Origin of the sequence: Pseudomonas sp. NFX224 (genome assembly GCF_048565165.1) — a bacterium.
Classification (GTDB): Bacteria; Pseudomonadota; Gammaproteobacteria; order Pseudomonadales; family Pseudomonadaceae; genus Aquipseudomonas.
Map to the genome: position 1 here is coordinate 5,932,967 of NZ_CP183416.1, position 227,799 is coordinate 6,160,765.

Consider the following 227,799-nt stretch of genomic DNA (forward strand, 5'->3'; position numbering starts at 1 on the left):
TAGCCAGCCCCTGACTGCCAACCAGACCGGTTGGGACTGGTTTTCCCTGCACCTGGACAGTGGTGAGCAAGTGATGCTGTATCGCATGCGGCAAAAGGACGGTGAGCCCTGGCTGACCGGCACCTGGATCGATGCCCAAGGCCAGACCCGGTTGCTGCAGGCCGGCGACATCCGCCTCACGCCACAGGACACCGCTACCGTGGCTGGGCGCAAGATGCCGGTGCGCTGGTCGATCCGGATTCCCGACAAGCACCTCGATATCGTCATCAGCGCCCTCAATTCCAACGCCTGGATGGATTTGCGCATTCCTTACTGGGAAGGCCCGGTGCGCTTGAGCGGCAGCCATGGCGGGCAGGGGTATCTGGAAATGACCGGGTACTGAGGTCGATCACCTTGATGGAGCCGGCACAGCGTCTATGCTCATCGCACGCGGCGTCGAACCTTGAGTCAGCGCCGTTTGTCGCCATTGATCACAGGGAATGTTCTGCCTATGAAACGTCACGCACTGACCAAAGCCATCACCCTTGCCACCTTGCTGTCTGCCGCCAGCCTGAGCGCCGTTGCCGCAGACATTCCGCTGTCCGCCGTCGTGGAAGCTGATCAGATCACCACCAAAGTCGTTTCGGTCGATGCCGCCAGCCATCAAGTCGTTCTTGAAGGGCCGGAAGGTCGCCAGGTGCATGTGCAACTGACCGAAAAGGCCAAGAACCTCGACAACCTGAAAGTCGGCGATCAGGTTGACGTCAAAGTGACCCGTGCCGTGGCGGCTTACCTGGATACCGATATCGACAAGGGCCTGCCAGGCCACACCGAGCGCACCGGCGAAGTCCGCGCCGCGCCGGGCAGCGCCAATCCTGGTGGCGAAGCCTACCGTCAGGTACAGGTGCAGCTGAAAATCACCGGAATTGACGTGAAGAACAACCGTGTGACCTTCGAGAACCCTAAAGGCCAGTCGAAAACAATCGATGTCGAAAGACCGGAAGTTCAAGCAAAACTGAAGGATCTGAAAGTTGGGCAAAGCGTGTATGTGACTTACACCGACATACTGACGGTGACCAGCAAACGTGGAAGTTGAGTGTTAGCTCTACTTTAAGATTGTTCTTGTACAATTTTTTGTATAAGAACAATCAACCCTTTGATGGTCGGGCTGGTGAGTTTTTAGTCATCTGGCTAAGTAATATTGGAGTCGGCATTTAATGAAATATGTATCGGAAAATTTCATTTTTTAAGCGCGGACATATTCATCGACTTCAATTAAAATGTGCCCCGTTCGCCCAGTGTCACGGCTCTTTACCAGTGCATGGATTGCCGAGGCCATTGCACTGGGCGAACACCTTTATCGGAGTGCAGTATCAAATTTCAGATGAAAAAAGGCGACAGTTAAGTCGCCTTTTTTATGCGCGCAATTTATTCGCTTTTCAGATTACGCCAGTCATCCGATCCTGAAGTGCCTGATACTTCGTGAGTCCAGGAAATTTTGCGGTAGGAAAAGTGTACATTTTGCAGATGAGTGAAGTGTGAGTTAGCAGTGTCTTGGCAGTTGTGCATGTAGTCTTTGATGTGGACGATGATCGCGTCTTCCAAAACCGTGGTGTAGTAGTGTTCTTGAGTGCCTGTCGCTGAAGTACGAAACCATTGGATTTCGATTTTCGTCAGGCGCTCGCCAGAAGTCAGCGCTTCCAGCAACAGGGGCGAAGCCTTGTCGAACACTTTGGTAATCACCACGGGTTTGTGAATGCGTTGCCCTGTTGGCTGACCCGATTGAGGATCGCGTGGGATCGTGAGTTCGTGGCTGAAGCCTTGAACCATGACTTCATCTTCGTGGCCCTCCTGATAGGCATTGCCAACAGAATCCAAGGTGAATGCGCCGGCAGTGATCAGGCCCTGTTTTTCGCCAGTCACGGACATGTACGCGGGTGTGGCCATGGATGCTCTCCTTGCTAGAGTTAAGTCAGACTCCCGACAGACACTATCGCCTGATGGGGGCCTGACGGTTAACAAGGTCCGTGCCATAACCGGAAAATTAATATAAATCAGTAGTTTGGATGGGTGTTTGGAAAAGCCTCCGGCATAACGCCCGAACATCTGAGCAGACAGTTGCGCAGTATCCAGCGAAGTGCTGCGCAGCCCACCCAAAGGTGTTTCAGACCGAACGATCAGCCGCTCGCCAAGGTCTTACGCCCGGGTCCATGCGCAGCTTCTCGCGCACCACGGCCATACGCCACCACCGCAGTCCCGAGACGGAGTGAAGACGACATGAACATCCTGATGGTTTTAACGTCCCACGATCAATTGGGTGACACCGGCAAAAAAACCGGTTTCTGGCTGGAAGAGTTCGCCGCACCGTATTACGCCTTCAAGGATGCGGGCGCGCAATTGACCCTCGCCTCGCCCAAGGGCGGGCAACCGCCGCTGGACCCGAAAAGCGACGAGCCTGACGCGCAAACCGAAGCCACCGAGCGCTTTCGCAAGGATCCTGCGGCGCAGTCTGCATTGGCCTCGACCGTCGTACTCAATACGGTAAAAGCCGGCGATTACGATGCGCTCTTCTACCCCGGCGGCCATGGCCCGCTGTGGGACCTGGCCGAAGACAAGCATTCGATTGCCTTGATCGAAGCGTTCTACAACGCCGGAAAACCGGTTGCGACCGTTTGCCATGCACCGGGTGTGCTGCGCCATGCAAAGGGCGCGGATGGCCAGCCATTGGTCAAGGGCAAAAAGGTCACGGGGTTCACCAACAGTGAAGAAGACGCCGTGCAACTGACCGATGTCGTGCCGTTTCTGGTCGAGGACGAGCTCAAGGCCAAGGGCGGAATTTTTTCCAAGGGGCCTGACTGGGCGAGCTATGTGCTCACTGATGGCCTGTTGCTGACCGGGCAGAATCCGGCGTCGTCGCAGGCGACGGCGGAAGCGCTGTTGGCGAAACTGAAATAAACACTACAGATCGTCCGAACGCCGTTTGCGCGTTCGGACGATTTTTGCGTCATGTCTTACTGGTTGAACGCTGCAAAACACTGCTCGATCGAACGCCGTTGCGTCTCTGCATACAGCCCCAATTCATCAATGGTCGAGCGCCCCAAAGCTTTCTCGAATGCCTGTTGATTGGCGTGCACGCCATAGTGAGTCTGCGCGGCGTCCCCCAGGTTCGACTGAAAAATCCCCGCTGCACTCACCGGCAGAAAATCTTCGTACACCAGCGGTTCAACCCGCAAGTAACCGTCGCTGACCAGGTCTTCCAGAGGCAAGGTTTTCAGCTCGGCGGCGGCCAGGCCTTTTTCCGTCAAGAAGTAGCGAAAGTACGCCAGTTCCTGTCGGCGCATGCCTTCATAGGTATCAGGGAATTCGCTGAAATGCTGCGCCATCAATGCGTTGTAACGCCCGGCGTTGGCTTCGTTGGGGAAGTCCTGGAGTTCGTCGCGCGCCGCATTGAGCAAGCGGTCATACAACGCTCGACCTTTAGGCGTAAGGGCCGCGCCGCGTTGTTCGATCTCGCCGAAACGGGCGCTGTGATTGCCTTGGGTTTCGACCTGGTCGGTGAAGGCGACCGGTTCATCGAGCGCCTTGAAGCTGGTTTGGCGCAACAGGATCGGGCACAGGCGACGGGGCGGGCCTTCGATCACGGCTTTAGGTGTGATGCCGTGGGCCGGCATTTGCGCCTGGACGATGTCGATGTCCAGGGTCCGCGGTGTCAGGTGATTGATGTGCGGGCCTTTGAACGCCACCACATCGGCAATCAGGCGATGCTGGGCGCTGAGTTTCCGGTACTGCTCGGCGGTGACGGTGGCGCTGTGGTGCCAGCGGAAGGTTTCCAGCGCCTGTTTGACGAATTCCTGTGCCTCTTGCTCGGTAAGACCGCCCTGGTTTTCGGCGCGATCGATGAGGGTCAGCGCGGTCGGGGTGAAAATCGAACGTTGATCCAGTACCGACTGGGCGAACGCCCGCAGTTGCTGGTCTTCGATCAGTTCCAGGCGCAACAGCGAGGTGAAGACGCGGAACGGGCTGACTTGCAGCGCCGTTTCGTGCACGGCGCGAAATGCCGTGGAGTGCACCGGCACGCCGGCCGGGGTCAGGTCGTAGTAACCTACAGGTTGCATGCCCATCACCGCGAACAGGCGGGCGAGGGTGGCCAGTTCAGCGGCCGTACCGACCCGGATGGCGCCATGGCGCTCCAGGTCCAGGCGTTCGATTTCGCCGGTGCTGTTCAACTGCCGGGCCACTTGCGGGTCGCTGTCCAGTACGTGGCGGTTGGTCTGCTCCACCAGCTCCATCAGCGCGCCGTACAGCGGCACTTCTTCGCGGTACATGTCGGACATCGCTTTGGAGAAGCGTTGGCGGATCAGGTCGGGGCTGACGATGCTCGGGTGATTCATGAACGAAATTCCTGGCGCGGTGACGAGAAGGATGGGAGAAAAGATCGCAGCCTTCAGCGACGCCGACAAACGAAGTTTCTGACGAACTTCATTCTGCAAAGGACTGCAACGGCTGTGTTTAGTGCAGTCGTTGATCCTGAGGGCTTTCCGAGCGCAGCGATGCCAAAAACTCCCGATACAGGCGTGCAGAACCCGCTGGCGCCTCGACCATGGGCATGTGCCCGATGCCTTCCCAGATTTCCACCCGCAGATCGGCGATGCCCTTGCTCCAGATGGCCACGCTGCTGACATCGATCAGGCGATCTTTGCGCCCCCACAGCAACAGCGCCGGTGCCGTGATCGCTGGCAGTTTTGGCTCCATCGGTGGGCTGGCGCGAAAATCACGGAAGATTTCTTCAAGTTCGTCGCGCGATTGTTCATAGCGGTGGGCGATGGCGTCCAGCACCACGCGTGGCACCCACGGTGGATCGGCCATGGTCATGGCATAGAAGTATTTGAATTCTTCACGGGAGTGAATCAGGAACGGGTTGTGGCCCTTGGCCAAATGGCGCTCCAGGTCACTGGGTTCGGGCGAGGTGACGCCAGCCGGATCGATCAGGGCGACCGAGACAATGCGCTCCGGATACGTGGCCGCCAGCCATGCCGCCAGGTAGCCGCCCATCGAGTTGCCGATCACATGAACCCTCTCGACACCACAGACATCGAGTAACTGAATCATGCGTTTGGCCTGCAGCGGGATGTCGTAGCCGCCACCGACCTTGAAGCCGGTTTCGCCGTGGCCGGCAATGTCGGGGATGATCACCCGGTAATTACCGACAAAGTACCGGGCAAAACGCAGCCAGATATTTTTGTCGGCACTGAAGCCGTGCAGCATTAATACATTGCTGGATGCTTCGTAGGGCCCGCCTTGCCAGGTCGAGACCGTCATTTCGCTGATGGGCACGACAATCTTGTGCAACTTGTACAACTTGGCCTCGGCGGCGGTGCTCAAGTCGTACAGCCAATAACCGATGGCCGGGTAGCTCAACCAGCTCCAGGCCGCAAAAACCGCGATAGCGACAACCAGTAAAAGCATTGGAAGTCTTCCTTCTAATGGCTCAGGACAAAATGTGATCGGCGGGTTTCAGGGCTCGGGTCAAGCGATGGAAACTGAAACTGAACCCCGGAAACATGGCAATCACATGACCGCTCTTGCTTTGATACCAACTGTGGCAGCCACCGGACTTCCACACCGTGCGTTCCATTTCTCTATGGATCATTTCAGTGTAGGTACGTTCTGCCTCGGGGCGAACTTCGATGCTGCGTAAACCTTGTGTTTTTAATGTGCGAATGCAGTCGAGGATGTAATTCATCTGCGATTCGATGATAAACAGCGCTGACGTGTGGCCGATGCCGGTATTCGGGCCGGTGACGATAAACAGGTTGGGAAAGTCCGGCAGGCTGGTGCCGAGGTAGGCGCGAGGATACTCGGCCCAGACATTTCGCAATTGCGTGCCGTTTTTGCCGGTGACCGGGTAGGAAATCACCCCGTCGGTGGCGTCATAACCGGTAGACCAGACAATCAGGTCGAGATCGATGTGCTGGCCGTCCTGCATGACGATGCCGGTTTCGTCGATCGTGGCGATCCCTTGTTCACGGCTGTGCAGCGTCACGTTGCTGCGGGCTAGCGCCGGGTACAACGTGCTGGAAAGGATGACCCGTTTGCAGCCGATGGTGTAATCCGGCGTCAGTTTTTTCCGCAGTTCGACGTCTGGCACTTGGCGTTTGAGAAAGCGCAGCGCCTGATGCTGGACCATGCGCACGGCCGGCTTCGAATATTTGAAGGCTATCACCCGGGTTTCGAACTGCCAGTAGATCATCCAGCGCAGCAGTTTGTAGGCCGGTTTGAACCCGAGCAACCAACGCTGGAAGCGACCGAACGTGCGATCCGCCCGAGGCAACACCCAGTGCGGCGTGCGCTGGAACACATGTAGATGCGCAACGTCCGGGGCGATTGCCGGAATCACCTGGGCCGCACTGGCGCCGCTTCCGACGATGGCTACGCGTTTTTGTCGGTAATCGTAGGAATGGTCCCAATTGTTGGTGTGAAAGGTTTTGCCCTGAAAGCGTTCCTGGCCTTCGAAATTCGGCACCACCGGTTGGCTCAAGGGACCTGTGGCATTGATCAGGAATTGTGCGTGGAACGTGCCTTTCCCGGCGGTGTGTACGGCCCAGCGTTTGCCGGTATCGTCCCATTCGACACGCTCGACATTGGCCTGTAGTTCCACCCGGTCGCGCAGGCCGAAATGCTCCACCACGTAGCCGGTGTAGCGATGCAGTTCGGCCTGTTCGGCGAACATCTGCGTCCAGCGATAAGGGGCGAAGGACAATGAGTAGAGCGCAGAGGGCACATCGACGGCGGCGCCGGGGTAGGTGTTCTGGCACCAGGTGCCACCGAAGAAGTCCCGCCGTTCCAGCAGGCGGAAGTCAGTGATGCCGGCCTTGAGCAAATTCACCGCTGCACACTGGCCGCCAAAGCCGCTGCCGATGATCAGCACTTGGAAGGTCTGCATAGGGCTCCTTTTTTGTCGTGACGAGTCCAACCTGTTCTTCATGTATAGCCAATCATGGCGCCCGCGTATTGTGTCTATGTCGGGGTATTCAGCGCGCATCGATTCGGTTTGATCCCTGTGGGAACGAGCCTGCTCGCGATGGCTACAGCTTGTTGACCTTGTACATATCCGTTTCTTCGGTCACGGCGGCTGGCGGTTTCGCCCTTATGGCGACTCACTTTTTACAAGCGCCGGAGTGCCGGCCCAGCAAAAAGTAAGCAAAAAACGCTCGCCCCGAACGGACGGCTCCTCGCTAAGGCTCGGGGTTCCTTCGCTCCTGCATTCAGCCTGCCGAGGGGGCGGGTGGATCAAAAGCGGCAGGCGAGCTAACGCTCGGCCTGTGGAGTGGTGAGAAGCCAGGTGTACACCGATGGGCTCTTCTGTAGGAGCCAGCCTGCTGGCGATGGCGTCGTGTCAGGCGATGGAGGTAAACCTGCTCCCCATCACTCCTTGACGTGCATGAACTCTTCCGCCCAACGAATGTATTCCTCAGGCTGCGTGTAGGTATGGGTCAGTTCTGTCGCGTTCAGGTCCGCGGCCTGGGTGAAGATCTGCCGTTGTTCGCGCAGGCTGTCGTACGTCGCCTTGATCGCGGCGAAGTAGGCACCATGGCCATCGATGACGACGCGCACGCCCAGTTTTGCCAGGCGTTGGTCGTCACGCAATAGCGGATTGCCGTAGGTTACCAGCATCAGCGGCACGCTCAGGTGTTCGGCGATCTGCTCCAGATGGTCGAAATCCTTCACGCCCACCATGCAAATCCCGTCCGCGCCGGCGGCTTGATACTGCTTGGTGCGGCTGATGATTTCCTGGACCGGCAAAATCCCCGCGTGGGTGCGGGCGATGATGGCCATTTCCGAGTCGCAGCGGGCTTCCAGTGCCGCGCGGATCTTGCCGACACCTTCGGCGACGGTGATCAGGTCGGTGGATTTTCGGCCGAATTGCGCCGGCAGCAGGGTGTCTTCGATGGTCAGGGCGGCCACGCCAGCACGTTCGAGCTCGACGATGGTGCGCATCACGTTGAGTGCATTACCGTAGCCATGGTCGGCGTCAGCAATGACCGGCAATTGGGCGACACGGCCAATGCGGGTGGCCTGCTCGGCGAATTCGCTGAGGGTGATCAAGGCAAAGTCAGGGGCGCCCAGCACCTGCAACGATGCCACCGAACCACCCAGGATGCCTACCTCAAACCCCAGGTCGGCGGCGATGCGCGCCGACATTGGATCGAAGACCGATGCCGTGTGATAGCAGGTGTTGGAGGCGAACAGTTGACGAAAATTGCGGCGCAAATCTTGATGAGACAGCCTGGACATATGAGTTCCACCAATGGAAATGGAAGGGCTTGAGCAAAAGTGTCAACGCCGAAAGTGTAAAAGGCTATCACGTAGGGAGGTGGAGAATGATGACGAATTTAGCGCAATTACTGCCTTTTTGATCCCGGTAATACTGCGTGCCACGTACTTACGTGAACGGTCAGGCCGCTACGGCTTGCTGCTGTTGGTTGAGCAGCGGCACGGCCCGAACAGAATCACCAGGTTGTAATTGCAGGCGTTTGGCCGTCAGGCGATCAACCATCAGGCTGCGCCCTGACTGTCGTGCCGCAACCGCGGTGATGCGACAGTTTTCCAGGCGGCGGTTGTAGACCAGCCATGTCGGTGCCTGTTCATCCGGAGTGCCAATGGCCAGTTCCAGCAGTTGACTATCGCGCACCGTGCGGATGCCCGCGGTAGGCGCCTCGATGACCGGGCCCGCATCGAAGATGTCGATGTAGCCCTTGTGCGCAAAACCCTCGGCGGCAAGGATTTTCAAGGCTGGCTCGCTGTTCGGATGAGGCTTGCCGATGACGGCCTGGGCCTGTTCGGTGAGCAGGCAGGTGTAAATCGGTTGGCGTGGCATCAGTTCGGCGATGAACGACTTGTTACCCAGCCCCGATAAGTGATCGGCATGGCTGAAATCCATCTTGAAAAAATGCCGACCCACACTGTCCCAGAAGGGGGAACAGCCTTGTTCATCGGCACTGCCGCGCAGTTCGGCGATGAGTTTTTCGCCAAACAAGTGCGGGAACTCCGCTACAAACAACAAACGGCTCAGGGACAGCAATCGGCCGTGATTGCCCAGTCGTTGATCGGGGCGCAGAAACAATGAGCAGAGTTCCGATTGACCGGTCATTTCATTGTTCAGGAACAAGGTCGGAATATGCCGCTGGATACCCAGGTCCGCTGATGAACTGACCGTCAGCCCTACCCGGTAGTTGTACCAGGGTTCGCGCAGGCCGACGGCTCCCGAGAGGGCGCTGACGCCGATCACTTGCTGATCGTCGTCCTCGAGGACGAACAGGTAATCGGCATCGGCACGTTCGACCTGTTCGGCGAATGTTCTCTTGGCCCAGCGCAGACGGTGGGCCAGGTGGTTTTCGTCAGCCGAGAGGCTGGTCAGTGCGCGGCCGGCATGTTGCACCAGCGTGAGCAAGGCAGGCAGGTCAGTGACCTGAACCGGGCGGACAATCATGGTGCAACTCCTTTTGCGTGCCTGCTCGGGCGTTTTCGTTGGGCATGAGCCCACAAAGTGCTCACAGGGCGATCAGCCGGACAGGACTGCCGTTGCTCACTCTCAGCGCAGCGCACATCCCGGCGTCCAGGGTCACCGATTGCCCGGCAACATCGTCCAGATCAGCGACGATGGCGCGAAAGTTTTCCAGCGAATCGTTGCTCACCAGGTATCGGCCGCGGGCGTCGATGGTTGCGCCGGGATTTGCCGAAGCCGTGCGGCTTTGCGCAATGGAACGGATCCCGGCGGTGCGTGCATACAGCGTCGGGCCGCCATCGAACAGGTCGACATAACTGTTGGTTTCGAACCCCTCGCGCTCCAGGATATCGAAAGCTTCCTGGCCACCAGGGTGGATGCGGCCGATGCAGTCCTGCGCGGCCTGAGGCAGCATCGGCACGTAAATCGGGTACTGCGGCATGAGATCGGCGAGAAAGCTTCGGCTTTCCAGACCGCAAAGCCGTTCGGCCTCGACGTAGGGCAGGTCGAAGAAATGCTTGCCCACGGCGTCCCAGAATGGCGAGTGGCCCTCGTCGCTGCTGTAGCCGACGATCTCGGTAATCACCGCATCGGAAAACCGCCGCGCGTGGGCCGCGATGAACAGCAGTCTGGCCCGTGACAACAGTTCTGAAAACGCTGTGCGCTCCAGCTCGGCATCGATGTGAAAGCCCCGCAGCAAGGTGTGGCCGCTGAGGTCGTGACACAACGACAGGGCGGGTACGCCATGCTCGATGTTGAGCTCCCGCGAGGCACTGTTGAAGTGGCGGTTGCGCAAGCTGTAAAACGGTTCGCTGAAGCCGGCGGTGGCGAGTATTTCCGAACAGCCCGCCAGTTTTTTAGTCGTCGAGTCCTCCAGCACGAAGCAGTAATTTTCCGGGCCGGGGTTCTGCACGTTTTGTTCGAACGACGTGCAGGAGTCGAGAATTTTGTCGCGCAGACGTTCGCTGTCGTCCGGCAAGGACGTGACGCCCACCAGGCTTTCGCGAGCCAGTCGCTGCAATTGGGGCAGGTCGGTTAACTGCACTGGACGCAAGACCAGCATGGATGAACTCCTGTATCAAAGGGCTCGGCAACGCGTGCCGGGCCTGACTATCACTGTCGGTTTCCACACGTTAAAACGGCGGTCGACCTGTCAGGCGCCGCTCTTTTTATTCGTTCGTTACTTGGGACGGCTACAGGCGAAGCCAGGCCCGATCCGTGATATCCGGACGGGGTCATCAACATGCATACGGCTTTGCGTGCGAATCACCAGGATCGGTGATTGGGTCTTGGCATGAAGGCATCCGGGCTCCTGCTGGATGGTGGGGGGGCAAAATCCGTTGAAAGGAGTATTTAGTTAAGGCGCACAACATGTCTAGTTAATTTTCGTGCGGCTTTTCAACGCCCGGGCATGGGGCGAAATAGGGCTACGGGCAAGTCGACTGAGCTTGTAGGTCATCGCCTAAAGAGTGGTCGGACGTGACTGTATTTGGTGGATGAAATGCCTCTGCGAATCAGGGCCGCTTACGGCACAATTGCGCGATGGCTGGCGCCGCGGTGCCGATTTTCCTTTCTATCGACAGAGTGATCCTTCGTGCAGGCGACTCGTTTAACCTTGATGTGCCACGCTCGAACCGTCGCACAGAAACTGGCGCGTTTTCCTACGGATGAGCCATTGGAGATGGATTGGCAGTCGGCGAGGGGCGCTCGCAGTTCTCAATTCAAACTCCCGCCGAAACTGCTGTGCGGTCCGGAGCTACGAGCCCGGCAAACCGCCGAATTGTTTGGCAGCACTGTGGAAGTTGTCGCGGCCCTCAGGGACTGTGATTTCGGCCGATGGAGCGGCGTTCGCATCAACGATCTGCAACAAGCCGAACCTGAATTACTCCAGTCCTGGCTTGCCGACCCGAATTCAGCGCCCCACGGCGGCGAGTCAATGGCGCAGGTCACTGAGCGGGTGGATGCTTGGCTGTCGACACTGGAGGCTGCACCCGGTCATGTCGTGGCCGTGACCCATCCATTCATCATCCGCGCCGCGCTCACCACGGTGCTGCGAAGTTCGGCGTTCAACCTGATTGATGTTGAACCGTTGTCGGCCATCGAACTGAGGTTCAATGGATGCTGGCGGCTACGTTTGCCGGGCACTGACCCTGAAGGAACACTTTGATGAAAAAACTCCTGATTATCGGCATCGGCGCGGGCAACCCCGACTACATCACGATGCAGGCCGTGAAGGCGCTGAATCGGGTCGACGTGTTTTTCCTGATGGACAAGGGCCAGAGCAAAGACAAGCTGATCGACTTGCGCCGGGAAATTTGCGAGCGTTACATCACCGGTCACGATTATCGCTTTGTCGAAGCCTTGAGCCCGGAACGCGAGCGGGGCGATGTGGACTACGCGGACAGTGTCGACGATCTGAACCTGGCCAAGCAGCGGACCTTCGAACGGCTGATCAACGAGGAAATGTCCGACGAGCAATGCGGCGGTTTTCTGGTGTGGGGGGATCCGGCGTTGTACGACAGCACAATCCGGATCTTGCAGGCGATTCTGGCCTCGGGCGCGTGTGCGTTTGAGTTCGAGGTGATTCCCGGTATCACCAGCGTCCAGGCGCTGACAGCGCAGCACAAAGTGCCGCTCAATCAGATTGGCCGCTCGGTTGAAATTACCACCGGACGGCGTCTGGCGGCGGGGCAGGTGAGCGATGCGGACAGCCTGGTGGTGATGCTGGATGCGCAGGATGCCTACCATCAGGTGGCAGATCAGGATACCGAGATTTGCTGGGGGGCTTACCTCGGAACGCCAGATGAGATCCTGATCCGCGGCAAGCTCAAAGATGTGGCGGATGAGATTGAGCGAGTGCGCAAGGCAGCGCGGTTGGCCAACGGCTGGATCATGGACACCTATCTACTGCGCAAGCCCTGAAGAACACCTCAGGAAATAGTCTTGACCTTGCGCCCGAACCGTTCCCGATACACCGACGGTGGCACGCCGACCACGCTGCGAAACGCCACCCGGAAGCTTTCCACCGAACGATAACCGCAGTGCTGGGCAATCTGCTCGGTGTTTTGATCGGTGCTTTCCAGCAATTCGCGAGCTCGGCCCAGGCGTTCGTGTTGCAGCCACGTCTTGGGCGACTGACCGCTGGCCTCACTGAAGCGGCGCAGGAAAGTGCGCTCGCTCATGGCCGCTTCGCTGGCGAGGTCGCGCACTTCCAGCGGTTCATGCAGACGTTCACGCGCCCACTGCATGACGCGGGAAAGATCGCTGCGCGGCGTAGGACTGACCGGTGTCGGAATGAATTGCGCTTGGCCACCGGTGCGTTGTGGCGACATCACCAGTCGCCGCGCCACGGCATTGGACACCTGTGTACCGAAATCCCGTGTGACTAGATGCAGGCAGGCGTCGATGCCCGCCGCGCTGCCGGCCGAGGTGATCAACTGACCCGAATCGACATACAACACGTCCGGGTCCACCCGGATGTTCGGAAACCGTTCGGCCAGTTCCGTGGTGTAGCGCCAGTGCGTCGTGGCGCCATGACCGTCGAGCAATCCGGTGGCCGCCAGCACGAACACCCCTGAACAAATCGACAATAACCGCGCGCCTCGGGCATGGGCCTGCCGCAGGGCTGCAAGCAACGGCTCGGGCACTGCCGCGTGGCGATCACGCCAGCCGGGAATGATGATGGTTCGGGCGTGTTCGAGCAGTTCCAGGCCGCCATCGGCCAGGACCTGGATGCCGCCCATTGCGCGCATCGGTCCTTGATCGACCGCGACAATTTGATGTTCGTACCACGGGAAATCGAACTCCGGTCGCGGCAGGCCAAAGATCTCCACGGCGATGCCGAACTCGAAGGTGCAGAGGCCGTCGTAGGCCAGAATCGCGACCAATCCAGGGGCTGATTGCATTTGGCGGAAAGTTCCCGGTGAGTGTCTTGTGCGCCACTGTAGCCGCAAGTGCCAGGCGGATAAAGTCTGTTCACACCCACTGACACTCTGGAGAACTGCCCATGAACAGCCTGGTCCGCGAAATTCCTGCCGCCCCATCGGCCATCGCCCTGATGCATTTCAGCAACCGCCTTACATACGAAACTGACTGTTCCGACGTCCATGGCAGCCAACAGGCCGGTCTCATCGATTTTGTCCTGGTTGATGTGCGCGGTCCGCTGGCATTCGAACGTGGCCATGTGCCGGGTGCGATCAATATTCCGGGGCGTTTGATCACTGCCGAAGGTTTGGCGGCTTACCCGAAAACCAGCCTGTTCGTCGTTTATTGTGCGGGGCCGCACTGCAACGGCGCCAACAAGGCAGCGGTGAAACTGGCGGCGCTGGGCTACCCGGTCAAGGAGATGATCGGCGGCGTGACCGGGTGGCTGGATGAAGGGTTTGAGTTGAGTGTCGCGGCGCAACGGCCTGTGAAAACCGTGATCGGGTGCGAGTGTTGAGGTCAGTGAAAAGATCGCAGCCTGCGGCAGCGCCTACAGGAGGACGCATTCTCCATTCAGGATTTGCGGCAGGCTGACGGTCACTTCGCCGCAAAAAAAACAGCCATCGCCAGCGCGACTCTTCAGTCGGAACTCGGCCAATGTCTTGTAGGTTTTTTCCGAAAACGATAATTGTCTGACAGGCTTTGCACCGCTCTGGCGCACGCATCTACAGCATCCCGCTGATCGACCATTTTCTGTATTTATTTGTCGCTTCGAAACAATTTGCCCCGCACTAGCCACTCTAGACTGCCGGCCTCTTCGGTCTTTACCCGCCACAAGCAACGACCGAAAGCTGCCAATAAAAGCCTCCGCACACAGGAGTTATAAATGAAGAAGCTAGTGATGTTCGGTGCCCTGGCACTGTCGATGTTGTCCCTGACTGCCGTGGCCGAAGACGCCAAGCCGATCCGCATCGGTATCGAAGCCGGTTACCCGCCATTCTCAATGAAAACCCCTGACGGCAAACTCACTGGTTTCGACGTTGATATCGGCGACGCGCTGTGCGAACAGATGAAAGTGAAATGTACTTGGGTCGAGCAAGAGTTCGACGGCCTGATCCCGGCGCTGAAGGTCAAAAAAATCGACGCCATCCTGTCGTCCATGACCATCACCGATGATCGCAAGAAGAACGTCGATTTCACCATCAAGTACTACCACACCCCGGCGCGCTTCGTGATGAAGGCAGGCACCGACATCAAAGACCCGCTGACCGAACTCAAAGGCAAGAAGGTCGGTGTGCTGCGCGCCAGTACCCACGACCGCTTCGCCACCGAAGTGCTGGTTCCGGCCGGTATCGAACTGGTGCGTTACGGCTCCCAGCAGGAAGCCAACCTCGACATGGTTTCCGGTCGCGTCGACGCGCTGCTGGCCGACTCGGTCAACCTGGACGACGGCTTCCTGAAGACCGACGCCGGTAAAGGCTTCGCTTTCGTCGGCCCGACCTATGAAGACGCCAAGTACTTCGGCGGCGGCGCCGGTATTGCAGTGCGCAAGGGCGATAAAGAGCTGGCGGACAAATTCAACACCGCCATCACTGAAATCCGCGCCAATGGCAAGTACAAGCAAGTGCAGGACAAGTACTTCGACTTTGACGTTTACGGTCATTAATACGCCGTAAGTGCAGGCGCTGCCGCAGGTTCGGGCCGCGTTCGGACGATCTGTTGATCCTGCTTTTCAACGTCAAGAGATCGCAGCCTCGTTTCACTCGACAGCGCCTACGGAAACTTTGGAGTTCTCCCATGCAACGCATCGACCACCCGCTGCCTTGGAGCCACCTCGGCTCCGAACGCACCCTCAGTGTTTTCCGTTATGGTGCGGGCACCCGCAAGGTCTACATCCAGGCCAGCCTGCACGCCGACGAATTGCCGGGTATGCGCACGGCCTGGGAGCTGAAAAAACGCTTGGCCGAGCTTGAAAGCCAAGGGCAGTTGAACGATGTGATCGAGTTGGTGCCGGTGGCCAACCCGATCGGTCTCGATCAGCACTTGCAAGGCTGTCACATGGGCCGCTTCGAACTGGGCAGCGGCAAGAATTTCAACCGCGCATTTGTCGAACTCAGTGCACCGGTGGCGCAGATGGTGGGTGATCGTCTGGGCAGCGATGCCGAGGCGAACATCGCGCTGATCCGTCAGACCATGGGCCAGGTACTCGACGGTTTGCCGGCTCCGGCATCACAACTCGAAGCCATGCATCGTCTGTTGTTGCGCCACGCCTGTGACGCTGACATCACCCTCGATCTGCATTGCGATTTCGAGGCGGCAATTCACCTTTACGCGCTGCCGCAACACTGGCCGCAGTGGCAATCCCTGGCGGCGCGTTTGCAGGCTGGCGTGGCGTTGTTGTGTGAGGATTCCGGCGGCAGCTCTTTCGACGAATCCTGTTCTTCACCATGGTTGCGTCTGGCCAGGGCCTACCCCGAGGCCGCCATTCCACCGGCCAACCTGGCGACCACCCTGGAACTGGGCAGCATGGGCGACACCCGGGTCGATCAGGCGCAAGCCAATTGCGAGGCGATTCTGGGCTTTCTCGCCGAGCAGGGTTTCATCAAGGGCACTTGGCCGGTGGCGCCGGATGAGTGCTGCGAAGGCATGCCGTTCGAAGGCACCGAATATCTGTTCGCACCGCATCACGGAGTGGTCAGTTTCCTGCGCGAGGCCGGTGAGTGGGTGGAGAAGGGCGATGCGTTGTTTGAAGTGGTCGACCCGTTGAATGACAAGGTCACCACCGTGCGTGCCGGCACCCGTGGCGTTTTGTTTGCGATTGATCGAGGGCGCTATACGCAGCCGGGGACCTGGCAGGCGAAGGTGGCGGGGCGGGAGCCGATTCGTGCTGGAAAATTGATCAACGACTGACCGACGTTTTTTGCAATCTGGTCTGGCGGTTTTAGCCACTCCCGAGATGCCTCGGCCGGCTTCACAGTGTTAGGCTCTTCCCCGAATCCTGCGCATTGTGAAGGAAGGCTTATGTTGAAATTTCTGGCTCTGTTCATGCTGCTGGCATCCGCCGCTGTCCACGCTCAAAACCCGCTGCAAACCGACCTGCCGCTCAAGTACCTGGAACAGGCACCCTCCGATTCCCACGATCAGCCCCTGGTGATTTTCCTCCACGGTTACGGCAGTAACGAGCAGGATCTGTTCGGCATCAAGGATGAATTACCCGCGCCATACACGTACCTGTCGGTGCGGGCGCCGATGGTGATGCAAGAGGGAAGTTATCAGTGGTTTCGCAAGAAAGGCGAAGGTGCCTACAACGGTGAAACCGATGATCTGAAGTCCAGCGGCCAGTTGCTGCTGGATTTTGTCGCACAGGCAACAAAGAAATATCACACCGAACCGGACAAGGTTTTCCTGGTGGGGTTCAGCCAGGGCGCGATCATGTCTTACGAAGTCGCGCTGCGCCATCCCGAAGCGGTGGGCGGAATCGCTGCGTTGAGCGGGCGGATTTTGCCGGTGCTCAGGGCCGAATTGAAACCGGATGAAAAGAGCCAGTCGCTGGCGATTTTCATCGGTCATGGCACGGCGGACAAACGTCTGCCGTTCAGCGATGGCACCGAAGCGAACAGCCTGTTGCAGAGCATTTCACTCGAACCCGAGTTCCATGCCTACCAGGGTGCTGGCCACAACATCAGTGCCGAAGAGATGCAGGATTTGAGCGCCTGGTTGCAGCGCCTCAATCCCTGAAGTTTATTTGCCGCTGACGATCTGCTTGATCAGCGTCTCGTGGGCGGCCATGTCGCCGGGGCGGGAAATGACCTGAATGACGGTCATGTGGCTGCCGGACGCGGCCATCAGCGTGGTGTTGAGGGTCATGCCGCCGCCCTGGGTGGCGGTGCTGTCGACCTGGCGCACGCCTAGTCCGGTGCTTTTCAGGGTCAGGCTTTTTTCGCTGAGCTTGTTGTAGTCGGGCAGGGCCTTGCGTTGTGCCGCGTCGAAGTCGGCCACGGTGCCATCGAGAAACGCGCCGTCGTTGTCCTTGACCGTGGTGCCTTCCGGCAGGCTGTTTTGCGCGGCGATGACCACGGTCTTGGTGGTCTCGTTGGCGTACATGGTGCCGCTCGCGCCGGTGGGGCTGGCCGGCAGCGGATTGGCGACGAACCCCTTGGGCAGGGTGAACGTGAACTTGCCGTCGAGCATCGAGACCTTCTGTGCCGATGCCGTCTCCTTGGCGGTGGCCTTGGCGGCCTGCGCATTCAAAGCCCCAAAAGTGGCCGCCGCGGCCAGCAACAGGACAACGGCTTTTTTACTCAACAGTGACATTCGAAATCTCCAGGGAGGGTCGCGCGGTGGGGGGGCGATCATCCCATGGAGTTTGTGACGTGTTCCAGCGTGGGGTAACGGACGGTCGATGTCCGTTGCCGAGCCAGACTCAGACTTCGCGACGCACCGGATAACGCTCGATCACCTCCAAAAACTCGATCCGTCGTTCACTGGCCAACAACGCCGGCAGCAATTTTTCATACGCTTGGCGATACGGCTTGCTCAGGTGACGAGCGATGAAGTCTTCTTTGCTGCAGTTCCAGGTTTCGTAGAGCACCAGGGTGTTCGGTTCGTCCTGGCGTTGATGCACCCAGGTGTTGACGAAGTCCGGCTCGGCCGACATGTGGTGCACGACGTCCAGCAGCCGTTCTTTGGTTTCGGCGAAACGCTCGGGTTTGCTCGGCAGGTAAACGATAAACGCGACTTGATCACTCATTTCATCACCTTCGAAGGTCGGGAGCGGCTTACTGGGCCTGGTTTTGCGGGAACAGGTTGCGGCGGGTTTCTTCGTCGAATTCGGCCTTGAGCACCAGTTTCTCTTTCAGACCCAGAGCGCGTTGGGCTGCCGGGCGGGCGCTGACTTCATCGAGCAGGCGCTTGACGTTCGGATAGGCCGCCAGACCGTTTTCACCGAGGATGTACGGCGCGTAGTTGGCCCAGCCCCAGAGCGCCATGTCGGCGATGCTGTAGGTGTCGCCTGCCAGGTACGGGTGTTCGGCCAGGCGTTGATCGAGTACGCGGTAGTGGCGTTCGACTTCCTTGAGGTAGCGGTTTTTTGCATACGGCAGGTCTTCCGGCGCGTGGTGCATGAAGTGTACGGCCTGGCCGGAGAACGGCGAGAGACCAGTGGCGATGAACATCAGCCAGGACAGCAGTTCGGCATTGCCGGCAGCGCTGGTGGGCAGGAAACGCTGATATTTTTGCGCAAGGTGCAGCAGGATCGCCTGGGAATCGAAGACCGTGGCGTCGCCATCGACCAGCGCCGGGACCTTGGCGTTCGGGTTAATCGCCAGGAAGTCTGGCAGGTGTTGCTCGCCCTTGAAGGTGTCGACGCCGATCAGCTCGTAAGGCGTTTGCAGTTCTTCAAGCAGCAGGGCGACTTTCATCGGGTTCGGCGAAGGGTGGAAAAAGAATTTCATGGTGTAGCCCTCAGTGGTCAGTGGTTTGAACTGAGGCTGATGGTGGGCGAAACCTGTTCGATTGACGTACGGAGATCTTGGCCTACTCGTGCGAAACCATCGAAGGTGTTGCGGGGGATTTAACCGACGGTTGCGCGGTGGCAATCACCGCGCCGGCGATGATCAGCAGCGCCGGAATCATCAGGATCGGGCTGGCATGGCTGCGGCCGACGACAATCAACAATACGGTGGAAATCAGCGGAGCCAGATAGGACAGCGCTCCCAGCGTGGCCAGACTGCCGTGTTTGGTGGCGTGGTCCCAGGCAAAAAACGCCAGCCCCGCCGGGCCGAGGCCCAGAATGACGATCGCTGTCCATTGCCTGAAATCGGGCCACACTGTGGTTTCGAACGCCAGATGGCAGACCAGCCCGCCCACGGCGGACATGCCGCAAATGCCGCCGATGATGCTGCTCGGTACTTCCTTGAACCGCCGGTTGAACACCGAGTATCCGGCCCAGATCAGCGCACATCCGAACGCCGCCAGATACCCGGCCACTGGCATCGTGGCGGAGGTATGGGTATCGCGTTGCTGCATGATGAACGCGGTGCCTGCCAGGCCCAGCAGGGCACCGAGGACTTGTCGCTTGTGCAGTTTTTCTCCGGCGGCGAAGGCCGAGAGCAGCACCAGCAGCAGGGGCCACAGGTAGTTGATCAGGCTGGCTTCGGCTGCCGGCGCGGACTTGAGCGCGAAAAAATACAGCGCGTGATAGATGAAAATTCCGACAAACCCTGTCGCCCAGACGGGCCAGGGTTGTCGCCAACTGCTGAAACCGCTGAGCCCGCGTCGACCCAGAATGATCAAGGTCGCGATAAACGCAACGCCGAAACTCAGGGTCAGCAGTTCAAACGGTGGAATGCCTTCGGTGAGGGTGGTCAGCAATGCCAAGCAGGACCAGAGGAAGATCGCGATCACGCCGACCGCGGTGGCGGAGCGGGCACTACGGACGCTGGACGTGGCCATGTCTGTTCCTTCAGGCGTTGTACGGGCGAGTTCCTTGCCCGATGACCTGTTGCAGCTTAGCGCTTGATCGCGGTTCGTCCAGTGTCGGCGGGAACCTGGCCGACGGGCCGCGCCAGCAGGCGTTTGGTCACGCCGAGCATCGCCACCGACACCGCTACGCCGAGGGCAAACGCGCTCATCCCCATACTCGGCAATGTCAGCGCCAGGACCAGGCAGAACGCCGAGAACGAATACATGCCAGTGGCCGTCGCCCGCAGCAGGGCCGCGGTAAACGCCGGGCCACGGGTTTGCTGGGAGAACACCGCCATCACGCTGCCCAGCACAGGAAACACGGCGAGCAGGCCGCTCCAGCGGTCGCCGACGGTGCTGGCGAGCAGGGTGACGGCCAGGGTCAGCAGGGCGCCGGCGACCATGCGCAGCAGCAGTTTGTCGGACTTCGGTTTTGGACCGGAAACGATGGGTTGCACCGATGGGAAGAGGTAAGGCGCGGCCAACAGGGCGGTCGCGGCGGCGATCACCGAAAACACCAGTGATGGCGGGATCAACGACAGCACCACGGCGATCACGGCCCACACCAACAGGGAAATCGTCAGCGCCAACGGCCATCGGGTGCGTTGGGCGACCTGTGCGTAGGTCACGCAGAAGGCAATCATCGCGAACATGGCCGACAACGCCGCCTGGGCGGATTGAGCGGCGAACAGTTCGCCCTGTTCGATGGCGAGGAAAAACAGAATCGGCCCGACCACCACCGGTAACCCCGACAACCAACCGGCCACGCTTGGGCCCCAACGTTTACCCGCCAGGGAAATCAGCAGCAGGAATCCGGGAATCACCAGCAGTTTGAGCATCAGCACGCGTACATCTCCACCCTGTGTCAGGTGGCAACGTTAGCACCGAGAGAGATGGATTGCTCTATATGTGTCGATTTTTTGTATACAAGATTCGAGCCGTGTAGGAGCTGTTGTGTGTACCTCGAAACGTCTAAGCTGCGCCTTCCCACCTGTTGATGGATCATCGCGTGAAATTCAGTTTGCCCAAAGTCGGCACTGCGCCGTTCTGTCCGCCGGAAGTGGCGGGTACCGTTGCTGTCGACCCGAGCGCGTCATTTTTCAAACGCGTCCTGCGTTTTGCCGGTCCCGGTTTGCTGGTGTCCATCGGCTACATGGACCCGGGCAACTGGGCGACCGCCATTGAGGCCGGGTCGCGGTTTGGCTATAGCCTGTTGTTCGTGGTTCTGTTGGCGAGTCTGGCGGGGATGGTGGTGCAGTGCCTGTGTTCGCGGCTGGGCATCGCCACCGGGCGCGATCTGGCGCAATTGTGCCGGCAGCGCTACAGCAAACGGACAGCCCGCACGCAGTGGGTGCTGGCGGAAATCTCGATCATTGCCACTGACCTCGCCGAAGTGCTCGGCTGTGCCCTGGCATTCCATTTGTTGCTGGGCTGTTCGCTGACCTTCGGCATCGCCCTCACGGCATTCGACACCTTGCTGGTGCTGGCCCTGCAAAACCGTGGCTTCAGGCGTCTTGAGGCGATCATGCTGGTGCTGGTGGGCACCATTGGCGCGTGTTTCATCGTCGAGTTGCTGCTGATCAAACCGTACTGGCCTGAGGTCGCCCAAGGCTTCAAACCATCGCTGTCGGCCCTGAGTGATGCGGCACCGCTGTATCTGGCCATCGGCATTCTCGGCGCCACCGTGATGCCGCATAACCTGTACCTGCACACTTCGATCGTACAAACGCGATTGATCGGCAAGGACATCGCCAGCAAGCAGGACGCGGTGAAACTGGCGCGCATCGACACCATCGGCTCTCTGGCTTTAGCGCTGTTGGTCAACGCCGCGATCCTGATCCTCGCCGCCGCGGCGTTTCACAAGACCGGGCATACCGAAGTGGTCGACATTCAAGACGCCTATCACCTGCTCGATCCGCTGGTGGGCGGGGCGTTGGCCAGTGTGTTGTTCGGCGTGGCGCTGCTGGCTTCGGGACAGAGTTCGACTTTCACCGGCACCATCGCCGGCCAGGTCATCATGGAAGGTTTCCTCAACCTGCGGCTGCCGTGCTGGCAACGGCGTTTGATCACGCGTGGGCTGGCGCTGATCCCGGCGTTCATTGGCGTTTGGCTGATGGGCGACGACGCGGTGGGCAAGCTGTTGGTGCTGAGTCAGGTGGTGTTGAGTCTGCAGCTGCCGTTTGCGTTGTATCCGTTGATTCGCATGACCAATGATCAGCAGTTGATGGGGCCGTTTGTGAATGGCCTTCCGACCCGTGTCTTGGCGTGGGGGCTGTTTGTGGTAATCAGTGGGGCCAATAGCTGGTTGATCTTGCAGCTTTTTGGGTGATTAGCTGCCGAAGGCTGCTGCAGATGTATCCGGCAAAAAAGAACCCGGTGCAACGTGAGTCGCACCGGGTGTTTTGCCAAACTGCGCGGTTATTCGTGGGTCCCCGCGCAATCTGTTGAACGCTTTACGCTCGTTCGAGCGCCAGGGCGACGCCTTGGCCACCACCGATGCACAGGGTGGCGAGGCCTTTCCTGGCGTCACGCTTGATCATTTCATGCAGCAGGGTCACCAGCACGCGGCAACCCGAGGCACCGATCGGGTGACCCAGGGCGATGGCGCCGCCGTTGACGTTGACCTTATTCAAGTCCCATTCCAGGTCCTTGGCCACGGCCAGCGATTGCGCGGCGAAAGCTTCGTTGGCTTCGATCAGGTCGAGTTCACCGATGTTCCAGCCAGCCTTGTCCAGGCAACGGCGAGTGGCGGAAACCGGGCCGATGCCCATGATCGCCGGGTCGACGCCTGCGTTGGCGTAAGCAGCGATTTTCGCCAGTACCGGCAAGCCGAGAGCCTTGGCTTTTTCGGCGCTCATCAGGATCACGGCGGCGGCGCCATCGTTCAACGATGAAGCGTTACCGGCAGTCACCGAACCGTCTTTCTTGAAAGCGGCCTTGAGTTTGCCCAGGGATTCGGCGGTGGTGCCGGCCCGTGGTTGCTCGTCGGTGGCGAAGGACAGCGGATCGCCCTTGCGTTGCGGGATCAGGATCGGGGTGATTTCGTCGACAAAACGCCCGGCCTCAATGGCAGCCACGGCTTTCTGCTGCGAAGCGGCGGCGAATGCGTCCTGCTGCTCGCGGCTCAGGCTGTACTTCTCGGCCAGGTTTTCGGCGGTGATGCCCATGTGGTAATCGTTGAACGCATCCCACAGGCCATCGCTGATCATGGTGTCGACGATTTGCGCGTGACCCATGCGCAGGCCGGTGCGGGCGCCGGGCATGACGTAGTTGGACAGGCTCATGTTTTCCTGGCCGCCGGCGATGATCACGTCGGCGTCGCCGCAACGGATCGCCTGGGCGCCCAGATGCAGGGCCTTCAGACCCGAACCGCAGACCTTGTTCAGGGTCATGGCCGGGACCGCGAACGGCAGGCCGGCCTTGATCGAAGCCTGGCGCGCAGGGTTTTGCCCGGCACCGGCGGTCAGCACCTGACCCATGATCACTTCATCGACTTCAGCCGGGTCCAGGCCGGTTTGTGCCAGCAACTGACGGATGACTGCGGCGCCCAGGTCGACGGCAGACACATTGGCCAGGGAACCCTGGAAACTGCCGATCGCGGTGCGCGTGGCGGCAACAATGACGACTTCTTGCATGGAATGATTCCTCACTGGGCAGCGAACTGCATTTCCGGCACGTGGTCCGGCACGATCAGTTTACCGGCGGTCTTGGCGACAATCTCTTCAACGCTGACACCCGGTGCACGTTCTTTCAGGATGAACGCGCCGTTTTCGATTTCCAGGTAGGCCAGGTCGGTCAGTACGCGCTTGATGCAACCGGCGCCGGTCAGCGGCAGGCTGCATTGGGACAACAGCTTGGACTCACCATCCTTGGACGCGTGGGTCATGATGACGATGATGTTGTCGGCGCCAGCCACCAGGTCCATCGCGCCGCCCATGCCCTTGACCAGTTTGCCGGGAATCATCCACGAGGCGATGTTGCCTTGCACGTCCACTTCAAACGCGCCCAACACGGTCAGGTCGACGTGGCCACCGCGGATCATCGCGAAGGATTCGGCCGAGGAAAAAATCGAAGCGCCAATACGCGCGGTCACGGTTTGCTTGCCGGCGTTGATCATGTCGGCATCGATGGTTTCTTCAGTCGGAAATGGACCCATGCCCAACAGTCCGTTTTCCGATTGCAGCATGACTTCCATGCCTTCAGGGATGTAGTTGGCGACCAGGGTCGGAATGCCGATGCCCAGGTTCACGTAGAAGCCGTCCTGCATTTCGCGGGCGACGCGTTGAGCCATTTGTTCGCGGGAAAGTGCCATTGTTGTTATTCCTTCATTCGGTCCGGGGGCAGGGGATCACTTACGTACGGTGCGCTGTTCGATGCGCTTCTCGAACGTGCCGCAGATGATCCGGTCGACGTAGATGCCAGGGGTGTGGATCTGCGCCGGGTCCAGCTCGCCGGGTTCGACGATTTCTTCGACTTCGACCACGGTGATCTTGCCGGCGGTGGCGGCCAGCGGGTTGAAGTTCTGGGCGGTGTGGCGATAGATCACGTTACCGAAATGGTCGGCTTTCCAGCCTTTGACGATGGCGAAGTCACCGGTAATGGATTCTTCCATCAGGTACTTGCGGCCATGGAATTCACGCACTTCCTTGCCTTCGGCAACCGGGGTGCCGACACCGGTGGCGGTGAAGAAGGCCGGGATGCCGGCGCCACCTGCGCGCATTTTCTCGGCGAGGGTGCCTTGCGGGGTCAGGGTGACTTCGATTTCGCCTTTGAGCAGTTGTTCTTCGAACAACTTGTTTTCGCCGACGTAGGAGGCCACGACCTTGCTGATCTGGCGGTCGGTGAGTAGCACGCCGAGGCCGAAACCGTCGACGCCGCAGTTGTTGGATACGACGGTGAGGTCGCGGGTGCCTTTGCGCTTGATCTCGGCGATCAGGTTTTCCGGAATGCCGCACAGGCCGAAGCCGCCAGCGATCACGGTCATGCCGTCTTCAAGACCTGCCAGAGCTTCCTCGTAGGAACTCACGCGCTTGTCGAAACCTGCCATATGCACCTCTTTTATTCTTTGTGGGCGGCTGGCTAGCCGTATGGGATGAGTGTCTCGCTGCAAGATTCATTTGTTAAGTTGATTTTTAATGTTGATTGATAGATAAAACTCAACAATGTAATGCCTTGGAGACAACGACTATGACAGTCAAGCAGATCCGCGCCTTTCTGGCCGTGGCCCAGAGCCTGAGTTTTGCCGTGGCTTGCGAGCGCCTGCACCTGTCGCAATCGGCACTGAGCCTGACGATCAAAGCGCTGGAGGAGGGCCTGGGCGGGCGCCTCTTCACGCGCAACACGCGCAATGTGGCACTGACCGCCGAGGGCGAATCCCTGGTGCCGCTGGCGCGCCGCTTGATTGCCGACTGGGACAACGCCGAGGACGAACTGCGTCAGCGCTTCACCCTCCAGCGCGGCCGCGTGACCCTGGCGGCGATGCCGTCATTCGCGGGCAACCTGTTGCCGCCAATCCTCAAGACCTTCCGCGCCCGGTATCCGAAAGTCAACGTCACGGTCAACGATGTGATCAACGAGCAAGTGCTGGAAATGGTCCGCGATCGCCAGGTGGAGTTGGGCGTGGCGTTCGAACCGACCCAGAGTTCGTCGCTGCAATTCACGCCGCTGTACATCGACCGCTTCGTCGCCGTGGTGCCCCATGATTCGCCGCTGGTCGAGCTGGACGAAATCGACTGGCAGACGTTGCTCAAGGAACCGTTCATCACCTTGCAGCGGCCTTCCACCGTGCGGGTGATGCTGGAGGAACACTTGCAGGCGCGGGGCATGAAGCTGCCCGTGGAATTTGAGAGCCATCAACTGGCGACGGTCGGGCGGATGGTCGCCAGCGGGTTGGGGGTGAGCGCGGTGCCGGCGTTGTGTGCCGGGCAGATGCGCGAGCTGGGTGCGCGCTGCATCACGTTGCGTGATCCGGTGGTGGAGCGGGCGTTAGGCGTACTGACGTTGCCGGGGGGAGAGCTGTCGGCGGCGGCGCAAGCGTTGTTTGATGTGTTGAAAGAGGAGAATTTGGGGTTGCGCGTTTCGTGAGCCGGATTGGCCCATTGTGGGATTGGGTGTTGTCAGTTGTTCAGGCGTTGGGCCAATAACGGAAGAAGCTGTTCACACGACCCCTCGATCTTCAAATCCAGCATCTCATCCGCCCGGGTCTTGCCCAGGTTGATCGCAATCAGCGGTTTGCCCTGATCCACCACCGCCCGGCACAGGCGAAACGCCGAGTAGGCCATCAACGAAGACCCGACCACCAGCAATCCGGCGGCATGTTCAACCGCTGCCATGGCTTTGGCCGCCGTGGCCTGCGCAACGTTTTCACCGAAAAACACCACATCCGGTTTCATCCGTTCTCCGGCGCAATGCGGGCAATGCGGCACTTGAAAGCGCGCTTCGAAAGCCGGGTCGAGCAGGGTGTCGCCGTCCGGTGCCTGCACCGCGTCCACGCCTGCCAGGTAAGGATTTTGGGTTTCCATCTGGTGCTGGATCGAATCGCGCTCGCTGCGCTTTCCGCAGTCCAGGCACAACACCCGATGCAGGCTGCCGTGCAGCTCAATCACGTCATGGCTGCCGGCCTGATCGTGCAGGGTGTCGACGTTCTGCGTGATCAGCCCGCTGACCTGCCGGGTGCTTTGCAACCGGGCGAGTGTCTCATGAGCTACGTTCGGCTGGGCCTGGCGCACCCGTGGCCAGCCGAGCATCGCCCGCGCCCAATAGCGCCGACGGGATTCGGGGGCGCAAATAAACTCCTGATACATCATCGGCTGCCGGCCACGCCGCACACCCTGGTTGTCGCGATAATCCGGAATGCCCGACGGCGTGCTGATACCGGCACCCGTCAGCACCGCGAACGGCTGATCCGCCATGAGTTGCTGAAGCTGATCGAGTTGTTCGCGGGTCAGGCGGTCAAGCATGTTCAACACTCCAGGGCGGGCATGAATGCACGCAGATTAGCATTTACCGTTCGCCCCTCAATCTAATTAGCGGTGTTTACTTGCGCGCCTCCAGAATCAAGTTGAACGGTGTTTCCGTGGCCCGGCGGAAACTCGAGAATCCGGCCTCGGTGAACACCTTGCGCAACCGCGCCTCGCCTGCCTGGGCACCAAGGCCCAGCCCCACTTCCTGAGACAGCGAGTTGGGCGTGCAGATGAAGGTCGAGGCGGCGTAGAACAACCGGCCGACCGGGGTGATGTTGTCATCCAGCGAATCATTGGCGAACGGTTCCACCAATAGCACCGAACCATCCGGTTTCAGTGACTCGTAAGCGTGTTTGGCCGCACCCACCGGGTCGCCCATGTCGTGCAGGCAGTCGAAGTAGCAGACCAGGTCATAGTCGTCGCCGGGGTAACTTTTCGCCGTGCCCTGGAAAAACCGCGCACGGCTGGACACGCCACCTTCCTCGGCGCGCTGGGTGGCGACGGTGACGGAGGGCGCGTGGTAGTCGAAGCCGACGAACCGCGAGTTCGGAAACGCCTGGGCCATGATCACCGTCGACGCGCCATGGCCGCAGCCGATGTCCGCGACTTTGGCGCCTTCCTCCAGCTTGGCCATCACCCCGTTGAGGGCCGGCAACCATTCGGCGATCAGGTGCGCTTTGTAGCCGGGACGGAAGAAACGCTCCGTGCCGCTGAACATGCACGGATGGTGATCGCCCCAGGGCAGGGCGCCATCGCCGCGCATGGCTTTGACCAGTTTGTCCTTGTCGTGGAAGAACGACGCGACCACCCCGATGCCGCCGGCGATGTAAACCGGTGAGTCTTCGATGGCCAATGCCAGCGCCTGTTCTTCGGGCAGGCGGAATTGGCCGTCGCTGTGTTCCATATAACCGGAAGCGGCGTGGGCGCTGAGCCATTCGCGCACCAGACGAGGGTTGCAACCGGTCTTGCCAGCGAGGGCTTCAGGGCTGATCAGTTGGCTGCTGGCCATGGCCCGGTACAGGCCGAGTTCTTCGCCGAGGATGACATTGGCGAGCATCGCCGCGCCGCCCATGTCACCCACCAGTTTGCCCATGAAATCATTGAGTCTGGCCTCGTCCATCACGTGTGCTCCTTTTGCAGGATCACGGTCCGGAGGCTTTGCTCGTCCGGGCGGTGGTCGTGGGAATGAACAGGAGATCAAGCCGTTCCTGTGTGGGTTAAGTTTAGTTCGCAGGCCGTGCAGCGTGGCCTGGAGCGACGAAAGCCCCTGTGGCCGACACTAAACCCCGGTAGGAGCGAGCCTGCACGCGATGGCGTCGTGTCAGGCAACATCGTTGTCGAAGGATAAACCGCTATCGCGAGCAGGCTCACTCCCACAGGGTTCTGCGGTGAATCCATGTATCTCACTGTATCTAAACGTTCTTTCGACACAGTGACCTCGAATTCCATCCCCCCACCGAACACAGACCAGATACAAACCTGCGATGAACTGTGGAGGCCACTTTCCCTGGCCGCCTTCACCGGCGGCCATTCGCACTGACTCTGTTCCGCGCCTGATGCGGTCAAGGGGACCACAATGACAACGCTTGTGCCTGAATCCATTCTCAACGCCACGCCGGTCAATCGCCTGCGGGTCGATCACTACACCAACGGCATCATCGGCCCGAGCCAGCCGATGCTCGGGCCGCTGGCCGACGGTGGCACCCTGATCACCGGCACGCCGCCGGGCTGCTGGGGGCCGATGATCACGCCAGCCTTCGAAGGCGGCCATGAAGTGACGCAACCGGTGGCCATCGTCGGCGCGCAGATCGGCGACGCCGTGGCGATCAAGATCAAGCGCATGCGCGTCACCTCGCTGGCCACTTCGTCCGGGGTCATGAGCTTTGTCGAAGGGCGCTACAACGGCGATCCGTTCGTCTCCAAGTTCTGCTCGACATGCGGCACCGACCATCCCGCCAGCCATGTCGAAGGCATTGGCGAAGACGCGATTCGCTGCAATAACTGTGGCGCGGAGGTCAGCGCGTTTCGCTTCAGCCACGGTTATGTGATCGTGTTCGATGCGCAGAACCAGGTCAGCCTGACGGTCAATCAGGACATCGCCAATCAACTGGCCGGCAATGCCTCCGAGATGTCGGCGCTGCCGGAGTTCGCCGCGCAGCATTCGATCCTGTCCCTGGCCCGCGCCGACATTCCCGGCGTTGCGGCGCACATGCGACCGTTCCTCGGCAACATCGGCACCCTGCCGTCGCGCGATCTGCCCGACTCGCACAACTGCGCCGACTTCGGTCAATACCTGATCAACGCCCCACACCGTTTCGGCATGACCCGCGAAGAACTGCACGCGGCCAAGACCGACGGCCACATGGACACCAACTCAATCCGCGAAGGTTGCGTGTTGATCTGCCCGGTGAAAGTGCCGGGCGCCGGGGTGTACATGGGCGACATGCACGCGCAGCAGGGCAACGGCGAAATCGCCGGGCACGCCACCGATTGCTCCGGGGAAACTGAAGTGGTGGTGCAAGTGGTGAAAAACCTGACGCTGGAAGGCCCGATCCTCCTGCAAAACCTCGATGACCTGCCGCCGATGGCGCGGCCGATGAACGCCGAACAACGGGCCAACGTCCGTGAGTTGGGTGAGCGTTGGGGGCAGCACGAAATCGAGCAGAGTGGCCCGATCACCTTCATCGGCAGTGGCGAAAACCTCAACCTCGCGGTGGAGAATGGCTTGCAGCGTGCGGCCTCCGTCACCGGTCTGCCGTACGACGAAGTGCTCAACCGCGCCACCATCACCGGTTCCATCGATATCAGTCGCCTGCCGGGCACCATACGCGTGACGTTCCTGTGCCCGATGAATGTGCTCGATCGCATGGGCATCGGCCATCTGGTGCGCGAGAAGTACGACCTGGCGTAAGGCCGGGCAGCGGGTCTGTACCAGAGTGTGTACAGGCCCGCTGCCGATACAAGCCCTGCGGTTTTCCGTCGGCGCGCCACACAGTCCCGATACACCGCTTCGATTAACTGTGCTTGTGTTCTGACAACCTTGAGATCGACATCATGCAAACCCCCATCACTTCAGCCAGGGCCAGCGCTGGGCTCGGCTTGCGTCGCGGTTTAATGAAAGACCTGCAGGCGGCCCCGGCCGGTCATTTCGATTTTCTCGAAGTCGCACCGGAAAACTGGATCGGCATCGGCGGCGCCCATGGCGCGGCGCTGCGAGGCCTGGCCGAGCGTTATCCGTTGTCCTGTCACGGCTTGTCCCTGTCGCTGGGCGGGCCTTCGCCGCTGGATGTGGGGTTTCTGCAAGAGGTGCGAATTTTCCTCGATCACTACAACGTGCCGCTGTACAGCGAACACCTCAGTTATTGCAGTGATGACGGCCACCTGTACGACCTGTTGCCGCTGCCCTTTACCGAAGAAGCGGTGCACCACGTCGCCGCGCGCATTCGTCAGGCCCAGGACATTCTCGGTCGGCGTCTGGCGGTGGAAAACGTCTCCTACTACGCCGCACCGCAGCAGGACATGGACGAGGTGACCTTCACCAACGCGGTGCTGCGCGAAGCCGATTGCGACCTGTTGCTGGACGTCAACAACGTCTACGTCAATTCGATCAACCACGGCTTCGATCCGCTTAACTTCCTGGCCGGTATCGACGCCAACCGCGTGGTGGCCATGCACATTGCCGGGCACTTCGATGAGTCCGACACCTTGAAAATCGACACCCATGGCGCCTCGGTCAAGCCGGCGGTGTGGTCGTTGCTGGCCCAGGCTTACGCCCGATTCGGTGCGCAACCCACCTTGTTGGAGCGCGATTTCAACTTTCCGGCATTTTCCGAACTGGTCGCCGAATTAGAGACCATCCGCCGGTTGCAGACCGAGGAGGTGAACCGTGGCTAAGCGCTCGCTGCACGAACAGCAGAACAGCATGGGCCTGTACCTGCGTGACCCCGACCACTGCGCGCCACCGCCCGAGATGGACCCGGCGCGGGCGCACGTTTATCGCGACCTGGTGTTTGCCAATCTGTCATCGCTGATCAGCGGTACATTTCCGGTGCTGGTGAAGATACTTGGCGACCAACAATGGCGAGCACTGGTGCGGATCTTCCTGCGTGACTACCGTGCCCACACGCCGAAATTCGGTGAAATCGCCGAGGAGTTCGTCGAGTTTCTCGCCTCTGAGCCTGCGGCGCTGGCCGAGGGTCCGTGGCCGCCGTTCATGGTTGAGTTGGCGCATTACGAATGGGTGGAAATGGCGTTGCAGCAGTCCGAGGCCGAATCGCTGCCATTCGCCGATGCTGACGTGTTGCTGGACCGCCCGTTGCAAGTTTCGCCATTGGCCTGGCCGTTGGCGTATGCCTGGCCGGTGCAGTTGGTCGGCCCGGACTATCAGCCGGACACAGCGCCGGATCAGCCAACGTTGTTGTTGGTGCGTCGGGATCTGGATTTCAGTGTGAAGTTTTCCGGGCTGAGCCCGTTGGCGTTTCGGTTGTTGCAACGCATCGAAGAGTTTCCCGAACTCGATGGTCGTGCGCAGTTGCGAGCGTTGGCGGTAGAGGCGGGGACGACCAGGTCGCAGGATTTCTTCGATAGCGGGTTGGCGTTGTTGCGGCAGATGCATGGGGAAGGGGTGGTGGGCCTTGCTGCTTGACCGACACAAACGCTCAAGCACCGATAACCCTTACTCGCGATTCCACTGATTAATCCAGAATCATCTGACAGACCCGCGCGACGCAAGGCGTGATCCCTGCGCCGCGTTTTCGTTTTAGCGAATCGCCTTACATCAACATCATCCTTGCCTGACTTCTTTCCTAGCTGATCCCCAGCAAAGTCCCTTGCGCCAAATTACCTGCGCGAAGGATTGCTTATGTTCGACTTGGTTTTTTACCCGGCTCCGTTCGTTTCGGTGGGCTGATGGATCACATCGCCCGCATCGAGCACGAACTCGACCATTTCCCGGACACCCTGACGCTCTACCGCCAACAGCTCAAACGTTGGTTCAGCCAGGCCGCCGACAAGGTCAGCCGCGCCACCGACATGCCCTCACTGATGGACATGGAGCGGGTGGTCAATCTGGGCAACACCCGCACCGTGGTCAGCAGCGCCGACGACGATTTTATTTCGACCGTTGCGCAGTGTCCTGAAGGCGGAACCCTGCAGATCGAGAGCAAGTTCGAGTCGGTGTACGACGTTCCGCTGGGCAACATTCAGGTCCATGTGATGTCGGTGGAGGGTGGTGAGTCGACGCCCGTCACGCTCGATGAAAACGGCAAGGGGCAGTTCAGGGGAGAGGCGGGCAAGTTCTATCGGGTGCGTGTGCAGAGCGAGGTGACGCCGGCGCAGGTTGATGAGCTGTTTTCCTCGTATGACGGCCTTGGTCAGTCACTCGAAACGTGGCTGCGCAGCGAGTGGGAGGGGTTCAAGCCTCGGTGGTCGCAGTCGACTTCGGCCGCCGTAGGTAACGGTTTGCTGGCCGGGAGCTGGGCAGCCATTGAAGGCGTGTGGGACGGCATCAACCTGCTCTCGGACATGCTGCAGGACCCCGGCAAGTTTGCTGATCGACTGGGCAGTAGCGTCGAGCAGTTGAAGACACTGGCGCAAGAAACACCGGAAGCCATGGCGAGACTCCAGCTGCTGGCCAGTGACGAGGCGGCGCTGTGTCTGCTGTTGCGCACGGCCAGCCTCTGGCTGGAAATGCTGCCGCCCAGTGCGATCGCCGGCGAAACCGCCAAGGCGATTTCGACGCAGGTGGTGTCGTTGCTGATCGACATCTTGATCGCCGTCGTCCTGACCTTCGCCACGGCGGGGGCGGGGGCGGGTGTTGCCTATCTGGCGATGCGGTTGGCGCGTCGCGGTGGGCAGTTGATCCGTGCGGTCACGCGGCTGGTTGAATCATTGTTCTCGATCCTCAAAGACCTCGGCGATTACGTCGATCGTTACAAAAAAGTGGCGGCACGGGGTGTCGCGGCAGGGCTGAATAAAGGCCGGATGCAGTTGCGCTGGAAAGGGCGCAACAACACCACGCTGAAAACCCACGAGCCCTTTGACAATGCCCCGGTTCAAGCGAAAAACCCCAACGGCGACAGCGCCGATTCCGCAGACCGCACCGCCACCCACGGCTGCCCGGTGTCGCTGGTCACCGGCGAGGAACTGCTGACCCTGACTGACGGCGTACTCGATGGCGTGCTGCCGTTCGAGTTCACCCGCCTGTATCGCACCAGCGCGGTGGAGGTCGACAGCGGCCTCGGGTTTGGCTGGCGTCATTCGCTGGCCCAGCGCCTGGCCATCGACGGCGACACGGTCATCTGGATCGATGCGGAAAACCGGCGCACGCCGTTTCCGCTGCCGAGCCTGACGCGTCCGGCGATCCACAACAGCCTGTCGCGGGCGGCGATTTACCTCGGTGATGAACCGGAAGAACTGATTGTCGCCTTGGCTGGCGAGTCGGTGCGCTTCCAGCATTTTCGCAATGGCCAACTGAGCGCGATCAGCGACGCCTATGGCAATCGTCTGAGCGTGCAGCGCGATTTTTCCGGGCGGATCGAGCGCCTGGACAACGGCGCCGGGCGCTGCTTGTTGCTGCGCTACGAGCGTAGCCACTTAGTCGCCGTCGACTACCAGCGGTTTCACCTCGGCGACGATCAGCCACCGGCCTGGCGCACCGAGCAGACGCTGGTGACTTACCGCTACGACGCGCGCTGGCGGCTGATCGAAGCAACTAATGCGGCCGGTGAAAGCGAGCGCTACGACTACGACGAACAGCAGGTCATCCTGCAACGGCAACTGGCCGGCGGCGCGAGTTTCTTCTGGGAGTGGGAAAAGTCCGGCAAGGCTGCCCGCTGCGTCCGTCACTGGGCCTCGTTTGCGCAGATGGACACGCGGTATCGCTGGGATGACGACGGCGGTGTCGTCCTGAAACACGCCGATGGCAGCGAAGAGCTTTACGTCCACGACTCGCAGGCACGGCTGGTACGCCGGGTCGCGGCCGATGGTGGGCAACAGCACAAGGCCTACGACGCACAGGGCCGCTTGCTCGCCGAACAGGACGCCCTCGGCGCCGTCACCGAATACCGCTACGACGACGTCGGACGGCTGATCGCGCTGATTCCGCCGGAGGACGAACCGACGTCCTACGAGTACCGCAACGGTTTCCTGCATGCGCGTTATCGCGGTAAGGCCAAGTGGACCTACAAACGCAACGCCCAGGGCGACGTCACCTGGCTGATCGATCCGGATGGCCAGAGCACCTACCACGAGTACGACGGGCAAGGGCGTCTGCTGGCGATCCGTTATCCGGACCATAGCCGCCATGTGTTTGAGTGGAGCGCGCTCGGTCACCTGCTGAGCGAAACCCTGCCCGACGGCGGGCGTCGGCGGTTTTCTTACGATGCGCTCGGGCGACGGACGACAGCTGAGGATGAGCTCGGCGGGGTCAGCCGTTACCAGTGGGATGCGGTCGGCCGCCTGTTGCAGTCGACCTCGCCGAACGGCGCCAGTCGCCAGTTCAGCTACAACGCCTACGGCCGGATCACCGCTGAAACCGACGAACTGGGGCGGGTCACGCGTTTTGAGTACGCCGACGATCTGCACCTGGTCAGTCGGCGGATCAACCCCGACGGCAGCGAACTGAAATACCGCTACGAGCACGCGCAGCTGTTGCTGACCGAGATCGAAAACGAGGTCGGCGAGCGTTATCGGCTGGACTACACGCCGAACGGCTTGATCCGACAGGAACGCGGCTTCGACGGCCGGCGCACGGCCTATGCCTACGACCTCAACGGCCAGTTGCTGGAGAAAACCGAGTTCGGTGATGACGGTTCGCAGTTGCTCACCGCTTACCAGCGCGACGCCGCCGGACGCTTATTGGTCAAGACCCTGCCCGACGGGGTCAAGGTCGAGTACCGCTATGACGGACTGGGCCGGCTGGTCAGTGTCGACGACGGCCAGGACCATCCGCTGGAGTTCGAGTACGACGTTCATGACCGGCTGATCACCGAGCATCAGGGCTGGGGCACCTTGCGTTATGGCTACGACGTCAGCGGCCAACTCAAGCATTTGCGCCTGCCGGACAACAGCCGCCTTGAGTACCACCGCGCCAAGGGTGGGGCGATGACGGCCATCGACCTCAATGGCTCACGTCTCACCGGCCATCATTTCGAGTTCGGTCGTGAAAAAAGCCGCCAACAAGGCCTGCTGTCCAGCGACTATGCCTACGACGAACAGGGCCGTTTGCAGGCCCATGCCGTCCGGCAAAACCAGCGTCCGCTGTACCGCCGCGAGTATGCCTACAGCGCCAACGGCAACCTCACACAGATCAGCGACACGCGCCACGGCCCACGGCGCTACCAGTACGACCCGCTCGATCGCCTGACCGGCGTACGCCACGGCCGCGATCAGGCCCCGGAAAACTTCACCCACGACCCGGCCGGCAACCTGCTGATCCACGACCGCCCCGGCCCCTGGCAACTCAAAGGCAACCGCCTGCGGCGCCACGCCGACCGGCATTACGACTACGACGCCTACGGCAACCTGATCCGCGAACGCCGCGGCCACGACGTCACCGCCTACCGCTACGACAGCCAGCACCGCCTGACCGGCCTCACCTTGCCCGACGGCCGCACGGCGAGCTACCGCTACGACGCCTTCGGCCGCCGCATCCAAAAAACCGTCGACGGCCAGACCACGCAGTTTTTCTGGCAAGGCGACCAGATCGTCGCCGAAAGCGGCCCCAACCACTACCGCAGCTACCTCTACGAACCGGGCAGCTTCCGTCCGCTGGCCATGCTCGACGGCAAAGGCCCGAAAAAAGCCTGCCCGTTTTACTACCAACTCGACCACCTCGGCACCCCGCAGGAACTGACCGACTACGGCGGCGAAATCGTCTGGTCGGCAAAATACACCGCCTACGGCAAAGTCAGCCAAATCACCCACGGCGGCGGTGAACAGCTTGAACAGCCATTGCGCTTCCAAGGCCAATACTTCGACACCGAAAGCGGCCTGCACTACAACCGCCATCGCTATTACCACCCGGATACCGGGCGTTATCTGACGCCGGATCCCATCAAGCTGGCGGGAGGACTGAACCAGTATCGGTACACGCCGAATCCGACGGGGTGGGTGGATCCGTTGGGGTTGAGTGGGAATTGTCCGGGGGCGAATAAGCCGGGTTGTTCAGTGCCGGATGGCGTTGCTGGCTCTACGGTTCATGAGGGTGGGTCCGGGCTACCTAAACCCAAATTGAGTGCTGAGGAGCATGCCAAGAAGGAAGTTAAAAGATTGAATGACAGTCAAGGTATGCATATGGTTGGCAAGCATGATCCTGAGGTGCCGGATGCTGCTTTCAAGCAAAGGGCAATTGATGGTACGGACCCAATTACTGGTAAGACTCCTCGGAAAAAAAGAGGTAATCCAAGTTCGAGATTTTATAATTGGCAAATAATGCTTAAGGCGTACAACTTGGGAGTGACGAGGGTAGAGCAAGGTCTTCCGCGGTATACGGGGAAAGATAGTCAAATGGCAGATATTGTGCGGATGAAGCTGCCAGGTGCAGGGCAGGGCTATATTCCAAACCCAAAATCGGAAAACAACCCAAAATTGATTGATATGAATGGTTTTGAAATGAAGTTTGATAAGGTAACTGGCGTGCCATTTACACTTTATCCTATCAAGTAGGTAGAGAAATGTTTATTGATATAGATGATGGACAGCCATTTCGACCAACGCCTTCATTTTTTTTGGGGGGGGTTGATATCTATGATCGTGAAGAAACGCTAGGGGAAGAGCTGGAAAAACTTGATCCTAATAATCCGATCGATAGAGAGGAAATAATACTTAAATACTGCTTGCCCACAAGGAAATCATATCGGCACAAATATTTGATTGTTAAATGTTTGGATGAGGCTCTTCGGAACGAAAACTATGATTTCCAGTCATTGTTGAGATATGATCCTGAAGAATACTCATCATTTCCTGATGGGTGGGACGAAATGGAAAATACTAGAGCTTTCTTTGAAAACATTTACCGCTTGGCAACGGTGGTGTGGAAAGACGATTTGCAAAAAGCAAGCTTGGAAGATCAATCAACTTGGTAGCCATAGCTCTAAACCAGCGCTGCGAAGTTCGCGAGATAAGTTCTAGAGGGTTTACCTGTTCGCTTTAGATGTTGATGTGCTGGATATGCTTGCTGCGGGCCGCGTTGCATGCCCGGGCTTCTTCGCGGGCAAGCCACGCTCCCACAGGGGGGATGTCGTTCGGGAAAGTTGCGTACGTCGCTGTACCTCGGCACATTCTTCGCGTGGTGCTTGGCCTGCGACCTTCCGGAGCGAGCACCAGCAGGAAATCGTCGCCGCCGATATGGCCGACGAAGTCGCGGGAAGGGTCTACGCAGTCGTTCAGGCATTGCGCCAAGCAGAGTAGGACTTTATCGCCACGGTCGTAGTCGTAGATGTCGTTGAAGGGTTAGAAGCTGTCGATGTCGACGTAGCAGATCACCGATCTCTAGTTGCTACTGCAACAGTTGTGTGAGGCATTGCTGGATCGGAACATTGCCCGGCAGCAGGCAAAGCGGCCACATCACCTCATCCTATCAACCGGAGGTAAGCCATCAACTCTGAAAAAGAGACCAATCTATTTGAGAAGCTGGAGGCTTGGATTGGTGAGTCAGAAAAATCTAATTGGACCGTCTACTCCAGTGAGCTTGTGGCTAAAGTCGTATTGGCCGATTTTGTCGCTGAGGACTGGGCCATAATTCCATCGGCAATTCTAAGTAAACCTGAGTATTGGCAGCAACGTTGTATTGTTTCCCTGGGAGAGTGCCGCTCGCCAGAGGTCATTGATGTTTTAAAACTAATACTGTTGGAGTCCTCATGCTTGGATTCTCGCATAATCGCTATCTATGAGCTTGATTGGGCTGAAGTGCGGATAGAAAAATATGCTCCAGCTATTCGCGAAATAATAAACTCGAACCCGCAAGAGGTTGAGCTGGAGCTGAAGTCGCTACTAGTGAAATCCGAATGTGAGACTATCTAGAATAAAACAAAAACTATTTAAAGAAGAGTTGTGCCGGGATTATGTTGCGGGCCATAAGTTTAATGAAAAAATAACGAGGGTGCGCGTTCACACTGCAATTCGACCAGCTGGTGATGTTAGGCACGGAAAGGTTAAGGGTGCAAAAGAGCGTTATCCATTTAGGAAGTGAAGCAGTGCACGTTCGTCCCACATGTCTCACCACTGAAACAGCCTTAACCCGTTGAAAATTATTTGCTAAATCTCCGCAATAAAACTCAAGCCTGGCCGATACAACGAATAGGCGCGCACAAACTTATTACAACAGTGGCGCCAGGCTGAAACGGTGCGCCTCTGAGCCAGCCTTTCAGTGATCCCGGCAAGGATGCTCGCCGCCTAAACCACCTGAGAATCATCCTATGTCACTGCGTAATCTGAGCATAGCGCCTCGAGCTTTCCTGGGTTTTACCTTCATTGCCTTGCTGGTCATCGTGCTGGGTGTATTTGCAGTGAATCGCATGACCGTCATTCGCCAGGCCTCGCTGGACATGGAAACGACGCAACTGCCCAGCGTCGGTTTTCTCGGCAACATGACGGAAAACGTGCTGCGTATGCGGATTCTCTCATTCCGGATACTGGTCAACCGTGACCCTGCCGCGTTGCAGGAAGCCCAGGTGCGTGTCGGCGTGCTGGTCGACAAGCTGCGCAGTGCCCAAGCCAGTTATGCCGCATTGCCGAGCCAACCCGAAGAGGCGTTGCTGTACAAGACATTCACGGCCACCCTGGACAGCTACATGCAAGCCCAGGAGCAGATGCTGGCGTTGTCGCGGCAGAACAAGATTGATGAAATGCGCGCGCTGATCAACACGCGGATCAAGGATGGCACCGACCAGATGGGCGAACAGCTCAACAAGCTGGTGGCACTCAATACCGACTATGCGAAAGCCGCCTCGGCTGAAGCGGGCGAGAACTATAGCAGCGCCATCACCGGCATCGTTGCAGTCGCCGTGATCGCAGCGTTGATGACCATCCTGCTGGCCTGGCTCTTGACCCGCAGCATCGTCACACCGTTAAACCGCGCCGTGCAGGCCGCGCAAACCATCGCCGAAGGCAATCTGAGCAAAGCCATCGAAGTCGATGGCAAGGATGAACCGGCGCGCTTGCTTGGCGCCTTGGCCACGATGCAGGCCAGCCTGCGCAAAACCATCGAACAGATCGCCGGTTCCGCCACGCAACTGGGCACCGCCGCCGAAGAGCTCAGCGCGGTAACTCAGGACGCGTCCCGCGGCCTGCAGCAACAGAACAACGAAATCGAACAGGCCGCCACCGCCGTCAACGAAATGACCGCCGCCGTGGAAGAAGTGGCGCGCAATGCGGTGTCGACATCCGAAGCCTCGAACCAGTCGACCCAGGCCGCCCGTGAGGGTCGAGACCGGGTGGTGCAAACCGTCGACGCGATCCAGACCATGACCCACGACGTGCACAACACCTCGCTGATGATCGAAGGCCTGGCGGCTCAGGGACGTGACATCGGCAAAGTGCTGGACGTGATCCGCGCCATCGCCGAGCAAACCAACCTCCTGGCGCTGAACGCGGCCATTGAAGCGGCCCGTGCCGGTGAAGCCGGCCGTGGTTTTGCCGTGGTGGCGGACGAGGTTCGGGCACTGGCCCATCGCACGGCGCAATCGACCCAGGAAATCGAGAAGATGGTCGCTGGCATCCAGAACGGCACCGGTGAAGCGGTGGCGTCGATGCAGCAAAGCAATCAACGCACCCAAAGCACCCTGGAACTGGCCCGCGCCGCCGGTGTGGCGCTGGAGCAGATCACCCAGTCGATCCATTTGATCAACGAACGCAACCTGGTGATCGCCAGTGCCTCGGAGGAACAGGCGCAGGTGTCCCGCGAAGTCGACCGCAACCTGGTGAACATCCGCGACCTGGCCACGCAGTCCGCCGCCGGTGCCAACCAGACCAGCACGGCCACTCATGAGCTGTCGCGTCTGGCGGTAGATTTGAATGCGCTGGTGGCGCGGTTTGTCGTTTAAGCAAGGCTTGCTTTTATGTCCATGACTGAATCCAGTCTGGCGGATAAGGATGAGTGGCGTAGAAATGACGCATCTGCGCCAGATCACGTTCAAACCAATCGTTGATCCAGCGGTTGTATTGCGCGTGTGCCGAGTACTGGATGGAAGGCTGTTGCAGGCAGTCGAACACGGCTTGCGCAGCCTGCATGCCGCTCATCAACGCCTTGAGTACGCCGTGGGACGCGGCCGGGTCGAGCAGGCTCGCCGCATCGCCCACCATGAAATAGCCTGCACCGGCCGTTTGAGTGCTGAGACGCCAGGACACGTCGGCGCCCAGCACCGGGTCTGACTGAGGCAAGCCGCACAAGGCTTCAGGCACGGTTCGGGGCGTGGACGCGCCTTCGCTGAAAGACAGGCGCGTCCAGTGCAGGCGATGACTCTCGACTTGTGCCACCCACGTCCAGCCGTGGGCATCGGCCTGCAGGCGTGGCGCGTGCGCATAAGTCTCAAGGTTGCCAATCAGATAACCATACCGGGCCACCAGCAGCGGTGAACAACGCCGGACCGTCAGTCGGGATTGGCGGTTCAACCAGCTCGCAACACCGCTGGCATCGACCACATAGGCGCTCAACAATGGGCCTTTGTCGGTTTCCACGCCCATCACCCGGCGGTCGTGGGTGAGCAGGCGCTTGGCCTGACACGGCTGCAATATGCTGACGCCGAGCGCTGCGGCACGCTGCAACAATGCGCTGTCCAGTGAGGTTCTGGCGATCTGAAATCCCTGCCACAGCCCGGCGGCGTCACCGCCAAAACCAATGAAGCGCGGCGGACCATCCCAGTGCACCCACTGGCCGGAAAAACGTACCGCGCCTGATGAACATATATGCGCAACGCCGAGCTGTTCCAGCAACGGTTCAATGGCTGGATGCAGGCTTTCGCCAGGACGAAACCGAGGAAATCTCTGACGCTCCACCAGCGCCACGCGCAAGCCGCGCTGCGCGCAACTGATCGCCGTTGCACAACCCGCCGGGCCTGCGCCGATCACCAGTGCGTCAAAGGGTTTCAAGCGCGATCTGCCAAGGTAGTTCTCCGTACTTGACCAGGATCGCTCGTTCACTGACCAGCAGGCTTACCAGGCGTTCGATGTTGACGTAGCGCAGTTTGAAATCAGTCGCCGGGGTCCAGTTGCTGCCGCGTTTGTACACGTGGAAGCGATGGATCCAGCCATTGAGCGACAGCCCGGCTTGTTGCTCGGCAGTGTCGAGTTCGGCGTCCGGTCGCTGCACCAGGCGAAATGACAACAATGGCCAATTGTTGCGCTGAACGGGGTCGGTTCCCGCCTCGAGCACGTTGTACACGCGGAGCATCGAGAGTACCCGGTCCTGGTATTGCCGCTGAGTGATGCGCCCGGTCAGTTGCAGGGAAAAACGTCCGTCGAGGGCCACTTGGGTGTAGTCGGTGTATTCGTAGGCGCGGTAGCGAACGATCGTCCGTCCTTCGTGCGAGATCAGTTGTGGCCCTTGCTGATCGTCCCAGGACGTTGCCCCGTGTTGTCCGATTTCTTCATCGGTTAGCGGGATAATGCTGTGCAGGCTCGATCGCGGCTCAAAGGTTCGGGCAGAGTCCGGCGCCACACCTGGCCAGTAGGAACCCAGCGCCGCGCAAATGCGCACGTCTTCGGTAAAAGGGCTGGCCATCTGGTAGCCAGACAGGGAAAAAGGTCCGCCCATGGGCGGATATCGACCGACTTCCCAGCCGGGGCCGAAGATCCCCGCTGCGGCGTCCGGCAACGAAGAAGGGCGGTCAACGTGGGTGTGTTTTTTTGAGGGTGATGACTTGGATTTGGCCCAGCGCGGCAATGCCACAATGGCCGTGACGCCGAGGTCTTCTGCCGAAAACGGCTGGTCTTTCAGGCTCGGGTTTGCGCAGTAGCGAACATTCGACAACGCCTCCAGTCGGGCATGCCAGATGTGCGGATCAGGCAGGGCGGGTTCTGTATTTGCCCAGTGCAAAAGTTGCCGCTGATTGCACAACGGAAAGAAATCCGGTGCGCCAATGACCGAGTACGCTGCTATCGAAGGCAACAATTTCTGCAGGGCCGGGCACCGTGCGCGGACCCAGCCATCGGCAGTACTGTCGTGATAGTGCAGTGCCCGATAACCCCCTTGTTTGACCCGTTCCGCGACACCCTCTCGATCGTTCAGATCCTCGAAGCGACCGTCCTCATCCAGACTGTGTCGACCGTGCACCATGCCCCCGGTGCCGGACGGCATCCAGAAAGACAACGGCTGCCCCTCGTGGCTGGCTGCTTCCACCAGTTTTGGCTGGTCTTGTGGCAGCAGCAGGCCAAGGCCCATATCCTCCGGGGTTGCCCAGTGTGCGAGATTTTCGGTAACGACAAAGGGCGGCTGGCTGATTTGCGGCTCCTGCCAGCCGGTTCCGCTGTGGCGCAGATGGATGTGGCGCAATTTCTCGTTGATCTGGTGGTTGTCCATGTCCAGCGTCAGGTCCATCCCGGCCAGGCATTGCGAACCGTTGAACAATTTGTGCAACGGCACCCAGAAATCCAGTTCTGTATCCCCTGACTGAGCGTCCATCGGCCCAAAGCTTTCGGGATCACCCTTGTGTTGCATGGCGATGTAGGCGCTGTACCGCACCGGCATGATCCGGATGCCGTACGGGTCGTTGTCGACAAATGGCAGAAAGCAACGCAGTTGCGCATCGTAGCGACAGGGAGCAGTACCCACCCGGGCGACGCCGGTGCGCGAGAAGCACAGGTCGGCGTGTTCACCGTGCACGGTTTCGGCGGCGTTGCGGTATTCGCTGGCAAACACCACCACACCCAGGGGCCTGCCCCCAGCCTGTTTGCGTAGACGCTCAAGTGAAGAGCGGCTGGCGGCATAAACATAATTGAGCACGGTTTCAATTTCGGCCGGCGTGGGGAACAGTCGCAACGGTTGGCCGCGCTCGTCGTGGGTCACCTCAGGTGAGGCCAACGCGTGATAGAGCAGGCTGCAAGCCGGCTGGGCCGGTTCAATCGCCCGGTGGCCGGCGCTGGCGAAATCTTCGAATCCGCGCAGGCGGCGGTCGATTGTCAGCGGTTTGATCAGTTCGGCGCCAAGGGGGACTGCCGTGATGTCCAGGCCATGAGCCAGCAGTAAAGAGTGCCAGCCGCCGGGGGCCAGCCGCGTGCACAAGCGGGACATCGATTGATGCAGGTCCATGGCGTCTTCCCGAATCCTGTGGAGAGGGATATCCCACAGGATTCGGAGGGCACTCGCTACTGTCAGATATGCCAGTAGTGACGAATGGTCAGGCGCTTCATTGAGCCTGGCACCGAGTGTCAGCTGTTTATTGGGCGCAAAAGAAATACCGCGTCAGGTGAAAGAAGATCGGTGCGGCGACACCGTTATCGATGTATCCGCTGCGCAGGATTCACGACTGCTTCGCAGCCGAACGCAGGCTTGCCCAGCGGCTACCAGCTCACGGTTTGGCGGTTATGGTTTCTTCAGTGTCAGCTCGGCGCACAAACCTCCGCCTTCACGATTACTCAACGTCAACGATCCCCCGATCGCCAACGCCAGTTGCTGCGCAATCGCCAACCCCAACCCTGTGCCGCCAGTGCTGCGGTTACGCGAATTTTCCACGCGGTAGAACGGCTCCATGACCTGGGCCAGTTCCGCTTCGGCGATCCCCGGACCACGATCCATGACCTTCACCGAAACGCTGCCATCGACTTTCTTTTCCACCAGCAACTCGGCGGCACCGGCGAACTTGAGGGCGTTGTCGGTCAGGTTCACCAGTACCCGTCGCAAGGCATGGGGGCGGGTGTCGATGACGGTGGCGCTTTTGCCACTCAGCTGCACTTCCTTGCCCACGTCCTGATAGTCGAACACCAGGCTGTCGAGGAAGGAATCCAGGTCGGTGCGACGGCTTTCTTCGGTGGCGCCATGCACGCTGCGGGCATAGGCCACGCCTTCGCGCACCAGATGTTCCATCTCGCCGAGGTCGTTCCACAGTTTGTCTTTTTCCACGCAGTCGTCCATGAACTCGGCGCGCAGTTTCATCCGGGTGATCGGCGTTTGCAGGTCATGGGAAATCGCCGCCAACAATTGCATGCGTTCTTTGAGGTAGGCGGCGATGCGCGCCTGCATGGCATTGAAGGCCTTGGCCGCATGGGCTACTTCGGTCGGGCCTTTTTCGTCCAGCAGCACCGGATGGGTGTTGGGGTCGAGGGTGTCCACGGCTTCGGCGAGGCGGGTGAGGGGGCGAATAGCGATCCGCACGGCCAGCCAGGTGCAGGCGATCATCAGCGCCAATTGCCCGAGCAATACAATCGGTAACCAAGGTGACAGCGGCTGCATCGAAGGTCGCACATCGATGGTCAGTGGGCTGCCGTCCGACAGTTTCAAGTGCACCTGAAAGTGCTTCCTCGGCCCCGGAATGTCAGTGAAGGTCATCGGGTAATCCTTGCCGATAGCGTCCTTGATCGAAGCCATCGCGATGGGCGCTTCGGGCATGTCCATGCCCATTGGCGTACCCGGCGAACCTTCATCGAGCAGATACCGGTAATTGCGTCGCTCCAGCTGTTGTAGCCAACTGGCCCGCTCGTCGACCGGCAAACGGTCAAGAATGGCAATGGAGGTCGAGATGTCAGTTTCCAGGTTGCCGAGCATGGTGTTTTTCGCGCTTTCATAGCGCTCGTAGTACTGCGCGCCGAAGGACAGCGCCTGGGCAAGGATCAGGCCGATCAAAAAAATCAGTGACAGTCGCGAAGCCAGGGTGCGCGGCCAACGCATCGACAGGTTCATGCGGGCGCCCCTACGATTTCCACCGGCAGCGAAAACACATAGCCCTCGCTGCGCACGGTCTTGATGTAGGCCGGTTCACGGGCGTCGTCCAGCAGGCGCTGGCGCAGGCGACTCACCAACAAGTCGATGGAGCGATCGAACAGGTCGGCGTCACGGCCCTGGGTCAGGTTGAGCAACTGGTCACGGTTGAGCACCCGCTGCGGGTGATCGAGGAACACCCGCAGCAGACGGTATTCCGCGCCGCTCAAGGCCACCATGGTGCCGTCGCCGTCAAGCAGGTGCCGGGCCGAGGTGTCCAGCTGCCAGCGCCCGAAGGCCAGCAGTCGACTGCTTTCGGTGACCACCAGGTTGGGCGGCAACATCCGCGTACGGCGCAGTACCGCGTTGATCCGCGCCAGCAGTTCGCGGGCGGCGAAAGGTTTGACCAGGTAATCGTCGGCACCCATTTCCAGGCCGATGATGCGGTCGGTTTCATCGTTGCGCGCGGTCAGCATCAATACTGGGGTCGCCTTGTGTTTGCCCGAGCGCAGCTCGCGGCAGAGCATCAGGCCGTCGTCGCCCGGCATCATGATGTCCAGCACGATCAGGTCCACCGGTGTGGATTCAAGGAACGTGCGCATCTGCCGACCGTCCGCCACGACCGTGGTGCGCAGGCCGTTCTTCTTCAGGTAGTTGCCCACCAGTTCGCGGATCTCGCGGTCATCATCAACGATGAGAATGTGATCGACGTGCTCCATGGGGACTTGCCTCTGTAAGTGGGGGATGTCGCACAGTCTATCGAGCCTTTTCCCGCTCGCCCGCAGGGGTTTGTATTGCAGTGTATCTGGCTTGTCGGTGGATACACACCGACGTAAAAAAGCGATTTCCCAGGGGGTTTGTATCGCTCTGTATCCCGACCCGGTTCTGATACGTACCGATTTACCCGCGCCTGTTCCCGACACATGCCGGATACCTCGCAAGCTTTAAATAGGTTCCATCGAGGCAAGCCCAGCTGCCTCTACCCAACGAACGATTGACCTATTCAAACCTTGAGGAAACCGCCATGAACACCAAAGCCATCTACGCCGCTTGCCTGTTTGCCGCCCTGAACATCTGCACCTTGTCGGCCCGCGCCGAAGCGGATGTCAGCGCCAAACCCTACACCTACGGCACGCAACTGGACATCCAGAAAGTGGTGTCGCTGAAACAGGACGCCGCGCCTTCTTGCGGGGTGGTGGATGCGCAGTTGACCTACCTCGACTCGCAAAGCAAAACCCAGGTCCTGGACTACCGCAAGCTTTCCGACAGCTGCAATTCGGACAACTGAGTCCAGCGATGTCGGTACCAAACCCCTGTGGGAGCCAGCCTGCTGGCGATGGCGGATATCAGCCGACAGCAATGTTGACTGTACTGGACTCATCGCGAGCAGGCTCGCTCCTACAGGGAATGTATGTCGCCCTCTCATTCGTAACAGGTGATCCTATGTTTCTCATCGCTTTCCTGGGCGGCATATTGACCGTCCTCAGTCCGTGCATCCTGCCGGTCGTGCCGTTCCTGTTTGCCGGTGCCGACCGCACACGCTCATCGATCCTGCTGACCCTCAGCGGCATGGCCCTGACGTTTGCCTTGGTCGCCAGTCTGGCCGTGGTCAGCAGCGAGTGGGTGATTCAAGCGAGCAACGCCGGCCGCCATGTGGCCCTGATCGTGATGGTGCTGTTTGCCCTGTCGCTGATTTCCGCCCGGGTCGGTGACTGGCTGGCGCGTCCGTTCGTGGTGCTGGGTAATCGCCTGGACCCGAACAGCCGCAAAGCGTCCGGCCCGTTGAAATCGCTGATGATCGGCGTCGCCACCGGCCTGCTGTGGGCGCCATGCGCCGGGCCGATCCTCGGCGTAATCCTCACCGGCGCCATGCTGCAAGGCGCGAACGCCGGTACCAGCCTGTTGCTGGTGGCTTACGGTCTGGGCAGTGCGTTGTCGCTGGGCGTACTGATCTTCACCGGTCGCCGCTTGGTCAATCGCTTGAAACCGTCGATTCCGGTCACTGGCTGGCTGCGTCGTGGCGCGGGTGTTGCGGTGTTGGCGGGTGCGGCGGTGATCTCCACTGGCGCCGATAGCGTGTTGCTCGCCGGCACCTCGTCGCAAGGTGTCAGCAGTGTCGAGAAGGGCGTGCTGGAAACGGTACCGAAAGTCGTCGACTACTTCGTCAGCAAGGTCAAGGCCGATTCCATGGACAACGCCCAGGGCGCCATGCCTGCGCTGAACGGCGCCGTGCAATGGCTCAACTCGCCGGAGCTGACCAACGCGTCGCTCAGAGGCAAAGTCGTGCTGGTGGACTTCTGGACCTTCGACTGCATCAACTGCAAACACACCCTGCCGTACGTCAAGGATTGGGCGAAGAAGTACGAGAAGGATGGCCTGGTGGTGATCGGTGTGCACACCCCTGAGTACGGCTTCGAACGCATCATCGACAACGTCAAGGACAAGGTGAAGGAATACGGCATCACCTACCCGGTGGCGATCGACAACAACTACGCAATCTGGCGCAACTTCGACAATCAGTACTGGCCTGCGCATTACATCATTGATGCGAAAGGCCAGGTGCGGTACACGCACTTTGGTGAAGGGAGCTATGACACTCAGGAGAAGGTGATTCAGCAGTTGTTGGAGGAGGCGAAGGCCACCGCTCCATCTGCATAATGCTAAAAAGGCCCACAGATACTTTCTGTGGGCCATTTTTTTGCCTCTGCTATAGGGTCACAGTGGATCAACTGCTTCATCTCCAGCACGGCCGGATCATGGATATTGCGATTCATCTCCCCGGCAATGTATTGCGCCAACTCCTCCATCATGTCCGGATGCGGGCAGGTTTTCGGAATGCAGAAGGAGATGTAGAAGGGCGGGATATCAGTTTCAGGAAACCACACCACCAAATCCTGATAGGCCGGCGGATGGACTGGGTTGTCCAGCATTTTTTTCGCGATGTCCGAAGGCGGATACACCCATACGGGTGGAAGCGGCTGAGCGTCTCTCAGGACCGGCATTGGTGCCGTGGTGCCAGGCGACAAGATTAATTTGGTGCCTTGTCCAAGTTCAATGACAAACCGCGCTCCATCAGCAGTGGCCGCAACGACCGGTACATTCTCCCAGTCCTTGTCTTTGCCGGTGTAGAACCCGTATGAGCGCGCAGAGTTATCCGGCAGGCGTTCAACATGAAGCCGAGCGCGAGTCTTGGCGCTGCTGGAGCCACCAATCCACGCCAGCGACTCGTTTACCGAATCGCTGCCCAACATGGCGAAATCACCGTACTGCGTCAACAGTTCAACAGGAATGAATCCGCTGGGGTTGCTGTAGTTGATCAAGCCGTCCGGCAAGTCACAGGATTTGGCGAACACGCAGCCTTTGGTTTTCGGCTTGGCTTCGGGAGTCGGGGGGCTTTGATTGCATCGGGCTTCATCGCGAGCCATCGCTTGTTCATGGCGCAGAATGTCCCCTTCCTGGCGACGCTTGTCCGCCGGGGTCGGCGGTCGGGGATTGCAGGCAGGGCAGCCACACATGAGCAAAGTATCCTTACTTTCGTCGAGAAACCGCACACTAGTGGCAAGTTCAATCCTGGGCTGTAGGGCCATTCCTAAATGCCCATCAGCGTCCTCTTGATTTCAGGGTGCGGCTGAAGAAGTAGCCGCCTGACACCGCCGCCACGCCGCTGGCGGCGCCCCATACTCGCGACGAAACGCTCGGCTGAACGCCGTATCGGTCTGGTAACCCACCTCTTCGGCAATGCGGATCAAGGAGCTGTTACTGCTGCGTAACAGGTTGGCCGCCAGCAACATGCGCCATTGCGTCAGGTACTGCATCGGCGAAACCCCGACCAATTGTTGAAAGCGTTCCGCCAGGACGGATCGGGAGGTGCCGGCGGTGCGCGCCAGTTCATCCAGGGTCCAGGTGTGGCAGGGTTTCTTGTGCAAGGCGTTGAGGGCGGCGCCGACGATCCGGTCGCTCACGCCCGCCAGCCACCCGGTGCGGCCCTTGCCGTGTTCGTGCATGTACAGGCGCAGCACTTCGATGAACAACACCTCGGCCAGTTTGGCCAACACGCCTTCGCCACCTGGTCTGGGCGAGCGGGCTTCGGCCAAGGCGTAACGCACCGAAGATTCCAGCCAGATACCGGCATTCGAACCGCGCACATTGACCCGCACCACCGGCGGCAGTCCGGTCAGCAACATCCCCGCCAACCGCGTATCGCACGCCAGATAACCGCACACAAGCCGCGTGACGGCGCCGCCACCGCCATAGCTCAACTGCCGTGGCCGGCGCGCCAGCACCTTGTCCAGCCGTCCGCCGCTGGCCGGTGTCAGTCCGGGCTGGGAACTCATGCGATGGGCATCGCCTTGGGGAAATACCACAACGTCTCCGGCACTCAACAGCAGCGGCGGGTCATCCCCCAGTTCGACGTAACACTCGCCCTCAGTGATTAAATGAAAAATCACCACCCGCTCGGCGTTCGGCTCCAGAAAGGGCGCAGCGGTGTCGGCACTCGGCGACTGATAGCACCAAGGCGCGGTGAACCGGGCGTTGATGAAAATCGCGCCGACCAGGCGAACGACACGCAGGGTCTGTGACAGGGCATCCATGGTGGTTTTCCCGTGCGGATGGATGTTCTCGATTGTGAGCCTGTTGTAGCAATGCGTGAAACCGCCGGACGATCGGACAGTGCTGGCCGACGATCGGGCAGGACGCCGTCGTCTCGCGGCGCGATAGTTGGCGCACAGGGTCTGCCGACCCTGTCATCAATAACAAGAATGAGAGGTTGCCATGCCTAAGTTCGTCATAGAACGCGAGATTCCAGGTGCTGGAACACTGTCAGAAAGGGATTTGAAAGCCGCTTCGCAAAAGTCCTGCAGGACCTTGCGCGATTTGCCGGAGGTGCAGTGGCTGCATAGTTATGTCACTGGTGACAAGCTCTACTGCGTGTACATCGCGCCAAGCGAAGAACAGATCCAGGAACATGCCCGGCTAAGTGGTTTTCCGGCCAATCGCGTTTCCCAGGTCATGAACATCATCGATCCCACCACGGCGGAGTAAGTGTGCGCCGGTAACTGATCCGTGTTTCAACCCAGAGATCGTCTCCATGAGTACACCCATTGATCTTACTGCCTTGAAAAACCGTCAGATGGCCGCTTGGGCCAGTGGCGACTATGCCGTGATCGGCACGACCTTGCAGATTGTCGGCGAGCAACTGGCCGAAGCCTGCGACCTGCTGTGCGATGAGCAAGTGCTGGACGTCGCCGCCGGCAACGGCAATGCCACACTGGCCGCTGCGCGCCGGGGTTGCCTGGTGACCTCGACCGACTATGTGGCCGCACTGCTCGAACGCGGCGAAGACCGGGCGAGGGCAGAGCGCCTCAACGTGACTTTTCAAGTGGCCGATGCCGAAGCGCTGCCTTTTGACGATGCCAGTTTCGACGCCGTGCTTTCGACTTTCGGCGTGATGTTCACCCCGGACCAGCCCAAGGCTGCGGCGGAGCTGGCGCGGGTTTGTCGGCCAGGCGGCCGGATCGGCCTGGCCAACTGGACACCGGAAGGTTTCGTCGGCCAGATGTTCAAGACCCTCGGCCGGCACATGCCGCCACCGCCCGGCGCGCAACCGCCCTCGCAGTGGGGCACCGAAGCCTGGTTGCACACGCATTTCGACGAGCGAAACTTCCTGGTCCAGGTGACGCGCAAGACCTTCAACTTCCGTTATCGCTCCACAGCGCATTTCATCGACACCTTCCGCACCTGGTACGGTCCGGTGCACAAGGCATTCGCGGCGCTGCCACCGGAAAGCGCCCTGGCCCTGGAAAATGATCTGGCGGATCTGATCAACCGTTCGAACCGGGCGGGAGACAAGTCGCTGGTGGTGCCGAGTGAATACCTGGAGGTGGTGATCACACGGCGTTAAAGCATCGCTCCTACAGGGATCGCGTGATGGCAATCACTCAGCCAGCCGCCAGCAGATCGGGTGGGTTCATTTCATCCGCGATCCATCGAACCACTCCAGCGCCGTGCGCCAGAAGCAGATCCCCAGGAAGTACGCCGACATCAGCAGCCACAGGCCCATCACCAGCGGGTTGATCACTGGATGATTGATCACCAGTGACAGACTGCACAGCAGCCAGATGGCGGTCACGGCAATGTTGATCGGCATGAAGCGACGCACGCGGAACGGGTGCAGGAATTTCATCCGGGTCAGCGTCAGCAGGGCCAGGCCGATCACGGTGAGAAAAGTGATCCATGGAGAGGGCGCGATGATGTACAGGCACAGCGCAACCACGTTCCACGCGGCGGGGAAGCCCTGGAAGTAGTTGTCTTTGCTTTTCATGTTGACGTTGCAGAAGCAGAACAGCGACGACACCAGAATCAACGACACCGTCAGCAGCAGCGTGTAGTCCGGCAGCGGGATATAGCGATAGATGAACAGCGCCGGAATGAATACATACGTCAGGTAATCGATCACCAGGTCGAGGATCGAACCGTCGAAACTTGGCAACACCGACTGCACATTGACCTTACGCGCCAATGCGCCGTCGAGACCGTCGACGATCAGGGCCACGCCCAGCCACAGCAGGCAACTGGTGGGCTGGTTATCGAGCAGGGCGAGGGTGGCGAGGAAGGCGGTGACCACGCCGGTCGCGGTAAAACCATGGGCACCCCATGCTTTGAGCCTGGCGATGTGTAGAGTTGAAATCACGGGGGCGTTCTCCAGAAAGTGAAGCAAGCCAGTCATCGCCCTCATCTGGCGGGCGGCGGCAAACCGGTTCGGGTTGCAGGTATCGACCGGGTATCCGGGAATAAGGTTCACCACCTATGAATCTTAGCTGGGCCATAAAGAAATACCGCGGATTAATCTGCGGTGTGTCAGCCAAACGGTGGTGGCGCAATTACCGGCGAGGTCTATCGTTGCCTGACGGATCACTCCCTTCGATGAGGACGTCGTCATGAACACCAGCGATCTGCTCGAACAATTACTGCGGGCCGGCCAGGGCTCGATGTCGCAACAGGGCGGCGGTGGGGCGTCGGCTCAAGGGGGCCTCGGTGACCTGGGCGGGTTGCTCGGTGGCCTGCTCGGTGGCGGTGGCGGCGCCAGCAGTGGCGGGGGCGGTGGAATGGGGGGCTTGGGTGGTTTGCTCGGCGGCCTGCTCGGTGGCGGTTCGCCGATGGGCGGTGCACCGCAACCACGTTCCGGTGGCGGCACCAACTATGCCGCGCTCGCGTCACTGGGGATGATGGCGTTCCAGGCGTATCAGGCGTGGCAACGCAGTCAGGCCTCGCAGCAACAGCAGGCGCCGCAACAGGCGATGCGCACGGTAGATATGTTGGCCGGGCCGGAAATCGAGGAACACAGCCATGCGATCCTGCGTGCATTGATTGCGGCGGCCAAGGCTGATGGCCGGTTTGACGACGCTGAAAAACAGCTGATCAATGCAGAAATCGCCCGCCATACCGATGACCCGCAATTGCAGCAGTGGCTGGACGATGAAGTCGCCAAACCGCTGGACCCCGCCGACGTGGCGCAGTCGGCGACTGACCCTGGCATGGCTGCCGAAATGTACCTGGCGAGCGTGATGCTGGTGGACGATCAGCAGGATGCCGAGCGCAGCTATCTGGATGAATTGGCGGCGGCGCTGCAAATCGAGCCGGATTTGCAGGTGCATCTGGAGCAGCAGGCCAAGGGCGGGGCTGTATGACCAGATTAAGAACCCTGTGGTTTCGGCACCAGAAACGTCACACCAAAACGCTCGGCCACTTCAAATATCCGCGGTAGATCTTCGGGCACCTTGAACTGATCCATCGCCGTAAAAAACTGCCCGCCGCGAGGATCGGACACCACGCCGATCATCTTCGCGGTGGTGCTGATGTTATGCGCTTGCAAGCCCGCCACCGGGCCGTCTGTCCGGGCAGTTTCGATGCCGATGGAATTTTTCTGCGCGCCGTTCGCTCTGCTGAGGAAGGGACATGCTGATTCGGCACCCTGCAGCGAACCGCAGGTGATACATGAATAAATCCACGCCCCTGACCGGCGCGCACAAAGCCAGACTGCCTCAGCAGATCAAACCGCAACTGGCGACGCTGGTGGAAAAAGCACCCGACGGATCGTGGAGCTACGAGGTCAAGTTCGACGGCTATCGGATCATGGCGCGCATCGACCACGACGAGGTCAAACTCTTCACGCGCAATGGCCATGACTGGACTCACAAGTTGCCCGGTCAGGCCAAGGCATTGGCCGGCCTGGGCCTTGAATCGGCGTGGCTCGACGGTGAGATGGTGGTGACGGATGAAGAGGGCGTACCGGATTTTCAGGCCCTGCAAAATGCGTTCGACGTCGGCCGCAGCGGCAGCATTCTTTATTACCTGTTCGATCTGCCGTACCTCAACGGCGTGGATTTGCGTGAAGTGCCGGTCGAAGAGCGACGGGCCGCGCTGGCGACCGTGCTCAAAACCGGCAAAGACCCGTTGCTGCGTTTTTCCGAAGCCTTCGGCGAAGACCCGGAAGCCTTGCTCAACAGCGCCTGCCAGATGCGCATGGAAGGGTTGATCGGCAAACGCCTGGGCACGCCTTACGTGTCCCGGCGCAGCAGCGACTGGATCAAACTCAAGTGCAAGCATCGACAGGAATTCGTGATTGTCGGTTTCACCGATCCCAAGGGCTCACGCAGTGCGTTCGGTGCGTTGCTGTTGGGCCTGCATGACCGCGACAGTGGTGAATTACGCTACGCCGGCAAGGTCGGCACCGGCTTCACCGAGGCCACCCTGGGCAGCATCCATGCGCAACTCAAACCCTTGCAGACCAAAAAACCGACGGTGGTCAACCCGCCCAGTGGTGTCGAGCTCAAGGGCGTGCACTGGCTCAAATCCGAGCTTCTGGCCGAAGTGGCTTTTGCCGAAATGACCAAGGACGGGTCGGTGCGACATGCGGTGTTCCATGGCCTGCGTGACGACAAGCCTGCCAAGGACATCACTGAGGAGCGTGCAACCGACATGAAAACCACCTCCGCGAAAAAGCCAACCGCCAAGCCATCCACGGCGAAAAAGAAAGCTGAAACGGCGCCTTCGCAGATCGGCCTGGATCAGGGAAAGGTGCGGATCACTCACCCGGACCGGGTGATCGACGTCACGAGCGGCACCACCAAAGTGCAACTGGCGGAGTACTACGCCAGCGTTGCCGAGTGGATTTTGCCGCAGCTCAAGGATCGCCCGGTGGCGCTGGTGCGTGCGCCGGACGGCATTGGCGGCGAATTGTTTTTCCAGAAAAACGCCGAGCGCCTAGCGATCCCCGGCATCACCACGCTGGACCAGAAGCTCACAGGCCAGCCAATGATGGTGATCAACAACGCCGAAGCGCTGGTCGGCGCGGTGCAGATGAGCACGGTGGAACTGCACACCTGGAACGCCACCTCGGGCAATCTCGACAAGCCCGATCGCTTCGTCCTCGATCTCGACCCGGACCCGGCGCTACCGTGGAAACGCATGATCGAGGCCACGCAGTTGACCCTGACGGTGCTCGATGAACTGGGGCTCAAGGCCTTTCTCAAAACCAGCGGCGGCAAGGGCATTCACCTGGTGGTGCCGCTGACCCGCAAGCTCGGCTGGGAAGAGGTCAAGGATTTCAGCCACGCCATTGTCAGTCACATGGCGAAGATGCTGCCGGAGCGTTTTTCCGCGGTGTCGGGGCCGAAGAACCGGGTGGGGCGGATTTTCATCGATTACCTGCGCAACGGGTTGGGCGCCACGACCGTCTGTGCCTATGCCGCACGCACCCGCGAAGGGCTGCCGGTGTCGGTGCCGATTTATCGTGAGGAGGTGGCCGAGCTCAAGGGCGGCAATCAGTGGAACATACACAACGTGCATGAGCGCCTGGCCGAAGTGGGCGACGGGCCGTGGGCGGAGCTGAAGAAAACCCGGCAGACGATTACTGCGCAGATGCGTCGGCGGGTGGGGATGAAGAAGACGTGATGGTCCGATTTTGTAGCCGCTGGCGAAGCCAGCGGCTACACGTCCTCGATTACTTCATGAACGCCTGGAAGTCAGAGCCCAGCTTGTCGATCGCTGCCTTGAAGTCCTGGGCAGTGATTTTCTGTTTGTCATTGTCCAGTGTTGTACCGAACACCTTGCGGACTACCTTGGCCATGGTCTGGTTGTTTTTCGCGTCGATGAACTCGGCCTCGATATACAGTTCGGTGTCTTCGTCCCTGATACCGGTGGCTGCGGAAACACCGCCCACGACCGCGGCGATTGGCACCACTTCATACCAGTGCATGCCCTCAGGCGAGGCGCTTACGCCGGTAATCGCTGCACGCATGACCAGGGTTTTTGCGCCCGCCGGCGCCGCGCTCGGGCTGGAAACGACCTGATAGTGCTGGCCCAGTGTGCTCTTGGCCTTGTTGGTCATGTAGTTCTGAATGTCGGTCAGCGTCTGTTGGTTGACCCGCTCATTGGGTTTGGGCGCCGGGTACATTTCCAGACGGGTGAACGCTACGGTGTCGTAGGCATGCGGGTTCCACGCCGGGCTTACCCAACGCATGGTGGTTCCGCCGCTGGGCGTTTCGACTTCCTGCAGGTTGTTGTAGTTGGACAGGTAGCCGGAGTACTGCTCTTTCTCGGTCACTTTCGAGGTGCAGCCACCGAGCAGTAGCCCGGACAATGCGACGCCGATTAGCAAGTTTCGGGACAGGTTCATAGTGCGGTGTACTCCTTGGGAAAAGTCGTTTTTTATCGCGGAAAATCAGAAACGCCAGGTCATGTTGCCGGTCACTGTTTGAATCCAGGCATTGTCGAACTGGCCGGAAATGCGGTTACCTGATAGGGATTTGGTCTGGTCCACAGGCATGTCGCCCATCCAGATCATGGCCCAACTGACGTTGACATCTGTGTCCTTGTTCAGCGCATAAGTGGCCCCTGTTGCCAGACGCCAGGTTTCGGCCATGGGAACGGTCACGGTGCGATCGCTATCCGACACGGCGCTGCTGTCGTAAGCCACGCCGACGTTCCACAGCCATTGCGGTGTAGCCTGGTACTGCGCGCCTAGCGAGAGGTGCCAGGTGTCCTTGAAGTTGGCATCCAACGTGGTCGATCGGGCATCGGAGGCCGAGGTGTCGATTTGCGCTGCGATCTGGCCGAACTCTGACCAGTCTTGCCAGTTGACGGACGCGAGCAGCGCCCATCGCGGGTCCAGTTGCTGGAACAGACTCAAGGTGAGTGTTTGGGGCACGGTGATATCCAGTTCGGTCTTTGCACCGTCCAGGCGTTGCAGCAAGGGACCGTCGCCCTTGACGTCAAGACCGTCCTCGAACTCCAGATCGATCTTGCTGGTATAGGTCAGGCCGATACGGGTGCCGGGCTGTGGGGCATAGATGACGCCCACGTTGGCGCCGAACCCCCAGTCATTGTCCTTGTACTTGTACTGACCGTCACCCCGATCGGTCAGGCCGAACGGCGAGCGATCGATGGCCGTTTGCGCTTGCAACATGCCGTACATGGCTTTTACGCCAACGCCCACCGACCATTGTTCATTGAAGCGATACGCCACGCTGGGCACCATCGACAACCCGAGCAGGCTGGAATTCTGCGCGAAGTAGCGTCCGGACCAATCGTTGTCGTAATTGACGGCCAGGCCGAAATCGCCGTACTGGCCAAAGCCGACGCTCCAGTGATCGTCCAGTTCATGGCTGACGAAAAAACTGGCGCCGGGCATTGGGTCAAGGGCGCCGCCACTGCCGCTGCCCGGCACGTTGGTGTCGTCGTCGCGATTGAATTTGAGGTTGCCGTAGAGGACCTGCAAGCCGCCGGTGATTTGCGTGCCCGGCAGGTAACTCATGCCTGCCGGATTGCTGGCAATGGTCGAAGGGCCCTGAGCCCTGGCGGCGGCCCCCGCGTTGGCCAGGCCGACGTTATCGGTGCCGATTTCGTAAAGCATGATGCCGCCCGCGAAAGCGTTCTGGCAGCACAAGGTAAGCAGTGTAAAGGTGGGAAGGACTGTTGTTCTCAGTGGTCTTTTGACACCCATAAAGCGATCCCCTGGCGATGCTTCCAATGCATTGAGCTCTCCGCGAAAAGAGTAGGTTTTAATTGGAAAATCGCCAGTATTAATTGCCCGGCGATGGCCGTTATTGACTGCCATCGCCGGTTTTTCGCTAAGCCTGCGTCAGAAACGATAGTTGAGTCCCTGCGTCAGCGAACGCTGAGGTGCCGGTTGCCGACCCCCATTCCTCCCTCGACAATTATTTTTTCGTCGCGTTGCGCCGCACATGAAGGGTGCCATCGAATTCGCTGTTGAGGCTGACTGGCACAATGCTCGGCAAAAGCTTGAGCAAGTCCTCGACGTTGCGGCTATCGAACACGCCGCTGATCGGCAGGCTGGCGAGGCTGGGATCATCAAGGATAATAGCCTGCTTGCGGTAGCGCTGAATCTGCATCAGGGCATCGGCCAGTGGCGTGCGTTCGAAAATCAATCGACTGTCCTTCCAGGCAATCGCCGCGTCGGTGTCGACGGCGATGGGCTGTTGCAGCAGATGCTGTCGCACATCGACCTGCTGCCCCGGCACGAGTTGAACGCTGTGTTTGGCTGCCGTTGTGTCGTTCACGTTAACGGCACCGCGTACCAGCGTCACCCGCACCGCATCCTCAAGATGACTGACACTGAACAGCGTGCCCAACACGTTGACTTGTGCGCCACCGGCGTCGACCCGGAAAGGACGCACAAGCGTCTTGGACACATCGAACAGCGCCTGCCCGGCTTGCAGTTGCACACGCCGTGAGCGTAGATGCCAGGCGACTGTGGCGCGGCTGTCGCTGTCCAGGGTCATGCGGCTGCCGTCGACCAGTTTCACCCCCCGACGCTCGCCAATCACGGTATGGAACTGCTCGCTCTGGTAGGCCGGATCGAGCCACACCAGCCCTGCGCCGAGCAGCACCAGCAAGATCGTCGCGCTGAGTGTCTTGCGCGGTTTGCGCGGCGTTGGGGTGGGCGACTGACTCATAGGGCATGCTCCGTCTCAGCCAGCACTGCGTGGCAGGCGGCCATTCCCGGACGCAGATGTTTTTCCACTGCCTTCAAGGAAATACCCCTGCGTGCGGCCACTTCAACTTGGGGAGGTTCATGGATTTTGTGCACGCCTTCCTTTTCGCGTTTTTCCAGCAGTTGCACGCAGACATCGTGTACCACTTCGCGAGCAAAACCACGATCACCAAAGCGCCGACGAACACGGTCGCCCCGTTCGTCTTAATGACGCACCAGCGTGCTGACCAGCGAAGGTTTGGTCGAGTCGAAAGGCATGAAAGACCCGAGGCGAGGCAGTACGACGGCAAATATAAATGAGAAGGCTTTTCATTCATAGGCTCGGCAACGTGGTTTGAGCGGCATGGCGAGAACGTCTCTTCATTGATGGACACAGTAGTGGCTATTTAGTAGCCTTCCGCGCTTTCGATTGCACACGCCCCCTCAAGGACGAACATGTTGGCCCTTAACTTTTACTCATCGCGAGCCGTTGCCACGGTAGCGTTGTTCTCCTTTTTGCTCGGCGGCTGTGTCGTCAACGGCACTTATCCCGATGCCACCGAGCCGGATGCCGCCAAGCTGCGTTTCGTCACCAGCATGCAAAACTCGACATTTTCCTACTTCGATGCCGCGTATTGTGACGGTCAGACCACTGGCGCGCTCAACAACATGTTCACCAGCGATAGCCAGCGCCGGGTTGGCATGAGTGTTGCGCCACCTGCCGATGCCAAGGATTACCTGGAAATCAAACTCAAGCCCGACCAGGATGCTTACCTGGTCGCCCGGGCGAGTGGCTACTCAGTGTGCGGCAGCGGTTTCAACCTCACGCCTCAACAGGGAGCGGAGTACGAGGTGACTCTCAAGGCCGGGCGCGGCTATTGCCTGACCACGCTGCATCGTGTGCAGCGTATCGATGGCAAGGATGTGCGCACGCCGATGCTGCTTGACCGCAAAGGCGTTGCAGCCTGTGAGGGACGCAACCCGTTTTTCCCGAAAGTGCCGCCGGCATTACCGGATACGCCGCATCGCGTGACCTTGATCGATCAAATCATCGGCAGTTCGGTGATTGCATCGATGAAACCCGATCCGGCCAAGACGAGCATTTCGACGCCGGAGAAGCTCGAAAAACTGATCACCGAGCGCAAGGCCAAGCTCGGTTTTACGCTGCCTGACGACTACTGGGCGCTGTATCGCCAGAATCTGATTGCTTTCGAAGAAGACATGGCTGCAAACAAGGGCGAGACGCTCAAGCGATACACCGAGGAGTACCGTGTGCGTCTGCAACGACTTGACGATAAGCAACTGGAACAGTGGGCGCTGCCGGAAGACAAATCGGCCAAACCTGCCAATGCGGCAGCGTTCACGGAATACAAGGCGATGGCGATCTACTACTTCCAGATCAGCAATCGCGTGACGTTTGAAACCATTGGCCGCCACCTGGAGCGGATGGCGCAGATGGATCAACAGTATGGGGTGTGCGCACGTTATTCCGATTGCTGGAAAAACATCTGAAGACCACACGAGGCGGCGAACAACGCTCGCCGCCTCTATAGCGGTTACTTGCCGGCAGCGGCTGCCAGCAGCGGCGCGATTTGCTCGTCGGTCAACGCGGCCTGGACTTCCATGGTCATGAGGTCGCTCCATTGCAGCACCCACTTCTGAATCGGTACTGGATCATTGGCCTCGGCAATACCAAAACCCGCCGCACCACCGACCGCGTGCCAGCGCCCAAGCATCTTGACGCCTTCCGGCGGGGCGCCACCGGTCTTGAGAAAACGCTCGATCGCACTGTTGCGATTCGCCGAACTGATCGTCCAGCTGACGATGAATAACATTGGCCACCTCCTTCCAGGGATTGGCACCTGTCTGGCGTTGCGGACCGGGTTGGCGCCGGGACCACGGTCACGTTCGCTATTGCCTTGAAACGATTTCGCCCTGCAGAAGGCATAGCAGTGCCACGTACTTCACGTACGACCACTGATCCTGTTTTTTCAGTCTTTTCAGGAGGTTGTTTCACCCGCGAAACAACGGCAGGGGACTGTCGAAATCATCACGCATCACGCATCACGCATCGCGCAGCAAGTCATTGGCGTTGAGGAGTTCGTAAGCGATTTCGGGACGCTTTTCCATGGCGCGGCGGATCGCCGTGGGGATCGATGCGCGGGTTTTGCGGCACAGCCCCGGCAGTTCGCCGACGTGGATGCCGATGCCGCGCATGGTCCGCACTTCGTTGAAGCTGGGGACGATGTCGACGCGGATGCCCAGTTGCTCGAACATGCGCCGTTGCAGGTGCTCCAGGTCCTGGAGACTCGACAGGTTTTCCAGACGCTCGACCAGGCGTTTTTCTTCCGCGCGGGTCAGAAACAGAATGCGCACGTCAGCCCCCGGCGTTTCCAGCAACGGGTCACGCCCGCAATCGCAGGCACCGGGCGGGCAGGGTTGGCGAATCGGAGCAGAGGGGGTCATGGGGTTCAATCATAGAGCGCTGTGATTGAATTTGCCCATAGGGTTTGGGCGAAGTGAATCTGCAGCAGCTGGCGAAGCCTGCTACAGGTGGTCTGATGTGGGAAGTGCGACAGATTTCAGGTGATAGACCGGTATCGGTTCGGCGGTAAGGTGCTGCGCGCTGACGGTCTGGGTCGGCACGCTGTTGTTCAGCGCTTCGAGACGGATCAGGCGGTTGTTGACGAAGCCGAACAGCGTGTAGCCGAAGATAGTGGCGACGCCGCCGAGCATCAGCGCCTGCTCGCCCGAACTGTAAAGCGCCAGATAGCTGTAGGCCGCCGCCGCCCAGGCAATGATGTTGGTAGCCAGCGCCTTCCCAGGCGGTACGTTGGAGACTTTTTGCAGGGTCATCAGCGCGGCCATCGACAGGATGTACGGCACCAGGTTAGTGACCACCGCGAGGTTGACCAGGGTGTCGAACTGCTTGCTCAGGTTGGGGCTGATGGTGAGCAGGGCCAGCGAGGTCTGCGCCGCCAGCAGCACCAGCATGCCGACAATCGGCGTTCCCGCCTTGTTGGCTTTGGCGAAGATCGACAGGAAGTAACCGGTATCGGCCGAGCTTTTGTACACCTGCGCGATGGTGAACTGCCAACCGAGCAACGAGCCGATGCAGGCGAGCACCATCGCTGCCATGACGATGTCGCCGATCATCGGGGTGAACATATGGGCGAACACCAGGCCGAACGGCGCGGTGGACGAGACCAGTTCAGTATTACCGACGATACCGAAAATGACGTTGGTAGAAACGATGTAGATCACCGCCGCCCCCAGGGTGCCGCCAAGGACCGCGATGGGCACATTCTTCTCGGGGTTTTCCACGGCGTCGGTGTTGGCGCAAGCCGACTCCAGGCCGAGGAACGCCCACAGGGTAATCGCCACCGAGGCACCGGCCGCTTCGAACCAGGACTTGTCGTGGGGGTTCCAGCCAGCGGCATAAACGCTGCTGTCAAACCAGAACCAGCCAACGGTCGACACCAACACTACCGGGGCGATCACACCCCAGACCGTGATGGCTCCGATCCGACCGGTGATCCGCGCACCGCCGAAGTTGGCGAACGTGGTGAGCCACAACAGCGCGATGGCCGCCAGGCCCACTTGCAGTGAATCGAGCTGAATGTTGAACAGCACCTGGATGTAGCCGACCGCAGTAATACTGATCGCCACGTTGGCAATCAGCAGCGACAGGCCGTAGGTGTAGTTAGTGATGTAGTTGCCGCCCTTGCCGAAGGTGTACTCAGCGTAACCGCCCATGCCGCCGGTTTTTCGACTGAGCATCCCGCAGCGCGCAAAGGCATAGGCCAGTGCGAGTGAACCAGTGGCCGTGACTAGCCAGGAGAGAATCGAAATGGCGCCGACTTCCGCGAGTTTTGTGGGCAGTAGCACAATGCCTGAGCCCAACATGTTGACGGCAGTCAGCATTGTCAGTTGCCCCACAGTCATCTTCTTTGCGACTGACATTGCGTTGCCTCATTCGTTGGCGAGCGTGTTTTGGCTATAGCAAAGGATTGAAATGTCGCAAGAAATGACTTTTGTTTAAGGACTTGGATCAGCTTGTTGACGGAAGGCAATATGCTGGCCCCCACGGCGGTTGATTGTCGCCAGAATCGCTGCATTTTCAGGCGGTTAGGGTGGCATTTACATGCGGAATGTTTGGATCGGGCTGATCTCGCTTAGCGTTGCAGGCCTTGCAGTTTCTGCCCAGGCCAGGGAACTCAAACCCGGTGATACTTATATGTGCAGCTGGGGTGCGGGGACGGCGGCTAGAGCGCAAGAACTCAAGTTGTCCGGTGTTTCGCTGTATGCGGCGCGGCAGAAAATCCAGTCTTACAAGTTCGCCAAATCGTGGATGCGGATGATGGCGATGGGGATTACTGAACAAACGTATGACAGCCCGACGAAGATGAAGCCGGCGGCATTGCGGCAGAGTTTTTATGATGATTGTGTGAAATATAAACTGGCGCGTAAGTGATGCTTTTTTGTGGACATACGCCGACCCGTTGTGGGAACGGGCCTGGTCAAGGCGGCGTTCCGACGAAGGCGGTCTGACAGCCGACCTGATTTTGTGGGTGCACCAGATCAAAAGATCGCAGCCTCGTTGCACTCGACAGCTCCTACAGAAAAACGCGCAAGCCTCAAGAACCAGGCCCGCCGGTAGAGTGCGTGGAAATCCAAAAACACGACCTTCGTCGGATTACACACCTTGTCCAGCGGCGCCATCTATATTGAATGTCCGGCATCAAACCTGAAGGCCGCTTTCTGATTCACCTGAAATGACATACACCTCAATTCAATCAGGAGATCATCATGAACCAGCTCGACAAAGTTCTGTACACCGCCAAAACCCACACCACGGGTGGCCGGGACGGCGCATCCAAAAGCGATGACGGCATTCTCGATGTCAAACTGTCGTCCCCGGGCGCGGGGGGCGGTGGCACCAATCCGGAGCAATTGTTCGCCGCCGGCTGGTCTGCCTGTTTCATCGGCGCGATGGGCGTTGCGGCCAGGGAGATGAAGGTGGCGCTACCCAAGGATGTGGCTGTCGATACCGAAGTCGATCTGGGCACCAATGAAGGTGGCTACCTCTTGCAGGCGCGGTTGAATGTGAGCCTGCCGGGGCTGGACCGCGAAACCGCACAGAAGCTGGTCGACACCGGCCACCAGTACTGCCCGTACTCCAAAGCCACCCGCAACAATATCAACGTCACATTGAAGTTGGTCTGAACTGAAATGAAAAAGGTCTTGGTGAACGATTTATCGCAAGCAACGTCGCCAAGACCTGATACTTGAAAACATGACAATTAAGAGTGTCAGAAGCTCTTTGGCTTAAACTCTCTCACTTGATATCTAATGAGTGACTAAGAGTTTATCTCTGCTCGGGCTCTGTCTGGCCACGTTCAAACATGATGAATAGTATGACTGTTTTAGTGGTGAGGGTGTAAATGACATCGGCTCCCTCTTGATCATGTTTTTTTGCTTGAGCGGCAACTAGTGGATCCAATTGGCAATGTCGACGGTCATGTAATTAAAGCAGCTCAGTTGGACCGGGCCTTGACGAGAAAGTTGATGGCGTAATGTCGAGGTTGGCGGCTCTCCAGCCAGCGACCGCTTGTCGGTGGCGTGGCTAAAAAATGGTTCTCCACGGAATCCCGGGAAACACAGAAACAAGAACGCCGATTTGATTGATGATGTTCGTGCGAGCAAACACATCTAACAAACCGGCGTTCTTATGCGCGATATTAATACTTTCCTTCCGTTTTGGGAGGGCTTTTCTGTCGTCACGATCAAGCCTGAGGGTGATGCCCTACGGATCGAACTGACTCCTCACGCCACCCGATTTCCTTCCTGTGGCGGCTGCCAAAAGCCTTGTTCAACCACTCATGAGTATTGCGAGCGAACCGTTCGCGATTTGCCCATTCTCGGCCGCGCGGTACGCCTCAGCGTGCTGCTCAGGCGCGTTGGCTGCCGCGACTGTGGCAAACGCATGGAGGCCGTGAGTTGGCTGGATCGCTATGCGCGCATGACACGCCGCTTGGCTGATGCGGTTATTCAGGCCAGCGAACGCCTTCCCACCCTGCACGTGGCCCAGATGTTTGGGCTGCATTGGGACACCGTGCGGTTGCTGGAGCGTCGGGCCTTGCAAGCGGCATTGAGCGAGTTGCCGACGGCTCAACCACGACGCCTGGTGATGGATGAATTCGCGCTGTTTAAAGGGCATCGCTACGCCAGTGTTGTGTTGGATGCCGATACGCGACGAGTGCTATGGATCGGCGAAGGTCGCAGCCGGGCGGCAGTTCGGCCCTTTTTCGAAGAGCTTGGGCCAGAGGGATGTGCTCGAATCGAAGCGGTGGCAATGGACATGAACACTGCGTTTGACCTGGAGGTTCGTCAGCACTGCCCGAAAGCGCGTGTGGTCTACGACCTCTTTCATGTGGTGGCCAAATATGGCCGAGAGGTCATTGACCGGGTCCGCGTCGACGAAGCTAACCGATTGCGTCATGACAAGCCGGCTCGCAAGGTCATCAAGCAGGCGCGATGGCTATTGCTGCGCAATCCACAGAATCTGAAAACGCCGGAACAGCAGGTTCGCTTGCAAGATTTGTTGGCGGCCAACCAATCGCTGATGACGGTGTATTTGATGAAGGCTGAGCTCAAAACACTCTGGACACCGAGTGCTGCCTGGGCTTGGCGATCGGCCTGGAAGCAATGGCTGCGCCATGCTCATGAAAGCGAACTACCGGCACTGATCCAGTTCGCCAATCGGCTGAAGGCTTACTGGCGAGGCATCGTCAGTCGGGTTCGCTGGCCGATGCACACAGGGCAGTTGGAAGGTATAAACAATCGAATAAAGGTCATCAAACGGATGGCGTACGGTTACCGGGATAGCGAATTCTTTTTCATGAAGATCAAGAGCGTCTTTCCCGGTAATCCGTGAAGAACCTAAAAAATGAACATTCCGTGGCTGCAGGCCTCAGATCCTGCAGCATGTCATCCATGGCCTGCTGCTGAAATCGAAAAAAAAGTGGAACCAAAACCTCAATTGCAGTGAATGCAAATGGGGGTTTTTTTACCCGAAATTCAAGAGGTACCCATTAAGCTGTCATCAATTCCCTAATCGGATCAAAAGGGTTGCAAATAATAAACCCGTGATTTGGTTTTCTTGTATGAGCAAGGTCGTACAGGGTTGTTTTATTGAATGCCCTGTTGATTGGCCGATCTGTACTGTCGAATAAGGTGGAGAGAATACCGTGGCGATAAATACAATTATGAGCCTGATCGAACATAAAGAATTCATGGAGTTTTTACGGCTGGGTGTTGTTTACGTTCATTTGGTCGCCTGTTGCGTGGCGATTGGTTTAGTGTTGACCAGTGATATTGCAATGGTCAGGGATTTATTGAAACGCAAGGCATTCACTGCCCATGATCATGCGCACATGGAAAGCCTTCAGCAGTCAGTGGTCGTGGCATTGATCTGTCTATGGGTGACAGGCACCGCGATCATCGGCATCGATTACCTGGGCAAAGGCACGGAGTACTTCATGAATCCGAAGCTTCACGCCAAGGTGATCATTGTCGTGCTGCTGACCTACAACGGGATTCTGTTGCACCGCTTGGTACTGCCGGCCCTGCAGAAGGCTGGCTCCTTGCTCGAACTCGGATTCAGTGCCCGAATGCTCGCTCTGTTTTGTGGCTCGCTGTCGGCGGTGTCGTGGATGTATGCCGCCATGCTCGGTGTAGGTCGACCACTGGCCTGGAAGTACTCGCTCTCCGAACTCTTGATGGCTTACCCGGTGCTGATCGTGTTGGGCTTCTTGACGATGCTGGCATTGACCCAGCGAGCCAAGCGCCAGAATGCTTTCATCGAACCGCAGTGGGCGCACTAAGCCCGTAAGGCGCAATGATGTAAAAAAGGTTCTGGCGACAGAATTCGGGAGCAACATCGCCAGGACCTGAAAGCGTTCAGATTGCCGGGGTTCCGATCCATTTCTTCACGGTCGGCGCCTGCCACCGTTCAAGCGCATCGATCAGCGCCATCGGATCGGTATCGAACACCAGCATCTCGCTGTGTTCGGTCTTCATGAAACCTTCACTCACCGCATGATTGAGCAGGCTGCGCACCGGCTCGAAAAAACCGCCGATGTTCAGGCACGCGACGCCTTTGTGGTGTTCGCCCAATTGCGTCAGCGTCGCCACTTCGAACAACTCTTCAAAGGTTCCCAGGCCACCGGGCAGGGCAATGAACGCGTCCGCGCATTCGCTCATGCGGGTCTTGCGTCGGCGCATATCGGGTGTCACTTCATGCCGGGTGAGGCGTGAGTGCAGATGCCCGAGGTCGCACAACAGGCGAGTGATGATGCCAACGACTTCCCCGCCCTCAGCGAGCACGGTGTCGGCCATTACGCCCATCAACCCTTTGTCGGTACCGCCATACACCAAACGCAAACCGCGTCGGGCTATCTCCCGGCCCAATGCCTGGGCGCCTTCGACATAGGCGGAGTTGAAGCCGTAGTTGGAACCGGAAAACACGGCAATGCTGCGCAGGGGAGAAGCGGTAGTCATGGAATTGTTCCTGGAGTTTGATTTCAGGTAGGCACTGCTGCATGGCTGGAAAAATACAGGGCGGTTTCCCGCTCGGTTTTTGTTCGGATGACATTCACAACATCCGGTTTTTGACCGGTGCCTTCCACCGAGAAAAACTTCACGTCGAGCAAGCCGATACTCGCCAGCACGGTTTTCAGCCAGGGCCGTAAGAAGTCCGGTTGCTGGGCATTGACGCCGGTAAAGGTGCCGCCCGAGGCGATGGCAATAAACACCGGCCGGTCATGCAGGGCACCGACCTTGCCTTCAGGGGTGATGCGAAAGGTCCGGTCGGCCTGAATTACATGGTCGAGCCAGGCCTTCAGCGCCGAGGGCACCATTAGGTTATGCATGGGGGTGGCGATCACCACGCAGTCGGCGTTTTCCAGTTCGCGAATCAATTGCTCGGACTGCAACAGCGCGCCTCTGGCGATTGTCGGGATGGACGGGTCGCGCCGTTTACTTACGGCTTCGGCGTATTCGGCGTCGATATGCGCAAGCCCCGTGACGCCGCGCTCGGTAATGATGAAGTCGCTGCCGGGGCGGCTGTCGATCAGGTGATTGATGAGGGTTTGCGAGAGGCGATAACTCTCGGAGGATGTCCCTCGTGGGCTGCAGATCACGCGCAATATTTTCATGGGACCCTTCGACGCTGGAGGAGACAGGATCAGCATGATGTCGTTGCTTGGACCCGTGACAAAGAGCCAAGAATTGGCTCCGTAAGTGGGCCATGGGCTGGGTCAGAGCAGCGCCAGGATTTTTTGTCCAAGCCGTTCGGCACTGGCTTGCGAGTCGATGTTGGCGAATCCGAGCATCAGCCCGCAATGGGTTGCGGGACCGATGCAACACTCACTCAAGGCTTCGGCGTAGATCCCCGCGTGCAGCAGGCGCTCGACCAGCGCACGCTCTGATTGTGGCCGGGTCAATCGCAGGATCAGGTGCATGCCGCCGGGTTGGGCATCGATGTGGATGTGTTCGCCCAAGGTATTGCTCAGGCCTTTGACTGCCGCCGTCCGGCGTTCGCCATAGAGTTTGCGCATGCGCTGGATATGCCGGGCAAAATGGCCCTCGGTGACAAAGGTCGCAACGATGGCCTGGGTCAGCTCCGGTACGCCGCCGAGGAACGTCTGGGCGACTTGTTCGAAGCGTTCGACCTGCGCCGACGGCACCACCAGATAGGCAATGCGGATGCCGGGAAACAGCACTTTGCTGAAGGTGCCCGCGTAAAGCACGCGACCCTCGCGATCCAGGCTCTTGAGGGCCGGCAGCGGACGGCTGACGTAACGGTATTCGCCGTCGTAGTCGTCCTCGATGATCCACGCTTGCTCCCGACTTGCCCACTCCAACAGTTGCAAGCGTCGCGGCAACGACAGCGACATGCACAACGGGCTCTGATGAGCGGGCGTGACCACGGCGGCGCGTGCGCCGGATGAGTCGTTCACGGCTTGCGCGACTTGCATGCCGTCCTGGTCGACAGCAACGGGTTGCACGCCGATCTGCAAATATTCGAGCAACTGGCGGGTAGGGGAGTAACCGGGATTCTCGACGAGGACGCGGTCGCCTGGTTGTAGCAAGGCGTGCACGATCAGCGTCAGGGTGTTGCGGTAGCCCGAAGTGACAAAAACCTGCGAAGGCTGGCAGCTGATGCCGCGTGCCACTTGCAGGTAGCTGGCAATCGCGCTGCGCAAGGATTCCAGGCCATGCGCTGACGGGTTGGCCATCTCCGCAACCCCCGTTGCACGCACGCAGCGAGCACCGATCTGCGCCCAGATTTTGCGCGGAAATTCGTCCAGCGCCGGCAAGGCCATCTGAAAAGGCAGCACCGGCGACTTTTGCCGGAGCGAGGCACCGGAGGCTGGACTCAAGGCGCGTTCGTCCCGGCTTTGGATTGTCCGGACATTGAGCCCTGCCGCTACCACCGTGCCAGCCTGGCCGCGAGACTGAAGGTAACCTTCGGCAGCCAGCAACGAGTACGCGGTATCAACGGTTCCCCGCGCCAGTCCCAGCTCTTTTGCCAGTGCCCGGGCCGCGGGAATGCGTTCGCCCGGCGCGAGCACGCCGTCGGTGATCGCGCCGCGAAACCGCCAGTAGATCTGCCGGTAGATCGGTTCCGTGGAGCTGGGGTCGAGGGGGGAAAAAACATTGATCGTTTTGCTCATGCTCTGTCTCTGAAGGCAACAGTGTTGCAGACCCAAACAATGATCCTACAAGTCTCATGACCTGCTTCAAAGGTCCATGAATCGCTTGGTCGACTGGGCCATGACGGCTCAAACATGGACCATGACAACAACCAAAACATGGCTCTTCAAGCATAGGCCACGCTCCCCCACGATGCAGTCCTCTCAACAGCAAACCCGAGGATTCATCATGACTCAACGTATCAACTACTCCAGTGCTTCCCCTGAAGGTTACAAGGCCTTTGGCAATGTGTACGGCTATCTGCTCAAGAGCGGTTTGCCCACCGACTTGATCGACCTGGTTTACCTTCGGGTCTCGCTCATCAACGGCTGCGCGTTTTGCATCGACATGCATTCTCGCGACCTGCTCAACCTTGGTGTCGCGACAGAAAAACTGGTGCTGGTGCCTGTGTGGCGCGATGCCGGGAATGTCTTCACCCCGCGTGAGCGCACTGCACTGGCCTGGGCGGAAAGTGTCACTCGCGTTGCCGAAACCGGCGTTCCCGATGCCGTTTATGAGGCCGCTGCCGCTGAGTTCAGCGAAAAGGAACTGGCGGATCTCACCTACGCCATCAGCTTGATGAACGGCTTCAACCGACTCGGCGTGGCGTTCCGCTCGAAACCGACAGCCGCCGAAAAAGCCTGACCCCACAATCGCTCGCCTGGCTTCAGCCGGGCGAACCCCTTCAAAGGAGTAATGACATATGGCCTGGGTACTGCTTGGTATCGCTGGCATCCTGGAAATCGCCTTCGCCTTCTACATGAAGGGCTCCGAAGGCTTCACCCGACTGGTGCCCGGCGTCTTGACCGTCGTCACCGGCCTGTCGAGCGTCCTTCTGCTGTCACTCTCGCTACGCACGTTGCCGGTGGGGACGGCTTACGCGGTGTGGACCGGCATCGGCGCGGCAGGGACGGCGATTGTCGGCTTGGCGTTGTTGGGCGACTCGACGTCGCTGCCGCGGATACTCTGCATCGCGGTGATCCTGGCTGGCGTGATTGGACTCAAACTGGTCTCGGGCAATTGACGTAGAGCCTGAGCTTTCCTCGACATTGTCGATGTGCTTGAAACGCTCGATTGCTCCTACAGCTAATCAGCGTCGGTCCGGAACCCGCTGTCCACCTCCTGCAACAGGGGCTAAGATGCCGCGATAAAACCACAATAACGACGTGACCGGCCTTGTATGAAAATCCACCCATTACCGCCACTCAATAGTCTGGTCGCGTTTGAAGCGGCAGCGCGTCATTTGAGTTTCACGTTGGCTGCGCAAGAGTTGAACGTGACGCAAGGTGCAATCAGTCGACAGGTGCGGCTGCTCGAAGATTATCTGGGCAAGGTGCTGTTCGAACGCACCACCCGCACGATTCATCTGAGCCCCGCGGCCACTCACTACTACGAAACGGTGCGTGCATCCTTGATGCAAGTCGCGCAGGCCACTGGCGAGATTCGCCATTGGCAGGGCGCCGAGCAGGTGACGGTCGCCACCAGTACCGCGATGGCTTCGCTGTGGCTCTTGCCGAAAGTGACCGAGTTTCAACGGGAGAACGAAGAGATCGACCTGCGGATCATCGCCCATGATCAGGTCAAGGATTTCTCCCGCCTGGATTGTGATCTGGCGTTGTATTACTGCAAGACACCGCCTCGCGACATGCAGGTCACACCGTTGTTTTCCGAAGAGGTTTATCCGGTTTGCAGCCCCGCTTACCTCGCCAAATATCCCGCCTTGAACAGGCCCGAGGACTTGGCAGCCTGCACCTGGCTGTTTCTCGATGACCCGCAACGCGACTGGATTGGCTGGCCGGAATGGTTCCAGAGCCAGGGCCTGAAAAACCTCGAGCCAAAACGCCGGATCAATATCAACAGCTACTCGATGCTGATCCAGTCGGCCATCAGCGGGCAGGGTATTGCGCTGGCCTGGTCCAATCTTGTCGATGACCACCTGCGCAGCGGCGCGCTTATCCGTCCGCTCGATACCGTGCTGAGAACCGATGCGCAGTTTTGTTTGCTCGAACCCTTGACGCGTGGAGGGATGCGGCAAAGCGTGAAGCGTTTTCGCAGTTGGTTGATGAATCAACTACCCGAGGCGCCAGATCAAAATAGGTAGCAGCTGGCGCAGCTAGCTGCTACAGATGGGTGTCGATTTATTTATGATAAAAAATCATTAATCCCTCCCGAAATATCGTTTGTCGAGACACGCCCTGTTTTCCGAAACTTGCCGCCAGCGGACCCGGGCCAAAGCGCCTGCCGATCATCCAAACCGTGCCCAGCAGGGGAAAACAATAATGACCACCCTTCAACAAATTCCAGTGCATCACCTTGAAACCGTCCTCAATCCGATCCACGAAGCGACCGGCCTGAGCAACGAGTTTTACACCGAGCAACGTTACTTCGAACTCGAGCGCGACCAGGTCATGGGTAAAACCTGGGCTTGCGTCGGCTTCGCCAGCGATCTGGGCAAGGCTGGTTCGGTCAAGCCAATCGATTTCATGGGCCTGCCGTTGCTGTTGATGCGCAACCGTGAAGGCCTGGTGCAAGTGTTCCATAACGTGTGCAGCCACCGCGGTATGAAACTGGTGGAAGAGGCCGGCGAAGTGCAGGGCGTTATTCGCTGCCCGTATCACTCCTGGACTTACGACCTCAACGGCGGCTTGCGCGGCACGCCTCATGTTGGCGGTATCGACCAGCACAAGGACGAACGCTTCGCCTGTGAAAAACACGGCTTGAAGGCCATCCGCAGTGCGATCTGGATGGACATGGTGTTCATCAACCTGTCCGGCGATGCGCAGCCGCTCGAAGACATGCTGGCGCCGTTGACCCAACGCTGGACCCAATTCCTTGGCGAAGACGGCATGAGCCTGTTGCGCCGTCGGCCGGGCCACGACGCGACCACGCTGGACATCAACTGCAACTGGAAACTGGCCGTCGAGAACTACTGCGAGGCCTATCACTTGCCGTGGGTGCACCCGAGCCTGAACTCGTACTCGCGTCTGGAAGATCACTACAACATCATTTTTGACGAGCACTTCGCCGGTCAGGGCAGCTACGCCTACAACCTGTCGGACGTCGCCGGTACGCACCTGCCGAAATTCCCGGGCTGGCCGCTCGACCGTTTGCGCAACGCCGAGTACGTGGCGTTCTTCCCTAACGTTCTGCTTGGCATCCAGGCTGACCATGCCTTCGCCATGCAACTGGAGCCGGTCGCACCGGGCCGCACCATCGAGCACCTGCGCCTGTTCTATGTCGGCGATGAAGCCGCGAGCAGCGAAGAATTCAGCGCTTGCCGCGATGCAATCCTGGAGTCATGGAAAGTGGTGTTCGCCGAGGACATCAGTTCGGTAGAAGGCATGCAGAAGGGCCGGCATTCCCCAGGCTACAAGGGCGGCGCGTTCTCGCCGGAAATGGACATCCCGACGCACTTCTTCCATCAGTGGGCTGCACGTCAGTTGCTCGCCACCACGCCGTCTGCCTGAGGAGAAGTCCCATGTATTCGATAGCCTCTCACTGGCTCAACTACATCGACGGGCAATGGAGCGACAGCGTCCAGTGCCTGACAGTGAACAACCCCGGCACCGCCGAACCCCTCGCGACCATCGCCCAGGCCACTGTCGCCGATGCCGAACGTGCGTTGCTGGCGGCTCGTCGCTGCGCCGACAGCGGCGAATTGACCCGCGTGCGTCCGGCGCAGCGTGTCACCTGGCTGCTGCGCATCGCCGAAGAAATCCGTGCGGTGGCGGATGAAGGCGCCTGGGTGCTGTGCCAGGAAAACGGCAAGCGCCTGAGCGATGCCAAGGACGAGTTCATCGAGGCGGCGCGCTACTTCGAGTATTACGCCGGCATGGCGGACAAAATCGAGGGCACCTCGATTCCGCTGGGCAACGGTTACATGGACTTCACCCTGTACGACCCGATGGGCGTTTCGGCCCAGATCGTGCCGTGGAATTTCCCGGTGTCGATCTGCGCCCGTTCGCTGGCGCCGGCACTGGCGGCCGGTAACGCGGTTGTCATCAAGTCCCCCGAGCTGTCACCGCTGGGCATGTGCGTGCTGATCCGCGCCATCGCCAAGGCCGGCTTGCCCGATGGCGCGGTTAACCTGATTTGTGGCCGTGGTCGCGAAGTCGGTGCGTATCTGGTCAGCCACCGTGCTGTCGACCAGATCGTGTTCACCGGTTCCGTACCGACAGGCCAGTCGATTTTGCGTGATGCCGCACAGCATGCGATTCCAAGTGTGATGGAGTTGGGTGGCAAGTCGGCGGCAATCGCTTTCGCCGATGCGGATCGTGAACAACTGCTGGCCAGTGTTCAGTCGGGGATTTTCTTCAACGCCGGTCAGGTCTGTTCGGCGATGTCGCGTCTGCTGGTACAACGCGAGATTTATGAAGAGGTGGTCGAGGCCGTCGTTGCCATGGCCGAAGGCCTGAGTGTCGGTCTGGGTCAGGACAACGCCGACCTCACGCCGGTCGTCAGCGCCGGGCAACTGACGGGCATCGAAGCCTTGTGCCGACGGGCAATCGAAGACGGAGCCGTGGCGGTTACCGGCGGTGAAGCCTTCGCTGACCGTGCCGGGCACTTCATGCGTCCGACGGTGTTCCGTGATGTGACCCCAGAGATGTGCATCGCCCAGGAAGAAGTCTTCGGGCCGGTGCTGGCGATCATGCCATTCGACAGCGAAGAACAAGCCATCGCCATCGCCAACGGCACCGAGTTCGGCCTCGTGGCCGGGGTGTTCACCCAGGACATCAGCCGCGCCATGCGTTGCACTCGCCAGCTGAAATCCGGCCAGGTGTTCGTCAACGAATGGTACGCCGGAGGCATCGAGACGCCGTTTGGCGGCGTCGGGTTGTCGGGCTTCGGTCGTGAGAAGGGCCAGGAAGCGTTGTACAGCTACGTGCGCACCAAAAACGTAGCGATCCGGATTGCTGGGGAGTGAACACCATGTTCAAGACTTGGCTTTGCATCGTTTGCGGCCTGATTTACGACGAGGCACTGGGTTGGCCTGAGGATGGCATCCTCGCCGGCACGCGCTGGGAGGATGTTCCCGAAGACTGGATCTGCCCGGAATGCCACGTCGGCAAGGCTGATTTCGAAATGCTCGATATCAGTCAATACACGCAGGCGGTGACAGCCGTCAGCACGCCGCCGGTGGCGGTGGCGGCACCTGTGATGGCTGCGGCACCGCGCCAGCCGATCGTCATCATTGGCAGCGGCTATGCCGGTTACGGCCTGGCCCAGGCATTGCGCAAGGCAGACCCCAAGGTCGAGATTCGCGTGCTGACGCAAGAGTCCGGGCACCTGTATTCGAAACCTGCGTTGTCGATCGGGCTGTCCCAGGGCAAGAGCGCCGAGGCGTTGTCCGGCGAATCACCACTGGCCATCGAGCAGCGCTTGAACATCCGCGTGTATCCGCACTGCAAGGTGCTGGGCATCGACAGTTCGGCGCGGCGCTTGCGTACCAGTTTTGGCGAAATGGAATATGGCCAGTTGGTGCTTGCCAGCGGTGCACAGCCGATTCGCCTGCCGATTCAGGGCGATACGTCAGCGCTGGTCAGCGTCAATAACCTGCAGGATTACCACGGGTTCCGTGAGCGTCTGACCGGTGTTCGGCGCGTCGCGATCCTGGGGGATGGCCTGATTGGTTGCGAGTTTGCCAATGACCTGGCCCACAACGGTTTCAGCGTCGATGTCATCGGCCTGGGTCGTTGGCCGATGGAGCGACTGTTGCCTGCCGAGGCGGGGCAGGTGTTGCAAAACGCGCTGAGTGAGTTGGGTGTGACGTGGCATTTGCAGAACACCCTGGAGGCCATCGACTCCACCGCTCAGGGTTATCGCTTGAAACTCGCCAATGGCCAGACCATCGAGGCTGATCTGGTGTTGTCTGCCGTGGGTTTGCGTCCTGACTTGAGCCTGGCAGAGAGTGCCGGTGTGGTGGTTGGGCGGGGCATTCAGGTGAACGCTCAGTTGCAAACCTCTGTACCGGGCATTTACGCCTTGGGTGACTGCATCGAAGTCGATGGGCAACTGCTGCCGTATCTGGCGCCGATCAATCAAGGCATTGCTGCGTTGAGCAAGACATTGCTGGGTCAACCCACGGCCGTCGACTACCCGTTGATGCCGGTGACGGTGAAGACGCCGGCGGCGCCGCTGTGTCTGTTGGCACCCGCTAACGCCGGCGAAGGCGAATGGCGCTGCACGCCGACCGACGATGGCTTGAGTGCCGGGTTCTACGACGCTGCGGGCAAGCTCAATGGTTTTGTCCTGCTCGGTCGTCAAGCGCAAACGCAACGCAGCGTTTTGCTGCAGTCCTGTCAGCACTCCCAGCAGGCTGTAGCCTGAGGCCCGAATCATGAAAAACACGATCAACCTGCCATTCGATGACTCGAGCTGCGGCTGGTACGCAGCGCTGCCCGAGCAACCATCCTGCAAACGCTTGTCCGGAGAACAACGGGCCGACTACGCCGTGATAGGTGCGGGCTTCGCCGGCCTCGCCGCCGCCCGCCGTTTGGCCGAGCATCATCCGCAGGCCCGTATCCTGCTGGTGGATGCGCAACGGGTCGCCCATGGCGCCTCGGGGCGCAACTCCGGTTTTGTGATCGACCTGCCGCACAAATTTGCCCTGGAACATCCGGACCCTGCGCACAAACAGCGTTTGCTGTCGCTCAACCGTGCGGCGATTTCGCAGTTGCAGGGGCTGGTGCAACACCATGGCATCGATTGCCAATGGTCCCATGCCGGCAAGTATCAAGGCGCCGTCGGCGCACGCGGTCTGGCTTACCTCGATCATTTCGAACGACTGATGAGCGACCTCGGCGAACCGTTCCGCAGGGCCGATTCCGCTGAGCTGGCCAAGGTGTTGGGCACCAACCACTACAGTGGCGCCATCTACACCCCCGGCTGCTACCTGATGCAACCGGCAGCGCTGGTCACCGGCCTGGCTCGCACGTTGCCGGACAACGTCGAATTGCTGGAAGAATCTCCCATCCAGCATCTGGAGCGCGACGGGCGTGGCGGCTGGATTCTGCACGGCACGGCAGGGCTGATCCGTACCCCGCAACTGCTGCTGGGCACCAGCATCTTCACCCAGGAATTTGGCTACCTGCGCAACCGCCTGTTGCCGGTGATGACGTTCGCCAGTTGGACTCGGCCATTGACCGATGCGGAACTGGCCACCTATGGCGGCCAACTGGACTGGGGCCTGACCCCGGCGGACCACGCCGGCACGACCGTGCGCATGACTCAGGATCGTCGGCTGATCATCCGTAATACCTACAAGCACGTACCCAAATACGGCCGCAGCACCAGCGACGGCATGCGTTTGAAAGTACGAGATTCGCACCGCAAGGCATTCCTGGCGCGCTTCCCGCAACTGGCCGACGTGCCTTTCAGCCATACGTGGGGCGGCGTCTATGCAATTTCGCGCAACTTCACCAATTTCTTCGGCGAGCTGGAACCGGGCGTGCATGCCTCGGCGTGCGACAACGGCGTCGGTGCAGCCTGGGGCACCATTTCCGGGACGATGCTTGCCGATCTTGCCGTCGGTGCCGATTCGGCGCAATTGAACGATATTCGCGCCGTGACCGGCATGCCGTCGCTCAATCCGCCGGAGCCGTTCCTCGGCCTCGGTGTTCGTTCGCGCATTCATCTGGCGGCCTGGAACAGCCGGAGCGAGCTATGAGCCTTGCGGACAAAGGCAAAAGCCGCGTGATGCGTATCGACCATCAGGACCTCGATTTTACCTTCCGCGGCGGCCCGCCCGGCGCCGCGTATGTGGCGCGAGCCATCAGCAACGAAATCTCGCCGAACATCGGTGTGGGTTTCGCGCGCTGGGAAGGTGCACAAGTCGCCTGGACGGTGCTTTACGACGAGGTGATTTTCGTGATCGAAGGCTGCTTCGAGCTGCAGGTCGGTGATGAGCTTTTCCAGGTCACGCCGGGCCAGTTGCTGTGGATTCCCGAAGGCACCGAGCTGGTTTATGGCGGACATGCGTTATTCGGCTATGTGGTTCACCCCGGCAACTGGAAGCAACTTCACGGCTTGGCTTGACGCGCAATGATCGGGGGATCGGTACGGTGATAAAACTGACAAAAACCTTCGGCGCCCTCTACCTGGCCAGCTTGTTGATGCAGTTGGGGTCGACCTTGCTGATGACCTATCTGGCGCTGCGTCTCAACGCGATGGGGTCGACCGAAACGGCAGGCGGTGCGTTGATGGCCGCCAATGCCCTGGGGATGGTGCTGGGTGGCTGGGTTGGACGCAGCCTGATTGCACAGGTCGGGCACATTCGAACTTATGCGGCTTGTGCCGGAACCATAGCGGCGGCGGTGTTGGCGCATGAGTTCAGCACCTCCCTGCCTTTCTGGCTGGTGCTGCGTGGGCTGGTCGGGCTGGCCATGATGTGCCAGTTGATGGTGCTGGAAAGCTGGCTCAATGATCAGGCCCGCACCGAGCAGCGGGGCAGTGTGCTGGCGTTGTACATGGTCGCCAGCTACGTCGGCATGATGCTCGGCCAACTGGCCTTGAGTTTCGACGAGGGATTGGGGATTCGTGCACTGCTGGGTGTGGCGATGGTATTCGCGCTGTGCTCGGTGCCGGTGGCACTCACTCGCAGCGCCCATCCGACAGCGGTGCCTTCGGCCTCGATTGATCTGCGGTTGTTCCTGCGGCGCATCCCGCAGTCCCTGGTGACGATTCTGGTATCCGGAATGATCAACGGCAGCTTCTACGGATTGGCGTCGATCTATGCGAGCAAGCAGGGATTGGGTACGGCGCAGGTTGGCCAGTTCATGGCGTTGACCATCGGTGCCGGGCTGTTGGCGCAGTTGCCGCTGGGCTGGCTGTCGGATCGGTTGCCCCGGGCGAGCCTGATTCGTGCGGTGGCGGTGTTGCTGGTACTCATCAGCCTGCCGCTGGGCTTCAATCAAACGCCTTCGTTCATGACCTTGCTGTGGTTCGGTGCGGGCATCGGCTTTTTGCAGTTCTGTCTGTATCCGCTGGGCGTGGCGTTGGCCAACGACAATATGGAGCCGCAACTGCGTGTTTCGCTGTCGGGCATGTTGTTGATCACCTTCGGTGTCGGTGCCTGTTTCGGTCCGCTGATCGCGGGCGTGTTGATGGAGCACTTGGGTACCTCAAGCTTCTACTTTTTCTACGCGGGCAGTGCAGGGTTGCTTGCGCTGTGCGTGGGCCAGGCGAAAGTCACCGGCAAGCACCTGCAAAAGGATGCGCCCCTGCAACACCCATCGACACCCAACGGGATCGCCAGCTCCAGCCTGGCGTCGGTTGTCGAGCCGGTCAGTGAGTGCGTGGACGGGCGTTAAGCGAGGGAGGGCGGAACGGATTTATTGATGCGTTTTTCTCATGAGTCGGTGATTAAAAATGGTTTGAACGATAGTCAGGTTTCAATCATCTTGGCGATGCTGCCAAAACCGAGATAGACCGGAATTAAACCGCAGATAAACAGCGCGCTGACATCAGTTGATATCAGGCGATAAACATCTTGCGGAATACTCTCTAAAACCCTTAAACAATAACAAAAGGGGAAAACAATGCGTGCGCAATCAGGCATGTTAAAAGGCTTGAACCCGAATGTGACCATCGCTTCGATACTGGCGGTGATTTCATTTGTTCTATTTTGTGCATTTAAAGATGAGCAGGCAGCCAAGGCTTTTGAAATGGCTTCGGTGTTTATCCTGCATAACTTCAAGTGGTATTACCTCGCCCTGATCAGTGGCGTACTCGGTCTGCTGCTTTATATCTCCGTCAGCCGTTTCGGTAATCTCAAGCTAGGCACCGAACATGACCGGCCCGAATTCAGTTTCGCCTCGTGGATTGCCATGCTGTTCAGCGCGGGAATGGGCATCGGCCTGATCTTCTGGTCTGTCGCCGAGCCCATGCTGCACTACGCCGACAACCCGTTCTCCAAGGGCCTGACGGACGAATCCGCAACCCTGGCGATGCGCATTACCCTGTTCCATTGGGGCCTGCACCCGTGGGCGATTTTCTCCATGATCGGCCTGAGCCTGGCGTATTTCGCCTACCGTAAAGGTTTGCCGCTGGCCCTTCGTTCGTTGCTGTACCCGCTGATTGGCGACCGCATCTATGGCTGGATAGGTCATGTTGTCGACATTATGGGCGTGGTGATTACGGCGTTCGGTGTTTCGCAATCCTTGGGGTTGGGTGTCGTTCAAATCAATACCGGGTTGCATCAGGTGTTCGGTATTCCGGTGAGTGTTGGATTGCAGTTATCCATCATTCTGTTTGTAAGTGTCGTTGCCTGCATTTCGCTGTTGGCCGGACTGTCCAAGGGCATGAAGCGTATTTCCACGCTTAATATGTATTTGTCCTTTATTTTGATGTTGGCAGTACTTGCCATTGGCCCGACTCGCTACATTCTGAACCTCATGTTTGAGTCCACCGGTGACTATGTACAAAACATTGTCGGCCTGAGCTTCTGGATGGACACGCAAAAAGACAGCGAATGGCAAAACTGGTGGACGGCGTTCTACTGGCCATGGTGGATGACCTGGGGGCCTTTCGTCGGTCTGTTCATTGCGCGGATTTCCAAAGGCCGGACCATCCGTGAACTGGTGATCGGGGCATTGGTGGTGCCGACCCTGGTGACCATTCTGTGGATGTCGGTGTTCGGTGGTGCTGCGTTGAAAAACGAACAGCAGGATCGACAGGCCTATCAGGCGTCTGCTGCCAGCCAGGTGGTGGCTCAGGAACAGCCGAAGTTCGAAGGCGGCACGGTGCTGCTCGCCACCAAGAAAGAAACCACGGCGGCCATGTTCACGCTGGTTCAGACGCTGGATGGCCCGTCGATTGGCGCCGCGCTGTCGATACTGGTGTGCGTATTGCTGGGTGTGCATTTTGTCACCACGGCGGATGCCGGTACCCAGGTGTTGTGCACCTTGTGTGCGCTGGGCAGCACCAATCCGCCCAACTGGATTCGGTTGCTGTGGTGTCTTCTGGAAGGTGCGATTGCCGCAGGTCTGCTGCTGGCGGGCGGGCTGAAGGCGATTCAGATGGCGAGTATTGCTGCCGGCTTGCCGATTGCGATGTTGCTGCTGGTCATGTCGTACACCCTGATTCACAGCTTGCGCAAGGAGATGCCGAGCGTGCCGGCGTGGACGCCAGCGGCGGACGTTTTGCCGGAAATTGAGCGTCTTGAGTCAGCGTCGAGTGTGGGGCGAGTGGGCTCGTTGGCTGCTGCGCAGGCTTAAGGCGCGTAATCGTTGACGTCATGCATTCCCCCTCATTTTGTTAACAGTGTTTATCCGGCGCTGCGCTGTTTGGCGCCGGGCTAAACCCCTAGCATTGTCTCTACCGACTGAACCCATCCCACGGGTTCACGAGGTAACAGTCAGCCAACCTGAACGAGACAGTGAACAACATGAACATCTCAAAAATCGCGATTTTCCTCGCACTCAGTTGCATCGGTGCGCAGGCCATTGCCGAAGAAAGCCAAGCCAAGCTCTCGAGAGACCAGACACCGGTTGAGACTTACACCTACGGTTCGAAACTGGACGTGAAAAAGGTCATCTCCGTGAGTGATGTTCCGCCAGAATGTGGCCCGGTATCGGCGCAAATGACTTATGAAGATTCTCAGGGTCAACGGCATGTCCTGCAGTATCAGGTCATGGGCACCGGATGTACGACCGGTTGAGTACTGTGATGACGGTGGAGGGTCGACACTCCATCCTCAGAGGTTTTTGGTTTTCTTTGATGTGCGGGCAATTTTGTCATCGGTCGCCAGCAACCCGGGCAGGTAATCCTTCAGGAACTCCACCCAGGTTTTTATTTTTGCATCGACGAATTTTCGTGAAGGGTAGATCGCAAACAGGTTCAACTCTTCGAAATGATATTCCGGTAGCACCCGCACCAGAGTGCCGGCCTTGAGCCCGGCCACGGCGGACGCAATCGGCTGAATGCCGATCCCCATGCCCCGGCTGATGGCGACGGTCATGGCGTCGGCGGTGTTGACGTGAAACGGCGACACCGGGGTGCTGACGGTCTCCACGCCTTCGGGCCCTTCGAACACCCAGTGTTCAACCGGCATGACCGTGTTGACGATCCTCAAGCAATCATGTGCTCCCAGCGAACCCGGCGTGTCGGGCATTCCGCGTTTCTTCAGGTACGCCGGCGAGGCGCAGAGGATGCTATAGGTGATGCCCAGCCGCTGCGCGACAAAGCCCGAGTCGGGCAAGTCCCGCGCCAGCACGATCGACATGTCATAGCCTTCCTCAAGCAAATCCGGCAGCCGATTGGTCAAGGTCAAGTCAAACAAGACCGAGGGATGTGTCTCGCGGTATTGGGCGATGGCGTCGATCACGTAATGGTTGCCGATGGCCGACAGCGCATGAATCTTCAAGCGGCCTACGGGGGTGGTCTGTGCGGTGCCGGCTTCCTCCTCGGCTTCACGCAGTTCCTCCAGAATTCTCTCGCAGCGTTGCAAATAACGGGTGCCGGCCTCGGTCAGCGCCAGGCGCCGGGTCGTGCGGTTGATCAGGCGGGTTTGCAGGCGGGTTTCCAGGCTGGAAACCGCTTTGGAAACGTTGGTCGTGGTGGTGTCCAGCAACTGGGCGGCTGCGGTAAAGCTGCCGCTTTGGGCGACCGCCAGGAAACAGCGCATGGTCTGGAAAACATCCATCGGTTTCACCTCAAGGTATAGCCAAAAAAAGGGACGGTCGGTGCCGTCCCTTGTCGTGCATTACTGTTTTCGCGGGATGAATCCCGGCACCCCCGTCTCGACCACCGAATTGAAGCGTATCCGCGTTGTGATCTCTTCGCGAATTTCCAGCATGGCCCGGTGCGGCAGGGTAGTGATGTCAAAGTTCTCGCGGATATGGCTCGGCGTCGCCGAAGTCGTCAGGAACGCTACACCCCGTTGCACAGCCCAGGCCAGTAATACTTGGGCCGGGGTTCGCTGCAAATGCCGGGCGATCCCGGTAATCACTTCGTCTTCCAGCACGTTCGGCTCCATGCCATGCCCGAGCGGGGCAAAGGCGAGGACGACGATGCCATGTTCCTTGCAGAACTCAAGCAACTCCCATTCCGGCAAGTAAGGGTGGGACTCGACCTGCACCACGGCGGGCTTGATCCGCGCCTCGGCCACGATCTCTTTCAGCGCTTCCAGGGTGATATCGGACAAGCCGATGGACCCGCAGCGGCCCTCAACCACCAATTGCTCAAGTGCGCGCCAGGTATCGATCAGCTTCACGTCACCGTCGTAGAGGACATGGCCGAACGCGTCCCGTGGATCCTGATCGTCGCCCGCCTTGAAGGCGAAAGGCGTGTGGATCAGGTAGCAATCGATGTAGTCCACCTGGAGCCGACGGCAACTGGCTTCGAACGCCGGCAACACGCGCTCGGGACGGTGGTTGGTGTTCCACAGTTTGGTGGTAATGAACAAGTCTTCGCGCCGCGCCTTGCCCGCGTCCATGAACGCCTTGAAGGCAACGCCAACACTTTCTTCGTTGCGATAACGTTCGGCGCAATCGAAATGGCGGAACCCGGTTTCCAGCGCGTGGGTGATCGCCTCGGTAGTGACGCTCAGGTCCTTGAACAGGGTGCCAAAGCCGACGGCGGGCATTTTTCCCGTGCCGTGATTCAGCGCAAATTTTGTATCGCGAAGTTCGTCGTGAAAGGCTTCGTAGGACATGTCATTACTCCAAATATCGAGGCCGCAGCCTCTACTGATACACACGTTGTGGGGCTTCGCGACTGGCAACCCGTTGCTCGAAGACGCCGGCGGAATTGCCGCCGAGGGCGACAAACAGCTGCACGGTGTCGAGGTACTGCGCGGTCTTCACGCGGATATGACCCAGCAGCGACTGTTGGTAGGCGCGCTCGGCTTCCAGCACCTGGAGGATGCTGTTTTCGCCTTGGGCGTAGGCTTGCTGGTTCAACCGCAGGCTGGTTTCGGCCGCTTGCAGGGCATCTTCTTGGGCGAGGAACTCTTGCGCGTCATGGTTGATGGCTTGCAGCGTGTCCGCGACCTGGCCGAACGAACTGATGACGGTCTGCTGGTAGCCGGCGAGCATCGCGTTGTAGCCTTCGACGGCTGCCTGCTGCTCAGCCTTGAGGGTTCCACCTTTGAAGATCGGTGCCGTCAGGCCCGCGGCAAAACCCCAGAGCGCGGCACCGCCATTGCCCGAAGCCGCTTGGGCCAGCGACGCGGACAGCGTCACCCGCGGATAGAGATTGGCGGTCGCCACGCCAACGGCAGCGCTGGCGATGTGCAGCTCGGCTTCGGCCTGGCGCACGTCCGGCCGATCGTGGGCCATTTCCGAGGGCAGGCTGACCGGCACGTTCGACGGCAAGGCGAACTCGTCGAGGTGGAAGTCCGGCGCGATCCAGTCCGCCGGGCCTTTGCCGGTCAGGATCGACAGCGCATGGCGGGCCGCATCGCGTTGCTGGGCCAATGGCGGCAGCAGCGTGCGGTCCTGGGCAAGCCGCGTCTCGGCCAGCGAAACATCAATCTGCGTGGTCGTGCCGTTGATCAGCGCCGCGCGCACCAGTTCGAGGTTCCTGGTGTCGTTGGCCAGCAGTTTCTCCACGGCCTGGATTTGCGCGTTGGCCGATGCGATCAACAACGACTGGCTGGCGACCTCGCCGGTCAGGGTCAGGTACGCCGCTTCGTAGCGGTGCTTTTGCAGATCGGTGAACGCTTGCTGCTGTTCGACCAGCCGCTTGTTGCCACCGAACACATCCAGGTCGAAACCGACCCGTGGCCCGATCGCATAGAAGTTGGAGACCGAAGGTTCCTTGGCGTTGTGCACCCGTTGACGACCCGCCGTCGCACCGAAGTCGACCTGCGGGTACAACGCGCCTTGCGCCGCCGCCACGGATTGAGAGGCCTGGCGTATGGTGGCGTCGGCGGCGACCAGTTCAAGGTTGCCGTCGATAGCCCGTCGCACGACCTGGTCGAGCTTGGGCGAGCGGAAGGCGGACCACCAGTGCCCGCTGACTTTCTGGCCGAGCGCAATGCGCTGCTCGCCGCCCTGACCGAGACGCTGCTCGGCCTGTTGGTCGTAGTGCTGCGACGGGCTGGCAGCCGGGGTTTTAAAGTCAGGGCCGACAGTGCAGGCCGAGAGAAAAACCAGCGCCGACAGTGCCGTGAGTTTCGGTTGGAACAGATGACTGGATTTCATTGGGCACACTCCTCGAAAACTAGTTGGCCGCAGCGGGTTTGCGAAGGAAGAGAATCAGCGGACTCACCACCAGCATCGCCACCATCAAGATCTTGAACTGGTCGACAACGGCGATGAACGCAGCCTGGTGGGTGATCATGTGGTTCAGCCCTTCAAGTGCCGGCAAGGGCAGCGACGCGGTGCCGAAATGGGCCGCGGCGCGATAGGGCGTCACGTTGCTGACCAGCGCCGAGTGCATCGCCTGGGTATTGTTGAAGAAGAAAATCTGCACGATCGCCACGCCGATGGTGCTGCCGTAAACACGGGAAAGATTGAACAGACCGGTGCCTTCCGGGCGCAGCTTGGGGTCGAGTGTGCTGAACGCGACCTTGGTCAGCGACGGCATCAACATGCCGATGCCGATTCCCTGGATCGCGCCGGTCACCGCCACCGGCGACCAGTCCATCAGCGGTGAATAACCAAGCATCAACCAGTTGGCATAAATCACCGCCCCGGCGCCTGCCGCCACGAACAACCGACGGTCGTAACGCTCGGGCACACGCCCCATCAGCAGGAACGCGCCCACCAGCCCGATACCGCGCGGGATGGTCAGGGCACCGGTGGTGTCAGGCGGGTAGCCGAGGATTTCATCGAGCATCGGCGACGTCAGGGCCATGGTCGACAGCAGCACGAATCCGACGGCGAAAAAGATGATCGTCGACAGCACGAAATTGCGATCGCGGAACAGGCTCTTGTTGAGGAAATGCGCCTGTCTGGTCAGCACGTGCATCAGGAACACGTACAAGCCCAGTCCACTGGCCAGCGCCTCGATCCAGATTTCCGGCGAGTCGAACCAGTCCATGCGTTCACCACGGTCGAGCAGCATTTGCAGGCTGATCAGGCACAGTGTGAAACTGCCGAAGCCGAAGAAATCGAAAGACGGCGCCTTCGCGGCTTTCTTTTCGGTGAGCAACATCGCTACGACCAGGAAGATGTACGCTGACAACGGCAGGCTGATGTAGAAGATCGGACGCCAGTCGAAATGCTCGGCAATCCAGCCACCGATGCTCGGGCCGCTGACGATGCCCACGAGCACGATGGCGGTCCAGGTCGCGCCGAACTTCATGCGCTTCTCGGGGGCCAGTGTCTCCATGGCAATCGCCATCGACAGGGGCGCCAGCACACCACTCGCCAAGCCTTGAATAATGCGGGCGCCGATGAACTCCAGCGGCGTGCCGGAAACAGTGGCCAGCCACAAGCCGAGGACGAAGAACGCCAGCGCGGCCTGATACACACGCTTCAAGCCAAAGCGCCCGGCCAGCCACTGGGCGATTGGCATGGTGATGGCGCTCGCCGCCAGGTACGCGGTGAAAATCCAGCCGGCCTGGTCGTCGGTCATCGACAGACTGCCTTGAATCAGGCGCAGTACCGCGTTCGGCAATGGCAGGTTCGCCGACTGCATGTAGGTCGCGAGCAGAACGGCCAACCTGAGCGAGCGCGCACTGCTTGCATTCGGGGTTGTATCTGCATGGGCGTTCATTAGAAGTTACCCGCCGTCAGCAACGATTTGAGTGGTTGCCACCATGGCGTGCTGTAACCGGTGTCAACCTTGACCGTGGCGCTGGTGCCGGAAAACAGTGGCAGGGCAGGATCGGCGTCATCCAATTCAAGGCGAACCGGTACCCGCTGAACCACCTTGACCCAGTTGCCGGTGGCGTTTTCCGGCGGCAGCAGGGCGAAGTCCGAACCGGCGCCGGGGCTCATGCTGGTGACGTGGGCCTTGAATACGCGATCCGGGTAGGTGTCGATGCGGATGGTCGCTTCCTGGCCCGGGCGCATGTGCGTGACCTGGGTTTCGCGGAAGTTGGCTTCGATCCAGATCTCGTGGTCGGAAATCAGCGCAAACGCAGGTGCGCCGTTGTTCAGGTAGTTGCCCACCTGCAAGTCATCGACCTTGGCCACGATGCCGTCGGCCGGTGCATAAACCGTGGCGTACGACAGATACAACTGCGCTTCGTCCAGATGAGCCTTGGCCTCACGAACGCTCGGATGGCTGTCGGCTTCGATATTCGGGTTGCCGTTCAAAGCCACAACGGTGCTGGCGATCTGTTGCTCGATGGACGCGATGCGCTGCCGTGCCACCTTAAGGTCGGTTTCCGAGCGCTCATAAAGGGAGCGGGAAACGAATTCGGTCGCCACCAGCGCTTTCTTGCGGGCAAATTCCTTCTGGTCGAAGCCCGCCGACTCTTTCGCCGATTGCAGTTCTGCCTGCTGCTGGCGATAGCTGGCCTTGAGGCCATCGATGCGCAACCGCGCGACGCTCAGTTGTGCCTGGGCACGATCGATCGCGATCTGCAGCGGCTTGGGGTCGATGCGAAACAGCACCTGGCCTTTGGTGACCTTCTGGTTGTCTTCAACGGCGATTTCCACGACCTGACCGGAAATCCGCGCGTTGATCGATGCCTTGGCCACCCGGGCGTAGGCGTTATCGGTGGTGACGAAGGGCACCCCGGCAACGTAGTGGGCGTAGCCAACGGCGGCGAAGAGGGCGGGCAGGCCCACCATCAGCCATGGGCGCAGTTTCTCCTTTAAAGGTTTCTTGATGGGCGATTGGGCCTCGAAGGCCTGGGAAGCCGGGATGTCGATTTGTGTTGTCATGATCGAATGCACCTTTAACCGGGAATTCGGGCCAGGCGTCATCGCCTGGCGCCGACGTGAATAAATGCTGTTGGAAAGCAAACCCGCTGGCGGTTGGGAGGATCGCTCCGCCGCCTCTGTTTCGTCGTTGCAACACCCGGTTCGAGCTTCGCGTGAACAAACATGGATCAAGGAATTTGTGGTTCCTTATTTTTGTGCGATGGTGTAAAAATATCTCCACATTCACCTTCCTGCAAGGATTTTGTACGACATGGCACAAAATAAACCGACAGAGGGTAAAGGCCGCGGCCGGCCCCGCGCGTATGACCCGCAGACAGCGCTGCAACAAGCGCTCGGTGTTTTCTGGAGCACCGGCTATTCCGGCGCGTCCCTGGACAGCATCGCCACCGCGGCAGGAATGAATCGCCCGAGCCTCTACGCGGCTTTCGGCGACAAGCATTCCCTGTACATCAAGGCGCTTGAGCAGTACTGGGACGTGGCCTCCGCCGAAATGCAGGCGGCGCTGACGGACACGGGCTTGACGTTGCGTGAAGCGCTGATGCGTTTCTACGAAGGGCAGTTGTCGATCTACTTTTCGGGCGAAGGCCAGCCACGCGGCTGCTTTGCGATTGGCACAGCGACCACCGAAGCGGTCGAGGACCCGGAGATCCGAGAGGTGCTGTCAGACCGGCTCAGCCGCCTCGACGCCGATCTGGAAGTGCGTCTGAGAACGGCTATCGAGTCCGGTGAATTGAAAGGCGATGTCGACGCGGCGGCGCTGGCGGTACTGGCGTCTTCGCTGCTGCACAGCATTTCGATTCGGGCACGGGCGGGTAAATCCCGCAGCGAATTGACCGAGCTGGCGCGTAATGCAGTGAGCGTGATCTGCGGTGAGTGAAGGGCTCGAAGACATTCTGGCCGAACGACTGGTGGTGGTGTTTTGCGGGATCAACCCCGGCATGACCGCCGCCGCCCAAGGGCACCATTTTGCCGGTCGGGGCAATCGCTTCTGGCGCACGCTGCATCTTGCCGGGTTTACGCCGCAAGAAGTGCGCCCGGAAAACGACCGGACGATTCTGCACTATCACTGCGGTTTGACCGCCGTGGTCGAGCGACCAACGGCGCGGGCGGATCAGTTGTCGCTGCACGAGTTCACCGCCGCGGCGGCGGCTTTCGAACAAAAAATCGCCCGGCATGCGCCACGCTATGTGGCGTTTCTCGGTAAGGCGGCGTACTCGGCGCTATCCGGTCAGCGCAACGTGGAGTGGGGACTTCAGGACAGGACTTTCGGCAATGCCGCTGTGTGGATCTTGCCCAACCCCAGTGGGCGAAATCTGTCGTTCAGCCTGGATCAACTGGTCGAGGCGTATCGTCAATTGAGGCGGGTTGCGACGCAGACAGCTCAGTAATTCATCCCGTCATCAATCGCGATGCCTTGTCCACGCATGGCCTTGATCAACTCACCTCGTGTACCCGGCAGGTTGAGCATGGTTTTGGCGCGCAACGTCGCCACTTCTTCAGCGCTATAGGGCTGATAGTCTGCCGGCATGCTCTTGCCGGCCATCCCGTCTTCGCGCATCAGCCAGTTGAGCAAGTCCGCCAGTTGCGCGTTGTTCAACGCCGATTGCGACATGCCCGGCACGCGCACCAGGAATTCGCGGCCGCCGGGGACTTTCAGGAAGTTGCCGACAAAGCCTTTCATCCGTGGCGTGTCGTTGGCAGCGGAACCGGTGCCGTCGCCCAAATGGCAACCGGCGCATTGCAACTGGTAGTTCACGCCGACGCTGTAGTTGGCCTCGGCGATGGGTTTTTGCAGCGCTTCGTTGCCCGGTGCATGGCGCTGCGTCGGGTTGGGAATGGCTCGGGCGTACACCTGCGGGGCAATGAGCAGGCAGGCCAGGCCCAGGGAAAGCAACATACGCATGACAACTACCTTTTACGGGTGGCAGGTCTTACCAAAAGAAAAAAAGCAGACTCATAAAGAAAAAAACCGCCGATTGCCCAGGCAACCGGCGGCAAAGCGCGTGTCAGACCGCCACGCCGCGGATGATCGAAACGGTGCAATGATAGATGTGCGATTTGGCGGCCAGGCACCAGTTCACATCGTTGTTGTTGAACGGGCGGTAGGCCGGTTCTTCACTGTCGTTACGGGTGCAGGCGCACTGCGCGCAGCTTTGCTTACCGCAGCAGTCGTTGTACGAAATGATGTAGTCCTTGCCGTCCGCCGGGTTGCGGCAGGTGCCGATCCAGGTCACTTGCGACGCTTCGGTGCCCGGTGGGCAGGACGTCACCGAACCACCGCAGCAGCTGCACAGAAAACCGTCGATGGAGCAGTAGCGCCAGTAGTCGCAGCTGTTCGGATCACCGGGGTCGCCGGCCTTCGGGTCAGTCGCGGCCAGCGCCTTGCTGGTGCGATCCAGTGGCAACAGCAGGGGCAGGGCGGCACCGGCCACCATCAGCGAGCCCATGCGCGACAGCAGTTTGCGGCGCGAAGTAGTGTCGGCAACACGGCGCGTCGAGCGCTCGAACAACAGATCCAGCAGTTTCATAAACGTCTCCCTGCCTTATCAGTGGCTATGGCCGTGGCTGTGGTCATGATCGTGGGTGTGAGGTTGGGCATTGAGGTATTGCTGCAATGTGGCGTGCTTCAAATGCTCGACTTCGAACAGGCTGTCCAGGTGCTCGCGGGAGTTGACCAAGCCTTTGGCGCGCAGGGTGCCGGCCTTGTCGATCAGCGCCGCGTACGGCAGCTTGCCGATCTGGTAGGTCATGCCTACTTCCGGGCCGACCACGTAGGTCGCGTCTTCCAGTTTGTGCTCGCGGATCAGCGCTTGCTGGGCGTCCATGTCGCCGTCGCTGACGAACACCACGTCGAGCGTACCGGCCTGTTCCCTGGCGATGGATTTGATCGCCGGCAGCAGGGATTTGCAGATCGGGCAGGTCGGCGAGAGGAAGAACAGCAGTTGCGATTTTTCACCGGCATAACCGAAGTTCACCGGGCGACCGTTACGGTCGGCGGCAGTAATTTGCGGTGCGGCTTCGTTGACGGCCACGCCTTTGTCGACCATCAGTGCGCCAGCAGGCGCCAGACGGCCGTGCAGCACACCAATCTGACGAACCAGGCCCATGACGACAAACGCCACGGCCACCAGCAGTACCCAGAGCAGAACGTTGGAAACGATCAAGCCTTCCATTTTGATTACCTACCAATCAATTTGAGCAGAAGAGGGGCGTTCGCCATCAGGCCAGCGGCCGCGGCGTAGATGAGCAGCGCAACGGCGGCGCAAGCCACGGTGACGAAGCCATCGAACACAGTCATGTCACGCACCACCGGCGCCACGCTGGCCAGCAGCGCCACTGCTACCAGCACGCTGTTGCGCAGCAGCAGGACCGGGCGCAGCGGTTGCGCCTGGTCGGGACCGGCGCAGCCGCAGTCGATGTCGCGACGGCCGCGCCACAGGTTGATGCCGATGGCGGCGGCGTACAGCGCCAGCAGGCTGGCCGCACTCAACGCTGCCCAGCCCCGGCTGACCGGAACCAGCAACGCAAAAGCAATGGCCAGTTCCAGCAGCGGAATCAACCGCGCGCTCGGGCGCACCAGCGCAGCGGGCAGCAGTTGATAGTCCGCCACTTGCTTGGTGAAGCGCGCCGGAGCCCGCACCTTGTGGGTCGCGGCACTGGCCAGCAGCGCCGAAATGGCGAGCGCGCTGGTTATGATGAAGATCGGATCTGATTGCATGGCCGAACCTCGTTCAGTAGCTCATGACCTGAGTCGCGGTTTTGGCGACCTTGGCCATGCTGCCGGTGTGCTTGTTGGTCTTGAGGTCGAAAATCTGCAAGCCACCTTCAACATCGGTGCCCAGCAACAGCGGCTTGTCGTCGCCGGTGGCCTGCATGCTCCACACCGGTGCCGGAGCTTCCAGGGTGGCGATTTTCTTCATGGTCTTGAGGTCGTAGGCCCAGATGAGCGTGCTTGGGTCTTCCCACTTCATCGGTTCATGAGCGTCGTGCATCAGCACGTACAAGCGGTTCAGCTTCGGCGCGACGGCCATCAGCTGCCAGCCGCCCGGCGCCCAGCCGGCTTTCTTTTCCTCATCGGTGGTCAGCGACCAGCTCGGCAGGATTTTCGGTGTGTCGCCGGAGAAGTCCACGGCGCGCACGGTGCCGGTGGTCGTGGTGAAGTAGTAGGTGTCGCCGACGTTGACCGCACGCTCGACCAGCTTCTCGGCGTTCGGGTCGAAGAACGGCGTGCGGTTACGCGCGGTTTCCTGGCCCTGATCGTTGAGCGTTACCACTTGCAGGCTGCCGTCGCCGCACAGCGAGGCGAAACGACGCTTGCCAACCGGGTAGTTGAGCACGCAGCCCGGGATCGCGATTTCGGTGGCGACGGCTTTGGTCTGGGTATCAACCACGGTGACCGAGGTCGACGGGGTGAAGTTGTAGACGTAGACGAAACGGTCATCGCCGCTCGTCTTCAGGCCGTAGCGCTGGGTCAGCGACTCGGCGCGCTTGTTCGGGATCAGCACTTCCCAGGCTGGCGACAGGGTCGAGGTGTCCCAGGCGGTCAGCACGTCGGTGCGGGTGCCGCGAGTACCACGCGAATACCAGATGTCGGCGCTGTAGAGCAGCTTGCCGTCATGGCTCAGGGCCGAAGGTGCGGCAAAACCGGTCGGCACCATGCCCAGCACGCGTTTCTGGTCGGGATCGACCACGGTAACGCGGCCGGCAACGAAGCTTTCGAACTCGACATCGACGACAAACGCGCGATGCGGTTCAGCGGGGAATGCCAAGGTGGTCTGGCCGATGGTGTCGGCGGGCAAATCCGCACGGGCACTGTTCAAACCGAGTACAAGCAGGCTCAGGCCTAGCGCTGACTGTACGGAGATCCTGTTTGTTCGCATAAGGGGAACTTCCTGAATTGTTGGTAACGCGGATCGCGGGTGAGTGGGCAGATTCTGACCATCGAATAGTGCCTCGCCCCGCAATCGGGGGAATTGCGCTGCCTGCCAAGTGTTTGTGTCTCTGTGCCAGTGTCATGAAATCCGTGCCAAAGCCCGTTATCGCGGGGCGCAGGACCCCTGTAGCAGCCGGCGTCCGGCTGCGCAGCCGTCGTAAATTCGGGCGCTGCGGTCTTTCAGGAAGTTGTGTGTGCGGGCTAGGCGAGTACTGCGTCCTCGAACGCAGCCTCGCAGGCTCGGCAGCTGCTACAAGATGGGAGTGGCGAGGGGAAGGGAGAAGGTGAATACAGCGCCGCATGGCTCGAGGTTTTGCGCCCAGATATCGCCACGGTGACGGCCGATGATGTTTTTGCACAGCGCCAGGCCGATGCCGTTACCGCTGACCTTGGACGAGAAGAATCCGTCGAACAGCTTCTCTTGCGCCTGGGCCTGGATGCCGCGCCCGCTGTCTTCGATGCGCACCAGCGCCACCCCGTTATCGGCGCGGGCCTGGATGCGCAGCAAGCGCCGTTCAATAGGCAGGTCAGCCATTTCTTCAATGGCATTGAAAGCCAGATTGAGGATCACCTGGCCGATCAGCACCTTCTCGCAGCTCACCCGCAGCGGCTCGGGCGAGGTGACGACTTCCACGCGCACCAGGCTTGGATCGGCACGCAAACTGATGAAGTAGCGGGTTTCGCGCAGCAGCTCGTTAAGGTCGACCAGCTCTTCGGACTGCTCAAGCTTGACCACGTAATCACGCACACTCTTGATGATCACCGAGGCATGCTCGATTTGCCGCACCGCATTCTGCAAACCCCAGGCGACGCCTTCATCGGTGTCGCCGGTATTGCCCAGGCGAATCACCGTGCCTTCAATAAAGTTGCGGGTGGCGGCCAGCGGTTGGCTCAACTCATGGGCGATGGCCACGGCCATTTCACCCATGGCGTTGTAGCGCGCCAGGTATTCGAGTTTCTGCTCGCTGACCCGCCGTGCTTCTTCGGCCTGCACCTGCTCTGTGACGTCGCGGAACAACAGCAAGTGGCCGACCAGATCGTCCTCAATCTCGATGTAGCGACAGGTTGCGTCATGCCAGCGCCATTCACCGTCGCGCCGTTGCACTTTGTAGTGAACACTGAACGGTGCGTGTTCCGGTGTTTCGTTGGCGAGCTGTTGCAAGAGGCGCTGGTGTGAAGCCGCGTCGCACCAGGCGAGGAAGTTTTTACCCATCAGCTGGCGCACTTCGCTATCGAGCAAGTGCGCGCCGGAGTCGCTGATAAAGCGGATATCACCCTCCGGCCCAAGCACCGCCACGCCTTCGGCCAGATCCTGCATGAAGGCCTTGAGCCGACTTTCGAAGCGCTTGAGGTCACGCTTGACCTTGTCTTCTTTAGAAATGTCGCGGAACTGCACCATCAGTACATCGCGACCGTCCAGGTGCACCAGCGTGGCCACCGCTTCGGAAAGAATCTCCACCCCTTGCTTGGAGCGATAACACCACTCGATGGCACGCTGGCCCGTGCGCGCGGCGCCTTCCAGCCAACGCAAGCCCACCGAGCGCCGGTACTTCGGCGCGTCACGGGTCATGTCCGGGGCTTTCAGTGGCGTCAGTTCTTCCAGGGTAAAGCCCAGCGCCGCCAATGCGGCGGCGTTGGCCCAGAGAATCTCCTTGGTGTGCGCATCGTGAAGAATGATGCACAGCGGCATGGCTTCGATCAGCGCATAAAAGTCGTTCGGTTTCGGCAAATACATCGCGCAGCCCTTGGTGGCAGTGGGTTCCGACCGGTGGAGCCGGAAGTATGGCGTTTTATACCCGCTCGCGCATGGGGATGCGCTCAGAGGTAAGGGGTGTCGGCCTAGGGGTTTTCTTTAGTCGGGGGGCTGCACGCACCAATAGTTGCGCCGGAGTACGGTTTTTACACTGGACCGCAATGTAAGGGCAGTCACGCCGATCCGGCAGGACACGGTGTAGCCCACTAACAATAATCAAAACGGAGAATGCCCATGCTGCGTTCAGCGGTTGCGCAACAAGACGCATCGATCGGCGTTGACGAGAATGTCGTCGACAGCCAGGCCTTTGCGCAGGTACTGGATGAAGTGCACCAGCGTCGTGAGGAATTCGACGCGGTCTCTCATGTGCCACGGGACATGATCGAGCGTTTCAAACAAGTGGGCATCTACCGCGCCGCCACGCCGAAATGCTACGGCGGCGACGCTTTGGCACCGGCCTTGTTCCTGCAGATGATCGAGCGCATCTCCGAAGCCGACGGCTCTGCCGGCTGGGTGGCCAGTTTCGGCAGCGCCGGCGTTTACCTCGCCGCGTTGCCAAAAGAAACCCTGGCTGAACTCTACGCCGACAGCCCTGACCTGGTGTTCGCTGGCGGCTTGTTCCCGTTGCAACCGGCCGAAGCCGTGGACGGTGGCTATCAGGTCAACGGCACCTGGAAATTCGCCAGCGGCTGCAAAGGCGCGGATCTGTTGGGCGTGGGCATCGGCGCCGCTGGTGGCAAGCCGCGCACCGCGGTATTCCGCCCGGAACAGGTGGACATCATCGAGAACTGGGACGTGGTCGGCCTCAAAGGCACCGGCAGCCATGACTTGCGTGTGACCGATAAACGCGTCGACGAACGCTGGACTTTTATCCGTGGCGGTGCCGCGACCATCGACGAACCGCTGTTCCGCTACCCGTCGATTGCCTACGCCGCGCAAGTGCTGGCGGTGGTTAACCTCGGTCTGGCCCGTGCAGCACTGGACGAAATCAGCCGCATGGCGGGTGGCTCGGGCATCACCGGCGCACCGAAATTGTCCGACCGTGCTTACGTGCGCATCGAGATCGCCAAGGCTGAAGCGAAGCTCAGCGCTGCGCGCGGTTTCTTCTACAACGCCACCGAACAGGTATGGAACTCGATCCTCGCGGGCAACCCGGTGACGCCGGAACAAACCAGCCTGCTGCGTCTGTCGGCCATCCATGTTTCCCAGGCCGGTGCCGAGGTGGTGCAGAGCGCCTACAGCCTCGCCGGTACTACCGCCATTTACCTGCGCCATCCGCTGCAACGCTACCTGCGCGACTCGATGGTGGTGACCCAGCACGCCTTCCTCAGCGAAGGCCTGTACGACGGCGCCGGCTCGGTGTTCCTCGGCGTGCCGCCGTTCCCTGGCTACATCTGAATTCTCATCACTTTTTCAAAGGATCAACAGCATGTCCCAAGCTACCCAGGAACCGTTGCGCGTCGTCTTCTGCATCGGCATCACCCAGAACTTTTTCGACCTGCCCACCGGCGAAGGCCTGAGCGTGTGGAAAGGCTTCAGCCAGATGATGGGCGACCTCGGCGCCATGCCCGGCATCACCGTGCTCGGCGCGATGGATGATGATCGCCTGATGGTCGGCCCGTCCACCACCTCGCCGTGGACCGTTTACATCATGGCCGACGTCGACTGCCACCAGTCGGTGATCGACGCCTGCAACCTGTTCCGCACCACGCCGGTCGGCCAGTACAGCCTGTGGCGCTACGCCAAGATCGAAGCGCGCATCGGTCGCCCGCTGACCATCCCAGATGCGGCCAAGGTGTAAGCCATGAACGAGGCTTTGCTGCAGCGTCTGGCGACGCTCGAAGGGGAAAGCGCAGTGCGCCGCCTGATGGCGCGCTACATGGACCTGTGCGATGTGCCGCGGGCGGCGATTCATCTGAGCCAGCTGGCGCAACTGTTCACTGAAGATGCGATCTGGGAAGGCCTCGGCACCCAGACCGCGCAAACCTTCGGCCAGCATCAGGGGCGTGAAGCGGTGGCGGCGTTTGTCGGTGGTTACCTGCCACCGTCCGACCACTTCAAGCTGAACCTGCATTACCTCACCAGCGAGTCGATCATGGTCGACGGCAGTGGGGCGCAAGGGCAGTGGATCATGCAGCAGATTTCCACCTATGCCGATGGCCGCAACGAGCTATTCGGCACGCGGCTGAACATCGATTTTCGTTGTGTCGACGGCACTTGGCTGATTGCGCATTTCCGTACGCAGCGCCTGTTCAATACGGAGTTGAATGCATGAGTACTTTCATCAGCGAATTCCTCCTCGGCGGCAACGGCAAGCGCGTTGCCATCAAGGATTCCATCGACATCGCCGGCCATCCGACCCGTTCGGGCAGCCGTGCCTTCGCCGATGCACCAGCGGCAACCAAAAACGCCGAAGTGGTCGACGCGATCCTCGACGCTGGCTGGCAGATCGTCGGCAAGACCAACCTGCATGAACTGGCGTTTGGCGTTACCGGCATCAACGACTGGACCGGCACACCGATCAACCCGCAAGCACCGGATCGCGTGCCGGGTGGTTCGTCCAGCGGTTCGGCTTCGGCTGTTGCGGCGGGTCTGGCCGACATCGCCATCGGCACCGACACCGGTGGTTCGGTGCGGGTACCGGCGGCGTGCTGCGGGGTTGCCGGACTCAAGCCGACTTACGGTCGCGTCAGCCGAGTGGGTGCCCATCCATTGGAATCGAGCCTTGATTGCGTCGGGCCGTTCGCCAGAACCATGGACGACCTGATTGCCGCGATGCAGGTGATCTGCCCGGGCTTTGAAGTGCAGGGCCTGCCAAGTGCCGGTGCCAAAGTCGCTTTCCTTGAAGTGGGCTGCGACCCGCACCTGCAAGCCAGCCTGGGTGCCGCCGCTGACCGTGCCGGATGGCGTCGCGGCCATCTGCACCTGAGCGAATTCGAAGCAGCGTTCGCCGCCGGGCTGACCGTCATCAACTTTGAAAACTGGGCCGCGTTCGGCCATCTCACCGGCAAAGGCCTGATCGGCGCCGATGTCGAGACACGTTTGCTGGCGGCCAGCCGTACTACGCGTGAAGAGCTGGCCCAGGCCGAAGCCGTGCGCACACGTTTCACCCAACAGGTGGACGCTGCGCTGGAAGACTTCGCGGTGTTGCTGCTGCCGACACTGCCGACCTTGCCACCGACCCTCAGCGAAGCCCGCGCCGGCAGCAAAGCCGTGGCCGGCATGACCCCGCTGGTACGGCCTTTCAACCTCAGCGGCCATCCGGCGTTGACGGTGCCGGTGGAACTCGATTGCGGCGGGCTGAAAGTCGGCCTGCAAATCGTGGGTCGCAAAGGTCAGGACGAACGGGTCTGCGCCTTTGGGGCGCAGCTGCAAGCCTCTATCACTCAATCATAAAAAGAAGCCATGAGGAGAACCGCATGAGCACTCATGAATATCGGCTGATCGCGACGTCGAAAAGCCCCGAAGACCTGGTCCAGCACGACCGCGTCGACGTCTCGCTGTACAACGACCCGGCGCTGTTCGAAGCCGAACTGGACAAGATCTTCTACCGCACCTGGGTGTGGGTTGCCCACGAAAGTGAAGTGCGCAACAGCGGCGACTTCAAGACCGCCACCATCGGCCGTCGCCCGGTGATCGTCGTGCGCGACAAGAAGAACAACATCAACGTGCTGGAAAACCGTTGCCGGCATCGTGGCGCCACCGTGTGCGAGAAGCACAAGGGCAACGCCACCGGTTTCACCTGCCCTTACCACAGCTGGTCTTATGGTCTGGACGGCAAATTGCGTGCACTGCCGTATCCGGATGGCTACGAAGGCATCCTGGAAAAATCCGAACTGCCGCTGACCAGCCTGCGCGTCGAGAGCTACGCCGGCATGGTCTTCGCCAGCTACAACGACGAGATCGAACCGCTGGAAGACTTCCTCGGTGGTGCCAGGCACTGGATGGACCTGTTCATGAAGCAGGGCGCCGGTTACCCAATCAAGACTCAGGGCGAACACAAGTTCAGCTTCAAGGGCAACTGGAAGATCCAGTTGGAAAACACCACCGACGGTTACCACTTCCCGATCGTGCACAAGTCGTTCATGTCGTCGGTGGATGAAGAAACCTCGGAAATGCTTTCGTTCATGACCGATGAGCAAGCCGTGACCCACTCGCTGGGCAACGGCCACAGCGTCATGGTGATGGTGCCGGAACACGTCGACCTCGATCACGATGACGGCACCGAGCAGTTGCAGGAGCGCTTTGCCCATGTGACTGAAGAACTGTCGAAAACCATGCCGGCCGATCAGGTCCGTCGCATCGTGCGCTCGCTGCACGGCGCCGGTTTCAACCTGAACCTGTTCCCGAACATTGCCATGTCGATGTCGTTCTTCCGCGTGCTGCGCCCGGTGTCGGTTACCGAAACCGAGATCCGCCACGTGGCCCTCGGCATGGAAGGCGGCCCGGAAATCGCCAACCGCGAACGCATGCGCATCCACGAACACTTCCAGGGCCCGTTCGGTTTCGGCAGCCCTGACGATGCCGAAGCCTGGGACCGCGTGCAGCGCGGCTCGTATGCCGGCGTCGATGCGCCAATCCTGGTCAACCGCGGCCTGAACCGTGAAATCACCGCTGAAAACGGCGACAAGGTCAGCCACGCCACCGACGAAGGCGGCATGCGCGGTGCCTACGACATGTGGAAAAGGATGATGAGCCAATGAGCAATCAAGACACCCTGAACGGTTTTTCCGGCCCGTTGGCCCAGGCCATCGAATTCATCTGGCGCGAAGCCGAACTGCTCGACCACAAGAACTACGCCGAATGGGCGACCTTGTGGAGCGAAAGCGGCAAGTACATCGTACCGATCGACCCGGACACCGAAGATTTCGAAGCGACGCTCAACTACGCCTACGACGATGCGCGGATGCGTGATTTGCGCATCGAACGCCTGACTGCCGGCTACTCGCCGTCGGCCGTGGATGCGGCGAAAACCATTCGCACGGTTTCGCGTTTCCGTCTGGTGGAATCGGCCGGTGACATCGTTGAAGTGAATTCCGCGCAGTTGCTGTACGCCTACAAGCGCGGCGTGCACACGCCATTCGTGGCCGACCTCAATCACCGCATTCGCTTCACCGATGGCGTGCCGAGCCTGGAACGCAAAGTAGTGCGGCTGATCAACTCCACCGACAGCCTGAGCGCGCTCGGCTTCCTTTTGTGAGGGTAACATCATGAGTCGAGTAGCCCTCGTAACGGGTGCCTCGCGCGGACTGGGCGAGTGCATTGCCCGCCGTCTGCATGCTGCGGGTTATCGCGTCGGTCTGGCGGATGTGCGTGTCGAAGGTGTGCAGCGTCTGGCTTTAGAACTCGATAGCAGCGGCGCCAGCGCCATGGCTATCGAGCTGGACGTGCGCAGCAAAGCGGCTTTTCAGCAAGCGCGTGACCTTCTGGCCGAACGCTGGGGCGGCACCGACATTCTGGTGAACAACGCCGGCGTGTCGAAAGTCGCGGCGTTGATGGACATCACGCCGGAAGAGTTCGACGAGTCGATGGCGATCAACCTGCGTGGCACTTTCGTGGCCTGCCAGGTGTTCGGCGCGCACTTCGCCGAGCGTGGCTTCGGGCGCATCGTCAACATCGCGTCGCTGGCCGGGCAGAACGGCGGCACCGCCACCGGCGCGCACTATGCGGCGGCCAAGGGTGGCGTGGCGACACTGACCAAGGTTTTCGCCCGTGAACTGGCGCCTCAGGGTGTGACGGTCAACAGCATTTCGCCAGGTCCGCTGGACTTGCCAATCGTGCGCGAATCCGTCGCTCCTGAACGCCTGGAACAGATTCTGAAAATGATTCCGTCCGGCACCCTCGGTGACCCTGCGTTCATCGCCGACAGCGTGTTGCTGCTGATCGCCGATAACGCCATGTCCGTAACCGGCGCATGCCTGGACGTCAACGGCGGTTTGTTCATGCGCTGAGATTTGCGCCGCGACACGATCAATTGTGGCGAGCGAGCTTGCTCGCGCTGGGCTGCGAAGCGGCCCCAAAGATATCGGCAACACCGAAGATTTGGCGATTGCTGCGCAATCGAGCGGGAGCACGCGCCCTCGCCACAAAAGCTGTGCCAGACCCAAGAATTAATCGAAACGACAGTATTCAGGTGATGCAATGATGAAGGTGAAGATCGAAAGGATCGTCGACGAAGCGCTGGATATCCGTTCCTTTCGCCTCGTGCGCAGTGACGGCCAGCCGCTCGACATCTATGAACCGGGTGCCCACGTCGACCTGACCGGGCCGACCGGCGTAACCCGCCAGTATTCGCTGTGCAGCCCGCCGCAGGATCGCCGCGCCTACCTGGTGGCGGTGAAGAAAGAAGCGCAGTCCCGCGGTGGTTCGCTGGCGCTGCACGAGCAAGTGGAAGAGGGCATGGAGCTGGAAATGGGTGCGCCGCGCAACCTGTTCCGTCTCGATGAAAGCGCCAGTGAGCATGTGCTGTTTGCCGCCGGTATCGGCGTCACGCCGTTGCTGAGCATGGCCTACAAACTGGCGGAAAGCGGCCAGCCGTATCGCCTGCATTACTTCGCGCGCTCGGCGCAGTACGCGGCGTTTACTGAACTGTTGGCGACTAACTTTGCCGAGCATGTCGAATTTCACTACGGCATCGAACCCGCGGATCTCGACGGTGCATTGAGCGCTTGCCTGGATCGCGCCAGCCCTGCGGCCCACGTCTACACCTGCGGCCCGGCGCCCTTCATGAACAAAGTGGTAGAAGTCGCCGCGCGCACCCGCTCGGACGACGCCATTCACCTGGAGCACTTCGCCGCAGACCCGGCCGCCAACAGCGCTCCGGCCGGCACGTTCGAAGTGGAACTGGCCAGTTCCGGCGTGGTGCTGCAAGTACCGGCCAACACCAGCCTGGTCGACGTGTTGCAGGCCCACGGTTGCGACATCGACACGGAATGCCGCGAAGGTATTTGCGGCACCTGCATCGTCGAGGTGCTGGACGGTGTGCCGGAACACCGCGACAACTGCCTTTCCAACAAGGAAAAGGCCTCCAACAAGCAGATTTGCGCCTGTGTTTCCCGAGCGCTTTCCGCTCGTCTGGTATTGGACATCTAAGCGCTTTCTTCACTGGAAAGCTGACGCCGGAGCCTGTTGAATGGCGCCCGGCGACCATCGAGGGAGGCGATGGCTGGAAGACGAAACTTTTTTACCGAACCGCTCGACGAAGCGGATGGCAATAAAAACAAAAAAACGTGAGGCTTTGCGGACATGATTACAGCATCGGCGGTGCGCAATGAGGCGTTCGAAAGTTGGTTGAACCAGGTGAACCAGGCCTGTGGGCGTTTCGATGCTCGCGCGCTGGACACCGACTTCTATGGCGAACTGGCGGAATTTCGCAGCGGTGCGATCAACCTCAGCGTGGTCGACATGGCGCACGTGCATTTGTACCGCACCAGCAAGGACGTCAGCACCAGCAGCGACGGCCACTACTACGCGGTGTTCCAGATGCGCGGCAGCTCACAGCTGGAGCAGGGCGACAACCGTGCGCAGCTGGGCTGTGGCGACATCGCCCTGATCGACGCCAGCCGTCCGAGCGACATGACCTACAACGACGATTCCCGTCAGTTGTCGCTGATTTTGCCGCGTCAGGTGGTCGAGCGTGGCTCGCACTTCAATGCCGTCAACTGCGCCACCCGCATCGCCGCCAGCAGCCCTCTGGCTTCAATGGCCAACAGGCTGGTGCTGGAAACTCGCCAGCAAGAAGGTCTGGACATGCAGGAAAGCGAAGCGGTACTCGACGCCCTCGCGAGCCTGCTGCTGCCGGGCATCAGCGCCCTGGACAACGGCGGTGACGCCCACGAGCGGCAGTTCCGCAAGATCATTGCCTTCATCGACCAGCACATCAGCGACGAAGCACTGTGTCCCGAGATGATTGCCCGTGAGGTCGGTGTTTCGGTGCGCGGCCTGTACCGGATGTTCTCCAAGCGTGGTCTGGTCGTGGCGCAATACATCAAGCACCGCCGCCTGGACTTCTGCGCGGAAAACCTGCGCCGCGCCGATGTCGAGCAGAAGCTCTCGGCGTTGTGTTATGCGTGGGGGTTCTCGGATTCCAGCTACTTCTCGTCGGCGTTCAAGTCGCGCTTTGGCGTCTCGCCGGGTGCTTATCGCAAGCGCTATAGCCAGAACTGACACGCCGGCATTGATGTTGAACTTGCCGGCGTCATCGCTAGCAGGCTCGCTCCCACAGGGATTTTCGACGTACACAGATGTAGTGTTCGCTGCAGATCCACTGTGGGAGCTAGCTGTGTAAACCCATCACTCAGTGCCGCACCGGCTCATCCACCGGTAAATGCAGCACTTCGCGCACCAGCATGGCAATGCTGGTCACGCCCATCTTTTCCTTGATCTTGGTGCGGTGCACATCAACGGTCTTCACGCTGATGTTCAGTTCCCGCGCGATCACCTTGCTGGCCTTGCCATCGATCACCAGCATCAGCACTTCACGCTCGCGAGTGGTCAGCAGCGCCAGTTTGCCTTGCAGGTTCTGACGTTGCTGCTGATCGGCCTGGGCATGCACGGCGGTCTTCAGCGCCGCCTGGATACGGTCGATCATCTGCTGCGGGTTGTAGGGCTTCTCGACGAAGTCCAGTGCGCCGTTCTTCATCGCCGTGACCGACATCGGGATGTCGCCATGGGCCGAGACGAAGATGGTCGGCAGGGTGCTGCCGCGCTGGTTGAGGATTTCCTGCAACTGGAAACCGCTGGTCTCCGGCATGCGCACGTCCAGCACCAGGCAGGCGGGCTGCTTGGGGTCGTATTGGCTGAGGAACTCTTCGGCGCCGGCAAAGCACTGCGCCTGCACGCTGACGGACTCCAGCAACCACGCCAGCGAAGTGCGCAGGTCCTTGTCATCGTCAACGATGTAAACAATCGGTTTGCGGGTTTCCATCAGGGGCTGCCACGAAAATTCTAATTATTGTCATCGCACGCGAACGCGCGGCACGCATCGGCTCATCTTTTTGGAGCCTGTGAGCAGAATACCCACTGTCGCCGGCCCTTGCGATAAAGAAACCACCTAGTCGACTAGCGGAAACCCAACCTCACCATGGGGATCGTCAGAATGGTTGCGCCGTGCCCACAGCCTTAGTCTTGTTCCATCACCTACGGGCCGCTTTACGACGCGGTCCTCCTGAAGGAAGGGGCATCGACATGGCCGACCTGAGCCAGCAGCAAATCGACTTTCGCAACGCCATGGCGCAGCTGCCTGCTGCGGTGAACATCATCACCACCAACGGCCCCGGCGGTCGCTGTGGCATCACCGCCAGCGCCGTGTGCTCGGTGACCGATTCGCCACCCACCGTGCTGGTCTGCGTCAACCGCAACAGCGCCACCCACGACGTGTTCCGCACCAACGGCCACCTGTGCGTCAACGTACTGTGTGGCGAACAGGAAGAACTGGCCCGCCACTTCGCCGGCATGACCAAGGTGCCGATGGATGAGCGTTTCGCCTGGGACTTGTGGGACGACGGCGCGGCCGATGTGCCGGTGCTGCGCGACGCCCTGGTGCAATTGGAAGGACGGATCAGCGAGTGCAAGGAAGTGGGTTCGCATTCGGTGATGTTCGTGGAACTGACGAAGGTTGGCGTGCGCGAACCGCGTGACAGCCTGGTGTATTTCAACCGGTTGTTTCATCGCGTCGAGCATGCCAGCGCGGCTTGAATAACACCGCGTTATCGTTCAATCGCGAGCAAGCTGTGTCAATCTGGAATGCTTGTTTAACGACTGTAGGCGTAACGTCCTGCAAGCTACAACTGCTTGCGGCATTGCCTACAGCTACGCCAGAATCCGCCGGCTTGTGCGCCTTGGAGGCCATCGGTAACTTGGTCCGCGTCACTGATTCCCAGTGAGCGGGTTTAGCAGCCCGTGGTGTTATGAAGCGTATTTGCAGTCCAGACAGTCAGGTATTCCCCATCCCTGCACTTGATGGCAGCTGTGCGCAGGGCGCCCTCGGGCGCGCCGGTTTCGTAACTCCCCGGTCTGCTAACCTGCGTACAGCCGCCACCCCTTCGTTTAGCAGCGATTCGGTGACGGCTCCAAGTTTCTGGAGTTCGAATCATGTTGAAAGTTACCCCTGATCCACCGGAAAACGACGCTTGCCCCAACCCGGCCCTGCATATCATGGCCACCCCGCACAAACCCTCCACCCTGTTCACCATCAACCCCGACATCGATATCGAAACCCTGCTGGCCCACGCCTGTGAGTCGCTGGCCTCGGCGAGCGTCATGGCCAGTGACCTGGCGGGTTTTCTGCAAGGCACGCACCGCAACACCCTGCTGGGCATCGCGCAAGTGATCATGCTGGGGGAGTTGGCGGTGAATCGGGCGCTGGACAGGCTTGACCCGGCGGGATAGCGGCTCTTGAGGCGGAAGGTAATCCTGTGGCGAGGGAGCTTGCTCCCGCTGGGCTGCGAAGCAGCCCCAAAATCAGCCATTGCGGTGCTTCAGAAGTACCGCAATGACCGGGTTTACGACTGCTTCGCAGCCGAGCGGGAGCAAGCTCCCTCGCCACAAAAGCATCGTTACTGCTGCAAATACTCCCGAGCCAACAAACAAGCCCGCTCAATCAACATCGGCGCCATTTCAATCGCCGTCGGTGTGCCCTGGCGGGTGTGAATCCAGCCCAGGTACGTGGTGCCGCGCAGCATCAGGAACATCGCCAAGGTCTGGCGATCCGCCTCGGTCAGTGGCTTGACCGCGTTGTAGCCGTCGAGCAGCGCCGCCTTGATCTGCTCATAACGCGGATCATCCAGACAGAAGTACAGCGCCGTGGCCAGTTCGAACATGTGCCAGCCAAACCCGGCGTCGTCGAAGTCGATCAAGCGCAACTGCGGCCCTTCGATCAGCAGGTTCTCCGGCACAAGGTCAGCGTGAATCATGCCGAAGTTGCCCAGGTGCCGGCCGTACTGGCGCAGGTCCTTGCGCGCTGTGCGCCGGGCCTGTTGCAACAAATCCCGCTGCTCATCGCTGAGCTGCGCAAGCTCCCAGAAACGCCCCCAGAACGGGTTGGCGCCAATCAGACCTTCCTCGTCCCAGGCATGCCGGACAAATTCGTCCGGCTGCTGCCAATCCGCCGAATGCAGGTGAATGCGCGCCGCAATTGCACCGGCTTCGTTGAACAGAAAGTCGATTTCGGTATCGGCCTGCACGCCAGCCTCGGAGGTGCCGGCGGTGGCTCCGGGCAGCCAGGCGAGCATGTCGATGTGACGCGGCTCGCCAATGTCCTGGTGGGTGACCTCGATCAAATGGCTTTGATTCTGCGCACGGATGATCTGCGGCACGGTGATGCCAGCGCCGGCCAGTGCTTCCATCCATTGCAGCTCGGAGCGTAGCGCGGCCTCGCAATGATAGCCGTTGCGATGGATGCGCAGGGCTACGCGCTGACCGTCGTGACGGCGGGCGGAAAACACTGCGTTTTCGCGGAACTTCACCAGTTGAATGTCGGCGAACTCGCCGTCCCACTGTTGCAGGGCATGACGCGCCAGATCGTGCAGCCGGGCGACTTGTTGTTCGTGGTTCAGAGCATGGAAATCAGTCATGGCAAGGCCTCAAATAGCGCTGAGCGCGTTATCCAGCGTGTCAACGAACAGGTCGGCGTTTTCGCGGCTGAACACCAGCGGCGGGCGCAGTTTGAGAATGTTGTCGCCAGCGCCGATCTTGCTGATCAGCACACCGTTCTCGCGCATGTCGTTCACCACCTTGCGCGCCTCCAGTCCGGCCGGCTCCTTGCTGGCGTGGTCCCGCACCAGTTCCATGGCGAAGAACAGGCCTTTGCCGCGCACGTCGCCGATGATCGAGTGTTTGCCGGCCAGCACTTGCAGGCGTTGCTGCACATAAGCACCGACGCTTTGTGCGTTCTTCAGCAACTGCTGTTCCTCGATCACATCCAGCACTGACATGCCGACCGCTGCCGCGACCGGCGAGCCGCCGAAGGTGTTGAAGTACATGGCGTGGCGCCCGAAGGACTCGACCAAGGCCTTGTGGGTGATCAGCCCGGCGAGTGGATAGCCGTTGCCCATCGGTTTGCCGAGGGTCACGATGTCCGGCACCACGCCGTGGGCCTCATGGCCCCACAGGTGATCGCCGGTGCGACCGAAACCGGACTGCACTTCGTCCGCGATGAACAAACCGCCCGCCGCACGGATCAACGCTGCAGCCTTATTTACGAAACTGGCCGGCACCCGTGGCAGGCCTTCGTTGGCGAACAGGGTGTCGATCAGCAATGCCGCGGGGCGAATGCCCTGGGCCTGCATCGAGGCAATCGCCGCCGTGATGTTGGCCGCATATTCTTCGGCCAGTTGCGCTTCAGTGGTGCCGGCCGGCGCGTGGTACAGGCACGGAATCGGCACCGCCCGCGCATGGGCGGCAAAAGGCTCCGGCGAGGGCAGGGCGGTGGTGACTTCGGCCAGCGACGCGGAGTTGCCGTGGTAGTTGTAGTCGCTGACGATGATGCCGGTGCCGCCACTGGAAAAGCGTGCCAGACGCAGTGCCAGCTCATTGGCCTCGCTGCCGGTGCAGGTGAACATGGCGGTGTCCAGCGACTCGCCAAACGTCGCGGTCAGGCGCTCGGCGTAGCGCACCACTTGCTCATCCAGGTAGCGGGTGTGGATGTTCAGCGTGGTGGCCTGGCGGTGCATGGCCTCGGTCACGTGGGGGTTGCAGTGGCCGACGCAGGGCACGTTGTTGTAGACGTCGAGGTAGCGACGACCGTCGACATCGAACAGCCAGACGCCTTCTCCGCGTACCAGGTGCAAGGGTTTGTCGTAGAACAGCGGCGAGGCGCTGCCAAGTACGCGATGACGGCGTTGCAGGAGAGTGTCTTCAGGCATGGTCTGGAACCTCGATAACGGTGCGGCGAGTGCGCAGCAGGTAGTTGAAAATGCACAGGGTGAAGGTCACGGCCAGGGCGATCAGCATCAGCATGTCGAGCTGGAAGCAGGCGGCGATCACCACCAGCGTCAGGGCCAGGCCGAGCCAGGCGACCAGTTTTCCGCCGATCAGGGTGAACGGGCGTGGCAGGTCAGGCTGGCTGTTTTTGATGCGCAGGTAGGCGCCAAAAATGAACAGGTAGCAAACGTTGAGCAGCAACACGACCGCGAGCATCACCGTGGCCGGGTCCACTTCGGACAGCGGCAGGCCGATGGCGCCGATCAGCAGGAGTGCCGGGTACGGCGTGCCACGCTTGCCGGTCTTGCCCAGCCATTGCGGGAACAAGCCGTCGCGGGCCATGGCGAACAGCTGGCGGGATGCCGCGTAGACCAGCGAGAAGAACGTCGCGATCAGACCGAACACGCCACCGCAGCCAATCACCTTGGCCAGCCACGAGCCTTCACCGAACGCGCTGTTGCTGGACATCGCCGCGTACAGCGGGTCGCCCGCCGAACCTGTCAGCTCGACACCACCGGCACCCGGTGCGCACACCAGCACGACCAGCGCGGTGACCAATAAGGTGCCGATGGCTGCGAGAATGCCGCGAGGCATGGTGCGACCGGGGTTTGCGGCTTCTTCCGCCGCTGAGCCGGTTTGCTCGACGGTGATAAACAGCCAGATGGCGAACGGCACGCAGGCGAAGATGCCACCGAGGCTGACCGGAGTCGTCACGTTGGCCGGCAACGCCAGCAGGTTCGCCAGTTCGACATGCGGCGCCATGGCCACGCCAAAGGTGAGCAGGGCGACCACGGCGATCACCCCGGCAATGAACGTCAGGCCCATGGCCTCACCGACACCGCGCAGGTGAATGCCGATGATCACCACGAACAGGGCGATCTTCACCGGCCAGCCACCGATGCCGAAAATCGATTCGGTGTAGGCGCAAATGAACGTCGCCGCCGCACCGGTGCCGATGGTCAGCGCCAGTGCGCAAGCCACGCCGACCAGATAACCCACGAACGGCCCAAACGCACTTTGCGCATAGACGAACACCCCGCCAGCGCTGGGCAACGCCGTGGACAGTTCCGCCACACACAACGCCAGCCCGCCGCAGAGCAGCGCCATCAACAACGTGGCGATCAACATGTTCAACCAGCCACCGGCCGCCAATCCGAAGTTCCAGCCGGAAAACTGCCCGGCCACCACCAACGCAATTCCAAGGCCGGCGATCTTTGGCCAGCCCAACGCACTTTTCTTGAGCACAGAAATCTCCCGCGACCCGAGGGTCGATTTATTTTTTAATGAGAAATGGAGGGGTCCAGCGTTGCTTCGCGCCCGTTGAATGGGGCTGTTTCGATACTACGCCGAGGGCGCGGCGCGGCATGTTTGCGTGCATGCCATGTGGTTGGTTGTGGGTGCCAGATTTGACCTGAATCCTGGGGGAGCGGGCTTGCTCGGGATGGCGGTGTATCAGGCATCGGAGATGTTGGATGTGCTGGCCTCATCGCGAGCAGGCTCGCTCCTACAGGGGATCTTCAGTGAACACACAATCTGTGTAGACGAAAATCCAAATGTGGGAGTGAGCCTGCTCGCGATGGCGGCCGGTCAGGCACTATCAAATTCAGATGCGGAAGCTCCCCACCAACTGATTCAACCGCGCCGCCTGTTGCTCCAGTTCGGTACACGCGCGCAATGTCGCCTGTAGGTTTTCCACGCCTTGCTGGTTCAGCGTGTTGATCTGGGTGATGTCGACGTTCAACGCTTCGACCACGGCGGTCTGTTCTTCGGTGGCGGCGGCGACGGACTGGTTGACGTTGTCGATCTCGCCGATGCGTTGGGTGACGCAGCCCAGGCGGGTGCCGGCGAGGTTGGCGATGGCGACGCTTTCTTCGCTGTGCTGCTGGCTTTCGGTCATGGTGGTGACCGAGTCGCGGGCGCCGACTTGCAGCGCTTCGATCATCTGCTGGATCTCCAGCGCCGAGGCCTGGGTGCGTCCGGCGAGGCTGCGCACTTCGTCCGCTACTACGGCAAAACCGCGTCCCGCTTCACCGGCGCGGGCCGCTTCGATCGCGGCGTTGAGCGCCAGCAAGTTGGTCTGCTGGGAGATGCCCTTGATCACTTCGAGGATCTGTCCGATGTTCACGGTCTTGTCGTTGAGCACTTCGATGTTGGCGCACGACGCACTGATTTTGCCCGACAGCTCATTCATTACCTCGATGGTGCGTTGCACCACCTGACGGCCGTCTTCGGCTTGTTGCCGGGCGCTGGACGCCTGATGAGAAGCGTCGGACGCGTTGTTGGCGATTTCCTGGGCAGCGGCACCCAGTTGATTGATCGCGGCGGCCACGCTGTTGGTGCGGCTGGATTGATCGTCGAAATTGCTCAACGACGAGTTGGAAGCATCCAGCACGCGGCGGGCACCTTCGTTGACGCCGTGGGCCGCAGACGACACCTCACGCATCGACTGGTGAATGCGTTCGACGAAGCGGTTGAACGCCGTGGCCAGTTGGCCGATCTCATCCCGCGATTGCACTTGCAGGCGTCGGGTCAGGTCGCCTTCACCCAGGGAAATATCTTCCATGACCCGCGTCAGCACTTGCAGCGGCCGGGTGATGCGTTTTGCGGTGTACCCGATCAGCAATAGGCCGAGCAGCGCCGAGCCGCCACCGAGCAGCAGTTCCAGCGCCGTGCTTTGCACGCCTTGGGCGTCGAGTTCCTTTTGCAGGGTCGCGACCGGCGCCAGTAATACCTCTTGCGGCACGCCCACCAGCACACCCCACGGCGCGGCGCCGGCAATCGGTGGCAGCGGTTCGAGGACCTTGATCTGTTGCGGGTCGACAAACACCTTTGGCTGGCCCTGACGCAAGGCGTCCATCACCTCGGCATTGTCCATCGGTTGGCCGAGGCGGTTGACATTCTGACTGTCGGCGGAGATCACGCCACGGGGGCTGACGATGCTGATCTGACCGTGGCCGTCGAACAGTTCCAGCGCACTGGCTTCGCTGTTTTTTTGCAACGCGGCGAGGTTGATGTCGAGGCCGACCACGGCGATGACCTTGCCGTTTTCCAACAGCGGGAAAGCAACGCTGGTCACCAGTTTTCGACTGCCGGAAGCCTCGTCGAAATAAGGTTCCAGCACACAGGCCTGACGGGTGTTGCGGGCGCAGGTGTAGAAGGCGTTGTACGGTGCGCCGCTCGGGCCGGGCTCGGTGTTGGCGAGCAGCCCTTCGTCGCCGATCACCGCTTGCAGTTCACCGGGTTTGCTTTGCACCCAGTACAGGGAGAACCGTCCGGTTTCGTTGCTGCCCAGATCCGCTTTGTCGGCGAAACCGGCGTCGGCACCGTCCAGTGCATCGGGTTCAAAAATGACGTAAAGCCCGAGCAGGTCGGGCTTGTCGATCAGGGCCTGGTGAAGCTGGGTACTCAGCTCCTGGCGCAGTTGTTGGCGGGTCAGATGGCCCTGATGCTGAAGTTGCCTGAGGTAAAGCAGATACCGCGACAACCCCTGGCCGAATTCGTGGGTTTGCATGAAGGTGCGTTGCACCTGCATGGCCTGCACCTTGCCCAGCGCCTGCATGTGTTCCTTGGCGGCATCGGCGAGCATTTCGCCGCTGGCTTCGGCCACTTGCCCGCTGCTTTTATGCGTCTGATAGAGCGACAACCCCATCAGCAAACCGACCACCAACAACAGGCAGAGACCGGCGAGCAGGGCAACCTTGCTCTGGATCGTGAGGAACCTTTTCTGCATTGGAAATACCTTTTTCCTGGAAACCACCCCGATTCCTGTAGGAGCGAGCTCGCTCGCGAAAAACGTCTGGACGACGCGTTCATTCAGACCGCTCGTGTCATCGTTGACGTCCATCGCGAGCCGGCTCGCTCCTACAAGGTTTTCGTTGAGGCCGAATTAGAAAGTCGTGGCGAAAATCAGCTGGCTGTAGAGGTTCTTGTCGTTGTTGCCCAACTGTGTACCGCCCTGATCAGCGCTCTTGTCCGGCTGGAACAGACCCACCAGCGGCATCACCGTGATGTGGTCGTTGAGGTGCCATTCGGCGTACAGGTCGATTTCGTGGCCATCGGTGTTGCCCAGGTCGCGGTCGATGGTGTCGAAGTTGAAGTACATCGCGCCGACGGTCAGGTTTTCCAGCGGCGAAACAGTGAACTTGAGTTGCTGGATGCGCGAGTTGCTGTTGAATGGGCCGGCGTAGTTGCCTGCCACTTCACCCTGGAACCAGGTACCGAAACCACGGCTGAACCCGTAGAACAGGGTGTCGTAGCCTTCCGAGAAACGGCTGTAGCGGTAGCCGGCGTACGGCGTCCACGGTGCTTCGGAAAAGGTCCATCCAGCTTCCAGATACCAGGCGTCTTCAGTGGCTGTGTGCGGTTTGTCCTGCTTGGCGTATTCGCCGGAGAGGAACAGGTCCTTGACTCCGGCATTGCCGGTCGCGCGCAGGCTATAGGTTTTCATGCCGTCGCGTTCCAGTTGCGCCGGGGAGGCGTACTGCTCGTCGATGTCAGTGGTGTCGATATAGGTCAAGCCAACGGTGCCGGCTTCAGACACGTGCTCCAGGGTGCCGACATACATTTCGGTCATGGCCTGGGCGCGGTTGTTGGATTTGAGCCACATCAGGTCGCCGCGCCAGCCTTCCTTGCCACCGATGCGCAGCACGGCGGTTTCGTCGAAGGCCTTGCGTGCGGCCAGCCAATAGGCGCCGCCCCGGTTGAACTCACCATCGGCCAGGCCTTTGCCCAGGTTCAGGGCGTCGCCGTTGATCAGGAAACCGTCGCCGACCATGATGTTCTGGCGACCGAACGACAGGTCGATGCCATCGGCACCCAGGACCGGGAACAGGTCAGCCGAGCGCCAGCCGAGGTAGGCGTCTTCGACCTTGGTGGTGCGTTCCGAACCGTCACTGAAACCGGCCGCATCGCCGTCACCCCAGGTGCCGGAACTGAGCATGTTCGCCGCGCCATACGCTGTGCCAACACCGGCCAGGCCCTGGTCGAAACTCAGACCGTACTTGATGTAACCCTCGCGCCACGACGACGAACCTTCGTCGAGACGACCCGACAGGGCGTAGTTTTCCTGGCTGTGGAACACGCCGAAAACCGCTTCCAGCGTGGCGTTCAGGTGACTGTCGTCATCGGCGTAGAGTTCGTAGGCTCCGGCCTGGCCAGCGCTGATCATCAGCGCGAGAGTCGAAAGGCGAAGCAAGGGGGACTTGAGCATGGTGTGGCATCCGTTCTTGTTCTTGAGCGCAGGTTTGCGGTCTGCCCGGATACTAAGGCGCGGCTTTTTTCCAGCCTTTTGCCTGTTTGCCAATTAGTTGGTCGTGCGTGCCAGATTGGTCGGTTTGGCAGAAGCGCCAACACAACTGGCACGCAGGGCAAAACCTGCAAGCCAATGACCATCGACAATCCCGCTCAACCTGCCGAAGCACCGTGGTGTCGGCATCTTCAGTGTTGGCGTTCGTCTGCTGGCGAGCGCGTGGATTTTCAAGGTCGTTTCTTATGTTCACCGTCCTGCGTTTGCCCCTCATCGGTTTGTTGTCTTTCACCCTGGCCCAGGCCGCACTGGCGGCCGATTGCGCACCGGCCAAAAGCCGTGGCGCCGAAGTTTTCGCCAATGAATGCGGGGTTTGCCATGCCGTGAGCAAAGGCACGACCGGCATGATGGGGCCGAACCTGGCGGGTGTGATCGGGCGCAAGTCCGGCTCGCTGGAAGGTTTCAACTACTCGCAAGCCATGCGCAACAAGAACATCGACTGGCAAGCCGAGAACATCGAACAACTCATCACCCAACCCCAGGCCTATGTGCCTGGCACCTACATGCCCTACATGGGCATGGCCTCGGCAGATGATCGCCAAGCGGTCGTGTGCTTCCTCAAAGAACAACAGTAATCAGCCGGATCACCGACTGAACAACTCATCTGCATGAAAGGTGATTTTTATGAGCAACGTTGAAATTCTGCCGCAGGTCGCTGCATTCCTGGATCGTCGTCACGGCTGCTTCATTGATGGGCAGTGGGTGTTTGCCGAAGGCGACAGCATTGCCGTGGTTAACCCGGCCACCGGGCAAACCCTGTGCGAAACCCTGGATGCGCCGCTGGAAATCGTCGAACGCGCCGTGCAGTCGTCGCACACGGCGTTCAAATCCGGCGTGTGGTCTGCGCTGCGCCCGGCGGATCGCGAACGCATCCTGCTGAACTTCACCCGTCTTGTAGAAGAACACGCCGAAGAACTGGCCCAGCTGGAAACCCTGAGCCAGGGCAAGTCGATCAACATGGCTCGCGCCCTGGATTTGAATGCCACCGTGGAATTCATGCGCTACATGTCCGGTTGGGCGACCAAGATCGAAGGCCAGACCTTCGATGTGTCGATCCCATTGCCACCGGGTGCCAAGTTCACCGCGTTCACCAAGCGTGAACCAGTGGGTGTGGTCGTCGGCATCGTGCCGTGGAACTTCCCGCTGCTGATCGCTGCCTGGAAACTGATGCCGGCGCTGGCCACTGGTTGCACCGTCATCATCAAACCCGCAATGGAAACCCCGCTGACGGCCATGCGCCTGGCGGAACTGGCCCTCGAAGCCGGGATTCCCGCAGGCGTGTTCAACGTCGTGACCGGTGGCGGTGCTTCGGTCGGTGGCGTGCTGACCTCGCATCCGCTGGTGAGCAAAGTGTCGTTCACTGGCTCCACCGCCGTGGGCAAAAGCGTCGGCGTGGCGTGCATGGAAAACATGACGCGCTTCTCCCTGGAACTGGGCGGCAAGAACCCGATGATCGTGCTCGCCGATGCCGACATTGAAAAAGCCGTGCAGGGCGCGATTCTTGGCGGTCTGCTGAACAACGGTCAGGTGTGCGCGGCGGCTTCGCGTTTCTATGTGCACCGCTCGATTCACGACAAATTCGTCGAAGCGCTCGCCGCAGCCGTCTCGGCCATGCCGATTGGCGACGGCATGAACTGCGACGCAGCGATCAACCCGCTGGTATCGCGCAAGCAGCAACAAAGCGTGCTCAAGCACATTGAACTGGCCCGTCAGGAAGGCGCTCGGGTCGTGACCGGTGGCGAGTTGCTGGAAGGGGATGGCTTCTTCGTGCAGCCGACCATTCTGGCCGATATCGACCACAGCATGGCCGTGGCCCGCGAAGAAGTGTTCGGGCCGGTGCTGGGCGTGATGCCGTTCGACGATGAAGATGCCGTCATCGAACTGGCCAATGACAACCGCTACGGCCTGGCCGCCAGCCTGTGGACCAACGACTTGGGCAAAGCGATGAACCTGGTGCCGCGCATCGAGGCCGGTACGGTTTGGGTCAACGCCCACGTGCTGCTCGATCCGGCGATGCCGTTCGGTGGCGTCAAGCAATCGGGCATGGGCCGCGAATTCGGCCGCGCGGTGATCGAGGCTTACACCGAGCTCAAGTCGGTGTGCATCGCGCATTGATCCAGCGCACATCCACCGCGTGATCAGGTATCACGCGGTGGATGGCGGTTTCGCCAGTTCTATCCCGGCGGCGCTCAGCCGCTTGAGAATGTCGAACAGCAGCTCGCTCTTGATCGCGGTGACCATGCGCGGGCTGCTGACATAACCGGTGATGGTCAAGGTAATGCCTTCAGGCTTGAGCTGGCTGAAACGCACCACCGGTACCGGTTTGTCCAGAATGGTTTCGTGCTCGATGTAGGTGTTGTAGAGCAGGTCCCGCACTTGCTCGGGGTCGATGTCCAGCGGGAACATCAATTCAAGTGTCGCCACCCCTTGGGCGCTGCCGCCGAGGGTGACGTTGCGCAGGTTCTGCGAGATCAATTGCGAATTGGGCACGATCACGATCGAGCGGTCGGCCAGTTGTATTTCCGTGGCCCGCACGTTGATCCGGCGGATGTCACCCTCGACGCCGCTGATGCTGATCAGGTCGCCGACCTTCACCGGGCGTTCGGTCAACAGAATGATGCCGGAGACGAAATTCTTGACGATTTCCTGCAAACCGAAGCCGATCCCCACCGACAAGGCACTGACGATCCAGGCCAGATTGGTCCACTTGACCCCCAGCGACGACAGCATCAGCAAAACCACCAGGGCGTAGCCGATGTTGGAGAACAAGGTGCTGAGCGAGGCACACATGCCGGGGTCCATTTCGGTTTTCGGCAGGAATTCGTCGTCCAGCCAGCGCCGCAATGAGCGGATCAGGTAGATGCCGATGATCAGCGCGAGCAAGGCTTGCAACAGGTTGGCCGGGACGATGTTCAGTTTGCGCAGGCCGTCGCCGCCGAGGATGGCGAGGATGTTGGTGGCCAGCTGGCTGAGCGTCGATCCGACCCCGCCCACCACCAGCGTGATCAGCGCCAGCAGCAACAGTGTGGCGCGGCCGAAACCGGACAGTAGGATCGAAATCTGCTCCAGGCGTGTGTCGCCAATACCCAATAACTGCTTGAGCGCCTTGCCCGTGGAATAGCGGGGTGAAAACAGAAATTCGCAACCGTCCTTCACGATCTGGGTCAACAAGTAGAAGCCGGCAAAAATAATGAAGAACCACACCAGCTCGTACGTGATGAAGCGCGACAGCGACACATAGCCGATCAGCAAGGCAACGAGCGAAAGCACGATCGCAAGGGTGGCGAACGAATAAATCACCCCAGCCAGCGTCCGGCCCGCTTCCGGGGCGATGCCGGCGATGACCATGGCCCGGCGGGTCTTGCTGACGCGCAACAGCAGCATGGCGATCAATGACGAAACAATCAGTGCAACCAGGCCCCGGACAGAGATCACCGTCTGCGAACTCATGCCGGTGGCATTGGTTATTTGTGCCAGTGACACCAGCACCAGCAGCGCAAAGGATAACCGGACCGGGTAGGGTTTGATGGCCAGGGCGAGCGGGTCGGCAAAGGCCGGCAGTCGCCACGATGGGTGCTGCGTGGACAGTAACGCGCGGCTCAGGCCGGTGATCAGCACGCAGGTATAAACGATTTTTTCGAAGTCCTGGGAGAACCCCAACAGCTGCGGCGTCAGGGGCAGTTCACGGGTCACGGTGAAAAACAGCAACTGCAGGGCGATCCAGGCAGACAGTACCGTGGCCACAACCGAGGCCAGCGCCAGGGCACTGCGCCGCAGGCGACCTTCAGGCATTCGATGAATGCACAACCAGGTCAGTCCGCGTTCGGCCAACCGGCGACCGAAAATCCAGAAAAACAGGGCCACGGCGAGCAACAGGCTGGTCAGCAGACGTTCGCCCGGTTGCCAGGTGGCGGCTAGCGTGGCGCGGATCTGCTGGATGAAGGCGTTGAATTTTTGCCGGTCCTCTTGTGGCGGATTGAACAGGGGGGCCCAGAACCAGGGATTGAGCACGCTGCGGGTCTGCTGGGTCACTTCGGTTTCCAGCAGGTTGCGGCGGATGGCGGCTATCTGCAGCAGCAGTTCGGCGGCGCCGGTTTTGAGGGTTGCCAGGGTTTTGAGTCGGGAGTCGATGCGGTTTTTCTGCTCGGTCAGGGCCGTCCTCTGGTTGGCGATTTCGGATTTTTCCGACGCGGCTTCTGCCAGGGGCGTTGGCCCCAGCACACCCAGCTGCGCCTGCAATTGAGCCTGCTCGGGCAACAGCAGTGCCGTCAGCCGATCGACTTCCCGGATCAGTGCCTGGACCAGATCCTGCGGGGCTTCCAGCTGGCTGTAGTTGCTGACCAGGGACACCTGCTGTTTCAGGTTGCCGAGCTGGTTGAGCAGCGCATCCAGATCGCCTTCGGAAATGCTGACGGGGGTTCTCGTGATGCTGTTGACCGGAGCGTCTGGCACGGGCGCCGCCGAGAGCATCGCGCCGCTCGACGCGAACAGCAGCAACGCCATGACCATCATTAACTTCAATGCATTACGCATAGGAGCGCTCGACTGGTTGTTTGTCACTCAGCCTATGAGGTTAGGTCATGACTCACGTTATCGAGGCTTTTTTGGTCAAAAGATCGCAGCCTGCGGCAGCTCCCACAGAGGAATCGGGTTCAGGCCAGCATCGACATCAACCCACCCTGGCGATCCAGTTTGGCCAGATCATCAAAGCCGCCGATGTGCGCGTCGCCGATGAAAATCTGCGGCACGCTGCGGCGGCCGCTGCGCTCAAGCATCTCCTCAAGTTTGCCAGGTTCACGCTGAATGTTGATCTCGTGCATCGTCACGCCTTTGCTGGCCAGCAGTGATTTGGCGCTGCGGCAGTAAGGGCAGGTGTCAGTGGTGTAAAGGGTCACAGTGTTCATGCTCGTATTCTCCGCAGCGGGGTTGATCAGGCGCTGATGGCCGGGAAGTCGATATCGGTCAGGGCGACGTTGTTCAGGTAGTTGGTCAGCGTCTGCGAGGCCACGTGGGCGATCACTTCGATGATCTTCGCGTCATTGATCCCGGCGGCGCGGGCGGCGGCGATCTGATCGCTGCTCAGGTGGCCACGGCTTTCGGTGATCTGCCTGGCCAGCAGGGCATAAGCGTCGAGTTGGCCTTCACGGGCGCTGAGGATTTCCTGGCTGGAGAGTCCGGCCTTACCGGCAAACAGCGTGTGCGCCGCCAGGCAGTAATCACAGCCGTTGACCTGCGAGGTGGCGAGGGAAATCGCTTCCTTCTCCGTGGCGCTCAAGGATGTCTTGCCCAGTGCCGCCGAGTTTTGCAGGTACGAGGCCAGCACGGCGGGGGCGAGGGCCAATACGCGAAAGACGTTGGGCAGGAAGCCGATTTTCTTCTGCACGCCTTCCAGTAACGGGCGGGTGGTGTCGGTGGCGTGTTCCAGGCTGACAGGGACAATGCGGGTCATGGTGATTCTCCGAGGATCCAAGCGCGACAGGCGCTGGGTACGGAGTCCATGCTAGTGATTCGCTCTGGTCAATTGGATGCAAATCGTCGACGATATGCGACAGATCGTCCAGAACTGCTCCCGGGAGCCTCCCCATGGATCGCCTGTCCACCTTGCTCACGCATTTCGGCGTCAATGCCGGCACCTTCCACAGCGGCACGTTTTGCGGCACAACCGCCTTCGATGGCACTCAGGTGTGCGGGCATGTGCATTTGCTACAGGCCGGCGAGGTCGCGCTGAAGCTGGGTGACGAGCGCGAGTTGCAACTGACCGAGCCGACGCTGATCTTTTTTCCTCGGCCGTACCGCCATCGTTTGTTCGCCTCAGAGGCGTCCGCCACGCAGCTGGTGTGCGCCTCGCTGAGTTTCGATGGCGGCTCGGGCAATGCCCTGGCGTCGGCATTGCCGGAGTATCTGGTGCTCAAGCTCGATGAAATCCCCACTCTGGCCAGCACGCTGCAATGGCTGTTCGACGAAGCCTTCGCGGGCACCTGTGGCCGTGAAGCGGTGATGGATCGACTGTTCGAGCTGGTGGTGATCCTGTTGCTGCGGCATATCCTGAGCACGCGAAATCAGCAGCCGGGCATGATGGCCGGCCTCGCTGATCCACGGCTGGCAAAGCCCTTGAGCCTGATGCACGAAGCGCCGGGCAAGGCCTGGAGCGTGGCAGAACTGTCGACGCTGGCCAACATGTCACGGGCCAGTTTTGCGGAACACTTCAAGCGGGTAGTGGGGCAGGCACCGGTGGATTATCTGGTGAGTTGGCGCATCAGCCTGGCGCAGAAACGCTTGCGCGAAGGCAAGCCGATAGCGCTGATCGCCGAAGAAGTCGGCTACGAAAGCCCTTCGGCGCTGGCCCGGGCGTTTCGCCGCAAGACCGGGGTCAGCCCGCGCGAGTGGAGAGGGTGAATTTGCGGATTATTGATCGGCGAAAATGACTTCCGTGCAATACAAACGTAATCTCGCCAGTTCGCTGACCAAAAACAAAAATCAGGAGTCATTGATGCAACCGATCCGTCTCGGTCTGGTGGGCTACGGCAAGATTGCCCAGGATCAACACGTTCCCGCGATCAACGCCAACCCGGCGTTCCAGTTGGTGGCTGTCGCCACGCAAGGGCAGCCCTGCGCCGGGGTGGAGAACTTTCAGTCCCTTGGCGAGCTGCTCGAAAACGGCCCGCAGGTCGACGCGATTGCGTTTTGCACACCGCCGCAAGGGCGATTCGCCTTGGTGCAACAAGCGCTCGCCGCTGGCAAACACGTGCTGGTAGAAAAACCGCCATGCGCCACCCTGGGGGAAGCGATGGCGTTGGTGAGCCAGGCAGAAGAGCGAGGTGTCAGCGGGCTGTTTGCCTGGCATTCTCGCTATGCGCCCGGCATCGAAGCCGCCCGCGACTGGCTGGCCAGCCGCACCCTGCAAAGCGTACAGATCGACTGGAAGGAAGACGTGCGCAAGTGGCACCCCGGCCAGGCGTGGATCTGGCAACCCGGCGGCCTGGGCGTCTTCGATCCGGGTATCAATGCCTTGTCGATTGCAACCCATCTGCTGGCGCTGCCGCTGTTTGTCGAGTCCGCTGAACTGCGTGTCCCGAGCAATTGCCAGTCGCCAATTGCTGCTTCCATCAAAATGTCTGACGCACGTCACCTCGACATCTGCGCGGAATTCGATTTCGACCACGGTCATGACGAACTCTGGAGCATCGAGGTTCGCTGCAGCGAAGGCGTCCTGCGACTGGACAACGGTGGCGCACTGTTGAGCATCGACGGCGTGCGCCAAGCCGTCTCGGAAGAGGGCGAGTACGCGGCGGTGTATCGACACTTTCAACAGCTGATCGGCGACAAGGCCAGTGACTTCGACCTCCAGCCGCTGCGACTGGTAGCCGACAGTTTTTTTGTTGGCAGTCGTGTTTCGGTTGAAGCGTTTTACGATTAACGGCAGGGTTGGCCGTAATTAAATGCACTTTGGCATAAAAAGAAAGTAAAGACCCCCACAGGTTCGCTTGATCCTCGTTACCCTCATGTTCATCGGGTGTCGAGCGTGGGGGCAAGTCCGATTCACGTGACGCTTGATCTCGAAGTTTTCCGTCAGGTTTCCCCACCTACCACCAACGAGAGAGCCAACCGAGCGGCAGGGATGACCGTGAATTCGCGAGAGAGCCACATGATGAACATGAGAAAACTGAAACACGTCCTTGCCGGTTTAACCCTGTCATTTGGCGCTGTGCATGCGCACGCCGAAGAGGCCGGAAAAGTTGATGTACTGCTGATCGGTGGCGGCATCATGAGTGCGACTTTGGGCGTCTGGCTGCATGAGCTGGAGCCGGGGCTCTCCATGGAAATGGTCGAGCGCCTCGACGGTGTGGCGCTGGAAAGCTCCAATGGCTGGAACAATGCGGGTACAGGTCACTCGGCATTGGCCGAGTTGAATTACACGCCGCAGGACGAGAACGGAAAAGTCACGATCAACAAGGCTGTCGAAGTCAATGAAGGCTTCCAGCTGACCCGGCAGTTCTGGGCCTGGCAGGTCAGGCAAGGGGTGCTGAAGAATCCGCGCTCGTTTATCAATTCCACGCCGCACATGAGCTTCGTCTGGGGCGAGGACAATGTCCGCTTTCTGAAAAAACGTTATGAAGCGTTGCAGGCCAGTCCGTTGTTTCGCGGCATGCAGTATTCCGAAGACCCGGCTGTCATCAAAAAATGGGTTCCGCTCATGATAGAAGGGCGTGATCCGAAGCAGAAATTTGCCGCCACATGGAACCCCAACGGCACCGACGTGAATTTTGGCGAAGTGACCCGCCAACTGGTCGGTTACCTGCAAACCTCGCCGGGTTTTGCCCTGAAGTTGTCTAGCGAAGTGCAGGACATCAGCCGAAACGAGGACGGCAGTTGGCGCGTCAGCTACAAGAACCTCAAGGATGGTAGCGAAACCGTGACCGATGCCCGGTTCCTGTTCATTGGTGCGGGCGGTGGCGCGTTGAAGCTGTTGCAGAAGTCGGGCATTCCCGAGGCAAGGGAATACGCGGGCTTTCCGGTGGGCGGTTCATTCCTGGTTACGGAAAACCCGGCCATTACCGAGCGCCATCTCGCCAAGGCCTACGGCCAGGCTTCAGTGGGGGCGCCACCGATGTCGGTTCCGCACCTGGACACCCGCGTACTGGACGGCAAGCGTCTGATCCTGTTCGGTCCATTCGCTACTTTCAGCACCAAGTTTCTCAAGCAGGGTTCGTATCTGGACCTGCTCAGTACCACCACGACCGACAATGCGTGGCCCATGACCCGCGTTGGCATCAAGCAGTATCCACTGGTCCAGTACCTGGCGGGTCAACTGATGCTGTCGGACGAGGATCGTATCAATGCCCTGAAGGAATACTTCCCCAACGCCAAAGCCGAGGACTGGCGTCTGTGGCAGGCAGGCCAGCGCGTACAGGTGATCAAGCGTGACGAAGCGGCCGGTGGCGTCCTGAAACTGGGCACCGAGATTGTCACGTCCCAGGACGGCACCATTGCCGGGCTGCTGGGGGCATCCCCCGGCGCGTCGACCGCCGTCCCGATCATGGTGAGCCTGCTGCAGAAAGTCTTCAAAGACAAAGTGGCGACACCGGCGTGGCAGGAGAAACTCCATCAGATCCTGCCGAGCTACGGCACCCAGCTTAATGATGATCCGGAAAAAGTGGCGCAGGAGTGGGCCTACACCGCCAAGGTACTTGAACTGATACCGCCACCGGCGATCAGTCAGGTCGTCACGCCGAATGTTGAAAAAGAAGTAACCAGTCCCGGAAAGGACAATGCACCGGCTGACATGGCGTTGTGATTGAAAAAAGCCCGCTGGACGTAAATCGTCAGCGGGCTTTTCATCGCAAGGTCACCGCGCCAGGTTTGCACGCTGATTGACTAGGATCTTGCCTCGATGATGAAAGATTCAGAGGGCGAGGGGGCGAATGTGATGTTCGGACACCGGTAAAATTCCTTTTTATAAAGCGGTTTGTGAGAGACCAGACAAGCGAAAGACTGCCTCGATTTTTCGCGGGTTTTATTGTTTAGTGTTTTCCGTGTACGGCGATTTATGCCACGGATAACCCTTTGCGCTGAGTTGAAAGGCGTAATCGAATAGGCGCTTCATGTACTCGCCATCGAACTTTCGAAGGTGCGGAAAGTTGAAGTCGGAGCCAATGTACGCAAGATTGAAATCCGCGCCATCCTGCTGCGCCATACGGTAGATTCGCTCCAGGTCACTGATCCCCTGAGTTTGAATCAAAGCACTGATAGCGCGACCGCCGATGCTTAATGTACGGCGCTTGGTCCCGGACCACTGTGGCTCCAGTGTCCCGTTGCGAATGACATAGAAATGACGGTCGAGTCGCAAAGGGGCGCCGGTGGCTTTGCTCAGCGCCATCACCGTGTTAGGTGGGTATAGAAACACTTGAGTGATGACCCCGCCATCCACGTGCATTTCCTGGAACTGTTTGCCGTCAACCTCCACATCGATCATGACGGGTGAGACCGCACCGGGAATACTCATTGAGGCGAGCATGATGTTGCGAAAGAGTTCGAGCGCCCCCGGTGCTTTGCTGGCGGCAATAGCGCCCATGTTCCAGGTGACTGGCCGCCCTGAGTCAAGGTCAGTTGTGCCGATCAGCAGAATTCGTCCTTTGGAGTACTCCAGCGCAATCGCCGCAAGAATCTCTGCCGTGACGTATTTTGCGATGAGCCGCGACAGTGGCTTGCTGTCCGCGATACCGTCGCTGGCAAAACGCGTTAATACGTTTCGCGAATGAAAAATGTCTTTTGGACCGATTGCGTTGGAGACATAACGAATCACGCCGTCGTACTCAGGCCCCAGGTAAGCGAACGGGGCTACCAGGGCACCCGCGCTAATGCCGGTGACGACCTTGAACAGGGGGCGGGTCCCGTGTGTGGTCCATCCAGCAATCAACCCCGCTGCGAATGCGCCTGCATCTCCACCGCCGGAAACTGCCAGCATGTGTGCCAGCGGCAGGATATCGTGCGGCTTTCCGGCCTCGGCGAGCACCTGGCTCTCGCGTTTGTTGGACTGAACCGCATCCTCAATGAAAGGAGTCTGGTCATGGTCCAGCCTGTAGCGAGCATCAGGGATGCCCGGGATGATGGCTTTTTCCGTCAAGGTTGGTGGCACCGCGTCTCGGCGAGGCAGGCACGCTTGAAGAAACATGTCCAAAGAGGCGCCAGGTCTGAGCGGAAATGGTTTCAAATCGCCTCCTCCGGCCCTGCCGGTCGACAGCACACGCGCTCATCGTGAACAAGAAATTCCTGGTGCCCGAGATGAAACGGGTACTCCTTCGCCCCCGCACCCACCAGCAGACGCTCCGCCACAACAGGGACGCCGACGATTTATCCTACGTGAGTTGAAGTCTCTCCAATGCATAATCCTTGCCGGCCAAGGTCAGTTCAAACGTGGTGGCGCCGAACGTGCCCCGTGTCACTTTTTGCTCCACAAGACGTTTAGCCTGGAGTTGCTTCAGATCGGCTTCAACTTCCAATGTGGTGAGGGAGACAAGCTTGCAAATTGAATCCAAATTCGCAACTTTTCTGAAGTTCGCATGATAGGCCAAAGCTTCCATCAACAGCGTTTGGTTATCTGTCAGCTTTGGAAATTGAGGGTTGTTTTTTTTGTAAATTTTTCGCTCTATCTCGTGTAACTCACCGTCAGTTCCATCAGTGAAGCGGGCGTAATAGATCGCTCCAGACAACGTGCTGATTACAATCGCGATAACCATCAGCGACCAGTTCGGCATGGGTGTTTCCAGCAAGAGCCAATCCCAAAAGCTCAGCAGCCAGTCCGTGGTATTGGCTGACAATGTCAGGTCGAAGTGAGTGTCGAGCAGCTTTATGGCAACCCAAACGACAAGGAAAAATCCAGCCGAGTAGGCCATCGCCTTGAACCTGAACGGGGAATGCTTGCCTTGTACTGCCATGTTGCTCATCCCTAGTGCAGAACAGATGTCATCAGCATAGCAGTGGAAAAATGGCGCTCTGGCAGCCGGCCATGGCATCGCTTGACCCGACAGAGCCAACACTCATTTTATTTGGGTTCCAGGGACGAAAAGTTTACCGGGATCATCGAACTCCTTCAGGTCAATCAAGGCCCGGCAAACGCAATGTGAGAACTGCTTTTGCAGCGTATCGGGGTCTTTCCAGGCTATTTGCGAAGCTTGCAGACTTTTATTCTCGGGCGATTTGTAGCAGACACAATTGTCGAGTCGGGTGATGCCGTCATTTGTGCTCTGACAAGCAGTGGTCAGTAACGAGATCGCGATGAGCATTGCACAGCGTTTCATTGGCTCCCCTCCGAGACAGTTGTGAAGGGCTGACAAAGCAAATCGCGATCTGCTCAATAGGCCCGACATTAGCAGGAAGCTTAGCTGTCATTTTCCAGTACAGGCTTTCAAATCGCGACCAAACCTAGCCCCTTCATTGGCGCCGCAGGGCAGGCATCACCATCCTTTCACGCCACTCATGTCGGGCAGTTTGTGCGCAATGCCCTTGTGGCAGTCGATGCAAGTGGCCTCGCCATTGGCCAATGCGGTGGAGTGCATCGCCGCAGCGCGTTTACCCTGGCGGGTAAAGTCCATGAACTCGAAGTTGTGGCAATTGCGACATTCGCGCGAGTCGTTGGCCTTGAGCCTGGCCCATTCATGTTCCGCCAGTTCACGACGCAAGCTGAGGAATTTGTCGCGGGTATCGATGGTGCCGAACAGCTTGCCCCAGACTTCCTTCGAGGCTTGCATCTTGCGCGCGATCTTGTGCGTCCATTCATGGGGAACGTGGCAGTCAGGGCAACTGGCGCGCACGCCGGAGCGGTTGGTGTAGTGAATCGTGTCCTGCAACTCGACATAGACGTTGTCGCGCATCTCGTGGCAGGAAATACAGAACTTCTCGGTGTTAGTCAGCTCCAGCGCCGTGTTGAAACCTCCCCAGAAAATGATCCCGGCGATAAAGCCACCCAGCGTCAGAAACCCCAGGCTGAAATAAACGCTGGGTCGACAGAGGATGCCCCAGTAATCCTTAAGCAGGGCGAACAGTGCTTTCATGGCGCCTCCTCAAGGTTTCTGTGCGGCGTTGGCATCGTCTTGCAGGATTTTGTCGATGGTTTCAAAGGTGTTTCCCACCAGCGGCAGTACCTCCTTTTGCGTCACGTGGCACTGGGTGCAGAAGTAGCGCCGGGGCGAGACCGCCGCCAGCGCCTGGCCATCACGGTCCATGTAATGAGTGATGCTGATCATCGTCGCCTGGCTGCGGGCGCTATTGGCCCGGCTGTGGCAAGACAGGCACTTGTTGCCGTTCTTGTCGATCTGGTAGCCGCGAATGCTGTGGGGAATGGTCGGTGGCTGGTCAGGGTAGTTGCGCTCGCGCTTGAGATCCTTGTTTTCGTCGTTGGCCAGCGGCGGCGCGGGCATGTTCTGGGTCAGGGTGCCGCCGGGGCGGCGGCCATCGGGGCCCGGTGCATCCAGTGGGTAACTCACCTCGGCAGCAAGCACCACGCCCATTGCGGCAAGCAGAGCCAGTGGCAGGATTCGAAAAGTCATGACGGTTCTCCTCAAGCCGCGCTGATCAACTCGATGCGGATGGCGCATTTCTTATAGTCGGTCTGCTTGGAGATCGGGTCGGTGGCGTCGAGCGTGACCTTGTTGATCAGCTTGTTGGCATCGAAAAACGGTACGAACACCAAGCCACGCGGCGGTTTGTTGCGCCCACGGGTTTCAATGCGCGCGCGGATTTCACCGCGACGGCTGATCAGCTTCACCTCACTGCCGCGTCGAGCCTTCATGGCCTTGGCGTCCTCCGGGTGCATGTACACCAGCGCGTCGGGTACCGCTCTGTACAACTCCTCGACCCGTTGGGTCATGGTTCCCGTGTGCCAGTGTTCAAGGACCCGCCCGGTACTCAGCCAGAATGGGTAGTCGGCATCCGGGATTTCAGCCGGCGGCTCGTAGGGCAGGGCGAAGATGATCGCCTTCTTGTCCGGGTAGCCATAGAACTGCACTTCACTGCCGGTCTCCACGTAGGGATCAAGACCCTCGCGGTAACGCCAGCGAGTTTCCTTGCCGTCTACCACCGGCCAGCGCAGGCCGCGTTCACTGTGGTAGCGGTCGAAGGCTGCCAGGTCATGGCCGTGGCCACGACCGAACTGAGCGTACTCTTCGAACAAGCCTTTTTGCGCATAGAAACCAAAGGCCTTGGCTTCGTCGTTCTTGTAGCCGGCCTCGATCTGCTCGACGGGAAACTGGTCGACCTGACCGTTTTTGAACAGAACCTCAAACAGGGTTTTGCCTTTGTATTGCGGTGCCTTGGCCAGCAACTCGGCGGGCCAGGTTTCGTCGGTGGTGAAGCGTTTGGAAAACTCCATCAGTTGCCACAGGTCCGATTTGGCGTCCTCCGGTGCGCTGACCAATTGATGCCAGAACTGTGTGCGACGCTCGGCATTGCCATAGGCGCCTTCCTTTTCCACCCACATGGCGCTGGGCAGGATCAGGTCGGCGGCCTGGGCGGAAACGGTGGGGTAGACGTCCGAGACAATGACGAAGTTTTCCGGGTTGCGCCAGCCGGGCAAGACTTCCTGCATGATGTTCGGCCCGGCGTGCATGTTGTTGCTGGCCTGGGTCCAATACACGTTGAGGACGCCGTCCTTGAGCATGCGGCTCTGTTGCACCGCGTGAAACCCGACTTTCTCCTGAATGGTGCCGGCCGGCAGTTTCCAGATCTGCTCTGCGGTGGCGCGGTGCTTGGGATTGGTCACGACCATGTCGGCGGGCAAGCGGTGGGAGAAGGTGCCGACTTCCCGTGCAGTGCCACAGGCCGACGGTTGGCCGGTCAACGAGAAAGGGCTGTTGCCCGGCTCGCTGATCTTGCCGGTGAGCAGGTGGATGTTGTAGATCAGGTTATTGGCCCACACGCCGCGTGTGTGCTGGTTGAAACCCATGGTCCAGAATGACACGACCTTGCGCTCGGGATCGGCATAGAGTTCAGCCAGGGCCTTGAGGCGTTCCGAGGCAACGCCGGACTCTTTCGCGGTTCGCTCCAGGGTGTAGGGTTTGACGAACGCGGCGAACTGCTCGAAGGACATGTCCGTCCAGGTATTGGCCTTGTCGGCATTCTTCGCCTGTTTTTCCCGTGGATCGTCGGGACGCAAACCGTAGCCGATGTCATCGGCGCCTTTGGCGAAGCGGGTGTGCTTGCTGATGAAATCCTTATCGACCGCACCGCTTTCAATGATGTGGTTGGCAATGTAGTTGAGGATCAGCAGGTCAGATTGCGGCTTGAACACCATGGGAATATCGGCCAGTTCGAAGCTGCGATGCTCGAACGTCGACAGCACCGCGACTTTCACATGCGGCTGGCTCAGGCGCCGGTCGGTGACCCGACTCCACAGAATCGGGTGCATCTCGGCCATGTTTGAGCCCCACAGCACGAAGGCGTCGGTGGCTTCGATGTCGTCGTAGCAGCCCATCGGTTCATCCGCGCCAAACGTACGCATGAAGCCCATCACCGCGGATGCCATGCAGTGACGGGCATTGGGGTCGATGTTGTTGCTGCGAAAACCGGCCTTCATCAATTTGTTGGCGGCGTAGCCTTCCCACACCGTCCATTGCCCGGAACCGAACATGCCGATCGATTCCGGGCCTTTGTTCCTCAGGGCTTCCTTGTATTTTGCTTCCATGATGTCGAAGGCCTGGTTCCAGCTGATCGGCTGGAACTCGCCCTGTTTGTCGAACTGGCCGTTGGTCATGCGCAGCAGCGGTTGGGTCAGACGGTCCACGCCGTACATGATCTTGGAAAGGAAATAGCCCTTCACACAGTTGAGCCCGCGATTGACCTCGGCCTTGACGTCGCCATGGGTGGCGACTACCCGGTTGTCGCGGGTCGCGACCATCACGCTGCACCCGGTGCCGCAGAAACGGCAGGGCGCCTTGTTCCAGTTCAGGGTGACCATGTCCGCTTCGGTAATCAGGTTACTGGCGGACGTGGCAATCGGCAGGCCAGCGGCTGCAGCTGCGATGGCCGCGGCCTGGGCCTTGACGAATTCTCGGCGGGACATGCTCATTCGGTGTCTCCTGCGGGATCGAGGAGTTCGTGATAGATCAGCGCAGCGTTGAGCACACCCGGTAGATTGTTGATTTGCTCGATACGTTGCAGGATCTGGTTTTCGTGGCTGGCCTCAAGAACGACCACCAGTTTTCCGGCGGCACTTTCGTGATGTAATTCCAGGCCGTCCAATAGACGCAAGTTGGCTTTGACGGCGTCGAATAGTTCAGGTCGGGCAAGTACCAACAGGCTGGCTATATGCAGGGCTTCGTCCATGCGCTGACTCCAACAGACTCTGAAAGAGAACTATCAGTTAGGTGGCCCGGGCGGGCCGTAGAGCATTTGGAAAAACCAGATGAGGAAGCCGTAGCCGCCCACTATCACGACTGACAGCAGCGGAAAAAGGCAGACGACAAGAAAGGCAAACAGCCGGGTTTCCTTGCGGCGCTGTGATTTTTGTTCTTCAGCCAATGACATTGAAAATCTCCAGCCGAAACTTGCTTTGATACTAGATCAGTAGTTTAGGGGAGGATTTCTGCCATGAATGTTTCTCGACCAATGGTTAACGGCCCAGTGACTTTAGCCTTCGTCTCTTTTTTCCCAATCTGACAGACCTGCAAGTGTCCTTCCTGCGATGTAACCGAACGTCATGCCCGGCCCGAGGGTGATGCCACCGCTGGGGTAGAAACCGTTCATGATGCTGTTCATGTCGTTACCCACGGCGAATAACCCGGGAATCGGCGCTTCGTTGTCGTCCAATACCCGTGCACAGGCATCGGTGTGCAGCCCGGCGAAGGTGCCGAGGCTGCCAGGCACCAGCTTCACGGCGTAGAACGGTCCTTGCCGCAGGCTTCCAAGCGAAGGGTTGGGGCCATGGAGAATCTCCCCCTGGTTCTGGTTGTACAGCGACTCACCGCGTCGGAACTGCGGATCGCAGCCTTTCTCGGCAAATTGATTGAACGTGTTGACCGTGGCTTCCAGTTGCTGCGCATCAATCCCGCATTGGCGCGCCAGTCCCGCCAGGGTCGGATCCTTGAACAGATAGCCCTTGCGTATATAGGGCGCAGTCGGGAATGGAAAGGGTCTGGCCCAGCCCAGGCCATAGCGCCGTTGGGCCCGGTGGTCGCAGATCAACCAGGATACCGGGGGTTCTCCCGGTCCGCAGGCATCGAACAGTGCACACATATAGTCGTGGTAGGAGTCTGCCTCGTTAACGAAGCGTCGACCATCCTGACGCACCGCGAGAAAACCCGGTTTCGCCCGCTCCATCAAATGGGGGAAGCCACTGAAACCTCCGTCCTCTCGCGGCACGCGAGAGACAGGTGCCCAGGCAGCGGCATGGGGCAAGTCGCACGCAACGCGAGCGCCGACGCTTTCACCCAGGCGCAAACCGTCGCCGGTATTGCCTTTGGGCGCAGCGCTCAAGTGTCCGGCGCCATCCGGGGCATGGGCGAACTGCCGGGCAATCCGCTGGCGGTCATGGGGAAAGCCGCCGCAGGCCATCACCACTCCACGTCGTGCGCGGATGTCGATCAGGCGTGCGCTGCCCTCGATACGTGCGCCGACCACACGTTGATCTTCCTGCAGCAACTGCTGTACCCGCGTATCGGTCAGCAGGCGGATGTTACGGTCCAGTGCGCTTTTCAATAGCCGGGCGACCAATGCATTGCCGTTCACCAGGTGCATGCTCCTGCCGTGGCACATCAGGTCACGGGCATGGCGCAACAGGCGCTTGCCGGCATACAGCATCGAGGTTGCAGATCGGCTCGCATTGAGAAAGTGGTTGAGATCGGCGCCACCGGCAATACCCATGCCGGCAAGGCTGATGAGGTCAAGTGGACGCCGCAGCTTGTTGATCCAGGGGCCCAGCCGACGACCATCGTACGGCAGGGCGCAGAGCGAGCGACCACCCCTGGCATGACCTTCGCTGGCATGAAAGTCTGGCATCCTGCTACCGGAGAAAAACTGGACTTCGGTATGGCGTTGAAAAAAATCGACCATCTTCGGACCTTGCTCGAGGAACATCTCCATGCGTGGGTCGAGCACATCACTGTGCAGTTCATTGCGCAGGTAGATCTTCGCCTGCTCAAGCGTTTCCACTGTCCCCTCGGCGACCGCCAACGGGTTGCGGGGGATCCACAGCCAGCCGCCCGACCAGGCACTGGTGCCGCCGAGCACAGGCTCCTTTTCTACCACGATGACGTCGAGGCCAAGCTCGGCGCAGGTCACGGCACAGGCCAGGCCCGAGGCGCCGGAACCAATGACCAGGACATCGCAGATAAGGTCGTCGAGATTGTTCGACGGCAAGACGCTCATGGCGACCTCCATTGTTGTTTTTTGGGTGGGGAGGGGTTGGCCGCTCCCTGAAGGAAGCGGCGCAACGGGACGACGGTTACTGCAACGGTGAAAAGTCGGTGGGACGCAGCAGGCGCGACTCCAGCGTCACCACGGCGTCGAGTTCCTTGTTCTGCCGGGCAAAGTCCTGCCAGCGCGGATCGGCTGCCATGGCGTTGCGCCGGGCCATGCGATCGTCGAGGCTGGCGTAGGCCCAGACGTGCACCACTTGGTTGACCTCACCGATTTCGGTGGTGAAGAAACCGACCAGGTTGCCCAGGTGCTCCTGCTGAACAGCCAATGCTGCGTTCTTGTACAGGGCCAGCCAGTCACCCAGGCGAGTCGGTTTAATCGTGTAGGTGCGCAGTTCGTAGTACATGCTGTTCTCCAGTGTGGGGTTGTTGGGTTGTGTTGCGGTCCAGACGGGCAGCGATATCACTGGCGGCGAGGTAACCGAAGGTGATGCCGGGGCCAAGGGTGATGCCGGGACCAGGGTAGGTGCCGTCCATGATCGAATTCATTTCGTTGCCGGCGGCGTACAGGCCGGGGATCGGTGCGCCGCTGCGGTCGAGCACGCTGGCCTGTCCGTTGGTGACCAGTCCGCGGGCCGAGCCGAGATCTCCGGTAAACAGGCGAATCGCGTAATACGGCGCCTTGTGCAGCGGTTTCAGGCACGGGTTGGGTCCGTGAAGCGGGTCGCCCATGTAGCGGTTGTAAGCGCTGCTGCCTTTACCGAACTGACGATCGACGCCAAGGTCTGCATCGGCGTTGAACTGCGCCACGGTCTGCTCCAGGGCCGTGGCATCGATGCCACCTAGGAGGGCCAGTTCGGCGAGGTTGTCTGCGCGCAATAGATAACCGGCGTCGATCAACGCGCTGTTATCGACAGGTCGCGGGCGGGCCAGGCCCATGCCGTATCGGTTCAAGGCTTCGCTGTCGCAGATCAGCCAGCAGGGTGCATTGGCGCCGCGGTTGGCGAACATGCCTTCGACGAAGCAGTGGTAGGAGTCCGACTCATTGACGAAACGTCGCCCGGCGCGGTTGACCGCGATCACGCCGGGTTTGGCCCGATCAGTCACCAGATGCGGAAAGCGTTCGAGACTGCCGTCGGCTTTTCGCAGCACCGAAACCGGTGCCCAGAAGAAGTTCGCCGCGAGGTTGTTGCCGATGGCCGCGTTGACCGAAGCGGCCAATCGTTGTCCGTCACCTACGTTGGCCGGTGGCGACATGCTCCAGTGTTCCGAGTCCGTCGCTGGCCGCTGTTCAGCGGCTTGGGCGCCCGCGGCAAATCCTCCCATGGCTAACACCACCCCCCCTTTGGCGGATACCTTGCGGGTTTGCCCGCGCCAGGTGATCTGTACACCCTTTACGGTTCCCTTCTCGACAAGCAGCGTTTCGGGTTCCGCCTGCAGCCACAAGTCGACGCCATTGGCAAACGCGGTGGTTGCCAGCCGTGCGATCAAGGCATTGCCCACCGTCAGGCGTGTGCCCCGTGGATGGTTGAGGCGATCCAGGGCATATCGGCCCATCAGTTTCAGACAGTGCCAGAGCGATTGCGGCGAGCGCTTGAAGCTGAGGAAGTGCTGGATGTCGACGCGGTTGACCATCATGCCACCGAACAGCAGCATGCCGTCCGGAGGCCGCTTCAGGTCCTTGAAGTGCTCACCCAGCTTGCGCCCGTCGTACTCATCGATTTCCAGGGCGCGCCCGGTTTGCGTGCCGCCGGGCAAGTCCGGGTAGTAGTCGGGCGACAGAGGCCGCAGGCTGTATTTGAGCTCGCTGTGGGTCTCGAGAAAACTCAACGCCTGGCGGCCATTGTCGATGAAGGAATCGATCAACTCAGGGTTGTAGCCGGCACCAATCACTTGCTTGAGATAGCAACGCATCTCATCGGCGCTAAGGTGATGCCCAGCGGCCCGGGCCTGATCGGTATCGTGCAGCCAGATCGCGCCACCCGAGATCGCTGAGGTGCCGCCAAAGGTTTCGGTCTTTTCCACCAGCAAGACTTTGAGGCCGCGGCAAGAGGCGGTCACAGCCGCAGCGAAACCGGCGGCACCGCTGCCCAGGACAATCACGTCGTAGGCCAGGTCCGCACCGGCAGGGAAGGGGGTAGTCATGTTCATTGTCTATCGCCTGTCGAAGACACGGCCGCAGGTCAGATCTGCAGCGGTGTGACGCCCATGAAGTGGCCGAGGTTGCCCAGTTGCGCCAAGGCCATTTCCGGGCCGGTCTGGATCGGGCAACCACGGCTTTGGGCGAAGGCGAGAAACGGCGTAACGGCCGGTGAAGTCACGACATCGGCCACCAGCGTCGAGGTTTTCAAGGTTTGCATCAGGGTGTGCGGCAACGGTAGCGGGCCTTCATCGCTGGTAGCGCCCATGCCGACCGGTGAGGCGTTCACCACCAGATCGAAGTGCTCGAGCGAGACGGGGTTGGCGCTGATCACGATCTCGGGAAAGGCGTCGCGCAACAGTTCGCCGAGCATCTCGACGCGCTGCGCGCTCAAGTCGCTGATGACCAGATGACTGATCCCGGCCTGACACAGCGAATAAGCAATCGCACTACCGACACCGCCGGTGCCGATCACCAGCGCCTGCTTGCCCTGCGGATTGAAACCCTGCTGGCGCGCAGCACCGAGAAAACCTTCGCCGTCGACGATATCGCCCACCAGCCGGCCGTCGGCCTCGCGCCGGATCACGTTGATCGAGCCAAGTGCCGCCGAGCGCTCACTGACGCTGTCTAGGCGGCCGGCCAGTATCTGTTTATAGGGGACGGTGACTACGCAACCGCGCAGGTTTTGCCAGCCACGCAAGGTCTCGATGAAGTTCTGCAGGGCGGTCGGCGCAAGGTCGATGGCCAGCATGGCAACGTTTTGCTGGTGCTCACCAAACCAGCGGTTGAAGTTTTCCGGCGATTTCACCTGGGAAACAGGTGAGCCGACGATGGCGACCAGTTCAGTCGAACCCTGGATCATTTGATGCTCCCGCTTGTTGGCTGTGTTGTGGGGCCGATAGTGCAAGCGAGGAGGGAGGTGGACAATCAAGGTGCGGGGAGATCAAGTTGATAATCGCATCATCAATGCGATAATCGCATTATTTCTCTGAATGAGAGTAGGAGCCATGAAGCAACCCACTATCCATCAACGGGATTTGATCGCTGGGCTACAAAAGGGACTGGCGCTGTTGCAGCTGTTTTCCCAGGAGCATCCGCGTCTGAGTGTGCCCGAGGTGGCGCGCATGGCCGACATGACCCAGAGCGCCGCCCGGCGTTTTTTGCTGACGCTGGTACACGACGATTTCGCGCAGACCGATGGTCGCTTTTACTGGCTGACCGCCAAGACCTTGCGCATCGGCCAAGCCTACGTTGATTCGGCCGTGTTGCCGCGCATGTTGCGGCCGATCGTCGAGCAGGTGGCGCGAACCACTCAGGAGCATGTGTCGGTGGGCATTCGCGACGGGGATGACATCGTGCATGTGGTGCGCAGCCGCTACAGCCACATCACCTCAATGTCTATTCGACCGGGCTCACGTGTGCCGATGTATTGCACCGGCAGTGGCCGGCTATGGCTGGCGAGCCTGTCGGCGCAGGCGCTCGACGCGTATTTCGCACGCAACCCGCCACAGGCCATCACGCCTTATACCCTCATCGACGAAAACCGGATCCGCGCCGAAATCGCCTTGGCGGCGCAGCGTGGCTACGTGCTGGTGGACCAGGAATATGAGGTGGGCATGCGGGTGCTGAGCGTGCCGCTGATTGATCGGGAAGGGCAGTTGCAAGCGACCTTGACGCTCACTACCCATGCGTCACGAATGACCGTCGAGCAAATGCGTGAACGTTACCTGTCGGCATTGTATGAAGGTCAGGCACTGCTACGGCCGATCATGACGCTGTAGGCATGGGATACGGTGACAATCAGGCCTGCCTGGCGAATTTCGCCGACCCTCCTCCTTGGGCGGTATTCCACTGGGTCGTCCTAACCAGCCACAGGAGGTCGCTGACCTGATCAGTTTTTTGGTTTCATCCAAGGCTGGCGCGCTGACAGGTGTCGAGTACGTCATCGATGGCCGGACAATTCCGACGGCGTGACATTGCGACGTTGAGTCCGCACCGCCAGTGGGGCTATCGGGCTCACTGGCGAGGCACGCAGCTGAGATAAAATTCGCTCGGCGGGTCTTGATCTGAATATATCTCGGACCTCATTTAAACGATCATCTGCTCCTGGGGGCCAATAGCACCCCGTCGATGTCGACTGTTTTAGCCCCGCTGGCCGGGTCGCAGGCAACGTATATAGGCCCCGCACGCAGCAAATCAACCTGCCAACAGTGCCGTACCTCGACTTCGCAAAACCCTCAAAGCACCTGTTCAATGGCAGAATCTCCTCAACTTGATTGTTTTGGAGAACACCATGCTTCGTGCGTTTGAACGAAGACTCGACCCTTTTCCCCCTGATGAGGTACCACCGCCACCCAACGGCCTGGCTCGATTCCTGTGGGCCTGTACGCGGGGCGCCCGCGGTTACATCCTTGCGCTTACGTTGCTCAGTGCCGCTGTGTCGATTTACGAAGCCTGGCTGTTTTCCTTCCTCGGGCAAGTCGTAGACTTGCTCTCGACCTGGCAGGCAGGCGGTGAAGCTGCGGCGCAGGAAAGTCGTGTGTTGTGGGGCATGGGCATCGTCATGGTGACCAGTGTCGGGCTGGTGGCGTTGCGCACCATGGTGCAGCACCAGATATTGGCGATTAACTTGCCGTTGCGGCTGCGCTGGGATTTCCATCGCTTGATGCTGCGGCAAAGCCTTTCCTTTTTTTCCGATGAGTTTTCCGGCCGGGTCACTACCAAGGTGATGCAGACGGCGCTCGCGGTGCGCGACGTGCTGTTCACCCTCATCGAGATCGCCCCCGGGATCGGGGTATATTTCATCGCGATCATCGCACTGGCCGGCGGCTTCGCTCTGAAACTGATGCTGCCTTTCGTTGCCTGGGTCGTGTTGTTCGGGCTGGCCATGCTGTACTTCGTGCCCCGCCTGGGGAAGGTCGGGCAGGAACAGGCCAATGCGCGGTCGCTGATGACCGGGCGTATCTCGGACGCCTACACCAACATCACGACGGTGAAACTGTTCTCCCACTCCAATCGTGAAGCGCACTTCGCGCGTGCAGCGATGGAGGATTTCAAGCAAACCGGTTTTCGCCAGATGCGCCTGGTCAGTCAGTTCGAGATCGTCAACCAGGCATTGGTGGTGGCGTTGATCATGGCAGCAGGCGGTTATGCCCTGTGGTTGTGGCATCAGGGCGAGGTCGGCGCAGGTGCCGTGGCGGCAATCACCGCCATGGCGTTGCGTATCAATGGCATGTCGCACTGGATCATGTGGCAAATGACCTCGCTGTTCGAGAGCATCGGCACGGTGCAGGATGGCATGGCGACGTTTACCCGCGGTCCCAAGGTGCAGGATGCGCCGGACGCGGGTGTGTTGGTGACCTCCGGCGGGGCGGTCACTTTCGATAAGGTGAGCTTCAACTACAGTGGCGAGCGCCAGGTGCTCGATGGCCTGAGCCTGAACATTCGCGCGGGCGAAAAAATCGGCCTGGTCGGCCGCTCTGGCGCGGGCAAATCTACGCTGATCAACTTGCTGCTGCGCTTCTATGATGTCGACAGCGGGCAGATTCGCATCGACGGGCAAGACATCGCAAAAGTGACACAGGACAGCCTGCGCAGCGCCATCGGCATGGTCACCCAGGACACTTCCCTGCTGCACCGTTCCATTCGCGACAACATCGCCTACGGCCGTCCCGATGCGACCGACGCTCAAGTGCGCGGCGCCGCGATGAGTGCCCAGGCCCATGAGTTCATCAGCCAACTGAGCGACCGACAAGGCCACACCGGCTACGACACCTTGGTGGGTGAGCGCGGCATCAAACTGTCGGGCGGCCAGCGCCAGCGCGTCGCCATTGCCCGGGTGATGCTCAAGAACGCCCCGATCCTGCTACTTGACGAGGCTACCAGCGCGCTGGACTCGGAAGTCGAAGTGGCCATTCAGGAAAGCCTCGATGAAATGATGCAAGGCAAGACTGTGATCGCCATCGCCCATCGGTTGTCCACGATTGCAGCGATGGATCGACTGGTTGTCATGGATGACGGACGCATCCTCGAACAGGGCACCCACACCGAATTGCTCGCGAAGAACGGCATCTATGCGCGGCTGTGGCAGCATCAGAGTGGCGGGTTTCTGGGTGAAGATCAGGGCGTGGTCGAGGCGATGGATCAGGTGTGAGCGTGTAGGGCGCGGGGCATGATCGTCACATCGCCGAGAGGCTTTAATTTTTTGGGACGATTGCACATTGATCACTGTTGCCTAAGCTTACCCACTGCTTTGTCGATAACAGGTGATGAGTGATGGGTTCAGAAAAGCAATGGCGATACACCTCTTCGGCACTGTTTGTTTCGATGTGCTTTGTGCCCATGGTTCAGGCTGAGGATTCGGCAGAGCTGGCAAAGAAAGCGCTCAACCCGGTCGCGGCCATGTACAGCCTGCCGGTGCAGTACAACTGGGATCAGAAGATGGGGCCGACCGGTGACGGCATGCACAGTGTCACCAATATTCAACCCGTGCTGCCGTTTACCCTTAACGATGACTGGAACCTGATTTCCCGCACCATTTTGCCCGTCATCGACCAGCACGGCTTGGCGCCGAATGGCGCGGCGGACAAATCCGGCGTCGGCGATATCACACAGAGCTTTTTCTTCTCGCCCAAACAACCCACGGAAAGTGGCTGGATACTCGGGGCCGGCCCGGCGATATTGATCCCCACGGGCAGTGATGAGTTGCTCGGTAGCGAGCAATGGGGGATAGGTCCGACAGCGGTTGCCCTTAAACAGGAAAATGGCTGGACGCATGGCATCCTGGCCAATCACATCTGGGGCCTGGACGGCAGTCCACCGGATGACAAGGACAAGGTGAACCAGACCTTCCTGCAACCTTTCCTTTCCTACACCACCAGTACCCTGACCACGTGGGGTGTGAACACCGAATCAACCTACAACTGGCAATCACGTGAATGGTCGGTGCCGGTCAACCTGACGGTTACGCAATTGCTGAAAATCGGCGGTCAGCCACTGACGGTGCAAGCGGGACCACGTTACTGGCTAGACAGCCCTGACGATGGCCCACAAGGTTGGGGCTTTCGTTTCGCCATCACCCTGTTGTTCCCTCGCTGAAAAAAAACCGCTGGCCAGCGGGTGTCACTCCCGTTGGCCAACGCTTGTTAAAGAGTTTGCAGAGTTGACATGACCCGCACTTGCATCGACCGAACCGCCGCCGCGACGGAACTGCATTAATTGCGGCATGACGCCGCTGCGTCCATGGCGTTGGATCATTGAGTCGTGCCTGATACCCCGGGCGGGACATCTCGCTGGGTTCGGCCAACTCATCCAACATCAAGTATGGCGATGGCGGCGTGTTTATCCGGGGCGCATCACAACAACGATATCGGGTAACTGATGAAGATTCGGTTTTCGTCAAATTCGTTGGTGCTGAAGTTCTTGCGGATACTGGAGTTTCTCCATTTCACGCTGAGGTTTTTAAGGGCGCCGGACTGAACCACATACGCCAGCTCCGTTTCGCGGCCCCATTCCTTGCCATCGGTGATCGCGCCCGTGTGTACGTTGTCGCCGCTGATGTAGCGGTTCATCATTGTCAGCCCGGGGACGCCCACTGCGACGAAGTTGAAGTCATGGCGAACCTGCCAGGAACGCTCCTGTGCGTTGTCATAGCTGGAGTTGTAGCTGTCGTTCGCCAAGGTGCCGCCGCTGGCACCGTTGACTCGCATCCAGGCGCTGTCTCCGGTGAGCTTTTGAAGGCCCACATAGAAGGTGTTGGCTCCAAGTTTTGCAGAAAACAGGCCGAACGCGGTCTTGTTGTCCAGGTCTCCGGCCAGGCTGGCGCCGTTTTCCTTACCCGAGAAAAAACCCATATTGGCGCCCAACGTCCAGTCACCCACGGGTTGGCTGTGATTGAGGCTGAAGTATTGCTGCTGATAGATGTCTTTAAGTTCGTCGTACCAGAGGCCAACAGTGGTGCGTTTTTCGTTGAAAGTGTATTCACCGCCACCGAAGTTGAATCGGTCGGAGGTGAACGCAGGTTTTCCGTTCATGGACATGTCTTCCATGCTGGCGTCATTGCGCGGGCTGTTCTGCCGGAACTGGCCGCCATATAACGTCAACCCGCCGACCTCCTGGGAGGTGACCTGAGCACCACGAAAGGTCTGTGGCAACGAGCGGCCGTCATCAGAACGCAGAATCGGCAGGGTACTGACCCATTCCCCGACTTTAACCACTGTTTTTGAAACCTTGGCCTTGGCGGCGACCCCCAGGCGTCCAAAATTGTCGGCAGGACGTCCATCGCTGCCGACGGGCAAAAGTTGCGTGCCGCTAGTGCCTTTGCCCCCGTCGAGTTTCTGCGAATAAAGGCCCAGTACATCGACACCGAAACCTACCGGCCCTTGGGTATAGCCGGAGCGGGCATCGAGGATGAAACTTTGCGTCCACTCCTCGGCCTTGTTTTGTGGTGCGGCAGCATTCGGGTAGGCGGGGTTGACGAAGTTGCGATTGAAGTAGGCGTTGCGCAGATTGAGCGTGGCGGTAGAACCTTCGATAAAACCACTGTTTTCATCGGCATGGACGACCGTTGACGCGGCGGCACCGAGTGCCAGGGTCAGGCCGATCAATGAGTATTGTGCGGGCACGTTACGGCGAAAATGAGTGTGGCGCATGCTGTGATCTCGCGTTGAATTATTATTTTTTTCGGCACTTTTTTGCTGCCGGCGACTGAATTTCAGGTGCAGGCGGCCCCGGCAACAATCTGCCAAGGGACCACCGTGAAAGGGCTAAAGCGCAGACGTATCAGTGATTGGCAATCTTGCGACGCAACAGGTCATCAATGGCCCTGATGGCCAGGGGATAACCATCGGCCCCCATGCCGCAGATCACCGCATTGACCACGCCGGACATGATCGAGTGGCGATGCAGCTCATCGCGGGCGTGGATGTTCGACAGGTGCAGTTCGATCAGCGGTGTGTCGAGCAACTTCAGGGCATCGAGCACTGGAATAGAGTGAAACGAAAAACCGGCCGGGTTAATGATCACTGCCGCGCCCTGTTCGAAAGCTTCCTGAATCCAGTCGACCATCACGCCTTCGTGATTGGTCTGGCGAAAGTCGCATACCAGGTCAAGTTCCTCGGCCAGCCTTTCACTGGTCTGGCGAATTTGTTCGAGCGTGGTGTGGCCGTAAATGTGTGGCTCGCGACGACCCAGCAGATTCAAGTTTGGGCCGTTGAGGATGAAGACGGTGCGGTTCATGGTCGTCCTGGTGCGTTATTTGGAAAGAATGGCGGTAGCGTGGCTGTCGACGGTGTCGTCTTTGGCAACGGCATTGAGGTCGATGCCACGGGTTTCCGGGCCGATGACGATCATGGCCAGCGAGATCAGGTTGATCACTGCGCACAGTGTCACCAGAGGCCATGGCGAGTTGTTGGACTGGCTCATCATCCACACGGCGATCATCGGCATAGGGCCGCCAATCACCAGGTTGGCGCCGGTGTAGGCCAGTGCCGAACCCGAGTAACGAACCTGGGTGGGGAATGCTTCGGCGAATGCCACCGGCTGAATGCCGCTCTGGAACTGGGTGAAGCCCAGGAACAGCCCCATGATTGCCATGATGGCGGGGACGTTCAGCGTGTTGAGGATCGGGAAGTAGACGAACAGGATCAGCAAGGTCATGCAGGAGCCCAGGGCCAGCGCCTTTTTGCGACCCCAACGGTCCGCCAGGTAACCGCCGGCCAGCGCACCGAAAATGGCGCAGACGTTCGCCACCATCAGCGACATGAAGCCCGTCGACTGACTGAAACCCAAGTGCTTGGTCAGGTAGCTGAGGGAAAAGATCACGATCAGGTAGAACAGCGCGGCAGGCGAGCAGAAGAACAACATCAAGCGCAGAATGGTCTTGTAGTGGCTGCCGACAGCCGATTTGAGCGGGCTCTTTTCCTGCTTGACCGGGGTCTTCTTCAAGGCGACGAATGCCGGTGTTTCATCGACTTTCAGGCGAATGAAGATCGCGACCACCACCAGCACGAAGCTCATGAGGAAGGGGATTCGCCAGCCAAAGCTTTCGAATTGCTCGCTGGAAAGTGTCGCTGCCAAGCCCATCAACACACCATTGGCCAATATCTGGCTTAGCGGTGAGCACAGGCCGAGCATGCCCGAATAACGCCCTCGACGGTCGGGGGAGGCGTGCTCCAGCGCCATCAGTTGTGCCCCGGTGGACTCGCCGCCCAGGGCGAAACCTTGAATGATCCGCAGTATGACTAGAAGGATGGGCGCCCAGATTCCTACCTGGCCGTAGGTTGGCAACAAGCCCATCAATACCGAAGCCAGCCCCATCATGCTCACGGTGGCCAACATCAGGTTGCGACGGCCGAGTTTGTCGCCGAGGTAACCACAAGTGATGGCACCCAATGGCCGTGCGGCCAGGCCCACGCCGAAGGTCGCCAGCGAAGCGAGCAGGCCGGCGGTCGGTTCCATCGCCGGGAAAAACAGCTTGGGCAGAATGGTCGCCGACACGGCGCCATAGAGCGTGAAGTCAAACCATTCCAGGGCAGTGCCTATGGTCGCGGCGGTCACCGCTTTGCGAGGCATGCGCAAATCATGAGTCTCGTGACTGGTTGTGCTCATTGAGGTGCTCGTCGTTTTTATGATTATGGGGTGCCCCGACGATCCAGCCCGAACGAGGGCGCCAGCAGAAACGTCGAAGTGAGTAGACGTTAACCCATACTGCTTGCAGAATAATTATCGAATTCACGATAAATAGATAAGCTAACCTTATGGGTGGAGATGATGGAACTGCGTCACCTGAAAGCCTTCGTCGTCGCGGCCGACCTGCAACACTTCAGTCGCGCAGCCGAACAACTGGGCATTGCACAACCCGCGCTGAGCCAATTGATGCGCACGCTCGAGTCCGAATTGGGGCTGATATTGTTTCGCCGGGAAAACCGCGGGGTGGTGCTGACGGCTGCCGGCGAGGCGTTCCTGCCCCATGCGCGGCAGTCAATCGACTCCAGCGAGCTGGCAATAGCCGCTGCCCGGCGAGCCAGGCGGGGCGAGGTGGGCGAGATCAACATCGGCTACCACTCGGCATTGTTCGAGGCCAACTTGCCGCAATTGCTCCGGCATTACTTCAGCACTTTCCCCGAGGTCAAGGTCTCGCTGGTTGACGCCGGTATTCGCGCGCAGTTCGACATGCTGCTCGACCACAAACTCGACCTGGCCTTTGCCAGGGTGTTCAAGGATCACCTGCCGGAACGTCTGCGCACCCATCATTTCAGCCAGTCCAGACTGGTCCTGCTGATCCCGGACAACCATGAACTGGTCGATGGTTTCAGCGGCGACCTGGCGATGCTGCGCCATGAAAAGTTCGTGTTTCTGCAGGACAGCGCCGGCATTGGTCTGACTTCCCACACCCTCCAGGCCTGCCGGCAGAACCAATTGCACCCGCAGAACATCATGTATGTGCCGTCGCTGATGAGTATCCCGGGGCTAGTGGCCGCCGGCATCGGCCTGAGCATCGTGCCCGAAGCCATGACCCGCCTTAGCATGCCCGGCATCCGCATTGTGCCCTTGGCTCAAGAGGAAATGGTCAGTGAGCTGTCGCTGATTTCACGGATTGACGAGCGCTCCAGTGCAGTGCTGCATTTTATCGAAGAGGCCCATGGGTGGGGATAACCCTGGCCGCGTTTCAATAGTAGAGTGTCGAGCCCTGTCGTAATGCCACAGAGATGACTGATGTCACAACGTCGCTCAACATTGATTGCCCTTTTGGTCGCGGTCACGTTCTTCATGGAGAACCTCGACGCGACAGTGATCGCGACCGCGTTGCCGGACATGGCCAGAACCTTTGGTGTGCCGGCGGTGGATGTAAACATTGGCATGAGCGTGTACATGCTCGCGGTGGCGGTGTTTATTCCCATCAGCGGCTGGTTGGCCGATCGCTTCGGCTCACGTCTGATCTTCAGTTCGGCGATCGTGTTGTTCAGCCTGTCTTCGTTGCTCTGTGGCCTGAGTGACAGCCTGCCGGCCTTTATCGCCGCGCGCGTGTTGCAGGGCATCAGCGGCGCGATGATGGTACCGGTCGGGCGCCTGGCGGTACTTCGCACGACCGAAAAGAAAGATCTGGTGCGGGCCATATCCGTTATCACCTGGCCCGGTCTGGTGGCCCCGATACTCGGCCCACCCTTGGGCGGATTCATCGTCACCCACGGGACCTGGCCGTGGATTTTCTACCTCAATCTGCCGTTGGGCGTGTTGGCCCTGATAGCGGCGTTCGTGCTGCTTCCCAGACAAGAGCAGATCGTTACCCGGTCTTTCGATTTCACCGGTTTCGTGCTCGCGGGCGGCGCCAGCGCTGCGGTGCTATTGGGTATGGAAATGCTCGGGCAAAACCCGGCCAGTGGGCTGTCGGCACTGGCACTCAGTGGGGCGGGGGCGATGCTCGGTGTCCTCGCCTGGCAGCATATGCGTCGGCATCGGCAACCGTTGCTGGCGCTGGACGTATTGGCCGTGCGGACCTTCAGCGTCAGCCTGTGGGGCGGGTCGGTCTTTCGCATTGCCATCAGCACCTTGCCGTTTCTCCTGCCGCTGATGTTTCAACTGGCCTTCGGCCTTTCAGCGCTGGATTCAGGGCTTCTGGTGCTGGCAGTGTTTGCCGGCAACCTGGCCATGAAACCGTTCACCACCAGAGTGATGCAACGCTGGGGCTTTCGCCCGGTGCTGCTGATCAACGGTGTCCTGGGCGTACTGGCGATAGCGGCCTGCGCCTGGCTGGACAAACAAATGAGTTGGGCGCTGGTCATGTTCATTCTGTTCGTCGGCGGTTTGTCGCGATCCATGCAGTTCACCGTGTTCAACACCCTGGGCTTTGCCGATGTGCCCAAGGCGCAGATGAGTGAGGCCTCGACCTTGTTCAGCATGTTCTTCCAGCTGAGCATGGCCATGGGAGTTGCCACGGGCGCCTTGCTGCTGCGCTTCTCAATGGGCATCCATGGCAATACCGGGATCGCTGGGACGGACGATTTCCAGCTGACCTTCCTGTGTGTCGCCGCGGTGGCGGCAGTTGCCTTGCTGGACATCCTGCGATTGCCGGCGAAGGCAGGTGAGTCGGTCTTGCAGCGGACGTAAGGAGGGTGGTCAGGGATTGGCGACGAGCGGACATCCAGACCTACCTATGGGGCCCAAGTCTGTAACCTCCGCAAACGAAACCTGTTACAGCCGATTGCACTGTGCGAACAGCGCCCGGACTAGACCTAATCCATCATATTTTTCCTGTCAGCCATTTTTTGTCGCGAGCCGCACGTTAAGAGTAATGAAATAAATCTGGCTCTCAGCGCGCCCTTCAATGATGTTCAGTGCATGCAATGTGCCTGTCTACTTGTGATTGATATGAGAATTATTATCAATTAATATCGGCGCTTCTTTCGGGAGGCAGATAGTGAGCGAGGAAGGTATAGGTCTTCTCTATGCAGAGCACAGCAGTTGGCTGACGGGTTGGCTGTACCGCCGTTTAGGCTGTAGCAGTCAAGCCGCTGACCTGGCGCAAGATACGTTCTTGCGCATCCTCATTTCCCAGCGTAAAAGCGGCGAAAGCCTGGCCATCGACCGACCACGGGCCTATCTGGCCACTGTTGGCCAGCGCCTGGTTTGTGATTACTTTCGTCGCCAGTCGCTCGAGCGCGCCTACCTCGAACTGCTCGCCACAATGCCTGAGGAGTTTGTCCTGTCGCCGGAGGAGCAATGGCAGATGCGCGAAACTCTGCTGCAGCTGGATGCCTTGCTCGACCGCTTGAAGCCTGTCGTTCGAGCGGTGTTTCTCCTGGCGCAGATCGATGGTCTGACCTACGTCCAGATCGCCCGGCAACTCGGCATTGGCGAGCGCACGGTCAAACGCCATATGTGCACGGCGTTCGAAGCCTGCATCCTGTCTGACGTGACGTTCTAATGGCCGAACACGCCCCCATCAGCCCTGATGTCGCGCGCCAGGCCGCCCACTGGCTAGTCCTGATGCATGACCAATCCTTGAGCGCTGGCCAACGACAAGCGTGCGCGCAGTGGCGTGCCACCAACCCTGAACATGAACGCGCCTGGCAGCGTGTGCAACGGGTGCAACGACAGCTCGGCGGCCTGCCACCCGCACTCGCCATGGGCACGCTCAACCGGGAACGGCGCCAGGCAATGAAAAAGCTGCTTGCATTGGCTGCGCTGGGACCAGCGGGTTACTTGGGCCATCGAGTTGGCACCACCCAAGGCTGGATGGCGGACTACCGTACAGCGGTCGGCGAACGACGTCAGCTGACACTCGCTGACGGCAGTAGGGTCGACCTGAATACAGACAGCGCCATTGATGTGCGCTTTGACCCCGGGCAACGGTTGATCCATCTGCTGCGCGGGGAAATATTGATAGTCACTGGCGCCGACAGCGCTCGGCGCCCACTGCGAGTCGTCAGTGAGCAGGGGCTTCTGGAGCCTTTGGGCACGAGTTTCAATGTGCGCCAGCTCGATGGCATCACCCAACTGTCGGTGCTGGAAGGCCGAGTGCGGGCCACGCCCACGCACACCACGCCGCAGATTGTGGATGCCGGCGAACAACTGTATTTCAGTGCTGGCACCTTCGGACCTCTGCGCCCGGTCAGCGATGTGGCTACCTGCTGGACACAAGGTGAACTGGTGGCCGAGAACTTGCCACTGGGAGATTTCCTTCAAGAGCTGGCTCGCTATCGCTCCGGCTGGTTGCGCTGTGACGGAAGCGCCGCGGCGTTACGCATCAGCGGTGGCTTTCAGCTCGACAATAGCGACGCCATCCTTGCCGCATTGCCGACCACGCTGCCGGTGACGGTGGCGTATCGAACCCGCTATTGGGTAACCGTTAGCAAAGCGTGATTTTTTGGCCCGTTTTTTTATGGCGCCCGTCCTTAGTAGTGAATCTGAAATTACCAAGGACATGTGCTCTATGAGCCTCCCCCGTTTTCCGCGCGCGGCCACGCGCAACTCCCTCGCCATAACATTGTTGACCCTTGCTCTGGCGGGCCAGCCGCTGCGTGCCCACGCAGACGAAACCGCCCATCATTACAGCGTGCAGGCAACGAGTCTGACGCAAGCACTCGCTGGCTTCAGCTCGCAGGCGAACATTACTGTGCAGTTCGCACCGGAGTTGGCCCATGGCTTGAATTCACCTGGATTGCTGGGGGAATACAGCGTAGAGCAAGGCCTCGCTGCATTGCTGGTGGGTTCCGGGCTCAAGGCAGTCCAGTTGGGCGAGCGGATTTATGGGTTGGAAAAAATCCCCGTAATGGATGGCACGTTGACGCTGGGTGTTACCGATATCAATGCCAGCGCCGGCGATGGCTCGGAAGAAACAGGTTATGTAAGTGAAAACATCAGTAACGTCGGCGCGCTGGGCGGCATGCGATTGCAGGACACGCCGTACTCAATGAGCGTGACCTCGCAGGCGCTGTTAAAAAATTTGCAGGCCACATCGACTGACGATGTGTTCAAGCGCAATCCCTTTGCCCAGCTTTACTCGCCGAAAAGTGCCGGCTATGCCAGTGCCATGACCATTCGAGGTTTCGGCGGCTCTTCCAGTCTGAACATTGCCAATGACGGGCTGCGTTTCAGCACACTGGCCGATGGTGGCAACTTCATCGAAGACACGGAGCAGCTGGAATTGGTAACCGGCCTTACCGGTTTTTTGTACGGCCCGGCATCGCCTGGCGGATTGGCCAACTATGTACTGAAGCGACCCACCTACCAGCGCTACAACAGCGTCACGCTCGGCAATGCCGGTGGTGAGAACTACTACTTGCACGGCGACTTCGGCGGGCCGATCGATGACGAAGGCAAATTCGCCTATCGCCTCAACCTGCTGACCCAAGACGGTGAAACGGCAATCGATCTGCAAAAGCGTCGGCGGCAGATGATCAGCTTGGCAGTGGACTGGAACATCAGCGACGAGCTCCAGGTGCAGTTCGATGCGTCCCATAAAGAAAGCGAGATCCGTGGCTTGACCAGCTATTGGTACTTCGCCAACCAGGCGTTTCGCCCCAGCGCCTCTTCGCTTGACACTGACAAACTCTACAGCCAGAGATGGGCATTCAGCGATAACCAGACCGACAAGGCCGGCGTGCGCGCCAACTGGCGTCTAAATGACACCTTCAGCTTGCGTGCAGCCTTTGCGGCCCAGCAATACACCCAGGAGTACACTTACACCGGCCCGCAAGTCGACGCCCCAGGTCGTTATACCCAGCCGTTGTATGCGTTTGCGCCCCTTGAGACGCAAGAGTATTCCGGTTACCTGTTTCTTGACTCACAATTCGCCACTGGCCCGCTGGGCCACAAGGTAACGCTGGGTTACCAGGGCAATAGCGCACGCAGCCTGATGTACGAGGACCACATCCCGACTCAGCAATACACCTCGGTGATCGGGCCGGCCGTATCGCTTGATGAGCAGCCCCAGGTGAGCAAGACAGGGTATTCGATCGGGCACGGCGATCAGCACATCTCCAGCACGACCGATACCAACAATTTCCTGCTCGGCGACATCATCACGTTTAACGAGCAGTGGTCGACGATCCTGGGGGCAACCCATACCCAGATCAAGGCCTACAACAACGATTTCATCTATTCCGCCACGGCGCGCAAAACGGAGTACGACAAGAGCACCACCTCACCGAACGTGTCACTGATCTACAAGCCCGTGCCGTGGCTTACCACCTATGCCACCTACATCGAAGGACTGCAAAGCGGCGGCGTAGCACCCGCCAGAGCCGTCAACTCGGGCACGGCCCTGGCACCGCAGATCAGCGAACAATACGAGCTGGGCGCTAAGGCCAGCATCGGTGAAACGCTGGTGACCCTGGCTGTGTTCAATATCGACAAACCCAACACCTACACTAATACCGCGAGGGTCTTCGTTCAGGACGGGCGCCAGGAAAACAACGGGCTCGAGTTCAGCGTAACGGGTAAAGCCACCCCGCAACTGACCATTGTCAGCGGGTTTACCGTGCTAGATCCCGAAGTGAAAAAAGGGGCCTCGGCGGCGAACAACGGCAACAGCCCGATCAACGTAGCCAAGCAGCTCGCCAAGGTCTATGCCGAATACGATGTTGCCTCTGCCCCCGGCTTTGTCATCACCGGCGGAGCGTTCTACACAGGGAAGCAATACACCGACGAGGCCAACGACTACACGCTGCCGTCATTCACTACCTACGATATCGGCGCTCGCTACCGCCTGCCGGTGGCAGACAACACGCTGACCCTGCGAATGAATGTCAGCAACCTGACCGATAAAAAATACTGGCTCAATGGCAGCTATCTGGGCGACCCACGCACCGTCGCTTTCTCGGCGCAACTGGAGTTCTGACAGCCTGTAAGGATCTTTGAATCGCCCCTGATTTTCTGGACGCATCCGACTGGCTCCTTTTGGCCCAGAGTGTGTAAAAACGCCTCCGCAAACCCTTGCTATGATTTCTGATGATTTCATCGCAGGGATTGCCCATGAAGCGCTTTATCCAAGGCGAACATCGAGGCCAAGGCACCTTACTTCCCGAAAGCCTCGACGACTACGGTGACCAACGTCGGTTCCGACCGCGATCAACTCAGCTCAATGGCCATGCAGGCCCGCGAGGCGATGGCGTCCGATACGTTGTCGGTGGTGGCTGATTGAGGTTATTTCAAAAGTGAACAAATCCTCGCTTGTCACGACGCCGGCATCACCGCCTATGCGCCCAAACCGATGACCTCGGGAGCCAAGGCTGACGGGCGTTTCAATAACGATGCCTTCATCTATGATGCGGCAAAAAACGAATACATTTGCCCGGCTGAGCAATGCACCGGAGATGATGCGAGTCCGAAAACGGACTGTTGAGCATCCCTTCGGGACGCTCAAACAATGGATGGGTGCGACGCACTTCCTGGCGCGGAAGCTGGCCGGGGTGGGTGCGGAAATGAGTTTAAATGTGCTCGCTTTCAACATGAAACGGATCATGAAAATCATCGGTGCTAACGGTTTGATGAAGGCGTTGTCGGCCTAAAAAAGGCTGATTTTGGCCCATCCCAGAGGCTGTAAAAACAGCATTGACGTGTTCCAGGTCGCGACTGATGCGACACGCAGCATTTGCCTTACGATCGTTCAGCCACGAACGTCGATGATCCAGGACGATGAGGCCATGAGCGTTTTTACACACTCTGGGCCGGTAGCAGCCTGTTTTACGGAAGCAAATGCCAACCACGCCCCAAGGGAGGATAACTGCCACGTTGGTTATCGTGGCGCGCGATTGCTGGCCTCGCAAGAGTAATGTCACAATGATGCGCCACGCCTTGCACGCTCAACGATTAGCGCGATTCCCGGACTATCATCATGCCAAGCCTCTGTTGCTGTTCTAACACGCCAGGCCCGCCGAAGAGACTTCTCCTGGTTCGGCTGCTTCGATTGCTATGTTTTGTGCTGCTCTGGGATCAGGCTGCGTGGGCGGGTCCTGGCCCTCAACAGAATGGCGACGAACAGGTGATTGATGTACAGCTACGCTGGAAACATCAGTTCCAGTTCGCGGGCTACTATGCCGCCATCTCAAAGGGCTATTACCGCGAAGAAGGACTGGACGTGCGCTTGCACGAAGGTGGCCCCAATGTCACACCGGTCGAAGAAGTGCTCTCTGGGCGTGCCCAATACGGCGAGGCCAATAGTGAATTGCTCTACGCACGCCTGCATGGAAAGCCCTTGGTAGCGCTGGCGGTGATTTTTCAGCATTCACCTTCCGTGCTCGTGGCTCGCAAAGATCAAGGTGTTCGCACTGTGCACGACCTGATCAGTAAGCCGTTGATGCTGATGGATGCACAGACCGATGCCGATTTTCTGGCGATGTTCCGTAGCGAGGGTATACCCCTCGAAAAACTACAACTGCTACCCAGCAGTTATCAAATTGGGGATCTAGCCAGCGGTAAAGTGACGGCGTTCAACTCGTACCTGACCAACGAGCCCTTCTACCTGCAACAGCGGGGCGTGGAATACAACATCATCTCGCCCGTCACCTACGGGATCGACTTCTACAGCGACATCCTGTTCACCAGCCAGGCCGAGATTGACGAACATCCACAGCGGGTCGAGGCCTTCCGCCGCGCTACCCTGCGCGGCTGGCGTTACGCGATGGATAACCCCGAGCAAATCATAGACCTGCTGCTCAATCAGTATTCGGTGGAGAAAAGTCGCGCGCACTTGCAATTCGAAGCTCAGGCCATGCGTCCGCTGGTGGTATCTGATCTGATCGAGATCGGTCATATGAATCCAGGGCGCTGGCAACGTATGGCTGAAACCTTCCTCGAACTGGGTATGGTCGACAATATCGCCGGTCTGGAAAACTTCATTTACGATCCCAACCCGCCACAGCTCGTCGAGCGGCTGCGCAAGACCATTGTGCTGATCAGCATCGGCTGTGTGCTTGTCCTTATGTTCGCTCTGGTTCTGTTGAATGCCCAGCGCCATCTGCGCAACGAGATCAAGTTGCGCAAACTCGCCGAAGAGGAAGTACACAAGCTGGCCTTCTATGACAGCCTGACTGGCTTACCCAATCGCAATAGCTTTATTCCTTTTGCTAGTCAGAAGCTGCTGGCCGCAAAGAGCCGTGGAGAACATCTGGCCCTGTGCTATATCGACTTGAATCACTTCAAGCAGATCAATGATCGTTTTGGCCACCAGGCAGGTGATGCCATCTTGATCCACGTAGCCACGGCCATCAAATCCAAACTTCGCGAGTTCGAAATAGCCGCGCGCATGGGTGGTGACGAATTCGTAGTGCTGCTCGACGGCGCGCATCACAGAAGCGATATCCAGCGCATCACCCATGAAATCTGCAAGGCCGTCGACCTGCCCATTCCATGGAAAAACAGCCAGATCAAGGTCAGCGCCAGCCTGGGGGTGGCGTGGTATCCGGAAGATGGCGAAGGTCTGGACGATCTGATTTTCAAGGCCGACACCGCCATGTTCCAAAGCAAAGCCAGTATCGCTGCGCAGGCTTGAAGCTGCTTGCGTGGTGCCCCAGCGAAAAGACCTGGTAGTTAGAAACCAGTGCGCCACTGCGGTTTGCGTGAGCGTCGTCCTTCGCGTGACGCTTCTAGTCAGCGCCGTGACCGACCCGGTCAGGAAAAAAACCATTGCACAACGGCGGCTGTCCTACTGAGTCAGTCCGCTATAAGGGTGAAGTACTCGACCGCAAAATAGCCGACCTGATAGATCAGACTAAACAGTGCAAGTGGCAGTTGTACTCGACGCCGCTTCTGTGTGATGCCAATCAACACGATGCCCAGCATGATGACGGTATGGGCGGTATACGCCGTTCCCAATGTCTGCCAGCGGGCGTTACCCTTGAGGGAGGTATCGACAAGGTCCATGACCGTAAGAAGAGCGATGAGCCCGAAGAACCAGGCACGTCGTTCCAGCAGGTAGCTTTCATAGCTGCCGAACTCTCTCACGTCGGACGGAAACAGCATCGTCGATACCATGAAGTAGAGGGCGCAATAGCAAACAATGAAAAAGTAAGACTCGAACGTCCATACCGGTACCTGCGTAAGACGAACCTCCCACCACCAGAACGTCATGATTGAAATGAGCGCCCAGACCACCCAGCTCATGTGTATCCAAGACCATCCGAATTGACGCGGGTGTTCGATGATCGATGCGATCCCCTTGAGCAACGTCGTTATGCCCAGCCCCAGAATGATGCTTAGGACGATGCGGATATGCGAATAGATTTGGTCTGGGGTCATCTCACTGCGCCGAATTTCTGAAGCGTTGCTACGACACTTGAGCGTCGTGTCCTAGGCTTTCAGGACAAGAACCGACGTAGGTAGGTGCCTGCGTGCTCCTATGGGTTGCAACCGCAAGCCTGCGATCCATACTGCACAACGATCGCTTTGCCCTTTGGGTCTTAGCGTAGATTGGCATCGATGACGTCATAAGGTTTTTTTTCGCAGACGATTGCGTCACCCATCGATTCGGCCCCTTGAGAAATCCGCAGTAACCCAAGTCCAGTTTTGAGAAGGCCGCAAAGAGGCTCGCGATAACGCCCTCGGCTATTTCCCAGCGAATACATGCGTTGGAGGCCCACCTGGGCAGCCCGCTCGGAGGCTGTCGCTTTATCTCCGACGCGCAACCGTGCTCGAGGAGAAATTGCTCAACGAGCTCTCGGGCGATCAAGACGAGCACCTACGGGTTGTCATCGCAGCCAACGGCGATACCCTCGCGACCTGGTTTTTCCCCGCTCCAGCGGCCATTTTTGTCAGCGAGCGCATACTGCTCGACCTGGTCGTCGATGATCAGGACCCTACGTACACGCTACTCGAAAGTGGTCAGGTCATCGCTTGCATCAGCACACGTACGGAAGTTCATGCAATCACACTTCGGCCTGCGCGCAGATGCCTATCCTACGCATTATTTGTCACTGCCCGTGCAATCCCCGCGGATGCAGGCCTTGTCCCAGCGCAGTGTGGAAACCGCACGGCGCAGACTACTTCTGGAAGGGGGGGCGCTGCCGGCGGCGCTGTTCCAACCCCTACGTGACAGGCAGCAATAGGTTGCATTCTGCCTATCGCGTCCGGCTGAAAACGATCCTTGCAGACAATCATGACTCAGCTTAAAGGCCGTGTTTAACCGGTCCCGGTAAGCGAAACGAACGATTTGATTGCGCTGTCAGGCGTATTCAACGGAATATTCCATTAAAAATCTTCTGACTCGGGCGCACGGAAGGCCTTGCTGTAGAAACCGGACGGGTCGAAACAGCAAACCTGCTTTTTACCGGATGCAAGCATATCGCAGGCATCACCCATTCGTTTGGCGCGCGTCTTGAGCTGCTTGGCTGAGGTCATCCAGTGTATCCAGTCCACTCGTGCGATGGTCGTCGTAGCGTTCCAGACTTTGCGAGCCTCAGGAGCGGCTGCCAGTGCTTCCTCAAAATCTGCCGGGATGTCAGGCTCGGGTTCCTTTTTCACGGGGGCCAGTTCGATGGTAACGATTTCCCCAACGGCCGCGCCTGCGGCTTCCAGTAACTCGCTACTTATCCGCAGCCAATGGCTCAGCTGACCATCGGGCTCAAGTGTCGCCTGGAAAGGGTGCCCATTGATCGTGCCTTCAACGGTCGTCCTTCCTCGCCTCGGAAGCGGTTCACTCGCGACTCTTGGCAGAACGACGAACGCCCACGACGTATCGTTGCCAGGCGTTGCCGGACGAAGAAGCTTTGCTTCGAATCGGGATTTCACATCGATTGTTGTCATTGCAACCCCTCCAACTGATACGCCTGGCTACTGTCTGGCGATATCACTGTCGCGTTTAAATGCGACAGTGATGACGCCAGGATGAGGGCTTAATTAACCATCACCTCGTCCAGTGCCTGCTCGAGGGTGCTGACCGTGCGCTCGATATTTTGCAGTTTTTCGAGTCCGAACAGACCGATGCGGAAGGTCTGGAAGTCGGCGGGCTCGTCGCATTGCAACGGCACTCCGGCGGCGATCTGCAGGCCGTGGCTGGCAAATTTCTTGCCGCTCTTGATGTCGGCATCGTCGGTGTAGCTCACCACTACGCCAGGGGCCTGGAACCCGGCTGCGGCCACGCTTTTGATGCCTTTGCGGGTCAACATGGCGCGTACCCGATCGCCCAGAGCCTGTTGTTCGTCGCGGACCTTGTCGAAACCGTAGGCTTGCGTCTCTTTCATCACGTCGTTAAAGCGCGCGAGGGAATCGCTGGGCATGGTTGCATGGTAGGCATGCCCGCCCTGTTCGTAGGCCTGCATGATCTGCAGCCATTTTTTCAGGTCGCAGGCGAAGCTGCTGCTCTGCGTCTGCTCGATGCACTTGAGGGCCAAAGCACTGAGCATCACCAGGGCGCAGCAAGGGGAGGCGCTCCAGCCTTTCTGCGGTGCGCTGATCAGCAGGTCGACTGCGCATTTGTGCATATCAACCCAAATCGTGCCTGAGGCGATGCAGTCCAGCACGAACAGGCCACCCACCGCATGCACGGCGTCGCCGACGGCCCGCAGGTACTCGTCGGGGAGGATAATCCCTGATGAAGTTTCAACGTGGGGAGCGAAGACAATCTGCGGCCTCGAAGCCTCAATGGCGGCCAGCACTTCGTCCAGAGGGGGTGGGGCGTAGGCCGCCTGGCGACCCGTGTCGACCGGTCGGGCTTTGAGCACCGTGGTGGCCGCCGGGATGTTGCCCATCTCAAGGATCTGGCTCCAGCGATAACTGAACCAGCCGTTGCGTATCACCAGGCATTGCTGGTCGGTGGCAAACTGTCGGGCCACCGCTTCCATGCCGAATGTGCCGCTGCCCGGGACCACCGCAACAGCCTGGGCGTTGTAGACCTGTTTCAGCGTCGTGGAAATGTTCTTCATCACGGCTTGAAATGACTGCGACATGTGGTTGAGCGAGCGGTCGGTGTAGACCACTGAGTACTCGACCAGCCCCTCAGGATCGATACTGGGATATAGCTTTGACATGGCGTGACTCCGTTGGCAGAGATGTCAGTGGTATCGACCCTGCCTCAAGCCTTGGCAAATGACAAGATCGCTCGGGATTGAATGGCGACTTCTGCCGAGCGGTTGGCATCATCAGCTTGGTTACTGGACGTAGTCATGCTCGTCTGCTGGCGCCGGGCAGGACTGATTGAAGATCAGTGTGATGACACGAAGGGCGACGGGGTTGTCGGTGCGGGCAACGCATAGGTCCGTTTCATCCACGCCACTTCCGCTAACGGTGTGCGGCCGAAGAGGCGTTTGAAGTCGCGGCTGAATTGCGACGCACTTTCATAACCTACCAGAAAGGCTGATTTGGCTGCGGTCAGGTCGTTACGCAGCATCAGTAATCGCGCCTGATGCAAGCGTGTCGACTTGAGGTACTGGATAGGCGAGGAATCGGTCACCTTGCGAAAGTGCAGATGAAAGCTGGGCACGCTCATCTGCGCTTCCCGGGCCAGCGCTTCTACATCCAGATGCTCGTGATAACAGCTGTGGATTTTGTGAATGGCGCGCGTCACCTTGCCGAACTGGCCCTGCTGGGCGATGGCCGCGCGCAGGGTGCCGCCTTGTTCGCCAGTGAGGATGCGGTAGTAGAGTTCGCGCAGCATCGCCGGGCCGAGGATTTGTGCGTCGGAGCGGTTGCCCATGACTTCCAGAAAACGAAGGGTCGACTGGCGCAACGGTTCGTCCATGGGCGAGGCGTACATGCCCATAGGCTGAGCCGCGCCGAAGCTCCAAAGCTCATCCACCTGCTGAATCAGTTCGCCGGCCAGGGTGAAATCCAGCCGCAGGTACACCGCCAGCATTGGCTCCGCCTCGCTGGCGTCGGTCTCCATCGTAAACGGCACTGGCACCGACACCACCAGGTAATGCTGGGCGTCATAGACGTAAACGTCATCGCCCAGATAGCCGCGTTTGCGCCCCTGACAGAGGATCACGATGCCCGGTTCATACAAAACCGGCGTGCGCGTCAGCGGCCGGTTGGAACGCAGAAAACGCACATCATCCAGCGGGCTCAGGTTGTAACCCTCCAGCGGCGCAAGCTGGCCCATCAACTGCACCATACGCGCTGTGCTCGGGTCCTTGGGTTTGGGCATCGACTGCACGTTCTCCACATTTATGCTCGGCCATCCGTAGAACAGCTAAGCGCCTCCCATTGCTCAATACTCTCCACTGTCCGGTTCAGCTTGTCACGCACCAGGGCCACGGCGTCGCTGCCCAGCAGCAGGTGAGCCGGCGGGGTAGGGCTGGCAATAATCGTCAGCATGGCGCGGGCGGCTTTCTGCGGGTCGCCCGGTTGATGGCCGCTTTTTTCCTCACGGGCTTTGCGTACCGGGTCAAAGCTTGCATCGTAGTCACTGATACTGCGCGGCGTACGCTGCATCGAACGGCCCGCCCAGTCCGTGCGGAACGACCCCGGTGCCACGGCCGTGACAAAAATATTGAAGGGGGCAAGCTCCTTGCTCAACGTGTCAGAAATGCCCTCCAGCGCAAATTTGCTGCCGCAGTAATAGGCAATGCCGGGCATGGTGATATAACCGCCCATGGACGTAATGTTGAGGATATGTCCCGCCCGCCGTTGGCGGAAATACGGCACAAACGCCTTGGTCATCGCCACCGCGCCAAATACATTGACGTCGAACTGGCGGCGCATTTGCGCCAACGACGACTCCTCGAAAATCCCCTCGTGGCCATAACCCGCGTTGTTTACCAGCACATCCACCGGACCGTGCTGCTCCTCAACAGCGGCGACCACCGCGTCGATGGCGTCGAAGTGGGTAACGTCCAGCACCACGCCATGGACCCGCTCAGGTGAGAGCGCCTCGAAGGTTGCCAGAGCGGATTCGCTGCGAACAGTGCCGATCACTCGATGGCCCTGAGCGAGGGCTTCCTTGGCCAGGGCCTGGCCAAAGCCACTGCTGACGCCGGTGATAAAGAGGGTTTTTTCTGCGCTCATGGGTCGTACTCCTGAAGAGATAAGGTCCGGCCATGCTAGAGCGGGGTGTGGTGGGGGACTATGCCGAAAAGGATTTGAGTCTTGCCTGATTCTATCGGTGGTGGTCGGTGGGCAACTTGAAAACCGGTGGCAAAAATGAGACCAGAGGAAGAAAGGGAGCTGACATGCGCTCCCTACTCGGAACGTCTTCTTCTGGCCGATTCTGTTGAAAACAGTCGAAATTTCAGACTGGAAGACGGTTGCCCCACTCATGCCACATAGTCTCAAGCGATCCGGTTTCAGGATGCGCTTGAGGTGGGCGAACAACATTTCGATCTTCTTGTGTTCGCGATGAGAGCGGACATACGGTGAAAGTCTCGGCTTAAGCTTTAATGGATCCATTAATCTTTATATATTGGTGTAAAGCTTGACTTTAATGGGGATAATCCGATTTACTGGATCCATAAAAACAAGCCTGTCCGGAGAATCCTATGTATCCGAAAAACACCTGGTATGTCGCCTGCACCCCTGACGAGATTGCTTCCAAGCCACTGGGGCGGCAGATATGCGGTGAGAAAATCGTTTTCTATCGTGGACAAGAAGGGCGCGTTGCCGCCGTCGAAGATTTTTGCCCACACCGCGGCGCTCCCCTTTCACTGGGTTATGTTGAAAACGGCAACCTGGTCTGCGGCTACCACGGCCTGGTCATGGGTTGTGACGGCAAAACCGTCGAAATGCCCGGTCAGCGCGTACGGGGCTTTCCGTGCAACAAGACTTACGCCGTTGAAGAGCGCTACGGTTTCATCTGGGTCTGGCCCGGGGAGCAGGACAAGGCTGACCCTGCACTGATCCATCATCTGGAGTGGGCGGTCAGCGAGGAGTGGGCCTACGGCGGCGGTCTGTTCCACATCAATTGCGACTATCGACTGATGATCGATAACCTGATGGACCTCACCCACGAAACCTATGTACACGCCTCGAGCATCGGCCAGAAAGAGATCGATGAAGCGGCGCCGGTTACTACCGTCGAGGGTGACGAGGTGGTGACTGCGCGGCACATGGAAAACATCATGGCGCCGCCGTTCTGGCGCATGGCCCTGCGTGGCAACAACCTGGCCGACGACGTGCCGGTAGACCGTTGGCAGATCTGCCGCTTCAGCCCACCCAGCCACGTGTTGATCGAGGTGGGCGTGGCCCACGCCGGCAAGGGCGGTTACAACGCCGAGCCGCAACACAAGGCTGCGAGCATCGTGGTTGACTTCATCACTCCGGAAACCGAGACGTCGATCTGGTACTTCTGGGGCATGGCACGCAATTTCAATCCTCATGACGAAGACCTGACGGCCACCATCCGCGAGGGCCAGGGCAAGATCTTCAGCGAAGACCTCGACATGCTCGAACAGCAGCAGAAGAACCTGCTGGCCAATCCCGAGCGCAACCTGCTCAAGCTCAATATCGATGCAGGTGGTGTGCAGTCACGGCGCGTGCTGGAGCGAATCATCGCCCGTGAGCGCGCGCCGGTTGTCGAGCTGATCGCCACGGCAAACTAGTTCGAGCGCTACGCCATCCACTCCCATTGATACTGTTCCCGGCCACTGCGGTGGCCGGTCTTGAAGGTGCGCCATGATTGAAGTCGTCGTGACATCCCGCAACAACGAAGCGTTGGATATTTGCAGCTACGAGTTGGCCTGTGCACAAGGAGGGGAGTTGCCCGGCTTCAGCGCCGGTGCCCATATCGACGTGCACTTGCCCGGCGGGCTGATCCGCCAGTACTCGCTGTGTAATCACCCGCAAGAACGCCATCGCTACCTGATCGGCGTACTCAAGGATGTCGCCTCGCGCGGTGGATCCCAGAGTTTTCATGAGCAGATCAACAGCGGCGATCGGCTGTTCATCAGTGAGCCACGCAACCTGTTCCCGCTGGTGGCCGAGGGGCGGCGCAGCCTGTTGTTCGCTGGCGGTATCGGCATTACCCCGATCCTGTGCATGGCCGAGCACCTGGCCCACAATGGTGCCGATTTCGAGCTGCACTACTGCGCTCGTTCCAGTGAGCGCGCAGCGTTTGTCGAGCGACTCAAAGGGGCATCCTTTGCCGATCGCGTGTACCTGCATTTCGATGAAGAGGTCGATTCGCGCCTGGATGCCGCCAAGGTTCTGGTCAATCCACAGCCCGGCGTACACCTGTACGTCTGCGGTCCTTCAGGTTTCATGCAGCATGTGCTCGACAGCGCCAAGGCCAAGGGCTGGAGCGACGAGCATTTGCACCGTGAATACTTCGCCGCAGCGCCGGTGGATACCAGTGCGGACGGGTCGTTCCAGGTCAAGCTGGGCAGCAGCGGGCAGGTGTTCGACATTCCGTCCGACAAGACGGTGGTCCAGGTGCTGGAAAGCCACGGCGTCGAGATTGCGCTTTCCTGTGAGCAGGGCATCTGCGGCACCTGTCTGACCCGTGTGCTGGAAGGGGTACCGGAGCACCGTGACCTGTTCCTCACCGAAGAAGAGCAGGCGGCCAATGATCAGTTCACGCCCTGCTGCTCGAGGGCCAAGTCCAAGCTGTTGGTGCTGGATCTCTGAACCGGCCGATCACTCGCCGCGCGCGATCACTTTCATCCGGTCGCCGTTGCTGATCGCACCAAATACCTCGGCGTAGCGCAGCGTCGCATTGGCGTGTTCACGCATGATGGCTTCAGCGCGAGCGCCCTGGCGGCTGACCAGTGCGTCGAACACCGAGTGGTGTTGCATGTGTGCGAAGTTGAAGCGCCGGTATTCGCGGGCCATGTCCTGGCGATCAATCGCCAGCGCCGAGACTGAAGCGAAGGGGCGATGGTCGTTGCGCGCCAAGGCTTCGGCAATCGCCGGGTTGGCGCTGCTGTCGACGATCACCTGGTGAAAGCGCATGTTGAGGTCATGGAACGCCTCGAGGTCTTCTTCCGTCACGTAGCCCTTGTCGAACAGTGCATCGCCTTGCATCAGGCATTCGCGCAGCGCCGTCTGTGCTTGCTCACTCAAGCCGCGTTCGGCGCTCTGCCGCGCAGCCAGACCCTCCAGCACTCCGCGCACCTCCACGGCGCCAGCGATATCGTCGGCACTCACCGAACGCACCTGATAGCCCCGGCCACCATGGCGCACTAGCAAACCTTCCTGTTCCAGGGTGAGGAAGGCCATGCGCACTGGCATGCGCGAGACGCCGAAGCGTTCCGCCGTCGGAATCTCCATCAGTCGTTCGCCGGCCGCGAGTTCGCCCGAGGCAATCATTTTGCGCAGTGCGACCAGCACCATTTGACCCGGTTTACTCATGCAGGCGACTTCCAGAAGTTGGTTCGCCATAGTAGCGCAAGGAGGGGGGAGGGAGGGGGGAGAAACAGGGGCGACAATCGCCCCTGCAGGAGATCAGAGTGACAGGGGGTAGCTGACGATCACCCGGGTCTGATCGAAGTCGCTGTTGAAGCTGCGACGGTTGGTGGCATTGTTGACCCGAACGCTGAGGTTTTTCAGTGGGCCGCTTTGCAGGGTGTAGCTGACTTCGGTGTCACGTTCCCATTCCTTGCCATTGCTGCCTACCTTGGTGGTGGCGTTGTCGCCGTGACCATAGCGGGTCATCAGCAGCAGGCCGGGAATGCCGGCGGCGACGAAGTTGTAGTCATAACGCGCCTGCCAGGAGCGCTCGTCGGCGTTACTGAAGTTGCCGTTGAACATGTCGTTGCCCAGGGTCCGCCCGCTGCTGCCATACACCGACATCCAGCCGGTATCGCCGCTGACCTTTTGCAGCCCCAGGTACAGGGTATGGCCACCCAGGTTGGCAGAGAACAGTCCGTAGGCGGTATGGCTTTGCACATGGCCGATCAGGGCGCTGCCGTCATCCTTGTCGATGAAATAACCCAGGTTCGCGCCGAGGGTCCAGTCTCCGAGCTTCTGTTTGTGTAGCAGGTTCAGATAGCTTTGCTGATAGATGTCTTCGAGCTGCGAGTGCCAGGCGCCGATCAGGGTCTGTTGATCGTTGAAGCGGTATTCGGCACCCGCATAGTTGAAAGCGTCCGACATGACAGTCGGCGCAGCCCAGGCCGAGAGGTCTTGCATGTCGGAGGAGTTGCGCAGGCTCACCGAGGTGTATTGACCGCCCTGCAGGCTCAGGCCGGGAAGCTCCCGGGACACCAGCATGGCGCCCTGGAAGGTCTGCGGCAGCAGGCGTCCGTCGTCGTAGCGCAGCAGAGGAATATCCGGCATGAGCTCGCCGAGCATCAGCTCGGTGGCGGAAATACGCATTTTTGCCGCCAGCCCCGCGCGTCCGTAGTCGTCGGCGGAGCGACCATCGTCGTGCACCGGCAGCAGTTCCGAACCGCTGCGTTGCGGGCCACTGTCGAGTTTGACGCCCAGCATCGCGATACCGTCAAGGCCAAAGCCGACAACGCCCGGGGTATAACCGGAGCTGAACTTGAGAATCGCGCCCTGAGCCCATTCTTCTATCTTGCTCTTGCTGGTGCCGGGATCGTTGAAGTCACGATTGAAATAGTAGTTGCGCAGGGTCAGGCTGGTCTTGGAATCTTCGAAAAAGCCGTTGCTTTCAGCGTACGCCGAAGACATCAGGGCAAACGCTATTGCACCGCCGAGCAGGGCCCGGGGAGGGAGAGGAAAGTAAGTCATTATTGTTGTTTTCCTGGAGGAAGTTGTCAGTAGCGAGGGCGGGGCATCGCTACTGTTTTGCGCGGCTCAGATCTGCCTGGCTCAGGCCTGGACAGGCTCGGCACCTGGTTGTGTTTGGGTCTTGGGCCGCAGTTGCAGCAACACGGCGGCGGCAATCACGAAGACCACGGCAAACACCCCATACAGGTGCAGTGGCTGCCAACCGCTGTCGAGCAATAGACCGGCAACGGTGGGCGACAGGATCGCGCCGATGCGCCCGATACCGATCCCCCAACCGACCCCCGTGGTACGCACTGAGGCCTCGTAGACGATCGGCGACAGCGCGTACAGGCCGGCCACGCAACCGTTGGCGAACAGGCCGATCAGCAGACCCAGGCCGAGTGCCATGGATACTGATGAAGCGGAGCCGACGAACAGCACCAGCAAGCCCGCGGTAACGAGCATGAACAGCGACAACACCCGGGTCAGCCGCCAGCGCGAGGCCAGGCCGCCAATCAGTGCCGCGCCGAAGATGCCGCCTACGCTCAGCAGCACGCCGCCGCTGATGCCTTGCTGTGCCGATAGCCCAGCCGAGACCAGCAGCTTCGGCGTCCAGCTCATCACGAAGTAGAAGCCGAACATCACCAGGAAAAACAGCAGCCAGATCAGCAGGGTGGTGCGCCGTGAATCCGGTGAGAGCAACTGCGCCAGGCGGCCACGGCCTGAAATCGGCGCTGATGTGGCGACGGGCAGTTCACGCAGTGCCGGCTGGCCGAGGCGGGCGGCCAGGCGATTGATGCGTGTCAAGGCATTTGCGGGGCGGCGGGCGATCAGGAAGTCCAGCGATTCAGGCAGGTACAGCAATACCAGGGGAATCACCGCCAGGGTCACGACGCCGCCGAAGATAAACACTGAACGCCAGCCAAAGTGCGTCAGCAGCCACACCGACAATAGCCCGCCCAGGGTCGCGCCCAAGGCATAACCAGTGGACTGCAGGCTCACCGCCAGCCCGCGCCAGCGCTTGTTGGCATATTCGCTGGCAATCACGTTGCTGCTGGCCAGGATTCCGCCGATACCCAGGCCGGTAAAGCCACGCAGCAGCGCCAGTTGGAGCGGCGTCTGGCTCAGGCCTGACAACAGCATGCCGATGCCCGAAAGCAGCAGGCAAAACAGGATCAATGGCCGACGTCCATAACGATCCGCCCACGGCGCAATGAACAGCGAGCCTGCCGCCATGCCGAACAATCCGGCACTCAACAGCAATCCGATCTGCGCGCCATTCAAGCCCCATTCGCCAGAAACCGAGGACGCCGTGAAGGCCATCACCAGCACGTCGAAGCCATCGATCATGTTCAGGACAATACAGATGCCCACGGCCAGCCATTGGAAGCGTGCCATGGCACGTTCATCTACCACGCTCTTCAGATCGACACTCATGGCTGCCCCTCGAGAAGAGGCTGCGTAACGGCAAAGCGAGAAAGGCACACGAAGCTGGGGGCAAGCCGAAGCTCGAACCCGATTGAGAACTCATTCATCCCGACACCCTTGTTATTTTTATGAGCGGGCAGGCGCTGTACCTGACACCGTGCAGTGCCAGTCAATCAATTTATGGATCCATTGAAAAGTAGATTAATAGACCATTTGTCGTTGAATTTTCTATTAGCTACATAAAAACGTTTAAAATCAAAATGTTATGTTGATGAAAAATCGTTCGATTATCGGACGACATGTATTAATTGTAGTTAAGGATCCAATATGCGATTTCTATGGTTCAGGATGTTGCACTGGTAGCCGGTGATGACGCTTCGCCCACATCAGTGATCGCCATGCGTTGAACAACCATCGCTTGTGCGTTTTTAGAAAACTGTGGGAGAAGGTCATTCAAAGATCTGAGCAGTACGGGATCGGTTTCTTGAGCCACCTCGACAATAACGGATTGGGTTGTCAGAGACCCTCAAGTGAAGGGGGCGAAGTTTGAAAGGGTCAATTCGGCACATTATCCCAAAGGGGCTGCGAGTGACCGCTCCTCGCCGATTCTGTCGAAAAAGTCGGTTTGCCCAAAACGCTCGAATATTGATGGGTAAAAACACATCTTTTGCACGCTGCTACGTGAAATCCGAGTCCTGAACCTTCTGCCTAAAACTCAGATTTCAATCTCAGGCGCGTATTTTTCTGCCGTGGAATTCGAAGCCGACTTTTTCAACAGAATCGGCCGGTAACCGCCTGTCACGAAGTACCGCCCCCAACCCCGAACGCAATGACTCAATATTCCGGTGATAGTCCCTAAAGGCCCACCTTCCGCTTGAGTTCAGTCTCGGTCCAAATGCCGCTGAGGGGGCCGCCCGGCAAGCCTTCATTGGCTCGCGCCAGCGGGAACACCACTGGCGTGAATCCGGCGTCGCGCACCAGCCGAGCCCCCATTTCCCGGGCCTGGGCGTCGTCGGCAAAAATGGGAATCGCCTTGTCTTTGCCAGCCTGGTCTTTCATGGCGGCATAGCCGATGGCGTTGAACGCTCGCACCAGGTGCACCCCCGGCAGATATTGCCGGTCTGCCAGGGCTACGCCTACCTCCAGCGCCTTGCGCCCGACGTCTGCGTCACGTCCGCTGAAGGGGTTGCTGGTGCTGAACACCACTTTGCCGTCCAGCTTGCCCTTCAGTTGTTCGGCCAGGACCGGCATCGCGCCGTAGGGAACACTCAACACGATCACATCGCCCCATGCGGCGGCATCACCGACGGAGCCCGCTTGGGCGTTGGGGCCGGCGGTCTTGATCAGGTCCGTCAGTTCCTCGGGGTGGCGCGATGAAAACATCACCGAGTGCCCAGCCTTTACCCATTGCGTGCCAAGCGTGCCGCCGACGTTGCCGGCGCCGATCACGCTGATCTTGAGGGTGTCCGCCATCGCCTGGCTGGTGCACAGGACCAGGCTGGCGAGCATCAAAAAGAGGATTCTGGACATACGTTGTGCTCCTGCGTTGCAAAGCAAACTTATATCCACCGTAGTAGAGCCTGCCGGGCTATCAAGTTACCCCGACAGATCGCTATCGACCTTTAGAGGGCGTCTTTGGCGAGCGTGCGCACAATCGGCCGATAACGGCCTGCCGCACGCCCGGGTTATCGGTCGGCATTCGGCAGTTCGCAGCCCGGGATCAGTCGTCCCAATTTGATCGCCTGCTGATAAAGCACCTGCATGAGCTGCGTGGCGGATTCGCCAAGCGGCTCGAACCGCGAATAGACGAAGCTGATATCGAAATGAATCGCCTCAACCAGCGGCACGACGGTCAGCCCGCTGTCCTGGGCCACGAACTCATCGATGATGCTCAGCCCCATGCCTTGCTTGACCAGGGCGACCGCTTCGTTGGCATTGGTGAAATTCAGCATGGAGCTCAGGTTCAGGCCCTGGCGTTCAATCTCGTCGGCCAGCAACCGGCCAAAAGGCATGTCGGGGCGAAACAGCAACAATGGCTGGTCGACCAGCTCGTGCAGTGACAATGCAGCTCGCCGGGCAAAGGGGTGATCGGCCGGCATCACGCAGACCATGCGTGCGCGCATGAACGCCAGCGAGTGCAGGTGGTCATGGATCAGCGGCAGCGCCGAAACAGCCAGGTCGACCTTCTTCGAGAGTATCTGGTTGGGCATATCGCCCATCAGCGTGGTTTGCCATTCAATGTTCAGCGATGGCAATTGCTGCTTGAGTCGGGCCAGGGCGAAGGGGATGACCACGGTCGACAACGACGCACTGCAGCAGATGCGCAGCTGCCGTTGAGGGCCGTTGGCCAGGGCCAGCGCACACTCATTGACGGCCAGCGCGGCCTGGTAGACGCGTTCGACTTCCCGGTAAAGGGTCACGGCTTCGGCGGTGGGCACCAAGCGATTGTTGATGCGCTGGAACAGGCGATAGACCAGCCGACTCTCGATATAGGCGATCAGCTTGCTGACTGCCGGCTGCGACACGTAGAGCATTTTTGCCGCACCGCTGATCGAGCCGGTCAGCATCACCGCGCGGAACACTTCCATGTGCCGCAGCTTGAACACCATCGTGTTGGCGTCGGGGCCTTCGCCGTAGGGCATGGGTCATTAACCTTTGGTTATTGTTCGAGCGATCTGTGTATGAGCGCTATTGATCGCCCGGTCGTATCTTCACTGCAACGGCATCGCCCACCGCGGTGAACAATAACAAAGATCAGTGAGCAAGCGCAGTGACGCTTGGCGGGAGCAGCCTTGAGCATCTACGACGAACCCAAGATCGATTGCCATAACCATCTGTTTGATCCCGCGCGGTTTGCCTATCGCAGCGACACGGTTTATGCACCCGCCGGGCAGGAGGTCGCGACCCTGGAGCAGTTCGGTCGGGTCATGGACGCCTACGGTGTGCAACACGCTTTGCTGGTCGGGCCGAGCAGCGGCTACCGCACCGACAATCGCTGCCTGCTGCATGCACTGGCCCATAGCGAAGGTCGCTTCAAGGGCATTGCCGTGGTCGATCATGACGCCAGCCTGATTGAGCTGGCGGCGCTCAAGGAGCAGGGCGTCGTGGGCGTCGCCTTCAATCCGGCGCTCGAAGGCGTGGCGGTGATGGACGATGCGGCGGGGCTCTTTGGCCGACTCGCCGAGCTGGACCTGTTCGCGCAGATCCAGGTCCACGGCGATCAACTGGTCGAGTTGCTGGGCTTGATCCAATCCTCAGCACCGCGCCTGCTCATCGACCACTGTGGCCGCCCCGACGTCCGCGCCGGTCTTGGCCAGCCAGGTTTCAAGGCGCTGTTGGCCCTGGCGGACAGCGGCCGGGCTTCGGTGAAAGTTTCCGGCATGCAGAAGTTTGCCGATCACGATCATCTCGATGAACAAGCCGGCACCTATGTACGGGCGCTGCTCCAGGCCTTTGGCCCGGATGCCTGTGTGTGGGGGTCGGACTGGCCATTCATTCGCTCGCAGTCGCGGGTGGACTACGGGCCACTGCTCAAGCTGGCTGAGCAACTGATGCCCGATTTCAGTGAAAGGAAAAAGGTGATGTGGGACACGCCACGGCGACTGTTCGGCTTTGACGAGCGTTGAACCGGTAGCGGTGCTGCCGGCAATACCAATAACAATAAGGACCAAAACCATGACGACCGAGAATAGATTCGCAGCGTCAACGCTCGCCTGTCCGGCAGCGCAAACCGCCAGGACTCGCACCCGTTTCATGATCCTCGCGCTGATTTCCGGCGGGACCATGATTAACTACCTGGACCGCAGCGTCATGGGCATCGCCGCCCCCAGCATCAGCGCCGACCTGGGCCTGAACGCCGTGATGATGGGGCTGATCTTCTCCGCCTTTTCCTGGACCTACGCCGCCGCGCAGATTCCCGGTGGCATCCTGATCGACCGCTTGGGCACCAAGTTCACCTACTGGCTGGCGCTGACGTTGTGGTCGCTGTTCACCGGCCTGCAGGGTCTGGCTCAGGGCTTCCTGTCGTTACTGGGTTTCCGATTGCTGGTGGGGGCTACTGAGGCACCGTGCTTTCCCACCAACAGTCGGGTGGTCGCGACCTGGTTCCCGCAAAGCGAGCGCGCCCGGGCGACCGGCATTTACACCTTCGCCGAATACGTCGGCCTGGCGTTTCTCACGCCGCTGTTGTTCTGGGTCTTGCATGAGCATGGCTGGCGCGTGCTGCTGATGGCGGTGGGTATTCTCGGTGTGCTGTATGGCCTGGTGTGGTGGCGCAAATACCATGAGCCCCATGAGTCGACCACGGCCAATCAGGCTGAACTGGATTACATCGCCGAAGGTGGCGGGGTGATCGACGGCGGCCAGAAAGCCACGCGGTTCTCCTGGTCGCAGATTCCGGCACTGCTTAAACATCGCAACATGCTGGGCATTTGCCTGGGCCAGTTCGCCTGCAACTCCACCAACGTGTTCTTCCTGACCTGGTTCCCCACCTATCTGGTCACCGAGCGGCACATGCCGTGGCTCAAGGTCGGCTGGGTAGCGGTGCTGCCGTTCATTGCGGCGTCCCTCGGCACCCTCGCTGGCGGTTGGTTGTCGGACGCCTTGCTGCGCCGCGGTTACTCGCTGAACGTCGCGCGCAAGTTGCCGGTGATTGCGGGTCTGCTGACCGCTTCGGTGATCGTGCTGGCCAACTACGTGGAATCCGATGCCCTGGTGATCGGCATTCTGTGCGTCGCCTACTTCGCCCAGGGCATGTCGGCGCTGGCCTGGATGATCGTCTCCGACATCGCCCCCAAAGGCCTGTTGGGCCTGAGCGGCGGCGTATTCAATCTGTTCGCCAACGCCGCCGGTATCGTCACCCCTCTGACCATCGGCGTGATCGTCACCAGCACGGGCTCGTTCGTCTGGGCCCTGGCGTTCGTGTCCTCGATCACTGTGCTGGGGGCGCTGTGTTACCTGTTCATGGTGCGCGATCTGCAACGCCTGCCTGACATCCAAACCGTTCAACAAGGAGCTAACTGATGAATCAATACCTGGAAGGCCAGACGGCCATCGTTACCGGCGGCATGCGTGGCATTGGCCTGGGGATTGCCCGGCGCTTGCACAGCGCGGGTGCGCAGATCGTCATCTGGGACCTGGCGGTGGACGGCTGGGACAGCGTCGCCAACGGCTTTGAACCGGTGATGCGCCAGGCCGTCAACGTTGCTTCGCTGGAGTCGGTGCAAGCTGCTTTCAGTGAGGTGGTCGCGCAACAGGGGCGGGTCGATATCCTGGTCAACAACGCCGGCATCAACGGCCCGGTGGCGCCGTCCTGGGAGTACCCGGTCGCGGCCTGGGATCAAGTCATCGCAGTCGACCTGACGGCAGTGTTTTACTGCTGCCGCACGGCGATCCCGCACATGCGTGAACGCGGCTACGGGCGCATCGTCAACGTCGCCTCGATGGCCGGCAAGGATGGCGTGCAATACATCTCTGGTTATTCAGCCGCCAAGGCCGGCGTCATCGCCTTCACCAAGGCGGCGGCGAAGGAATTGGCCCAGGACGGCGTGCTGCTCAACTGCATTGCGCCGGCCATGGTGGAAACCGGGCTGATGGCGGAAATGACCCCCGAGCACATTGCCGCGAGCAAGGCCAAGATCCCCATGGGGCGTTTCCTGCAAATCGAGGAAATCGCCAACATGGTGACCTGGATCGCCGGGCCCGAGTGCAGTTTCACCACAGGCTTCGTGTTCGACCTCAGTGGCGGGAGGGCCACCTATTGAGAGGCCTGGGTGTCGCGCACCTCACCGCGCTGGAATTGGCGCCCGAGGTGTTGGCGCGTGAGGCGGCGAGGGCGGGTTTCAGCTCGGTCGGTCTGCGCCTGCACCCGGCCATGGCGGGTGGCATTGCCTACCCGCTGACGCCGGGCAGCCAGGCGCTGCAGCAGTTGAAGCGCACACTGGACGGCGAGGGCGTGACGGTCAACGAGATCGAATTTGTCGAGCTCAAACCGGACGTAGACATCGCCGGGTTCGCCTCGTTGCTGGAGGCGGGCGCACAACTGGGCGCGCGTTGCATCACGGTGTCGGGGGACGATCCGCAGCCGTCGCGGCTGGCGAATAACTTCGCCGCCCTGTGCGAATTGGCCGCCGGTCATGGTCTGCGCGTGGACCTGGAATTCATGCGCTGGCGTCATATCGGCAACCTGCAACAGGCCGTCGCGTTGATCGCGGCGGCAGGGCAGGCCAACGGTGGCGTGCTGCTCGACGCCTTGCACCTGTTCCGCTCCGGTGGCGATGCGGCTGCGTTGGCACAGGTGGACCCGCGTTATATCCATGGCGTGCAATGGTGCGATGCGCCGGCGCTGGCACCCACGGGGGAGGGGATCATCCGTGAAGCCCGCGAGGGTCGCCTGCTGCCCGGCCAAGGGCAGTTGCCCCTGGCCGGGTTGCTCAACGTCCTGCCACCCGAATTGCACTTGAGCGTGGAAGTTCCGTGCCCTGCCACCTGCGCACCAGAGCGGTTGGCTCAAGCGTTCACAATCACCCGGGCCTGGTTGGCCAGCCACGAGTCGCCGTGAGTGCGCATGTTCTGCAGTCGCTAAATGGTGTCTACCAAACCAGGGGCGATTCAGATGCCTCTGCCAAACGTAAAGATTTCAATCTCTGACGCGTACTTTTCTGATGTGCAAACCATGGCCGACTTTTTCAACGGAGTCGGCCAATAGCGCTCCTGGCAGAAAATCCTCAGATGACTACTATCTATTCACTCTATGCATACTCCAGTCCACTGGAAGCGCATTGACTGGGGGCTGCCTATGTTCAAATCGAGTCACGCATTGCAAATACTCAGCTTCTTGATGGCTGTGGGTGCCGAGGCTGCCGAGATCTCACGCTTGCGCGATGTCGATCTGGAAGAGCGCGCCAATGGCATGCTGGCCTTGATGTCCTACGCCATGACACCCGACCTCACCTCCAGCTCGTTGAGTATCAGCGATAACAGCGCCGGCAATCCCAGCCTCACCATGACTCAGGCGGGCGGCGGCTCCACGCTTGGCAAGGAATTTCCTCTGTACCTGGAGGGCGCGGTCGCCTACAGCCGTTATGATCCGCGCTTCGTTGCGACTGATGGCGAGCAAACCCAAACGATCCCGGTGAAATGGAACTCCATTTCCGCCACCGGTGGTGTCGGCTGGGACTTTGCGCTGACCGACGAACTCGCCCTGCGCCCGATCTTCAATTTCGCGGCAGGCTACTTGACCAGTGACATCAATGCCGCACGCCTGTTCATCAACCGCCGCTTCAATAAAGACATCAGGTTTCTCGACAACGGACACATGACGGCCGTAGGTCTGGGCGGTGCGTTGATGCTCGATCTGGAGCGCGTCAGACCCGATTACGAACTCGATGTCGAGTTGCGTTACAGCTATATGAACTTGCAGAACGTCGGTGGCAAAAACGATATCGACGGGCAGGCAATCGCCGACTCCGTAAACCTCTACACCCGCTGGCGTGCGCCGACTGGTTTGATGGCATTGCACCGTCCGCTGCGATATGTGTTGGAGGGTTCCCACTCGGAATACTTGGGTGATCAGCGTGGTGTCCTGGGGTTTGATCGACTTTCGACCGTGGGAATAGGCCTTGAGCTGGACTCCAGTGCCTACGATGTGTTTATAACCCGCACGCGCCTGGTGGTTCGCCATGTGATGGGTGACCACGTTTCCGGAATTTCAGTGGGGTTGGCTTGTAGCTTCTAAAAAGGGGAATATTTTTTCTGATGGTCAGCTATGGGTTGATTTGAGACCTTCGCGAGGGTTAGAAAACGGCCCAGAGTGTGTAAAAACGCCCGGACAAACCCTTGCTATGATTTCTGAGAGTTTCATCGCAAGGGAACCCCATGAAACGGTTTATCCAGGGTGAACACCAAGGTCAAAGTACCTTACATCCCGAAAGCCTGGACGACTATGTCAGCGATACCAATCCGGTACGCGTGGTTGACGTTTTCGTCGATGAACTCAACCTGGCCAAGCTGGGTTTTGATGGTGTCATTCCAGCCGAAACCGGCAGACCTGCATACCACCCTGCGATCCTGCTGAAGACCTATATCTACGGTTACCTCAACCGCATTCAATCGAGCCGACGCCTTGAGCGAGAAGCCCAGCGCAACGTCGAGCTGATGTGGTTAACCGGGCGTTTGATGCCCGACTTCAAAACCATCGCCAACTTCCGAAAAGGCAACAGCAAAGGCATTCGTGGGGGCTGCCGCCAATTCGTTGTGCTGTGCCAGCAGTTGGGGCTTTTCGAGGAAAACCTGATCGCCATCGACGGCAGTAAATTCAAGGCAGTGAACAATCGTGACCGCAACTTCACCAGCGCCAAACTGAAACGGCGAATGGAAGAAATTGAGTCGAGCATCAACCGTTACCTGATTGCGCTTGATGCACTTGATGCGGCTGATCGGAAGGTTCCAACTGCCTCCGTGCTAGATGCCACGCGTCTGGAAGAGAAAATCGCGAAACTTAAAACTCAAATGAAAGAGCTTCTGGTGATCGAGGTTCAGCTCAACGAGTCGCCTGACAAACAGGTCTCACTGACCGATCCTGACGCCCGTTCGATGAAGACACGCGGCAACGGAATCGTCGGCTACAACATGCAAAAAGCGGTCGATACCCAGCACCATTTGATCGTGGCTCACGAGGTCACCAACGCTGGTTCTGACCGAGACCAACTCAGCTCGATGGCGAAGCAGGCTCGGGAAGCGATGGCCTCAGAAACGCTATCGGTACTGGCTGATCGAGGCTACTTCAAGGGCGAGGAAATCCTTGCCTGTCATGACGCAAACATCACCGCCTATGTACCAAAGCCAATGACCTCCAGTGCCAAGGCGCAAGGACGATTCAATAAAGATGCCTTCGTTTATGACCCGACGAAAAACGAATATGTCTACCCGGCGGGAGAAGCGCTGATCTGGCGCTTCTCAAGCGTTGAAAAAGGCATGAATATGCACTGTTGCTGGAGTTCACGTTGCCAGAGTTGCGCGCTAAAACCCCAGTGCACACCGAGTACGGAGCGGCGAGTCCGTCGCTGGGAACACGAGGCCGTGCTGGAGGAAATGCAACGTCGAATGAACCATGCACCTGACATGATGCGAGTTCGAAAAAGGACTGTTGAGCATCCCTTCAGGACGCTCAAACAATGGATGGGCTCGACGCACTTCCTGACTCGTAAATTGGTCGGAGTCAGCGCGGAGATGAGCCTCAACGTGCTCGCCTACAATATGAAACGAGTCATGAAAATCATCGGTACAGAAGGCTTATTGAAAGCGATGGCGACGTAAAAGCCCCAGCATTTGCTGCTCCAAGAGGTGTTAAAGCGCTTAATAAACGCTTTGCAGCGCTACCGGTGCTAATCATGGAAAATGTTTAGGTAATCGCTTCGCCCAAGAGCGCTGGGCTTTGGCGTCCCTGATACGAAAGTGTTTTTACACACTCTGGGCCCAAATCGGACGGTGGCGACAGGCAAAAGTTGGCCAATAGCGACCTACCTGAAAATCAAGCTTTCAATAGAGTGTCCGTGATTACGCCTGAAAAAGTTGTCTCTACCGGCCCGGTAAGAAAGACTGGTCCCACGCCATCCCATTGAACTGTTACAGCACCGCCGTCACATTCAACTTCAACGCAATTATCTAACAAGCCACGACGAATTCCGTTGACTGCAGCGCCACAAGAACAGGAGCCTGAACCCAACGGAATACCACCCCCGCGCTCCCAGATACGCAACCGGATGTGCTTACGGTCAATGATCTGGACGAAATGCACATTCGTCCTGAGGGGAAACAAGGGGTTGGTTTCAATTGTCGGTCCAATCGTCGCTATCTCAACGGCTGTCAGGTCATCCAAGAAATAAGTGCAGTGCGGATTTCCCATGCTGCAAGCTGTTGGGGTATCGGCAAGTGGCAACACTGTCGTATCCATTTCAAGAGCCAGAGGAATATCCGACCAGTTGAAAAGCGGCTTTCCCATATTGACGGAAATGGCGCCGGTTGAAGTACGTTCGCAAGTCAGTAGACCGCGGTTGGTTCGCAGTGCTATTGACGTCATGTTGGATTCGCGCATCAGCATATCCGCGGCCCCCCGCGTTGCGCTGCCGCAAGCGTCCAGCGCTGAGCCATCTGCATTCCAGAACATCAAACGCGCATCTGCATCATCGCAATCGAGCACCACCGCGAGTTGATTGAAGCCGATTCCTCGGTTGCGATCTCCCAGTCTCCGAGCCAAATTGCTTGTGATTGGATTGGGTGCGTTTCGCGAGTCCACGATAACGAAATCATCGCCATTGGCGTGCATTTTATGAAAACTCAACGGCATAAATAGACCTGGCGGTGATACATGATGAATTGAGGTTTTAGAGCGATCTATCCCTATTCACATGACTTTAGCAAGCTGCGTGGAGGCACCTGAGGCGAATGTGTTTGTCGCGTTGCTCAAGGTCGACCACTACAGAGCGCACACGGTGGACGGCGCCCTCGATTTCCACTTCCCCTCAACCGCCGACATCAAAGCCACACCGCGCACAGTCAGCACTTTGTTTACGGTAGATCCCGAAGCCAAGAACGAAACCCTGATGGTGTATCTGGTCGAAACCCTGGCCTCGGTCGACGTGATGGTCCACCCGTTGGTCGACCATCTGGACGGTGGATCGCGCAATGCGCTGCTGGGGATTTCCAACAGCGTGATGCTGGCCGAGATCACCGCGAACCGGGTGCTGGATCAGATCGATCCGCCTGAGTAATGCGTTGGCCGTTTGATGCAGCCATCTATTCGGCGTGAGGCGACCCAATAACCTCATTGCAAAAAAAAACCACCCCGACACGTCCGATGCCGGGGTGGCCAACAGGCTCTCCCTCTATTTCACTTCAGGTCAAAACGGTCCAGGTTCATGACCTTGGTCCACGCCGCCACGAAGTCCTTCACCAACTTCTCCTGTCCGCCAGCGCTTGCATAGACTTCCGCCAGTGCCCGCAGCTGCGAGTTGGAGCCGAAGACCAGGTCGACGCGCGTCGCGGTCCACTTTTGCTGACCGGTCTTGCGATCGCGACCTGTGAATTCTTCATTGGCCTCGGACACGGGTTTCCATTCGACGCCCATGTCCAGCAGGTTGGTGAAGAAGTCGTTGGTCAACGCTTGCGGCCGACTGGTGAAGGCACCGTGGGCGGTTTTGCCGACGTTGGTGTTGAGCACGCGCATGCCGCCAATCAGCGCGGTCATCTCCGGTGCGGTGAGGGTCAGCAACTGCGCCTTGTCGATCAGCAACTTCTCCGCCGGGACGGTGTAGCGGCCCTTGAGGTAGTTGCGGAAACCATCGGCAATCGGTTCGAGGAAGCCGAAAGAGTCGACATCGGTCTGCTCCTGGCTCGCGTCCATCCGCCCTGGCGTGAAAGGCACCGTGACGGTTTGCCCGGCATTTTTGGCGGCCTGTTCAACACCGGCACAACCGGCCAGCACGATCAGGTCGGCCAGCGAGACTTTCTTGCCGCCGGCATTGAACTCCTTCTGAATACCTTCGAGCTTGGTCAATACGTTGCCCAGTTGCTCAGGCTGGTTGGCTTGCCAGGACTTCTGTGGGCTCAGGCGCAGACGACCGCCGTTGGCACCTCCGCGTTTGTCGGAACCACGGAACGTTGAAGCGGCCGCCCAGGCTGTCGAGACCAACTGCGAAACCGACAGGCCCGAGGCCAGCAATGTGCTCTTCAGCGCGGCGACATCATTGTCGTTGACCAGCGCATGATCGACCGCCGGGATCGGGTCTTGCCACAGCAACACTTCGCTGGGCATTTCCGGGCCGAGGTAGCGCGAGAGCGGGCCCATGTCGCGGTGGATCAGTTTGTACCAGGCACGGGCGAAGGCGTCAGCCAGTTGATCCGGGTTCTCCAGGAAGCGCCGCGAAATTGGCTCGTAGATCGGGTCGAAGCGCAGCGCCAGGTCGGTGGTCAGCATCGTCGGATCACGACGTTTCGACGGGTCGTGGGCATCCGGGATGATACCGGCGCCTGCACCGTTTTTTGGCTTCCATTGATGGGCGCCCGCCGGGCTCTTGGTCAGTTCCCACTCGAAACCGAACACGTTCTCCAGGAAGTTGTTGCTCCATTGGGTGGGTGTTGTGGTCCAGGTGACTTCCAGGCCGCTGGTGATGGTGTCGGCGCCTTTGCCGGTGCCGAATTTGTTCCGCCAGCCCAAGCCTTGCTCTTCCAGTCCGGCGGCTTCGGGCTCGGGTCCGACATTGTCGGCGGGGCCGGCACCGTGGGTCTTGCCGAAGGCGTGGCCACCGGCGATCAGAGCCACGGTTTCTTCGTCGTTCATGGCCATGCGGCCAAAGGTTTCGCGGATGTCCAGGCCGGCGGCGACCGGATCAGGGTTGGCTTCCGGACCTTCAGGGTTCACATAGATCAGGCCCATTTGCACGGCGGCCAGCGGGTTTTCCAGATTGCGGCCGGGCTCGACGCGGGTGTCTTCGTTTTCCCCAGGCTCGGCAACGAGTGGTCCTTCACCGGGTTTCTGCATGGGTTCATCGTTTTTGCCGTAGCGGGTGTCACCGGCCAGCCATTTGCTTTCCGAGCCCCAGTACACGTCCTCGTCCGGTTCCCAGACGTCTGGACGACCGCCGGAGTAGCCAAAAGTCTTGAAGCCCATGGATTCCAGCGCAACGTTACCGGTGAGCACGATCAGGTCGGCCCAGGAAATGTTGCGGCCGTATTTTTGCTTGATCGGCCACAACAGCCGCCGAGCCTTGTCGAGGCTGACGTTGTCCGGCCAACTGTTGAGCGGGGCAAAGCGTTGCTGGCCGGAACCGGCGCCACCACGACCGTCACCGGTGCGGTAGGTACCGGCGGCGTGCCAGGCCATGCGCACGAAGAGCGGGCCATAGTGGCCGAAGTCGGCGGGCCACCAGTCTTGGGAGTCGGTCATCAGTGCCGTCAGGTCGCGCTTGACCGCTGCAAAATCCAGGGCCTTGAACGCTTCGGCATAGTTGAAGCCCTCGTCCATGGGGTCGGACAGGGGCGAGTGCTGGTGCAGGATTTTCAGATTAAGCTGGTTTGGCCACCAGTCGCGGTTTGTTGTGCCACCACCGGCGGCCTGGTGGAACGGGCATTTCGATTCAGTTGCCATGTGTGAGCTACCTTTGGTCGAGTTCATTCAGCGGTTCGGCCCGGTGCGGGCTCGGGACAACGGTGAGTGAGATCCATGACACAGGCTGCGGGACCGGCATGTCGATCAATTGATCGGTGTGGTCGCGTGGGAATTCTCGAGAGTGGCAAGGGAATTGCCAACACAGGGACTCACGGTACGCCCTGTCAGTTTCTGACTCATTCTTATCTCCTCATCAGGTCTGAACCGGCCAGAAAGCGCCGGCGCTAGATAAGGCTAGACCCCTATTGGGAAGTCAGCTAATAGTCGGAGTATTAGTTGCTGATAGGCGCAATCTCTCAGCGGAACACGTGGCCATGAGCAATGTGCCACAATAGATCCATTCACCTCAGCATTATCAGGCGAACTCAATGGATGGCCCCGGATTTCGGCAAGAGCAGGAAAGCTTTATCGCCCAGCAGGTGCGCACCGACCGGTTGCATCAGTTGTTTCGGCAATCGGTCTCAGCGGTTCTTGGAAGTTTCCTGGCGTTGGTCATGCTGTGCTGGCTGTGCTGGGAGCGTTTTGACCATGGCGTCATTGCCTGGTGGGTCGGTCTGCTGACGGGCTCGACGTTGTTGCGCATCCTGATGTTCGTCGTCTATTTCCACAGCCCGGACGAGGCGCGCACACCGCAACGCTGGGAACGCCTCTATTTTGGAACGCTGGTGCTGTCCGCCGCCATCTGGGGGGGTGGCGCGCTGGCGGTCATGCCGGCCGACGATCTGCTGGCCCAGGCGCTGGTGATGCTGTTTACCGTGGGCATGTCCGTGAGCGCGGTGTCGTGCTATTCGGCCTATCGCTACATGACCGTGGTGTCCATCGCGCTTGTGTTGTTGCCATGTACCGTTTGGCTGTTGTTCCAGTCGTCGACCCTGCAAGTTGGCATGGCCATCGCCGTTCTGGTGTTCGCCTCATTCGTATGCAGCGCGACCCGCAAACTCTCCGATGCGCTGGAAACGGCCTTCCGCCTGACCCGTGAAATGGAACTGGCCCACAGCATTTCCACACGCGCCGCACAGACCGACGAGCTGACGGGCCTGAAGAATCGCCGGGCGTTTTTCGAGCAGGCCCAGCGCCTCTATAACCATTGCCAGAACTATCAGTTGCCGCTGTGTGCGGTGATGCTGGACATGGATCATTTCAAACACATCAACGACACCTATGGGCATCAGGTCGGCGACCAGGTGTTGCGTCAGATGGGCGTGGTCATCTGCCGGTCATTTCGTGAAACCGACGTGTACGGCCGACTGGGGGGCGAGGAATTTGCCGTGTTGTTGCCGGACACGTCCCTTGAAGCCGCACAAAACATCGCTGAAAAACTGGTCCACTCCATTTCCGGCCTGATGACCGGGCCTGTGCACTGCATTACCGCCAGTATCGGAGTGGCGTCCATGGAGTCCAGCGACAAGGACCTGCACAGCCTGATGAGCAATGCCGACAAGGCGCTGTACCGCGCCAAGGCCCGTGGGCGTAATCAGGTGGCGGTGTCTGAATAAGTCCTCAATGTAACGAGCGAAACGCCCGTGCGCAGTTGTTCGGTGAACCATTGCGTGTAGCCAGGAAAGGGGCCTGCGCCACTGGTCGTCGTCATCTTGATCTGCAGATTCATAATGTCTATGTTTGGCTCTATAGAATCAAGCAAGGTAATGGACATGTCACTCGCCCTCCAGGCGCAAACATTCACCAAGAACCAGTGTGTCACCGGCCTGCGCGCCGCTGTCGGCATTCTTGAGAAATGGTCGGCCTCCAGTGAACAGGCTTGTCGCATCCTGCGCATATCCCGCAGCACCTACACCCGCGCCCGCCAGCGCGATCCCGAGTGGGCCGTGGCGCTGGATGCGGACCAGATGCAGCGCATCAGCTTCGTACTGAACATCCACGCCACGTTGCGCCTGATCTTCGATAACCCGCAAAACGTCTACGGCTTCCCGTCGATGGCCAATGACAACGAGTTTTTCAATGGGCGAAGCCCGCTGGCGATCATGTCTCAGGGCGACATGATTGCCCTGTACGAGACGTTTCGGCGGATCGATGCGCTGCGGGGCGCACAATGGTGAAGGCCAAACAGCTGCCGGTGTTTGCCGATGAGCCGCTGCTGGCCTACCGCTTGGTCAATTCAAAGTTTCCGCCGATCGCGATGTTTGATGACGTGGCCGATGCGGACGAGTTCGAGGTCTTGTACGAGATTCAGGCGTTGACCAATCCGCGCTTGAAGAACGAAGTAGGGCACCTTGAACTGATCGCCCGCAGCGAGATCCCCTTCGGCATTCCCGGTTGCTCTTACGCGACCGCGCCATTTACCCACGTCAACCCGGCGGGCTCGCGCTTCAGCGATGGCAGTTTTGGCGTGTTGTACCTGGCCGACAGCCTGGAAACGGCGTTGGCCGAGGTGCAGCATCATCAAGCGCTGTATTGGTCGAAGGTGCACAACCTCAACTATGAGCGCTTTGTTTTCCGTGGGCTGTCCTGTTCTTTCGTGGACAAGGCGATGCAGGACGCGACGACCATTGCCATCACCGATCCGATCTACGACCCCGACGATTACGCCGATTCCCATCGCTTCGGCACGGCCATCAGAAAGGCGCGGTGCCCCGGTTTGCGCTACCACTCCGTGCGCCGGCAGGGCAGTCATTGCTGGGCATTGATGACCCCGAGGCCTGTCTTGTCGATTATTCAGACCGCCCATTACGAGATGATCTGGAACCGGCAGATCACCAGTGTCAACCAGATCAGCGAAGCCTGAGGTCAGGCCTTGACCCAGCGTTGACGGCTCCAGCTGCTCAGCGAATCGACGGCGAACACCAGCACCAGCATGGCCAGGATGACCGTACTGGCCTGGGCTTCCTGGAACAGGCTGAGGCTGACATACAGCATCTGCCCCAAGCCGCCGGCGCCGACGAAACCGAGCACGCTGGCCATGCGGATATTGTTTTCCCAGCGGTACAGAATGTAGGCCAGCAGTTGCGGCAACAGGTTGGGCAGGGTGCCGTAACAGAACGCCCACACCGCATTGCCACCTTGCAGGCGAATGGCTTCGGCAGGTTCTGGCGGGGTGTTTTCCAGTGCTTCGGCGAACAATCGACCCAGTACGCCAGTGGTGTGCAGGGCCAACGCCAGGGTGCCGGCATTCGGGCCGAGCCCGGCGGCCAGCACCATCAGCGCCGCCCACACCAGTTCCGGAATCGCGCGCAGGGCGTTGAGTATCAGGCGCGAGGCACTTTTGAAGGGCCAGCCGAATCGACCCGCCGCCGGCAGCGCCAGTATCAGACCGAACACCGCTGCGAGCAGGGTGCCCAAGGCAGACATGGCAATGGTCTCCACGGCACCATGGGCGATGGCCTGCAAATGGCCCGCGCTCAGGTCTGGGCTGAGAAAGCGCTGCGCATAAGCGCCCATCTGCTTCAGGTTATTGCTATCGCCCAGTGCGCCAAGGTCGATACCCAAGTAGCTGAAGGATGCGACCACCGCAGCACCGATGCACAGCAGCAGCGCCAGATTGATCAGGCGATTCATGCCAGCCTCCAGCGCAGCAGACGACTGAGTTGATCGGCGAACAGCACCAGCACCAGGAACGTCAGCAACAGACTGGCCACTTCGCCGCCGGCGAACATGCGCAGCGACAGATCCATTTGCTGGCCCAGGCCGCCCGCGCCGACAAACCCCATCACCACCGAAGCGCGGATCGCGCATTCCCAGCGATACACCGTGTACGACAGCAACTCGGCCGCGACATTGGGCAGGATCCCGTAGCAAAACGCCGCAAGCCGACCGCTGCCCGCTTGCAGCAGTGCGTGGGCCGGACGTTGGTCAACCGACTCGAAAATCTCTGCGTAGACCTTGCCGAGCATGCCGCTGTAGGTAATGGCAATCGCCAGCACCCCAGCCGTCGGACCGAGGCCGACGGCGCGCACGAACAGCAAGGCCCAGACAATTTCCGGCACGCTGCGCAGGAAGATCAATAAACCGCGCACCGGCCAGCGTAGCAGTCGGCCCCAGTAGCCGGGGCGGCCGGCACGGGACGCGGCAGACAGCGACAGCGCACGACTGGCCAGCAAACTGGCGGGCACTGCCAACAACAGCGCCAGGGTCATGCCGGCCGTGGCGATGGCCAGGGTCTGCAAGGTGGCTTGCCACAGCAGCGCAAGGAATTCTTCGCCATAGGCGGGCGGCCAGAAGGTCGCCACGAAGCGGCCGATTTCACTTTGGCTGTCGCTCGCCAGTAAAACGCCGAGGTCCAGTTCACTGAAGCGGATGCCTGGCCACAACAGGGCAATGGCCATCAGGCTTAGCAGCAGACGCGGGCGGGTGGCCGGGTCTCGGGAATCGCCTGTCAGCATCGGGGAATCTGCACAACCAAGGGCGGCGAAGGCACGGGTGGAGACTGCAATTGCTCGTTGGCGTAGAGCTTGTCGAGCAACTCGCGATCGACGTCCCCGGCCGGCAGGTCGAACAGGATCTGCCCGTCACGCAGGCCAATGATGCGCGGAAAATGCGCCAACGCCAGGTCCACCGCATGCAGGCTGGCCACCAGCGTGACGTTGTGTTCCCGGGCATGGCGGCACAGGACCGACAGCGTGTGCCCGGCCAGCACCGGGTCCATCGCCGACACCGGCTCATCGGCCAGCAACACCTCGGGTGCCTGATACAACACACGGGCCACGCCGACGCGTTGAAGCTGACCGCCGGACAATTGCTGGCATTGCGCGAACAATTTATCGCCCAGGTCCAGCCGGGCCAGCGCTGCCCGCGCACCGGGAATGTCCACCGGATGCAGCAGGTTCAGCAGGCTCCGGCCCAGGCTCCACTGGCCAAGCTTGCCGGCCAGCACCGCGGTGATCACCCGCTGGCGTGGCGGCAGCGGCGGCGACTGATGCACCAGGCCGATCCGTGCGCGCAGGCGCTGACGCTGGCGGGCAGACAGCTGCCAGGCTTTTTCGCCGAGCAATTGCAGGTCACCACTGCTAGGGCGCAGTGCGGTGACCAGCACATTGAGCAAACTCGACTTGCCCGCACCGGACGGGCCGATGATGGCGACCCGTTCGCCGGCAGCAATGTGCAGGTCAACCTCACGCAGCGCGTGCACGCCATTGGCGTGGGTGATGCTGACCCGGTTCAATTGCAATGTCATTTGAGCAGGTCGGCAGCGCGTGCGGCTTCCTCGATGCCCTTGTAGTTTTCAGGCTTGGTTTCGATGAAGCGGCTGGCGGCTTGCAGGTCCAGAATTTCCTTGTCCGCAGGCTTCGCCGGATCGAGTGCGAGGAAGGCTGCCTTGATCTTGCCGGCCAGCGCCGGGTCGAGCGTCCCGCGCACGGTCCAGTTGTAGTCGAAGTAGGCCGGGGTGGTGGCGAACACCTTGACCTTGTTGGTATCGACCTTACCGGCGGCGACCAGTTTTTCCCAGACGCTGGCATTCAACACCCCGGCATCGACCTTGCCGGCCTGGACCCAGGCGACGGTGGCGTCGTGGGCGCCGGAGTAACCGACGCGGCTGAAATAGGTTTCCGGCTTGATGCCATCCTTGAGCATGAAGTAGCGCGGCATCAGGCTGCCCGACGTGGAAGACACCGAGCCGAAGGCGAAGGTCTTGCCCTTGAGGTCGGTGAGGGATTTGACGTTCGGATCGGCGGTGATGAATTTGCTGGTGAACTGCGCGTCCTGCTCACGCTGCACCAGCGGAATCGCATTGCCGGTTTTCAGGCGTGCCTGCACGAAGGTGAAGCCGCCCAGCCAGGCCAGATCAATGCGGTCGGTGGCCAGTGCCTCGACCACGGCCGGGTAGTCGCTCACCGGTACGAACTCGACCTTCATGCCCAATTGCTGCTCGAGGTAGGCGCCCAGCGGCTTGAACTTGCGCAGCAGTTCGGTCGGCGCTTCATCGGGAATGGCGCTGACTTTCAGGGTGTCGGCGGCCTGTGCGAGCAAGGTGCAGGCAGACAGGGTCAAGCCGATGGCGAGTGCCAGGGTACGCTTGAGCATGGAAGTTCTCCGTTTCGTTTGCGCAAGAGGGTCGATGCGCGCGTTCGAGCTGATTGCCGCCCGGCGCACTGTGAGGGTAGACGAATTGGCGCGATTATAGAGGCTCTTCCAATTGCGTGCCGATTAACTCGCGGCCCGCCACACCAGCGTCAGGTTTTTTTGAATCTACAATGAAGAGCAGCTGAAAAACCGGGTATCACGCGAGTACGGAACCGCGAGGTGGGACGCATGCAAGGCACTGAACTGCAAAAGCGGGCACGTGTGCTCGATCCTGTCGATCGGGTCACGGAAGTGATCTTCGGTTTGCTGATGGCGATGACGTTCACCGGCACCATCAGCGTCGCGACGGGAGGCCAGGAAGCGGAACGCACGATGATGTACGCCGCGCTCGGCTGCAACCTCGCCTGGGGGCTCGCCGATGCGGTGATGTATCTGTTGCGAACCCTGATCGAGCGCACGCGCAATCGCACGTTGCTGGCCAGTTTGCGCAGCGGGACGGACGCGGCGGGGCAGGCGCTGATTGCCGAGGCACTGCCGGCGCGCCTCTCGGCTGCCGCCGGTGCCGAGGAACTGGAAGCGCTGCGTCGACGCCTGGTCGCATTTGCCGAGACATCGGTACAACCGCGGCTGGGTTGGGATGATTTCATCGGCGCCCTCGGGGTTTTCCTGTTGGTTGTGCTGTCGACATTCCCGCTCGTGGTGCCATTCCTGTTGCTCGACGAGACAGGGTTGGCTGTGCGTCTATCGAACCTGATCGGGCTCGGGGTGCTGTTCATTTCCGGCTGGATACTGGCGCGATACGCCGGTGGAAAACCCTGGCAAGGCGGGGTCGCGCTGGCGGTGACCGGCGCGGTGTTGATCACCGCGATTATCGCTCTTGGCGGTTGAGGGTGGACTAGACTCATCCCGTTAACCGTCGGTGCTAATCGGTGAGGAATCGGCCATGGCAAAGGATAAAAAGAGCGCCTCCAAAGGTAATCCCGCTAGCCGCTTGAAGCTGTCGAACAAAGACTATCTTGAACAGTTGCGCCGACTGCACGTCGAGCTGGTCAAGTTGCAGGAGTGGGTGAAAGCGGAAGGCATCAAGATCTGTATCGTCTTCGAGGGGCGTGATGGCGCCGGCAAGGGCGGGACGATCAAGGCAATCACCGAGCGCGTCAGCCCGCGCGTGTTTCGGGTGGTTGCGCTGCCTGCGCCGACTGAGCGCGAAAAAAGCCAAATGTACGTGCAGCGTTACTTGCCCCACCTGCCTGCCGCTGGCGAAGTGGTGATCTTCGACCGCAGTTGGTACAACCGCGCGGGTGTCGAGCGCGTGATGGGGTTCTGCAGCAAAGAACAGGTGGCCACGTTCCTCAAGTCAGTCCCCCATGTGGAGCGTGCGATCGTCGATTCGGGCGTGATCCTGCTCAAGTACTGGCTGGAAGTCAGCCCTGATGAGCAGACCCGTCGACTGGAAGCGAGGATCAAGGATGGGCGCAAAATCTGGAAGCTGACGTCCATGGACCTCAAGTCCTATAGCCGTTGGTACGACTATTCCCGCGCTCGCGACGACATGTTCGAGGCAACCGACACCGATCACGGACCGTGGCTGGTGGCTGACTCGAACGACAAACGACGGGCCCGCCTCAACATCATTTCCGATTTGCTCAGCCGCATCCCGTACAAAGATGTACCGCGTGAAAAGGTCGTTCTGCCCAAGCGGCAGAAGCCCGGCGGCTATCGCGAGCCCGACTATCCGCTCAGGCGCATTGCGCAAAAATTCTGACCGCACGCTCACGCAAAACTGCCCCGCACAGCAAAGGGTCACGGTCCTATGAGTCAGTCGGATGCTTCGCCTCCCGTCCCGGAGCCGGGACGGATTGCACGTCGCGATAGCGGTGAGGATCGCAAGCGCTGGAGTCGCTGGGTGCCGGGGCTGCGCACGCTGCGCGAATACCAGATTGCCTGGCTTCGGCACGACCTCGTGGCCGGACTGGTGCTGACCACCATGCTGGTGCCGGTCGGTATTGCCTATGCGGTGGCATCGGGTGTTCCCGGCATCTATGGCCTCTACGCGACCATCGTGCCGCTGCTCGCCTACGCGTTGTTCGGGCCCAGCCGGATTCTGGTGTTGGGGCCGGATTCCTCGCTGGCGGCGGTGATTCTCGCGGTCGTCCTGCCCCTGTCGGGCGGTGATCCGCAACGGGCCGTGGCCCTCGCGGGCATGATGGCGATTGTCTCGGGAGCGGTGTGCATTCTGGCCGGCATCGCGCGGCTGGGCTTCATCACCGAGCTGCTGTCAAAACCGATTCGCTACGGTTACATGAACGGCATCGCGTTGACGGTGTTGATCAGCCAGTTGCCGAAGTTCTTCGGTTTTTCCATCGAAGCCGAAGGACCGCTGAGAAACCTGTGGGCCATCGCCACGGCGGTCATGGAAGGCAAAACCAACTGGACGGCATTCACGGTCGGCGCTGCCACGTTGGTGGTGATCCTGTTGCTCAAACCCTACAAACGCATACCGGGCATTCTGATTGCCGTGGCTGGCGCGACGGTCGCCGTGGGGCTGCTGGATCTGGCGGCGCGGGCCGGGGTGAAGGTGCTGGGTTCGCTACCGCAAGGCTTGCCGGCGCTCGATATTCCGTGGATCACCACGGCCGATATCGTGCCGGTGGTCATCGGCGGTTGTGCCGTCGCCCTGGTGTCGTTTGCCGACACCAGCGTGCTGTCGCGTGTCTATGCCGCGCGGACCCGCACGTATGTCGACCCGAACCAGGAAATGGTCGGGCTCGGCGTCGCCAACCTTGCGGCCGGTTTTTTCCAGGGTTTTCCCATCAGCAGCAGTTCCTCACGCACCCCCGTGGCCGAGGCGGCAGGCGCCAAAACCCAATTGACCGGCATCGTCGGCGCGATTGCCGTCGCCTTGCTGTTGTTGGTGGCGCCGGACTTGCTGCAGAACCTGCCTAACAGCGCTTTGGCGGCAGTGGTGATCGCCTCGGCCATCGGTCTGATCGAAGTCACTGACCTGCGGCGCATCTATCGAATCCAGCGCTGGGAGTTCTGGCTGTCGATTGTCTGCACGGTCGGCGTGGCCGTGTTCGGTGCGATCGAGGGGATCGGCCTGGCCATCCTGATTGCGGTCATCGAATTCCTCTGGGATGGCTGGCGGCCGTACTCAGCGGTGTTGGGGCGTGCCGCAGGTGTGCAGGGCTACCATGACATCCAGCGTTATCCCGATGCGCGTCTTATCCCGGGTCTGGTTCTGTTTCGCTGGGACGCGTCGCTGTTTTTCGCCAACGCCGAACTGTTCCATGACCGGGTGCTGGACGCCGTGGCGGCATCGCCAACGCCCGTGCGCTGGCTGGTGGTCGCGGCAGAGCCCATCACCAGCGTGGACGTAACGTCCGCCGACATGTTGGCTGAGCTGAATGAAACCTTACAGGCGGCGGGCATCGGGTTGTGCCTGGCCGAGATGAAGGACCCGGTCAAAGACAAGCTGAAGCGATTCGGGCTGTTCACGCGATTGGGCGAGGGCGCTTTCTTTCCAACACTGGGCGCGGCGGTCAGCCGCTACCTCACGTTGCATCCGGTGGATTGGGCTGATTTGGAGGACGACGATCACTGAGCCGTGTCGCACAGGCTCAGTGATCGTCCTTCAAGGTGGTCCGGGTCAACTTCCGGCCTGTTTGTTCAACGCCGCTTCAGTTGCCGCAATTTCAGCCTGACGCTTGACGATCACATCACCCACCGGCGGCCCCTGGAAGCGTCGTGCTTCAAAGCCGAACCAGACGATGGCCGTCAGCACCAGGAAACCGATGGTGATGTACAGCGCCCAATCGTTCGGCGGCTGGATGCCGATGACGAAAATGATCACCATCGACAGGACCGAGAGCAGGGCGAACACCGTGTACCAGAAACGCCCCATGTTCCATGGGCCCATGGTCGGCCACTTTGAGGTGCCGTAGGCAAACAGACCCAGCACGATGGGAATGACGAAGGAGAAGAACAGGAAGATCACCGTGCAGGACACGACGATGGTGTAGACCGGTGTTTCGCCGATCGAGATCACCGACGATCCCCAGACGAACAGCACCGCCAGCGTGGCACCGGTCCAGATGGCCGCCACCGGGCTGCGAAAGGTCGGCGAAACCGAGGCCAGTGCCTTGGAACACGGCAGGCCGCCATCGCGGGAGAACGCGAAGATCATGCGTGAAACCGACGTCACCGTGGCCAGTCCGCAGAGCACCTGCGAGATGAAGATCGCCACATAAAGCGCAAGTTTGAGTGTTGGGTTCACCTGGGTATCCATGGCCCAGAAAAATACACTCCAGCCATGGGTGGCCGCTTCGTCCATGCTCGGCAACATCAGCACGAAGGCGCTGAGCATCACCCAGCCGAACAGCAGCGACCAGACCACTGACATCACCATGCCCCGGGGCACCGACATCGCTGCATTGCGGGTCTCTTCGGAGGTGTGCGCGGAGGCGTCGTAGCCGGTGATGGTGTAGATCGGCAGCAGCAGGCCGAGCATGAAGATCCAGCCGTTGGACACCTGTGGCCAGACGCTGCCGCCCGCTTCGCCGGAGTAGTTGCCGAAGGTCACCAGCCGCGAGAACTCATAACCGGGTGCCGAGATCAGGCAGACGACGGTCAACGCCAGTGCGGTGGCGAAAATCAGGTAGCCGGAAAAGTCAGTGAGTCTGGCGGTCAGGCCGATGCCCAGGTGATTACACAAGGCCTGGAGCCCGGTGAGGATGGCCAGGAAAATTACCCGGGTCGTGGTGGTGTCCTCCATGCCCAGTGCCGGGCCGAAAGCGCCGAAGAAAAAGTAATAGGTGCCGACGTTGATCGCACCGAGCACCGTCACCAGCCCCAGCAGGTTGAACCAGGCCGTGAGCCAGCCGGTGAAGCGGTTGCCGAGAATCGAGCCCCAGTGATACAGGCCGCCAGCGGTGGGATAGGCCGAGGAAATCTGCGCCATGGCCAGGGCGAATACCCCGGAGATAAGGCAACCGATCGGCCAGCCGATACCGATCGCGGCCCCGCCTGCACCCGAAGTGCCCTGGGCCAGTGAGTTGATGCCTCCGGAAAGGATGCAGATGATCGAAAAGGAAATCGCAAAGTTGGAGAAAACACCCATCCGTCGCGAGAGCTGCTGGGCATAGCCCATGCTGTGCAGCACCTTGACGTCATCGTCATGCGGCGCGTCGGTACCGGGCTGGCTTGCTGGGTTCATTGTTGTGTGCCCCTTCAGGTTTGGGTGCAGGCCGAACTGCGCCGCCGTAGGCTGCGACCTGGTTTTCTGTAGGAGTAAGCTCGCTCCTACAGTCGGCCGTGGTAAGCCGCGTCGAAAATTTCCGCCACGCCGGCCTTGGTCAATGGCAATGGATTGCCACCCGCCGAGGGGTCGACTACCGCCATGTCCGCAATCAGGTCCGCCTGTTTGCCGTCCACGCCCAACTCGAACAGCGTGTGCGGCACGGCAACGTCCTTGCGCAATTTGAGGACGAAGGCCATGAAGCTGTCGAAGCCCGGGGAGGACAGGTGCAAGTAGGCAGCCAGACGGGTGATGCGTTCTTCGATGGCCGGTCGATTGAATTTCAGGACGTAGGGCATCAGGGTCGCGTTGGTCATGCCGTGATGGGTGTCGTACAGCGCGCCAATCGGATGCGCCAGGGCATGCATGCCGCCCAGGCCTTTCTGGAAAGCAGTGGCGCCCATTGCCGCCGCCGCGAGCATTTGCCCGCGTGCATCGAGGTCCGAAGGTGTGTGTACGGCGCGCACCAGTGCATGGCTCACCAGGCGCATACCTTCCACCGCGATGCCATCGGCCATGGGATGAAAACCGGGGGCGCAATACGATTCCAGACAATGCGACAACGCATCCATGCCCGTGCCGGCAGTGACTTTGGCAGGCATGCCAACGGTCAGGGCCGGGTCGCTGATGACCACCCGCGGCATCATTTTCGGGTGGAAAATAATCCGCTTGGTGTGGGTGCGATCATCGATGATCACCGCCGCCCGGCCCACTTCAGAGCCCGTGCCCGCCGTGGTCGGCACTGCGATGATCGGGGCGATGCGGCTTTCATCGGCGCGGGTCCAGTAGTCACCGATGTCTTCGAAATCCCAGACCGGGCGCGTCTGGCCGCTCATGAACGCAATCAGCTTGCCCATGTCCAGGCCACTGCCGCCGCCGAAGGCGACCACGCCATCGTGGTTGCCTGCGCGCCAGGCATCGAGCCCGCCGGCCAGGTTGGCTTCGACCGGATTGGGCTTGAGGTCGCAAAACAGCGCAGCGGCCAAACCTGCATCGCGTAACGAGTCCAGCGCTGCCGTGGTGATCGGCGCCCGTCCCAGTCCGCTGTCGGTGACCAGCAGCGGTCGCTGGATACCCTGGCTGCGACAGACCTCGGCCAATTCACTGATGCGGCCGACACCGAAGCGAATGCTGGTGGGGTAGTTCCAGTTTCCAGTCAGGCTCATGGCTCAGATCTCGTGGCGCAGATGGAAGGATTTGGCGCGGGTCAGGTTGTCGTAGCCGAGACGCGACAGCGTGACGCCGCGCCCGCTGTTTTTCACCCCGGTCCAGGCCAGCGCCGGGTCGAGGTAATCGCAGCGGTTCATGAACACGGTGCCGGTTTCAATCTCGTTGCCCAGGTGTTCGGCGGCGGCGAGATCCTGAGTCCAGATCGATGCACTGAGCCCGAATTCACTGTCGTTCATCAAGGCGATTGCTTCGTCGTCGCTGGCCACCGGCATGATGCCGACCACCGGACCAAAGCTTTCATCGCGCATGACCGACATTTGATGGGTGACGTCGACCAACACCTGCGGCGCGAGGTAGGCGCTGCCCGGCACGTCGGCGGCAAACGCCTGCGGATCGATCAGCGCCGTCGCGCCTTGGGCCACGGCTTCGGCGATCTGCGCACGGACGAAAAACGCCGCGCCCGGCGTCACCAGCGGACCGAGGGTGGTGGCCTCGTCCAGCGGATTGCCCAGCACGTACTGGCGAGTCAGTTCGGCAAAGCGTTCGACGAACACCGGATAGATGTTCTGGTCGACGTAGATGCGTTCGACGGCGCAGCAGCTCTGCCCGGAATTGAAGAAACTGCCGTCCACCAGATTCTCTACCGCATGCTCAAGGTTGGCATCTGCGCGCACGTAAGCCGGGTCTTTGCCGCCGAGCTCCAGGCCCATGCCGAGAAATCTTGCACTGGCGGCGTTTTCCATGACTTTGCCGGCCTCCACGGAGCCAGTGAAGTTCACCTGCTGCACCCGCCCGGAGGCAATGACTGCCCCGGTCGACACATGGTTGAGCAGCAGATTCTGGAACAGCCCTTCGGGCAGATTCGCGCGGCGCATGGCTTCGGCGAAACGCTCGCCCACCAGCAGCGTTTGCGATGCGTGTTTGAGGATCACGCTGTTGCCGGCCATCAGCGCCGGGATGATCGTGTTGACCGCCGTCAGGTAGGGGTAATTCCACGGTGCGACGACCAGTACCGTGCCCAGCGGTTCACGTTTGATCTGCCGTCGAAAACCGGCGATGGGCGTGGGTTCAAGTGCGGTCAGCGCGTCATGCGCGATGCCGATCATGTATCGCGCCCGCTCTTCGAAACCGCGCAACTCGCCAGCGCCGTAGCGCACCGGACGGCCCATTTGCCAGGCCAGTTCCGGGACAATGTCGGCTTTCATGGCCAGCATCGCGTCCACGGCGGCGCTGCAAAAAGCCGCGCGTTCGCTCAGTGGCCGGCGCTTCCATTGCGCCTGGGCGGTGGCGGCTGCCGCCAGAGCCTGTTCGATGTGTGCCACATCGGCGCACTGACGCTCGGCATAAATCCGGCCATCGACTGGCGAGATGAGTTGAATCGTTGCTGTCATGATCGCCTCAATAGCGCTCGAAGCCGCGTTGCAATTCCCAGTCGGTGATCCGCCGGTCGTACTCTTTCTGCTCCCACTCGGCGGTGTGCACGTAGTGATCGATCACTTCATCACCGAACGCCTCGCGCAGCATGCTCGACCCCTGGAGCGCGGCACTGGCATCGCGCAGGGTCTTGGAGACTTCCGGCAATTGCTCGTCGAGATAGGCATCGCCTTCGAAGGGCGGGGTGAGCTCGAGTTTTTCGTCGATGCCGGCCAGCCCGGCCGCGATCAATGCGGCGAAGGCCAGATACGGGTTGAGATCGGCACCGCCTATGCGGCATTCGATGCGGATGGACTTGCTGCTTTCGGCGCACAAGCGAAAGCCGGCAGTGCGATTGTCCCGGCTCCATACCGCGCGGGTCGGGGCGAAGGTGCCGGCCTGAAAGCGCTTGTAGGAGTTGATGTAGGGCGCGAGAAAACAGGTGATGTCGTTGGCGTATTTGAGCTGTCCGGCGACCCATGCACGCATTAGCTTGGACATGCCGAACTCGGCCTTGGCATCGTAGAACAGCGGCTTCTTGGCGTTCTTGTCCCACAGCGAGTTGTGAATGTGGCTGCTGGACCCGGCGGCGTCATAGCGCCACTTGGCCATGAAGGTGATTGCCTTGCCCTGTAGCTGCGCGATCTCTTTGCAGGCGTGCTTGATGATGACGTGATGGTCGGCCATGGTCATGGCGTCGGCGTAACGGATGTTGATCTCTTCTTGCCCCGGTCCCCATTCACCCTTGGAGTTTTCCACCGGAATCCCGCAGGCCTGCAGGTGCTTGCGGATCGCCCGCAGCACCGGTTCTTCGCGGGTGGTCTGCAGGATGTTGTAGTCCTCGATATAGTGCCCGGCGGTTTTCGGCTTGTGGTAGTTGCGCTTGTGGATGGCTTCGTAACTTTCGTCGAACAGGTAGAACTCCAGTTCCGAGGCGAACATGCCGGTGTAGCCGCGCTGGCGCAGACGCTCGACCTGTCTTTTCAGAATCGCCCGGGGGCTGTGCGGCAGGTCTTGCCGATGGTGATGGTCGAGCACATCGCACAGCACCAGCGCCGTACATTCCAGCCACGGCACCTTGCGCAGGGTACGCATGTCGGGCTTGAGCACAAAGTCGCCGTAGCCCTTGCTCCAACTGGCCGCGGCGTATCCCGGAACCGGCTCCATGTCGATGTCGTCGGCCAGCAGGTAGTTGCAGCAGTGGGTTTCTTCATGACCGCTGTCGATGAAAAACTCGACCTGAAATCGCTTGCCCACCAGCCGTCCCTGCATGTCGACCATGCACACCAGCACGGTGTCGATTTCGCCAGAGGCGGCAGCACGCTTGAGTTGGTCAAAACTGAGAAAAGGCTCGGTCATTACGGCAATCCTGCGCAAATTGTTTGGGCCTGTCTGAGATAGCTGTTGCAGACGCTCTCCAGAAAAATCCAACAACTGCCGCCGCGAGCATCGTGGGCAATAAGCTGCAGTAAGCTTAGCCTACTGTCGGTTTTCGCAAGTTTTCACGGATTGAAGCTTCGATTTTCCCACCGCCGTGGCGGCGATCAGTTGGGCAGAGGAGAAGGGGCCGCATCCTGAGTTAGCGTGCAGACTCGCTGCTCGCCACGGTCCGGTCGACCAGGCGGATGCTGTTTCGCCCGCCACGCTTGGATTCATACAGCGCGGCGTCACCTTGCTCGATCAATGTCGCCAGGTTGGCCGGTGGATGGTCGAACAAGCTGGCGCCGATGCTCAGGGTCACCGCTTCAGGCGTGGTGAAGGTCAGTGAGGCGGCGCTGTGAAATTGATCACGCAATGCGTTGCCCATCTTCACGATTCGCTCCTTTGACGCGTTGCTCAGCAGGATGACGAACTCGTCGCCGCCCAACCGCGCAGCAAGCGCGTCTTTGGGTAACACCGAGCGGATCATCTCGCTCAGCGACACCAGCAACCGGTCGCCTGCGGTATGGCCGTACAGGTCGTTGACCGGTTTGAAGTTATCGATATCGATCAGCAGCAGCGCGCCCGGTCGAGCGCTCGAGACTTCACTCAACAAGCGCGGTGCCCGCACTTCGAGGGCGCGCCGGTTGTACAGGGCGGTCAGTGGATCGCGTTCGGCCAGCCGGGCGATTTGCTTCTCCCTTCGATAGCGCTCGGTCCCGGTCATCGACAGTGCGATCAGCATGATCGCCATCACGCCTTCGACCAGGGAGATCTGAATGATCTCGCCACGAAAGGCCGCGAGGTCTATCAGGGTGCCCGGCACCACGGCCGTTATCGACTTGATGAGATAGAAAAAACCATGGGCCAGCAGTACGTAACGCAGCTGAACCGCCCCCACGCTCAGCGACTTCCCGTGAGGGCGCAGCAGGAAACTGGCCCGCAGTGACAACAGGGCGACCAGTAGCGAGTTGGCGAGCAACATGATCTTTGACCACGAAGGCTCGTCCGGCAGCAACAGCAATGCCAGCCAGGCGACAAAGATCAGATTCCAGGCACGGGACAGGCGCGCCTGGGTGAAACGGGCGACACCCAACAGGAAAAACCAGTGGGCCAACACCAATAGGCCGTTGGCGAACCAGATACCGACCAGCAACAGGCCGATCCCGCGCAACAAGGCGAGCGTCGAACCCACGGTAATCGTCGCAAAACCTGCGCTCCAGAACAGCAGCGAGGGTTCACGAATGCTGCGCCACTCGACCGCCAGGTACAGCGCAGCGGCTGCCGCGAGGGCGATCGAGAGGGTCAACATCGTGGGAGGGTCGAGCGCCATAGCTTTGTTGCCTTTCTGAATGCGGTGCAAAGGCGTGATTGTAAGTGGTTCAGTGGATGACAGCATCGTCTAGCGTTGACCGCCGGGCACATCCCGAATGCCATTTCTCCTGTGGTGCGAGCATCGAGGAATCACTCGACAGCGGCGCAAACGCAAGGCTACTTGACGCTTTCGCTCCCGATTACATCTTGCTCCAGCCACTCGATGAACTCGGAAAAACCGCTCGACCGTTTCACCCGCTTCGGATAAACCAGCGTGTAGCGCGCGCCCGTAACGATGCTGCCTGAATGCACGCGTGTCAGTTGCTGGTTGAGCAATTCATCTTGTGTCAGCACGGCGTCGACGAGTGCGATGCCCTGACCGCATTTCACGGCGACAATCGCGGATTCCAGCGTATCGAAGGTCAGGTGCGCGTTATCGGCGCCGGTTGAATCCGGGTAGTACTCATCCCAGCGACGCCAGTCGAGGCGATCCATACTGGAGTCCACCAGCCGTGCGGTCTTGAGTACCTCTTCGGCAGTGGTTCCGGCGAGCAATGTCGGCGAGCACACCGGAATCAATTCCTCTTCCCACAGATCCAGCGCTTCGAAGTCAGGCCATGTGGCGGTTCCGTAGGCGATCATCGCGTCGACCGATTCAAACGCAAAATCGGGAAAGCGGTGATACACCGTGTCGATACTGACGGTCACTTGCGGATGCAAGCGATAAAACGCCGTGAGCCGTGGAATCAGCCAGCGCGCCGCCATGGTCGGATGCGCGCGCAGGCTGACACTTTTTCCGACTGTGGCGAGCATGTGCGATGCGTCCGACAGCAGGCCGATGACCTGCTCCGCAACCGGCACCAGCGACCGGCCTTCGGCGGTGAGCACGATCTTGCGCGTGTGCCGCTCGAACAGGCGGCTCTCCAGGCGTGCCTCCAATTGCGCAACCTGCCGACTCACCGCGCTCTGGCTCAGGTGAAGCTGTTCACCGGCCTGGCCAAAATTGCCCGTCTTCGCAACCGTCAGGAAGGCCTGCAAAAGCTCGATGGATGGAAGTTGGCGGCTCATCGTTCTATGCGCTCCTCGCATGGGATTAATGCGGATACATCACTGTAATTTCAGCGGGTCGGGGCACATTCTTAGCCGAAACAGCGACGCGGCGCTACGCGTCATTTTCAACCTGACGGTTCCCCTATGAACATTCCAGAAGCAGCATTTGCCAGCGTGTCGACGCCCCAGGGTGAGCTCCTGCCTCGTGAAGTCGACGTGGCGATCATAGGCGCCGGTCTGATGGGGTGTGCGTGCGCGTACTACCTTAGCAAAGCGGGCGCCAAGGTTCTTCTCCTTGAAAAAAGCACGCTGGCGGGCCAGCAGTCGTCACGCGCCTGGGGCTTTGTTCGCCAGCAATCGCGTGACGAAGCCGAGGTGCCGCTGATGCAGGCCAGCATCGAGATCTGGCGCTCGCTGGAACGTGAACTGCAGACCGACCTGGGATGGCGCAACGACGGCTGTCTTTTTGTCGCGGGCAATGAAGCTGAACGTGATGGCTACGAATCGTGGCTGTCGGTCGCGCGCAGCTTTTCGGTCGATACCGTGATGCTGTCGCCGCGTGAGGTGGAAAAGAAACTGCCGGGTTACGCCGTCCCGCAACTGGGCGGCTTGTTCACCGCCAGCGACGGCCAGGCAGAGCCCACGCTCGTGGCCCGCGCCTTCGCGATGCGTGCCCGTGAACTGGGTGCACACATCGTTGAGCATTGTGGCGCCAAAGGCATCGACGTCGCCGCCGGCCAGGTGGTGGGTGTTGAAACCGAGCGCGGTTACGTGAAAGCGAAAACGGTGGTGTGCGCTGCGGGCGTCACGACGTTCCGCCTGCTGAAAATGCTCGGCATCGAACTGCCACAGCAACTGGTCAGGGGCACAGTGGCGCGAACCACGTCCGGGCCGACGCTGAGCGGCATTTCCACGATCGCCAACGGCGTGGGTTTCCGGCAAAGGCTCGACGGCAGCTTCAACATCGCCGACGACGCCCATGTCGACGTCGACATGACGCTCGGTCATCTGCGCGCCCTGCATTGGTATGCGCCTTCGCTGTGGGCACACCGCAAATCGTTTCGCTTCAATCTCAACGGTGCCTGCCTGACCGATCTGCACCAGCGCATGCCGTGGTCGGAATCGGCGCGGCTAGGGCAGGGGATTCACGTGCGCAACCCGCTTATACCACCGAATGAAAAAGGCCTGGGCACCGCCATGAGCGCGCTCAAGGCCGCGTTCCCCGGACAGTTGAATACCCAGATCGCCGACCGCTGGGCGGGCGCGATTGATGTGTTGCCGGACGGCATTCCCGTCATCGACGCGCACACTTCGCCGCGCGGCCTGGCCGTCGCCACCGGATTCTGCGGCCACGGCTTTGCCATGGGCCCCATCGTCGGCAAGACCCTGGCCAGCTGGATCGACTCCGGCGCCCCGGGACTGGATATGCGCCAGTTGCGTCTGTCGCGATTTGCCGAGGGTGACGTCAAGCCACCGTCGTCGCTGTTCTAGTCGTTGCCAATGCGTCATTTCTCCGGAGAAATACGGTGACCAAACAAAACATCTATTACGATCCCGCCTCGGTGGCAGGCAAAGCACCACCGATCAGCGACGAAACCGATATTCTCATCGTCGGCGCCGGCCCAGCGGGGCTCGCCGCCGCATTGACCGCCGCCGGGCATGGCCTGCGCGTCACGCTGGTGGACGAAAATCCGGTCCCCCTCGAAACCATGGGCGAAGAGGTGCCGCTGCATTTCGGCGGCAGAATGGGCGCGGCGGTAGCCAACCGCAACAGTGTGCTGCAGACCCTGCTCGACGCCCGTCCGGAGATTGCCGAAGCGCTCGACGCCGGGGTCGACGTGCGACTCGGCACGGCGGTCTGGGGACTGTTCCCGCAACAACCCACCACGGCGTGGATCGAGGGCGCCGTTGCCGGTCTGGCCGATGAGGAAAATGCCTGGCTGCTGCGTTTCAAACAGGTCATCGTCGCTGCCGGCAGACGCGACATGGGGCTGGCCTTTGATGGGTGGCATCGCCCCGGCGTCATGGGCGCCAGCGCTGCTCATCGGCTTGCGACCGTTTACGAGGCGCTGGATTGCAAGCGCGCCGTGCTGGTCGGCAGCGACACACAAGCGCTGGCGACGGCCCATGCGCTGATCAGCAAGGGCGTGCGTATCGTCGCAATCATTGAGCAGGCCGGACACGTGAGCGGCGATGCGGCGCTGCTCGGTTTGCTGGTTGAGCACGGCGCCCAGGTGTTGACCGGGCATGTGGTTCGCGAGGCGACCGGGGATGCGTTCGGCGTCCAGCGGATTGCCGCCATCGCCGTCGACAGGGAAGGACGACCCGTTCCCGGCTCACTGCACGAGATCGACTGCGACACGGTGCTGCTCGGCGTGGCTGCCATTCCCGCGATCGAACTGGTCGAGGCGGCGGGGTGCAGCACGACATTTCAGGGCGACCGTGGCGGTCACGTCCCCGACACCAACCCTTTGCTGCGCACGTCGCTGCCCTTCGTCCTGGTGGCGGGTGATTGCGCTGGCGTATGGGCCTCAAAAAGCCTGGACGACAACATTTCCCGGCGCGAAGGCCGGCTCGCCGCGCAAACCGCTCTGGCCGCGCTGGGTGTCGATATCAATGAGGTCGACACGGCGCCGATTCCTGATCAGCCTGTTTTCGACATCGCAACCCATCGCGCGGCTTGGGTGCGTGCCTCCACCTTCCACGCGCAGAACCAACCCTTCGTTTGCTTGTGCGAAGAGGTGACGGCCAGCGAAATCCTCGGGCAACAGCCGCCACGTTATCTCGACTGGACACCCGCCGATGCAGCGTTGAAAGACGCCATGCCAAACACTTCGCCAAACCCGGATGTGACCAAGCGTCTGACCCGGGCCTGCATGGGCCCATGCCAGGGCCGTCGTTGCCGCGAGCAGGTGGCGACCTTGATCGGCATCGGCGCCGGGGTGAATACCGAGGACATCGCGCTCGCCTCGTTTCGTCCACCGGTGCGCCCATTGTCGCTGCAACAGGCCGGGCAGGTCGAAGAGGTGCCGCAGATGCAAAGTCGATGGGATGCCTGGTTTGACATGCCATCGCAGTGGACACCGTTCTGGTTGTGCACCGGGCAACAGACTGTCGCCAGGCATCCGCTGGACGCCGCCCGACCTATCCATCCGTCGCAACACGAGGGCTGAGACCATGCAGGCAGTTACGAAATCGACCACCAGCGCCTCCGTCGTCATCATCGGTGGCGGCGTGACCGGGTTGAGCGCCGCGTGGTGGCTGGCGCGCGATGGCGTCGACGTGCAGGTCCTTGACGCAAGCCTGATTGGCTGGGGCGCATCGGGACGTAACGGCGGCGGATGCTCGCATCACCACAGTCCGTTGTTTGTCGAAGAGCAGCGGCTGTGGCCGATGATGGACGAACTGCTCGGTTATCCGACCGAGTACCGCCCGGATCGCATCAGTATCGACCTGACCGAGCACCAGATTTCCCTCGATCAGAAAGTCGTGGATGAAGCCGCCTGGTACGGCTTGCGCGTCGATCTCCTGGACCCTCAGCAGGTTCGCGAACTCGTTCCTTTTGCCGGTGACAACGTGCTGGCGGGCTACTACTATCATTTCGGCGGTCATGCCAATCCGCACCGTACCTTGCAAGCCTACGCATGGGCGCTGAAAAACCTCGGCGGTCGCGTACTGGAGAACACGCCCGTCGTCGGAATCGAACGCCAGGGCGATCGCGTGACAGGCGTGCGCACCGCCCAAGGCCTGATCACCTGTGATCATTTGGTGATTGCCGCAGGTCCGCATACCGGCGAATTGGCGGCCCAACTCGACGTAGACATTCCGCTGGTCACCGCACGCGCCGAAATGATCGTGACCGAGCCGCTTCCGTTGTTGGAAGTCGGCGGGGTGGATGGCAACGGTTTGTATGGCCGGCAAACCCTGCGTGGCAATCTGGCGTATGGGGGCGGCCCGCACGAATGGGTCGATCTCGCCGATCTGCGCGGCACACGTCCGCAATCGACCCCGCTGCAATGCAACATCGCCAAACGACTCGCCGAACTGTTCCCCAAGGTCGCTCACAAACGGGTGATCCGCAGTTGGGCAGGATTCATCGAAAACACGCCGGACGGTCGCCCCGTCATCGATCGTCCCGCCACGCTGGATAACGTCACTGTGGCAACGATGTCCGGTGTCGGTTTCGGGCTCTCTCCGGCGAGCGGTCATGCCATTCGTGATCTGGTGGTTGACGGGACGTGCAGTTTCGCCGATTTGTCTAGCTTCTCTCTCTCACGTTTTTCGGCACTTGAGTCTGATTGGCAAGCCATCCAGGGATGGCTGCCGTTGCCCGCGCCTGCGGCGTAAAAACCTGTTGTTTCGCTGCACGCAATTGAACCGTTCTATGTGCAACCATCCTCATAAAAATAAGGATCGACCATGAAACGAATGTTCCGCAATTTCACGTTGCTGGCCTCTATCGGCATGACGTTGTGTTCCTTCACGGCGCCCGCCAACGCCGCGGCGGAAACGCTGCGTTTTGGTGTTGCCGCGGAGCCTTATCCGCCGTTCCTGGTCAAGACCCCCACCGGGCAATTCACCGGCTTCGAACCTGACCTGATCCGGGCGCTCTGCGAGCAGTTGAAAGCCGAGTGCGAGATCAAGGAGGTGTCGTGGGACGGCATCATTCCGGCACTGCTCGCCAACAAGTTCGACGTGCTGTTCAACTCGATGGGCATCAGTCCTGAACGTCAGAAAGTCATAGCCTTTTCGCGTCCTTACTACGAGACGACGGGGGTTTTCGTCGCCCAGAAGGGCGCGAACCTGACGCTGACACCGGAAGGCCTGGCCGGTAAATCCATCGGTGTGCAGGGCTCGACCACCAACGCCGAATTCATCCGGACCGCGTACGGCAAAACCTCCGACATCCGGATCTACAACACGCAAGACGACTGCAATGCCGATTTGCTGTCCGGCCGTATCGACGTCATGTTCCTCGACAAGCTCGGCGACATCGCTTTTCTGAGTTCCGCCGACGGAGCTGACTACGAAGAGAAAGGCACCGGCAGCGTGAAAATGGACCCATTGCAGTATGGGCTGGGAGTAGGGGCGGGCTTGCGCAAGAGCGACACCGCACTCAAGGCGCGAATCGATCAGGCACTCACCCAATTGCATGAATCGGGCAAGTACACGCAGATTTCGCAAAAGTACTTTCCAGTGGATCTATGGCCATACTAGTCGTACCGACGAAGCGAGTCGCGAAAACGCAAGCTGAGGTTGCCTGTTACTGCGCCGCCTTAAGGGTTTTGACCTGGACCAGGAGCATGGAAGTATCGGAGGTTTCCACGAACAGGTCATAGGCCTCCAGGTAGAGGTACACATTGCTGGTTTGCAGCTTGCTGTCGATCACGCAAGTGACATTGCGCGCCGCTCCTTGCAGCGAGGCGACTTTTTGTGCAGCAGGAAAGGATTCACCTACCGAACATTCGAACTCCTGTTCGAACGGTTTGCCGGTGCTGTCCGTAAAGTGCTTGCTGTAGGCAATGTCACTTCCCGGTTTGATGGTTTGCCAGTCGCCATCGAGCTCGATGCCTGTAAGTGTGCTGGACGAGTCGGTTTTGCCCGCAAGCCGTGTGCTGCGCGTCTGGGCAAGTTCGATCAACCCACGCCAGCGGATGCTCACGCGTTCGCTACCCAAGGCACCCGCCGCCTGCTCGCGCCATAAGCCGCGGGTCGGGCCGGGTTGCAGATACAGGTCCATTGGGCTGTCGTTGACCACGGCACCAGGCATCATCGGGGAAGAGGCGTTGTAGGTGAATTGCAAATGGTTGAGCGTGTGGGACGCTTGTCCCTGAGGCAGCGCGTTGACCTGTGCCAACAGGGCGGCCGAAATCTCTGGCGTCGGCATTTCGGGCGGCAGTTTCTTCCGGACGACGGGCGTGGCGAGTTGCGCCAGGCTGGCGGGTTCGGCGCACACAGCGCCAATCAGACGGGTGCGTTGTTCTTTGTTTAAGGCACTGTCAACCGGCTGAAGGGGCGGCGGCAGCAGAGTCTCGCCGCTCAAACGATAAGCCTGGCGGGTGCTGGCCTGGCTGCTAGCGCAGTCGATCGCTATACGCTCCAACTGTCGGTCGTAGGGCTTGCCTTCGTTTTCATCCAGACGGGTGCGAGCAAAGTCGATGCCCGCCCATATCGAACGTCGCGTGTTGTCCATGCTCAGGGTGCCGGGGTCCAGCAACAAAGTGTCTTCGCTATCGCCGGGAAGCTGCTTCCAACTGCTGTCTCGGACTGCTTGGCACAACTGCTGGGAAATGCTCCGTGCCGGGTCTGCCGGCAGCACATAAGGACTGCTCCAGTCCTTTGAACGCCGATACGTCATGCCTGACTTCATCGATTCGCAGCCAGTGAAAATCCTGACCTGAGTCGCAGGCTCCGTGCCTTCAGCCGGCACATCAACCGTCAACACGGCGGTCTTGTCGAGCTTGAACGTGCTATCCAACGGCAGCGGCTGGCTCTGAATACGGGCAGTCATGGACTGATTTTGAACCTGCCGCTCGGCAGCGTCGCGCTTGTAGTAATCGGCCATCCCGTTGCTTTGCAGGGCACAACCCGCCAGGGTCATGGCGGCGACGACACCCGCCAGACGAAAAAATAAATCCATAGTCAACAGCTCCTTGGCACACCCGGCATTTATCAAGTCCATTTGAGTCGGCTCAACCACCAGAATCTTTAGTGCCGGATAGTGTCAGCACTGGCGCGTCCTCTCGGTACACACCAAGCTCCGCTTCTGAGTCAACTAAGGGAAATCTTTAGCCAGGTTGGAGTTTTCCCCCCTGCGGATGCTGTTCGTCTCAATACCCGCGGCGCGTCGACTGACTTACCTTCCATGGACAAGAGGCGTGTCGCCTTGACGGACTGCTCCATTGAGATCGTCAGGCGTTTTACCCCATAACAATAAGAGGCCTGACAATGCTCGACCCCATCGTCATTTATATCCTTCAGGCCATCCGCCTTTGTTTTTAGTTTGATTCTGCTCCTGCTCCTATAAATACAGTGCCCAAGCACATACAGATGTGGAGATGTCGGATGTTTCAAGTAAAACAGTCTTGCCGTGGGCTCGGTATTGCCGGCGTGTTGGGAATGATGTGTTCGCCATTGGTCGCGCAGGCCGATGTTATTGATGACAGCCACTTCAAAGTGGATATGCGTAACTTCTACTTGCACCGTAACTACACCAATACCAATGCAGTCGATTCTGAAGTGCATAGTTGGTCCCAGGGTTTCGATGCGCAGTTCACTTCCGGTTACACCGACACAGCCCTGGCCATCGGCCTTGATGTCGATGCGCAATACGCCGTGCGCCTGGATTCGTCGGGCAACGACGGCTCGCTGCCGTACAGCGTCCGTGACCAGCAGACGGCCGATGACTACAGCCGCGCCGGCGCAACCTTGAAAATGCGCTACAGCAAGACTGAGCTGAAGGTCGGTGATCTGCGCCCGCAATTGCCGGTGGCGTTCGATGACACCAGTCGGCAGTTGGATACCATCTACCAAGGGGCCGTGGTCGAGTCCAAGGAGATCGATGGGTTGACGATGACCGGTGGGCGTTTCTGGTCGGCCGTGACACGGGAGTCTTCCAACCACGAAAAACTCTACAAATACGGCTCCACCGATAATCTCGACAGCGATGGCCTGGACTTCGGTGGCGTCACGTACGACATCAGCAAAAACCTGCAAGCCAGTTATTTCTATGGCGTGTTGCACGATATTTATCAGCAACACTATTTCGGCCTGATGCATATGGCTGATCTGGGCAATGGCTACAAACTTAAAACCGACTTGCGTTACTTCAATAACAATGAAGACGGCAATGCGCTAAACGGTGAAATCGACAACCGCTCCTACGGTGGCTTGTTCAGCTTGCTCAAGGGCGCTCACATGTTTGGCCTCAGTTACCAGCGCATGCTCGGTGACAGCGTGTTCCCGACCATGAACGGTTACATCCCGCAACCTTATCTGGTGCACTGGTCGTCCCTCGGGTTTGTCCGCCCGGGTGAAAAGTCCTGGGGCGCGCGCTACAGCTATGACTTCGCCGGGATGGGCATGCCGGGGATGAAGCTCTACACCCGCTACATCAAGGGGACCAACTGGAACCGTGGCGGCAACCTGAGCGACAACCAGGAAAGCGAGCGCTATCTGGGGCTCAGCTACGTGGTGCAGAGCGGGGCGCTGCAAGGCCTAGGGCTGGATGTGCGCAACATCGATGTGAAACAAAAGTACGGCTACGACTACAACGAGTTCCGTGTCGCTACGACCTACACCTGGAAGTTCTGGTAAACCCGGTGCTCCCGGCGATTGACCCCATAACAATAAGAGGCCTGACCATGTTCCAACCCCTAGTCCTTTACATCTGCCCCGCAACTTCCCAGTCGGTGTTTTGTGCACCGTCACCCGGCGCGCTGCGCGCATGAGCGGATTCCAAGAGGAGCGAACCCTAGTGAATATTCAGGTCAATGAAGCGGTCCTGCAGAAGAAGAAAACCTACCTGTACGAGTGGTACGTGGTCGGTCTGTGCATGATCGCCTACATCTTTTCATTCGTGGATCGGCAGATCCTCGCGCTGATGATCGAGCCGATCAAGGCCGACCTGCAGATCAGCGACACCCAGTTCAGTTTGCTGCACGGCTTGGCGTTTTCGTTGTTCTACGCCTTCATGGGCATGCCCATCGCTTATCTGGCCGACCGCTTCTCCCGACCGAAAATCATCGCGGTCGGCGTGGTGTTCTGGAGCCTGGCGACCGCAGCCTGCGGCCTGAGCAAAAATTTCCTGCACATGTTCCTCGCACGTATTGGCGTCGGCGTCGGTGAAGCGGCGCTGTCGCCTTCGGCGTATTCGATGTTCAGCGACATGTTCCCCAAGGAGAAACTCGGTCGCGCCGTGGGCATCTACTCGATCGGTTCGTTTGTCGGTGGCGGCCTGGCCTTCCTCGTCGGCGGTTATGTGATCGCGATGCTCAAGGACATGAACACCATCGAGGTGGCCTTTCTCGGTGCGATGAAGGCCTGGCAACTGGCGTTTTTCATTGTCGGTTTGCCCGGTATCGTCGTTGGCCTGCTGATCTGGCTCACCGTGCGTGACCCGGCGCGCAAGGGGCTGCAAGTCGACGCGCAGGGGAAGGCGAAGAAGGTCGCGATGAGCGATGGATTGCGCTTCCTGGGTCGTCACCGTGCCACCTTCACCTGTCATTACCTGGGCTTTTCGTTCTACGCCATGGCCCTGTTCTGCTTGATGAGCTGGAGCCCGGCGCTGTACATCCGCAAGTTCGGCCTGTCGCCGATGGAGGCGGGCTACATGCTCGGCACCGTGCTGTTGGTGGCCAACACCGCCGGCGTGCTGTTCGGTGGCTGGCTCACCGACTACTTGGCCAAGAAAGGTCATCAGGACGCTGCCATGCGCACGGGCGTCATGGGTGCCCTCGGTATGGCGGTGCCGGCCGTGCTGTTCTCTCAAGTCGATCAACTGTGGCTGTCGGTGACCCTGTTGGTGCCGGCGATGTTCTTTGCCTCGTTCCCGATGCCGGCGTCCACGGCAGCCATGCAGATCCTTGCGCCGAATCAGGTGCGGGCGCAGGTCTCGGCCGTGTTTCTGCTGATCAGCAATCTGCTGGGGTTGGGCCTGGGCACCACGCTGGTGGCGCTGTTGACCGACCGCTACTTCGGGACGCCAGCGGCGGTGGGCTCTTCGATGTCGCTGGTGATCGCGGGTGCCTCGGTGTTGACCGTGCTTCTGCTGTGGCGCGGTTGCCGTCGTTTCCGCGAAAGCTATGCTCGGGAGTATCCGAGTCGGGCATGATTGTTCATAGTCCATGATCGGCGTCTGGGCCTCGCTCCTTTCCCAAGGAACGGGGCTTTGACGCTCCAGGTCAGGAGAAGCCTTGATGTTGAATGACGTACACCTGCTGGAACGGCACAGCCTGCTCAGCTCGGCCGATTACCGTGAGATCAAGGACAAGGTCAGTCATTATCTGTGCCCGCACAGTTTCAATGTGCTGCGCGACGAGCCCATCTACACCCGGCTCAACGGTGTGTTCTTCGGCGATTCGGCGCTGCTCGATTTGCGTTATGGCGCGCCGGTGGAGATTACCATTGGCGACATTGCCGACCAGTATCTGTTTCGCATTACCTTGCAGGGTCATTGTGAAGTCGCCCACGGGCGGCGCAGTGCAGCGATGCAGTCGGGGTGCCTGAGCGTTTCCTCGCCGTTTGCGCAAAGCCGCATTGTCACCGATGGCGAGTGTCGCAACCTGATCCTGCGCGTCGACCGGGATGCCCTGGAAACGCAACTGCAACGCCTGCTCGGCCGCAGCCTGCGGCAGTCGGTGATCTTCGATGTCAGCGTTGACCACTTGGGCGCCGGCGTCGTCAGCCTTTTTCACACGCTGGACTACATCTGTCGGCTTTACGGCAGTGGCGTGGACGGTTCGCGTCTCGCCAGCGGCTTGTCTGAATACTTGATGCAACTGCTGCTCACGCAGTTGCCGCATAACTACTCGGCGGACCTGCTGATCGACGCGCGCGCGCCGCTGCCGCACCACGTGAAGAAGGCCCGCGACTACATCGAGGAACACCTCGACCAATCGATCAGCCTGACCACGCTGAGCGAACTGTGCGATGTCTCGGTGCGTACCTTGCAGAACGGTTTCAAGCAGTTTCTTCAACAAGCACCGGTCGAGTACATTCGCGACCGCCGCCTGGCGGTGATCCATGAGTCGCTGAAGCAGGGCAGGGACGGTGAAACCGTCACCGATATATTGCTGCGTCACGGCATCAACAGCTTCGGGCATTTTTCCAGTGCCTATCGGCAGCGCTATGGCTGCCTGCCGTCGGACACCCTGCGGCGACGCAAGCACTAAGACTTCTGCGTAATCCGTAACACGGCTGCGCAATCGGATAAGCCGGTGGCGGTACGCCTCGCTAGCATCGAGTCACTTACAAGAGGAGTGGCTCCATGAAAATTACAGTGCTGGGTGGTGGACACGGCTGTTACGCCGCGGCTGTGGAAATGGCTGAAAAGGGGCATCAAACTCGCCTGTGGCGTCGCGACGGCGCAGCGCTCAAAGAGCTTCTGGCCATCGGTAGCCTGACCATCAAGGACTACCAAGGCACACGCAAATTGTCCGTTGGCCAACAGGGGGACAAGCTGTCTTTGACCGACGATTTGGCCGAGGCCCTGGGCGACGCGCAACTAATCATCATTCCGCTGCCGTCGACCTCCCACCAAGACTTGGCCAACCACGTGGCGCCGCATTTGCGCGACGGCCAGGTGGTGTTCCTGCCACCGGGCACTTTCGGCAGCTACGTGTTCGCCAAGGCCATGGCCGATGCGGGCAACAAGAGCAAAGTTGCCTTCGCTGAAACCGGCACGCTGCCGTATCTGGTGCGCAAGCATGGTGCCAGTGACCTGGTGATCAGTTGCTACGCGACCCGCCTGCCAACGGGGGTGTTTCCGAGCCACCTGTCCGAACACGCTTTCGCGGTCTTGCGCGAAGCGTACCCGAGCGTCGAACCGATTGAAGATGCTCTCAGCGGTGCTTTGATGAACGCCGGTCCGATCATTCACCCGCCGCTGATCATGATGAACGCCGGCCCCCTGGAACATTTCGAGGCCTGGGACATTCACAACGAAGGCACCCAGCCGTCGATCCGTCGTGTGACCAACCAGCTCGATGCCGAGCGCATGGCCGTGCGCGAAGCACTGACCTACGGTGCGCCGCACTTTCCCCTGGCAGACCACTACAACACCACCGAGGGCGAGGAGTGGATGTACGGTCGCGGTGCCCATGGCAAGTTGACTGACAGCGGTGACTGGCGCGAAGACATCGACCTGCAAAAGCATCGCTACATGCTCGAAGACACGCGTTTGGGTCTGTCCTTCCTGGTGTCTGTCGGCCGCTGGGCCGGTGTGCCGACGCCGGTTGCGCAGGGTTTGCTGAGCATTGCTTCGGTTGTCGCTGAGCGTGACCTCTATGCCGAAGGCCGCACCCTGGAAAACCTCGGTCTGGCGAAGCTGAGTCAGGCGCAGATGACCGAGCTCCTGACCAAGGGTTACAACTGATGAACGCTGCGCTGCCTCAAGTCAGCGTGGTCGGCGCCGGCCGGATGGGCGAGGGCATTGCCCTGGCGTTCATCCACGCCGGTCTGCCGGTGACCCTCATCGACATCAAGGACCGCGCAGAAGTTGAACGGCACGGCTACTTCGAACGCGTGCGCAACAATATCCGCAGCGAACTGCAGATGCTGGTGCGCCTCGGCGTGTTGAATCTGGAGCAGGCGGACATCGCGCTCTCCCGGTTGAGCCTGCAATCCAGGTCGCAGTCCGCAGAGGTTTTGCACCTGTGCGACCTGGTGTTCGAAGCGGTGCCGGAAGTTATCGAGGTCAAGCAGGAGACTTTTGCCTGGATCAGCGAGCACGTCCGCGCGGCGACTATCATCGCGTCGACCACCTCGACGTTTCTGGTCACCGAGCTCAGCGAAATGGTCAGTGAACCGCAGCGTTTCGTGAACGCGCACTGGCTCAATCCTGCGCACCTGATGCCACTGGTGGAAGTCAGCCGTAGTGATGCGACGTGCCCGCAGGTTGTCGATCGACTGCTGCAGCTGCTCAAGCGCATCGGCAAGGTGCCGGTGGTGTGCAATCCGGTGGCCGGCTACATCGTGCCGCGTATTCAGGCACTGGCGATGAACGAAGCCGCACGGATGGTGGAAGAGGGCGTGGCCAGCGCAGAAGATATCGACACGGCGGTGCGCGTCGGCTTTGGATTGCGCTTTTCGGTGCTGGGTTTGCTGGAGTTCATCGATTGGGGTGGCGGCGACATTCTCTTTTACGCCTCGCGCTATCTGAGTGGTGCACTGGCACCGCGTTTCGAGTCGCCGCAGGTGATCGCTGACAACATGCAAAACGGTCGTAATGGCTTGCGCGATGGTCAGGGTTTTTACGATTACCGTGAACTGGACGTGGACGCCTACAAGCAGCAACGTCTCGGTGATTTTGTCCGCAAGCTGGACTTGTCGGGGCTGACGCCAGCGTTCGATGTTGCCTTGAAATAGGCCTGTGCATCAGGGCCCGGATGTCGGGCCCTGACTGCGGGAGGTTTGCGCCGCACCCGCTCGCAGCGCTTTGCTTACCTGGGTTTGAATCTCGTAGGCAGGCGCTTCGACGGCGTTGTAGTCGCGGATATAGCGCGTGGCAAATTCGCGGACGCCCCATTGCTGGTATTGCTGCACGTGCTTCAACTCATGTGCCCACAGGGCCACATCGTTCAGTGTATCTTCGGCGTTGCGAAAGACGATGATGTCGATGAGCGTGACTGCATTGATATCGGGATTCTGCAGCATGGTGTTGGCGGCGTTCAGATCCGTATCGTCGCCTACTGTGTAGCGCGCCGAGTCGAGCACTTGGAGGTCGTAGTAGGGTTCGAGTTGGGCGCGGATATTCAGCGGGATTGTCTGGGTATCGCCGGTTGCCGCGGTGTTGCGCGATAGCACGATCCAGTTTTCCAATCCGGTGACAGCCATCTGGTTCACGTTTTCGAAGATCGTCCCGATGTCCTCTTCGGAACCCGGGGCGCAAAAACAAGCGACCACGCAAACCTGGTACTGACCGGCCGGGCAGGCGAGTACAGCGGACGAGGTGCTGACGCAAAAAAGCAGTAGCGCCGAGCAAAAAATCTGACGCAAAAAGACAGCTGACAATGGGTTCTCCCGCAGGGCACACGAGCCATCAGCGCTACGGAGCGGCGGTGGGTATCGATCTGATTTCGAAGCCAAAAAAGGCGGCGGAACCGGCGGTGGCCGCCCGGTCCTTGGCTACGTAGATCAGCTCTCGGACGACATGGTTGCGTCCTGAGCGGCTTCAGCCTCCAGCTTCAACCGGTCAGCTTTACTGATGTATTTAGGCTTGTTCTTCGGTGCCAGTTTGGCACTGGCCTTTTTAGCGTTGGCCTTCAGTATCTGGTTGAGTTTTTTACGGCGATTCATTTTTGCTACCCGGTTTGTAAGTTGTCGAATGATACCAGTTTGAAATATCGGACGAGACCCCTGTCAGCGGTGCCGGGTCGCATCAAGCAGCACCATTGGCGGGATCCCCGTCAGCGAGCATCCGGGTAAGTCGTTCACGCCCTTCATGCCTTGGCAGCACGCCGGAGGTTGTTGCTTCCCGTACAGATGAATTAACCCGGCATCTGTTCGGTCAGCAGGGTCACGGCGATGATGATTATGGTAGCCCCAGAGAAACGTCTGACCCTTTGAGCGGCGACCGGACGTACCCAAAGAATCCAGCATATCCGCAAGGTCTTCGCATACCGTGACGGTGGCACAGCGCCGATCACTGCATACAAACCTGCCCAGCTAATTGAGGGGGCGAATAGTGAGAACGGAAATTTTCGTACACTAAGCGCTACGTCTGTCAGTTGAGGGCGTAGAGGTGGACGCCGTGGCGTCAGAAAATGCAAAAATAGACCCTGCACTGACGGGAGGCGAGTAATCGATCTGACGCCTGATCGAGGCGTACTTCAACTGGATGCAGGCTAAACCCTTTGCGGCTTGCAGCCGTCTCACGGGGCTTGACGTACAACACTCCGTTTTCTGGGGACATTGGATTGTGGTCACAGTTTTGGGAGCGTGCCTCTAATCCAAGCCCCTCATGAAGAGGATGAGGCCGAATCAGTTTGTCGGGTGGCGCGCGACAACAGCACGCGGTCCAGCGCCCAGACCACCACCAGCGAAGCCCCCACCAGCGGGAACATCACGGCTAGGGCAAACATGATCACCGTCGCGGTTTTCCACTTTGGCAGGTCGTGGCGCAGCGGCGGCACGCCGAATTTGCCTTGTGGGCGGCGCTTCCACCAGATCACCACACCGCTGACGGCGCTGAGTAGAATCATCAGGCAAATCAGCAACACGATGATCTGATTGAACGTGCCGAACATTTTGCCTTCATGCAGCATCACACCGATTTCCGTGGCGCGTGCGACGGTGCCGTATTGTTGGAAACGCACGTCGGCGAGGACATCGCCGGTGTATTGATCAACGTGCAGCGTGGCGTCGTTGCGCGGGTCGTCGGCGAACACGGCGATGGTGAATACACCGGTCGCGGTTTTCGGGAAGGTGATGCTGTAACCCGGTTCGACCTTGCGCTGAACGGCGATGTTCTGCACGTCTTGCAGGCTGATGGTCGGTGCAGCGGGGCCGGCTTGCGCGCCGCCGTGCGCCATGTGTTCGGCGTGGTCGCCGGACATCGGCATCGGTGTGTTCTCCATCGCCCACGGCACGGTCTGGCGGGTGGCGGTGTTGAGGCTGCGGGCCTCGATATCGGATTTGGGCACGTTGTCCCACATGGCGGCCGGGAACACGTTCCAGACGCCTGCGTATTTCTCACCCCAGAAGCCGGTCCAGGTCATGCCACTGAGCAACATCACCAACAGCAGCGACGCACCCCAGAACCCAGTCACCGCGTGCAGGTCACGCCACAGCACACGACCACGGCTGGTCAGGCGTGGCCACAAAATGCCCGCGGCCTGGCCCCGCGGCCACCACAAAAAGACTCCGGATACCACCAACACGATACCCCAGCCGGCGGCCATTTCGATCAGTCGATCGCCGACGGTGCCGATCATCAACTCGCCGTGAATCGCCCGCGCGATGGCTTGCAGATTCATCTTGGCGTCTTGCTCGCCGAGGATGTCGCCGAGGTACGGATCGATGAACACGTTCAGTTCGGTGCCGGCATTGATCACGACAAATTCAGCACTGCGCTCGGCGTTGACTGGTGGCAGATACTGCTTGATGGTTGCTTGTGGATAAGCCTCTTTCACCCGCTTGAGCAGGTCGTCGGCGGACACGGTGTGATGGCCGGCCTGGACGTTCATCATGCTGCCGTACATCAACGGATCGAGTTGCGGTTTGAATAGGTAAATGGTGCCGGTCAGCGCCAGCATCACCATGAATGGCGCAACGAACAGACCGGCATAGAAATGCCAGCGCCAGGCGAGGTTGTAGAAATTCACTTTGGGCTGTTTCATCACGTGTGCTCCGTTATGGCATGGATTTTTTAGTTGTTTGAATGCGGTTCCTTCGCAACCTTTCGCGTGCAAGCTCGCTCCCACCGGGAGCGGCTTTCCAGTTGGAGGTCAGCCTGTAGGCCGCTCCCAGTCCGCCGCCCATGATTCGCGCGTCGATATTCTGCGCCTGGGAGGGGGTGCCCATCGGGGGCGGGAGGTAGTTGAACAGGATGTAGTCGTGCGCTCGCCCGACGTAACCTGAGGCCCAGGCGTCGAGGGCTTCGGTTTTGTATTGCAGGCCAAAATCAATTTGGGTGGTTTTCCCGGGTGTGATCGAATCGAAGGCATTCACTGAGCCAATTGGCCCACTTTTGGGGGAAACCAGTTCCCGGTAATCGGGGAATCGTTCGGTGTGGCCGAGGCCGGCACTGGCGTCTTTCAGGGCATAAGAAGCTTTGGCAGCGCTCAAGCGTAAGTGAGCAGAAAACCTGGACATGACAATTTCCATCGAACAGTCGTAAATAACACGGGCGGCAGCCTTTGGCTGACGTCTGAAGTGTGTGAGATCAGTGGTGGGTGATTACGCGACGATGGGCGGGGCGCGGGTGCGGGCGCCGGGGAAGAAGGTTTGTCGGGCGTGGCCCAAGCGGGGGGACGGGGTGGTGAAAGAGTGGGCGGGCGGGGTGTCGAAGGCTGCGAACGAAACGCCGCCAGTGAGCGCAGGGCAATTGAACAGCAAGCTGCAATAGCCGCATTTTTCCCAGAGCGCGTGATGTGAGGCGGTGGGCGAGCAGTGCTCGGCTCTGGCTTGCTCGCCGTGGTCAGCGTGCTCCATCGCCGACATATCCATGCCCATCGACATGCTCATGGACATTGAGGCGCGCGTATCCATCGGCATCGACTGAGAAATCAGCGGGCCGATAAAGATCATCAGCATGGCGAACAGGCTGATCCAGCTGCCGCGCGTCAGGCTCAATGACTGACGACGTGACGTGAATGACCTGGCGCTAAGCGGGCGCATGGACACGTTCAGCTCAGGTGATTACTGAGTGTGCTGGTGTTCGTGCACGACGTCCGGTGCCTGCTTCTACACCGCGACTTCGACACGACGATGAGTTTGTTCAACATGGCAGTTCCCCAGAACGATTCAAAACGCAAATTTATTGCGAGCAAGAATTACGCCATGGTTGGGGCGCGGTGGGGCAAGGCCATTGCTGGTGCGTCAAAACATGGAGTTGGGTACCGTTCTGGCAAACTTCGGCGAGATGTTCCCGAATGCCAGCAACCGCCAGCAGATACTTTGGGAGGCCCTAAAACGCAACACTCAAATCAACCCACTGACCAAGCAGTAACGATCAACGCAGAACCGAAAAGCCACTCAACGTGGTGAATAGGTTCTTAAGCGACGGCCAGCCTGGATCTCTTCCAGTCTGAAGTTCCGACTTTTTCAACAGAATCGGCCAAAAGCAGTCAGTCGCTCTAGTCTAAGAAACCGGTAGCTACCTGTTCGCCAGCAGAAAAAGCAGCCCCTTCAATGTGGTAGACCTTCGGTTCTTCCGAAAAATATTTCTCCAGGCCCATCATGAACATTCGGTGGTCTTCACTCTCTTCGAAGCCCGGCGTGTGATCCTCAAGCGAAGCCCATCGCACGATCAGGTTGAACAGCTCGGGGCTTTCAATCCCTTGGGCGAGCAAGTGGCCGCCGTAACCCTTGGCACGGGTGAGCAGGGGAGCGACCTCGGCAAATGCACCTCTGAAACTTTCAATGCGATCTTTGTGGACGGGGAGCAGGGCGATTTCATAAATCATGGCGTTCTTCTCATATGGCTTGAACGGTTAAAAGTACGCACTTACGAAATGAGCGATGGCTCGACGGCAATCGCGATTTTTCCTTGAATGCCGTTGTTGGGACTTTCCAGCCGGGCATGGGCGAGCGCCATGTCGGCAAGCGAATAGACAGCGCCAACGTGTGGCCGCAGCTGACCGCGTTCTACCAATGCGCTCAGTTCATCAAGTTTGCCGCGGTTCTGTCTGGTGAAAACGAAGTGATAACTCGCGTTCTTGCCCCAGGCCTGAACAAGGTTCTGCGGCTGGGCAATGTCCACAATCGAGACCACGCGGCCAAGTTGAGCGAGCACGTCGGGGCTGCGCGACAAGGTGTTGCCGCCAATGGTATCGAACACCACATCGACTCCGCGGCCATCCGTTTCCCGATTGATGACCTCGACGTAATCCTCCTTTTCGTAGTCGATGACCACATCGGCCCCCATGCCTCGTGCGAACTCGAAGTTTGCTTCGCGCACGGTCGTGAAGACCCGCGCTCCAATGGCTTTAGCCACCTGGATCGCGATATGACCTACGCCTCCCGCGCCGCCGTGGATCAGGATACTCTCTCCCACTCTGAGCACTGCACGCCCGGTCAATGCTTCCCACACCGTCCCGCCAACCAGGGTCAGACTTGCCGCCTCTAGATGGCTCAGCGATGGCGGCTTCTTCCCGATAATGCTTTCGGCCGCAACGTGGTACTCGGCATAACTGCCTGGCCCGTCAAATATTTGCGGGGTGTACCAGACTTCGTCTCCCGGCGCGAAGGACGTCAACCCCGGCCCGACTTCCTCGACAACCCCCGAGACGTCGTGTCCGGTAAGTTAAGCTCAACGTTGAGCAGGCTCATGACGGCAACGGTGGCAAAGATGATGCCGGTTACATTGGCGAACCAGATTAGCCAGAACAAATGGGATAGGGGCAAGTCGCGAGCGATCATCAGCCAACTGCCAATGAGGATCGCTTCCAGTGCACTGACAGCGATCGTGGCAAATAGCCAAATCAGGATGCCATGCAAGTCATCATGGGGCCGAGCGAAGCGGCGTACGCCCCAGGCAATGCTGAGCGCCGAGCAAAGCCCCACGCCGGAGTAGACCAGAGTCGAGGTCAGCTCATGCCGCCATAGATCATCGAGGAAGATTCGCGTCGCTGCCAACGCCACAAACAGCACCGGCCAGCGCGAACGCTGGGAGCAAAGAAAGGCCGCGACCGCTACGCCCGACGGGAACCATACAATGGGGACTTGGGAGAGCGGGTCGTCGAAGTCGAGCGAAATGATCCCTGTCACGTAATAGGTCGATACCCACATCAGCAAGCGGGCAACCAAGGTCACGCGCCCGGGTATGCTCACTGGCAGTGGCCTCTTTTGATGCTGTGGCTGTTGGTCATTTGTGGGCCTGCTCGATGATTGGGCGTGGCGTTGATTCCTGCGAGTCTCGGGAGATCAGTTTCTGCTTTTGCTGATGAGTGCAAACAATGTGAACACACTGCACAGCGCGGCGGCGAGCAGGGGTAGACCATGCACGCTCAGGTACATGGCGAATCCGGCCAATACTGGCCCCAACAACGCGCCAATGCCCCAGGCGACCGATAGTGCGCTGTAAACCCCGACCAGTTCGGCACCGTGAAAGTGTTTGCCTACCTCGGTAATCACCACAGTATAGATTCCAACGAACACCCCACCCCAGATGAACAAGAGTGGATACGAGAGCCAGTATTCATTTAAAACCAGAGGCCAGATCAACGCCCCCAGCGCTGAGAGACCCGACAGTGAAACAATAAGTCCTCGGCGATCTACATGGTCAGCGAGCCAACCAATGGGGATTTGTAAGATGATCGCGCCGAGCAACAGCATGGACAACAACCAGGTAGCCTGCTGTTCTGGCTAGCCCAGGTTCATGGCGTACAGTACAAGCAGGTTCATACCTGCGCTCTCCAGCGCGCCATTCAAGGCCGTGGCCACCAACGCCAGTGTTGCTGTGTGTAGATACAGTTTGAGGGAACGGCCCTTTTCATAACCAATGGAATGTCCATCGGTTCTAATCCGCAACAGGGAAAAAGCGGCGATCAAAGTGATCAGGCTTCCGACGAAGAAAGCAGCATTCGTGGCGTTCCCGACCCACGACAAAATGAACGGGCCCAAGGCAAATCCCAACGACAGGCTGGCTACATAAAGAGCCATGGTTTTTGCCCGGGCTTGCTCCACAGTCGAACGGTTCAACCATGTTTCCGAAACAACCATAATGATTTCGCTGAACACCCCCAGGCACAGGCGCAAGGCAAACCAGCTTTCGATTGGGGTAAAGGGAAACAAGGCCAGGAAAAAGACCGTGGCCCCCAGCGACAGAGCCAACAGCATTTTTGGACTGAAACGCCGACATAGCATGGGCAGTAAAGGTGCAACGGCAAAGACACCAACTGCCTGCATCGCCGCGTTGATTCCAACATACAGCTCGCTGAAGCCCGCGGCGGTCAACTTGATAGCGATCAAAGGAGCACTCAAGCCGTAGCTCAGACCAAATATCATCGCGGTCAGGATTATGAGTGACTTGCCATTTCCTGGGTTTGACAAGCTCATCCCTCATTCGGCTTTGTTCCAACGACCAATGCGCCAGGCATCTGTGGTTTCGAGATACTTGCGGGGCAGGCCAAGGATGCAGGACGCGATCTTTAGTATAACGTTGGCCGCGCCGTGTCGATGGGCATGCTTGCGGTACTTCTACGGTTACGTTTATTCCAAGCCAAAATCACATAGTTTTTTCATCAGGATTGGCCAGTGGCTGCCAGTCACGAAGGGCTGATTTCGATACCTGCCAGTCACCAACGCCGGCTCTCGCCCCAATATCGCGGTCACTCCCCAAAAGCCAAACCTGTATTTGAAGAGCAAAACCCCGAGAACAGCCGACAGTCTATTCTTCAAGACTTGACTCCACTTGTTCAGGGCGCCGATGTATGAACTCTCTCTGGATCGCACTGGCCATTTTCGGGTGCCTGGTTGCTGCCTCGCTTCTCATGATGCATGGGTACCCCAAGCTGGCGTCTCACCACAGGGATGAAGACACCAACACCGTGATTCGCCTGGTAGCCAATATTTTTGTGGTTATGACGTCGCTGGTCTTTGGTCTGATGATCAACTCTGCCAAGAACACCTTCGAGTCCATTGACGCAAACTTCCATGGGTATGCAACCAGCCTGATTATTTTTGACCGGACGCTACGAGGCTATGGCGATGCGACACAAGACACGCGCAACCGTGTTATCACCTATCTTGAGCGCGCTATCGAGAACCCGTATCGAGGGGACGAGGCATTGCAGCATCGCAACAGCGAAGCGGCCAAATACCTGGATGACATCGGTAAGTCTTTGACTGGCATCAAGCCGCCGGATCGCTTCCATGAAACGATGCTTCAGGATATTCGTCAGCAATATCATTCGCTCATCGAGCAACGCTGGAGGATCGTCGAGCAGTCAGAGGGAGCGATACCGGGCCCTTTGATTGGGATGCTGGTTGCCTGGTTGACACTCATTTTCGCCAGTTTTGGATACCGCGCTCCCCGGAACTCGATGGTGATTGGAATGTTCATCATCTCGTCATTGCTCATCGCGGCTTCTGTTTACCTTGTATTGGACATGGATGTGCCATTTCACGGCCCTATCCAGATATCCGACGAACCCCTGCGCAGGGCGCTTGCCGTCATGCAGCTTTAAGTGGTTCGTTGGGCTTGCATTCTGGGTGGCAGCTTTCGGAGCGGACGCTCAATGAAGTCTGTCTAACCAAGGGCGATTCAATCAATGGTACGAAGATGTGTCAGATCGATCATGAGCAGAACTACAGTTGCGTGCAAAAAAATGCGTTTGTCACCTGCCACCTTGATCCTGACAATCTCAGTCTTTGAATTTTCCGTTACCGACCAAGGACGAGATCACTGAGTGACCCTGGTAAACAGGGTTGCGGCGGCTCGCAGGCTGTGCGACGAAGCCCTTGATTCAGGATGTAGGAACGGGACGCCTGGCGTCCCGTTATGCTTTTACGAGGCGTGGTTATGAGCTTCATCGATCGACCAAAATTTACTCTGCCGGGCGGCGCTGATCGCCTGCTGCTGCACTCCTGCTGTGCACCGTGTTCTGCTGAGGTAATGGAGGCCATCACGGCATCCGGGATCGATTACACCATCTTCTTTTACAACCCCAACATTCATCCCCAGCGCGAGTATCTACTGCGTAAGGAAGAGAACATCCGTTTCGCCGAACAACATAACGTGCCGTTCGTCGATGCCGACTATGACACTGACAATTGGTTCGCCCGCGCCAAAGGCATGGAGGATGCACCTGAGCGTGGCGAGCGTTGCACGATGTGCTTCGATATGCGCTTCGAGCGCACCGCCTTGTATGCCTATGAGCATGGATTCTCAGTCATAAGCAGCTCGCTGGGTATCTCACGCTGGAAGGACATGCAGCAGATCAACGGTTGTGGTCATCGCTCGGCGGACAAGTACCCTGGTATCAGTTATTGGGACTACAACTGGCGCAAGGGAGGCGGGGCTGCGCGCATGGTCGAGCTTAGCAAGCGTGAGCGCTTTTATCAGCAGGAGTACTGTGGCTGTATCTACTCGCTGCGAGACACCAACCACCACCGCAAGGCTCAAGGGCGGGACATTATCCGTATTGGCGTCAAGTACTACGGCGATGAAGAGGATGAGCAATGTCCCGCTTCTGCTTCAGTCATACCCGCAAGAAACGTCTGAGTAGTCGAGATGGATTTGCCTCCCGCGCGCCCTCCAGAGATCATTCAGCAGGTCAAAAGTACCCGCTACAGCATTGCCCGACGTTATGGTCGTGTGACCATCGAAGGGCATACCTATGTGTATGAACACCGCACCGACACGTTGATGCGCCTGGATGTATACCGTCAGCGCAAACAAAGCGCGGGCTGCCTGTCTCCTCGCTGAACGCAGGATTTTCTTACTTGCTGGCGTCGCTGTGGTTGCTCCCTACGATCGTCAGAGGCGGTGGCAACCGCGGCTCTGACTTACAAGGTATCGGTCGATCTGGAAAACCGGTATGGCTGCGAATGCGCTACATGTTGTCGAGCGAGCGGTGAAACGGTCGTTGGTTGGCTGCGATACCTGCGGCAGCTGCCGGTTGCAGGACACTCTGTATGTTTGTCCTGAGACATGCCCTAAAGGTCTGGCGAATGGCCCCTGTGGCGGTACCCGGCTCAATCGTAGCGAATTCGCGGACCGGGAGTGCGTGCACAGCGTCAAATACCGGATTGCCAAATCTGCCAATCAGTTGCCTGTGTTGGGGCAGACGTTGATCCCTTGCATCGACGCTGACAACAGGCACCGCAGCTCATGGCCTGAATGGTTCGAACCGGAAGAGCCGACATCAAGTCGAAGCTGAGTTTTGCGGTCGAGCCGATTCAGTGAGGTAGATGAAATTTCTCCATCTAAACGCACACCAGCATGAATATGACTAAAGCGTTTTTGAATTCAATTCATTAGCTATCGCTCAAGTGCACCCTTTAAAATCCCTCTCAATTATAGAGGGTGCGGCCTGATTGCCTGAATCTCAGAAGTATCAGGCTGCACTGAAATCATTACGAAATAAGGTATGAGTCCGAAATGAGCAGTGAATTTACATTTGCCATTAAGAGCATTTGTTTCGATGAGGACTATCAGCCTTCGGACAATACGCGCATCACAACCAACTTTGCCAACTTGGCGAGAGGAAGCAGTCGGCAAGAGAACCTGCTCAACACCCTGAAGATGATCGACAATCGCTTCAATGCCTTGGCGCATTGGGATAACTCGAAAGGCGATCGTTACACTGTCGGGCTTGAGATCATTTCCGTCGAAATGAACATCGATGCTGATCACAGCGGTCATGCACTTCCATTGATTGAAATATTGAAAACGACAATTGTTGATCGGGAAACCAACGAGCGCATTGATGGCATTGTCGGAAATAATTTTTCCTCGTACGTGCGAGATTACGACTTCAGCGTGCTGTTGCTGGGGCACAACAAGGATCAACCGAAATTCAGTATTCCGGATAATTTCGGCGATCTGCATGGAAAACTCTTTAAAACTTTCGTGAACTCAAGCGTGTACAAGGAGCACTTCAAGAAAGCGCCTGTGATCTGCCTCAGTGTTTCCAGCAGCCGAACCTACCATCGGACTGAAAATCAGCATCCAGTGCTGGGTATTGAGTACAAGCAAGATGAATATTCGCTGACGGATGAGTACTTCAATAAAATGGGCTTGAAGGTTCGCTACTTCATGCCTGCAAATAGTGTTGCGCCGTTGGCTTTCTATTTTTCCGGCGATTTGCTCGGTGATTACACTAACCTTGAGCTGATCAGCACCATCAGTACGATGGACACCTTCCAGAAGATCTACCGTCCTGAAATTTATAATGCCAATTCTGCAGCCGGAATATCCTACAAGCCAAGCTTGCAGAACCAGGACTATTCATTGACTCGTATTGTTTACGATCGAGAGGAGCGTAGCCGGTTGGCTATTGAGCAAGGGCAGTTTGCTGAAGAACAGTTCATCAAACCGTACCGAACTGTCCTTGAACAGTGGTCCACCCATCACGCTCTTTGACTCATCCAAAGCACAAGGTCTTCTTTTATGAAAAAACTGCTACCCACTTCAACTGCTGGCAGCTTGCCTAAACCTTCCTGGCTCGCACAGCCTGAAACACTTTGGTCGCCGTGGAAATTGCAAGATGAGGAACTGGTGGAGGGTAAACAAGATGCCCTGCGTTTGTCTCTGCAAGAACAGCAACATGCCGGTATCGACATCGTCAGTGATGGCGAGCAAACACGTCAGCACTTTGTCACGACGTTTATCGAACACCTGGACGGTGTAGATTTCGAGAAACGTGAGACGGTCAGAATTCGTGATCGCTACGACGCGAGCGTGCCGACGGTGGTGGGGGCGGTCACTCGCCAGAAGCCGGTATTCGTCGAAGACGCCAGGTTCTTGCGTCAGCAAACCTCGCAACCCATCAAATGGGCGCTGCCTGGCCCCATGACCATGATCGATACACTTTACGACGCTCATTACAAGAGCCGCGAAAAGCTGGCCTGGGAATTTGCCAAGATCCTTAACGACGAAGCCCGGGAGCTCGAGGCGGCTGGTGTTGACATCATCCAGTTCGACGAACCTGCCTTCAACGTCTTCTTCGACGAGGTGAACGAGTGGGGTGTCGCTACTCTGGAGCGAGCCATCGAAGGGCTCAAGTGTGAGACCGCCGTGCACATTTGCTACGGCTACGGTATCAAGGCCAACACCGACTGGAAAAAGACGCTGGGCTCGGAATGGCGGCAATATGAAGAGGCCTTCCCCAAACTGCAAAAGTCCAGCATCGATATTGTCTCGCTGGAATGCCATAACTCTCACGTGCCGATGGATCTGATCGAACTCATCCGGGGCAAGAAAGTGATGGTCGGTGCCATCGACGTGGCCAACCACGCCATTGAAACCCCTGAGGAGGTGGCCAATACCCTGCGCAAAGCCCTTCAGTTCGTAGACGCCGATAAGCTCTACCCGTGCACCAACTGCGGCATGGCTCCGCTGCCTCGTCGAATTGCAAGAGGCAAGCTCAATGCTTTGAGCGCAGGTGCGGAAATCGTCCGCAGAGAACTCTCGAACTAATTCAGGGCCAGGCCGAAGGTGGTCAGCGCAAGCCCGGTAAGTTGAGGTCAGCCACAGTTTCCAGGCTGGTCCAAGCCTTGCCTGGCGCTTTCGAACGGTATCCCATTACCAGGATCTCTATGTCTCTCCCTAATATTGCCATCGAGCCGTCGAGCTTCCGCGAAGCGCTTGGGCACTACGCCTCCGGCATTACGGTGATTACATCGCACATTGATGATGAGCCGATTGGCTTCACCTGCCAGTCGTTCTATAGCGTGTCGATGAATCCGCCGCTGGTGTCATTCAGCGTCATGTCCAGTTCGGCCAGCTACCCCAAAATTCGCCGGGCAGGTCGATTCGCCGTCAATATCCTGTCGGGTGATCAGGTCAAGATTTCCAATCAGTTTGCTCGCAGAGGCACGGACAAGTGGTATGGGGTCGAATGGCGGCATTCGCCTCTAGGTAACCCGATCATTACCGGCAGCCTGCACTGGCTTGATTGCGAAGTCCACGCAGAGCATGTCGCAGGTGATCACCTGATTGTGATCGGTGAAGTGAAAGCATTGAACCTGCTGGAAGCGGCTGCTACGCAGCCATTGCTGTATTTCAAAGGACGGTATTGCAATCTCGCCGCGCACAGCATGGCTTGAGTGCTTACCCCCTACCGGCCTCGTTTACCCGTGGATGACTCGAGATCCTCCCCCAGCCGGGAATTGTCAACGCTCCGGGGCCGAAGCGATGTTACGTAAATCCATCAAGTGGTGGAGCGGTGGCGATCACGCCTTAATTTTGCACACCCATTGTAGTTCTGCTCATGATCGATTTGAGACACCTGCGTACCATTGATGCGCTGCGGGAAACGGACAGCCTGCACGAAGCAGCCGAACGTCTGCACCTGTCGCAGTCTGCGCTGTCGCATCAGTTCCGGGAACTGGAAGAGCGCATTGGCACGCCGTTGTTCGCGCGAAAGTCCAAGCCAGTGCGGTTCACTAACGCCGGACTCAAGTTGCTAAGGCTGGCAGATCATGTTCTGCCGCTCATTCGCACAACGGAACGCGATCTGGGGAGACTGGCAAGTGGCAGGGCCGGGCGGCTGCACATCGCGATCGAATGCCACAGTTGCTACCAATGGTTGATGCCCTCGGTGGACGAGTTTCGCAGCACTTGGCCAGAGGTTGAACTCGACCTGGCGTCCGGGTTGTCGTTCGCGCCGCTGCCGGCTCTGGAGCGGGGAGATCTCGACCTGGTGGTGACTTCCGATCCTGTGACTCTGCCAGGGATCACTTATGTGCCGCTTTTCGGTTACGAGGCACTGCTGGCTATCGACAAGCATCATGCCCTCCGCGAAAAGCCATATCTTGAACCCACTGACATCGCCGAGCAGACCCTCATCACTTACCCGATCGAGCGAAATCGCCTGGACATCTTCACCCGCTTTCTTGACCCGGCCGACGTCGAGCCCGCTCAGGTTCGCACCTCCGAGATGACGGTCATGATGATGCAACTGGTGGCCAGTGGCCGCGGTGTCTGCTGCCTTCCGAACTGGGCCGTGCATGAGTACACGTCGCGCGGTTACGTAATCGCCAAGCGTCTGGGAGAGAAGGGGGTGCAGGCCCAGCTATTCGCGGCTGTTCGCAGCGACATGCTTGAGGTGCCCTATGTGAGTGATTTCCTGCTCACCGCAAAAGACATTTCCTTCGCGACTTTAGAGGGCGTCAGTGCTGTGTCGGAACACTCCGGCTGACAACGGCTACTCACCAAGCGATGAGTGGACCGGAGCTGTAAGACAGGTCGGAGCGCCAACTTCTGGCAGGCTGAAGTCACGCCGTCGATGGGAGACATACTGATCATGTCTTTTCAATCACTCAGATTCATCCCGCCAGAACCGTTGAGCAATCAGTCAGGCCTGATCAACACCCAACCAAAGTTCAGCGTTCTTGCCGGCTGCCTCAGCAATTTCTGTCCGGTGTGTCCGTCGCCAGCGTCAGCATTTGCCCGCTTTCTGCCTTTCGTAAAGGGCAGAAATCGACCCAATATAGCGGTCATTCGGCTTGGAATAACCGCTATGCCACGGTAACGGACAAAACCATCAAAGAGGTAAAAGCCTCGGGTCAACCCATGCTGAACAACTGGCGGATCAGGTTCGGTGTGCTGCCGGTCCAGCGTTTGAATGAGCGACGAAAGTTGGCTGCATCACTGAAGCTCAGGTAGTCGGCCACTTCTTCGTTGCTGAGTCCTTTGACTTGATACAGATAGAGCGCCACCTGTTTGCGCACGCGATCCACTTGCTGCTGAAACCCGGTGTCGTGTTTTTGCAGTTTGCGCTTGAGGGTGGCGGGGCTCATGGCGAAGGCCAGGGCGGCTTGTTCCAGGCTCGGCGGTTGGCGCACCTGTTCCAGCAGGTAGTTGTAGAGGCAATCGGTGAAGCTCGCAGTAAAGCCCAGTTGCCCGATTTGCCCCACGGCTTCCAGGCGGGCGACCTGGCCGGCGGTGGCTGAGGCATTGGGCCAGGGTTGGGCGAGGTATTCCCTCGGGATGCGCATCAGGTCCAGCGGCCGTTTGAACTGGGTGTCTTCGCCCAGGTGCACCCAATACTGTTCGACGTATCGCGGCTCGGCATGGCTGAGGCTGCACACCCACGGCAGGCGGTGGCCGCTGAGCCACTGACTCATGGCCACCAGCGAGGTCATGCTCGCTTCCAGCAGGAATCGCCATTGCTCGCCCGCGCCGCAACTGTCCAGCCAATAGACATAGGCGAACTGTTCATCGAGCAACAGGCGCGGCGTGGCCAACGGGCTGAGCAACGCCTGTTGCTGCACCAGCGAGTCGAGGGCCTGGTGCAGGTTTTGCGCGTGGCGCAAGGCGTGGCTGACGGCGCCATAGTGCCCAGGCAATAAGCGTTGGCCGAACAGGAAGCTGCTGTCGTCGGCATCCAGCAGGCGGCGGGTGTTGCCGATCAGTTGCAGAAACTGCTGCGGGCTGAGGCGAGTCTGGCCCGCCAGAATATCGACATGGAACAACCCTGTGCCGCGTAGCAGGCGATGGCTGTCGATGTCCCGGGACAACGCCAGATCGATCAGGGTGGCGGGTTGGTAATGCCCGGGAATGAAACGGCTGTCGGCTTCGTACCAGGTGGTTTTGACGGTCATCGCCGGGCCTCAGGCGCTTTTGGCGAGCGGTTGCTTGGCCCGCGACAGCGCCAGGTTCAGGCGTTTAAGCAGGGTTTCGGGCGTCTCGTCGAGGGCCATCACCACCGCCGTACTGGCCGCGAGTTGCAAACGTTCGCCATGTTGGCGGGTCTTGTGCGCCAGGCTGTGCACGGCGTGTTGCAGCTCCTGCGCCAGGAGCTGCGCCTGACGCTCGCCGGTGTTGGGCAGCAGCACCACAAAACGGTCGCCGGCCAGACGGCAGAGCAGGTCCTGACGGCGCAGGTTGAGCAGCAGCAAATGACTCAGGGCCTGCAGCACGGCGTCGCCCTCGGCGTGTCCGAAGTTCTGGTTGATTGAGGCAAAGTTGTCCAGGTCCAGTACCAGCAGCGACAGCGGTTGTTGTTGCCTGATGCTTTCGCCAAGGCTGTCGGCCAGTTGCCGTTTGAGGTAGTCGGCACTGCCCAGCGGCGTGAGTTTGTCGAACAGTCGGTGTTCGCGAAACAGCCGCTCGCGTTTCTCCATCTGCGCGCTGATCGCCAGTTGTTCGCGATGCCAGTGATAAATGCCGATGGTCAGCAGAATCATGCCCACCGGCATCGGTCCGGATTCCAGCCAGTGGTCCCAGGTGATGCTGTCGGGCAGGCGGATGAACTCGTCGAGGCTGTCTATCCACCAGGAGAAAAAGATGCAACTGAGCCCGAGCGCCAGGTAGTTGGTGACCCGTCCCGCGGGGCGGCTTTTGAGCACCAGCCCCAGCCAGACCAAGGCCAGCAGCGCCGAACCACCTTCGCCGATGATGTCCAGCCAGACCCACTCACTGACGGCTTTCAGATCGCCGCATGCCAGGTGCAGCAGCAACCCGAGGTTGGCCGCCAGCAGCAGGGCGGTGAGTTTCCAACGGTGGGGCTTGAGCACTGAGAACATGGCAGCAGTCCTTGGATGAGGAAGCGATGCGCGCCAGCACAACAAATGTTTGTGACAGTCGGGTGACGAGGTACGAAGGTCAGGGGGAGGTCGAATCAGCTCACCGTGAATTGTTTTTTTCAGCGCTGCGCCGCACGTTCCCATGAGCGCTTGCGTGTTTCGAACGGCGTTCCTGCAAGGGGGTGGGCACATCCAACAGCAGGTCAGGCTGACTCACCGTATTGCCAGCAGGTCATTTCAGCTCATTCCAACCCCCGGTTCCCGGCAAACAGGCGGTTTAAAGGGCTTGTCGCCCGGTGCTGTCACAGAACCGTCACGCCCCGTGCCTAGCTTGCCCTCCCACTTGCCGGGCCACTTGCCTGGCGTTAAGGGATTCTTTGGGGAGGGCTTTCATGTACCAGCGCAGCAGTCATCCACGCCGCGGCACCGGCACAATCTTCAGTTTCACGCTCACGGCGTTGACCATGGGGTTGGTCAGTGAACGGTTGAGCGCCGCAGACGCCACGGCCAATGTCGAGCATGTCGAAGTGGTCGGTCAGGCGGCGAGCATCAATTCGGCGCTCAAGGAGCAGCGCCGCTCGGACAACATCGAAAGTGTGGTGCATGCCGATGGCATGGCGCAGCTACCCGACGAGAACGTCGCCGAAGCGGCGCAGCGCCTGCCGGGGGTCAGTGTCGAGCGTGATCAGGGCGAAGGGCGGTTTGTCAGCGTGCGTGGCTTGGGCCCGGACCTGAACAGCGTCACCATCAACGGCACGCTGGTGCCTTCGCCGGAAAGTGAACGGCGCGCCGTGGCCCTCGATGTGTTGCCTTCGGAGCTGGTGCAATCGCTGTCGGTAATCAAGACCCTGACGCCGGACATGGACGCCAACTCCCTGGGCGGTACGGTCGATGTTCGCAGCCTGTCGGCCTTCGATCACGCGGGTCTGTTTTACACCGGCAGCAGTGAAGCCAGTTACGACAAGAACACCCACCAGACCAGCCCGAAATTCTCCGGCGCGGCCAGCGACCGTTTCAGCCTGGGCGACGGTATCGATAACTTCGGCGTGGCGGCAGCCCTGAGCTGGCAGAAGCGCGACTTCGGTTCGGACAACGTCGAAACCGGCGGTGCCTGGGATTTCCAGCGCGGTGCCCGCCTGGAAGAGTTCGAGCAGCGCGACTACGACATCAGCCGGGAACGCGCCGGCGGCGGCCTGAACTTTGACTACAAGCCCGATGACCTGAGCAGCTATTACCTGCGCACCCTGTACAGCCGTTACAAGGACAGCGAGACCCGCAACTCCACCAGCATCGAGTTTGCCGACCCGCAGGCGGCCGGTGAATTGGGCGATGCGCAAGGCAAGCGCAAGCTCAAGCAGCGTGAAGAAACCCAGGAAATTCAGTCCTACGTGTTGGGCGGTGAGCGCCTGTTCGGTCTTTGGACTCTCAGCGGGCAGGCCGGTTACAGCCGCTCCAGTGAAGATAGCCCCGGCCACATCGCCAACGCCGCGTTCGATGCCAATGACGATTTCACCGACAGCGGCTTTTATAGCAACGACAAGCCACGGCCAATCATTGGGCAAGGTTTCTACGACCCGAACAATTTCACCCTCGATAAAGTTGACTGGGAAAAACAGAACACCACCGACACCGAGAAAAACCTGAGCCTGAACCTGGCCCGAGATTACGACTTCAACGGGTACGCCGCGCAGGTCAAGTTCGGCGGCAAGGTCAGCCGACGCAACAAGGACAACGACCTCGACGCCTGGGTCTACGAAGACTTCGACGACCTGGGGTTCAACGATGAACAGCTCAACCTCAACCAGTTCCGCAAAGGCTCGGTGGATTACCGCCTCGGCGAGTTCGGGCCGGGCATCAGTGGCAGTGCGATCAAGCAGTTGATCGGCGGGCTGGACCGGGACGATTTCTACGATCCTGTGGAATCGGCGGTCAACGATTTCAAGATGAGCGAGGACATCAACGCCGGTTACCTGATGAACACCTTCGACATCGACGACTGGCGGTTCATTGCCGGTTTGCGCTACGAGGGCACCGAGTTCGATGCCAAAGGCACCGGCGTCAACGATGGCGAGTTCGAGGCCACCGACACCAAGCGTAAATATCACCACTGGTTGCCGGGCTTGCATGCGCGTTACCAACTGGACAAGAACACTCAGTTGCGCGCGGCCTGGACCAAGACCGTGGTGCGCCCGACCTTCGGTCAATTGGCGCCGGGCTTTGTCATCGACGGCGACGAGGCGACGTTTGGCAATCCTGATCTCAATCCGCTGGAGTCGAGCAACCTTGACCTCGGTATCGAGCACTTCATGGGACGTGCGGGCACGGTTTCGGCCTTCGTGTTCTACAAGGACATCAAGAACTTCGTCTACAACACCGATCTGGCAGGCACCGGCGCCTGGGTGGACTTTGCCGAAGCCCACACCTTCGCCAACGGTGACAGCGCAAAACTGTACGGGCTGGAACTGGCTTATTCGCAGCAGTTCGACTGGCTGCCGGCGCCCTGGAACGGCTTGCTGGTCGGGGCTAACGCCACCTTCAGTCGTTCCGACGCCGAGATCAAGGGCTTCGACGCCGCCAGTGGTACGAACCTCAAACGCAGCATCGATCTGCCGAACCAGTCGGACACGGTCGGCAACCTGATGCTCGGTTGGGAAAACGACAAAATCAGCCTGCGCCTGTCGGCCAACTACAAGTCGGACTACCTCTACGAGTTGGCCCCGATCAACGACAAGGCCCACGACCTGCACGTCGATTCCCAGACCTTCGTGGATTTCAGTGCGCGCTACTCGCTGACGAAAAACCTGCAAGTGAGCTTCGAGGCGCAAAACCTCACCGACGAGTCGTACTTCGTCTACACCGGCCACCGCTCCTACAACGGCCAATACGAAGAGTACGGCCCGACCTACAAGCTCGGCCTGACTTTCACCCATTTCTAAACGCCGGGACGGCAGCCCGGTGCTGCTGTCGCGATGGATGCACGACAAGGACTTTGCCTGTTCATGACTATTTCTTTGCGACACACACAGTGGCTGCTGGCTGCGATGATAAGCCTGGCCGCTGACCAGACCCTGGCGGCGACGCCTGGCCTGACGCTCACACCTTGGGCGCCGACCCTCAAGGTCGAGGAACTGGCGTTCCTGTCCGCCGATCAACGTCTGGCGGTCAGCCCCCGTGATGGCTTGCTGCTGCTGGATGCCAAAGGCGCCGAACTGGCACGCATGAAGGGCTCATTCAGCAGCCTCGACAGCCGCGCCACCGCGCAGCAGGTGTTTGTCGCCAGCCTCGACACCCGTCGCCAGCAAGCATTGGTGGTCGGCCTCGATTCGGCCAGGCGCACGTGGGGCACGCCGCTGTACTTGCCGACGCGAGACTTCGGGGTGAATGGCCTGTGCCTGTACCGCGACGACGCCAGCAACCTGTTTGTATTTCTGGTGGGTGAGGAGGGCAAGGGTGAGCAATGGCTGCTGGGCAACGGCAACGTTCTGAACGCCGTGGCACAAAAGGTCCGCACTGTGCCGTTGCCGCCGTCGGCACAGTTTTGTCAGGTCGATGACGCTGCGCACCAACTGGTCGTCAACGAAGAAAACGTCGGTTGGTGGGCGTACCCGGCTCACGCAGAAGCCGATGTGACCCGCACGCCCGTGGCGATGCGTGACCCCTTTGGCGATATCAAAGGCGCTGCCGGTGCGCTGGCGTTGGTCCCCGGTGGCGTCGTCGGGCTCGACCCGAAAGCGGCGCAACTGCACCTGTACCAGCAGCAGGGCGAACGCTGGACGGCCCAGGCAACCTTGCCATTACCCGGTCTCAAGGAACCGGAAAGCCTCGCCCTGCGTAACACCGACAAAGGTTTGCAGGTGTTGATTCGCGACGATGCCGACGGGCGTGTGTACCAGGGCCAGATCGACTGGCAAGCCAAACCGGCTCCGCTGGCGCCGGCGTTGCCGAGTGTGGCAGCGAGTGCTCAGACCGATCCGGTGGCCCGTCAGGGTGATGCTGCGGACGATCCGGCGATCTGGATTCATCCGCAACAACCGTCCCTGAGCCGTGTGCTGGGCACCAATAAAAAACAGGGACTGTTGGTGTATGACCTGCAAGGCAAACTGCTCCAGGAGTTGCCCGTCGGGCGTTTGAACAACGTCGATGTACGAACGAACTTCAAGCTCGGCGAGCAAACAGTGGACCTGGCGGTGGCCAGTCACCGCGATCACAACAGCCTCAGCCTGTTCACCATTGACCGAAGCAGCGGCGAGCTGGGCGATATCGGCGAGGTGGCCACGCCGCTCAAAGACATCTACGGCATCTGCCTGTTTCAACCGGCCAGCGGTGAGATCTACGCGATTGTCAACGACAAGGACGGCACCTTCCTGCAATACCGACTCAGTGCGGTGAATGGCCGGGCCCAGGGTGAGTTGGTGCGCCAGTTCAAGGTCGACAGCCAGCCGGAAGGCTGTGTCGCCGACGACCAGCGCCAACGACTGTTTCTCGGTGAAGAGGATGTCGGGGTCTGGGCCGTGGACGCGCGCGCCGATCAACCGGCGACTTTGACCAGCGTGATCAAGGTCGGCGCGCAGTTGCAGGCGGATGTCGAAGGCCTGGCGCTGTATCAAAGCGCGGGGCGGGACTATCTGGTGGTGTCCAGCCAGGGCAACGACAGCTACCTGGTGCTCGACGCTGAGCCGCCGTTCGCCAGTCACGGCGCGTTCCGGGTCGGTTTGAACGCGGCAGCGGGCATCGATGGCGCGTCGGAAACCGATGGTCTGGAGGTGACCTCAGTCAACCTCGGTGGGCCCTGGAGTCACGGCATGTTGGTGGTTCAGGACGGCCGCAAACGCATGCCGGAGCAAGCCCAGAACTTTAAATTCGTGCCTTGGGCCGAGGTCGCCCAAGCCCTGAAGCTGCCCTGATCCGGACCGTCATCACTCGGTCATCAAATTTCCATCGAATAGCCTCGCGACCGTTGTGCATCAACGGTCGCGCCGCAACCCACAAGGAGTTCACCATGCAGGCTACGCTCGAACACATGACGATCTGGGGGCTGATCAGCGACGCCAGCCTATTGGTCAAAGCCGTGATGCTCACGCTGTTGCTGGCCTCGTTGCTCAGCTGGTACCTGATCATCCAGCGCAGCCGTGTGCTGCACCGCCGCGAGCGCGGGTTGAACAGCTTCATGCAGCGCTTTCGCCGTGCACCGGAGTTGCTGCCGTTGCTTCGTGAAACGGCACAGGTCAAGGATGTGGAGGCCGGGATCGAAGCTGTTTTTCGCGCAGGTTTTCAAGAGTTTTGCCACCTGAAACAGCAAGCCGTTCACCACGCCGACGTGGTGCAGGAGGGCGTCGAGCGGGCGCTGTACGTCGCCATCAGCGAAGAAGAAGTGCGCCTGGAAAAGGGTCTGCAATTCCTCGCCACGGTCGGCTCCGTGAGTCCTTACATCGGCCTGTTCGGCACGGTGTGGGGGATCATGAATTCGTTCATCGGCCTGTCGCAGGTGCAGCAGGCGACGCTCTCGACAGTCGCGCCCGGCATCGCCGAGGCATTGATTGCTACGGCGATTGGCCTGTTCGCGGCGATCCCGGCAGTGATCGCCTACAACCGCTTCGCGGCGCGCAGCCAGACACTGCTTACGCGTTATTACGCCTTCGGCAATGAGCTGCAAGTGCGCCTGCACCGCACGTTGCACGGCGCGCCGTTGAACCTGGCCGCAGCGGCCTGAACGGACTTCAAGGAGAGGCAAGATGCTAGTCAGGCCGCAACGCAAGCATGGGCCGAAGGCCGAGATGAACGTAGTGCCTTACATCGACGTGATGCTGGTGCTGTTGGTGATCTTCATGGTGACCGCGCCGATGCTGACCCAAGGCGTGAAAATCGAGCTGCCCAAGGTCGCCAGTGAGGCCTTGGCCAACGATACGCGCCAGCAGATCCTCACGCTGTCGGTGAACGCCGAGGGCGGCTATTACTGGAACCTCGGCGGTGAGCTCGACACCGAGCACCAGACCGACAGCGCCGTGGGCCTTGATGAACTGCGCGCCAAGGTCGAGCAGATCATCACCCGGCGACAGGAAACGCAGGTGTATATCCGAGCGGACAACGACGCGGGTTACGGCAGTGTCGTGGCCGCCATGGCGGCGTTGCAACAGAGCGGCGTCAGCAATCTCGGGCTGGTGACCGAGGCCCCGCAATGACCACGATGATCCTGCACGACACTGCACCGCTGGCGACCGGGAGATGGACCTCGATGAAGCGCAGCGACTTATGGCAGCACAGCTTTGCGGCGGGTCTGGCGGTGGCGCTGCATGGCGTCGTTGTGCTGTTGTTGATCAACAACTGGACCCCCGAAATGCCTGCGGTAAAACCAGCGAAAGCCATGATCACGCAGTGGGTGATGTTGGCGCCGACGGTCCAGCCGCCTGCGTCAGAACCAGCCCCCATGCCCGTGGTCGCGGCTGCAGCAGCCGTGACACCGAGTGTGCCGGTGGAGCAGACCAAGCCGCTGATCGACCCGCAGATTCAGGCACGCAAGATCGAGCAGGCTGCCCTGGCGCGCAAACGGGTCGAAGAACGCCAGCGCGAACAACAGGCCGAGCAGCAACGCCAGCAACAGACCTCTCGAGTGCGCGAGCAAGACGCTGAACGACAGCGCCAGGCGCAACAACAAGCACAACAGGCGGAGCAGTCCCGACTGAGCACCGAGCGCGCCCGTCTGCAAGCCGCAGCGGACAGCCGTCAGTACCTGCCACTGAGCAAGGAAGCACCAGAGTATCCGGCACGTGCGCTGGATAAAAATATCGAGGGCGACTGTTCCGTCGAATACACCGTCAACCCGCAGGGCCAGATCGAAAA

The 227,799-nt window shown here is 59.6% G+C and carries 207 protein-coding genes and 11 pseudogenes (2 of these 218 only partly in view); 108 read left to right on the forward strand and 110 right to left on the reverse strand.

The genetic code is table 11. The features are described 5' to 3' along the window. Positions 1–382 carry the final stretch of a lipocalin-like domain-containing protein gene (locus ACNYC6_RS27160; RefSeq protein WP_419709994.1) on the forward strand. Its footprint begins 692 nt before the window's first position, so only the last 382 of its 1,074 coding nucleotides appear in the window; its start codon lies beyond the left edge, outside the window; its stop codon occupies positions 380–382. Between the two features lie 108 nt (positions 383–490). Continuing rightward, positions 491–1,075 carry a hypothetical protein gene (locus tag ACNYC6_RS27165; RefSeq protein ID WP_419709995.1) on the forward strand — a complete coding sequence of 195 codons (585 nt, stop codon included), beginning with the start codon at positions 491–493 and terminating at the stop codon, positions 1,073–1,075. 332 nt (positions 1,076–1,407) lie between these two features. On the opposite strand, the gene ACNYC6_RS27170 is transcribed toward ACNYC6_RS27165, so the two are convergent. Continuing rightward, the gene (locus ACNYC6_RS27170) at positions 1,408–1,926 is read right to left on the reverse strand and encodes an Hcp family type VI secretion system effector (RefSeq protein WP_419709996.1); all 519 of its coding nucleotides are present in this window, start codon (positions 1,924–1,926) and stop codon (positions 1,408–1,410) included. A gap of 330 nt (positions 1,927–2,256) precedes the next feature. Between ACNYC6_RS27170 and ACNYC6_RS27175 the strand changes: the two genes are divergently transcribed. Then, on the forward strand, positions 2,257–2,934 hold the full coding sequence (locus tag ACNYC6_RS27175) for a type 1 glutamine amidotransferase domain-containing protein (protein ID WP_419709997.1): 678 nt from the start codon (positions 2,257–2,259) through the stop codon (positions 2,932–2,934). A gap of 56 nt (positions 2,935–2,990) precedes the next feature. On the opposite strand, the gene ACNYC6_RS27180 is transcribed toward ACNYC6_RS27175, so the two are convergent. The 6 genes from ACNYC6_RS27180 to ACNYC6_RS27205 form a co-directional block, all read right to left on the reverse strand. Continuing rightward, the gene (locus ACNYC6_RS27180) at positions 2,991–4,370 is read right to left on the reverse strand and encodes a VOC family protein (protein WP_419709998.1); all 1,380 of its coding nucleotides are present in this window, start codon (positions 4,368–4,370) and stop codon (positions 2,991–2,993) included. Between the two features lie 118 nt (positions 4,371–4,488). Next, positions 4,489–5,445: an alpha/beta fold hydrolase gene (locus ACNYC6_RS27185; protein ID WP_419709999.1), complete on the reverse strand. Its 957-nt coding sequence runs from the start codon at positions 5,443–5,445 to the stop codon at positions 4,489–4,491. 22 nt (positions 5,446–5,467) lie between these two features. Next, entirely contained in the window at positions 5,468–6,922 is a 1,455-nt protein-coding gene (locus tag ACNYC6_RS27190; protein ID WP_419710000.1) for a flavin-containing monooxygenase, read from the reverse strand. A 482-nt stretch (positions 6,923–7,404) separates the two neighbouring features. Next, entirely contained in the window at positions 7,405–8,274 is an 870-nt protein-coding gene (locus ACNYC6_RS27195; protein WP_419710001.1) for an isocitrate lyase/PEP mutase family protein, read from the reverse strand. 160 nt (positions 8,275–8,434) lie between these two features. Then, a complete protein-coding gene (astA, locus tag ACNYC6_RS27200) occupies positions 8,435–9,469 on the reverse strand; it encodes an arginine N-succinyltransferase (RefSeq protein ID WP_419710002.1) in 1,035 nt (344 codons plus the stop codon). A 61-nt stretch (positions 9,470–9,530) separates the two neighbouring features. Beyond that, complete coding sequence (locus ACNYC6_RS27205; RefSeq protein WP_419710003.1) at positions 9,531–10,547, reverse strand: arginine N-succinyltransferase; 1,017 nt, start codon at positions 10,545–10,547, stop codon at positions 9,531–9,533. Positions 10,548–11,078: 531 nt separating this feature from the next. Here ACNYC6_RS27205 and ACNYC6_RS27210 point away from each other — a divergent pair. After that, complete coding sequence (locus tag ACNYC6_RS27210; RefSeq protein WP_419710004.1) at positions 11,079–11,651, forward strand: histidine phosphatase family protein; 573 nt, start codon at positions 11,079–11,081, stop codon at positions 11,649–11,651. Further along, positions 11,651–12,406: a precorrin-6A synthase (deacetylating) gene (cobF, locus tag ACNYC6_RS27215; RefSeq protein ID WP_419710005.1), complete on the forward strand. Its 756-nt coding sequence runs from the start codon at positions 11,651–11,653 to the stop codon at positions 12,404–12,406. Before ACNYC6_RS27210 ends, cobF begins: the two co-directional genes overlap by 1 nt. Before the next feature lie 8 nt (positions 12,407–12,414). On the opposite strand, the gene ftrA is transcribed toward cobF, so the two are convergent. After that, complete coding sequence (ftrA, locus tag ACNYC6_RS27220) at positions 12,415–13,389, reverse strand: transcriptional regulator FtrA (RefSeq protein WP_419710006.1); 975 nt, start codon at positions 13,387–13,389, stop codon at positions 12,415–12,417. Between the two features lie 101 nt (positions 13,390–13,490). Here ftrA and ACNYC6_RS27225 point away from each other — a divergent pair, with 101 nt between their 5' ends. The 4 genes from ACNYC6_RS27225 (at position 13,491) to ACNYC6_RS27240 (ending at position 17,146) form a co-directional block, all read left to right on the forward strand. Continuing rightward, positions 13,491–13,925, forward strand: coding sequence for a rhodanese-like domain-containing protein (locus ACNYC6_RS27225; RefSeq protein WP_419710007.1), 435 nt, complete (start codon positions 13,491–13,493; stop codon positions 13,923–13,925). Positions 13,926–14,294: 369 nt separating this feature from the next. Beyond that, positions 14,295–15,074: an ABC transporter substrate-binding protein gene (locus ACNYC6_RS27230; RefSeq protein ID WP_095193484.1), complete on the forward strand. Its 780-nt coding sequence runs from the start codon at positions 14,295–14,297 to the stop codon at positions 15,072–15,074. A 131-nt stretch (positions 15,075–15,205) separates the two neighbouring features. Next, positions 15,206–16,318 (forward strand): M14 family metallopeptidase, encoded by a 1,113-nt coding sequence (locus tag ACNYC6_RS27235; protein ID WP_419710008.1) that lies wholly within the window; start codon positions 15,206–15,208, stop codon positions 16,316–16,318. Positions 16,319–16,429: 111 nt separating this feature from the next. Beyond that, positions 16,430–17,146: an alpha/beta hydrolase gene (locus tag ACNYC6_RS27240; RefSeq protein WP_419710009.1), complete on the forward strand. Its 717-nt coding sequence runs from the start codon at positions 16,430–16,432 to the stop codon at positions 17,144–17,146. Positions 17,147–17,149: 3 nt separating this feature from the next. On the opposite strand, the gene ACNYC6_RS27245 is transcribed toward ACNYC6_RS27240, so the two are convergent. From ACNYC6_RS27245 to ACNYC6_RS27265, 5 genes are all read right to left on the reverse strand, one after another. Then, positions 17,150–17,722: a hypothetical protein gene (locus tag ACNYC6_RS27245; protein WP_419710010.1), complete on the reverse strand. Its 573-nt coding sequence runs from the start codon at positions 17,720–17,722 to the stop codon at positions 17,150–17,152. 109 nt (positions 17,723–17,831) lie between these two features. After that, complete coding sequence (locus ACNYC6_RS27250; RefSeq protein WP_419710011.1) at positions 17,832–18,158, reverse strand: putative quinol monooxygenase; 327 nt, start codon at positions 18,156–18,158, stop codon at positions 17,832–17,834. Positions 18,159–18,186: 28 nt separating this feature from the next. Continuing rightward, positions 18,187–18,861 (reverse strand): glutathione S-transferase family protein, encoded by a 675-nt coding sequence (locus tag ACNYC6_RS27255; protein WP_419710012.1) that lies wholly within the window; start codon positions 18,859–18,861, stop codon positions 18,187–18,189. Between the two features lie 82 nt (positions 18,862–18,943). Next, complete coding sequence (locus ACNYC6_RS27260; protein ID WP_419710013.1) at positions 18,944–19,861, reverse strand: DMT family transporter; 918 nt, start codon at positions 19,859–19,861, stop codon at positions 18,944–18,946. Positions 19,862–19,917: 56 nt separating this feature from the next. Further along, a complete protein-coding gene (locus tag ACNYC6_RS27265; RefSeq protein ID WP_419710014.1) occupies positions 19,918–20,715 on the reverse strand; it encodes a hypothetical protein in 798 nt (265 codons plus the stop codon). A gap of 164 nt (positions 20,716–20,879) precedes the next feature. On the opposite strand from ACNYC6_RS27265, the gene ACNYC6_RS27270 reads away from it, so the two are divergent. Then, entirely contained in the window at positions 20,880–22,199 is a 1,320-nt protein-coding gene (locus tag ACNYC6_RS27270; protein WP_419710015.1) for an Nramp family divalent metal transporter, read from the forward strand. Positions 22,200–22,323: 124 nt separating this feature from the next. Here ACNYC6_RS27270 and ACNYC6_RS27275 read toward each other — a convergent pair whose 3' ends face one another. The 3 genes from ACNYC6_RS27275 to ACNYC6_RS27285 are packed head-to-tail and all read right to left on the reverse strand — an operon-like array spanning position 22,324 to position 24,917. Next, complete coding sequence (locus ACNYC6_RS27275; protein WP_419710016.1) at positions 22,324–23,505, reverse strand: acetyl-CoA C-acetyltransferase; 1,182 nt, start codon at positions 23,503–23,505, stop codon at positions 22,324–22,326. An 11-nt stretch (positions 23,506–23,516) separates the two neighbouring features. Continuing rightward, positions 23,517–24,182: a CoA transferase subunit B gene (locus ACNYC6_RS27280; protein WP_057399619.1), complete on the reverse strand. Its 666-nt coding sequence runs from the start codon at positions 24,180–24,182 to the stop codon at positions 23,517–23,519. Between the two features lie 36 nt (positions 24,183–24,218). Further along, a complete protein-coding gene (locus ACNYC6_RS27285; protein WP_150771363.1) occupies positions 24,219–24,917 on the reverse strand; it encodes a CoA transferase subunit A in 699 nt (232 codons plus the stop codon). A 140-nt stretch (positions 24,918–25,057) separates the two neighbouring features. Between ACNYC6_RS27285 and ACNYC6_RS27290 the strand changes: the two genes are divergently transcribed. After that, the gene (locus tag ACNYC6_RS27290) at positions 25,058–25,954 is read left to right on the forward strand and encodes a LysR substrate-binding domain-containing protein (protein WP_419710017.1); all 897 of its coding nucleotides are present in this window, start codon (positions 25,058–25,060) and stop codon (positions 25,952–25,954) included. A 32-nt stretch (positions 25,955–25,986) separates the two neighbouring features. On the opposite strand, the gene ACNYC6_RS27295 is transcribed toward ACNYC6_RS27290, so the two are convergent. Further along, positions 25,987–26,829, reverse strand: a complete 843-nt coding sequence (locus ACNYC6_RS27295) for an NAD-dependent protein deacetylase (RefSeq protein WP_419710018.1) — start codon at positions 26,827–26,829, stop codon at positions 25,987–25,989. A gap of 76 nt (positions 26,830–26,905) precedes the next feature. Beyond that, positions 26,906–27,952 carry a class I SAM-dependent methyltransferase gene (locus ACNYC6_RS27300; protein WP_419710019.1) on the reverse strand — a complete coding sequence of 349 codons (1,047 nt, stop codon included), beginning with the start codon at positions 27,950–27,952 and terminating at the stop codon, positions 26,906–26,908. 456 nt (positions 27,953–28,408) lie between these two features. Between ACNYC6_RS27300 and ACNYC6_RS27305 the strand changes: the two genes are divergently transcribed. The 5 genes from ACNYC6_RS27305 to ACNYC6_RS27325 all read left to right on the forward strand — a co-directional run bounded on the left by ACNYC6_RS27305 (position 28,409) and on the right by ACNYC6_RS27325 (position 36,917). Next, entirely contained in the window at positions 28,409–29,743 is a 1,335-nt protein-coding gene (locus tag ACNYC6_RS27305) for an acetamidase/formamidase family protein (protein WP_419710020.1), read from the forward strand. A gap of 143 nt (positions 29,744–29,886) precedes the next feature. After that, a complete protein-coding gene (locus ACNYC6_RS27310) occupies positions 29,887–30,726 on the forward strand; it encodes a DUF692 domain-containing protein (RefSeq protein WP_419710021.1) in 840 nt (279 codons plus the stop codon). Then, the gene (locus ACNYC6_RS27315; protein WP_419710022.1) at positions 30,719–31,477 is read left to right on the forward strand and encodes a DNA-binding domain-containing protein; all 759 of its coding nucleotides are present in this window, start codon (positions 30,719–30,721) and stop codon (positions 31,475–31,477) included. The genes ACNYC6_RS27310 and ACNYC6_RS27315 overlap by 8 nt, the downstream gene beginning before the upstream one ends. 263 nt (positions 31,478–31,740) lie before the next feature. Then, positions 31,741–36,498 (forward strand): RHS repeat-associated core domain-containing protein, encoded by a 4,758-nt coding sequence (locus tag ACNYC6_RS27320; RefSeq protein ID WP_419710023.1) that lies wholly within the window; start codon positions 31,741–31,743, stop codon positions 36,496–36,498. A gap of 8 nt (positions 36,499–36,506) precedes the next feature. Then, complete coding sequence (locus ACNYC6_RS27325; protein ID WP_419710024.1) at positions 36,507–36,917, forward strand: hypothetical protein; 411 nt, start codon at positions 36,507–36,509, stop codon at positions 36,915–36,917. Between the two features lie 214 nt (positions 36,918–37,131). On the opposite strand, the pseudogene ACNYC6_RS27330 reads toward ACNYC6_RS27325, so the two are convergent. Next, positions 37,132–37,393, reverse strand: a pseudogene (locus tag ACNYC6_RS27330) (diguanylate cyclase domain-containing protein); the annotation flags it as partial. A gap of 856 nt (positions 37,394–38,249) precedes the next feature. Here ACNYC6_RS27330 and ACNYC6_RS27335 point away from each other — a divergent pair. Then, complete coding sequence (locus ACNYC6_RS27335) at positions 38,250–39,875, forward strand: methyl-accepting chemotaxis protein (RefSeq protein ID WP_419710025.1); 1,626 nt, start codon at positions 38,250–38,252, stop codon at positions 39,873–39,875. Between the two features lie 13 nt (positions 39,876–39,888). Here ACNYC6_RS27335 and ACNYC6_RS27340 read toward each other — a convergent pair whose 3' ends face one another. The 4 genes from ACNYC6_RS27340 to ACNYC6_RS27355 form a co-directional block, all read right to left on the reverse strand. Next, positions 39,889–40,920: an NAD(P)/FAD-dependent oxidoreductase gene (locus ACNYC6_RS27340; protein ID WP_419710026.1), complete on the reverse strand. Its 1,032-nt coding sequence runs from the start codon at positions 40,918–40,920 to the stop codon at positions 39,889–39,891. Beyond that, positions 40,907–43,078 (reverse strand): hypothetical protein, encoded by a 2,172-nt coding sequence (locus ACNYC6_RS27345; protein ID WP_419710027.1) that lies wholly within the window; start codon positions 43,076–43,078, stop codon positions 40,907–40,909. Before ACNYC6_RS27345 ends, ACNYC6_RS27340 begins: the two co-directional genes overlap by 14 nt. Positions 43,079–43,351: 273 nt before the next feature. Beyond that, on the reverse strand, positions 43,352–44,665 hold the full coding sequence (locus ACNYC6_RS27350; RefSeq protein WP_419710028.1) for an ATP-binding protein: 1,314 nt from the start codon (positions 44,663–44,665) through the stop codon (positions 43,352–43,354). Then, positions 44,662–45,402 carry a response regulator gene (locus ACNYC6_RS27355; RefSeq protein ID WP_056856876.1) on the reverse strand — a complete coding sequence of 247 codons (741 nt, stop codon included), beginning with the start codon at positions 45,400–45,402 and terminating at the stop codon, positions 44,662–44,664. The genes ACNYC6_RS27350 and ACNYC6_RS27355 overlap by 4 nt, the downstream gene beginning before the upstream one ends. Before the next feature lie 305 nt (positions 45,403–45,707). Here ACNYC6_RS27355 and ACNYC6_RS27360 point away from each other — a divergent pair, with 305 nt between their 5' ends. Together ACNYC6_RS27360 and ACNYC6_RS27365 are read left to right on the forward strand one after the other, a co-directional pair. Next, a complete protein-coding gene (locus ACNYC6_RS27360) occupies positions 45,708–45,971 on the forward strand; it encodes a DUF2790 domain-containing protein (RefSeq protein WP_419710029.1) in 264 nt (87 codons plus the stop codon). A 155-nt stretch (positions 45,972–46,126) separates the two neighbouring features. Further along, the gene (locus ACNYC6_RS27365) at positions 46,127–47,341 is read left to right on the forward strand and encodes a cytochrome c biogenesis protein DipZ (RefSeq protein WP_419710030.1); all 1,215 of its coding nucleotides are present in this window, start codon (positions 46,127–46,129) and stop codon (positions 47,339–47,341) included. A gap of 2 nt (positions 47,342–47,343) precedes the next feature. On the opposite strand, the gene ACNYC6_RS27370 is transcribed toward ACNYC6_RS27365, so the two are convergent. Beyond that, on the reverse strand, positions 47,344–48,108 hold the full coding sequence (locus ACNYC6_RS27370; protein ID WP_419710031.1) for an S-type pyocin domain-containing protein: 765 nt from the start codon (positions 48,106–48,108) through the stop codon (positions 47,344–47,346). A 192-nt stretch (positions 48,109–48,300) separates the two neighbouring features. Continuing rightward, a complete protein-coding gene (locus ACNYC6_RS27375) occupies positions 48,301–49,275 on the reverse strand; it encodes an AraC family transcriptional regulator (RefSeq protein ID WP_419710032.1) in 975 nt (324 codons plus the stop codon). A gap of 181 nt (positions 49,276–49,456) precedes the next feature. Here ACNYC6_RS27375 and ACNYC6_RS27380 point away from each other — a divergent pair, with 181 nt between their 5' ends. Both ACNYC6_RS27380 and ACNYC6_RS27385 read left to right on the forward strand, forming a co-directional pair. Beyond that, positions 49,457–49,726 (forward strand): DUF4242 domain-containing protein, encoded by a 270-nt coding sequence (locus tag ACNYC6_RS27380; RefSeq protein ID WP_419710033.1) that lies wholly within the window; start codon positions 49,457–49,459, stop codon positions 49,724–49,726. A gap of 46 nt (positions 49,727–49,772) precedes the next feature. After that, positions 49,773–50,585, forward strand: a complete 813-nt coding sequence (locus tag ACNYC6_RS27385) for a class I SAM-dependent methyltransferase (protein ID WP_419710034.1) — start codon at positions 49,773–49,775, stop codon at positions 50,583–50,585. Between the two features lie 66 nt (positions 50,586–50,651). Here ACNYC6_RS27385 and pcsA read toward each other — a convergent pair whose 3' ends face one another. After that, positions 50,652–51,374: a phosphatidylcholine synthase gene (gene pcsA, locus ACNYC6_RS27390; protein ID WP_419710035.1), complete on the reverse strand. Its 723-nt coding sequence runs from the start codon at positions 51,372–51,374 to the stop codon at positions 50,652–50,654. 247 nt (positions 51,375–51,621) lie between these two features. Here pcsA and ACNYC6_RS27395 point away from each other — a divergent pair, with 247 nt between their 5' ends. Then, entirely contained in the window at positions 51,622–52,371 is a 750-nt protein-coding gene (locus ACNYC6_RS27395) for a tellurite resistance TerB family protein (RefSeq protein ID WP_419710036.1), read from the forward strand. Positions 52,372–52,376: 5 nt separating this feature from the next. Here the strand turns inward: ACNYC6_RS27395 and ACNYC6_RS27400 are convergent. Further along, a pseudogene (locus ACNYC6_RS27400) lies at positions 52,377–52,544 on the reverse strand (cupin domain-containing protein); the annotation flags it as partial. A 140-nt stretch (positions 52,545–52,684) separates the two neighbouring features. Here ACNYC6_RS27400 and ligD point away from each other — a divergent pair. Next, positions 52,685–54,637, forward strand: a pseudogene (ligD, locus tag ACNYC6_RS27405) (DNA ligase D); the annotation flags it as partial. 49 nt (positions 54,638–54,686) lie between these two features. On the opposite strand, the gene ACNYC6_RS27410 reads toward ligD, so the two are convergent. The 4 genes and pseudogenes from ACNYC6_RS27410 to ACNYC6_RS27425 all read right to left on the reverse strand — a co-directional run bounded on the left by ACNYC6_RS27410 (position 54,687) and on the right by ACNYC6_RS27425 (position 57,956). Beyond that, positions 54,687–55,361 (reverse strand): DUF3313 domain-containing protein, encoded by a 675-nt coding sequence (locus ACNYC6_RS27410; RefSeq protein WP_419710037.1) that lies wholly within the window; start codon positions 55,359–55,361, stop codon positions 54,687–54,689. 45 nt (positions 55,362–55,406) lie between these two features. After that, positions 55,407–56,687: an OmpP1/FadL family transporter gene (locus ACNYC6_RS27415; RefSeq protein ID WP_419710038.1), complete on the reverse strand. Its 1,281-nt coding sequence runs from the start codon at positions 56,685–56,687 to the stop codon at positions 55,407–55,409. 214 nt (positions 56,688–56,901) lie between these two features. Further along, entirely contained in the window at positions 56,902–57,660 is a 759-nt protein-coding gene (locus ACNYC6_RS27420; RefSeq protein ID WP_419710039.1) for a FecR family protein, read from the reverse strand. Further along, positions 57,657–57,956: pseudogene (locus ACNYC6_RS27425) on the reverse strand (hypothetical protein). The gene ACNYC6_RS27420 and the pseudogene ACNYC6_RS27425 overlap by 4 nt, the downstream one beginning before the upstream one ends. Positions 57,957–58,133: 177 nt before the next feature. Here ACNYC6_RS27425 and ACNYC6_RS27430 point away from each other — a divergent pair. After that, positions 58,134–59,189: a hypothetical protein gene (locus ACNYC6_RS27430; protein ID WP_419710040.1), complete on the forward strand. Its 1,056-nt coding sequence runs from the start codon at positions 58,134–58,136 to the stop codon at positions 59,187–59,189. A gap of 44 nt (positions 59,190–59,233) precedes the next feature. Here ACNYC6_RS27430 and ACNYC6_RS27435 read toward each other — a convergent pair whose 3' ends face one another. The 3 genes from ACNYC6_RS27435 to potE form a co-directional block, all read right to left on the reverse strand. Continuing rightward, positions 59,234–59,512 (reverse strand): DUF3303 domain-containing protein, encoded by a 279-nt coding sequence (locus ACNYC6_RS27435; RefSeq protein ID WP_419710041.1) that lies wholly within the window; start codon positions 59,510–59,512, stop codon positions 59,234–59,236. A gap of 229 nt (positions 59,513–59,741) precedes the next feature. Further along, positions 59,742–60,143: a hypothetical protein gene (locus tag ACNYC6_RS27440; RefSeq protein WP_419710042.1), complete on the reverse strand. Its 402-nt coding sequence runs from the start codon at positions 60,141–60,143 to the stop codon at positions 59,742–59,744. An 81-nt stretch (positions 60,144–60,224) separates the two neighbouring features. After that, positions 60,225–61,640, reverse strand: coding sequence for a putrescine-ornithine antiporter (gene potE, locus ACNYC6_RS27445; protein ID WP_419710043.1), 1,416 nt, complete (start codon positions 61,638–61,640; stop codon positions 60,225–60,227). Between the two features lie 181 nt (positions 61,641–61,821). Here potE and ACNYC6_RS27450 point away from each other — a divergent pair, with 181 nt between their 5' ends. From ACNYC6_RS27450 to ACNYC6_RS27465, 4 genes are all read left to right on the forward strand, one after another. Then, entirely contained in the window at positions 61,822–62,151 is a 330-nt protein-coding gene (locus tag ACNYC6_RS27450; protein WP_419710044.1) for a hypothetical protein, read from the forward strand. Between the two features lie 335 nt (positions 62,152–62,486). Beyond that, positions 62,487–62,903, forward strand: a complete 417-nt coding sequence (locus tag ACNYC6_RS27455) for an organic hydroperoxide resistance protein (RefSeq protein ID WP_419710045.1) — start codon at positions 62,487–62,489, stop codon at positions 62,901–62,903. A gap of 505 nt (positions 62,904–63,408) precedes the next feature. Continuing rightward, positions 63,409–64,614 carry an ISL3 family transposase gene (locus tag ACNYC6_RS27460; RefSeq protein WP_419709226.1) on the forward strand — a complete coding sequence of 402 codons (1,206 nt, stop codon included), beginning with the start codon at positions 63,409–63,411 and terminating at the stop codon, positions 64,612–64,614. 313 nt (positions 64,615–64,927) lie between these two features. Beyond that, entirely contained in the window at positions 64,928–65,563 is a 636-nt protein-coding gene (locus ACNYC6_RS27465) for a hypothetical protein (RefSeq protein ID WP_419710046.1), read from the forward strand. Positions 65,564–65,639: 76 nt separating this feature from the next. Here ACNYC6_RS27465 and ACNYC6_RS27470 read toward each other — a convergent pair whose 3' ends face one another. The 3 genes from ACNYC6_RS27470 to ACNYC6_RS27480 all read right to left on the reverse strand — a co-directional run bounded on the left by ACNYC6_RS27470 (position 65,640) and on the right by ACNYC6_RS27480 (position 68,416). Next, positions 65,640–66,239 (reverse strand): TIGR00730 family Rossman fold protein, encoded by a 600-nt coding sequence (locus tag ACNYC6_RS27470; RefSeq protein ID WP_419710047.1) that lies wholly within the window; start codon positions 66,237–66,239, stop codon positions 65,640–65,642. Positions 66,240–66,262: 23 nt separating this feature from the next. Next, on the reverse strand, positions 66,263–66,931 hold the full coding sequence (locus tag ACNYC6_RS27475; protein WP_419710048.1) for an FMN-dependent NADH-azoreductase: 669 nt from the start codon (positions 66,929–66,931) through the stop codon (positions 66,263–66,265). Between the two features lie 66 nt (positions 66,932–66,997). Next, positions 66,998–68,416 carry a PLP-dependent aminotransferase family protein gene (locus ACNYC6_RS27480; protein WP_419710049.1) on the reverse strand — a complete coding sequence of 473 codons (1,419 nt, stop codon included), beginning with the start codon at positions 68,414–68,416 and terminating at the stop codon, positions 66,998–67,000. Positions 68,417–68,624: 208 nt separating this feature from the next. On the opposite strand from ACNYC6_RS27480, the gene ACNYC6_RS27485 reads away from it, so the two are divergent. The 10 genes and pseudogenes from ACNYC6_RS27485 to ACNYC6_RS27530 all read left to right on the forward strand — a co-directional run bounded on the left by ACNYC6_RS27485 (position 68,625) and on the right by ACNYC6_RS27530 (position 77,743). Then, complete coding sequence (locus ACNYC6_RS27485) at positions 68,625–69,080, forward strand: carboxymuconolactone decarboxylase family protein (RefSeq protein ID WP_419710050.1); 456 nt, start codon at positions 68,625–68,627, stop codon at positions 69,078–69,080. 58 nt (positions 69,081–69,138) lie between these two features. Continuing rightward, positions 69,139–69,459 (forward strand): DMT family transporter, encoded by a 321-nt coding sequence (locus tag ACNYC6_RS27490; RefSeq protein WP_419710051.1) that lies wholly within the window; start codon positions 69,139–69,141, stop codon positions 69,457–69,459. A gap of 156 nt (positions 69,460–69,615) precedes the next feature. After that, a complete protein-coding gene (locus ACNYC6_RS27495) occupies positions 69,616–70,536 on the forward strand; it encodes a LysR substrate-binding domain-containing protein (RefSeq protein WP_419710052.1) in 921 nt (306 codons plus the stop codon). A 178-nt stretch (positions 70,537–70,714) separates the two neighbouring features. Next, on the forward strand, positions 70,715–71,902 hold the full coding sequence (locus ACNYC6_RS27500; protein ID WP_419710053.1) for an aromatic ring-hydroxylating oxygenase subunit alpha: 1,188 nt from the start codon (positions 70,715–70,717) through the stop codon (positions 71,900–71,902). Between the two features lie 11 nt (positions 71,903–71,913). Further along, complete coding sequence (locus ACNYC6_RS27505) at positions 71,914–73,359, forward strand: aldehyde dehydrogenase family protein (protein WP_419710054.1); 1,446 nt, start codon at positions 71,914–71,916, stop codon at positions 73,357–73,359. A 5-nt stretch (positions 73,360–73,364) separates the two neighbouring features. Then, positions 73,365–73,529, forward strand: a pseudogene (locus ACNYC6_RS27510) (rubredoxin); the annotation flags it as partial. Positions 73,530–73,592: 63 nt separating this feature from the next. Then, positions 73,593–74,762 carry an FAD-dependent oxidoreductase gene (locus tag ACNYC6_RS27515; protein ID WP_419713019.1) on the forward strand — a complete coding sequence of 390 codons (1,170 nt, stop codon included), beginning with the start codon at positions 73,593–73,595 and terminating at the stop codon, positions 74,760–74,762. A 10-nt stretch (positions 74,763–74,772) separates the two neighbouring features. Continuing rightward, positions 74,773–76,101, forward strand: a complete 1,329-nt coding sequence (locus tag ACNYC6_RS27520; protein ID WP_419710055.1) for an NAD(P)/FAD-dependent oxidoreductase — start codon at positions 74,773–74,775, stop codon at positions 76,099–76,101. After that, entirely contained in the window at positions 76,098–76,469 is a 372-nt protein-coding gene (locus ACNYC6_RS27525) for an ethanolamine utilization protein EutQ (protein WP_419710056.1), read from the forward strand. The genes ACNYC6_RS27520 and ACNYC6_RS27525 overlap by 4 nt, the downstream gene beginning before the upstream one ends. A 26-nt stretch (positions 76,470–76,495) precedes the next feature. Next, entirely contained in the window at positions 76,496–77,743 is a 1,248-nt protein-coding gene (locus tag ACNYC6_RS27530) for an MFS transporter (RefSeq protein WP_419710057.1), read from the forward strand. A 74-nt stretch (positions 77,744–77,817) separates the two neighbouring features. On the opposite strand, the gene ACNYC6_RS27535 is transcribed toward ACNYC6_RS27530, so the two are convergent. Continuing rightward, entirely contained in the window at positions 77,818–78,129 is a 312-nt protein-coding gene (locus tag ACNYC6_RS27535; RefSeq protein ID WP_419713059.1) for a hypothetical protein, read from the reverse strand. On the opposite strand from ACNYC6_RS27535, the gene ACNYC6_RS27540 reads away from it, so the two are divergent. Continuing rightward, complete coding sequence (locus tag ACNYC6_RS27540; RefSeq protein ID WP_419713020.1) at positions 78,032–79,648, forward strand: BCCT family transporter; 1,617 nt, start codon at positions 78,032–78,034, stop codon at positions 79,646–79,648. The two genes, ACNYC6_RS27535 and ACNYC6_RS27540, sit on opposite strands and share 98 nt — an antisense overlap. 170 nt (positions 79,649–79,818) lie before the next feature. Continuing rightward, positions 79,819–80,091: a DUF2790 domain-containing protein gene (locus ACNYC6_RS27545; protein WP_419710058.1), complete on the forward strand. Its 273-nt coding sequence runs from the start codon at positions 79,819–79,821 to the stop codon at positions 80,089–80,091. A 36-nt stretch (positions 80,092–80,127) separates the two neighbouring features. Here the strand turns inward: ACNYC6_RS27545 and ACNYC6_RS27550 are convergent, their stop codons facing one another. The 5 genes from ACNYC6_RS27550 to ACNYC6_RS27570 are packed head-to-tail and all read right to left on the reverse strand — an operon-like array spanning position 80,128 to position 86,215. Beyond that, positions 80,128–81,075, reverse strand: a complete 948-nt coding sequence (locus ACNYC6_RS27550; RefSeq protein WP_419710059.1) for a LysR family transcriptional regulator — start codon at positions 81,073–81,075, stop codon at positions 80,128–80,130. A 60-nt stretch (positions 81,076–81,135) separates the two neighbouring features. Beyond that, positions 81,136–82,086 carry an aldo/keto reductase gene (locus tag ACNYC6_RS27555; RefSeq protein ID WP_419710060.1) on the reverse strand — a complete coding sequence of 317 codons (951 nt, stop codon included), beginning with the start codon at positions 82,084–82,086 and terminating at the stop codon, positions 81,136–81,138. A 31-nt stretch (positions 82,087–82,117) separates the two neighbouring features. Then, on the reverse strand, positions 82,118–83,578 hold the full coding sequence (locus tag ACNYC6_RS27560) for an efflux transporter outer membrane subunit (protein ID WP_419710061.1): 1,461 nt from the start codon (positions 83,576–83,578) through the stop codon (positions 82,118–82,120). Between the two features lie 19 nt (positions 83,579–83,597). Continuing rightward, positions 83,598–85,097: an MDR family MFS transporter gene (locus tag ACNYC6_RS27565; RefSeq protein ID WP_419710062.1), complete on the reverse strand. Its 1,500-nt coding sequence runs from the start codon at positions 85,095–85,097 to the stop codon at positions 83,598–83,600. After that, on the reverse strand, positions 85,097–86,215 hold the full coding sequence (locus ACNYC6_RS27570; RefSeq protein ID WP_419710063.1) for an HlyD family secretion protein: 1,119 nt from the start codon (positions 86,213–86,215) through the stop codon (positions 85,097–85,099). The genes ACNYC6_RS27565 and ACNYC6_RS27570 overlap by 1 nt, the downstream gene beginning before the upstream one ends. Positions 86,216–86,465: 250 nt before the next feature. Here ACNYC6_RS27570 and ACNYC6_RS27575 point away from each other — a divergent pair, with 250 nt between their 5' ends. Both ACNYC6_RS27575 and mug read left to right on the forward strand, forming a co-directional pair. After that, complete coding sequence (locus tag ACNYC6_RS27575; protein WP_419710064.1) at positions 86,466–87,092, forward strand: TetR/AcrR family transcriptional regulator; 627 nt, start codon at positions 86,466–86,468, stop codon at positions 87,090–87,092. Continuing rightward, positions 87,085–87,603: a G/U mismatch-specific DNA glycosylase gene (gene mug, locus ACNYC6_RS27580; RefSeq protein ID WP_419710065.1), complete on the forward strand. Its 519-nt coding sequence runs from the start codon at positions 87,085–87,087 to the stop codon at positions 87,601–87,603. The genes ACNYC6_RS27575 and mug overlap by 8 nt, the downstream gene beginning before the upstream one ends. Here mug and ACNYC6_RS27585 read toward each other — a convergent pair. The 6 genes from ACNYC6_RS27585 to ACNYC6_RS27610 form a co-directional block, all read right to left on the reverse strand. Further along, the gene (locus ACNYC6_RS27585) at positions 87,597–88,118 is read right to left on the reverse strand and encodes a cytochrome C (protein WP_419710066.1); all 522 of its coding nucleotides are present in this window, start codon (positions 88,116–88,118) and stop codon (positions 87,597–87,599) included. The genes mug and ACNYC6_RS27585 overlap by 7 nt on opposite strands. A 103-nt stretch (positions 88,119–88,221) precedes the next feature. After that, entirely contained in the window at positions 88,222–88,743 is a 522-nt protein-coding gene (locus ACNYC6_RS27590) for a methylamine dehydrogenase light chain (protein ID WP_027620621.1), read from the reverse strand. 18 nt (positions 88,744–88,761) lie between these two features. After that, entirely contained in the window at positions 88,762–89,388 is a 627-nt protein-coding gene (gene mauD, locus ACNYC6_RS27595; protein WP_419710067.1) for a methylamine dehydrogenase accessory protein MauD, read from the reverse strand. Positions 89,389–89,393: 5 nt separating this feature from the next. Continuing rightward, positions 89,394–89,933, reverse strand: a complete 540-nt coding sequence (locus ACNYC6_RS27600; RefSeq protein WP_419710068.1) for a MauE/DoxX family redox-associated membrane protein — start codon at positions 89,931–89,933, stop codon at positions 89,394–89,396. Positions 89,934–89,946: 13 nt separating this feature from the next. Then, positions 89,947–91,095 carry an amine dehydrogenase large subunit gene (locus tag ACNYC6_RS27605; protein WP_419710069.1) on the reverse strand — a complete coding sequence of 383 codons (1,149 nt, stop codon included), beginning with the start codon at positions 91,093–91,095 and terminating at the stop codon, positions 89,947–89,949. Between the two features lie 303 nt (positions 91,096–91,398). Continuing rightward, positions 91,399–92,883, reverse strand: coding sequence for a sensor histidine kinase (locus tag ACNYC6_RS27610; RefSeq protein ID WP_419710070.1), 1,485 nt, complete (start codon positions 92,881–92,883; stop codon positions 91,399–91,401). Positions 92,884–93,135: 252 nt separating this feature from the next. Here ACNYC6_RS27610 and ACNYC6_RS27615 point away from each other — a divergent pair, with 252 nt between their 5' ends. The 9 genes from ACNYC6_RS27615 (at position 93,136) to feaR (ending at position 101,067) form a co-directional block, all read left to right on the forward strand. After that, a complete protein-coding gene (locus tag ACNYC6_RS27615) occupies positions 93,136–94,299 on the forward strand; it encodes an acyl-CoA dehydrogenase family protein (protein WP_419710071.1) in 1,164 nt (387 codons plus the stop codon). A 31-nt stretch (positions 94,300–94,330) separates the two neighbouring features. Continuing rightward, the gene (locus ACNYC6_RS27620; protein WP_046040355.1) at positions 94,331–94,702 is read left to right on the forward strand and encodes a hypothetical protein; all 372 of its coding nucleotides are present in this window, start codon (positions 94,331–94,333) and stop codon (positions 94,700–94,702) included. Between the two features lie 3 nt (positions 94,703–94,705). Next, positions 94,706–95,176, forward strand: coding sequence for a nuclear transport factor 2 family protein (locus ACNYC6_RS27625; protein ID WP_419710072.1), 471 nt, complete (start codon positions 94,706–94,708; stop codon positions 95,174–95,176). Continuing rightward, the gene (locus tag ACNYC6_RS27630; RefSeq protein WP_419710073.1) at positions 95,173–96,297 is read left to right on the forward strand and encodes an amidase; all 1,125 of its coding nucleotides are present in this window, start codon (positions 95,173–95,175) and stop codon (positions 96,295–96,297) included. The genes ACNYC6_RS27625 and ACNYC6_RS27630 overlap by 4 nt, the downstream gene beginning before the upstream one ends. A 23-nt stretch (positions 96,298–96,320) precedes the next feature. Next, complete coding sequence (locus ACNYC6_RS27635) at positions 96,321–97,604, forward strand: aromatic ring-hydroxylating oxygenase subunit alpha (protein ID WP_419710074.1); 1,284 nt, start codon at positions 96,321–96,323, stop codon at positions 97,602–97,604. Next, positions 97,601–98,101 (forward strand): aromatic-ring-hydroxylating dioxygenase subunit beta, encoded by a 501-nt coding sequence (locus ACNYC6_RS27640; protein WP_419710075.1) that lies wholly within the window; start codon positions 97,601–97,603, stop codon positions 98,099–98,101. Before ACNYC6_RS27635 ends, ACNYC6_RS27640 begins: the two co-directional genes overlap by 4 nt. Before the next feature lie 10 nt (positions 98,102–98,111). After that, complete coding sequence (locus ACNYC6_RS27645) at positions 98,112–98,852, forward strand: SDR family NAD(P)-dependent oxidoreductase (RefSeq protein ID WP_419710076.1); 741 nt, start codon at positions 98,112–98,114, stop codon at positions 98,850–98,852. Between the two features lie 190 nt (positions 98,853–99,042). Next, on the forward strand, positions 99,043–99,993 hold the full coding sequence (locus tag ACNYC6_RS27650; protein ID WP_419710077.1) for a PDR/VanB family oxidoreductase: 951 nt from the start codon (positions 99,043–99,045) through the stop codon (positions 99,991–99,993). A 153-nt stretch (positions 99,994–100,146) separates the two neighbouring features. Next, positions 100,147–101,067, forward strand: a complete 921-nt coding sequence (gene feaR / locus ACNYC6_RS27655; protein ID WP_419710078.1) for a transcriptional regulator FeaR — start codon at positions 100,147–100,149, stop codon at positions 101,065–101,067. Positions 101,068–101,197: 130 nt separating this feature from the next. Here the strand turns inward: feaR and ACNYC6_RS27660 are convergent, their stop codons facing one another. Beyond that, on the reverse strand, positions 101,198–101,827 hold the full coding sequence (locus ACNYC6_RS27660; RefSeq protein WP_419710079.1) for a response regulator transcription factor: 630 nt from the start codon (positions 101,825–101,827) through the stop codon (positions 101,198–101,200). A 260-nt stretch (positions 101,828–102,087) separates the two neighbouring features. Here ACNYC6_RS27660 and hpaC point away from each other — a divergent pair, with 260 nt between their 5' ends. Together hpaC and ACNYC6_RS27670 are read left to right on the forward strand one after the other, a co-directional pair. Continuing rightward, the gene (gene hpaC / locus ACNYC6_RS27665; protein WP_056723075.1) at positions 102,088–102,597 is read left to right on the forward strand and encodes a 4-hydroxyphenylacetate 3-monooxygenase, reductase component; all 510 of its coding nucleotides are present in this window, start codon (positions 102,088–102,090) and stop codon (positions 102,595–102,597) included. Between the two features lie 396 nt (positions 102,598–102,993). After that, positions 102,994–103,290 (forward strand): DUF6124 family protein, encoded by a 297-nt coding sequence (locus tag ACNYC6_RS27670; RefSeq protein ID WP_419710080.1) that lies wholly within the window; start codon positions 102,994–102,996, stop codon positions 103,288–103,290. A gap of 167 nt (positions 103,291–103,457) precedes the next feature. Here the strand turns inward: ACNYC6_RS27670 and ACNYC6_RS27675 are convergent, their stop codons facing one another. From ACNYC6_RS27675 to ACNYC6_RS27700, 6 genes and pseudogenes are all read right to left on the reverse strand, one after another. After that, positions 103,458–104,474, reverse strand: coding sequence for a phosphotransferase enzyme family protein (locus tag ACNYC6_RS27675; RefSeq protein WP_419710081.1), 1,017 nt, complete (start codon positions 104,472–104,474; stop codon positions 103,458–103,460). A gap of 9 nt (positions 104,475–104,483) precedes the next feature. Then, the gene (locus tag ACNYC6_RS27680) at positions 104,484–105,764 is read right to left on the reverse strand and encodes an aspartate aminotransferase family protein (RefSeq protein ID WP_419710082.1); all 1,281 of its coding nucleotides are present in this window, start codon (positions 105,762–105,764) and stop codon (positions 104,484–104,486) included. Continuing rightward, positions 105,757–107,067, reverse strand: a complete 1,311-nt coding sequence (locus ACNYC6_RS27685) for an amino acid permease (RefSeq protein WP_419710083.1) — start codon at positions 107,065–107,067, stop codon at positions 105,757–105,759. The genes ACNYC6_RS27680 and ACNYC6_RS27685 overlap by 8 nt, the downstream gene beginning before the upstream one ends. A 358-nt stretch (positions 107,068–107,425) precedes the next feature. Beyond that, positions 107,426–108,265, reverse strand: coding sequence for a methyl-accepting chemotaxis protein (locus ACNYC6_RS27690; protein ID WP_419713021.1), 840 nt, complete (start codon positions 108,263–108,265; stop codon positions 107,426–107,428). Positions 108,266–108,328: 63 nt separating this feature from the next. Then, positions 108,329–109,666, reverse strand: a pseudogene (locus ACNYC6_RS27695) (chemotaxis protein); the annotation flags it as partial. Positions 109,667–109,708: 42 nt separating this feature from the next. Beyond that, positions 109,709–111,031, reverse strand: coding sequence for a hypothetical protein (locus ACNYC6_RS27700; protein ID WP_419710084.1), 1,323 nt, complete (start codon positions 111,029–111,031; stop codon positions 109,709–109,711). 281 nt (positions 111,032–111,312) lie between these two features. Between ACNYC6_RS27700 and ACNYC6_RS27705 the strand changes: the two genes are divergently transcribed. After that, positions 111,313–111,702, forward strand: a complete 390-nt coding sequence (locus ACNYC6_RS27705) for a c-type cytochrome (RefSeq protein ID WP_419710085.1) — start codon at positions 111,313–111,315, stop codon at positions 111,700–111,702. Positions 111,703–111,751: 49 nt separating this feature from the next. After that, entirely contained in the window at positions 111,752–113,242 is a 1,491-nt protein-coding gene (locus ACNYC6_RS27710; protein ID WP_419710086.1) for an aldehyde dehydrogenase family protein, read from the forward strand. Between the two features lie 30 nt (positions 113,243–113,272). Here ACNYC6_RS27710 and ACNYC6_RS27715 read toward each other — a convergent pair whose 3' ends face one another. From ACNYC6_RS27715 to ACNYC6_RS27725, 3 genes are all read right to left on the reverse strand, one after another. Further along, positions 113,273–115,660: a DUF3772 domain-containing protein gene (locus ACNYC6_RS27715; protein ID WP_419710087.1), complete on the reverse strand. Its 2,388-nt coding sequence runs from the start codon at positions 115,658–115,660 to the stop codon at positions 113,273–113,275. 119 nt (positions 115,661–115,779) lie between these two features. Further along, positions 115,780–116,031, reverse strand: a complete 252-nt coding sequence (grxC, locus tag ACNYC6_RS27720) for a glutaredoxin 3 (RefSeq protein WP_416126732.1) — start codon at positions 116,029–116,031, stop codon at positions 115,780–115,782. 26 nt (positions 116,032–116,057) lie between these two features. Continuing rightward, entirely contained in the window at positions 116,058–116,576 is a 519-nt protein-coding gene (locus ACNYC6_RS27725) for a carboxymuconolactone decarboxylase family protein (protein ID WP_419710088.1), read from the reverse strand. 134 nt (positions 116,577–116,710) lie between these two features. Here ACNYC6_RS27725 and ACNYC6_RS27730 point away from each other — a divergent pair, with 134 nt between their 5' ends. The 3 genes from ACNYC6_RS27730 to mqo all read left to right on the forward strand — a co-directional run bounded on the left by ACNYC6_RS27730 (position 116,711) and on the right by mqo (position 120,422). Further along, a complete protein-coding gene (locus ACNYC6_RS27730) occupies positions 116,711–117,523 on the forward strand; it encodes a cupin domain-containing protein (protein ID WP_419710089.1) in 813 nt (270 codons plus the stop codon). 94 nt (positions 117,524–117,617) lie between these two features. Further along, on the forward strand, positions 117,618–118,544 hold the full coding sequence (locus ACNYC6_RS27735; protein WP_419710090.1) for a Gfo/Idh/MocA family protein: 927 nt from the start codon (positions 117,618–117,620) through the stop codon (positions 118,542–118,544). Positions 118,545–118,781: 237 nt separating this feature from the next. Next, positions 118,782–120,422: a malate dehydrogenase (quinone) gene (gene mqo, locus ACNYC6_RS27740; RefSeq protein WP_419713022.1), complete on the forward strand. Its 1,641-nt coding sequence runs from the start codon at positions 118,782–118,784 to the stop codon at positions 120,420–120,422. A 219-nt stretch (positions 120,423–120,641) separates the two neighbouring features. On the opposite strand, the gene ACNYC6_RS27745 is transcribed toward mqo, so the two are convergent. From ACNYC6_RS27745 to ACNYC6_RS27800, 12 genes are all read right to left on the reverse strand, one after another. Continuing rightward, complete coding sequence (locus ACNYC6_RS27745; RefSeq protein WP_419710091.1) at positions 120,642–121,838, reverse strand: patatin-like phospholipase family protein; 1,197 nt, start codon at positions 121,836–121,838, stop codon at positions 120,642–120,644. Between the two features lie 145 nt (positions 121,839–121,983). After that, positions 121,984–122,562 carry a hypothetical protein gene (locus tag ACNYC6_RS27750; RefSeq protein ID WP_419710092.1) on the reverse strand — a complete coding sequence of 193 codons (579 nt, stop codon included), beginning with the start codon at positions 122,560–122,562 and terminating at the stop codon, positions 121,984–121,986. Between the two features lie 102 nt (positions 122,563–122,664). Next, on the reverse strand, positions 122,665–122,925 hold the full coding sequence (locus ACNYC6_RS27755; RefSeq protein ID WP_419710093.1) for a hypothetical protein: 261 nt from the start codon (positions 122,923–122,925) through the stop codon (positions 122,665–122,667). A 156-nt stretch (positions 122,926–123,081) separates the two neighbouring features. Continuing rightward, complete coding sequence (locus ACNYC6_RS27760) at positions 123,082–123,678, reverse strand: cytochrome c3 family protein (protein WP_419710094.1); 597 nt, start codon at positions 123,676–123,678, stop codon at positions 123,082–123,084. Positions 123,679–123,687: 9 nt separating this feature from the next. Beyond that, on the reverse strand, positions 123,688–124,173 hold the full coding sequence (locus ACNYC6_RS27765) for a nitrate reductase cytochrome c-type subunit (RefSeq protein ID WP_419710095.1): 486 nt from the start codon (positions 124,171–124,173) through the stop codon (positions 123,688–123,690). An 11-nt stretch (positions 124,174–124,184) separates the two neighbouring features. After that, positions 124,185–126,689, reverse strand: a complete 2,505-nt coding sequence (napA, locus tag ACNYC6_RS27770) for a nitrate reductase catalytic subunit NapA (protein ID WP_419710096.1) — start codon at positions 126,687–126,689, stop codon at positions 124,185–124,187. After that, on the reverse strand, positions 126,686–126,946 hold the full coding sequence (locus ACNYC6_RS27775; RefSeq protein WP_419710097.1) for a chaperone NapD: 261 nt from the start codon (positions 126,944–126,946) through the stop codon (positions 126,686–126,688). The genes napA and ACNYC6_RS27775 overlap by 4 nt, the downstream gene beginning before the upstream one ends. Positions 126,947–126,979: 33 nt before the next feature. Continuing rightward, positions 126,980–127,147, reverse strand: a complete 168-nt coding sequence (gene napE, locus ACNYC6_RS27780; RefSeq protein ID WP_419710098.1) for a periplasmic nitrate reductase, NapE protein — start codon at positions 127,145–127,147, stop codon at positions 126,980–126,982. A gap of 102 nt (positions 127,148–127,249) precedes the next feature. Further along, the gene (locus ACNYC6_RS27785) at positions 127,250–128,986 is read right to left on the reverse strand and encodes an FAD-dependent oxidoreductase (RefSeq protein ID WP_419710099.1); all 1,737 of its coding nucleotides are present in this window, start codon (positions 128,984–128,986) and stop codon (positions 127,250–127,252) included. Positions 128,987–129,062: 76 nt separating this feature from the next. Continuing rightward, positions 129,063–129,383, reverse strand: a complete 321-nt coding sequence (locus ACNYC6_RS27790) for an NIPSNAP family protein (protein WP_419710100.1) — start codon at positions 129,381–129,383, stop codon at positions 129,063–129,065. Continuing rightward, the gene (locus ACNYC6_RS27795) at positions 129,352–131,127 is read right to left on the reverse strand and encodes an FAD-dependent oxidoreductase (RefSeq protein ID WP_419710101.1); all 1,776 of its coding nucleotides are present in this window, start codon (positions 131,125–131,127) and stop codon (positions 129,352–129,354) included. Before ACNYC6_RS27795 ends, ACNYC6_RS27790 begins: the two co-directional genes overlap by 32 nt. 32 nt (positions 131,128–131,159) lie before the next feature. Further along, on the reverse strand, positions 131,160–131,978 hold the full coding sequence (locus ACNYC6_RS27800) for a shikimate dehydrogenase family protein (protein WP_419710102.1): 819 nt from the start codon (positions 131,976–131,978) through the stop codon (positions 131,160–131,162). Positions 131,979–132,123: 145 nt separating this feature from the next. Here ACNYC6_RS27800 and ACNYC6_RS27805 point away from each other — a divergent pair, with 145 nt between their 5' ends. The 4 genes and pseudogenes from ACNYC6_RS27805 to ACNYC6_RS27820 all read left to right on the forward strand — a co-directional run bounded on the left by ACNYC6_RS27805 (position 132,124) and on the right by ACNYC6_RS27820 (position 136,213). Next, positions 132,124–132,897: an IclR family transcriptional regulator domain-containing protein gene (locus ACNYC6_RS27805; protein ID WP_419710103.1), complete on the forward strand. Its 774-nt coding sequence runs from the start codon at positions 132,124–132,126 to the stop codon at positions 132,895–132,897. Positions 132,898–132,949: 52 nt separating this feature from the next. Next, positions 132,950–133,090 (forward strand): annotated as a pseudogene (locus ACNYC6_RS27810) (short-chain dehydrogenase); the annotation flags it as partial. Between the two features lie 319 nt (positions 133,091–133,409). Further along, positions 133,410–135,269, forward strand: a complete 1,860-nt coding sequence (locus tag ACNYC6_RS27815) for an ABC transporter ATP-binding protein (RefSeq protein WP_419710104.1) — start codon at positions 133,410–133,412, stop codon at positions 135,267–135,269. A gap of 173 nt (positions 135,270–135,442) precedes the next feature. Beyond that, on the forward strand, positions 135,443–136,213 hold the full coding sequence (locus tag ACNYC6_RS27820) for a transporter (protein ID WP_419713023.1): 771 nt from the start codon (positions 135,443–135,445) through the stop codon (positions 136,211–136,213). A 257-nt stretch (positions 136,214–136,470) separates the two neighbouring features. Here ACNYC6_RS27820 and ACNYC6_RS27825 read toward each other — a convergent pair whose 3' ends face one another. The 3 genes from ACNYC6_RS27825 to ACNYC6_RS27835 all read right to left on the reverse strand — a co-directional run bounded on the left by ACNYC6_RS27825 (position 136,471) and on the right by ACNYC6_RS27835 (position 139,723). Further along, a complete protein-coding gene (locus ACNYC6_RS27825; RefSeq protein WP_419710105.1) occupies positions 136,471–137,766 on the reverse strand; it encodes an OprD family porin in 1,296 nt (431 codons plus the stop codon). A 130-nt stretch (positions 137,767–137,896) separates the two neighbouring features. After that, positions 137,897–138,352 (reverse strand): type II 3-dehydroquinate dehydratase, encoded by a 456-nt coding sequence (locus ACNYC6_RS27830; RefSeq protein ID WP_419710106.1) that lies wholly within the window; start codon positions 138,350–138,352, stop codon positions 137,897–137,899. A gap of 15 nt (positions 138,353–138,367) precedes the next feature. Next, positions 138,368–139,723, reverse strand: a complete 1,356-nt coding sequence (locus ACNYC6_RS27835) for an MFS transporter (protein ID WP_419710107.1) — start codon at positions 139,721–139,723, stop codon at positions 138,368–138,370. A gap of 162 nt (positions 139,724–139,885) precedes the next feature. Here ACNYC6_RS27835 and ACNYC6_RS27840 point away from each other — a divergent pair, with 162 nt between their 5' ends. The 7 genes and pseudogenes from ACNYC6_RS27840 to ACNYC6_RS27870 all read left to right on the forward strand — a co-directional run bounded on the left by ACNYC6_RS27840 (position 139,886) and on the right by ACNYC6_RS27870 (position 149,108). Then, positions 139,886–140,770: a LysR family transcriptional regulator gene (locus ACNYC6_RS27840; RefSeq protein ID WP_419710108.1), complete on the forward strand. Its 885-nt coding sequence runs from the start codon at positions 139,886–139,888 to the stop codon at positions 140,768–140,770. Positions 140,771–140,830: 60 nt separating this feature from the next. Further along, the gene (locus tag ACNYC6_RS27845; protein ID WP_419710109.1) at positions 140,831–142,222 is read left to right on the forward strand and encodes an MFS transporter; all 1,392 of its coding nucleotides are present in this window, start codon (positions 140,831–140,833) and stop codon (positions 142,220–142,222) included. A gap of 310 nt (positions 142,223–142,532) precedes the next feature. Continuing rightward, a complete protein-coding gene (locus ACNYC6_RS27850) occupies positions 142,533–143,039 on the forward strand; it encodes a sigma-70 family RNA polymerase sigma factor (RefSeq protein WP_419710110.1) in 507 nt (168 codons plus the stop codon). Further along, positions 143,039–143,977 (forward strand): FecR domain-containing protein, encoded by a 939-nt coding sequence (locus ACNYC6_RS27855; protein WP_419710111.1) that lies wholly within the window; start codon positions 143,039–143,041, stop codon positions 143,975–143,977. The genes ACNYC6_RS27850 and ACNYC6_RS27855 overlap by 1 nt, the downstream gene beginning before the upstream one ends. A gap of 70 nt (positions 143,978–144,047) precedes the next feature. Continuing rightward, entirely contained in the window at positions 144,048–146,456 is a 2,409-nt protein-coding gene (locus tag ACNYC6_RS27860; RefSeq protein WP_419710112.1) for a TonB-dependent siderophore receptor, read from the forward strand. Between the two features lie 204 nt (positions 146,457–146,660). Continuing rightward, positions 146,661–147,126: pseudogene (locus ACNYC6_RS27865) on the forward strand (transposase); the annotation flags it as partial. A 473-nt stretch (positions 147,127–147,599) separates the two neighbouring features. Further along, entirely contained in the window at positions 147,600–149,108 is a 1,509-nt protein-coding gene (locus tag ACNYC6_RS27870) for an ABC transporter substrate-binding protein (RefSeq protein ID WP_419710113.1), read from the forward strand. Between the two features lie 161 nt (positions 149,109–149,269). On the opposite strand, the gene ACNYC6_RS27875 is transcribed toward ACNYC6_RS27870, so the two are convergent. Continuing rightward, a complete protein-coding gene (locus ACNYC6_RS27875; RefSeq protein ID WP_419710114.1) occupies positions 149,270–149,854 on the reverse strand; it encodes a hypothetical protein in 585 nt (194 codons plus the stop codon). A gap of 293 nt (positions 149,855–150,147) precedes the next feature. Here ACNYC6_RS27875 and ACNYC6_RS27880 point away from each other — a divergent pair, with 293 nt between their 5' ends. Next, positions 150,148–150,660: a hypothetical protein gene (locus ACNYC6_RS27880; protein WP_419713024.1), complete on the forward strand. Its 513-nt coding sequence runs from the start codon at positions 150,148–150,150 to the stop codon at positions 150,658–150,660. A gap of 142 nt (positions 150,661–150,802) precedes the next feature. On the opposite strand, the gene ACNYC6_RS27885 is transcribed toward ACNYC6_RS27880, so the two are convergent. The 4 genes from ACNYC6_RS27885 to ACNYC6_RS27900 form a co-directional block, all read right to left on the reverse strand. Further along, positions 150,803–151,357, reverse strand: coding sequence for a YdeI/OmpD-associated family protein (locus tag ACNYC6_RS27885; protein WP_419710115.1), 555 nt, complete (start codon positions 151,355–151,357; stop codon positions 150,803–150,805). A gap of 89 nt (positions 151,358–151,446) precedes the next feature. Further along, entirely contained in the window at positions 151,447–152,580 is a 1,134-nt protein-coding gene (locus tag ACNYC6_RS27890; protein WP_419710116.1) for an aminotransferase class V-fold PLP-dependent enzyme, read from the reverse strand. A gap of 173 nt (positions 152,581–152,753) precedes the next feature. After that, positions 152,754–153,695: an AraC family transcriptional regulator N-terminal domain-containing protein gene (locus tag ACNYC6_RS27895; protein ID WP_419710117.1), complete on the reverse strand. Its 942-nt coding sequence runs from the start codon at positions 153,693–153,695 to the stop codon at positions 152,754–152,756. 20 nt (positions 153,696–153,715) lie between these two features. Then, positions 153,716–154,555: an oxidoreductase gene (locus tag ACNYC6_RS27900; protein WP_419713025.1), complete on the reverse strand. Its 840-nt coding sequence runs from the start codon at positions 154,553–154,555 to the stop codon at positions 153,716–153,718. Between the two features lie 470 nt (positions 154,556–155,025). On the opposite strand from ACNYC6_RS27900, the gene ACNYC6_RS27905 reads away from it, so the two are divergent. After that, a complete protein-coding gene (locus ACNYC6_RS27905) occupies positions 155,026–156,084 on the forward strand; it encodes a Rieske 2Fe-2S domain-containing protein (protein WP_419710118.1) in 1,059 nt (352 codons plus the stop codon). A gap of 73 nt (positions 156,085–156,157) precedes the next feature. Beyond that, entirely contained in the window at positions 156,158–157,108 is a 951-nt protein-coding gene (locus ACNYC6_RS27910) for a PDR/VanB family oxidoreductase (protein WP_419710119.1), read from the forward strand. A gap of 9 nt (positions 157,109–157,117) precedes the next feature. Here ACNYC6_RS27910 and ACNYC6_RS27915 read toward each other — a convergent pair whose 3' ends face one another. The 5 genes from ACNYC6_RS27915 to ACNYC6_RS27935 all read right to left on the reverse strand — a co-directional run bounded on the left by ACNYC6_RS27915 (position 157,118) and on the right by ACNYC6_RS27935 (position 163,224). After that, positions 157,118–157,831 carry a GntR family transcriptional regulator gene (locus tag ACNYC6_RS27915; RefSeq protein WP_419710120.1) on the reverse strand — a complete coding sequence of 238 codons (714 nt, stop codon included), beginning with the start codon at positions 157,829–157,831 and terminating at the stop codon, positions 157,118–157,120. Positions 157,832–157,924: 93 nt separating this feature from the next. After that, positions 157,925–159,115 carry an OprD family porin gene (locus ACNYC6_RS27920; protein WP_419713026.1) on the reverse strand — a complete coding sequence of 397 codons (1,191 nt, stop codon included), beginning with the start codon at positions 159,113–159,115 and terminating at the stop codon, positions 157,925–157,927. A gap of 141 nt (positions 159,116–159,256) precedes the next feature. Continuing rightward, the gene (locus ACNYC6_RS27925) at positions 159,257–160,591 is read right to left on the reverse strand and encodes an MFS transporter (RefSeq protein WP_419710121.1); all 1,335 of its coding nucleotides are present in this window, start codon (positions 160,589–160,591) and stop codon (positions 159,257–159,259) included. Positions 160,592–161,437: 846 nt separating this feature from the next. Then, on the reverse strand, positions 161,438–162,112 hold the full coding sequence (locus tag ACNYC6_RS27930) for an NADPH-dependent F420 reductase (RefSeq protein ID WP_419710122.1): 675 nt from the start codon (positions 162,110–162,112) through the stop codon (positions 161,438–161,440). Positions 162,113–162,267: 155 nt separating this feature from the next. After that, positions 162,268–163,224: a LysR family transcriptional regulator gene (locus ACNYC6_RS27935; protein ID WP_419710123.1), complete on the reverse strand. Its 957-nt coding sequence runs from the start codon at positions 163,222–163,224 to the stop codon at positions 162,268–162,270. A gap of 150 nt (positions 163,225–163,374) precedes the next feature. On the opposite strand from ACNYC6_RS27935, the gene ACNYC6_RS27940 reads away from it, so the two are divergent. The 6 genes from ACNYC6_RS27940 to ACNYC6_RS27965 all read left to right on the forward strand — a co-directional run bounded on the left by ACNYC6_RS27940 (position 163,375) and on the right by ACNYC6_RS27965 (position 169,897). Then, positions 163,375–164,208, forward strand: coding sequence for an amidohydrolase family protein (locus ACNYC6_RS27940; protein ID WP_419710124.1), 834 nt, complete (start codon positions 163,375–163,377; stop codon positions 164,206–164,208). Between the two features lie 49 nt (positions 164,209–164,257). Next, entirely contained in the window at positions 164,258–165,604 is a 1,347-nt protein-coding gene (locus ACNYC6_RS27945) for an MFS transporter (RefSeq protein WP_419710125.1), read from the forward strand. After that, positions 165,604–166,344, forward strand: a complete 741-nt coding sequence (locus tag ACNYC6_RS27950; RefSeq protein ID WP_419710126.1) for an SDR family NAD(P)-dependent oxidoreductase — start codon at positions 165,604–165,606, stop codon at positions 166,342–166,344. Before ACNYC6_RS27945 ends, ACNYC6_RS27950 begins: the two co-directional genes overlap by 1 nt. Further along, positions 166,341–167,141 carry a sugar phosphate isomerase/epimerase family protein gene (locus ACNYC6_RS27955; RefSeq protein ID WP_419710127.1) on the forward strand — a complete coding sequence of 267 codons (801 nt, stop codon included), beginning with the start codon at positions 166,341–166,343 and terminating at the stop codon, positions 167,139–167,141. Before ACNYC6_RS27950 ends, ACNYC6_RS27955 begins: the two co-directional genes overlap by 4 nt. A gap of 237 nt (positions 167,142–167,378) precedes the next feature. Beyond that, a complete protein-coding gene (locus ACNYC6_RS27960; RefSeq protein ID WP_419710128.1) occupies positions 167,379–168,317 on the forward strand; it encodes a hypothetical protein in 939 nt (312 codons plus the stop codon). Between the two features lie 140 nt (positions 168,318–168,457). Next, the gene (locus ACNYC6_RS27965) at positions 168,458–169,897 is read left to right on the forward strand and encodes an IS1182 family transposase (RefSeq protein ID WP_419710129.1); all 1,440 of its coding nucleotides are present in this window, start codon (positions 168,458–168,460) and stop codon (positions 169,895–169,897) included. A gap of 214 nt (positions 169,898–170,111) precedes the next feature. Here the strand turns inward: ACNYC6_RS27965 and dapF are convergent, their stop codons facing one another. Further along, positions 170,112–170,927 (reverse strand): diaminopimelate epimerase, encoded by an 816-nt coding sequence (dapF, locus tag ACNYC6_RS27970; RefSeq protein ID WP_419710130.1) that lies wholly within the window; start codon positions 170,925–170,927, stop codon positions 170,112–170,114. 61 nt (positions 170,928–170,988) lie between these two features. Between dapF and ACNYC6_RS27975 the strand changes: the two genes are divergently transcribed. Then, positions 170,989–171,351, forward strand: a complete 363-nt coding sequence (locus ACNYC6_RS27975; RefSeq protein WP_419710131.1) for a DUF6124 family protein — start codon at positions 170,989–170,991, stop codon at positions 171,349–171,351. A 119-nt stretch (positions 171,352–171,470) separates the two neighbouring features. Here ACNYC6_RS27975 and katG read toward each other — a convergent pair whose 3' ends face one another. Next, on the reverse strand, positions 171,471–173,726 hold the full coding sequence (katG, locus tag ACNYC6_RS27980; protein WP_419710132.1) for a catalase/peroxidase HPI: 2,256 nt from the start codon (positions 173,724–173,726) through the stop codon (positions 171,471–171,473). A 389-nt stretch (positions 173,727–174,115) separates the two neighbouring features. On the opposite strand from katG, the gene ACNYC6_RS27985 reads away from it, so the two are divergent. Continuing rightward, complete coding sequence (locus tag ACNYC6_RS27985) at positions 174,116–175,243, forward strand: diguanylate cyclase (RefSeq protein WP_419710133.1); 1,128 nt, start codon at positions 174,116–174,118, stop codon at positions 175,241–175,243. On the opposite strand, the gene ACNYC6_RS27990 is transcribed toward ACNYC6_RS27985, so the two are convergent. After that, positions 175,222–175,401 (reverse strand): hypothetical protein, encoded by a 180-nt coding sequence (locus ACNYC6_RS27990; protein ID WP_419710134.1) that lies wholly within the window; start codon positions 175,399–175,401, stop codon positions 175,222–175,224. The genes ACNYC6_RS27985 and ACNYC6_RS27990 overlap by 22 nt on opposite strands. On the opposite strand from ACNYC6_RS27990, the gene ACNYC6_RS27995 reads away from it, so the two are divergent. Together ACNYC6_RS27995 and ACNYC6_RS28000 are read left to right on the forward strand one after the other, a co-directional pair. Next, positions 175,400–175,804: an antitoxin Xre-like helix-turn-helix domain-containing protein gene (locus ACNYC6_RS27995; RefSeq protein WP_419710135.1), complete on the forward strand. Its 405-nt coding sequence runs from the start codon at positions 175,400–175,402 to the stop codon at positions 175,802–175,804. The two genes, ACNYC6_RS27990 and ACNYC6_RS27995, sit on opposite strands and share 2 nt — an antisense overlap. Then, on the forward strand, positions 175,798–176,490 hold the full coding sequence (locus ACNYC6_RS28000) for an RES family NAD+ phosphorylase (protein WP_419710136.1): 693 nt from the start codon (positions 175,798–175,800) through the stop codon (positions 176,488–176,490). Before ACNYC6_RS27995 ends, ACNYC6_RS28000 begins: the two co-directional genes overlap by 7 nt. 2 nt (positions 176,491–176,492) lie before the next feature. Here the strand turns inward: ACNYC6_RS28000 and phnE are convergent, their stop codons facing one another. Genes phnE through ACNYC6_RS28020 form a run of 4 tightly spaced genes read right to left on the reverse strand, consistent with a single transcriptional unit; the run spans position 176,493 to position 179,723 of the window. Next, positions 176,493–177,260, reverse strand: coding sequence for a phosphonate ABC transporter, permease protein PhnE (gene phnE, locus ACNYC6_RS28005; protein WP_419710137.1), 768 nt, complete (start codon positions 177,258–177,260; stop codon positions 176,493–176,495). Then, positions 177,257–178,084 (reverse strand): PhnE/PtxC family ABC transporter permease, encoded by an 828-nt coding sequence (locus tag ACNYC6_RS28010; protein ID WP_419710138.1) that lies wholly within the window; start codon positions 178,082–178,084, stop codon positions 177,257–177,259. Before ACNYC6_RS28010 ends, phnE begins: the two co-directional genes overlap by 4 nt. Then, positions 178,078–178,875 carry a phosphonate ABC transporter ATP-binding protein gene (locus ACNYC6_RS28015; RefSeq protein ID WP_419710139.1) on the reverse strand — a complete coding sequence of 266 codons (798 nt, stop codon included), beginning with the start codon at positions 178,873–178,875 and terminating at the stop codon, positions 178,078–178,080. The genes ACNYC6_RS28010 and ACNYC6_RS28015 overlap by 7 nt, the downstream gene beginning before the upstream one ends. Further along, positions 178,872–179,723 carry a putative selenate ABC transporter substrate-binding protein gene (locus ACNYC6_RS28020; protein WP_419710140.1) on the reverse strand — a complete coding sequence of 284 codons (852 nt, stop codon included), beginning with the start codon at positions 179,721–179,723 and terminating at the stop codon, positions 178,872–178,874. The genes ACNYC6_RS28015 and ACNYC6_RS28020 overlap by 4 nt, the downstream gene beginning before the upstream one ends. A gap of 228 nt (positions 179,724–179,951) precedes the next feature. Between ACNYC6_RS28020 and ACNYC6_RS28025 the strand changes: the two genes are divergently transcribed. From ACNYC6_RS28025 to ACNYC6_RS28035, 3 genes are read left to right on the forward strand one after another with little or no spacing between them, the layout of a single operon-like run. Then, on the forward strand, positions 179,952–180,611 hold the full coding sequence (locus tag ACNYC6_RS28025; protein ID WP_419710141.1) for a hypothetical protein: 660 nt from the start codon (positions 179,952–179,954) through the stop codon (positions 180,609–180,611). Positions 180,612–180,666: 55 nt separating this feature from the next. Further along, complete coding sequence (gene ppk2 / locus ACNYC6_RS28030) at positions 180,667–181,488, forward strand: polyphosphate kinase 2 (RefSeq protein WP_419710142.1); 822 nt, start codon at positions 180,667–180,669, stop codon at positions 181,486–181,488. Between the two features lie 48 nt (positions 181,489–181,536). After that, entirely contained in the window at positions 181,537–183,327 is a 1,791-nt protein-coding gene (locus ACNYC6_RS28035) for a SulP family inorganic anion transporter (protein WP_419710143.1), read from the forward strand. 45 nt (positions 183,328–183,372) lie between these two features. Here ACNYC6_RS28035 and ACNYC6_RS28040 read toward each other — a convergent pair whose 3' ends face one another. The 6 genes from ACNYC6_RS28040 to ACNYC6_RS28065 all read right to left on the reverse strand — a co-directional run bounded on the left by ACNYC6_RS28040 (position 183,373) and on the right by ACNYC6_RS28065 (position 191,403). Continuing rightward, entirely contained in the window at positions 183,373–184,938 is a 1,566-nt protein-coding gene (locus tag ACNYC6_RS28040; RefSeq protein WP_419710144.1) for an amino acid permease, read from the reverse strand. Between the two features lie 86 nt (positions 184,939–185,024). Beyond that, positions 185,025–186,185, reverse strand: coding sequence for an iron-containing alcohol dehydrogenase (locus tag ACNYC6_RS28045; protein WP_419710145.1), 1,161 nt, complete (start codon positions 186,183–186,185; stop codon positions 185,025–185,027). Positions 186,186–186,188: 3 nt separating this feature from the next. Beyond that, a complete protein-coding gene (locus tag ACNYC6_RS28050) occupies positions 186,189–187,580 on the reverse strand; it encodes an aldehyde dehydrogenase family protein (protein ID WP_419710146.1) in 1,392 nt (463 codons plus the stop codon). A gap of 7 nt (positions 187,581–187,587) precedes the next feature. Next, positions 187,588–188,961 carry a glutamine synthetase family protein gene (locus ACNYC6_RS28055; RefSeq protein WP_419710147.1) on the reverse strand — a complete coding sequence of 458 codons (1,374 nt, stop codon included), beginning with the start codon at positions 188,959–188,961 and terminating at the stop codon, positions 187,588–187,590. Between the two features lie 220 nt (positions 188,962–189,181). Beyond that, positions 189,182–190,354: a GGDEF domain-containing protein gene (locus ACNYC6_RS28060; RefSeq protein ID WP_419710148.1), complete on the reverse strand. Its 1,173-nt coding sequence runs from the start codon at positions 190,352–190,354 to the stop codon at positions 189,182–189,184. A 158-nt stretch (positions 190,355–190,512) separates the two neighbouring features. Beyond that, positions 190,513–191,403 carry a LysR substrate-binding domain-containing protein gene (locus ACNYC6_RS28065; RefSeq protein ID WP_419710149.1) on the reverse strand — a complete coding sequence of 297 codons (891 nt, stop codon included), beginning with the start codon at positions 191,401–191,403 and terminating at the stop codon, positions 190,513–190,515. A 126-nt stretch (positions 191,404–191,529) separates the two neighbouring features. On the opposite strand from ACNYC6_RS28065, the gene ACNYC6_RS28070 reads away from it, so the two are divergent. From ACNYC6_RS28070 to ACNYC6_RS28085, 4 genes are all read left to right on the forward strand, one after another. After that, the gene (locus ACNYC6_RS28070) at positions 191,530–192,876 is read left to right on the forward strand and encodes an NAD(P)/FAD-dependent oxidoreductase (protein WP_419710150.1); all 1,347 of its coding nucleotides are present in this window, start codon (positions 191,530–191,532) and stop codon (positions 192,874–192,876) included. A 35-nt stretch (positions 192,877–192,911) separates the two neighbouring features. After that, positions 192,912–194,558, forward strand: coding sequence for an FAD-dependent oxidoreductase (locus tag ACNYC6_RS28075; RefSeq protein ID WP_419710151.1), 1,647 nt, complete (start codon positions 192,912–192,914; stop codon positions 194,556–194,558). Positions 194,559–194,562: 4 nt separating this feature from the next. Further along, positions 194,563–195,732: an NAD(P)/FAD-dependent oxidoreductase gene (locus tag ACNYC6_RS28080; protein ID WP_419710152.1), complete on the forward strand. Its 1,170-nt coding sequence runs from the start codon at positions 194,563–194,565 to the stop codon at positions 195,730–195,732. Between the two features lie 72 nt (positions 195,733–195,804). Continuing rightward, positions 195,805–196,602, forward strand: coding sequence for a transporter substrate-binding domain-containing protein (locus ACNYC6_RS28085; RefSeq protein WP_419710153.1), 798 nt, complete (start codon positions 195,805–195,807; stop codon positions 196,600–196,602). A gap of 46 nt (positions 196,603–196,648) precedes the next feature. Here the strand turns inward: ACNYC6_RS28085 and ACNYC6_RS28090 are convergent, their stop codons facing one another. Continuing rightward, positions 196,649–198,025: a hypothetical protein gene (locus ACNYC6_RS28090; protein WP_419710154.1), complete on the reverse strand. Its 1,377-nt coding sequence runs from the start codon at positions 198,023–198,025 to the stop codon at positions 196,649–196,651. A gap of 425 nt (positions 198,026–198,450) precedes the next feature. On the opposite strand from ACNYC6_RS28090, the gene ACNYC6_RS28095 reads away from it, so the two are divergent. The 5 genes from ACNYC6_RS28095 (at position 198,451) to ACNYC6_RS28115 (ending at position 204,471) form a co-directional block, all read left to right on the forward strand. Beyond that, complete coding sequence (locus ACNYC6_RS28095) at positions 198,451–199,701, forward strand: OprD family outer membrane porin (protein WP_419710155.1); 1,251 nt, start codon at positions 198,451–198,453, stop codon at positions 199,699–199,701. Between the two features lie 160 nt (positions 199,702–199,861). Beyond that, positions 199,862–201,217: a spinster family MFS transporter gene (locus ACNYC6_RS28100; RefSeq protein WP_419710156.1), complete on the forward strand. Its 1,356-nt coding sequence runs from the start codon at positions 199,862–199,864 to the stop codon at positions 201,215–201,217. Between the two features lie 85 nt (positions 201,218–201,302). Next, the gene (locus ACNYC6_RS28105; RefSeq protein ID WP_419710157.1) at positions 201,303–202,277 is read left to right on the forward strand and encodes an AraC family transcriptional regulator; all 975 of its coding nucleotides are present in this window, start codon (positions 201,303–201,305) and stop codon (positions 202,275–202,277) included. A gap of 95 nt (positions 202,278–202,372) precedes the next feature. Then, complete coding sequence (locus ACNYC6_RS28110) at positions 202,373–203,479, forward strand: NAD/NADP octopine/nopaline dehydrogenase family protein (RefSeq protein WP_419710158.1); 1,107 nt, start codon at positions 202,373–202,375, stop codon at positions 203,477–203,479. Continuing rightward, positions 203,479–204,471, forward strand: coding sequence for a 3-hydroxybutyryl-CoA dehydrogenase (locus tag ACNYC6_RS28115; RefSeq protein WP_419710159.1), 993 nt, complete (start codon positions 203,479–203,481; stop codon positions 204,469–204,471). Before ACNYC6_RS28110 ends, ACNYC6_RS28115 begins: the two co-directional genes overlap by 1 nt. A 9-nt stretch (positions 204,472–204,480) precedes the next feature. Here the strand turns inward: ACNYC6_RS28115 and ACNYC6_RS28120 are convergent, their stop codons facing one another. The 5 genes and pseudogenes from ACNYC6_RS28120 to ACNYC6_RS28140 all read right to left on the reverse strand — a co-directional run bounded on the left by ACNYC6_RS28120 (position 204,481) and on the right by ACNYC6_RS28140 (position 208,443). Then, positions 204,481–205,116 (reverse strand): DUF4157 domain-containing protein, encoded by a 636-nt coding sequence (locus tag ACNYC6_RS28120; RefSeq protein ID WP_419710160.1) that lies wholly within the window; start codon positions 205,114–205,116, stop codon positions 204,481–204,483. A 123-nt stretch (positions 205,117–205,239) separates the two neighbouring features. Continuing rightward, positions 205,240–205,401 carry a DUF2986 domain-containing protein gene (locus tag ACNYC6_RS28125; RefSeq protein ID WP_419710161.1) on the reverse strand — a complete coding sequence of 54 codons (162 nt, stop codon included), beginning with the start codon at positions 205,399–205,401 and terminating at the stop codon, positions 205,240–205,242. A gap of 662 nt (positions 205,402–206,063) precedes the next feature. Next, a complete protein-coding gene (locus ACNYC6_RS28130; protein ID WP_419710162.1) occupies positions 206,064–207,443 on the reverse strand; it encodes a PepSY-associated TM helix domain-containing protein in 1,380 nt (459 codons plus the stop codon). A gap of 91 nt (positions 207,444–207,534) precedes the next feature. Continuing rightward, positions 207,535–207,849, reverse strand: a pseudogene (locus ACNYC6_RS28135) (TonB-dependent receptor domain-containing protein); the annotation flags it as partial. Between the two features lie 153 nt (positions 207,850–208,002). Then, on the reverse strand, positions 208,003–208,443 hold the full coding sequence (locus ACNYC6_RS28140) for a DUF2946 domain-containing protein (RefSeq protein WP_419710163.1): 441 nt from the start codon (positions 208,441–208,443) through the stop codon (positions 208,003–208,005). A 208-nt stretch (positions 208,444–208,651) separates the two neighbouring features. On the opposite strand from ACNYC6_RS28140, the gene ACNYC6_RS28145 reads away from it, so the two are divergent. Then, positions 208,652–208,774, forward strand: coding sequence for a hypothetical protein (locus ACNYC6_RS28145; RefSeq protein ID WP_419710164.1), 123 nt, complete (start codon positions 208,652–208,654; stop codon positions 208,772–208,774). A gap of 127 nt (positions 208,775–208,901) precedes the next feature. On the opposite strand, the gene ACNYC6_RS28150 is transcribed toward ACNYC6_RS28145, so the two are convergent. The 5 genes and pseudogenes from ACNYC6_RS28150 to ACNYC6_RS28170 all read right to left on the reverse strand — a co-directional run bounded on the left by ACNYC6_RS28150 (position 208,902) and on the right by ACNYC6_RS28170 (position 211,824). Then, positions 208,902–209,231, reverse strand: coding sequence for an antibiotic biosynthesis monooxygenase family protein (locus tag ACNYC6_RS28150; protein WP_419710165.1), 330 nt, complete (start codon positions 209,229–209,231; stop codon positions 208,902–208,904). Between the two features lie 41 nt (positions 209,232–209,272). Beyond that, a pseudogene (locus ACNYC6_RS28155) lies at positions 209,273–210,070 on the reverse strand (zinc-binding dehydrogenase); the annotation flags it as partial. Further along, positions 210,019–210,555 carry an MASE1 domain-containing protein gene (locus tag ACNYC6_RS28160; RefSeq protein WP_419713027.1) on the reverse strand — a complete coding sequence of 179 codons (537 nt, stop codon included), beginning with the start codon at positions 210,553–210,555 and terminating at the stop codon, positions 210,019–210,021. The pseudogene ACNYC6_RS28155 and the gene ACNYC6_RS28160, both read right to left, overlap by 52 nt. A gap of 135 nt (positions 210,556–210,690) precedes the next feature. Further along, positions 210,691–211,101: an MFS transporter gene (locus ACNYC6_RS28165; RefSeq protein WP_419710166.1), complete on the reverse strand. Its 411-nt coding sequence runs from the start codon at positions 211,099–211,101 to the stop codon at positions 210,691–210,693. Between the two features lie 30 nt (positions 211,102–211,131). Further along, on the reverse strand, positions 211,132–211,824 hold the full coding sequence (locus tag ACNYC6_RS28170; RefSeq protein ID WP_419710167.1) for an MFS transporter: 693 nt from the start codon (positions 211,822–211,824) through the stop codon (positions 211,132–211,134). Positions 211,825–212,198: 374 nt separating this feature from the next. Here ACNYC6_RS28170 and ACNYC6_RS28175 point away from each other — a divergent pair, with 374 nt between their 5' ends. From ACNYC6_RS28175 to ACNYC6_RS28210, 8 genes and pseudogenes are all read left to right on the forward strand, one after another. Next, on the forward strand, positions 212,199–212,954 hold the full coding sequence (locus ACNYC6_RS28175) for a hypothetical protein (protein ID WP_419710168.1): 756 nt from the start codon (positions 212,199–212,201) through the stop codon (positions 212,952–212,954). Positions 212,955–213,289: 335 nt separating this feature from the next. Further along, entirely contained in the window at positions 213,290–213,991 is a 702-nt protein-coding gene (locus tag ACNYC6_RS28180) for an epoxyqueuosine reductase QueH (protein ID WP_419710169.1), read from the forward strand. Between the two features lie 9 nt (positions 213,992–214,000). Further along, on the forward strand, positions 214,001–214,195 hold the full coding sequence (locus ACNYC6_RS28185) for a hypothetical protein (RefSeq protein ID WP_419710170.1): 195 nt from the start codon (positions 214,001–214,003) through the stop codon (positions 214,193–214,195). 97 nt (positions 214,196–214,292) lie between these two features. Then, a pseudogene (locus tag ACNYC6_RS28190) lies at positions 214,293–214,649 on the forward strand (methylenetetrahydrofolate reductase C-terminal domain-containing protein); the annotation flags it as partial. A gap of 221 nt (positions 214,650–214,870) precedes the next feature. Continuing rightward, positions 214,871–215,854, forward strand: coding sequence for a DUF1852 domain-containing protein (locus ACNYC6_RS28195; RefSeq protein WP_419710171.1), 984 nt, complete (start codon positions 214,871–214,873; stop codon positions 215,852–215,854). A 27-nt stretch (positions 215,855–215,881) separates the two neighbouring features. Further along, entirely contained in the window at positions 215,882–216,910 is a 1,029-nt protein-coding gene (locus ACNYC6_RS28200) for a methionine synthase (RefSeq protein WP_419710172.1), read from the forward strand. A gap of 119 nt (positions 216,911–217,029) precedes the next feature. Then, a complete protein-coding gene (locus ACNYC6_RS28205) occupies positions 217,030–217,539 on the forward strand; it encodes a flavin reductase family protein (protein ID WP_419710173.1) in 510 nt (169 codons plus the stop codon). Between the two features lie 164 nt (positions 217,540–217,703). Further along, on the forward strand, positions 217,704–218,633 hold the full coding sequence (locus tag ACNYC6_RS28210; protein ID WP_419710174.1) for a LysR substrate-binding domain-containing protein: 930 nt from the start codon (positions 217,704–217,706) through the stop codon (positions 218,631–218,633). A 367-nt stretch (positions 218,634–219,000) separates the two neighbouring features. On the opposite strand, the gene ACNYC6_RS28215 is transcribed toward ACNYC6_RS28210, so the two are convergent. After that, positions 219,001–220,038, reverse strand: coding sequence for an AraC family transcriptional regulator ligand-binding domain-containing protein (locus ACNYC6_RS28215; protein ID WP_419710175.1), 1,038 nt, complete (start codon positions 220,036–220,038; stop codon positions 219,001–219,003). 9 nt (positions 220,039–220,047) lie between these two features. Continuing rightward, positions 220,048–220,962 carry a GGDEF domain-containing protein gene (locus tag ACNYC6_RS28220; RefSeq protein WP_419710176.1) on the reverse strand — a complete coding sequence of 305 codons (915 nt, stop codon included), beginning with the start codon at positions 220,960–220,962 and terminating at the stop codon, positions 220,048–220,050. Between the two features lie 392 nt (positions 220,963–221,354). On the opposite strand from ACNYC6_RS28220, the gene ACNYC6_RS28225 reads away from it, so the two are divergent. From ACNYC6_RS28225 to ACNYC6_RS28245, 5 genes are all read left to right on the forward strand, one after another. Further along, on the forward strand, positions 221,355–223,898 hold the full coding sequence (locus ACNYC6_RS28225; RefSeq protein ID WP_419710177.1) for a TonB-dependent receptor: 2,544 nt from the start codon (positions 221,355–221,357) through the stop codon (positions 223,896–223,898). 105 nt (positions 223,899–224,003) lie between these two features. Continuing rightward, the gene (locus ACNYC6_RS28230; protein WP_419713028.1) at positions 224,004–225,866 is read left to right on the forward strand and encodes a phytase; all 1,863 of its coding nucleotides are present in this window, start codon (positions 224,004–224,006) and stop codon (positions 225,864–225,866) included. 95 nt (positions 225,867–225,961) lie between these two features. Next, positions 225,962–226,672 (forward strand): protein TolQ, encoded by a 711-nt coding sequence (gene tolQ, locus ACNYC6_RS28235; protein ID WP_419710178.1) that lies wholly within the window; start codon positions 225,962–225,964, stop codon positions 226,670–226,672. Between the two features lie 22 nt (positions 226,673–226,694). Continuing rightward, the gene (gene tolR, locus ACNYC6_RS28240) at positions 226,695–227,141 is read left to right on the forward strand and encodes a protein TolR (protein ID WP_419710179.1); all 447 of its coding nucleotides are present in this window, start codon (positions 226,695–226,697) and stop codon (positions 227,139–227,141) included. Continuing rightward, positions 227,138–227,799 carry the 5' portion of an energy transducer TonB gene (locus tag ACNYC6_RS28245; protein ID WP_419710180.1) on the forward strand. Its footprint extends 148 nt past the window's final position, so the window shows 662 of its 810 coding nt (coding positions 1–662); it begins with the start codon at positions 227,138–227,140; its stop codon lies off the right edge, out of view. Before tolR ends, ACNYC6_RS28245 begins: the two co-directional genes overlap by 4 nt.

Bases quoted from the DNA above. Each gene is read 5' to 3' on its own strand.
- ACNYC6_RS27165 (WP_419709995.1), top strand. From the start codon at position 491: ATGAAACGTCACGCACTGACCAAAGCCATCACCCTTGCCACCTTGCTG.
- ACNYC6_RS27170 (WP_419709996.1), bottom strand. From the start codon at position 1,926: ATGGCCACACCCGCGTACATGTCCGTGACTGGCGAAAAACAGGGCCTG.
- ACNYC6_RS27175 (WP_419709997.1), top strand. From the start codon at position 2,257: ATGAACATCCTGATGGTTTTAACGTCCCACGATCAATTGGGTGACACC.
- ACNYC6_RS27180 (WP_419709998.1), bottom strand. From the start codon at position 4,370: ATGAATCACCCGAGCATCGTCAGCCCCGACCTGATCCGCCAACGCTTC.
- ACNYC6_RS27185 (WP_419709999.1), bottom strand. From the start codon at position 5,445: ATGCTTTTACTGGTTGTCGCTATCGCGGTTTTTGCGGCCTGGAGCTGG.
- ACNYC6_RS27190 (WP_419710000.1), bottom strand. From the start codon at position 6,922: ATGCAGACCTTCCAAGTGCTGATCATCGGCAGCGGCTTTGGCGGCCAG.
- ACNYC6_RS27195 (WP_419710001.1), bottom strand. From the start codon at position 8,274: ATGTCCAGGCTGTCTCATCAAGATTTGCGCCGCAATTTTCGTCAACTG.
- astA (WP_419710002.1), bottom strand. From the start codon at position 9,469: ATGATTGTCCGCCCGGTTCAGGTCACTGACCTGCCTGCCTTGCTCACG.
- ACNYC6_RS27205 (WP_419710003.1), bottom strand. From the start codon at position 10,547: ATGCTGGTCTTGCGTCCAGTGCAGTTAACCGACCTGCCCCAATTGCAG.
- cobF (WP_419710005.1), top strand. From the start codon at position 11,651: ATGAAAAAACTCCTGATTATCGGCATCGGCGCGGGCAACCCCGACTAC.
- ftrA (WP_419710006.1), bottom strand. From the start codon at position 13,389: ATGCAATCAGCCCCTGGATTGGTCGCGATTCTGGCCTACGACGGCCTC.
- ACNYC6_RS27225 (WP_419710007.1), top strand. From the start codon at position 13,491: ATGAACAGCCTGGTCCGCGAAATTCCTGCCGCCCCATCGGCCATCGCC.
- ACNYC6_RS27230 (WP_095193484.1), top strand. From the start codon at position 14,295: ATGAAGAAGCTAGTGATGTTCGGTGCCCTGGCACTGTCGATGTTGTCC.
- ACNYC6_RS27235 (WP_419710008.1), top strand. From the start codon at position 15,206: ATGCAACGCATCGACCACCCGCTGCCTTGGAGCCACCTCGGCTCCGAA.
- ACNYC6_RS27240 (WP_419710009.1), top strand. From the start codon at position 16,430: ATGTTGAAATTTCTGGCTCTGTTCATGCTGCTGGCATCCGCCGCTGTC.
- ACNYC6_RS27245 (WP_419710010.1), bottom strand. From the start codon at position 17,722: ATGTCACTGTTGAGTAAAAAAGCCGTTGTCCTGTTGCTGGCCGCGGCG.
- ACNYC6_RS27250 (WP_419710011.1), bottom strand. From the start codon at position 18,158: ATGAGTGATCAAGTCGCGTTTATCGTTTACCTGCCGAGCAAACCCGAG.
- ACNYC6_RS27255 (WP_419710012.1), bottom strand. From the start codon at position 18,861: ATGAAATTCTTTTTCCACCCTTCGCCGAACCCGATGAAAGTCGCCCTG.
- ACNYC6_RS27260 (WP_419710013.1), bottom strand. From the start codon at position 19,861: ATGGCCACGTCCAGCGTCCGTAGTGCCCGCTCCGCCACCGCGGTCGGC.
- ACNYC6_RS27275 (WP_419710016.1), bottom strand. From the start codon at position 23,505: ATGCAAGAAGTCGTCATTGTTGCCGCCACGCGCACCGCGATCGGCAGT.
- ACNYC6_RS27280 (WP_057399619.1), bottom strand. From the start codon at position 24,182: ATGGCACTTTCCCGCGAACAAATGGCTCAACGCGTCGCCCGCGAAATG.
- ACNYC6_RS27285 (WP_150771363.1), bottom strand. From the start codon at position 24,917: ATGGCAGGTTTCGACAAGCGCGTGAGTTCCTACGAGGAAGCTCTGGCA.
- ACNYC6_RS27290 (WP_419710017.1), top strand. From the start codon at position 25,058: ATGACAGTCAAGCAGATCCGCGCCTTTCTGGCCGTGGCCCAGAGCCTG.
- ACNYC6_RS27295 (WP_419710018.1), bottom strand. From the start codon at position 26,829: ATGCTTGACCGCCTGACCCGCGAACAACTCGATCAGCTTCAGCAACTC.
- ACNYC6_RS27300 (WP_419710019.1), bottom strand. From the start codon at position 27,952: ATGGACGAGGCCAGACTCAATGATTTCATGGGCAAACTGGTGGGTGAC.
- ACNYC6_RS27305 (WP_419710020.1), top strand. From the start codon at position 28,409: ATGACAACGCTTGTGCCTGAATCCATTCTCAACGCCACGCCGGTCAAT.
- ACNYC6_RS27310 (WP_419710021.1), top strand. From the start codon at position 29,887: ATGCAAACCCCCATCACTTCAGCCAGGGCCAGCGCTGGGCTCGGCTTG.
- ACNYC6_RS27320 (WP_419710023.1), top strand. From the start codon at position 31,741: ATGGATCACATCGCCCGCATCGAGCACGAACTCGACCATTTCCCGGAC.
- ACNYC6_RS27325 (WP_419710024.1), top strand. From the start codon at position 36,507: ATGTTTATTGATATAGATGATGGACAGCCATTTCGACCAACGCCTTCA.
- ACNYC6_RS27335 (WP_419710025.1), top strand. From the start codon at position 38,250: ATGTCACTGCGTAATCTGAGCATAGCGCCTCGAGCTTTCCTGGGTTTT.
- ACNYC6_RS27345 (WP_419710027.1), bottom strand. From the start codon at position 43,078: ATGGACCTGCATCAATCGATGTCCCGCTTGTGCACGCGGCTGGCCCCC.
- ACNYC6_RS27350 (WP_419710028.1), bottom strand. From the start codon at position 44,665: ATGAACCTGTCGATGCGTTGGCCGCGCACCCTGGCTTCGCGACTGTCA.
- ACNYC6_RS27355 (WP_056856876.1), bottom strand. From the start codon at position 45,402: ATGGAGCACGTCGATCACATTCTCATCGTTGATGATGACCGCGAGATC.
- ACNYC6_RS27360 (WP_419710029.1), top strand. From the start codon at position 45,708: ATGAACACCAAAGCCATCTACGCCGCTTGCCTGTTTGCCGCCCTGAAC.
- ACNYC6_RS27365 (WP_419710030.1), top strand. From the start codon at position 46,127: ATGTTTCTCATCGCTTTCCTGGGCGGCATATTGACCGTCCTCAGTCCG.
- ACNYC6_RS27370 (WP_419710031.1), bottom strand. From the start codon at position 48,108: ATGGCTCGCGATGAAGCCCGATGCAATCAAAGCCCCCCGACTCCCGAA.
- ACNYC6_RS27375 (WP_419710032.1), bottom strand. From the start codon at position 49,275: ATGGATGCCCTGTCACAGACCCTGCGTGTCGTTCGCCTGGTCGGCGCG.
- ACNYC6_RS27380 (WP_419710033.1), top strand. From the start codon at position 49,457: ATGCCTAAGTTCGTCATAGAACGCGAGATTCCAGGTGCTGGAACACTG.
- ACNYC6_RS27385 (WP_419710034.1), top strand. From the start codon at position 49,773: ATGAGTACACCCATTGATCTTACTGCCTTGAAAAACCGTCAGATGGCC.
- ACNYC6_RS27395 (WP_419710036.1), top strand. From the start codon at position 51,622: ATGAACACCAGCGATCTGCTCGAACAATTACTGCGGGCCGGCCAGGGC.
- ACNYC6_RS27410 (WP_419710037.1), bottom strand. From the start codon at position 55,361: ATGAACCTGTCCCGAAACTTGCTAATCGGCGTCGCATTGTCCGGGCTA.
- ACNYC6_RS27415 (WP_419710038.1), bottom strand. From the start codon at position 56,687: ATGGGTGTCAAAAGACCACTGAGAACAACAGTCCTTCCCACCTTTACA.
- ACNYC6_RS27420 (WP_419710039.1), bottom strand. From the start codon at position 57,660: ATGAGTCAGTCGCCCACCCCAACGCCGCGCAAACCGCGCAAGACACTC.
- ACNYC6_RS27430 (WP_419710040.1), top strand. From the start codon at position 58,134: ATGTTGGCCCTTAACTTTTACTCATCGCGAGCCGTTGCCACGGTAGCG.
- ACNYC6_RS27435 (WP_419710041.1), bottom strand. From the start codon at position 59,512: ATGTTATTCATCGTCAGCTGGACGATCAGTTCGGCGAATCGCAACAGT.
- ACNYC6_RS27440 (WP_419710042.1), bottom strand. From the start codon at position 60,143: ATGACCCCCTCTGCTCCGATTCGCCAACCCTGCCCGCCCGGTGCCTGC.
- potE (WP_419710043.1), bottom strand. From the start codon at position 61,640: ATGTCAGTCGCAAAGAAGATGACTGTGGGGCAACTGACAATGCTGACT.
- ACNYC6_RS27450 (WP_419710044.1), top strand. From the start codon at position 61,822: ATGCGGAATGTTTGGATCGGGCTGATCTCGCTTAGCGTTGCAGGCCTT.
- ACNYC6_RS27455 (WP_419710045.1), top strand. From the start codon at position 62,487: ATGAACCAGCTCGACAAAGTTCTGTACACCGCCAAAACCCACACCACG.
- ACNYC6_RS27460 (WP_419709226.1), top strand. From the start codon at position 63,409: ATGCGCGATATTAATACTTTCCTTCCGTTTTGGGAGGGCTTTTCTGTC.
- ACNYC6_RS27470 (WP_419710047.1), bottom strand. From the start codon at position 66,239: ATGACTACCGCTTCTCCCCTGCGCAGCATTGCCGTGTTTTCCGGTTCC.
- ACNYC6_RS27475 (WP_419710048.1), bottom strand. From the start codon at position 66,931: ATGCTGATCCTGTCTCCTCCAGCGTCGAAGGGTCCCATGAAAATATTG.
- ACNYC6_RS27480 (WP_419710049.1), bottom strand. From the start codon at position 68,416: ATGAGCAAAACGATCAATGTTTTTTCCCCCCTCGACCCCAGCTCCACG.
- ACNYC6_RS27485 (WP_419710050.1), top strand. From the start codon at position 68,625: ATGACTCAACGTATCAACTACTCCAGTGCTTCCCCTGAAGGTTACAAG.
- ACNYC6_RS27490 (WP_419710051.1), top strand. From the start codon at position 69,139: ATGGCCTGGGTACTGCTTGGTATCGCTGGCATCCTGGAAATCGCCTTC.
- ACNYC6_RS27495 (WP_419710052.1), top strand. From the start codon at position 69,616: ATGAAAATCCACCCATTACCGCCACTCAATAGTCTGGTCGCGTTTGAA.
- ACNYC6_RS27500 (WP_419710053.1), top strand. From the start codon at position 70,715: ATGACCACCCTTCAACAAATTCCAGTGCATCACCTTGAAACCGTCCTC.
- ACNYC6_RS27505 (WP_419710054.1), top strand. From the start codon at position 71,914: ATGTATTCGATAGCCTCTCACTGGCTCAACTACATCGACGGGCAATGG.
- ACNYC6_RS27515 (WP_419713019.1), top strand. From the start codon at position 73,593: ATGGCTGCGGCACCGCGCCAGCCGATCGTCATCATTGGCAGCGGCTAT.
- ACNYC6_RS27520 (WP_419710055.1), top strand. From the start codon at position 74,773: ATGAAAAACACGATCAACCTGCCATTCGATGACTCGAGCTGCGGCTGG.
- ACNYC6_RS27525 (WP_419710056.1), top strand. From the start codon at position 76,098: ATGAGCCTTGCGGACAAAGGCAAAAGCCGCGTGATGCGTATCGACCAT.
- ACNYC6_RS27545 (WP_419710058.1), top strand. From the start codon at position 79,819: ATGAACATCTCAAAAATCGCGATTTTCCTCGCACTCAGTTGCATCGGT.
- ACNYC6_RS27550 (WP_419710059.1), bottom strand. From the start codon at position 81,075: ATGGATGTTTTCCAGACCATGCGCTGTTTCCTGGCGGTCGCCCAAAGC.
- ACNYC6_RS27555 (WP_419710060.1), bottom strand. From the start codon at position 82,086: ATGTCCTACGAAGCCTTTCACGACGAACTTCGCGATACAAAATTTGCG.
- ACNYC6_RS27560 (WP_419710061.1), bottom strand. From the start codon at position 83,578: ATGAAATCCAGTCATCTGTTCCAACCGAAACTCACGGCACTGTCGGCG.
- ACNYC6_RS27565 (WP_419710062.1), bottom strand. From the start codon at position 85,097: ATGAACGCCCATGCAGATACAACCCCGAATGCAAGCAGTGCGCGCTCG.
- ACNYC6_RS27570 (WP_419710063.1), bottom strand. From the start codon at position 86,215: ATGACAACACAAATCGACATCCCGGCTTCCCAGGCCTTCGAGGCCCAA.
- ACNYC6_RS27575 (WP_419710064.1), top strand. From the start codon at position 86,466: ATGGCACAAAATAAACCGACAGAGGGTAAAGGCCGCGGCCGGCCCCGC.
- ACNYC6_RS27585 (WP_419710066.1), bottom strand. From the start codon at position 88,118: ATGCGTATGTTGCTTTCCCTGGGCCTGGCCTGCCTGCTCATTGCCCCG.
- ACNYC6_RS27590 (WP_027620621.1), bottom strand. From the start codon at position 88,743: ATGAAACTGCTGGATCTGTTGTTCGAGCGCTCGACGCGCCGTGTTGCC.
- mauD (WP_419710067.1), bottom strand. From the start codon at position 89,388: ATGGAAGGCTTGATCGTTTCCAACGTTCTGCTCTGGGTACTGCTGGTG.
- ACNYC6_RS27600 (WP_419710068.1), bottom strand. From the start codon at position 89,933: ATGCAATCAGATCCGATCTTCATCATAACCAGCGCGCTCGCCATTTCG.
- ACNYC6_RS27605 (WP_419710069.1), bottom strand. From the start codon at position 91,095: ATGCGAACAAACAGGATCTCCGTACAGTCAGCGCTAGGCCTGAGCCTG.
- ACNYC6_RS27610 (WP_419710070.1), bottom strand. From the start codon at position 92,883: ATGTATTTGCCGAAACCGAACGACTTTTATGCGCTGATCGAAGCCATG.
- ACNYC6_RS27615 (WP_419710071.1), top strand. From the start codon at position 93,136: ATGCTGCGTTCAGCGGTTGCGCAACAAGACGCATCGATCGGCGTTGAC.
- ACNYC6_RS27620 (WP_046040355.1), top strand. From the start codon at position 94,331: ATGTCCCAAGCTACCCAGGAACCGTTGCGCGTCGTCTTCTGCATCGGC.
- ACNYC6_RS27625 (WP_419710072.1), top strand. From the start codon at position 94,706: ATGAACGAGGCTTTGCTGCAGCGTCTGGCGACGCTCGAAGGGGAAAGC.
- ACNYC6_RS27630 (WP_419710073.1), top strand. From the start codon at position 95,173: ATGAGTACTTTCATCAGCGAATTCCTCCTCGGCGGCAACGGCAAGCGC.
- ACNYC6_RS27635 (WP_419710074.1), top strand. From the start codon at position 96,321: ATGAGCACTCATGAATATCGGCTGATCGCGACGTCGAAAAGCCCCGAA.
- ACNYC6_RS27640 (WP_419710075.1), top strand. From the start codon at position 97,601: ATGAGCAATCAAGACACCCTGAACGGTTTTTCCGGCCCGTTGGCCCAG.
- ACNYC6_RS27645 (WP_419710076.1), top strand. From the start codon at position 98,112: ATGAGTCGAGTAGCCCTCGTAACGGGTGCCTCGCGCGGACTGGGCGAG.
- ACNYC6_RS27650 (WP_419710077.1), top strand. From the start codon at position 99,043: ATGATGAAGGTGAAGATCGAAAGGATCGTCGACGAAGCGCTGGATATC.
- feaR (WP_419710078.1), top strand. From the start codon at position 100,147: ATGATTACAGCATCGGCGGTGCGCAATGAGGCGTTCGAAAGTTGGTTG.
- ACNYC6_RS27660 (WP_419710079.1), bottom strand. From the start codon at position 101,827: ATGGAAACCCGCAAACCGATTGTTTACATCGTTGACGATGACAAGGAC.
- hpaC (WP_056723075.1), top strand. From the start codon at position 102,088: ATGGCCGACCTGAGCCAGCAGCAAATCGACTTTCGCAACGCCATGGCG.
- ACNYC6_RS27670 (WP_419710080.1), top strand. From the start codon at position 102,994: ATGTTGAAAGTTACCCCTGATCCACCGGAAAACGACGCTTGCCCCAAC.
- ACNYC6_RS27675 (WP_419710081.1), bottom strand. From the start codon at position 104,474: ATGACTGATTTCCATGCTCTGAACCACGAACAACAAGTCGCCCGGCTG.
- ACNYC6_RS27680 (WP_419710082.1), bottom strand. From the start codon at position 105,764: ATGCCTGAAGACACTCTCCTGCAACGCCGTCATCGCGTACTTGGCAGC.
- ACNYC6_RS27690 (WP_419713021.1), bottom strand. From the start codon at position 108,265: ATGCGTGAGGTGTCGTCTGCGGCCCACGGCGTCAACGAAGGTGCCCGC.
- ACNYC6_RS27700 (WP_419710084.1), bottom strand. From the start codon at position 111,031: ATGCTCAAGTCCCCCTTGCTTCGCCTTTCGACTCTCGCGCTGATGATC.
- ACNYC6_RS27705 (WP_419710085.1), top strand. From the start codon at position 111,313: ATGTTCACCGTCCTGCGTTTGCCCCTCATCGGTTTGTTGTCTTTCACC.
- ACNYC6_RS27710 (WP_419710086.1), top strand. From the start codon at position 111,752: ATGAGCAACGTTGAAATTCTGCCGCAGGTCGCTGCATTCCTGGATCGT.
- ACNYC6_RS27715 (WP_419710087.1), bottom strand. From the start codon at position 115,660: ATGCGTAATGCATTGAAGTTAATGATGGTCATGGCGTTGCTGCTGTTC.
- grxC (WP_416126732.1), bottom strand. From the start codon at position 116,031: ATGAACACTGTGACCCTTTACACCACTGACACCTGCCCTTACTGCCGC.
- ACNYC6_RS27725 (WP_419710088.1), bottom strand. From the start codon at position 116,576: ATGACCCGCATTGTCCCTGTCAGCCTGGAACACGCCACCGACACCACC.
- ACNYC6_RS27730 (WP_419710089.1), top strand. From the start codon at position 116,711: ATGGATCGCCTGTCCACCTTGCTCACGCATTTCGGCGTCAATGCCGGC.
- ACNYC6_RS27735 (WP_419710090.1), top strand. From the start codon at position 117,618: ATGCAACCGATCCGTCTCGGTCTGGTGGGCTACGGCAAGATTGCCCAG.
- mqo (WP_419713022.1), top strand. From the start codon at position 118,782: ATGAGAAAACTGAAACACGTCCTTGCCGGTTTAACCCTGTCATTTGGC.
- ACNYC6_RS27750 (WP_419710092.1), bottom strand. From the start codon at position 122,562: ATGGCAGTACAAGGCAAGCATTCCCCGTTCAGGTTCAAGGCGATGGCC.
- ACNYC6_RS27755 (WP_419710093.1), bottom strand. From the start codon at position 122,925: ATGAAACGCTGTGCAATGCTCATCGCGATCTCGTTACTGACCACTGCT.
- ACNYC6_RS27760 (WP_419710094.1), bottom strand. From the start codon at position 123,678: ATGAAAGCACTGTTCGCCCTGCTTAAGGATTACTGGGGCATCCTCTGT.
- ACNYC6_RS27765 (WP_419710095.1), bottom strand. From the start codon at position 124,173: ATGACTTTTCGAATCCTGCCACTGGCTCTGCTTGCCGCAATGGGCGTG.
- napA (WP_419710096.1), bottom strand. From the start codon at position 126,689: ATGAGCATGTCCCGCCGAGAATTCGTCAAGGCCCAGGCCGCGGCCATC.
- ACNYC6_RS27775 (WP_419710097.1), bottom strand. From the start codon at position 126,946: ATGGACGAAGCCCTGCATATAGCCAGCCTGTTGGTACTTGCCCGACCT.
- napE (WP_419710098.1), bottom strand. From the start codon at position 127,147: ATGTCATTGGCTGAAGAACAAAAATCACAGCGCCGCAAGGAAACCCGG.
- ACNYC6_RS27785 (WP_419710099.1), bottom strand. From the start codon at position 128,986: ATGAGCGTCTTGCCGTCGAACAATCTCGACGACCTTATCTGCGATGTC.
- ACNYC6_RS27790 (WP_419710100.1), bottom strand. From the start codon at position 129,383: ATGTACTACGAACTGCGCACCTACACGATTAAACCGACTCGCCTGGGT.
- ACNYC6_RS27795 (WP_419710101.1), bottom strand. From the start codon at position 131,127: ATGAACATGACTACCCCCTTCCCTGCCGGTGCGGACCTGGCCTACGAC.
- ACNYC6_RS27800 (WP_419710102.1), bottom strand. From the start codon at position 131,978: ATGATCCAGGGTTCGACTGAACTGGTCGCCATCGTCGGCTCACCTGTT.
- ACNYC6_RS27805 (WP_419710103.1), top strand. From the start codon at position 132,124: ATGAAGCAACCCACTATCCATCAACGGGATTTGATCGCTGGGCTACAA.
- ACNYC6_RS27815 (WP_419710104.1), top strand. From the start codon at position 133,410: ATGCTTCGTGCGTTTGAACGAAGACTCGACCCTTTTCCCCCTGATGAG.
- ACNYC6_RS27820 (WP_419713023.1), top strand. From the start codon at position 135,443: ATGTGCTTTGTGCCCATGGTTCAGGCTGAGGATTCGGCAGAGCTGGCA.
- ACNYC6_RS27825 (WP_419710105.1), bottom strand. From the start codon at position 137,766: ATGCGCCACACTCATTTTCGCCGTAACGTGCCCGCACAATACTCATTG.
- ACNYC6_RS27830 (WP_419710106.1), bottom strand. From the start codon at position 138,352: ATGAACCGCACCGTCTTCATCCTCAACGGCCCAAACTTGAATCTGCTG.
- ACNYC6_RS27835 (WP_419710107.1), bottom strand. From the start codon at position 139,723: ATGAGCACAACCAGTCACGAGACTCATGATTTGCGCATGCCTCGCAAA.
- ACNYC6_RS27840 (WP_419710108.1), top strand. From the start codon at position 139,886: ATGGAACTGCGTCACCTGAAAGCCTTCGTCGTCGCGGCCGACCTGCAA.
- ACNYC6_RS27845 (WP_419710109.1), top strand. From the start codon at position 140,831: ATGTCACAACGTCGCTCAACATTGATTGCCCTTTTGGTCGCGGTCACG.
- ACNYC6_RS27855 (WP_419710111.1), top strand. From the start codon at position 143,039: ATGGCCGAACACGCCCCCATCAGCCCTGATGTCGCGCGCCAGGCCGCC.
- ACNYC6_RS27860 (WP_419710112.1), top strand. From the start codon at position 144,048: ATGAGCCTCCCCCGTTTTCCGCGCGCGGCCACGCGCAACTCCCTCGCC.
- ACNYC6_RS27875 (WP_419710114.1), bottom strand. From the start codon at position 149,854: ATGACCCCAGACCAAATCTATTCGCATATCCGCATCGTCCTAAGCATC.
- ACNYC6_RS27885 (WP_419710115.1), bottom strand. From the start codon at position 151,357: ATGACAACAATCGATGTGAAATCCCGATTCGAAGCAAAGCTTCTTCGT.
- ACNYC6_RS27890 (WP_419710116.1), bottom strand. From the start codon at position 152,580: ATGTCAAAGCTATATCCCAGTATCGATCCTGAGGGGCTGGTCGAGTAC.
- ACNYC6_RS27895 (WP_419710117.1), bottom strand. From the start codon at position 153,695: ATGCCCAAACCCAAGGACCCGAGCACAGCGCGTATGGTGCAGTTGATG.
- ACNYC6_RS27900 (WP_419713025.1), bottom strand. From the start codon at position 154,555: ATGAGCGCAGAAAAAACCCTCTTTATCACCGGCGTCAGCAGTGGCTTT.
- ACNYC6_RS27905 (WP_419710118.1), top strand. From the start codon at position 155,026: ATGTATCCGAAAAACACCTGGTATGTCGCCTGCACCCCTGACGAGATT.
- ACNYC6_RS27910 (WP_419710119.1), top strand. From the start codon at position 156,158: ATGATTGAAGTCGTCGTGACATCCCGCAACAACGAAGCGTTGGATATT.
- ACNYC6_RS27915 (WP_419710120.1), bottom strand. From the start codon at position 157,831: ATGAGTAAACCGGGTCAAATGGTGCTGGTCGCACTGCGCAAAATGATT.
- ACNYC6_RS27920 (WP_419713026.1), bottom strand. From the start codon at position 159,115: ATGTCTTCGGCGTACGCTGAAAGCAACGGCTTTTTCGAAGATTCCAAG.
- ACNYC6_RS27925 (WP_419710121.1), bottom strand. From the start codon at position 160,591: ATGAGTGTCGATCTGAAGAGCGTGGTAGATGAACGTGCCATGGCACGC.
- ACNYC6_RS27930 (WP_419710122.1), bottom strand. From the start codon at position 162,112: ATGTCCAGAATCCTCTTTTTGATGCTCGCCAGCCTGGTCCTGTGCACC.
- ACNYC6_RS27935 (WP_419710123.1), bottom strand. From the start codon at position 163,224: ATGCCCTACGGCGAAGGCCCCGACGCCAACACGATGGTGTTCAAGCTG.
- ACNYC6_RS27945 (WP_419710125.1), top strand. From the start codon at position 164,258: ATGACGACCGAGAATAGATTCGCAGCGTCAACGCTCGCCTGTCCGGCA.
- ACNYC6_RS27950 (WP_419710126.1), top strand. From the start codon at position 165,604: ATGAATCAATACCTGGAAGGCCAGACGGCCATCGTTACCGGCGGCATG.
- ACNYC6_RS27960 (WP_419710128.1), top strand. From the start codon at position 167,379: ATGTTCAAATCGAGTCACGCATTGCAAATACTCAGCTTCTTGATGGCT.
- ACNYC6_RS27965 (WP_419710129.1), top strand. From the start codon at position 168,458: ATGAAACGGTTTATCCAGGGTGAACACCAAGGTCAAAGTACCTTACAT.
- dapF (WP_419710130.1), bottom strand. From the start codon at position 170,927: ATGCCGTTGAGTTTTCATAAAATGCACGCCAATGGCGATGATTTCGTT.
- ACNYC6_RS27975 (WP_419710131.1), top strand. From the start codon at position 170,989: ATGACTTTAGCAAGCTGCGTGGAGGCACCTGAGGCGAATGTGTTTGTC.
- katG (WP_419710132.1), bottom strand. From the start codon at position 173,726: ATGGCAACTGAATCGAAATGCCCGTTCCACCAGGCCGCCGGTGGTGGC.
- ACNYC6_RS27985 (WP_419710133.1), top strand. From the start codon at position 174,116: ATGGATGGCCCCGGATTTCGGCAAGAGCAGGAAAGCTTTATCGCCCAG.
- ACNYC6_RS27995 (WP_419710135.1), top strand. From the start codon at position 175,400: ATGTCACTCGCCCTCCAGGCGCAAACATTCACCAAGAACCAGTGTGTC.
- ACNYC6_RS27990 (WP_419710134.1), bottom strand. From the start codon at position 175,401: ATGTCCATTACCTTGCTTGATTCTATAGAGCCAAACATAGACATTATG.
- ACNYC6_RS28000 (WP_419710136.1), top strand. From the start codon at position 175,798: ATGGTGAAGGCCAAACAGCTGCCGGTGTTTGCCGATGAGCCGCTGCTG.
- phnE (WP_419710137.1), bottom strand. From the start codon at position 177,260: ATGAATCGCCTGATCAATCTGGCGCTGCTGCTGTGCATCGGTGCTGCG.
- ACNYC6_RS28010 (WP_419710138.1), bottom strand. From the start codon at position 178,084: ATGCTGACAGGCGATTCCCGAGACCCGGCCACCCGCCCGCGTCTGCTG.
- ACNYC6_RS28015 (WP_419710139.1), bottom strand. From the start codon at position 178,875: ATGACATTGCAATTGAACCGGGTCAGCATCACCCACGCCAATGGCGTG.
- ACNYC6_RS28020 (WP_419710140.1), bottom strand. From the start codon at position 179,723: ATGCTCAAGCGTACCCTGGCACTCGCCATCGGCTTGACCCTGTCTGCC.
- ACNYC6_RS28025 (WP_419710141.1), top strand. From the start codon at position 179,952: ATGCAAGGCACTGAACTGCAAAAGCGGGCACGTGTGCTCGATCCTGTC.
- ppk2 (WP_419710142.1), top strand. From the start codon at position 180,667: ATGGCAAAGGATAAAAAGAGCGCCTCCAAAGGTAATCCCGCTAGCCGC.
- ACNYC6_RS28035 (WP_419710143.1), top strand. From the start codon at position 181,537: ATGAGTCAGTCGGATGCTTCGCCTCCCGTCCCGGAGCCGGGACGGATT.
- ACNYC6_RS28040 (WP_419710144.1), bottom strand. From the start codon at position 184,938: ATGAACCCAGCAAGCCAGCCCGGTACCGACGCGCCGCATGACGATGAC.
- ACNYC6_RS28045 (WP_419710145.1), bottom strand. From the start codon at position 186,185: ATGAGCCTGACTGGAAACTGGAACTACCCCACCAGCATTCGCTTCGGT.
- ACNYC6_RS28050 (WP_419710146.1), bottom strand. From the start codon at position 187,580: ATGACAGCAACGATTCAACTCATCTCGCCAGTCGATGGCCGGATTTAT.
- ACNYC6_RS28055 (WP_419710147.1), bottom strand. From the start codon at position 188,961: ATGACCGAGCCTTTTCTCAGTTTTGACCAACTCAAGCGTGCTGCCGCC.
- ACNYC6_RS28060 (WP_419710148.1), bottom strand. From the start codon at position 190,354: ATGGCGCTCGACCCTCCCACGATGTTGACCCTCTCGATCGCCCTCGCG.
- ACNYC6_RS28065 (WP_419710149.1), bottom strand. From the start codon at position 191,403: ATGAGCCGCCAACTTCCATCCATCGAGCTTTTGCAGGCCTTCCTGACG.
- ACNYC6_RS28070 (WP_419710150.1), top strand. From the start codon at position 191,530: ATGAACATTCCAGAAGCAGCATTTGCCAGCGTGTCGACGCCCCAGGGT.
- ACNYC6_RS28080 (WP_419710152.1), top strand. From the start codon at position 194,563: ATGCAGGCAGTTACGAAATCGACCACCAGCGCCTCCGTCGTCATCATC.
- ACNYC6_RS28085 (WP_419710153.1), top strand. From the start codon at position 195,805: ATGAAACGAATGTTCCGCAATTTCACGTTGCTGGCCTCTATCGGCATG.
- ACNYC6_RS28090 (WP_419710154.1), bottom strand. From the start codon at position 198,025: ATGGATTTATTTTTTCGTCTGGCGGGTGTCGTCGCCGCCATGACCCTG.
- ACNYC6_RS28095 (WP_419710155.1), top strand. From the start codon at position 198,451: ATGTTTCAAGTAAAACAGTCTTGCCGTGGGCTCGGTATTGCCGGCGTG.
- ACNYC6_RS28105 (WP_419710157.1), top strand. From the start codon at position 201,303: ATGTTGAATGACGTACACCTGCTGGAACGGCACAGCCTGCTCAGCTCG.
- ACNYC6_RS28110 (WP_419710158.1), top strand. From the start codon at position 202,373: ATGAAAATTACAGTGCTGGGTGGTGGACACGGCTGTTACGCCGCGGCT.
- ACNYC6_RS28115 (WP_419710159.1), top strand. From the start codon at position 203,479: ATGAACGCTGCGCTGCCTCAAGTCAGCGTGGTCGGCGCCGGCCGGATG.
- ACNYC6_RS28125 (WP_419710161.1), bottom strand. From the start codon at position 205,401: ATGAATCGCCGTAAAAAACTCAACCAGATACTGAAGGCCAACGCTAAA.
- ACNYC6_RS28130 (WP_419710162.1), bottom strand. From the start codon at position 207,443: ATGAAACAGCCCAAAGTGAATTTCTACAACCTCGCCTGGCGCTGGCAT.
- ACNYC6_RS28140 (WP_419710163.1), bottom strand. From the start codon at position 208,443: ATGCGCCCGCTTAGCGCCAGGTCATTCACGTCACGTCGTCAGTCATTG.
- ACNYC6_RS28145 (WP_419710164.1), top strand. From the start codon at position 208,652: ATGGAGTTGGGTACCGTTCTGGCAAACTTCGGCGAGATGTTCCCGAAT.
- ACNYC6_RS28150 (WP_419710165.1), bottom strand. From the start codon at position 209,231: ATGATTTATGAAATCGCCCTGCTCCCCGTCCACAAAGATCGCATTGAA.
- ACNYC6_RS28160 (WP_419713027.1), bottom strand. From the start codon at position 210,555: ATGTGGGTATCGACCTATTACGTGACAGGGATCATTTCGCTCGACTTC.
- ACNYC6_RS28165 (WP_419710166.1), bottom strand. From the start codon at position 211,101: ATGCTGTTGCTCGGCGCGATCATCTTACAAATCCCCATTGGTTGGCTC.
- ACNYC6_RS28170 (WP_419710167.1), bottom strand. From the start codon at position 211,824: ATGAGCTTGTCAAACCCAGGAAATGGCAAGTCACTCATAATCCTGACC.
- ACNYC6_RS28175 (WP_419710168.1), top strand. From the start codon at position 212,199: ATGAACTCTCTCTGGATCGCACTGGCCATTTTCGGGTGCCTGGTTGCT.
- ACNYC6_RS28180 (WP_419710169.1), top strand. From the start codon at position 213,290: ATGAGCTTCATCGATCGACCAAAATTTACTCTGCCGGGCGGCGCTGAT.
- ACNYC6_RS28185 (WP_419710170.1), top strand. From the start codon at position 214,001: ATGGATTTGCCTCCCGCGCGCCCTCCAGAGATCATTCAGCAGGTCAAA.
- ACNYC6_RS28195 (WP_419710171.1), top strand. From the start codon at position 214,871: ATGAGCAGTGAATTTACATTTGCCATTAAGAGCATTTGTTTCGATGAG.
- ACNYC6_RS28200 (WP_419710172.1), top strand. From the start codon at position 215,882: ATGAAAAAACTGCTACCCACTTCAACTGCTGGCAGCTTGCCTAAACCT.
- ACNYC6_RS28205 (WP_419710173.1), top strand. From the start codon at position 217,030: ATGTCTCTCCCTAATATTGCCATCGAGCCGTCGAGCTTCCGCGAAGCG.
- ACNYC6_RS28210 (WP_419710174.1), top strand. From the start codon at position 217,704: ATGATCGATTTGAGACACCTGCGTACCATTGATGCGCTGCGGGAAACG.
- ACNYC6_RS28215 (WP_419710175.1), bottom strand. From the start codon at position 220,038: ATGACCGTCAAAACCACCTGGTACGAAGCCGACAGCCGTTTCATTCCC.
- ACNYC6_RS28220 (WP_419710176.1), bottom strand. From the start codon at position 220,962: ATGTTCTCAGTGCTCAAGCCCCACCGTTGGAAACTCACCGCCCTGCTG.
- ACNYC6_RS28225 (WP_419710177.1), top strand. From the start codon at position 221,355: ATGTACCAGCGCAGCAGTCATCCACGCCGCGGCACCGGCACAATCTTC.
- ACNYC6_RS28230 (WP_419713028.1), top strand. From the start codon at position 224,004: ATGATAAGCCTGGCCGCTGACCAGACCCTGGCGGCGACGCCTGGCCTG.
- tolQ (WP_419710178.1), top strand. From the start codon at position 225,962: ATGCAGGCTACGCTCGAACACATGACGATCTGGGGGCTGATCAGCGAC.
- tolR (WP_419710179.1), top strand. From the start codon at position 226,695: ATGCTAGTCAGGCCGCAACGCAAGCATGGGCCGAAGGCCGAGATGAAC.